The organism is Streptomyces corchorusii (assembly GCF_001514055.1).
GTDB lineage: Bacteria > Actinomycetota > Actinomycetes > Streptomycetales > Streptomycetaceae > Streptomyces > Streptomyces olivaceoviridis.
The window spans coordinates 116,753-347,438 of the sequence record NZ_KQ948355.1; the positions used below are offsets into that span (position 1 = coordinate 116,753).

Annotated in this window: 195 protein-coding genes and 10 pseudogenes; 101 read left to right on the forward strand and 104 right to left on the reverse strand. The window is 71.7% G+C overall.

What is annotated here, in order from left to right:
• The 7 genes from AQJ11_RS52125 to AQJ11_RS13445 all read right to left on the reverse strand — a co-directional run.
• Positions 1-5,094: non-ribosomal peptide synthetase (locus AQJ11_RS52125; protein ID WP_159061659.1), on the reverse strand; the 5,094-nt coding region annotated here is incomplete at its 3' end.
• Between the two features lie 47 nt (positions 5,095-5,141).
• On the reverse strand, positions 5,142-11,885 hold the full coding sequence (locus tag AQJ11_RS13425; RefSeq protein WP_244218215.1) for a non-ribosomal peptide synthetase: 6,744 nt from the start codon (positions 11,883-11,885) through the stop codon (positions 5,142-5,144).
• 256 nt (positions 11,886-12,141) lie between these two features.
• Complete coding sequence (locus AQJ11_RS13430; RefSeq protein WP_059263176.1) at positions 12,142-13,539, reverse strand: MFS transporter; 1,398 nt, start codon at positions 13,537-13,539, stop codon at positions 12,142-12,144.
• A 5-nt stretch (positions 13,540-13,544) separates the two neighbouring features.
• Positions 13,545-14,162: a winged helix-turn-helix domain-containing protein gene (locus tag AQJ11_RS13435; RefSeq protein ID WP_014670288.1), complete on the reverse strand. Its 618-nt coding sequence runs from the start codon at positions 14,160-14,162 to the stop codon at positions 13,545-13,547.
• A 337-nt stretch (positions 14,163-14,499) separates the two neighbouring features.
• Complete coding sequence (locus tag AQJ11_RS13440) at positions 14,500-16,059, reverse strand: FAD-dependent oxidoreductase (RefSeq protein ID WP_208616496.1); 1,560 nt, start codon at positions 16,057-16,059, stop codon at positions 14,500-14,502.
• Positions 16,056-16,220 carry a hypothetical protein gene (locus AQJ11_RS49205; protein ID WP_159061660.1) on the reverse strand — a complete coding sequence of 55 codons (165 nt, stop codon included), beginning with the start codon at positions 16,218-16,220 and terminating at the stop codon, positions 16,056-16,058. The genes AQJ11_RS13440 and AQJ11_RS49205 overlap by 4 nt, the downstream gene beginning before the upstream one ends.
• The gene (locus tag AQJ11_RS13445) at positions 16,217-17,452 is read right to left on the reverse strand and encodes a lycopene cyclase family protein (RefSeq protein WP_059263177.1); all 1,236 of its coding nucleotides are present in this window, start codon (positions 17,450-17,452) and stop codon (positions 16,217-16,219) included. The genes AQJ11_RS49205 and AQJ11_RS13445 overlap by 4 nt, the downstream gene beginning before the upstream one ends.
• 420 nt (positions 17,453-17,872) lie before the next feature.
• Between AQJ11_RS13445 and AQJ11_RS13450 the strand changes: the two genes are divergently transcribed.
• The 5 genes from AQJ11_RS13450 to AQJ11_RS49210 all read left to right on the forward strand — a co-directional run bounded on the left by AQJ11_RS13450 (position 17,873) and on the right by AQJ11_RS49210 (position 23,269).
• On the forward strand, positions 17,873-19,210 hold the full coding sequence (locus AQJ11_RS13450; protein WP_059263178.1) for a polyprenyl synthetase family protein: 1,338 nt from the start codon (positions 17,873-17,875) through the stop codon (positions 19,208-19,210).
• Positions 19,207-20,970 (forward strand): phytoene desaturase family protein, encoded by a 1,764-nt coding sequence (gene crtI, locus AQJ11_RS13455; RefSeq protein WP_059263179.1) that lies wholly within the window; start codon positions 19,207-19,209, stop codon positions 20,968-20,970. Before AQJ11_RS13450 ends, crtI begins: the two co-directional genes overlap by 4 nt.
• Positions 20,967-21,983, forward strand: coding sequence for a phytoene/squalene synthase family protein (locus tag AQJ11_RS13460; protein WP_059263180.1), 1,017 nt, complete (start codon positions 20,967-20,969; stop codon positions 21,981-21,983). Before crtI ends, AQJ11_RS13460 begins: the two co-directional genes overlap by 4 nt.
• The gene (locus AQJ11_RS13465; RefSeq protein WP_059263181.1) at positions 21,980-22,990 is read left to right on the forward strand and encodes a Rieske (2Fe-2S) protein; all 1,011 of its coding nucleotides are present in this window, start codon (positions 21,980-21,982) and stop codon (positions 22,988-22,990) included. The genes AQJ11_RS13460 and AQJ11_RS13465 overlap by 4 nt, the downstream gene beginning before the upstream one ends.
• Before the next feature lie 66 nt (positions 22,991-23,056).
• The gene (locus AQJ11_RS49210; RefSeq protein ID WP_159061661.1) at positions 23,057-23,269 is read left to right on the forward strand and encodes a hypothetical protein; all 213 of its coding nucleotides are present in this window, start codon (positions 23,057-23,059) and stop codon (positions 23,267-23,269) included.
• Positions 23,270-23,306: 37 nt separating this feature from the next.
• Here AQJ11_RS49210 and AQJ11_RS13470 read toward each other — a convergent pair whose 3' ends face one another.
• From AQJ11_RS13470 to AQJ11_RS13500, 7 genes are all read right to left on the reverse strand, one after another.
• Positions 23,307-24,305, reverse strand: coding sequence for a MerR family transcriptional regulator (locus AQJ11_RS13470; RefSeq protein WP_244218216.1), 999 nt, complete (start codon positions 24,303-24,305; stop codon positions 23,307-23,309).
• A gap of 184 nt (positions 24,306-24,489) precedes the next feature.
• A complete protein-coding gene (locus tag AQJ11_RS13475; RefSeq protein ID WP_398780394.1) occupies positions 24,490-25,098 on the reverse strand; it encodes an RNA polymerase sigma factor in 609 nt (202 codons plus the stop codon).
• 150 nt (positions 25,099-25,248) lie between these two features.
• Positions 25,249-27,381, reverse strand: a complete 2,133-nt coding sequence (locus AQJ11_RS13480; RefSeq protein WP_059263183.1) for an MMPL family transporter — start codon at positions 27,379-27,381, stop codon at positions 25,249-25,251.
• 251 nt (positions 27,382-27,632) lie between these two features.
• Positions 27,633-28,073 carry a MarR family winged helix-turn-helix transcriptional regulator gene (locus AQJ11_RS13485; RefSeq protein ID WP_059263454.1) on the reverse strand — a complete coding sequence of 147 codons (441 nt, stop codon included), beginning with the start codon at positions 28,071-28,073 and terminating at the stop codon, positions 27,633-27,635.
• Positions 28,074-28,488: 415 nt separating this feature from the next.
• Positions 28,489-29,052 (reverse strand): cysteine hydrolase family protein, encoded by a 564-nt coding sequence (locus tag AQJ11_RS13490; RefSeq protein ID WP_059263184.1) that lies wholly within the window; start codon positions 29,050-29,052, stop codon positions 28,489-28,491.
• Between the two features lie 83 nt (positions 29,053-29,135).
• Positions 29,136-29,612 (reverse strand): pantetheine-phosphate adenylyltransferase, encoded by a 477-nt coding sequence (gene coaD / locus AQJ11_RS13495; RefSeq protein ID WP_063807683.1) that lies wholly within the window; start codon positions 29,610-29,612, stop codon positions 29,136-29,138.
• Positions 29,613-29,888: 276 nt separating this feature from the next.
• Positions 29,889-30,431: a HEAT repeat domain-containing protein gene (locus tag AQJ11_RS13500; protein WP_059263185.1), complete on the reverse strand. Its 543-nt coding sequence runs from the start codon at positions 30,429-30,431 to the stop codon at positions 29,889-29,891.
• A 39-nt stretch (positions 30,432-30,470) separates the two neighbouring features.
• On the opposite strand from AQJ11_RS13500, the pseudogene AQJ11_RS50960 reads away from it, so the two are divergent.
• Positions 30,471-30,590: pseudogene (locus AQJ11_RS50960) on the forward strand (IS5/IS1182 family transposase); the annotation flags it as partial.
• A gap of 113 nt (positions 30,591-30,703) precedes the next feature.
• Here AQJ11_RS50960 and AQJ11_RS13505 read toward each other — a convergent pair.
• Positions 30,704-31,978: an MFS transporter gene (locus AQJ11_RS13505; RefSeq protein WP_208616497.1), complete on the reverse strand. Its 1,275-nt coding sequence runs from the start codon at positions 31,976-31,978 to the stop codon at positions 30,704-30,706.
• Positions 31,979-32,209: 231 nt separating this feature from the next.
• On the opposite strand from AQJ11_RS13505, the gene AQJ11_RS13510 reads away from it, so the two are divergent.
• The 4 genes from AQJ11_RS13510 to AQJ11_RS13520 all read left to right on the forward strand — a co-directional run bounded on the left by AQJ11_RS13510 (position 32,210) and on the right by AQJ11_RS13520 (position 34,561).
• Positions 32,210-32,479 (forward strand): hypothetical protein, encoded by a 270-nt coding sequence (locus AQJ11_RS13510; protein WP_107120826.1) that lies wholly within the window; start codon positions 32,210-32,212, stop codon positions 32,477-32,479.
• Entirely contained in the window at positions 32,476-32,703 is a 228-nt protein-coding gene (locus AQJ11_RS50965; RefSeq protein WP_244218217.1) for a hypothetical protein, read from the forward strand. Before AQJ11_RS13510 ends, AQJ11_RS50965 begins: the two co-directional genes overlap by 4 nt.
• Entirely contained in the window at positions 32,700-33,062 is a 363-nt protein-coding gene (locus tag AQJ11_RS50970; protein WP_244218218.1) for a hypothetical protein, read from the forward strand. Before AQJ11_RS50965 ends, AQJ11_RS50970 begins: the two co-directional genes overlap by 4 nt.
• Positions 33,063-33,730: 668 nt before the next feature.
• Positions 33,731-34,561, forward strand: coding sequence for an alpha/beta fold hydrolase (locus AQJ11_RS13520; RefSeq protein ID WP_059263186.1), 831 nt, complete (start codon positions 33,731-33,733; stop codon positions 34,559-34,561).
• Between the two features lie 315 nt (positions 34,562-34,876).
• On the opposite strand, the gene AQJ11_RS13525 is transcribed toward AQJ11_RS13520, so the two are convergent.
• Positions 34,877-36,100 (reverse strand): MFS transporter, encoded by a 1,224-nt coding sequence (locus AQJ11_RS13525; protein ID WP_208616498.1) that lies wholly within the window; start codon positions 36,098-36,100, stop codon positions 34,877-34,879.
• Positions 36,101-36,507: 407 nt separating this feature from the next.
• Between AQJ11_RS13525 and AQJ11_RS45775 the strand changes: the two are divergent.
• Positions 36,508-37,178 (forward strand): annotated as a pseudogene (locus AQJ11_RS45775) (IS701 family transposase); the annotation flags it as partial.
• Between the two features lie 236 nt (positions 37,179-37,414).
• Here AQJ11_RS45775 and AQJ11_RS13545 read toward each other — a convergent pair.
• Complete coding sequence (locus AQJ11_RS13545; RefSeq protein ID WP_059263190.1) at positions 37,415-37,774, reverse strand: DoxX family protein; 360 nt, start codon at positions 37,772-37,774, stop codon at positions 37,415-37,417.
• Positions 37,775-37,930: 156 nt separating this feature from the next.
• Positions 37,931-38,425: a cupin domain-containing protein gene (locus AQJ11_RS13550; protein WP_208616499.1), complete on the reverse strand. Its 495-nt coding sequence runs from the start codon at positions 38,423-38,425 to the stop codon at positions 37,931-37,933.
• An 81-nt stretch (positions 38,426-38,506) separates the two neighbouring features.
• Between AQJ11_RS13550 and AQJ11_RS13555 the strand changes: the two genes are divergently transcribed.
• Positions 38,507-39,358: a LysR family transcriptional regulator gene (locus AQJ11_RS13555; RefSeq protein WP_244218219.1), complete on the forward strand. Its 852-nt coding sequence runs from the start codon at positions 38,507-38,509 to the stop codon at positions 39,356-39,358.
• On the opposite strand, the pseudogene AQJ11_RS50975 reads toward AQJ11_RS13555, so the two are convergent.
• A pseudogene (locus tag AQJ11_RS50975) lies at positions 39,352-39,597 on the reverse strand (hypothetical protein); the annotation flags it as partial. The gene AQJ11_RS13555 and the pseudogene AQJ11_RS50975 overlap by 7 nt on opposite strands.
• Before the next feature lie 268 nt (positions 39,598-39,865).
• On the opposite strand from AQJ11_RS50975, the gene AQJ11_RS13560 reads away from it, so the two are divergent.
• Both AQJ11_RS13560 and AQJ11_RS13565 read left to right on the forward strand, forming a co-directional pair.
• Positions 39,866-40,735 (forward strand): class II glutamine amidotransferase, encoded by an 870-nt coding sequence (locus AQJ11_RS13560; protein ID WP_059263193.1) that lies wholly within the window; start codon positions 39,866-39,868, stop codon positions 40,733-40,735.
• A gap of 273 nt (positions 40,736-41,008) precedes the next feature.
• Complete coding sequence (locus AQJ11_RS13565; RefSeq protein ID WP_041664920.1) at positions 41,009-41,704, forward strand: glycerophosphodiester phosphodiesterase; 696 nt, start codon at positions 41,009-41,011, stop codon at positions 41,702-41,704.
• 299 nt (positions 41,705-42,003) lie between these two features.
• Here AQJ11_RS13565 and AQJ11_RS13570 read toward each other — a convergent pair whose 3' ends face one another.
• From AQJ11_RS13570 to AQJ11_RS13585, 4 genes are all read right to left on the reverse strand, one after another.
• Complete coding sequence (locus AQJ11_RS13570; protein WP_059263194.1) at positions 42,004-42,603, reverse strand: dihydrofolate reductase family protein; 600 nt, start codon at positions 42,601-42,603, stop codon at positions 42,004-42,006.
• 1 nt (position 42,604) lies between these two features.
• Positions 42,605-43,459 (reverse strand): metalloregulator ArsR/SmtB family transcription factor, encoded by an 855-nt coding sequence (locus AQJ11_RS13575; RefSeq protein WP_059263195.1) that lies wholly within the window; start codon positions 43,457-43,459, stop codon positions 42,605-42,607.
• 120 nt (positions 43,460-43,579) lie between these two features.
• Positions 43,580-44,860, reverse strand: a complete 1,281-nt coding sequence (locus AQJ11_RS13580; RefSeq protein ID WP_059263196.1) for an MFS transporter — start codon at positions 44,858-44,860, stop codon at positions 43,580-43,582.
• 276 nt (positions 44,861-45,136) lie between these two features.
• A complete protein-coding gene (locus AQJ11_RS13585) occupies positions 45,137-45,574 on the reverse strand; it encodes a glutaredoxin domain-containing protein (RefSeq protein ID WP_059263197.1) in 438 nt (145 codons plus the stop codon).
• A gap of 21 nt (positions 45,575-45,595) precedes the next feature.
• On the opposite strand from AQJ11_RS13585, the gene AQJ11_RS13590 reads away from it, so the two are divergent.
• Entirely contained in the window at positions 45,596-45,991 is a 396-nt protein-coding gene (locus AQJ11_RS13590) for a hypothetical protein (protein ID WP_244218220.1), read from the forward strand.
• Positions 45,992-46,133: 142 nt separating this feature from the next.
• On the opposite strand, the gene AQJ11_RS13595 is transcribed toward AQJ11_RS13590, so the two are convergent.
• Positions 46,134-48,923: an AfsR/SARP family transcriptional regulator gene (locus tag AQJ11_RS13595; protein WP_059263198.1), complete on the reverse strand. Its 2,790-nt coding sequence runs from the start codon at positions 48,921-48,923 to the stop codon at positions 46,134-46,136.
• Between the two features lie 166 nt (positions 48,924-49,089).
• On the opposite strand from AQJ11_RS13595, the gene AQJ11_RS13600 reads away from it, so the two are divergent.
• From AQJ11_RS13600 to AQJ11_RS49215, 3 genes are all read left to right on the forward strand, one after another.
• Positions 49,090-49,461, forward strand: coding sequence for a hypothetical protein (locus AQJ11_RS13600; protein WP_014670320.1), 372 nt, complete (start codon positions 49,090-49,092; stop codon positions 49,459-49,461).
• Positions 49,462-49,480: 19 nt separating this feature from the next.
• Positions 49,481-49,873 carry a hypothetical protein gene (locus AQJ11_RS13605; protein ID WP_059263199.1) on the forward strand — a complete coding sequence of 131 codons (393 nt, stop codon included), beginning with the start codon at positions 49,481-49,483 and terminating at the stop codon, positions 49,871-49,873.
• A gap of 95 nt (positions 49,874-49,968) precedes the next feature.
• The gene (locus AQJ11_RS49215) at positions 49,969-50,181 is read left to right on the forward strand and encodes a hypothetical protein (protein WP_059263200.1); all 213 of its coding nucleotides are present in this window, start codon (positions 49,969-49,971) and stop codon (positions 50,179-50,181) included.
• Positions 50,182-50,242: 61 nt separating this feature from the next.
• Here AQJ11_RS49215 and AQJ11_RS13615 read toward each other — a convergent pair whose 3' ends face one another.
• From AQJ11_RS13615 to AQJ11_RS13650, 8 genes are all read right to left on the reverse strand, one after another.
• The gene (locus tag AQJ11_RS13615; RefSeq protein ID WP_059263201.1) at positions 50,243-51,775 is read right to left on the reverse strand and encodes a long-chain-fatty-acid--CoA ligase; all 1,533 of its coding nucleotides are present in this window, start codon (positions 51,773-51,775) and stop codon (positions 50,243-50,245) included.
• Between the two features lie 301 nt (positions 51,776-52,076).
• Complete coding sequence (locus AQJ11_RS13620; protein ID WP_059263202.1) at positions 52,077-52,973, reverse strand: alpha/beta hydrolase family protein; 897 nt, start codon at positions 52,971-52,973, stop codon at positions 52,077-52,079.
• Positions 52,970-53,911: a beta-ketoacyl-ACP synthase III gene (locus tag AQJ11_RS13625; protein WP_059263203.1), complete on the reverse strand. Its 942-nt coding sequence runs from the start codon at positions 53,909-53,911 to the stop codon at positions 52,970-52,972. Before AQJ11_RS13625 ends, AQJ11_RS13620 begins: the two co-directional genes overlap by 4 nt.
• The gene (gene fabI / locus AQJ11_RS13630) at positions 53,908-54,717 is read right to left on the reverse strand and encodes an enoyl-ACP reductase FabI (protein ID WP_208616500.1); all 810 of its coding nucleotides are present in this window, start codon (positions 54,715-54,717) and stop codon (positions 53,908-53,910) included. The genes AQJ11_RS13625 and fabI overlap by 4 nt, the downstream gene beginning before the upstream one ends.
• A gap of 21 nt (positions 54,718-54,738) precedes the next feature.
• Positions 54,739-55,953, reverse strand: coding sequence for a beta-ketoacyl-[acyl-carrier-protein] synthase family protein (locus AQJ11_RS13635; protein WP_014670326.1), 1,215 nt, complete (start codon positions 55,951-55,953; stop codon positions 54,739-54,741).
• Positions 55,946-56,191, reverse strand: a complete 246-nt coding sequence (locus AQJ11_RS13640) for an acyl carrier protein (protein WP_014670327.1) — start codon at positions 56,189-56,191, stop codon at positions 55,946-55,948. The genes AQJ11_RS13635 and AQJ11_RS13640 overlap by 8 nt, the downstream gene beginning before the upstream one ends.
• 57 nt (positions 56,192-56,248) lie before the next feature.
• On the reverse strand, positions 56,249-57,361 hold the full coding sequence (locus AQJ11_RS13645; protein ID WP_058079020.1) for a radical SAM protein: 1,113 nt from the start codon (positions 57,359-57,361) through the stop codon (positions 56,249-56,251).
• A gap of 85 nt (positions 57,362-57,446) precedes the next feature.
• Complete coding sequence (locus AQJ11_RS13650; RefSeq protein ID WP_244218221.1) at positions 57,447-58,166, reverse strand: Phenylacetic acid catabolic protein; 720 nt, start codon at positions 58,164-58,166, stop codon at positions 57,447-57,449.
• 548 nt (positions 58,167-58,714) lie between these two features.
• On the opposite strand from AQJ11_RS13650, the gene AQJ11_RS13655 reads away from it, so the two are divergent.
• From AQJ11_RS13655 to AQJ11_RS13675, 4 genes are all read left to right on the forward strand, one after another.
• Complete coding sequence (locus AQJ11_RS13655; protein WP_208616501.1) at positions 58,715-59,902, forward strand: aminotransferase-like domain-containing protein; 1,188 nt, start codon at positions 58,715-58,717, stop codon at positions 59,900-59,902.
• A gap of 25 nt (positions 59,903-59,927) precedes the next feature.
• Positions 59,928-60,422 (forward strand): PaaI family thioesterase, encoded by a 495-nt coding sequence (locus AQJ11_RS13660; RefSeq protein WP_059263207.1) that lies wholly within the window; start codon positions 59,928-59,930, stop codon positions 60,420-60,422.
• 208 nt (positions 60,423-60,630) lie between these two features.
• A complete protein-coding gene (locus AQJ11_RS13665; protein WP_058079024.1) occupies positions 60,631-60,912 on the forward strand; it encodes a hypothetical protein in 282 nt (93 codons plus the stop codon).
• A 272-nt stretch (positions 60,913-61,184) separates the two neighbouring features.
• Positions 61,185-61,796, forward strand: coding sequence for a response regulator (locus AQJ11_RS13675; protein ID WP_079082303.1), 612 nt, complete (start codon positions 61,185-61,187; stop codon positions 61,794-61,796).
• Here AQJ11_RS13675 and AQJ11_RS13680 read toward each other — a convergent pair.
• Together AQJ11_RS13680 and AQJ11_RS13685 are read right to left on the reverse strand one after the other, a co-directional pair.
• On the reverse strand, positions 61,793-62,368 hold the full coding sequence (locus AQJ11_RS13680) for an AMIN-like domain-containing (lipo)protein (protein ID WP_059263210.1): 576 nt from the start codon (positions 62,366-62,368) through the stop codon (positions 61,793-61,795). The two genes, AQJ11_RS13675 and AQJ11_RS13680, sit on opposite strands and share 4 nt — an antisense overlap.
• 167 nt (positions 62,369-62,535) lie before the next feature.
• Positions 62,536-63,762, reverse strand: a complete 1,227-nt coding sequence (locus AQJ11_RS13685) for a PP2C family protein-serine/threonine phosphatase (protein ID WP_059263211.1) — start codon at positions 63,760-63,762, stop codon at positions 62,536-62,538.
• Between the two features lie 368 nt (positions 63,763-64,130).
• On the opposite strand from AQJ11_RS13685, the gene AQJ11_RS13690 reads away from it, so the two are divergent.
• The 9 genes and pseudogenes from AQJ11_RS13690 to AQJ11_RS13720 all read left to right on the forward strand — a co-directional run bounded on the left by AQJ11_RS13690 (position 64,131) and on the right by AQJ11_RS13720 (position 71,345).
• Positions 64,131-64,559, forward strand: coding sequence for a hypothetical protein (locus AQJ11_RS13690; protein ID WP_175252051.1), 429 nt, complete (start codon positions 64,131-64,133; stop codon positions 64,557-64,559).
• Positions 64,560-64,875: 316 nt separating this feature from the next.
• Positions 64,876-65,151, forward strand: a complete 276-nt coding sequence (locus AQJ11_RS52660; protein ID WP_079082304.1) for an FmdB family zinc ribbon protein — start codon at positions 64,876-64,878, stop codon at positions 65,149-65,151.
• A gap of 136 nt (positions 65,152-65,287) precedes the next feature.
• Positions 65,288-65,941, forward strand: a complete 654-nt coding sequence (locus tag AQJ11_RS13695) for an AmiS/UreI family transporter (RefSeq protein ID WP_014670337.1) — start codon at positions 65,288-65,290, stop codon at positions 65,939-65,941.
• A 40-nt stretch (positions 65,942-65,981) separates the two neighbouring features.
• Positions 65,982-67,229, forward strand: coding sequence for a formamidase (fmdA, locus tag AQJ11_RS13700; RefSeq protein ID WP_014670338.1), 1,248 nt, complete (start codon positions 65,982-65,984; stop codon positions 67,227-67,229).
• A gap of 85 nt (positions 67,230-67,314) precedes the next feature.
• Positions 67,315-67,455, forward strand: a pseudogene (locus AQJ11_RS52665) (IS5/IS1182 family transposase); the annotation flags it as partial.
• A gap of 89 nt (positions 67,456-67,544) precedes the next feature.
• Positions 67,545-68,096, forward strand: a complete 552-nt coding sequence (locus AQJ11_RS13705) for a hypothetical protein (RefSeq protein WP_059263212.1) — start codon at positions 67,545-67,547, stop codon at positions 68,094-68,096.
• 441 nt (positions 68,097-68,537) lie between these two features.
• A complete protein-coding gene (locus AQJ11_RS13715) occupies positions 68,538-68,858 on the forward strand; it encodes a MoaF-related domain-containing protein (protein ID WP_059263213.1) in 321 nt (106 codons plus the stop codon).
• A 95-nt stretch (positions 68,859-68,953) separates the two neighbouring features.
• Positions 68,954-69,076, forward strand: a pseudogene (locus AQJ11_RS50985) (YbhB/YbcL family Raf kinase inhibitor-like protein); the annotation flags it as partial.
• Between the two features lie 838 nt (positions 69,077-69,914).
• Positions 69,915-71,345, forward strand: coding sequence for a gluzincin family metallopeptidase (locus AQJ11_RS13720; RefSeq protein WP_059263214.1), 1,431 nt, complete (start codon positions 69,915-69,917; stop codon positions 71,343-71,345).
• Between the two features lie 12 nt (positions 71,346-71,357).
• Here the strand turns inward: AQJ11_RS13720 and AQJ11_RS13725 are convergent, their stop codons facing one another.
• Entirely contained in the window at positions 71,358-72,131 is a 774-nt protein-coding gene (locus AQJ11_RS13725; RefSeq protein ID WP_244218222.1) for an HAD family hydrolase, read from the reverse strand.
• Positions 72,132-72,426: 295 nt separating this feature from the next.
• A complete protein-coding gene (locus tag AQJ11_RS13730) occupies positions 72,427-74,769 on the reverse strand; it encodes an ATP-binding protein (protein ID WP_244218223.1) in 2,343 nt (780 codons plus the stop codon).
• A gap of 229 nt (positions 74,770-74,998) precedes the next feature.
• Here AQJ11_RS13730 and AQJ11_RS13735 point away from each other — a divergent pair, with 229 nt between their 5' ends.
• Positions 74,999-75,856, forward strand: a complete 858-nt coding sequence (locus AQJ11_RS13735) for a hypothetical protein (RefSeq protein ID WP_244218224.1) — start codon at positions 74,999-75,001, stop codon at positions 75,854-75,856.
• A gap of 210 nt (positions 75,857-76,066) precedes the next feature.
• Here the strand turns inward: AQJ11_RS13735 and AQJ11_RS13740 are convergent, their stop codons facing one another.
• Complete coding sequence (locus AQJ11_RS13740) at positions 76,067-80,155, reverse strand: S1 family peptidase (protein WP_059263216.1); 4,089 nt, start codon at positions 80,153-80,155, stop codon at positions 76,067-76,069.
• Entirely contained in the window at positions 80,152-80,445 is a 294-nt protein-coding gene (locus tag AQJ11_RS13745; protein ID WP_244218225.1) for a trypco2 family protein, read from the reverse strand. The genes AQJ11_RS13740 and AQJ11_RS13745 overlap by 4 nt, the downstream gene beginning before the upstream one ends.
• 394 nt (positions 80,446-80,839) lie before the next feature.
• Here AQJ11_RS13745 and AQJ11_RS13750 point away from each other — a divergent pair, with 394 nt between their 5' ends.
• Positions 80,840-81,271, forward strand: coding sequence for a serine hydrolase domain-containing protein (locus tag AQJ11_RS13750; protein WP_244218226.1), 432 nt, complete (start codon positions 80,840-80,842; stop codon positions 81,269-81,271).
• Positions 81,272-81,402: 131 nt separating this feature from the next.
• On the opposite strand, the gene AQJ11_RS13755 is transcribed toward AQJ11_RS13750, so the two are convergent.
• The 3 genes and pseudogenes from AQJ11_RS13755 to AQJ11_RS13765 all read right to left on the reverse strand — a co-directional run bounded on the left by AQJ11_RS13755 (position 81,403) and on the right by AQJ11_RS13765 (position 83,657).
• Positions 81,403-81,999 (reverse strand): hypothetical protein, encoded by a 597-nt coding sequence (locus tag AQJ11_RS13755; protein ID WP_059263219.1) that lies wholly within the window; start codon positions 81,997-81,999, stop codon positions 81,403-81,405.
• A gap of 32 nt (positions 82,000-82,031) precedes the next feature.
• Positions 82,032-82,256: pseudogene (locus AQJ11_RS52670) on the reverse strand (hypothetical protein); the annotation flags it as partial.
• 411 nt (positions 82,257-82,667) lie between these two features.
• Positions 82,668-83,657 (reverse strand): XRE family transcriptional regulator, encoded by a 990-nt coding sequence (locus AQJ11_RS13765; protein WP_244218227.1) that lies wholly within the window; start codon positions 83,655-83,657, stop codon positions 82,668-82,670.
• A 319-nt stretch (positions 83,658-83,976) separates the two neighbouring features.
• On the opposite strand from AQJ11_RS13765, the gene AQJ11_RS49220 reads away from it, so the two are divergent.
• The gene (locus AQJ11_RS49220) at positions 83,977-84,363 is read left to right on the forward strand and encodes a hypothetical protein (RefSeq protein ID WP_159061662.1); all 387 of its coding nucleotides are present in this window, start codon (positions 83,977-83,979) and stop codon (positions 84,361-84,363) included.
• A 113-nt stretch (positions 84,364-84,476) separates the two neighbouring features.
• Positions 84,477-84,836 (forward strand): SH3 domain-containing protein, encoded by a 360-nt coding sequence (locus AQJ11_RS13775; protein ID WP_059263222.1) that lies wholly within the window; start codon positions 84,477-84,479, stop codon positions 84,834-84,836.
• A gap of 274 nt (positions 84,837-85,110) precedes the next feature.
• Here the strand turns inward: AQJ11_RS13775 and AQJ11_RS45810 are convergent, their stop codons facing one another.
• A complete protein-coding gene (locus AQJ11_RS45810) occupies positions 85,111-85,620 on the reverse strand; it encodes a hypothetical protein (RefSeq protein ID WP_244218228.1) in 510 nt (169 codons plus the stop codon).
• Between the two features lie 775 nt (positions 85,621-86,395).
• Between AQJ11_RS45810 and alsS the strand changes: the two genes are divergently transcribed.
• Together alsS and budA are read left to right on the forward strand one after the other, a co-directional pair.
• Complete coding sequence (alsS, locus tag AQJ11_RS13785; protein WP_059263224.1) at positions 86,396-88,084, forward strand: acetolactate synthase AlsS; 1,689 nt, start codon at positions 86,396-86,398, stop codon at positions 88,082-88,084.
• Between the two features lie 31 nt (positions 88,085-88,115).
• Entirely contained in the window at positions 88,116-88,922 is an 807-nt protein-coding gene (gene budA, locus AQJ11_RS13790) for an acetolactate decarboxylase (RefSeq protein WP_059263225.1), read from the forward strand.
• A 458-nt stretch (positions 88,923-89,380) separates the two neighbouring features.
• On the opposite strand, the gene AQJ11_RS13800 is transcribed toward budA, so the two are convergent.
• Positions 89,381-90,454 carry a LacI family DNA-binding transcriptional regulator gene (locus tag AQJ11_RS13800; RefSeq protein WP_014670356.1) on the reverse strand — a complete coding sequence of 358 codons (1,074 nt, stop codon included), beginning with the start codon at positions 90,452-90,454 and terminating at the stop codon, positions 89,381-89,383.
• 307 nt (positions 90,455-90,761) lie between these two features.
• Here AQJ11_RS13800 and AQJ11_RS13805 point away from each other — a divergent pair, with 307 nt between their 5' ends.
• The 14 genes from AQJ11_RS13805 (at position 90,762) to AQJ11_RS13870 (ending at position 107,238) form a co-directional block, all read left to right on the forward strand.
• The gene (locus AQJ11_RS13805; RefSeq protein WP_244218229.1) at positions 90,762-91,961 is read left to right on the forward strand and encodes an ABC transporter ATP-binding protein; all 1,200 of its coding nucleotides are present in this window, start codon (positions 90,762-90,764) and stop codon (positions 91,959-91,961) included.
• Between the two features lie 16 nt (positions 91,962-91,977).
• Positions 91,978-93,249: a polyamine ABC transporter substrate-binding protein gene (locus AQJ11_RS13810; protein ID WP_059263227.1), complete on the forward strand. Its 1,272-nt coding sequence runs from the start codon at positions 91,978-91,980 to the stop codon at positions 93,247-93,249.
• 26 nt (positions 93,250-93,275) lie between these two features.
• The gene (locus AQJ11_RS13815; RefSeq protein WP_014670359.1) at positions 93,276-94,121 is read left to right on the forward strand and encodes an ABC transporter permease; all 846 of its coding nucleotides are present in this window, start codon (positions 93,276-93,278) and stop codon (positions 94,119-94,121) included.
• Positions 94,118-94,963 carry an ABC transporter permease gene (locus tag AQJ11_RS13820; protein WP_059263228.1) on the forward strand — a complete coding sequence of 282 codons (846 nt, stop codon included), beginning with the start codon at positions 94,118-94,120 and terminating at the stop codon, positions 94,961-94,963. Before AQJ11_RS13815 ends, AQJ11_RS13820 begins: the two co-directional genes overlap by 4 nt.
• A gap of 75 nt (positions 94,964-95,038) precedes the next feature.
• Positions 95,039-96,040: an SIS domain-containing protein gene (locus tag AQJ11_RS13825; RefSeq protein WP_014670361.1), complete on the forward strand. Its 1,002-nt coding sequence runs from the start codon at positions 95,039-95,041 to the stop codon at positions 96,038-96,040.
• A gap of 114 nt (positions 96,041-96,154) precedes the next feature.
• A complete protein-coding gene (locus AQJ11_RS13830; RefSeq protein ID WP_059263229.1) occupies positions 96,155-97,078 on the forward strand; it encodes a PfkB family carbohydrate kinase in 924 nt (307 codons plus the stop codon).
• Between the two features lie 261 nt (positions 97,079-97,339).
• Complete coding sequence (locus tag AQJ11_RS13835) at positions 97,340-99,145, forward strand: helix-turn-helix domain-containing protein (RefSeq protein WP_425265009.1); 1,806 nt, start codon at positions 97,340-97,342, stop codon at positions 99,143-99,145.
• Positions 99,146-99,480: 335 nt separating this feature from the next.
• Positions 99,481-100,956: an aldehyde dehydrogenase gene (locus tag AQJ11_RS13840; protein ID WP_382564099.1), complete on the forward strand. Its 1,476-nt coding sequence runs from the start codon at positions 99,481-99,483 to the stop codon at positions 100,954-100,956.
• Positions 100,957-101,033: 77 nt separating this feature from the next.
• Positions 101,034-102,437, forward strand: coding sequence for an MFS transporter (locus AQJ11_RS13845; RefSeq protein WP_244218230.1), 1,404 nt, complete (start codon positions 101,034-101,036; stop codon positions 102,435-102,437).
• A complete protein-coding gene (locus AQJ11_RS13850) occupies positions 102,434-103,624 on the forward strand; it encodes an FAD binding domain-containing protein (RefSeq protein ID WP_059263232.1) in 1,191 nt (396 codons plus the stop codon). The genes AQJ11_RS13845 and AQJ11_RS13850 overlap by 4 nt, the downstream gene beginning before the upstream one ends.
• 56 nt (positions 103,625-103,680) lie before the next feature.
• A complete protein-coding gene (locus tag AQJ11_RS13855; RefSeq protein ID WP_059263233.1) occupies positions 103,681-104,148 on the forward strand; it encodes a cupin domain-containing protein in 468 nt (155 codons plus the stop codon).
• Positions 104,145-105,119: an amidohydrolase family protein gene (locus tag AQJ11_RS13860; RefSeq protein WP_058079043.1), complete on the forward strand. Its 975-nt coding sequence runs from the start codon at positions 104,145-104,147 to the stop codon at positions 105,117-105,119. The genes AQJ11_RS13855 and AQJ11_RS13860 overlap by 4 nt, the downstream gene beginning before the upstream one ends.
• A gap of 33 nt (positions 105,120-105,152) precedes the next feature.
• Positions 105,153-106,511, forward strand: coding sequence for an MFS transporter (locus AQJ11_RS13865; RefSeq protein WP_059263234.1), 1,359 nt, complete (start codon positions 105,153-105,155; stop codon positions 106,509-106,511).
• A 58-nt stretch (positions 106,512-106,569) separates the two neighbouring features.
• Positions 106,570-107,238 carry a VOC family protein gene (locus AQJ11_RS13870; RefSeq protein ID WP_059263235.1) on the forward strand — a complete coding sequence of 223 codons (669 nt, stop codon included), beginning with the start codon at positions 106,570-106,572 and terminating at the stop codon, positions 107,236-107,238.
• Positions 107,239-107,326: 88 nt separating this feature from the next.
• Here AQJ11_RS13870 and AQJ11_RS13875 read toward each other — a convergent pair whose 3' ends face one another.
• Both AQJ11_RS13875 and AQJ11_RS13880 read right to left on the reverse strand, forming a co-directional pair.
• Positions 107,327-108,493 carry an FAD binding domain-containing protein gene (locus tag AQJ11_RS13875; RefSeq protein ID WP_059263236.1) on the reverse strand — a complete coding sequence of 389 codons (1,167 nt, stop codon included), beginning with the start codon at positions 108,491-108,493 and terminating at the stop codon, positions 107,327-107,329.
• Between the two features lie 184 nt (positions 108,494-108,677).
• Complete coding sequence (locus AQJ11_RS13880) at positions 108,678-109,559, reverse strand: LysR substrate-binding domain-containing protein (protein ID WP_059263237.1); 882 nt, start codon at positions 109,557-109,559, stop codon at positions 108,678-108,680.
• 71 nt (positions 109,560-109,630) lie between these two features.
• On the opposite strand from AQJ11_RS13880, the gene AQJ11_RS13885 reads away from it, so the two are divergent.
• The 3 genes from AQJ11_RS13885 to AQJ11_RS13895 are packed head-to-tail and all read left to right on the forward strand — an operon-like array spanning position 109,631 to position 112,208.
• On the forward strand, positions 109,631-110,827 hold the full coding sequence (locus AQJ11_RS13885; protein ID WP_059263238.1) for a thiolase family protein: 1,197 nt from the start codon (positions 109,631-109,633) through the stop codon (positions 110,825-110,827).
• A complete protein-coding gene (locus tag AQJ11_RS13890; protein WP_059263239.1) occupies positions 110,824-111,519 on the forward strand; it encodes a 3-oxoacid CoA-transferase subunit A in 696 nt (231 codons plus the stop codon). The genes AQJ11_RS13885 and AQJ11_RS13890 overlap by 4 nt, the downstream gene beginning before the upstream one ends.
• Entirely contained in the window at positions 111,516-112,208 is a 693-nt protein-coding gene (locus AQJ11_RS13895; RefSeq protein WP_059263240.1) for a 3-oxoacid CoA-transferase subunit B, read from the forward strand. Before AQJ11_RS13890 ends, AQJ11_RS13895 begins: the two co-directional genes overlap by 4 nt.
• A 14-nt stretch (positions 112,209-112,222) precedes the next feature.
• Here AQJ11_RS13895 and AQJ11_RS13900 read toward each other — a convergent pair.
• Positions 112,223-112,453: pseudogene (locus AQJ11_RS13900) on the reverse strand (STAS domain-containing protein); the annotation flags it as partial.
• Between the two features lie 5 nt (positions 112,454-112,458).
• Between AQJ11_RS13900 and AQJ11_RS45815 the strand changes: the two are divergent.
• Positions 112,459-112,683 (forward strand): annotated as a pseudogene (locus tag AQJ11_RS45815) (MarR family transcriptional regulator); the annotation flags it as partial.
• 131 nt (positions 112,684-112,814) lie between these two features.
• Here the strand turns inward: AQJ11_RS45815 and AQJ11_RS13905 are convergent.
• A complete protein-coding gene (locus AQJ11_RS13905) occupies positions 112,815-113,828 on the reverse strand; it encodes an NADP-dependent oxidoreductase (protein WP_059263242.1) in 1,014 nt (337 codons plus the stop codon).
• 110 nt (positions 113,829-113,938) lie between these two features.
• Here AQJ11_RS13905 and AQJ11_RS13910 point away from each other — a divergent pair, with 110 nt between their 5' ends.
• On the forward strand, positions 113,939-114,538 hold the full coding sequence (locus tag AQJ11_RS13910) for a TetR/AcrR family transcriptional regulator (RefSeq protein WP_014670378.1): 600 nt from the start codon (positions 113,939-113,941) through the stop codon (positions 114,536-114,538).
• A gap of 221 nt (positions 114,539-114,759) precedes the next feature.
• Here AQJ11_RS13910 and AQJ11_RS13915 read toward each other — a convergent pair whose 3' ends face one another.
• Entirely contained in the window at positions 114,760-115,692 is a 933-nt protein-coding gene (locus tag AQJ11_RS13915; protein ID WP_059263243.1) for a quinone oxidoreductase family protein, read from the reverse strand.
• A 161-nt stretch (positions 115,693-115,853) separates the two neighbouring features.
• Here AQJ11_RS13915 and AQJ11_RS13920 point away from each other — a divergent pair, with 161 nt between their 5' ends.
• Positions 115,854-116,609, forward strand: a complete 756-nt coding sequence (locus AQJ11_RS13920; protein WP_059263244.1) for an SDR family oxidoreductase — start codon at positions 115,854-115,856, stop codon at positions 116,607-116,609.
• 16 nt (positions 116,610-116,625) lie between these two features.
• The gene (locus tag AQJ11_RS13925; RefSeq protein WP_059263245.1) at positions 116,626-117,291 is read left to right on the forward strand and encodes a TetR/AcrR family transcriptional regulator; all 666 of its coding nucleotides are present in this window, start codon (positions 116,626-116,628) and stop codon (positions 117,289-117,291) included.
• Positions 117,292-117,379: 88 nt separating this feature from the next.
• Here the strand turns inward: AQJ11_RS13925 and AQJ11_RS50990 are convergent, their stop codons facing one another.
• Entirely contained in the window at positions 117,380-117,523 is a 144-nt protein-coding gene (locus AQJ11_RS50990) for a hypothetical protein (protein ID WP_244218257.1), read from the reverse strand.
• On the opposite strand from AQJ11_RS50990, the pseudogene AQJ11_RS52385 reads away from it, so the two are divergent.
• From AQJ11_RS52385 to AQJ11_RS13930, 3 genes and pseudogenes are all read left to right on the forward strand, one after another.
• Positions 117,501-117,629, forward strand: a pseudogene (locus AQJ11_RS52385) (hypothetical protein); the annotation flags it as partial. The gene AQJ11_RS50990 and the pseudogene AQJ11_RS52385 overlap by 23 nt on opposite strands.
• Before the next feature lie 160 nt (positions 117,630-117,789).
• Positions 117,790-117,933: a hypothetical protein gene (locus AQJ11_RS51000; protein WP_244218258.1), complete on the forward strand. Its 144-nt coding sequence runs from the start codon at positions 117,790-117,792 to the stop codon at positions 117,931-117,933.
• Between the two features lie 69 nt (positions 117,934-118,002).
• Positions 118,003-118,671, forward strand: a complete 669-nt coding sequence (locus tag AQJ11_RS13930) for a DedA family protein (RefSeq protein ID WP_107120827.1) — start codon at positions 118,003-118,005, stop codon at positions 118,669-118,671.
• 217 nt (positions 118,672-118,888) lie between these two features.
• Here AQJ11_RS13930 and AQJ11_RS13935 read toward each other — a convergent pair whose 3' ends face one another.
• A complete protein-coding gene (locus AQJ11_RS13935) occupies positions 118,889-119,737 on the reverse strand; it encodes a helix-turn-helix domain-containing protein (RefSeq protein ID WP_059263246.1) in 849 nt (282 codons plus the stop codon).
• A 149-nt stretch (positions 119,738-119,886) separates the two neighbouring features.
• Here AQJ11_RS13935 and AQJ11_RS13940 point away from each other — a divergent pair, with 149 nt between their 5' ends.
• Positions 119,887-120,492, forward strand: a complete 606-nt coding sequence (locus AQJ11_RS13940) for an NADPH-dependent FMN reductase (RefSeq protein ID WP_059263247.1) — start codon at positions 119,887-119,889, stop codon at positions 120,490-120,492.
• A 119-nt stretch (positions 120,493-120,611) separates the two neighbouring features.
• Here the strand turns inward: AQJ11_RS13940 and AQJ11_RS13945 are convergent, their stop codons facing one another.
• Complete coding sequence (locus tag AQJ11_RS13945) at positions 120,612-121,538, reverse strand: LysR family transcriptional regulator (protein ID WP_059263248.1); 927 nt, start codon at positions 121,536-121,538, stop codon at positions 120,612-120,614.
• A 155-nt stretch (positions 121,539-121,693) separates the two neighbouring features.
• Here AQJ11_RS13945 and AQJ11_RS13950 point away from each other — a divergent pair, with 155 nt between their 5' ends.
• Positions 121,694-122,437, forward strand: coding sequence for an SDR family oxidoreductase (locus AQJ11_RS13950; protein WP_059263249.1), 744 nt, complete (start codon positions 121,694-121,696; stop codon positions 122,435-122,437).
• A 129-nt stretch (positions 122,438-122,566) separates the two neighbouring features.
• Here AQJ11_RS13950 and AQJ11_RS13955 read toward each other — a convergent pair whose 3' ends face one another.
• The gene (locus AQJ11_RS13955; RefSeq protein ID WP_059263250.1) at positions 122,567-123,502 is read right to left on the reverse strand and encodes a zinc-binding dehydrogenase; all 936 of its coding nucleotides are present in this window, start codon (positions 123,500-123,502) and stop codon (positions 122,567-122,569) included.
• A 67-nt stretch (positions 123,503-123,569) separates the two neighbouring features.
• On the opposite strand from AQJ11_RS13955, the gene AQJ11_RS13960 reads away from it, so the two are divergent.
• Positions 123,570-124,208: a TetR/AcrR family transcriptional regulator gene (locus AQJ11_RS13960; RefSeq protein ID WP_059263251.1), complete on the forward strand. Its 639-nt coding sequence runs from the start codon at positions 123,570-123,572 to the stop codon at positions 124,206-124,208.
• Between the two features lie 307 nt (positions 124,209-124,515).
• Here the strand turns inward: AQJ11_RS13960 and AQJ11_RS13965 are convergent, their stop codons facing one another.
• On the reverse strand, positions 124,516-126,027 hold the full coding sequence (locus tag AQJ11_RS13965) for a serine/threonine-protein kinase (protein WP_244218231.1): 1,512 nt from the start codon (positions 126,025-126,027) through the stop codon (positions 124,516-124,518).
• Positions 126,028-126,160: 133 nt separating this feature from the next.
• Positions 126,161-126,355 carry a hypothetical protein gene (locus AQJ11_RS13970; RefSeq protein ID WP_059263253.1) on the reverse strand — a complete coding sequence of 65 codons (195 nt, stop codon included), beginning with the start codon at positions 126,353-126,355 and terminating at the stop codon, positions 126,161-126,163.
• Positions 126,356-126,758: 403 nt separating this feature from the next.
• Here AQJ11_RS13970 and AQJ11_RS13975 point away from each other — a divergent pair, with 403 nt between their 5' ends.
• The gene (locus tag AQJ11_RS13975) at positions 126,759-129,068 is read left to right on the forward strand and encodes a beta-L-arabinofuranosidase domain-containing protein (RefSeq protein WP_059263254.1); all 2,310 of its coding nucleotides are present in this window, start codon (positions 126,759-126,761) and stop codon (positions 129,066-129,068) included.
• 110 nt (positions 129,069-129,178) lie between these two features.
• A complete protein-coding gene (locus AQJ11_RS13980) occupies positions 129,179-129,751 on the forward strand; it encodes a MarR family winged helix-turn-helix transcriptional regulator (RefSeq protein ID WP_014670393.1) in 573 nt (190 codons plus the stop codon).
• Between the two features lie 51 nt (positions 129,752-129,802).
• On the opposite strand, the gene AQJ11_RS13985 is transcribed toward AQJ11_RS13980, so the two are convergent.
• The 10 genes from AQJ11_RS13985 to AQJ11_RS14030 all read right to left on the reverse strand — a co-directional run bounded on the left by AQJ11_RS13985 (position 129,803) and on the right by AQJ11_RS14030 (position 139,900).
• Complete coding sequence (locus tag AQJ11_RS13985; RefSeq protein ID WP_014670394.1) at positions 129,803-130,525, reverse strand: gamma-glutamyl-gamma-aminobutyrate hydrolase family protein; 723 nt, start codon at positions 130,523-130,525, stop codon at positions 129,803-129,805.
• Positions 130,522-132,012, reverse strand: a complete 1,491-nt coding sequence (locus tag AQJ11_RS13990) for an aldehyde dehydrogenase (RefSeq protein ID WP_058079056.1) — start codon at positions 132,010-132,012, stop codon at positions 130,522-130,524. The genes AQJ11_RS13985 and AQJ11_RS13990 overlap by 4 nt, the downstream gene beginning before the upstream one ends.
• A gap of 86 nt (positions 132,013-132,098) precedes the next feature.
• Positions 132,099-133,559: an APC family permease gene (locus tag AQJ11_RS13995; RefSeq protein ID WP_059263255.1), complete on the reverse strand. Its 1,461-nt coding sequence runs from the start codon at positions 133,557-133,559 to the stop codon at positions 132,099-132,101.
• A gap of 188 nt (positions 133,560-133,747) precedes the next feature.
• On the reverse strand, positions 133,748-134,362 hold the full coding sequence (locus tag AQJ11_RS14000) for a TetR/AcrR family transcriptional regulator (protein WP_014670397.1): 615 nt from the start codon (positions 134,360-134,362) through the stop codon (positions 133,748-133,750).
• Between the two features lie 28 nt (positions 134,363-134,390).
• The gene (locus AQJ11_RS14005) at positions 134,391-135,236 is read right to left on the reverse strand and encodes a fumarylacetoacetate hydrolase family protein (RefSeq protein WP_059263256.1); all 846 of its coding nucleotides are present in this window, start codon (positions 135,234-135,236) and stop codon (positions 134,391-134,393) included.
• 28 nt (positions 135,237-135,264) lie between these two features.
• The gene (locus AQJ11_RS14010; RefSeq protein WP_014670399.1) at positions 135,265-136,191 is read right to left on the reverse strand and encodes a 3,4-dihydroxyphenylacetate 2,3-dioxygenase; all 927 of its coding nucleotides are present in this window, start codon (positions 136,189-136,191) and stop codon (positions 135,265-135,267) included.
• Positions 136,184-137,647: an aldehyde dehydrogenase gene (locus AQJ11_RS14015; protein ID WP_059263257.1), complete on the reverse strand. Its 1,464-nt coding sequence runs from the start codon at positions 137,645-137,647 to the stop codon at positions 136,184-136,186. Before AQJ11_RS14015 ends, AQJ11_RS14010 begins: the two co-directional genes overlap by 8 nt.
• 35 nt (positions 137,648-137,682) lie before the next feature.
• On the reverse strand, positions 137,683-138,489 hold the full coding sequence (locus AQJ11_RS14020) for an acetoacetate decarboxylase family protein (protein WP_058079059.1): 807 nt from the start codon (positions 138,487-138,489) through the stop codon (positions 137,683-137,685).
• 10 nt (positions 138,490-138,499) lie between these two features.
• Complete coding sequence (locus AQJ11_RS14025) at positions 138,500-139,708, reverse strand: NAD(P)/FAD-dependent oxidoreductase (protein ID WP_058079060.1); 1,209 nt, start codon at positions 139,706-139,708, stop codon at positions 138,500-138,502.
• A 3-nt stretch (positions 139,709-139,711) separates the two neighbouring features.
• Complete coding sequence (locus tag AQJ11_RS14030; RefSeq protein ID WP_014670403.1) at positions 139,712-139,900, reverse strand: ferredoxin; 189 nt, start codon at positions 139,898-139,900, stop codon at positions 139,712-139,714.
• 338 nt (positions 139,901-140,238) lie between these two features.
• Between AQJ11_RS14030 and AQJ11_RS14035 the strand changes: the two genes are divergently transcribed.
• Together AQJ11_RS14035 and AQJ11_RS14040 are read left to right on the forward strand one after the other, a co-directional pair.
• Positions 140,239-141,594, forward strand: a complete 1,356-nt coding sequence (locus AQJ11_RS14035; RefSeq protein ID WP_059263258.1) for a glutamine synthetase family protein — start codon at positions 140,239-140,241, stop codon at positions 141,592-141,594.
• 37 nt (positions 141,595-141,631) lie between these two features.
• Entirely contained in the window at positions 141,632-142,924 is a 1,293-nt protein-coding gene (locus AQJ11_RS14040) for a cytochrome P450 (protein ID WP_014670405.1), read from the forward strand.
• A 52-nt stretch (positions 142,925-142,976) separates the two neighbouring features.
• Here the strand turns inward: AQJ11_RS14040 and AQJ11_RS14045 are convergent, their stop codons facing one another.
• Positions 142,977-144,443, reverse strand: a complete 1,467-nt coding sequence (locus tag AQJ11_RS14045) for a carboxylesterase family protein (protein ID WP_059263462.1) — start codon at positions 144,441-144,443, stop codon at positions 142,977-142,979.
• A gap of 116 nt (positions 144,444-144,559) precedes the next feature.
• Between AQJ11_RS14045 and AQJ11_RS14050 the strand changes: the two genes are divergently transcribed.
• Positions 144,560-145,537 (forward strand): Lrp/AsnC family transcriptional regulator, encoded by a 978-nt coding sequence (locus AQJ11_RS14050; RefSeq protein WP_208616503.1) that lies wholly within the window; start codon positions 144,560-144,562, stop codon positions 145,535-145,537.
• Positions 145,538-145,811: 274 nt separating this feature from the next.
• Here AQJ11_RS14050 and AQJ11_RS14055 read toward each other — a convergent pair whose 3' ends face one another.
• Complete coding sequence (locus tag AQJ11_RS14055) at positions 145,812-146,930, reverse strand: hypothetical protein (RefSeq protein ID WP_059263259.1); 1,119 nt, start codon at positions 146,928-146,930, stop codon at positions 145,812-145,814.
• A 79-nt stretch (positions 146,931-147,009) separates the two neighbouring features.
• On the reverse strand, positions 147,010-147,924 hold the full coding sequence (locus AQJ11_RS14060) for an alpha/beta fold hydrolase (protein WP_059263260.1): 915 nt from the start codon (positions 147,922-147,924) through the stop codon (positions 147,010-147,012).
• A 181-nt stretch (positions 147,925-148,105) separates the two neighbouring features.
• Here AQJ11_RS14060 and AQJ11_RS14065 point away from each other — a divergent pair, with 181 nt between their 5' ends.
• The 3 genes from AQJ11_RS14065 (at position 148,106) to AQJ11_RS14075 (ending at position 152,274) form a co-directional block, all read left to right on the forward strand.
• On the forward strand, positions 148,106-148,822 hold the full coding sequence (locus tag AQJ11_RS14065; RefSeq protein ID WP_059263261.1) for a helix-turn-helix transcriptional regulator: 717 nt from the start codon (positions 148,106-148,108) through the stop codon (positions 148,820-148,822).
• 31 nt (positions 148,823-148,853) lie between these two features.
• Positions 148,854-149,393: a DUF3291 domain-containing protein gene (locus AQJ11_RS14070; RefSeq protein ID WP_059263262.1), complete on the forward strand. Its 540-nt coding sequence runs from the start codon at positions 148,854-148,856 to the stop codon at positions 149,391-149,393.
• A gap of 85 nt (positions 149,394-149,478) precedes the next feature.
• Positions 149,479-152,274, forward strand: a complete 2,796-nt coding sequence (locus AQJ11_RS14075; protein WP_059263263.1) for a SpoIIE family protein phosphatase — start codon at positions 149,479-149,481, stop codon at positions 152,272-152,274.
• A gap of 20 nt (positions 152,275-152,294) precedes the next feature.
• Here the strand turns inward: AQJ11_RS14075 and AQJ11_RS14080 are convergent, their stop codons facing one another.
• The 8 genes from AQJ11_RS14080 to AQJ11_RS14115 all read right to left on the reverse strand — a co-directional run bounded on the left by AQJ11_RS14080 (position 152,295) and on the right by AQJ11_RS14115 (position 160,804).
• Positions 152,295-152,666, reverse strand: a complete 372-nt coding sequence (locus AQJ11_RS14080; RefSeq protein WP_059263264.1) for an STAS domain-containing protein — start codon at positions 152,664-152,666, stop codon at positions 152,295-152,297.
• A 28-nt stretch (positions 152,667-152,694) separates the two neighbouring features.
• A complete protein-coding gene (locus AQJ11_RS14085; RefSeq protein ID WP_059263265.1) occupies positions 152,695-153,915 on the reverse strand; it encodes a PP2C family protein-serine/threonine phosphatase in 1,221 nt (406 codons plus the stop codon).
• A gap of 176 nt (positions 153,916-154,091) precedes the next feature.
• Entirely contained in the window at positions 154,092-154,808 is a 717-nt protein-coding gene (locus tag AQJ11_RS14090; protein ID WP_059263266.1) for a GntR family transcriptional regulator, read from the reverse strand.
• Positions 154,809-154,901: 93 nt separating this feature from the next.
• Entirely contained in the window at positions 154,902-156,446 is a 1,545-nt protein-coding gene (locus tag AQJ11_RS14095; RefSeq protein WP_059263267.1) for a sugar ABC transporter ATP-binding protein, read from the reverse strand.
• Positions 156,443-157,519 (reverse strand): ABC transporter permease, encoded by a 1,077-nt coding sequence (locus tag AQJ11_RS14100; protein WP_059263268.1) that lies wholly within the window; start codon positions 157,517-157,519, stop codon positions 156,443-156,445. The genes AQJ11_RS14095 and AQJ11_RS14100 overlap by 4 nt, the downstream gene beginning before the upstream one ends.
• Positions 157,516-158,592 carry an ABC transporter permease gene (locus AQJ11_RS14105; RefSeq protein ID WP_059263269.1) on the reverse strand — a complete coding sequence of 359 codons (1,077 nt, stop codon included), beginning with the start codon at positions 158,590-158,592 and terminating at the stop codon, positions 157,516-157,518. Before AQJ11_RS14105 ends, AQJ11_RS14100 begins: the two co-directional genes overlap by 4 nt.
• On the reverse strand, positions 158,589-159,677 hold the full coding sequence (locus AQJ11_RS14110; RefSeq protein WP_014670418.1) for a mandelate racemase/muconate lactonizing enzyme family protein: 1,089 nt from the start codon (positions 159,675-159,677) through the stop codon (positions 158,589-158,591). Before AQJ11_RS14110 ends, AQJ11_RS14105 begins: the two co-directional genes overlap by 4 nt.
• A 35-nt stretch (positions 159,678-159,712) precedes the next feature.
• A complete protein-coding gene (locus tag AQJ11_RS14115) occupies positions 159,713-160,804 on the reverse strand; it encodes a substrate-binding domain-containing protein (protein WP_208616504.1) in 1,092 nt (363 codons plus the stop codon).
• Positions 160,805-161,190: 386 nt separating this feature from the next.
• On the opposite strand from AQJ11_RS14115, the gene AQJ11_RS14120 reads away from it, so the two are divergent.
• From AQJ11_RS14120 to arr, 5 genes are all read left to right on the forward strand, one after another.
• Positions 161,191-162,402 carry an ROK family transcriptional regulator gene (locus tag AQJ11_RS14120; RefSeq protein ID WP_208616505.1) on the forward strand — a complete coding sequence of 404 codons (1,212 nt, stop codon included), beginning with the start codon at positions 161,191-161,193 and terminating at the stop codon, positions 162,400-162,402.
• Positions 162,403-162,769: 367 nt separating this feature from the next.
• Positions 162,770-164,644, forward strand: a complete 1,875-nt coding sequence (locus AQJ11_RS14125) for an alpha-galactosidase D (protein WP_059263270.1) — start codon at positions 162,770-162,772, stop codon at positions 164,642-164,644.
• A gap of 109 nt (positions 164,645-164,753) precedes the next feature.
• A complete protein-coding gene (locus tag AQJ11_RS14130; RefSeq protein ID WP_059263271.1) occupies positions 164,754-167,171 on the forward strand; it encodes a glycosyl hydrolase family 95 catalytic domain-containing protein in 2,418 nt (805 codons plus the stop codon).
• Positions 167,172-167,412: 241 nt separating this feature from the next.
• Positions 167,413-168,699 (forward strand): SGNH/GDSL hydrolase family protein, encoded by a 1,287-nt coding sequence (locus tag AQJ11_RS14135; protein ID WP_059263272.1) that lies wholly within the window; start codon positions 167,413-167,415, stop codon positions 168,697-168,699.
• 130 nt (positions 168,700-168,829) lie between these two features.
• Complete coding sequence (arr, locus tag AQJ11_RS14140) at positions 168,830-169,258, forward strand: NAD(+)--rifampin ADP-ribosyltransferase (RefSeq protein WP_014670424.1); 429 nt, start codon at positions 168,830-168,832, stop codon at positions 169,256-169,258.
• 64 nt (positions 169,259-169,322) lie between these two features.
• Here the strand turns inward: arr and AQJ11_RS14145 are convergent, their stop codons facing one another.
• Positions 169,323-170,024 (reverse strand): CBS domain-containing protein, encoded by a 702-nt coding sequence (locus tag AQJ11_RS14145; RefSeq protein WP_059263273.1) that lies wholly within the window; start codon positions 170,022-170,024, stop codon positions 169,323-169,325.
• A 377-nt stretch (positions 170,025-170,401) separates the two neighbouring features.
• Here AQJ11_RS14145 and AQJ11_RS14150 point away from each other — a divergent pair, with 377 nt between their 5' ends.
• Positions 170,402-170,869, forward strand: a complete 468-nt coding sequence (locus tag AQJ11_RS14150) for a pyridoxamine 5'-phosphate oxidase family protein (RefSeq protein WP_059263274.1) — start codon at positions 170,402-170,404, stop codon at positions 170,867-170,869.
• A 21-nt stretch (positions 170,870-170,890) separates the two neighbouring features.
• Here the strand turns inward: AQJ11_RS14150 and AQJ11_RS14155 are convergent, their stop codons facing one another.
• The 4 genes from AQJ11_RS14155 to AQJ11_RS14170 form a co-directional block, all read right to left on the reverse strand.
• Complete coding sequence (locus tag AQJ11_RS14155) at positions 170,891-171,964, reverse strand: zinc-dependent alcohol dehydrogenase family protein (protein ID WP_059263275.1); 1,074 nt, start codon at positions 171,962-171,964, stop codon at positions 170,891-170,893.
• Between the two features lie 84 nt (positions 171,965-172,048).
• A complete protein-coding gene (locus tag AQJ11_RS14160; RefSeq protein ID WP_059263276.1) occupies positions 172,049-172,930 on the reverse strand; it encodes a universal stress protein in 882 nt (293 codons plus the stop codon).
• Positions 172,931-172,956: 26 nt separating this feature from the next.
• Positions 172,957-173,862, reverse strand: a complete 906-nt coding sequence (locus AQJ11_RS14165) for a universal stress protein (protein WP_059263277.1) — start codon at positions 173,860-173,862, stop codon at positions 172,957-172,959.
• A gap of 186 nt (positions 173,863-174,048) precedes the next feature.
• The gene (locus AQJ11_RS14170; protein ID WP_059263278.1) at positions 174,049-174,492 is read right to left on the reverse strand and encodes a universal stress protein; all 444 of its coding nucleotides are present in this window, start codon (positions 174,490-174,492) and stop codon (positions 174,049-174,051) included.
• Positions 174,493-174,809: 317 nt separating this feature from the next.
• On the opposite strand from AQJ11_RS14170, the gene AQJ11_RS49785 reads away from it, so the two are divergent.
• Positions 174,810-175,022, forward strand: a complete 213-nt coding sequence (locus tag AQJ11_RS49785; protein ID WP_167360858.1) for a hypothetical protein — start codon at positions 174,810-174,812, stop codon at positions 175,020-175,022.
• 48 nt (positions 175,023-175,070) lie between these two features.
• On the opposite strand, the gene AQJ11_RS14175 is transcribed toward AQJ11_RS49785, so the two are convergent.
• The 5 genes from AQJ11_RS14175 to AQJ11_RS14195 form a co-directional block, all read right to left on the reverse strand.
• Positions 175,071-175,946: a universal stress protein gene (locus AQJ11_RS14175; protein WP_208616506.1), complete on the reverse strand. Its 876-nt coding sequence runs from the start codon at positions 175,944-175,946 to the stop codon at positions 175,071-175,073.
• Between the two features lie 354 nt (positions 175,947-176,300).
• On the reverse strand, positions 176,301-177,326 hold the full coding sequence (locus AQJ11_RS14180) for an alcohol dehydrogenase catalytic domain-containing protein (RefSeq protein WP_059263280.1): 1,026 nt from the start codon (positions 177,324-177,326) through the stop codon (positions 176,301-176,303).
• Positions 177,327-177,525: 199 nt separating this feature from the next.
• Positions 177,526-179,910, reverse strand: coding sequence for a phosphoketolase family protein (locus AQJ11_RS14185; protein ID WP_059263281.1), 2,385 nt, complete (start codon positions 179,908-179,910; stop codon positions 177,526-177,528).
• A 297-nt stretch (positions 179,911-180,207) separates the two neighbouring features.
• A complete protein-coding gene (locus tag AQJ11_RS14190) occupies positions 180,208-181,197 on the reverse strand; it encodes an Acg family FMN-binding oxidoreductase (RefSeq protein ID WP_059263282.1) in 990 nt (329 codons plus the stop codon).
• Between the two features lie 111 nt (positions 181,198-181,308).
• Positions 181,309-181,539 (reverse strand): hypothetical protein, encoded by a 231-nt coding sequence (locus AQJ11_RS14195; RefSeq protein WP_159061663.1) that lies wholly within the window; start codon positions 181,537-181,539, stop codon positions 181,309-181,311.
• A 191-nt stretch (positions 181,540-181,730) separates the two neighbouring features.
• On the opposite strand from AQJ11_RS14195, the gene AQJ11_RS14200 reads away from it, so the two are divergent.
• From AQJ11_RS14200 to AQJ11_RS14225, 6 genes are all read left to right on the forward strand, one after another.
• The gene (locus tag AQJ11_RS14200; protein WP_014670436.1) at positions 181,731-181,940 is read left to right on the forward strand and encodes a ferredoxin; all 210 of its coding nucleotides are present in this window, start codon (positions 181,731-181,733) and stop codon (positions 181,938-181,940) included.
• On the forward strand, positions 181,930-183,285 hold the full coding sequence (locus AQJ11_RS14205) for an NAD(P)/FAD-dependent oxidoreductase (RefSeq protein ID WP_014670437.1): 1,356 nt from the start codon (positions 181,930-181,932) through the stop codon (positions 183,283-183,285). The genes AQJ11_RS14200 and AQJ11_RS14205 overlap by 11 nt, the downstream gene beginning before the upstream one ends.
• A 31-nt stretch (positions 183,286-183,316) precedes the next feature.
• A complete protein-coding gene (locus AQJ11_RS14210) occupies positions 183,317-184,501 on the forward strand; it encodes a cytochrome P450 (protein ID WP_014670438.1) in 1,185 nt (394 codons plus the stop codon).
• Positions 184,502-184,604: 103 nt separating this feature from the next.
• Complete coding sequence (locus AQJ11_RS14215; protein ID WP_059263284.1) at positions 184,605-185,561, forward strand: GlxA family transcriptional regulator; 957 nt, start codon at positions 184,605-184,607, stop codon at positions 185,559-185,561.
• A gap of 112 nt (positions 185,562-185,673) precedes the next feature.
• Positions 185,674-186,672 (forward strand): type I glyceraldehyde-3-phosphate dehydrogenase, encoded by a 999-nt coding sequence (gene gap / locus AQJ11_RS14220; protein WP_058079083.1) that lies wholly within the window; start codon positions 185,674-185,676, stop codon positions 186,670-186,672.
• Positions 186,673-186,901: 229 nt separating this feature from the next.
• Positions 186,902-188,035 carry an FAD-dependent oxidoreductase gene (locus AQJ11_RS14225; protein WP_059263285.1) on the forward strand — a complete coding sequence of 378 codons (1,134 nt, stop codon included), beginning with the start codon at positions 186,902-186,904 and terminating at the stop codon, positions 188,033-188,035.
• Positions 188,036-188,189: 154 nt separating this feature from the next.
• On the opposite strand, the gene AQJ11_RS14230 is transcribed toward AQJ11_RS14225, so the two are convergent.
• The 4 genes from AQJ11_RS14230 to AQJ11_RS14245 all read right to left on the reverse strand — a co-directional run bounded on the left by AQJ11_RS14230 (position 188,190) and on the right by AQJ11_RS14245 (position 191,936).
• Complete coding sequence (locus AQJ11_RS14230) at positions 188,190-189,056, reverse strand: TauD/TfdA dioxygenase family protein (protein ID WP_059263286.1); 867 nt, start codon at positions 189,054-189,056, stop codon at positions 188,190-188,192.
• Between the two features lie 32 nt (positions 189,057-189,088).
• A complete protein-coding gene (locus AQJ11_RS14235; RefSeq protein ID WP_059263287.1) occupies positions 189,089-189,913 on the reverse strand; it encodes an ABC transporter ATP-binding protein in 825 nt (274 codons plus the stop codon).
• Positions 189,900-190,979 carry a taurine ABC transporter substrate-binding protein gene (locus AQJ11_RS14240; protein WP_244218232.1) on the reverse strand — a complete coding sequence of 360 codons (1,080 nt, stop codon included), beginning with the start codon at positions 190,977-190,979 and terminating at the stop codon, positions 189,900-189,902. The genes AQJ11_RS14235 and AQJ11_RS14240 overlap by 14 nt, the downstream gene beginning before the upstream one ends.
• Before the next feature lie 87 nt (positions 190,980-191,066).
• Complete coding sequence (locus AQJ11_RS14245; RefSeq protein WP_059263289.1) at positions 191,067-191,936, reverse strand: ABC transporter permease; 870 nt, start codon at positions 191,934-191,936, stop codon at positions 191,067-191,069.
• A 718-nt stretch (positions 191,937-192,654) separates the two neighbouring features.
• On the opposite strand from AQJ11_RS14245, the gene AQJ11_RS14250 reads away from it, so the two are divergent.
• The 3 genes from AQJ11_RS14250 to AQJ11_RS14260 all read left to right on the forward strand — a co-directional run bounded on the left by AQJ11_RS14250 (position 192,655) and on the right by AQJ11_RS14260 (position 195,651).
• On the forward strand, positions 192,655-193,560 hold the full coding sequence (locus tag AQJ11_RS14250; RefSeq protein WP_208616507.1) for an NAD-dependent protein deacetylase: 906 nt from the start codon (positions 192,655-192,657) through the stop codon (positions 193,558-193,560).
• Positions 193,561-194,441: 881 nt separating this feature from the next.
• Positions 194,442-194,933, forward strand: a complete 492-nt coding sequence (locus tag AQJ11_RS14255; RefSeq protein WP_059263290.1) for a hypothetical protein — start codon at positions 194,442-194,444, stop codon at positions 194,931-194,933.
• A gap of 133 nt (positions 194,934-195,066) precedes the next feature.
• Positions 195,067-195,651, forward strand: coding sequence for a class F sortase (locus AQJ11_RS14260; RefSeq protein ID WP_059263291.1), 585 nt, complete (start codon positions 195,067-195,069; stop codon positions 195,649-195,651).
• A 58-nt stretch (positions 195,652-195,709) separates the two neighbouring features.
• Here AQJ11_RS14260 and AQJ11_RS14265 read toward each other — a convergent pair whose 3' ends face one another.
• Complete coding sequence (locus tag AQJ11_RS14265; RefSeq protein ID WP_059263292.1) at positions 195,710-196,303, reverse strand: VOC family protein; 594 nt, start codon at positions 196,301-196,303, stop codon at positions 195,710-195,712.
• Between the two features lie 196 nt (positions 196,304-196,499).
• Here AQJ11_RS14265 and AQJ11_RS14270 point away from each other — a divergent pair, with 196 nt between their 5' ends.
• Both AQJ11_RS14270 and AQJ11_RS14275 read left to right on the forward strand, forming a co-directional pair.
• Positions 196,500-197,267, forward strand: coding sequence for a class I SAM-dependent methyltransferase (locus AQJ11_RS14270; RefSeq protein WP_059263293.1), 768 nt, complete (start codon positions 196,500-196,502; stop codon positions 197,265-197,267).
• Between the two features lie 185 nt (positions 197,268-197,452).
• Positions 197,453-197,752 (forward strand): hypothetical protein, encoded by a 300-nt coding sequence (locus AQJ11_RS14275; RefSeq protein WP_244218233.1) that lies wholly within the window; start codon positions 197,453-197,455, stop codon positions 197,750-197,752.
• Between the two features lie 124 nt (positions 197,753-197,876).
• Here the strand turns inward: AQJ11_RS14275 and AQJ11_RS14280 are convergent, their stop codons facing one another.
• The 3 genes and pseudogenes from AQJ11_RS14280 to AQJ11_RS14285 all read right to left on the reverse strand — a co-directional run bounded on the left by AQJ11_RS14280 (position 197,877) and on the right by AQJ11_RS14285 (position 199,762).
• The gene (locus AQJ11_RS14280) at positions 197,877-198,617 is read right to left on the reverse strand and encodes a VOC family protein (protein WP_059263295.1); all 741 of its coding nucleotides are present in this window, start codon (positions 198,615-198,617) and stop codon (positions 197,877-197,879) included.
• Positions 198,618-198,671: 54 nt separating this feature from the next.
• Positions 198,672-198,827 (reverse strand): annotated as a pseudogene (locus AQJ11_RS51010) (MerR family transcriptional regulator); the annotation flags it as partial.
• A 296-nt stretch (positions 198,828-199,123) separates the two neighbouring features.
• Positions 199,124-199,762, reverse strand: coding sequence for an HD domain-containing protein (locus tag AQJ11_RS14285; RefSeq protein WP_208616508.1), 639 nt, complete (start codon positions 199,760-199,762; stop codon positions 199,124-199,126).
• Between the two features lie 135 nt (positions 199,763-199,897).
• On the opposite strand from AQJ11_RS14285, the gene AQJ11_RS14290 reads away from it, so the two are divergent.
• The 3 genes from AQJ11_RS14290 (at position 199,898) to AQJ11_RS14300 (ending at position 202,589) form a co-directional block, all read left to right on the forward strand.
• On the forward strand, positions 199,898-200,872 hold the full coding sequence (locus AQJ11_RS14290) for a GlxA family transcriptional regulator (RefSeq protein ID WP_059263296.1): 975 nt from the start codon (positions 199,898-199,900) through the stop codon (positions 200,870-200,872).
• Positions 200,873-201,078: 206 nt separating this feature from the next.
• A complete protein-coding gene (gene wrbA / locus AQJ11_RS14295; RefSeq protein WP_014670455.1) occupies positions 201,079-201,693 on the forward strand; it encodes an NAD(P)H:quinone oxidoreductase in 615 nt (204 codons plus the stop codon).
• Positions 201,694-201,863: 170 nt separating this feature from the next.
• Entirely contained in the window at positions 201,864-202,589 is a 726-nt protein-coding gene (locus AQJ11_RS14300; protein ID WP_059263297.1) for a class I SAM-dependent methyltransferase, read from the forward strand.
• 127 nt (positions 202,590-202,716) lie between these two features.
• Here the strand turns inward: AQJ11_RS14300 and AQJ11_RS14305 are convergent, their stop codons facing one another.
• From AQJ11_RS14305 to AQJ11_RS14340, 8 genes are all read right to left on the reverse strand, one after another.
• Positions 202,717-204,069: a serine hydroxymethyltransferase gene (locus AQJ11_RS14305; protein WP_059263468.1), complete on the reverse strand. Its 1,353-nt coding sequence runs from the start codon at positions 204,067-204,069 to the stop codon at positions 202,717-202,719.
• Between the two features lie 2 nt (positions 204,070-204,071).
• Positions 204,072-205,685, reverse strand: a complete 1,614-nt coding sequence (locus AQJ11_RS14310; RefSeq protein ID WP_059263298.1) for a condensation domain-containing protein — start codon at positions 205,683-205,685, stop codon at positions 204,072-204,074.
• Between the two features lie 106 nt (positions 205,686-205,791).
• Positions 205,792-207,069, reverse strand: coding sequence for an ATP-grasp domain-containing protein (locus tag AQJ11_RS14315; protein ID WP_059263299.1), 1,278 nt, complete (start codon positions 207,067-207,069; stop codon positions 205,792-205,794).
• Positions 207,066-207,836 carry a thioesterase II family protein gene (locus tag AQJ11_RS14320; protein ID WP_059263300.1) on the reverse strand — a complete coding sequence of 257 codons (771 nt, stop codon included), beginning with the start codon at positions 207,834-207,836 and terminating at the stop codon, positions 207,066-207,068. The genes AQJ11_RS14315 and AQJ11_RS14320 overlap by 4 nt, the downstream gene beginning before the upstream one ends.
• On the reverse strand, positions 207,833-208,012 hold the full coding sequence (locus tag AQJ11_RS14325; protein ID WP_014670462.1) for an MbtH family protein: 180 nt from the start codon (positions 208,010-208,012) through the stop codon (positions 207,833-207,835). The genes AQJ11_RS14320 and AQJ11_RS14325 overlap by 4 nt, the downstream gene beginning before the upstream one ends.
• Positions 208,009-211,938: a non-ribosomal peptide synthetase gene (locus tag AQJ11_RS14330; RefSeq protein ID WP_059263301.1), complete on the reverse strand. Its 3,930-nt coding sequence runs from the start codon at positions 211,936-211,938 to the stop codon at positions 208,009-208,011. The genes AQJ11_RS14325 and AQJ11_RS14330 overlap by 4 nt, the downstream gene beginning before the upstream one ends.
• A gap of 32 nt (positions 211,939-211,970) precedes the next feature.
• A complete protein-coding gene (locus AQJ11_RS14335; RefSeq protein WP_059263469.1) occupies positions 211,971-216,032 on the reverse strand; it encodes a condensation domain-containing protein in 4,062 nt (1,353 codons plus the stop codon).
• An 8-nt stretch (positions 216,033-216,040) separates the two neighbouring features.
• A complete protein-coding gene (locus AQJ11_RS14340; RefSeq protein WP_059263302.1) occupies positions 216,041-217,870 on the reverse strand; it encodes a non-ribosomal peptide synthetase in 1,830 nt (609 codons plus the stop codon).
• A 774-nt stretch (positions 217,871-218,644) separates the two neighbouring features.
• Between AQJ11_RS14340 and AQJ11_RS14345 the strand changes: the two genes are divergently transcribed.
• The 5 genes from AQJ11_RS14345 (at position 218,645) to AQJ11_RS14365 (ending at position 224,563) form a co-directional block, all read left to right on the forward strand.
• Positions 218,645-219,130, forward strand: coding sequence for a hotdog family protein (locus AQJ11_RS14345; RefSeq protein WP_058079103.1), 486 nt, complete (start codon positions 218,645-218,647; stop codon positions 219,128-219,130).
• A 135-nt stretch (positions 219,131-219,265) separates the two neighbouring features.
• A complete protein-coding gene (locus tag AQJ11_RS14350; RefSeq protein WP_079082310.1) occupies positions 219,266-221,095 on the forward strand; it encodes an amino acid adenylation domain-containing protein in 1,830 nt (609 codons plus the stop codon).
• Between the two features lie 29 nt (positions 221,096-221,124).
• Positions 221,125-222,432, forward strand: coding sequence for a cytochrome P450 (locus tag AQJ11_RS14355; protein WP_059263303.1), 1,308 nt, complete (start codon positions 221,125-221,127; stop codon positions 222,430-222,432).
• 46 nt (positions 222,433-222,478) lie between these two features.
• Positions 222,479-223,237 carry a thioesterase II family protein gene (locus tag AQJ11_RS14360; protein ID WP_237280737.1) on the forward strand — a complete coding sequence of 253 codons (759 nt, stop codon included), beginning with the start codon at positions 222,479-222,481 and terminating at the stop codon, positions 223,235-223,237.
• A 57-nt stretch (positions 223,238-223,294) separates the two neighbouring features.
• Entirely contained in the window at positions 223,295-224,563 is a 1,269-nt protein-coding gene (locus AQJ11_RS14365) for an MFS transporter (RefSeq protein ID WP_237280738.1), read from the forward strand.
• Positions 224,564-224,703: 140 nt separating this feature from the next.
• Here AQJ11_RS14365 and AQJ11_RS14370 read toward each other — a convergent pair whose 3' ends face one another.
• The 3 genes from AQJ11_RS14370 to AQJ11_RS14380 form a co-directional block, all read right to left on the reverse strand.
• Positions 224,704-226,173, reverse strand: coding sequence for a M28 family peptidase (locus tag AQJ11_RS14370; RefSeq protein WP_244218234.1), 1,470 nt, complete (start codon positions 226,171-226,173; stop codon positions 224,704-224,706).
• A gap of 340 nt (positions 226,174-226,513) precedes the next feature.
• Positions 226,514-227,686 carry an ABC transporter substrate-binding protein gene (locus AQJ11_RS14375; RefSeq protein ID WP_107120829.1) on the reverse strand — a complete coding sequence of 391 codons (1,173 nt, stop codon included), beginning with the start codon at positions 227,684-227,686 and terminating at the stop codon, positions 226,514-226,516.
• 106 nt (positions 227,687-227,792) lie between these two features.
• Entirely contained in the window at positions 227,793-228,779 is a 987-nt protein-coding gene (locus AQJ11_RS14380; protein ID WP_059263304.1) for an AraC-like ligand-binding domain-containing protein, read from the reverse strand.
• Between the two features lie 227 nt (positions 228,780-229,006).
• Between AQJ11_RS14380 and AQJ11_RS14385 the strand changes: the two genes are divergently transcribed.
• The 3 genes from AQJ11_RS14385 to AQJ11_RS14395 are packed head-to-tail and all read left to right on the forward strand — an operon-like array spanning position 229,007 to position 230,638.
• Complete coding sequence (locus AQJ11_RS14385; RefSeq protein WP_059263305.1) at positions 229,007-229,612, forward strand: sulfite oxidase-like oxidoreductase; 606 nt, start codon at positions 229,007-229,009, stop codon at positions 229,610-229,612.
• A gap of 2 nt (positions 229,613-229,614) precedes the next feature.
• Entirely contained in the window at positions 229,615-230,337 is a 723-nt protein-coding gene (locus AQJ11_RS14390; RefSeq protein ID WP_059263306.1) for a ferredoxin reductase, read from the forward strand.
• Positions 230,338-230,365: 28 nt separating this feature from the next.
• Positions 230,366-230,638, forward strand: a complete 273-nt coding sequence (locus AQJ11_RS14395; protein WP_014670476.1) for a DUF6510 family protein — start codon at positions 230,366-230,368, stop codon at positions 230,636-230,638.
• Positions 230,639-230,686: the final 48 nt, after the last annotated feature.

Sequence of the window (230,686 nt, forward strand, 5' to 3'; positions counted from 1 at the left end):
GTCGGGCGAGGCCAGCGGCTCGGGATCGCTCTCGGGACCGGCCGGCCACTGCGTGTCGACCAGCAGGCAGTCGATCGTGTCGGGCAGCCGATGAACCAAATCGGTACTGGTGATGACCAGGCGTGCACCCGCGTCCTCCACCATGTACGTGATGCGGTCGGCCGGATAGTCCGGGTCCAAGGGGACGAACGCCGCACCCGCCTTCAGAATCCCCAGGAGGCTGGCGATCAGATCCGGCGAGCGATCCAGGCAGACGGCCACCAGAGTATCCGCAGTGATACCCGAGCCACGCAGATGATGAGCCAGCCGATTCGCACGCGCGTTGATGTCAGCGTACGTCCACTCCTGGTCGCCGTAGGTGACGGCGACCGCATCCGGATCGCTGGCGACCCGGTCCTCGATGAGCCGGTGGATCGTCGCCGTGTCCGGATAGGGGCCGGTGACACCGTTCCAGTCGACCAGGATCTCCCGCCGCTCCCCCTCCGTGAGCATGTTCAGCTCCGACAGGCGGGCACGCGGCGCGGACGCCACCGACGCGGCCAGGGTCGCGAAGTGGCCGGCCATGCGCTCGATCGTCGCCCGCTCGAACAGATCCGTCCGGTACTCCAGGGCCGCCAGCAGCTCGCCACCCGACTCGGCCGCGGTCAACTGGAGATCGAACTTGGCGTCCTGACCGCCCACGCCGACCTGCTCAACCATCAGGCCGGGCAGGCTCCACGCGTCGTCGTCCGGGGTGTTCTGGAAGACGAACATCGTCTGGAACAGCGGGTTGCGGGACAGGTCACGGTCGGGAGCCAACTCGTCGACGAGACGTTCGAAGGGCAGGTCCTGGTGGTCGTAGGCGCCGAGCGCGGTGTCCTTGACCCTGGCCAGCAGCTCGGTGAACGTCGGGTCGCCGGACAGGTCGGTGCGCAGGACGAGCGTGTTGACGAAGAAGCCGATCAGGTCCTCGGTCTCGGCACGGTTGCGGCCCGCGATCGGAGTGCCCACCGCGATGTCGTCCTGACGGCAGTAACGGGCCAGAATGATCTGGAACAGGGACAGCAGGGCCATGAACAGACTCGCGCCCTGCCCGCTCGCCGTGGACCGCAGCGCCTCCGCCACCTCCTGCGGCACCGAGAAGTACACGGTGTTGCCTTCGGCACCGTCCCGCTCGGCCGGCCGCCCGTGGTCGGTCGGCAGTTCCAGGGCCGGCACTCCCGCGAGACGCTCACGCCAGTACGCCAACTGCCCTTCCAGGAACTCGCCGGTGAGCTGCTCGCGCTGCCAGACGGCGAAGTCCGCGTACTGGATGGGAAGTTCGGGCAGTGACGCCTCGCGTCCGGCGACAGCCGCCGCGTACAGCTCGCGCAGTTCACGGGCCATGATCCCGGAGGACCACCCGTCCGACACTATGTGATGCAGCGTGATCAGCACGTAGTGGTCGTCGTCCGCGACGCGGACCACGTCCACCCGCAGCAGCCGTCCGCCGTCCAGCTCGAACGGCCTGCGTGCCTCGGCTGCCATGATCTCCAGTGCGGCCTGCTCCCGGTCGGCCGACGAGACGGTCCGGATGTCGTGCACCACCGGAGTGACCGACCATGGCGCGTCCACGATCTGTGCGGGACGGCCCGAGTCGTCCGTGACGAACCGGGTGCGCAGCACCTCGTGCCGGGTCACCAGACCGGTGAACGCCGTACCCAGCGCGCCGGCGTCGAGGACGCCCCGCACCCGCAGACCGAACGGCACGAGGTACTCGGCGCTGCCTGGTGTCAACTGGTCCAGGAACCACAGCCGCTGCTGCGCGAACGACAGCGGTTGTGGACCGCTGCCACGGTCGATGGGTACCAGCGGCGTCTTGTCGGCCGTCTCCAGCTCACGCACGACCCCGGCCAGCGTGGCCGGTGTGGGCGAGGTGAACAGGGCACGCACCGGGACGTCCACCCCGAGCCGTTGCCGCAGCCGCGACGTCACCTGCGTCGCGAGCAGAGAGTGCCCGCCCAGTGCGAAGAAGTTGTCGTGGATGCCGACGGTGTCGACGCCGAGGATGTCGGACCAGATCGCCGTGACGGCTTCTTCGGTGGCGTTCCGGGGTGCGGTGTAGGTGGTGTCGAGGTCGGGTCGGTGGTGGTCGGGTGCGGGGAGGGCCTTGGTGTCGACCTTCCCGTTGGGGGTGAGCGGGAGCTGGTCGAGGGTGACGTAGGCGGTCGGGACCATGTAGTCGGGCAGCTGCTTCTGGAGATGGCCGCGCAGTTCAAAGGCGCTCGGCTCGTGTCCCGGGGTGGGGACGATGTAGGCGACGAGTTGTTTGTTGCCGGGTGTGTCCTCGCGGGTGGTGACGGCGGTGGTGTGGATGTCGGGGTGGGTTGCCAGGGCGTTCTCGATCTCGCCGAGTTCGATGCGGTAGCCGCGCAGCTTGACCTGGTTGTCGATCCGGCCGATGAACTCCAGCGTCCCGTCCGGGCGCCACTTGACCAGGTCACCGGTGTGATACGTGCGCGGGTCGGGGCGGGGCGGGCTGAGGGGATTGGGCGTGAAGCGCTGCTCGGTCAGCTCCGGCCGGTTGTGGTAGTGCCTCGCCAGGCAGATGCCGCCCAGCAGGGCGTGACCGGGGACACCGACAGGAGCGGGCTGGTTGTGATGGTCGACGACATAGACGGTGGTGTTGGTGATGGCCCGGCCCAGGGTCGTGGTCCCCCCGTGCGGGTCCGGCTCCGTGGTCAGGCTCATCACGTTCGCCACCGAGCCCTCGGTGGCGCCGTACTCGTTGCTGATCGTCGTCCGCGTGCTGCTGGCGTTGAGCAGGCGGGAAACGAGCTGAGGTGTGAGGTTCTCACCGCCGGCGACGATGGTGGCGATGCGATGCCGGGCCCCGCGGGCCTCCAGGTGAGCGGCGAGGACCTCCAGATGCGAAGGCGTCGCCTTGAGGAAACTGACCGGGGTGCCGGCGCAGATCACGTCGATCGCGGCGTCGAAGGCCGTCTGGTCCGGCCCGGTCACCGGAACGACCAGCCGCTGACCCTGGATCAAGGGCAGAAACAGTGCGGTGATCGTCAGATCGAACGTCACCGACGAGTACAGGATGCTGCCGATCCCGCCGCGCCCGCCAGCCGGATAGTTCTGGTCGCACCAGTGCAGGTAATTGACCACGCCACGGTGCTCCAGAGCGACGCCCTTGGGCTTGCCTGTGGACCCCGAGGTGTAGATGACGTAGGCCAGATCGTCGGGCGAGGCCAGCGGCTCGGGATCGCTCTCGGGACCGGCCGGCCACTGCGTGTCGACCAGCAGGCAGTCGATCGTGTCGGGCAGGCGATGAGCCAGATCGGTACTGGTGATGACGAGCGCAGCACTCGCGTCCTCGACCATGTACGTGATGCGGTCGGCCGGATAGTCCGGGTCCAGGGGGACGAACGCCGCACCCGCCTTCAGAATTCCCAGGAGGCTGGCGATCAGATCCGGCGAGCGATCCAGGCAGACGGCCACCAGGGTGTCCGCAGTGATACCCGAGCCACGCAGATGATGAGCCAGCCGGTTCGCACGCGCGTTGATGTCAGCGTACGTCCACTCCTGGTCGCCGTAGGCCACAGCCACCGCGTCCGGATCGCCGGCGACCCGGTCCTCGATCAGCCGGTGGATGGTGGCCGTGTCCGGATAGGGGCCGGTGACACCGTTCCAGTCGACCAGGATCTCCCGCCGCTCCCCCTCCGTCAGCATGTTCAGCTCCGACAGGCGGGCCCGCGGTGCGGACGCCACCGACGCGGCCAGGGTGGCGAAGTGGCCGGCCATGCGCTCGATCGTCGCCCGCTCGAACAGATCCGTCCGGTACTCCAGCACCGCGCGCAGTCCGTCTGCCGACTCGACCGCCGTGAGCGTCAGGTCGAACTTGGCGACACCCCGCTCGATCTCGACGGGCTCGGTCCGCGTGCCCTCCAGCTCCCACGCCCGGCCTTCCGCACTGCCGGGCGCCTGAAGCACGAACATCGTCTGGAACAGCGGGTTGCGGGACAGGTCGCGGTCGGGGGCGAGTTCCTCCACGAGGCGTTCGAAGGGCAGGTCCTGGTGGTCGTAGGCGCCGAGCGCGGTGTCCTTGACCCTGGCCAGCAGCTCGGTGAACGTCGGGTCGCCGGACAGGTCGGTGCGCAGCACGAGAGTGTTGACGAAGAAGCCGATCAGGTCCTCGGTCTCGGCACGGTTGCGGCCCGCGATCGGGGTGCCCACCGCGATGTCGTCCTGACGGCAGTAACGGGCCAGGACGATCTGGAACAGGGACAGCAGGGCCATGAACAGACTCGCGCCCTGCCCACTCGCCGTGGACCGCAGCGCCTCCGCCACCGCCTGCGGCACCGAGAAGGTGACCACGTCGCCGCCGCCGCTCGGCCGTGCCGGTCGCTGGTGGTCGGTGGGAAGTTCGAGCGGCGTCACCCGGGCCAGGCGCTCGCGCCAGTAGGCGAGGTGACGCTCCGTCTCGGGACCGGTGAGCTGCTCGCGCTGCCAGACGGCGAAGTCCGCGTACTGGATGGGAAGTTCGGGCAGTGACGCCTCGCGTCCGGCGACGGCTGCCGCGTACAGCTCGCGCAGTTCGCGGGCCATGATCCCGGAGGACCAACCGTCCGACACTATGTGATGCACCGTCAACAACAGGAAGTGGTCGTCGTCCGCCAGCCGTACCACGTCGGCCCGCAGGAGCCGTCCCGCGTCCAGGTCGAACGGACGCGTCGCCTCGGTGCGCAGCACTTCGCCGGCGCGTGTCTCCGCGTCCGCCTCGGTCCGCAGGTCGTGGACCGTGACCTCCACCTGCCAGGGTGCGGTGATCACCTGTCGCGGTGTGCCGCTGTCGTCCGCCGGGAACGACGTCCTCAGCACCTCGTGCCGGGCGACCAGGCCCGACAGGGCCGTGCCCAGCGCGGTGACGTCCAGCGCGCCCCGCACCCGCAGCGCCGTGGGCACCAGGTACTCCGGGCTGTCCGGAGTCAGCCGGTCCAGGAACCAGAGCCGGTGCTGCGCGAACGACAGCGGCAGCGGTCCGGCCTCCCGGTCACCGCGTGCGATGCGGGCCGCTTCCGCACGCTGCCGCATGCGGGACAGCAACCGTGCCTCGACCGAGTTCTCGCCCATGATGTTCCGTCCTCTTCGTCTTCTCGTGTGGGCAGCGGGCTGCTGGTTCAGGAATCCTGTTCCGGGGCGTCGAACAGTTCGACGAGCTGTTGCTTGATGCCGATGACGGTCGGCGACTGGAAGAGGCGGCGGAGGCTGATGCGCACTCCGGTCACCGACTCCACCTGGTTGACGAGTTGGATGGCGAGCAGGGAATGCCCGCCGGCCTCGAAGAACCCGTCGTGGATTCCGACGCGTTCGACGCCGAGCACGGTGGCCATGATGGCGGCGATCTCCGCCTCGATCTCGTCCCTCGGCGCGGTGTATCCGGCCGTGCTGTCGCCGTCGCTCCCGGGAGCGGGCAGCGCCGCGTGGTCGACCTTGCCGTTCCGGTTGAGCGGCAGTTCCGGCAGGATGGCGAACGCGGACGGCATCATGGCCCGCGGCAGGCGTTCGGCGGCCCACTCGCGCAGCGCGCCGGCGTCCACCGTGCCGCCGGGCGCGGGCACGCAGTAGGCGACCAGCCGCTTGTCGCCGGGCGTGTCCTCCCGGACCACCACCGCGCAGGTCCCGACCGCGTCATGGGTGAGCAGTGTCGCCTCGATCTCGCCGAGTTCGACCCGGACGCCGCGCAGCTTCACCTGGCGGTCGATGCGTCCCAGCAGGTCCAGTTCGCCGTCCGCGGTGAACCGGCCGAGATCGCCGGTGCGGTACATCCGGCCGCCGCGGAACGGGTCCGCGACGAAGCGCTCGGCGGTGAGGTCGGGCCGCTGGTGGTAGCCGCGTCCGACGCTGTCGCCGCCGAGGTACACCTCGCCGAGCACACCCGCGGGCACCGGGCGGCGGTCGGGGTCCAGGACGTACACCGTCTGGTTGACCATGGGACGGCCCCCGAGGACCGGTCCGGCCGGCCCCGTGCGTGGGGCCCGCCAGTACGTCGTGTCGACCGAGACCTCGGTGGCGCCGTACAGGTTGACGAGGTCGCCGGGGAAGCGCTCGGTGAACCGGCTCACCAGTGTCGGTTGGAGCGGTTCGCCGCTGGCGAAGGCGTACCGCAGGTGTGTGCAGTCCCCGGGCCGTACCCGGGAGACGAACAGGTCCAGCAGGCTGGGTACGAAGTGCAGGCCGACGACGCGGTGGGCGCGCATCAGGCGGGACACCTCGGCCATGTCGAGCCGGTCGGAGCCGGGCACCAGGACGACCGTGGCACCCTGCCACAGGGGCCAGAAGATCTCGTAGGCCGAGACGTCGAACGACAGCGGTGTGGCCTGGAGGAATCCCTCGCCCTCGGCGAGCGGGAACGCGTGCTGCATTCCGGCCAGGTAGTTGACCACACCGCGGTGTTCGATGCGGACGCCCTTGGGGCGGCCCGTGGAGCCGCTGGTGTAGATCAGGTAGCACAGGTCGCCGGGGTCCGCGACGGGTTCCGGCGCGTGCGTGGGCAGGGTGTCCGGGAGGTCGGCGGGCCGGTCGACGCGGAGCAGGTCCAGGCCCTCCGGCAGCAGGGCGGCGTGCGCGGTGTCGGTGACGACCAGCGGCGCGCCCGAGTCCGTCACCAGGTAGGCCAGCCGCTCCGCCGGGTGCTCCGGGTCGAGCGGGACGTAGGCGGCCCCGGCCTTCAGGATGCCGAGCAGCGTCCACACCATGGCGGGCGAGCGCTCCAGGCAGACGCCCACGGGCACGTCCGGCCCGATGCCCGGCACGGCGCGCAGCCGGTGGGCGAGGCGGTTGGCCCGCTCGTCGAGCTGACGGTAGGTCAGGGCATCGGTGCCGCAGACGACGGCCACCGCGTCCGGGTGCTGTGCCGCCCGCTGCTCGAACAGCCCGTGCAGGGTCGCCGCCGGGACGGGCGAGGCGGTGTCGTTCCATTCGGTGAGGATGCGGTGCCGCTCGCCCGCGTCCAGCATCTCCACCTCGGACAGCGTGCTGTGCGGGCGGGCCGTGGCCGCGGCCAGCAGGTTGGTGAAGTGTCCGGCCATGCGGCGTGCGGTGTCCTCGGTGAACAGGTCGTCGGCGTAGACGACGGCGCCGTCCAGCGTGCCGTCCGCCGCCTCCGCGAGGTACACCGACAGGTCGAACTTGGCGTTCCGGACGGGGGTCTCGACGGGTTCCGCCGACAGGCCCGGCAGGTTCCAGGCGTCCGCGCCCGGGGCGTTCTGCAAGGCGAACATCGTCTGGAACAGCGGGTTGCGGGACAGGTCGCGGTCGGGGGCGAGTTCCTCCACGAGGCGTTCGAAGGGCAGGTCCTGGTGGTCGTAGGCGCCGAGCGCGGTGTCCTTGACCCTGGCCAGCAGCTCGGTGAACGTCGGGTCGCCGGACAGGTCGGTGCGCAGCACGAGAGTGTTGACGAAGAAGCCGATCAGGTCCTCGGTCTCGGCACGGTTGCGGCCCGCGATCGGGGTGCCGACCGCGATGTCCCGCTGTCCGCTGTAGCGGGCCAGCAGCAGCTGGAAGACCGCCAGCAGGGTCATGAACAGGCTCGCGCCGCTCTCGGCGGACACCGCGCGGGCACGGGCGGCGATCTCGGCGGGCACCGAGAACCGGACCACCTCGCCCCGTCCGTCGCGCTCCGCCGGCCGGGCGTGGTCCGTCGGCAGCTCCAACGGCTCCAGTCCGTCGAGGCGTTCCGTCCAGTAGGCGAGTTGCCGCTCCAGAGGCGTCCCGGACAACCAGGCGCGCTGCCACACCGCGTAGTCGGCGTACTGCACCCGCAGCGGGCCGGGCCCGGACGTGCCGGACCGGTCCGACACGGCTTCCGCGTACCGCGCGGACAGCTCGCGCACCAGCACGCCCACCGACCAGCCGTCGAAGGCGATGTGGTGCACGGTGACCGCCAGGACGCACTCCTCGTCGGCCAGCCGTACCAGCAGCGCGCGCAGCATCGGTCCGGTGCCGAGGTCGACCGGCCGCAGGCCGTCCTCGCGCAGTACTTCCGCCAGGGCGTCCTCGCGGGTGGTGGCGTCGTGCACCCCGCGCAGGTCCCGTACCAGCATCCGCACCGGCCGCGCCGGGTCGATCAGCTGGACCGGCGAGCCCGCGGCGTCCGTGCCGAACCGGGTGCGCAGGATCTCGTGGCGTGCCACGACCGCGGTGAACGCGGCGTTGAGCGCGTCGATGTCCAGGGCGCCGCGGATGCGGAAGGCGAAGGGCAGCAGGTACTCGGCCCGGCCCGGCTCCAACTGGTCCAGGAACCACAGGCGTTGCTGCGCGAAGCTGAGCGGCGGCGGACCGCTGTCGCGCGGTACCGACGGGATGCGGTCGGCCCCGGTGCCGGCCAGCTCCGTCACGGCCTCGGCCAGCAACGCCGGGGTCGGCGCGCCGAACAGCGCGCGCACCGGGACGTCGGCACCGAGCCGCCGGCGCAGCCGCGACACGACCTGGGTGGCCAGCAGCGAATGCCCGCCCAGGGCGAAGAAGTCGTCGTGCACGCCGATCCGGTCGACGCCCAGCACCTCGGACCACACCTCGACCACCGTGCGTTCGGCGTCCGTGCGCGGCGCGGTGTACACGGCGTCCAGTCCGGACCGGTCGGAGGCGGGGGCGGGGAGCGCCCGGCGGTCCGTCTTGCCGTTCGGGGTGAGTGGTATGCGCTCCAGCGGCACGAAGGCCGCGGGCACCATGTAGTCCGGCAGGTCGCGCCGGAGGTGGGCGCGCAGCGCGCTCGCGTCGAGGGGTCCCACGGGCACCACGTACGCCACCAGCCTCCGCGCTCCCGGAACGTCCTCGCGCAGCATGACGGTGGCGCCGGCGACCGCGGGGTGAGCGAGCAGCGCCGTCTCGACCTCGCCGAGTTCGACGCGGTAGCCGCGCAGCTTGACCTGGTTGTCCGCGCGGCCCACGAACTCCAGCCGCCCGTCCGGCAGCCATCGGGCCTGGTCACCGGTGCGGTAGACGCGCCGCGGTGCTCCGTCCACGTCGACGACGGTGAACTTCTCGTCGGTCAGCTCGGGCCGGTTGAGGTAGCCGCGGGCCAGTCCGGGGCAGTCGATCCACATCTCCCCCGGCACTCCCACCGGTACCGGCCGGCCGTGGCGGTCGACCACGAAGACCTTGGCGTTGGCGACCGGCCGGCCGATCGGCACCCGGTCGACGGGCCCGGTGATCCTGGCGGTCGTGGCCTCCTGCGCGGCCTCGGTGGGTCCGTAACCGTTGACCAGGGGCACCGCGCAGTGCCGGAACCACTCCCGGACCTGCTCCCGCTGGAGCGCCTCGCCGCCGAGCCGGACCAGCCGCAGCTCCGGGCCCAGCGTGTCCGGCCCCTCCAGGTCGGCGGCCAGAGCCCCGAACGCCGAGGGGGTGAGCCACGCCACCGTGACCCGGTGCTCGCGCAGCGCCTCCGCCAGCCGGCCCGGGTCCCAGGCGTCGTCGCGCAGCACCAGGCAGGCTCCCGAGATCAGCGGGGCGAACATCTGGCCCACCGACGAGTCGAACGCGATCGACGCGAACTGAAGGACCCGGTCCTCGGAGGTGAGGCCCAGTTCACGGCGCGTCTCCCGCATCCGTGCGCGCAGCGCGCCGTGGGTGATCTGCACGCCCTTGGGACGACCGGTGGAGCCACTGGTGTAGATCACGTAGGCCACGTCGTCCGGACCGGCCTGCGCCACCGGACCGGCGGAGGCGGTGTACGACCCCTGCGGCCAGGGCCCGTCCAGCAGCAGCGCCTGCGTGTGGGCGGGCAGGCGGCCGGTGTGCGCGGCCTGGGTGACGATCAGCGGGGCGCCGCTGTCCTCGATCATGTAGGCGAGCCGGTCCGTGGGGTACGCGGGGTCCAGCGGCACGTACGCCGCTCCCGCCTTGTGGATGCCGAGCAGGGCGCACACCATGTCGGTACCGCGGTTCAGGCAGACCGCGACCAGGGTGCCCGGCCCGGCACCGCGCTCCCGCAGCCGGTCGGCGATCCACTCGGCCCGCTCGTCGAGCTGCCGGTAGGTCAACTGGTCGGTGCCGCACGTCACGGCCGGCGCGTCCGGGTGGAGGGCGGTCCGCTCCTCGATCAGCCGGGTCACGGTCAGTGTGTCCGGGGCGTCGGTGTCGGCGCCGTTCCACTCGCCGAGGATGGTGCGGCGCTCGGCGGCGGTGAGCATCTCCAGTTCGGACAGCCGGGCGTCCGGGGTGGCGCAGGCGGCGGCCAGCAGCGTCTCGAAGTGCCCGGCGAGCCGCACCATCGTGGCCTCGTCGAACAGGTCGGTGGAGTACACGACGGTGCCGTCCAGAGCGCCGTCGGCGGCCTCGGTGGCGTAGAAGGTGAAGTCGAACTTGGAGTCCTGGGCGGACACGTCGAGCTGCCGCACGGTCAGGCCCGGCAGCTCCCACGACCGGCTGTCGGGGGTGTTCTGGAGGACGAACATCGTCTGGAACAGCGGGTTGCGCGACAGGTCCCGCTGCGGCGCCAGTTCCTCCACCAGGCGTTCGAAGGGCAGGTCCTGGTGGTCGTAGGCGCCGAGCGCGGTGTCCTTGACCCTGGCCAGCAGCTCGGTGAACGTCGGGTCGCCGGACAGGTCGGTGCGCAGGACCAGCGTGTTCACGAAGAAGCCGATCATGTTCTCGATCTCGGCGCGGTTGCGGCCCGCGATCGGGGTGCCGACCGCGATGTCCTCCTGTCCGCTGTAGCGCGACAGGACCAGTTGGAAGACCGCCAGCAGGGTCATGAACAGGCTCGCGCCGGTCTCCTGGGAGATCCTTCGGGCGGCGTCGGCGGTCTCCGCGGCCACGCGGAAGGTGAGCATGGCGCCCTTGCCGCTGTGCCGCGCCGGACGCCGGCGGTCGGTGGGCAGCTCCAGCGGTTCGGTGCCGGCCAGCCGGCCGCGCCAGTAGTCCAGTTGTTCCGCCAGCACGTCGCCGGTGAACCACTGGCGCTGCCAGACCGCGAAGTCGGCGTACTGGAGGGGAGGTTCGGACAGGTCGGCGGTCCTGCCCGCGACCCGTGCGCCGTACAACTCGGTCAGCTCCCGGGACAGCACCCCTGCCGACCAGCCGTCAAAGGCGATGTGATGCACCGTCAGGGCGAGGAGGTGCTCGTCGTCGGCCAGCCGGATCAGCAGCGCCCGCACCACCGGTCCGGTGCCGAGGTCCATCGGGCGGAAACCCTCGGTGTCCACGAGCGCGGTGGCCGCCTCCTCGCGTGCCTGGTCCCCGGCGACGGATCGCAGGTCGTGCACGGCGAGGGGCAGCGGCCTGGGCGGATCGACGACCTGACCGGGGTTGCCGTCCGCGTCGCTGACGAAGCGGGTGCGCAGCACCTCGTGCCGGGCCACCAGCTCCGACAGCGACGCCCGCAGCGCCGGGACGTCCAGCCGGCCATGGATGCGCAGACCCATGGGGATCAGGTATTCGGCCCGGCCGGGCTCCAGCTGGTCCAGGAACCACAGCCGGCGCTGCGCGAACGACAGCGGCAGCGGACGCCCGTCCCGGGGCGCGCGGGGTATGACCGGAGCGTCGTCCGGAGCCCCGGCCGCCACCAGGGCGCCCATGGCGTCCGCCGCCTCCTCGACGTCGAAGTCCGCGGACTCGAACAGTCGGCGGGCCCTCAGCAGGGCCTCCTCCGCGAGGAAGGACGCCACCGCCCGCACCGTCAGCGGCTCGGGCAGCGGTTCCTCGCCGAATTCCGAACCGAATTCCTCCGCGATCCGGCGGGCCATTTCCGTCGCCTGCGAGCGGGTTCCGCCCAGCCGGAAGAATTCGTCTTCCGCCGTGGCCACCTCAGTGCCGATCACCGCATTCCAGACCGCGGCGACGCGGGCTTCAGCCGGGGAGAATCCGCCCTGCTCGGCCACCTGTCCACAGGCCGCGGCCATCATCGGATTCGTCGTCATGTGTCCACCAGTTCCTCGTCGTCGACCGTTCGCGAAAACCCTCGGAAACTCAGCCGAATCCGATGCTCGCAGAGCGATCTCAGTGGGATAACTGGTTACTTCTGCCCGCCGGACGTGGACACTTCTGCCCCTCGGGCATGGGCACGGGAGGCGCGCGCCGGCCGGGCGGAGTCCCGCGCGTCGGCGCGGCGGGCGCGGGGAACGGGCAGCCGGCCGGGGCGGTCCACCGCCCGGCCGGCACCGGTTGTACCGCGGCTCAGGCGACCGCCCCGGCCGCCTCCGCTTCGGAGACGGAAGCCGTACCGGCCGCACTCCCGTTCTCGTGCGTGGCGCCGGCAGGGCTCGCGTCGGACACCGTCCGCTTGCGCATGCCCGCCCACTCCCGGTTCAGGGCCGGCACGCCGATGGCGACGAGGTAGAGCCCGCCCACGATCCACAGCGCACCCGAGGTGCCCGCCACCGTCACCAGTCCCGCGCCCAGCAGCCCACCGAACGGGATGCCCGCCCACGTGACGGCCTGGGCCAGCGTCTTGACCCGTCCCAGCAACTGGGTGGGGATCAGCTCGTACGTCACGGCCCCGACGATCGGGTTGACGAAGCCCGACCCCAGGCCGCCCAGCGCCAGCACCGCGAGCACCAGCCACAGCGGCGCGCCGGTGGCCATGGCCACGAAGCGCGGGACGCCGCCCAGCGTGAAGCCGATCAGGTAGACGGCACGCCGGGGCAGCCGCTCGCCCACTCCCGCGGCCACCAGCGCGGCGACGATCGATGTCGCGGCGAAGACGCTGACCACCAGGCCCACGGCCTCCGCGCCGTTGCCCGTCTCCTTCGCCCAGACCGGCAGCAGCACGGACATGAACGCCTGGTCGAGCAGGTTGGTGACGGCGAGCATGCCCACGATCGACCGCAGCAGTTTCGCGTCGCGCAGGAACACGGCGCCCTGGCGCAGCCGTGACAGGTAGCTCTCGGCCTCCTCGACCGGCCTCTCGTGCGGCTCGGGCGCCGGGTCGCTGAGGGTGGTGGAGACGACCAGCGCCGACACGCCGAACAGGCAGGCGGTGATCCACAGGGCGTAGAGACTGCCGAAGGAGGCGACGACCACACCGGCGATGGCCGGCCCGATGGTCGTCGCGGTCCGCTCGACCGCCGCCGACAGGCCGGTCCCCCGTTCCAGCGGCACCCGGGCCGCGCGGGTCGCCGCCGGCACGAAGAGCCCCTTGGCCCCGTTGGCCGGGCCGTCCGCCGCACCGACCACGGCCAGCAATCCCAGCAGCAGGCCGAAGGACAGGTGTCCCGTGAGGTAGAGCAGCGGAGCGGTGGCCGTCGCGACGGTGGAGGCCAGGTCGCCGGCGACACTGATGCGCTTGGGGCCGACCCGGTCGATGATCGGCCCGGCCAGCGCCTGGGCTATCACGTACGGCACTATCTGGCAGAAGGCGACCAGACCGGTCTTGCCGACGCTGCCGGTCGTCGTCAGGACGAACCAGGGCAGGGCGATGGAGAGCACCCGGTTGGCCGACAGGGCCGCCGCGTTGGCCGAGAGCATGCCGACCAGTCCGCGAAGGACCCGGGGCCCGTCGGCCGGGGCGTCCGGGGAGGGCGTGCGTGTACCGCTGTCGGCCGCCTGCTGGGCGGCCGTGTGCCGAGAGGTCATCTTTCTCACTCCGAGTCCGGGGGGTGGGAGACGTGCCGGTCCGCACTGGTGGGGAACAACTGGAACTGGAAGGCGACCCGCGCCGCGCCCTCGGGCAGCGGCGAACCCGCCGACTGCGGCGCGGAGTTGCGTCGGCGGAGCAGCCGGTGGATGTCCGCCGACAGCTCTTTGGCCTCGGCGGGGGTGAGGGTGAGCACGTAGTCGCCGAAGTCCTGGGCATCGCGCCACTCCGGCGGCAGCGAGGCGGTCGCTTCGACGGCGGTCGTCATCGCGTCGGACCAGACCCGGCTGAGGGCTTGCAAGTAGGCGATGCCGAGGCCCTCCCCGCCCGCCAGCACCGAGTCGTCCGGGACGACCGTGTTGACGTGCGCCGCCTGCCACCAGCGCTCACGGCGTCCGCCGCCCTGTGACGGCGCCTCGACGATGAAGCCGTACTCGGCGAGCTGGCGCAGGTGATAGCTGGTCGCGCCGGTGTTCTGGTCGAGCCGCCGGGCGAGCGTGGTGGCCGTGGCCGGCCCCTCCGTCCGCAGAACCGTCAGTATCCGCACGCGCAGCGGATGCGCGACGCCCCGCAGGTTGCGGGCGTTCAGTTCGACCTGGGAGGGCTGTTCGGGATGTTCCATGAACCCAAGCTAGCTGACACAGACTTCTTTGCAAAGAGTCCTGTGCACAGATTCCTTTGCATTGCGCGAATGGCTGAGACCCGTCGGTGCATGGCCTGTTGGCGGCGTCGGCCGGGGCCCTGCGGCTGGTGCCGGGCTGGTTGTGGGAACTGTTCCAGCGGAGGAGATGCTTGCCGCGCTGCCCGAGATGGACGGCGCGGCAGCAAGCGGTCCGCGCTACGAACCCTCGAAGTGCACCGGAGGTGCGGCGCGGTCGTCACCGGCTCCGCGTCGTCCGCGTGCGGCTCCCGCCGCCTCCCTCGCCCCGGCACCGGGTGGTCCGGTCCGGGGAAGCCGTTCAGTCGCGCGTCCGCCCCCATGCGGCCAGGGTCCTCAGGACCGCGCTCCGTCCGCGGTCCGGGACGGTCCACAGCGTCTGCCCCCGCACCCCCCACCCCTCCAACAGGGCGTTGGCCGCGAGGAAACCGCTCGTCGCCGCCCGTTCCATGAGGGCCACGGGCAGGCCGGTGCGGACCTGGTCGCCGGCCAGGACCAGTCGGGGGTGGGGGGTGCGGACGGTGGGGCGGTCGCGGTAGCCGCCCACCGGGAACAGGGGGCAGTCCTCGTGCCACTCGTGACGGGCGTCGACGACCGTGGCCGTGCGGGTCTCCGGGTAGACGCGGTGCAGTTGGCCGAGGAGGCGCTTCTGTTCGACGTCCCGGGCGGCTCCGGGGGGTACGGCGTAGGCGTGCAGTTCGACGACCGATCCTCCGGTGCGCGCGCTCCAGCGGGCGGCCTGGTCCTCGTAGCGTTCCAGCACACTGATGTTGTCGAGGCTGCCGAAGCCGCCGGTGCCGAGGAAGCCGGGCCGGTCGGGGGCGACGGGCCGGTCCAGCCACAGCCGGCTCACCAGGAAGGGCGGGGCGGTGCGCAGCCGTCCGATCCGCTCGCGCCAGGACGCGTCGCCCAGGTTTCCGCAGCGTTCGACCAGCGTGCGCAGGCCCGCGCTGTCCAGGGCGAGGACGACGCCGTCGTAGGGACGTTCGTCCCGGTCGGAGGCGACCACCAGGGCGCCGTCCGGGGTGGGCGCGACGTGTTCGACGGACGTGCCGGTACGCACCTCCGCGTGGTGCCGGGCCAGATAACCGGCGAGCGGGTCCCACAGGGCGGCGGGGAAGGGGGCGCGGGGCACGTCGAACAGCAGCCCTTCGGCGGAACCGAGGAAGTAGATGTGGAACATCAGCGCCATCTCGGCCGCCGACAGCTCCCGCGGGTCGGCGAAGAAGCTGCGGGAGAACACCTCGAAGGCCAGGTGGCGGGCGCTTTCGGGGAAGCGTACGGCGTCCAGGAAGGCGTGCGCGCTGGTGCCGTCCAGCCGGTCGTACACCTCGGGCACACGCACGTCCAGCAGGGGCAGGGCCGCCACGGGGTCCATGGTGCGCAGGTCCGCGAGCCGGAAGGAGGGGCTGAGCGCCACGAAACCGAGCGCGCTGAGCGGCGGGGTACGCGGGACACGGCGGAAGCTGTCGTGAAGGCCGTCGGCGTGGCGCAGGGGGTAGTCCGGGAGGCCGGTGAGCCGCTCCATGCCGGGGTCGGTCCGGCGCAGCAGTCCGCGCAGGTTGTAGTACTGACGGAAGAAGGCGTGGAAGCCGCGGCTCATGGTCACCGTGGTGCCGTCGCTCAGTTCGGTCGGCCAGCCGCCGACCCGCCCGCCGAGGTAGGGCCGTTTCTCGTAGACCGTGACGGCCACTCCGCGCTCGGCGAGCGCGGTGGCGGCGGCGAGGCCGGCGATGCCCGCGCCGATCACCGCCACCGACGGCGGGTTTCCCGCCACCCGTGCCGCGCCGGGCCGGGCGGGCAGGATGCGGGCCCGGCGGTCGCGCCCCCGGCGCGCGGCGCCCCGGTGTGTCGCCCTCATGTGTCCTCCCTGCGGTCGTGCGGCCGGTGGGTGACCGTGGTGGGGGCGAGGCCTGTCCGCCGGCCCGGCCGGGGCAGGGCGCGGGTCTGGTGCGTGCCGTCGTGGCTGCGGGAGGCGTGGTCGGGAGCGGCGGCGAGGTACTCGTCGCGCAGCGGCGTCATGCGGTCTCCGTCGGGGGGAGGCTGGGGGCGGCGGGAGCCGTGGGCAGGTCGAAGGGGCGGCGGGGCAGGCGGGGCAGTTCCAGGGCGGATCGCAGCATCGGTCCGACGGGCGTGCGCAGGCCGATGGACAGGTCCTCGTGCGGGCGGGTGTCTCCGTCGAGGAAGCGCAGCAGTCGTGCCATGGGCACGCGGGCGAAGAGGCGGCAGAACAGTTCCGGGCCGTCGGCCCGGCCGCTGTCCAGGGCGCGGAGCAGGACCGCGTCCATGAGGCGCGAGCGCATCGGATGGGCGGCGGGGGGCGCCGGGCGGCGTCCGCGGCGCAGGGCGGCGGCGACGGCCTCGGTCTGGCGCTGTAGCCCGGCGAAGGTGTAGCCGGTGGCGGGGCGGGTCGCTCCGCCGGCGGCGCCGATGCGGAAGACGGAGGCGCCGGTCTGCCGCGGGACCGACGCGTCGGTCATCGGGATGACGCCGGTCTCGCCGGCCAGCACCTGGTGTTCGCCGAGCCGCAGGATGTCGTCGGCGTAGTGGCGGACGGCGGCCTCGTAGCGGTCCGGGGTGAGGGGGTGCGCGGAGAACTCGGTGTATTCGACGAGCGCCTCGCAGGGGCCGGTGGGCAGGACGTAGCCGAAGGACAGGCCGTGGGCGGGCTGTGGGGTGCGGAAGTCCATCAGCTCGACGACGGCCGGGTCGAACGCGGGCCGGGCGGTGCGTACGAACCAGCCGTGGAAGTGCTGGAGCAGGGTCGTGCGGGCGGCCGGGAGGCTGCCGGGAGGGCGCGAGTCGAACACCCAGCGGGCGCTCAGCACCCGCGTCCGGTTGTCCGGGTCCCTCAGGTGGACGTGCGCCCCGCCGGGTACGTCCTCGACCGCTTCGACGGTCGCTTCGAGGCGCCGTACCGTGGGGCTGCGGGCCAGGTCGCGGGAGACGACGCGTTCGAAGTCGTCGGAGCGGATCATGCGGTACCGCAGCGGGGCGATGTTCCCTTCGACCGGGGCGCCGGTGCGCGGGCGCACCCTCAGCCGCTGCCATTCGGCCCGCACCGCCGCGTCGAACCGTCCGGGTTCCGCCGTCCAGTAGCACCAGGTCCGCGGTGGCGGACGCAGCGGGCCCGGCGGCGCGTCCACCAGGACCACGGACGGCGTCCGCAGGCCGGGGACGCTTTCGGCGAGCCGGTGGGCCAGCGACAGCCCGGCCGCGCCCGCGCCCACGACGGCCACGTCCGCTTCCGGCACAGCGTCTCCCCTCTTCGGTGGTCTTCCGGTCATCGGCGGCCTTCCGGTCTTCGGTGGTCTTCCGGTCCTCTCTTCGGTGGTCCTCCGGTCCTCTCTTCGGTGGTCCTCCGGTCCTCGGTGGTCTTCCGGTCCGATCCGGGCACCACGCGCGGCGGCGGGTCCCGTGACGGTGTCGGACCGCCGGGAACAAGGTGCCCGTCTCCCGGGGTGTCCCGGCCTGCTCTTCCGGATTGTGTACCCGGGCGGATGCAGGGCGCCCCCGGCGGCGAGCGGACGAGCGCCGGACACAGCACCGTGGAGTGGGGCGGATCAGTCGACGGCGGCACGATCACCCGGGGAGTTCGCGCATCCGTTCCCGCCGCCCGCGCCGAAGCAGTCCGTACGGGAACGACGGACACAGACACGACGGAGGGAACCGGGATGCGTCCCACCCACGCGAAGGACCACCCTGCGGCCTCGCCGCCGCGGCCGATCGCGGCAGCGGCCGTGGCCTCGCTCCCGCGCGGGCCCGTGGCCCGCGACGGCGTGGGGCAGGACCGGACCGAGGCGTGCTCCACGGCGGGCGGGCCGCTTCCGACCGGCTCCGCCGATGTGCGCCGGACCGACGTCGACGTGCCCGGCGCCGTCGGCCGGGTGCTCGACCATGTGCTGGCGGAGCGCCTGCGCCGCGCACGGCTGGCGGATCCGCTGTTCGCGCGGGACGTCGCCGAACGGGTGGCGCGCTTCACTCTGGAGGGTGGTAAGCGCACGCGCGCGCAGCTGGTGTGGTGGGCCTCGCGGGCCTGCGCCGGCCGGGACCCGGCCCCGGCGACCGCGGCCCTGCGGATCGGCGGCGCCCTGGAACTGCTCCAGACGTGCGCGCTCGTCCACGACGACGTGATGGACCGGGCCACGCTGCGCCGGGGCCGGCCCACGCTGCACACCGACCTGGCCGCCGGGCACGAGGACCGGGTGGGGCCCGAGCGGGCCCGGCGGTTCGGGCAGTCGGCGGCGGTGCTCGCCGGGGACCTGGCGCTGGCCTGGGCCGACGACCTGGTGGCGGAGACGCCGCTGGCGGCGTGGACGGGGGTGGTGGTGCGGCGGCTGTGGAGCGACATGCGCACGGAGATGGTGGCGGGCCAGTACCTGGACCTGTACGGCCAGGTCACCGCGGCGCGGTCCCCGGCCCGCGTGCTGCGCGCCGCCCGCCTGAAGAGCGCCCTGTACTCGGTCGAGCGGCCCCTCGCCCTGGGAGCCGCCGTGGCGGGCGCGGACGAGGTGACGCTGCGTCGGCTGCGCGAGGCCGGACGCTGTGTCGGGATGGCGTTCCAGCTGCGCGACGACCTGGACGACGTCTTCGGGGACCCGCTGGAGACGGGCAAGGCGTGTGGCGGCGACATCCGGGAGGGCAAGCCCACCTATCTGGTCGCGGTCGCCCGCGCGCGGGCCGAGGCCGCCGGCGACGACGCCGCGCTCGCCATGCTGGACCGGCGATTCGGTGACGCCGCCCTCAGCGAGCGCGGCCTGGACGAGGTGCGGGACGTGCTCGTGGCGACGGGCGCGCGCGCCACCGTGGAGGCCAAGCTGGACCGGCTCGCCGCGCAGGGGCTGCGGCACTTCGACGGCGCCCTGCTCGACCCGGAAGGAGCGGGGCCGTTGCGTGCTCTGCTGCTCGCGACGGCCGGGGCGCGGCCCGGCGGGGAGGCCGCCGTACGGCCGCGGCCCGCGCAGGGCCCGTACGCGCCCCATCCCCGGGGCGGCGCGGGGAGCGGCCGGTGACCCGCACCCTGCCCGGGCCCACGGACCACGTGGTGGTCGTCGGCGCCGGACTCGCCGGACTGTCGGCGGCGTTGCACCTGCTGGGCGCCGGACGCCGGGTCACCGTCGTCGAGCGCGAGGACCTGCCCGGCGGCCGGGCCGGACGCCTGGACCTGGCCGGGTACCGGATGGACACCGGGCCCACCGTGCTGACGATGCCCGACCTGGCCGACGAGGCGTTCGCCGCCGTCGGGGACAGCCTGTACGAGCGGGTCGAGCTGATCCCCCTGCACCCGGCCTACCGGGCCTGCTTCGCGGACGGCAGCAGTCTCGACGTGCACACCGGCGCGGACGCGATGGCCGCGGAGGTGGAGCGGTTCGCCGGGGCGGCCGAGGCGGCGGGCTACCGGCGGCTGCGCGACTGGCTGGAGCGGCTGTACCGGGCGCAGATGCGCCGGTTCATCGACGCCAACTTCGACTCACCGCTCGGCCTGCTCACCACCGATCTCGCCCGGCTGGCCGCCCTGGGCGGTTTCGGCCGCCTGGACGGGCGGATCGGCCGGTTCCTGAACGACGAGCGGCTGCGCCGGGTGTTCTCCTTCCAGGCCCTGTACGCGGGTGTGCCCCCGGAGCGGGCGCTGGCCGCGTACGCGGTCATCGCCTACATGGACACCGTCGCGGGCGTGTACTTCCCCCGGGGCGGCATGCACGCCCTGCCCCGGGCCATGGCGGACGCCGCCGCCGCGGCCGGCGCCGACCTGCGGTACGGGCAGCGGGTGACCCGCCTGGAGCGGTCCGGCGAGCGCGTCACGGCCGTCGTCACCGACGCGGGCCGCGTCCCGTGCGACGCGGTCGTCCTCACCCCGGACCTGCCCGCCGCCTACCGGCTGCTCGGCCGCAGGCCACGCCGGCCGCTGGGACTGCGCCATTCGCCCTCCGCGGTCGTGCTGCACCTCGGCACGGACCGCACCTGGTCCCGCCTCGCCCACCACACGATCTCGTTCGGGGCGGCGTGGCACGCCACATTCGACGAACTGACCCGCGCCGGGCGGCTGATGAGCGACCCTTCCCTGCTCGTCACCCGCCCCACCGCCACCGATCCCGGCCTCGCGCCGCCGGGCCGCCACCTGCACTACATCCTCGCCCCCTGCCCCAACACCGACATCGGCCCGGACGCGGCGGCCTGGTCCGACCTCGGCCCGCGCTACCGGGACACGCTGCTGCGCGAACTCGATCGGCGCGGACTGGAGGGCATCGCGGACGCCGTCGAGGAGGAGTGTCTGGTCACCCCGGCCGACTGGCACGCCCAGGGGCACGCCGCCGGAACACCCTTCTCCGCCGCCCACACCTTCGCGCAGACCGGGCCGTTCCGGCCGCGCAACCTGGTGCGCGGCACCGAGAACGCCGTACTGGCCGGCTGCGGCACCACACCCGGCGTCGGCGTGCCGACCGTGCTGCTGTCGGGAAAGCTGGCCGCGGCCCGCGTCACGGGAACGCCCAGGCGCGGGAACCCCCGCTCACGCCCCTCGCGCCCCGCCGCGAGCGCCGCCCTCCCCGACCGGACCGGCGGCCGGGCGTCCACCGGCTTCCCGGATCCGTCCGCGTCCCAGTCCGGCGGACCGGAGCCGGCGACCGCGCCGCGAGCGTGCGACACACCTCCCGGCCGGACCGCCGCCGCGCAGCAGCCGCCGCTCTCCCCGCCGTGTCCCCCGGCTGCCGCGGCACGGCCCCGGCCGCCGCAGAACCTCCCGGCCCCCACGACCGAAGGCAGGACAGCATGACCGACCGGGAACTGGACGCGGCGGGGATCACCGATCCGGCGCTGCGCGCGGCCTACCGCCACTGCCGCGCCCTCAACGCGCGGCACGGCAGGACCTACTTCCTCGCCACCCGGCTGCTGCCCGTCGAGCGCCGGCCCGCCGTGCACGCCCTGTACGGCTTCGCCCGCTGGGCCGACGACATCGTCGACTCGCTCGCGCCCGGCACCGGAGCCGACGCGCGGGTGCGGGCGCTGACCCGGCTCCAGGAGGAACTGGAGGAGGGGCTGCGGCGGGGCGGCAGCGAGGAGCCCGTGGCGCACGCCCTCGCCGACACCGCCCGCCGCTACGCCATCGACCACGTCCACTTCCGGGACTTCATGACGGCGATGCGTTCCGACCTGACCGTGACGGCCTACCCCACCTACGCGGACCTGCGCGCGTACATGCACGGTTCGGCCGCGGTGATCGGGCTCCAGATGCTGCCGGTGCTGGGCACGGTGGCGCCGCGGGAGGAGGCCGAGCCGTACGCCGCGGCGCTCGGCGTCGCCTTCCAGCTGAGCAACTTCCTCCGGGACGTGGGCGAGGACCTGGACCGGGGGCGCGTCTACCTGCCCGCCGACCTGCTCGCCGGTCACGGCGTCGACCGGGAGCTGCTGGTCCGCAGCCGCGCGACAGGCCGCCCGGACCGCCGGATCACCGCCGCGCTCAGGGAGTTCGCGGAGCTGACCCGCGGGGTGTACCGGGCGGCGATGCCCGGTGTCGACCTGCTCGAAGCGGTGTCCAGGCCCTGCATCCGCACCGCGGCCGTCCTGTACGGCGGCATCCTGGACGCCGTGGCCCGCGACGGCTGGGCCGTGCTGCACCGGCGGTCGGTGGTGTCGCGACGGCGCAGAGCGGTCGTCGCCGCCGACGGGCTGGTCCGGGTGGCGGCGGTCCGCCTGCGCACGCGCGCGCAGCCGCCCGCGCGCACCCGCGCCCTGCCCGCTGCCGTGCTCCCGGCGGCGGCCGTCCGCTCCGCCGAGGAGGTCGCGTGAACCGCCGCCGTCGTCTTCCGCTGTCGCTGCGCCGCCGTGCCGTGCCGTGGGAGGGGCAGCGGCCCACCTGGCGCGAGGCGCGGCCCGGAGTGATCGCCGGGGCACTGAAGCGGGCGCGGGCCCGTCCGTCCGGCAACTGGTTCGTGGTCGGCGCCTCCCGCGCCCTGCGGGGGGACGGCAAGCTGGCACGGACCGTGGCGGGGCAGGAGGTCGTGGTGTGGCGGGGGCCGGGCGGGCGCCTCGTCGGCGGCCCGGGTGTCTGCCCTCACCTGGGGGCGCCGCTGGCGGACAGTCCGGTGCGCTGCGGCACGCTGGTGTGCCACTGGCACGGGCTGGCGCTGGACGGCGGCCCGTACGCGGGCTGGGCGCCGCTGCCGGTGCACGACGACGGGGTGCTGGTCTGGGTGCGCCTGGACGAGGCGGGCGGCGAGGAACCGCTGGACACACCGGTCGTACCGCGGCGGCCCGCACGACCGGGCGCTCTGGACGCCGTCTACACCGCAGTGGGTGTCTGCGAGCCCGAGGACGTGGTGGCCAACCGGCTCGACCCGTGGCACGGGGCCTGGTTCCACCCGTACTCGTTCGTCGACCTGACGGTGGTCGACGCACCCGGCGATCGAGCCGGTGCGGCGGACGACGGGCTGGACGCGCTGACGGTCGACGTGTCCTTCAAGGTGGCGGGCCGGCTGGTCGTGCCGGTCCGCGCCGTCTTCTTCGCCCCCGAGCCCCGCACGGTCGTCATGCACATCACCGAGGGCGAGGGCGCGGGGTCCGTCGTGGAGACCCATGCCACGCCGCTCGGCGCGGACGGGGCCGGCCGGCCCCGCACCGCCGTGATCGAGGCGGTGGTCGCCGCCTCGCACCGTCCGGGCTTCGCCGCCGCCCGCCGGATCGCTCCCCTGCTGCGTCCGCTGTTGCGCGCCACGGCCGGGCGGTTGTGGCGCGATGACCTGGCCTATGCCGAGCGGCGCTGGCAGCTGCGGTCCACCGGCCGGTTCCCGGGCTGAGCGGCGCACGGGGGCTTCCGCGGCCGTCCTCGCGCCTGCGGTCACCGGTCGGAGGCGGCACGGCGGATGGCTCTGCACCGACTCGGGACGGCAGCACCCCGGACGCCGTCCGCCTGGGCCTGGCGGGCCCCGGTCGCGGGAGACAGCAGCCCCAATCTGCGGCTGCGCTGCGCGCGGGCGGGCGTCGTCGCGACGTCCGGCTCCACCTCGCGTCGCGTCGGGGTACGGCGGCTGGTGGCCACGTCGCCCCGCGCGGCACGCATGGCCCGCCGAGGTTAGCTGGCGGGCGGAGGGAGGACCGAGACGTGTGCGCCGCTCACCCCGCGGCGCAGAGCGCCCGCAGTGCCTCCACCGCCTGGGCCAGCCCGGCCGGTCTGAGGCCGACGAGGGGCTGGGTCCGGCTCCAGCCGGGACCGCCCAGCAGCACCGCGGGGCCGCGCCGCGTGCCCTTCATGCCCCAGCGCAGCCCGGCCACGTGCCGGGCCAGGGCCGGGGCCGCCCGCGTGGTCTCCTGGGCCCACAGCACGACGGCGACCGGGCCGAGCCGGCGCACCGCCGCGTCCAGTGCCTCGACGGGAACGGCGGCACCCAGCATGCGCACCGGCAGCCCCTCCCGGCCGAGCGTCGCGTGCAGCGCCTCCAGGGGCAGGGTGTGCTGTTCGCCGGGGACGCAGGCCAGCAGGATGCAGCCGGCTCCGGGGGGAGCCACGGGGGCGGCGGGCGGCGTGCTGCGGCGCAGCACCGTGGAGACGTGCCAGGCGAGCAGGTGCTCCACCTCGACGTACTGGTCGTCGGAGGAGGCCCAGCGGCGTCCCACGGCGTGCAGGGTGGGAACCATCACCTCCTGCCAGGCGACCACGAGGCCGTGGCGTTCGACGGCGGCGGCGAGCTGTTTTTCGAGCGCGGGGGCGTCCAGCCGTACGGCGGCGCGCGCGAGGCCGCGGCACTCCTGGCGCACATCGCCGAGGGGCAGCGCGCCGGCGGCCCGTGACCGCCCCGCGGGCGGCGGAGCGGTGACGGCTTCGCTCCCGGAAGACGGGCCGGCAGCGGCCGTACGGGCGGCGCGGGCCGCGTCGGCCGGCGGGATGCCGGTGGCCGTCAGTCGGCACATCTCCTCGACCGTGGCCACGTCCGCCGCCGTCCAGCGACGGTGTCCGCCCTCGGTGCGGGCGGTCGGGCCGATGCCGTAGCGGCGGTCCCACGAGCGCAGGGTCATGGGTGACACGCCGAGGCGCCGGGCCAGTACACCGGTGGTCAGACCGGCTCCGCCCGGTATGGCGAGCGGTTCGGAGGGGGGCTCCGCTGGGGGGTTCACGGTGGTCAAGTATTCCTGTCCCCCGGTCCACGCGCGCCGGAGTCCGCGCGGACGGGCTCGGCGACGAGTACGCGCACGTGCGGAGGTGGAGAGGCCCGCAGCGTCTGCGCCGGCCGGCCTGCCAGGGGCCGCTTCCCGTCGCCCCTGTCGGTCGTCCTTCGTCCTGCGCAGATGGTCAGCGGGCTCATTCCGTGGCCTCCTCGACCAGGCTCTGGCCCAGGCGCAGCAGGCCGCGCCGGGCGTGACTCTTGACCGTGCCCAGCGGCCAGCCGGTGACGTGGGCGATCTGCGTCTGCGTCAGGTCACCGTAGAAGGCCAGGCACAGCACCCTCCGCTGGGCCTCGGGGAGGCGGCGCAGTTCGCGGGTGACGTCCACGCGGTTCAGGACCTCCTCCTGCGCGTACGACGGCTCCGGTGGGCCGTGCGACTCGCGCGCCGCCGCGGCGGCGGCGTCCGTGCGCCGGGTACGGGCGGACAGGGCGTCGGCGATCTTGCGGCGGGCGATGCCCACGAGCCAGGCGGGCAGGGGGCCACGGCCCGGTCGGTAGCCGTGGCGTCCGCGCCAGGCGGCGAGGAACACCGTCTGGGTGACGTCCTCGGCCTCCGCGCCGTCGCCCAGCGACTGCCGGGCCAGTGACAGGACGAGAGGAGACCAGCGGCGGTAGACCGCCTCCATGCCGCCCTCGTCCCCGGCCGCGAAACGGGAGGCCAGTTCGTCGTCCGGGGACGGTATGGGCACGTCCGGGGACGGCATGGGCACGGACTCGGCTTCGGTCACAGCAAGTGCCGTCATGTGACCTGCTCCTTCCGGGGTGGCTCGACGCCTTGCGGCCACGGTCCGTCCGGGAGCCCCGGGGCGGCAACTCGCATCGGGTCTGCATCGGATCGCAGCCGCCCCGTCCCGCCCCTCCCCCGGCGCCGGAGGGCGCCACAGCGGCGGCCGTCAGGCGCCGTCTTCCCGCCGGAGGACGGCCGGGGGCCGCCCGCCCGGAGCCGGTGGACGGCTGTCCCGCTCCCCGGCGCCGGGCCGGGTGGGCCACCACGCACGGTCCCCGGCGTCCCGTACGAGCGCCGGCACCAGCAGGGAGCGCACCACCAGGGTGTCGAGCAGTACGCCGAAGGCGACGATGAAGGCGATCTGCACCAGGAACGCCAGCGGGATCACGCCCAGCGCGGCGAAGGTCGCGGCGAGCACGACTCCGGCGGAGGTGATGACACCGCCGGTGGTGACGAGCCCACGTCCGACGCCCTCACGGGTGCCGTGCAGCAGCGTCTCCTCACGGACCCGGGACATCAGGAAGATGTTGTAGTCGACGCCGAGGGCGACCAGGAAGACGAATCCGTACAACGGCACCGACGGATCAGTGCCGCTGAAATGGAACAGACCGCCGAAGACCAGCGCCGCCACCCCGAGCGTCGCGGTGAAGTTCAGGGCGACGGTCAGCACCAGCAGGACAGGCACGGCGACGGAGCGCAGCAGCAGCACGAGGATGGCGAGGATGACGGCGAGTACTACCGGGACGATGACGGCGCGGTCGCGTTCGGCGGCGCGCAGGGTGTCGTACTGTTGCGCGGTGTAGCCGCCCACCAGGGCGTTCGCGCCGGGCAGCGCGTGCAGTCCGGCGCGCAGCCGGGCCACGGTGTCGCGGGCGGCCTGGGTGTCGGCAGCCGCCTTCGCGGTCGCCTCCCACCTCACTCGGCCGTCCACGGCACGCGGCTCGTCGGTCGGGCGGCCCGCGGCACCGGTGGCGGTCACCGCCGCGATGCCGGGAGTGTCGCGTACGGCGCGTGCCACCCGGGAGGCTGAGGCGGCGTCGGCGAGGATCACCACGGGGGTGCCGGCGCCGGCCGGGAAATGCCGGGCCAGGGTCTGCTGGGCGGCCACGGACGGCACGTGCCGTACGAACGTCTCGTCCAGCGGCACGCCCCGCGAGTCCAGCGTGAGGGCGCCCGCCGAGCAGACCAGCAGTCCGGTCAGGGCGAGCGCCCACACCCGGCGCGGCGCCCGGTCGACCAAGCGGGCGGCACGCTGCCACACTCCGGCCGCGCCGGTCCCGCCGACGGGCTTGGCGGGCCAGTAGGCGCGGCGGCCGAGGAGGGCGAGGACGGCTGGCAGGAAGGTGAGTGCGCTCAGGGCGGCGCAGACGATCCCTACGGCGCCGACCGGTCCGAGGGCCCGGTTGTTGGTGAGGTCGCTCAGCAGCAGCGCGATCAGACCCAGGGCGACGGTGCCCGCGCTGGCCAGGACGGCCGGGGCGGAGCGGCGCCAGGCGGCGCGAGCGGCGTCGTGCCGGTCCCGGCCACCGGCCAGTTCCTCCCGGCAGCGTGCGGTCACCAACAACGCGTAGTCCGTCGCGGCGCCGATGACGAGGATCGACAGGATGCCCTGCACCTGTCCGTCGACGCGCACCAGGCCGTGGTCGGCCAGCGTGTACACCACCGCGCAGGCCACCCCGAGGGCGAACACCGCGCCGGCGATGACGACGAGCGGCAGCAGCAGGGAGCGGTAGACCAGCAGCAGGATGACCAGGACGGCAGCCAGGGCGACCGCGAGCAGCACCCCGTCGATACCGGAGAAGGCGTCCGCCAGGTCGGCCTGGGTCGCGGCCGGCCCGGCAAGCTGCACCCGGGTGCCGGGCACCTTCTCGGCCGCCGCCCGTACCCGTTCGAGCGTGGGGGCGAGCCGGTCGCCCAGATCGGGGCGCAGCGGCACGACGGCCTGGAGCGCGGCGCGGTCCCGCGAGGCCAGGGCGGGGGAAGGCGATCCGGCCGTGCCGGACATGCGGGCGAGCGCGGCCACCGCCTCGGCGGCCGGCCGTTGCCGGGAGGTGACGGGCCCCCCGCCCTCGGCGGTCCACACCACGATGACCGGCAGGGTCTCGCGCTGCCGGAAGGCGGTCTGCTCCCGCAGGACCCGGGTGGACTCGGCGCTACGGGGCAGGAAGGCGGCCTGGTCGTTGGTGGCCACCTCACCGAGCCGTCCGGCGAAGGGCCCCAACAGCGCCCCGACCACCAGCCATACGGCGATCAGGGCGAGCGGGACGAGCCCGCGGGTTCGGGGGTGCGGGGGCGTCATGTGACTCCTTGGAGCGGGCGGCGGGAAACCTCGACGGTAAACAATCTCGATTATTGAGCAATATCAACCTCAAGACAGTGTCATCGGTGCTTCGGCATGTGCCGGTGGATCGGATGCGGGGGCCTGCTTTCCGATGCGGGGGCAGGCCTTCCGGCGCGGATGCCGGACTTCAGGCGCGGGGGCAGGCCTTCCGGCGCGGGTGCCGGACTTCAGGTCGGGATGCTGGCCGTGCTCGGGGCCGCCAAGGCGCCTCAGCGGCCGGCGGACTCCCCGGAGACCTGGGCGAGTGCGTCGTTCAGCGCGGTCAGGAACCGGAGGGCCACGCTCAGCTCGTTCGCGTCGAAGTCCGCTCCGGCCTGGCGCAGGGCGTCGGCCAGGGGCCGGAAATGGGTCCGGGCGGCCGCGCGGGCGTCGGCGGCGTAGTGGAGGTGCACCACCCGGCGGTCGGCGTCCTCACGCACCCGGCGGACCTGCCCGGCGCGCTCCAGCCTGTCGATGCAGGCCGTGACGGCGCCCGAGGTGAGACCGAGGATCGCGCGCAGCCTGCTGGGGGTCATCGGCTCGGGCGCGTCGAGGATGGCGGCCAGCGCCTGCACGTCGGTGGCGTGCAGGTTACGGCGGGCCGCGTACTGATGGATGACCCGCCCGACCTCACCGTGCATGCGGCGCAGTTGGACCGCGAAGGCCGGCAGGTCCCCCGGAAAGACGGGGAGGTCGTTGGTGGAGGCGTCGGCGGCGGGCTGACCGGCGGCCGGCGCGTGCGGGTCGCCGGCCGTGGCGTTCGCGCCCGCCGCGGCTCCTGCGCGCCGCCGCGATCGGCGCCCTGCGCTCGACTCCGTGTTCACCGGCGCATCCTACCGAGGCACTGGCGGGTCACTGCAGCGACCAGGCGTGCCGCATCTGGTTGCGGGCGGCAGCGTCGTCCAACTCGGCGAACTGAGCAGGAACAGTGCGCAGCCGCAGCATGTCGTATCCCGGCTTCCTCCCCGAACCGCCGATGGCCCAGTGCGACGATAGGACTCGCCGCAGTTTGGAGTCGCACCTGATGATCGCGCTGGGCACTGATGATGGGATGGCCGATACCGGGACCGTTACACGCCCGCGACGCTATTGAGGTGCGATGGCTTTGAGCCAGTCCTCGACGGTGAAGACATCTGCCCACTGCGGGAACAGCTTTTCGGTAAGCATTTGGTGCACCTCGGGGTCGGTGTCGAGGCAGGCATCCGTCAGGACGGTGAGGCCGTAGTCCAAGTCGATGGCGTGCCACAAGGTGGACAGCACCACAGCGCTGGTGGCGATGCCGGTGAGAACAAGGCTGTCGATATCGCGAGCCCTGAGTACCAAGTCGAGGTCGCTGCCCGAGAACGCGCTCCCCCGCCTCTTGGTGACCATCACGTCGCCCTGCTGGGGCGCAATATCGTCATGGATCTCGGTGCCAGGGGCTCCTTCGGTGAACAGGCCGGCCCGCACGACATGTGTCATCACCTTGTTGCGAGGGCTGACTTCCGGATCGCCCGGCCGTAATCCCATCACCACGTAGATCACGGGGATGCCGGCAGCCCGGGCACCGTCGATCGCCGCGCGCAAGCGCCGCAGGTATCCGGAACCGTCGTCGGCGATGGCCACGACGTCCCGTTGGACGTCCATCACCAGAAGTGCGCTGTTCGCCATGCTTGCCGGCCCTTCTCCGTCGGGAAACAAGAGCAAGTCTGGTGGATCGACCGAGCCGCGGCGGAGGTTTCGGAGATCCTGTCTCAGGAACCCCCGCTGTCGCCCCCACCTGCTGGAAGAAGCTCGCTCACCGCATCGTGAGGGACACGGTCCCGTTGACTCATCGCAGTCACGAGGGTGGAGGAGATGTGGGCCAGGGCGGGGTCGGCAGCGATGAAGAACGTCTCGACTCCGGCCAACTCGTGGTTCATGCGGGCCATCGGCATTTCGTAGTCCAGGTCGCGAACGCCGCGGACCCCGCGAAGGACGACATCGATCCCGACTCGGCGGCAGTAGTCGACCAGCAGGCCGCCGGTGTGGGAGTCGACCGTGACGTTGCCCAAGCCGGTTGCCGCCGCGCGGAGCCGCTCCAGCCGTTCCGTGATGGGCAAGCGGCCGGCCTTGTTCGGATTGAACATCACGCACACGACGACCTCGTCGAACAGCAGGGCAGCACGCCGGAGTACGTCCTGGTGCCCTTGAGTGACCGGGTCGAAGGATCCTGGGAAGAGGGCTCGCATGATCGGAGACAGTAACAAGCGGTCACCCCCGGTCGTGAAGTGCCAGGGCAGCCAAAACACCAAGATCAAGTGCGACAGGGGGAACGTCCAGGACTCGTCCGGCCGATCACGTTCGCAGGCAGATGGTGAGGGCTCTGCTGTGGCGGTGCGGGGGTAGACGTAGCCGCGCTTGTCGTAGCGAGTGGCGAATGCCCGGTGTTGCAGATCCTGTTGCTCACCTGCCGGTGGTCCCGATCCCGTCCGCAATCTGACGAGGGCCGTCTGAGGGCTGCCGCGTTACTTGAGACCGCGTGGGGCGGTTCGTTCGTATATGGTACCGCCTGGCACGTACCAGCCCGCCTTCTTGCGGACCGCCGGGCTTGCGTCTTGGGTGTGGGACGCTCGCAAGGCGGCGATGGCGCGGACATCGGTGTGGGCGAACTTGCCGACGAGTTCGACGGCCATGCTCCGGACATGCGGGTCGGGGTCGGAGGCCAGGTGCCGCAGTGCGGGGTGCAGGACCCGGTCCGCGCCAGGTGCGCAGGTGTCGCCCTTGCACCGGTCGCAGGCCAGGGCGTGGAAGGCCGAGATCCTGACCCGGGCGTCGGGGTCGTCGGCCATGGCGATGAGGTCGTCCATGGATTCTGTGTCGACCAGGTGGTCGAGGAGGCGACAGCAGCCTTCGCGGACTGCCGGATCGTCGTGGTGCAGTCCAGTACGAATGGCGCTCACCGCGCCCCCGGCACGCCGCAGGAGTTCGTGGTATGCCGCCACCGCGCGCTGCGGGTCGCCCAAACAGAAGACGAGGGCCTCGTTGTCCGTCCTGACGAATCCAAGCATGTCCTCAGTCTTGAGCCCCCCGGGGTGTCCGGCAAAGGGATTTCGCACCTGCCGAGGGAAGCGCACGCGTCCTGGCCAGCCCCGTTCACCGGGTTGAGCCCGCGTACCTTCGACCGGTTGCCGGCGGCTCTGCGCCGCGAGGGCACCGATACGCACAGGCACGTGCCCGTGGCGCCCAGGGCAGTTTCAAGTTCCGTGCTTGGAGGGCTGGTTGACAGTCAACGCGCAACGCCCCTGCCATCGGGCAGGGGCGTTGCGCGAGACGGCCTGTTTCAGGATGCCTTCCGGTCGGCGGGCTTCTCGATCCCGGTGGTCACCCGTGCCCCTCGGAAGAGCACCGGGAGCCACAGGAGACATGCCAGCAGGGGGACCGCGGCATAGGTCGCCATGCCCACACTGGAGCCCAGCCCGTCCATGAGCGCGCCGAGGACGAGATAGCCGATGCCGATGAGCGCCGACTCCACGAATGCGATCATCGACAGCAGGCTCGCCCGGTGGCGCGACGGCACGGCCTCGTTGAACACGTTGTCCACGATCACGGCGGTGATCTCGGGAATCCCCACCAGGGCCAGGAACGCGGCGATGGTGACCCAGACGAGGCCCAGGCCGCTCAGGCCAAGTGCCGCGGCGAGCGTCAGGAGAGACACCGGGACTATGACCTGGTACCCGATGCGTCGGTCCGCGCGGTCCGACAGCAGTGGAGTGAGCCCGCCGGCGAAGAATCCCGCCGATATGACCACGCTGACCAATGCGGTGCCCGCTCCCTGGTCGGAGAGGGTCTTCTGCGTGAAAATGATGTACGGCGTCAAAGTCGCGTGCATCAATCCGGACACCACGACAAGCGTCACGAGCGCCGGTGTGGCGACTCGAAGCATCGCCCGCCATGCTGTGGCGTCGCCGTGCCCCTCCTCGGCTCCGTCCTGCTCGTCCACCGCGTCCGCGCCGCGGATCTCGGGCACCCGTGCCAGCAGCACCACCACGGCCAGGGCGAGGCACGCCGCCGAACCGACGTAGACGACTCCCCAGGAAATCCGCTGAAGTTGGCCGCCGAGGACGATGGCGGCTCCCGAGGTGACCGTCCCAAGCATGGTGAACCGGGACTTGATCTTGACGTAGCTTGCCGTTGCACCACGACGCACGAGCAGGTCGTACAACAGGGCGGTGTCCGAACCGGACACACATGCCATGCCCACACCCTGCCCGATGAACAGCGCCAGGAACACCCAGTAGTTGGAGAACGCCACCTGACCGAGCAGACAGCCGGCTATCAGTGTCTGGCCGATCACGATGCTGGCGCGCCTGCCGATTCGGTCGGCGATGACTCCCGTCGGCAACTCCGCAAGTCCGCTGACCAGGTAGAGCAGTGTTTGCAGTAGGGCCACTTGCCCGGCGGAGAAGCCTCGCTGCTGAAGGAAGAGGACGAACACGCCGCGCTGGAACAGCGTGTTGGCGAGCACGGCGTATACGTAGAACGGGCGCGTGACACTTCGTGTCGCATGGTCGACTGAAGCCGGCCCGCCAAGGGCCTCCGTGGTGGTGCCGGTCATGCTGCGGGCTCCCTGGTGACTTCGATGATCATTAGTGTTGGGCCTCCGCCGCCGACCGGAACCTCAAGTCCATACTCCGCGCAGGATATGGGGCCGGCACCTGAGTCCGATGATCATGAGAGTGTCCCGTGCCTGCTGTTGCATCTTCCCCTATCCCTGCCGTGCTGGAGAACCTGGGTCCGCTGGACGAGGGCCGCGTCGCTGACCTGCGCGTTCACCGCGATTTTGCTGATGCACGCCTGTGCGGCGGTCTCCGGCGCCGGAGGCATCGGGGAGGTAGCCGAGTCCGGCCAGCGGGCCTGCCGGAGCGTGCTGGCGGCCCTCGGGGTGCACCGGCATCCGCTGGGCTGGCGTCGCTCGCCGTCGACGGCGACCATCGGACGCGTCCTCGCCGCCCTCGGCGGTGACGCCCTCGACCGGGCGGTCAGCGCCTACCTCGCCGGTCAGCACCGCGCCGCCGAGTCCGCGACGACCGGCCCTTCGCACGGGTCGTCGCCGTGAACGGCAAGACCTGCAAGGGCTCGGCCCACTCGGGCGCCCCGGGCCTGCATCTGCTGTCGGCCGTCACCCACGCCCCCGTCACGACGATCGCTCAGGTCGAGGTCGGGTCGAAGACGAACGAAACCCGGTGCGTCCGCCCGCTGTTGGCGCCCCTGGGATTCGCGGGCACCATCGTCACCTTCGACGCCCTGCACTCGGTCAAGGCCACATCACCTGGCTCGTGACGGCCAAGAAGGCCCACTACATCGCTGTGCTCAAGACAAACCAGCCCACGCCCCACCGGCAGCTCACCGCCCTGCCCTGGAACGCGATCCCGGTGCCGCACATCGCCTCCCCCGACGCCCACGATCGGCGCGAGTCCCGCTCCATCAACACCTGCGCCATCGCCGACACCTTCGGCGGCATCAACTTCCCCCACGCCCACCTCGCTGGCTCGGATCACACGTCGCTGGCTGCTGGGTCGCGAAGAAGAGCGGCCGATGCCGTCCGGCCCCGCGCGAGCAAGCCCTCGGTGCACTGTCCATCAGGTGCCGCCGTGCGTGCACGGCCGACCGGACACGGCTCTCGGCGTCCTGCCCACTGAAGCGAATGAGCCCCGGTCGGCATGCCGGCCGGGGCTGAACCCGCAAGGTGTGTGATCGTGGAGGGCGGTCGCCTACACGGCGTAGGGCGACGCAAGGCTTCAGCCGAACGATCGTCCTCGCATGCGATGAATGAGGCCCGGGGACACAGTTCCCTTCACCATCACGCCTGCCTCCCATGAGCTGCTCGCAGGGCGGTGGGCGACCGCGACCGCGGACACCACGCCAGCTGGAACAGCTCCGCCGCTGACTGTCGCGCCGGCGGAGGGCATGGAGGGACGGGCTCTGGCCGCCCTGCGCACCGGTCGTCGCGGGGCACGCCGGCGGGTCCGGCGTTCGTCCAGAGGCGACCGCCAGGGACTGGAAGACGAAGCCCGCATGGACCGACGTGCAGCGGTTCGGTCACCGCCGTGCCGCCATCGACGTCGTGGAGTCCGACTCCTCACACATGGTCATGCTCTCTCACCCGAGGTCGTGGAGATCATCCTCCAAGCGGTCGAAGCAACCCAGTGAAACCGAGCGCGGCCCGGGTGGCATGACGGCCGGAAGCGGTCTGATCCGAGAAGATGCTCGCGCGTGGGCAGGGGTCGGCCGCCGTACCGCGTTCGCCCGGGCGCGGCTCGACTCACACCCCGCACCACCGACACCCGACACAGCAGGGGCTGCCACAATGAGTACAGTCACCACGCCGGACGGCACCGTCATCTTCTACAAGGACTGGGGTCCGCGGGACGCCCAGCCGATCGTCTTCCACCACGGTTGGCCGCTCAGCTCCGACGACTGGGACGCCCAGTTGCTGTTCTTCCTCTCCAAGGGGTACCGGGTCATCGCCCACGACCGCCGCGGGCACGGGCGCTCCAGCCAGCCCTCGACCGGCCACGACATGGACACCTACGTCGCCGACGTCAACGTGCTGACCGACCACCTGGACCTGCAGGGAGCGGTGCACGTCGGGCACTCCACCGGCGGCGGCGAGGTCGCGCGCTATGTGGCGCAGGCCAAGCCCGGCCGTGTCTCCAAGGCGGTACTCGTCGCGGCCGTCCCGCCGGTCATGGTGAAGAAGGACAGCAACCCCGAGGGCACCCCGATCGAGGTCTTCGACGGATTCCGCGCGGCCCTGGCCGCCAACCGGGCCCAGTTCTTCATCGAGGTCCCCACCGGGCCCTTCTACGGCTTCAACCGGCCCGGCGCCCAGGTGTCCCAGGGACTGATCGACCACTGGTGGTGGCAGGGCATGATGGGCGCGGCGAACGCCCACTACGAGTGCATCAAGGCCTTCTCGGAGACCGACTTCACCGAGGACCTCAAGAAGATCGACGTCCCCGTCCTCGTGATGCACGGAACGGACGACCAGATCGTTCCGTACGCCGACTCGGGCCCGAAGTCCGCCGAACTGCTCCAGAACGGCACGCTCAAGAGCTACGAGGGTTACCCCCACGGGATGCTGTCGACGCACCCCGAGGTCCTCAACGCCGACATCCTCGCCTTCGTGGAGAGCTGAGACCAGACCGCCCCGCGCCACGGCAGCCGCTTCCTCGCAGGTGGCGCCCCGGCACGTGCCTCACGGACGGGCTCGTCCCATCCATGATCACCGAGGCGGTACCGGACTGTGCCGACCCTCGGCGAACCCTTTGAGGCCACCTCCGTCGGCTCACGACGTACACCCCGCGGCCGCGCATGCGCGGCCGCGCACTTCCTCGCCCTCCCCTGCTGACCGCCAAGGCGATCGAGATCGACGCGTTCGGCTACGACAGCTCCAGTGGGGATTGGCCAGGATCGCTTTGGGATCGGAGCCGAAGAGGACGCCGTGGGCGGGTCAGGCGTTGTCCGGCCATGTCAGGCGGCGGGCGTAGTGGGCCCATACAGCGATGACCATGAGGGCGGCTGTCATGCCTCCCAGAGTCATGACCGTCGAGGGTGAGCTGGCGTCGACGACGACTCCACCGGTCAGAGCGCCGAGGGAGATCGTGGCCTGGAACGACGCGGTGAACAGGACGGAAGCGGCTTCGGGGGTGTCGGGGCTCGCCTTGGTGAACCATGTCTGTGAGCAGACAGGGACCGCCCCGTAACCCACGCCCCACACGATGAGGAGGGCGATCGCTCCGACTTTCCCATGACCCAGAACGGGCAGGAGCGACGTGGCGCCGGCGATCAGGCCGGCGGCGGTGCCGAAGGTGGCACGTGGGTGGCGTGCGACCAGGGACCCGCCCAGGAAGTTGCCGAGGACACCCGCTGCTCCGTAGATGAGCAGGAAGACGGTGATGAGCCCGGAGCCGACGTCGGTGACCTGCTCAAGAAACGAGGTGACGTAGGTGTACGTGCCGAAGTGCGCCAGCACGACCAGAACGGTCAGGACCAATGCGAATCGGGTGGCAACACTGTTGAACATGCCGCGGAGGACGTCCAGGCGGGTCGTCTGCTGAGGTGGCAGTGGCGGTGTGACGAGCAACAGCATGATGAGTACACCGACGGTGAAGCCGCCCATGGCGATGAACGCGGTACGCCATCCGGCCAGATCGCCGATGAGCGTGCCGGCCGGCACGCCGAGTACGGAGCCCAAGGGTACTGCGGAGAAGATCACCGCTGTGGCCCGGCCGGCGGATTCGGCGGGTACCAGGCGTTCGGCCAGTGAGGCGCCGATGGACCAGAAACCGCCGATGACGATGCCGACGATGACGCGGGAGACCAGGACCAGCCAGTAGTCGGGGGCTGCCGCTGCCAGGAAGTTCGCTGCGGCGAGCAGGACCATGAAGGCGCACAGCATCAAGCGGCGGTCGATCCGCGCGGTCGCGACGGTGACGACGGGTGCTGCAATCGCGGCGAGGAAGCCGGGCATGGTCATCATCAGTCCGGCCATGCCGTCGGAGATGGTGAAGCTGGCACCGACCTTGGTCAGAAGTCCGATAGGGAGGATTTCTGTGGTGACGATGGAGAAGATGCCCAGCATCACCGCGACGACGGCCAGCCATCCGATCACCGGGGAGCGGTCCGCTGAATCGGCCCCGCCAGGATCGCGCGCGATGGTGGTGGATGCAGTCATGAAATCCGTCCTGTGATGTGCGTGCTGTTACGTGATCAGTGCAGCAGGCGGAGCGGGGCAAGGGCTGGCAGATTTGCGACGTCAGCGCTGCCTGGAAGGGTGTCGTCGCAAATCTGCTGATGGGCGTCCCTGCTGTCGCACAGCACATGACGCAGGGGCCGGTGTCGTCGCCGCGTCGACGGGAGTGTTCGTGCTCGCAGCGGCCCCACTTGCCGCTGCCGGCCAGTCCCGGCTTGTCGAAGTCAGCCGGCTGTGGGTCCAGGAGCGGGCGGCGGATGGCGAAGCGTTCGACCAGGAGATCGCGACCCAGCTCCTGAGCGATCTGGCCCGGCTTGCTCACGGCCTCCGCGGGCGGGACCACCGCTTGTAACTGCTGGACGGCGTAAAGAGGGAGACGGCCGCCGTTGCCGGCCGGCATACAGCACCTGCTCGGCCGGGCCGGGTGGGATGCCGACCGCGTGCATGACGACGTGCGTGAGTGCGTGCTGGAGCATCTGAGCGACGAGGATGCGGTGCTGGTGGTCGGCAAGACCGGGGACGTGAAGAAGGGCACGCACACCGTCGGCGTCCGGCGCCAATACACCGGCACCGCCGGGAGGATCGAAAACGCGCAGGTCGCGGGCTACCTCGTCTGCGCGGACACGCGGCGGTCGACCGGGAGCTTTGCATCCCGGCCGCCCGCATGATCGGCCGATTCCTGGACGCCGGGTACCGCGTGGGCTGGTTCGCGGGCGACGAGGTCTACGCCGGCAACCCGAAACTGCGGGCCGCGCTGCAAGAACGCGGGGTCGGCTTCGTACTTGCCGTCGCCTGCTCGGCCGAAGTCACCACCGGTGCGGGGAAGTTGCGCGCGGACGCCCTGGCCGGGAAGGTGCCGAAGCGGGCCTGGCAGAAGCTGTTGGCCGGGGCCGGTGCCAAGGGGCACCGCTACTACGGCCGGGCCGTCGTCGGCTTGGCCGAAGGGCGGCCCGGCAGTCATCGGCTGCTGATCCGCCGCAACCGCACCACCGGTGAACTCGCCTACTACCGCTGCTGGTCGCCCGCCCCGGTGCCCCTGGCCACGCTGATCCGCGTCGCCGAGGTCAGCCAGGGCATCGGCGCCGGCAAGAAGAGCGAAGCAGCGAGCGGCACCTGGTCACCGACACGCTCGGTCTGGCGCTGGCTGTCCCTGTTATCGCCGTGGATGCGCTCAACGGACCCTCCCAGGCTGGTTCGCCGGGGCGCGACGTCGCCGCCCACCCAGACCTCAAGGGGAGCCCCCGCTCCCTGCTACCGGACGTGGTCGCGCACTCCCCGAGCCCGTTCGTCGACAGGTCACAGCCGGGTCGCAAGCCAGGTGGTCACGGCCGCCGTAGCGGTGAGCCCGGCGTTGAGTGTGATCCGGCGGTCTCCGCCCATCAGGTGGACGGTGATCGCGCCGGCCTGTAGGAGGACGAAGCCGATGGCCGCGGCCGGCGCGAGCGAGGGAGCGATGCCGGTCAGTGGCGGCAGGATCAGGCCGGCCGCGCCGAGTATCTCGACCGCCCCCAGCGCCCTGAGGGCTGGCAAGGGCATGTGGTCGACCCAGGCCATCATCGGCCGGAGTTGATCGCGGCTGCGGATCGCCTTCAGCGTGCCTGCGTAGACGTAGAAGATGGCGAGCAGTCCCGCGATGGTCCAATAGGCGATGTTCATGGTTCCCGTTCATGGTTACCGTTCATGGGCCACCGGTTCACGGGGACCCGTCGAGTGCGTCGATCACCAGAAGAGCCCTGGTGAAGGCCCGGTCCGTCGTTTGGAGGGACCCGGAGGCGAAAGGTGGCCGGGCCAGGCCGTGCCGTGCCGTCGGCTTCAGGCGAGGTCGGTGGCGGGCTCGGTCGCGTAGCGGCTCATCGCGTCGATGTTGGCCTGTGGTGTCAGCGGTCGGCCGTCGGCGAGCACGTCCTGGAGGTCCCGGAAGTACTGCACGTACAGGTCGGGGGTGAACGTGCTGAGCATGAGGGCGGGTTGGTCGGTCAGGTTGGCGAAGGTGTGCGGGGTACCGGGCGGAACCATCACGAGGGTGCCCGTGGTGGCGTCGTAGTCCTGGTCCCCGACGGTGAACCGCACGGTGCCGGACAGGATGTAGAAGCCCTCGTCGTGTCGGGCGTGGCGGTGCTGCGGCGGTCCCTGGGTGTGCGGGGCGAGGACGGACTCGGCGATCGCGAGGCGGTGCCCGGTGTGACTGCCGTCCTCCAGAATCCGCATGCGCGTGGTGCCCAGAACGATCATCTCGCCATCGCCGGGGCCCACCACCGACAGAGCGGGGTGGGTCTGCGGCTCGCTGGTCTTGGCTTCTTCGGTCATGCTCACGAGTTCACCGCCGGGTACCGGCCCGTGTCCAAGACCTGTCCCGCGGCGCCGATACCTCGTGGGTATCGTTGCAGCGTGGAGCTACGGACCTTGCGCTACTTCGTGGCGGTCGCCGAGGAACTCCACTTCGGCCGGGCCGCCACCCGGCTGCACATGAGCCAGCCGCCGCTGAGCCGGGCGATCAGGCAGTTGGAGGCTGATGTCGGGGCCCTGCTCTTCGCCCGCTCGCCTGCCGGCGTCACGCTCACTGCGGCGGGCACGGTGCTGCTCGACGAGGCACGGGCCCTGCTCGAACACGCCGACCGCGTCCGGGTGCGCGTGAGCGCGGCGGCCGGCGCCGCGACCATCACCATCGGCATCCTGGGCGACGGCACCGACCCGGGAGTGGCCAGGCTGGCCGCCGCCTACCGTCGACACCACCCCGCAATCGACATCCGCGTCCGCGACACCGATCTGACCGACCCGACCTGCGGTCTGCGCGCCGGACTGGTCGACGTCGCCCTCACCCGGGCGCCGTTCGACGAGACCGCCCTGACGGTGCGTGCACTGCGGACCGATCCGGTCGGCGTGGTCCTGCGCGCCGACGATCCGCTGGCCCGCCGCGACGAGCTGCGACTGGCGGAACTGAGCGACCGCCGCTGGTTCCAGTTCCCGCAGGGCACCGATCCCATCTGGCAGTCGTACTGGAACGGGGGCAGACCTCGCGAGGGCCCAGAGGTGCGCGCCGTCCAGGAATGCATGCAAGCCGTGCTGTGGAACGGCACGGTCGGTCTGGCCCCGCTCGGACACGACCTGCCCGCGGAGCTGACCGTGGTGCCGCTGATCGACATGCCGCCGAGCCGAGTGGTTGCGGTGTGGAACGAGGGTGACACCAACCCGTTGATCCGATCCTTCATCGGGATCGCGACCACCGCGTACCGTCACTGACCACCGGCAACCGGTGCCGCCGCAACTCGTGAACGACGCGAACGCCACGGCCCCGGGGGCTGCCTCCCAAGTTGGACTCCCAAGGAGAGGAGGTGGGAGCGGAAGACGACCGAGTTGACTGTGCGGCGCATCTCGCATTCGCCGTAGTAGAAGTCGGCGGCGCCCGGTTCGTTCTTGCCGTCCTCGAACGCCTTGCGCAGGTGTCGGTGCAGCGCGGTGACGTCTTCTGGGCCGGGGGTGCCGACCCGGCCAGCACGCAGGGCCTCCCCGCCGTCTGTGACAGATCCATTTGGTTTGTCACCGGCCCTACCTGGGACTCCCGCCAGAAGCAGACAAACCCCTCAGAAGGGACGAGTATGTTTGGCGATGCAGCACGTTAGCCCCCCGAGAAGAACATGATCATGGCTTCGCCCACGGCGCGCACCCCGGCCGCCACCGACGACAGAGCACGAACCGCCGGCCCTGCGCGAGCCAGGAAGGGCCGGCCGATCCCTCTGGAGGAATGCCGTGTGCCGTCTCTTCGGTCTCAGCAGCGCCCCGCTCCGTACCCGCGCCACCTTCTGGCTCCTGGACGCCCCCGACAGCCTCAGTCGGCAGAGCCACCGCGATCCCGACGGCACCGGCCTCGGCCACTTCACCGCCGACGGCACCCCGCGCATCGACAAGGCCCCCACCGCCGCCTACCGCGACCGCACCTTCGCCGAGGAGGCGCGCGAGGTCGAATCGGCAACCTTCATCGCCCATGTGCGCTTCGCCTCCACCGGAAGCCTGGACGTCCGCAACACCCATCCCTTCGAGCAGGACGGGCGACTTTTCGCCCACAACGGGGTCATCGAGGGCCTGGACAAGCTCGACGACCACCTGCGCGAGGACCGGTCGCTCGTGAAGGGCGACACCGACTCCGAGCGGTTCTTCGCCCTGATCACCCGGGAGACCCGGCGGCATGGCGGTGACGTGACCGCGGGCATCCGGCACGCCGCCCACTGGATCGCCGACAACCTGCCCGTCTACGCCATCAACCTGATCCTCATCACCCCCGAGGAACTGTGGGCCCTGCGCTACCCGGACACCCACGACCTCTACGTCCTCGAACGCCGGGCGGGCGGCCAGCACGGCGACCGGCATCTCGACCACAGCGGCACCCACGGTCGCATGCGCGTCTACTCATCGCACCTTGCCGAGCACCCCGCCGTGGTCGTCGCCAGCGAGCGTATGGACGACAATCCGCACTGGCGCGAGATGGAGCCCGGCGAGCTGCTCCACGTCGGCCCCGATCTCCGCCTCACCCGCCAGGTCGTCCTTCCCGATCCTCCGGCGCACCTGCTCACCCTCGACGACCTGCACCCCGACGCGGCCGCCTCCCAGCAGGCCGCCTGAAGGTGCCCGCACCGCAGCCACCAGGGACCCGGCCGGCCGCCCGGCCGCGGCTGCCGCAGTCACGACGCCCTACCGGACGGACGCGGGCAGCTTCACGTTCCCAATGCCGTGCTGATTCGAGGCGCGTTCCGGCGTGGTCCGGGCGGGTGGGAACGTGCGGCTGGACGGGGCCCGTTAGGCTTGGGCCCGTTGGCGGGTGGTCGCCCGCTGCCTGGCGGGGGTACGGCGCTTGTGCGGCTGCCCGGGATCACCACACCGGAGGACGGCAACCGAGTGTCTTTCTTCACCATCGGCCACCGCGGTGTCATGGCCGCCGAGCCGGAGAACACCTTGCGCTCTTTCCTGCGGGCCGAACGGGAAGGGCTGGACGGCATTGAGCTGGACTTGCATCTGAGCAGGGACGGCGAGTTGGTCGTCATGCACGATGAGACCCTGGACCGTACGACGGACGGCTCCGGTCCGATCGCCGAGCAGGAGTTGGCGAAGCTCAAGGAGCTCGATGCCGGTCTGGGTGAGCGGATCCCCACGTTCGGGGAGGTGCTGGACGCCGTCGGGCCGACGTTGCCGATCCAGGCGGAGATCAAGGACGTGGCCGCTGCCCGGTCGTTGGCCAAAGTGCTTGCCGACCGTGACCTGCTGGATCGGGTCTCCGTGCTGTCGTTCCACGACGCGGCGCTGATCGAGGTCCGCAGTCTGCTGCCGCAGGCCCGGACCGTGCTGGTGGCAGGGGCCAGTGCCCACCGTGACACCTTCGTCGGCCGTGCTCAGCAGGCTGGTTCCACTCTGGTCAGTGTGGAGTTGCGCCAGCTGAACCGGGCCATCGTGGACAGGTGCGGCGCCGCCGGTATCGACGTGATGGCCTGGACCGTCAACGACGAACGCGACTTGGCGCTGGCCCGCGCTCTGGGTCTGGTGGGGTGCGTGACCGACCAGCCTGGCATGAAGCGCTTGGTCGAGGCCACGGCCTGACCTCTGGCGGTGTTGGGCCGTGGGGCGGCGGGCCGGGCATGAACGCGGCGGGATCGCTTCCGTGGCGGGACACGGGGCGGCCGATCTCCCGGGTCGGGCGCCGCCTGCTGTGTGCGTGGGCCCGCACCCGGCCATGAGGCCGCGGCCGGTTGGACTCGGGAGACGTCCTCGCCTGGTGGTGGCCGTGTACCTGTCGGCCCTCGTGTGGGTGGCCTTGGTTCGCTTCCTTGGACCGCGTGACGCTGCCCGTCCTTGTTCATGGCTGCCCGTGGCAGCGAACGGTCAGCCGGCGGGTGGGTTCAGCGGAGCCGGTCGTAGACGAGGGCCAGCGTGCCGTGCTCGCCGACGGCCTGGCTGACGAGCCCCCACCGCCCCGCGGGCAGTCCGTCCTGGAAGAGGCGCGGGCCGTCGCCGAGGACGACGGGGAAGACCGTGAGGGCCAGTCTGTCGACCTTGTCGGCCGCCAGCAGGGCCTGGATGACGCTTGCGCTGGACAGCACGAGGATGTCACCGCCGTCGGTCGCCTTGAGGTCCGCGACCGCCTGGGCGGTCGGCTTGTCGACGACCGTCGTGCGCTCCCACGGCGCTTGGCGAAGGGTGGAGGAGAGCACCACCTTGTCGGTCTCGACGAGCCACTTCGCGAAGCCCTCGTCCCGGGGGTCGGCGCCTTGCATGCCGATGACGGTGGGCCAGAAGCCGAGAAAGCCTTCCGCGTTGACCCGTCCGAGCAGGGCCGTCGTCGCCGGCTGCCAGAGGCTGGTCAGGTGGTCGCGGGCGACGTCGGTGACGGCGTACGGCATGACCCAGCTCATGTCCTGGGGGTCGGAGCCGGCGTAACGGCCGTCGAGGGAGAGGGCCATGTTGGTGACGACTCGGCGGCCGGCGGTCTGCTCGGTCATGTCATGCTCCTCGTGTCGGGGGTGTGCGGTCGGTGGCGACGGTGTCGTGCGAGCTCGCGGCGAGGAGCGTTGTGAGTTTGTCCAGGCTCTGGCCGAAGCCGATCTCGATGCCTGCGATGAAGTCGGCGGAGTCGACGGTGCTGTCGGCGAGCCGCCAGTGAACGTCGAGGTCCGTGCCGGTTCGCGTCGCCCGCAGGTGGAGGTCGATGTGGGCGGTGAAGGCATGGCCGCCGTCGGGAAGCAGCGGGGAAAGCCGGTAGGCGAGGCGTTCGTGGGGGTGTACGTCGTCGACGACTCCCTCTGCCCGTCCTACGACCGCGTCGGTGTCCTCGGCATCGCGGTACTCCTGCGCGATCCGTCCGCCCGGCCACGCCTCGAAGACGAGGTCGGAGACCTGGAGGTCCTCAGGAGCCCACCATCGGGCGAGCAGCGCCGTCTCGGTCAGGTGGCGCCAGACCAGCTCGGGATCCGCTGCCAGGGGCCGCAGGAACGTAAGCGAGCGGTCGTCGGCCCATCCCGGCTGCCGCGCGGCGAGCCGTTCCGCGTCACGGCTGAGCTCATAGCGGGCATGAGCGGCTCCCGGGCCACCGGCCTGATCCGCGGTGTCCGCGAGCCGGTCGAGCGTGGCCGCCAGCTTGCGTAGTGCGCTCGGTTGGAGGGCGTAGACACGGCGCTGGCCGGTGCGCCTGGAGATGACGACACCGGCGCGCTCCAGGGCCTGTAGGTGCTTGGTCGTCTGCGGCTGGCGAGCCCCGGCGAGTTGGGCCAGAACACCGACCGAGCGAGGCCGCTCGGCCAGCAGGCCCACGAGCCGCCAGCGGGCCGGGTCGGCCAGCGCGGTGAGGAGTGCGTCCACGCTCCGGAGTATTCTCGACGAGGAATATTCGTGTCAAGGAATATCTCACGCGTCCCGCCGGCCCCGCCTCCCAGTCGAGCAGGAGCCGCTCCCCCGCATCGCTGCAATCCGGCTGAACCGCTACGCGGAGGGGCCTTCCGTGGCCGGGGACGGAACCGCTTCCGGCGTGGGGGCCGGAACGTTCCCGGTGGGGACGCGTGCCTTACGCCATGGCAGGAGCAGCGTGCTCGCCATGCACAGCAGGCCGGCGGTGAGCAGGGCGCCGCGTACCCCCGCTGCGGCGGCGATGAGGCCACCGGTGATCATGAAGGCGGCCTGGCACGTCTTCGAGCCGACGGACCAGGAGGTGGCGACGCGGGACATGAACGCGTCCGGTGTGGCCGCCATGCGGTACGTGGTGAACGACGGGTTGAAGACCCCGGCGGAGAAGAGCAGGCCGAAGTCGGCGGCCACGATGACGAACACACCGAGGGCGCCGGAGGGCGTCAGGGGCAGCAAGATCGTCCAGAGCGTGCGCGCGACACCGGACAGCAGCAGGACGCGACGCTGTCCGAATCGCCGGGTGAGCAGCGGGGTCAGGCGTGAGCCCAGCACGCCGCCCAGGCAGGGCAGTCCCAGGGCGAGTCCGTACTGCCACGGTGCCAGGCCGAGGTCGTCCAGCATGAGGGCGGCCATCAGCGGTGAGGCCATCATGACGGATCCGCCGAAGAGCAGCGCGTTGAAGAACAGCGGGCGCAGTCCTGGGTGCCGTAGGAGGTACTGCCAGCCGGCGGTGATATCACGGCCCAGGTGAGAGGCGGCGGCGCGTTGCGGTGGCGCGGGTTCGGGCCGGCGGATGCGACGGATGCCCAGGGCCGATCCGAGGAAGGACAGTGCGTCGACCACCGTGGCGGCGGGCGCGCCCAGTGCCCCGATCAGGAGCCCGCCGACGGGTGGGCCGGCGCTGACGCTGATCCAATTGGTGGTTTCGAACAGGCTGTTGGCACGGAGACGGTACTCGGGCGGGACGAGTGCCTTGAGGTGTGCGCCGCTCGCCGCGTCGAACGCGACGGATGCCGCCGTCTGGAGAACGCCGACGACGCACAGCTGGGTGAAGGTGAGCGTGTCGAACGCCATGGCGACCGGAATGCTCGTCAGTACCACGCAGCGGGCCAGATCGGCGGTGATCATGACGGGCCGCTTGTACTGGTGCTCGATACGCACTCCGAGCGGCAGGGCGATCACCCCACTGGCCACCGCGGACAACGCAGCCAGCACAGAGACCTGGAGCGCCGAGGAATCCAGCACCAGGAGGGCGATCAGCGGCAACGCCCCCATGCCGACGGCACTGCCGGCCGCGCTCACCGCGTAGGCGCCCCACAACCGCCGGAAGTCCTGCCCGAGTGTGTTCCGCCGTACCAAGCCAGCCTCCCGAGGTGTGAAGGCGCTCAGCGTAGTGACTGCGACCGTCCACCACCCCGTGATCAGGCCATCGCCGGACCCGCCTCAGAGCTGGGATCAGAAACCGGCACGTGTCGAGCACCCGTGTCCAGGAGAGACCCGACAGGCAGTCCGCGATCGTCGTCGGCGTGCTTGAGTCCGTCGTCCCAGTACACGTCGAAGGTGACCTCGCTCGGCCACTCGTCGCCTCCGCGCTCGCGGAGGGAGAGTTTGCGGTGCTCCAATGCTGTCCTGAGGTCACGCGGACGGGGAGAGCTGTTCGCGTACCCATGCGGGATCGGGGTTGGTGTGCGGCCGGCCCGCCACGACGACGGTCGGCACGGTCTCGTTGCCGTTGTTGGCTGCCCTCACCACGGCGGCTCCTGCCGGGTCACGCCAGATGTCGACCCAGTGCAACCGGCGGGCGCTGCGGCCCAGGCGGATGCGCAGTCGTATGCAGTACTTGCAGCCGGGACGCCAGAAGACGACTGGCCGGCCGTCGACCGCGCTGCGCCGTTGTGCCTCCCGTGCACCGATCGACCTCGGGAAGATCAGGGGCGAGTTCACGCCGGCGAATGCCAGGAACGCCAGCAGGAGTGCTGCGGCTGTGCCGGGGTTCCCCTTGATGATCTGCCCGGTCGCGAGGGCTGAGCCGCTGAGCAGAAGCAGTACCGGCAGAATCCATGCGCGCATCATGGTGGTGCAGGCTATCGGTGCGTGGGACTGTCAGCCGCGGATGCCGGAATCGGCGGCATGGCGCTGTGCGACTGCTTCTCCGCCGCTGACGACCGAGCTGCCGTCGCGGTCCTCCGGACTTCGGGAGGGCCGGGGCAGGCGGATCTCGACGTGGTCATCCTCAAGAACATCGACCCGGTCGTCGCGATCGCCCAGCTCGAAGCCCTCATGGCCGACTGCACCAGGGAGGAGGCCGGCGAACGCCCGCGGTCCGGACGCCTGCTGTCGGAGTCGGAGGACGGCCCGCCGTTCGTGGTCAGCCTGTCGGACACCCTGGTCGGTGCCCTCGCCACGGCGACGCGGAACGCCCTCGCCGGCTTCGCCGAGCCGTGGTCGATGACCGGTGAACTGCGGCTGTACTGCTGGCGGGCCCTGTGACCCACCGGTGTCCGGTGCCCTTGTCCTTGTTCGGCAGTCCGCGCCGCCGGCGGGTGCGGTAGGGCTGTCCGGTGAGGGTGGGGACCTCGGCTTGGCGGACCAGGCAATCGATCATCGAGGTCCGGCGACCGAGCCGTCCCCGTCAGGGCTCGGTGCGTGCCGCCAACCGCTCGGTCACCTCGCGTGCTTCCGCCGCCCGGCCCTGGTCCCGGTACAGGGCCAGCGCCGTCGCCCAGGCCCGACGTGCCGCGTCGTGCTCTCCCGCATCGGCGTGCATGTCCCCGAGGGAGGCCCACGTGTCGGCCTCCCGGTTGGCGTTGCCGATGGCCTGGAAGTGGGTGAGGGCCTGCTGGTACGCGTCCAGGGCACGACTCGTCCGGCCGGTGCGCCGCGCGATGTACGCCAGCGTGTCCCACGTCGCGGCCTGCCCCTCGCCGTCCTCGTGGATCTGGAGCAACGGCAGCGCCTGGAGGCAGTGTGCCTCGCCGCTCGCGTACCGGCCGAGCCGGGCCAACGCCCAACCGGTGCCGTTCAGGATGTTGGACTCGCCCACCTGATCCCCGAGTGCGCGGTATCCCTCCAGCGCCTGCGCGAAGTGCGGAAGGGCGCGCTCGTAGGCGTTGATGCGGACGTGGACCTCGGCGAGCGAGTGGTGCGTGCGGGTGAGGCCCGCGGTGCCGCCGTCGGCACGGAACCGCTCCAGAGCCTCGTCGAGATGGGGCAGGGCTTCGTCGTAGCGCCCCGCCTGCGCCAGGGCGACGCCGAGCCGCTGGCGGGTGTGGGCCGTCAGAGACGGATCGTCCAGGCCGGTGGCCGCGTCCAGGGCCGTGTACCAGGCCCGGATGCTTTCCTCGAACAGCCCGCGGCGCCAGCGGAACGTGTGCAGTGCCCAGGTCAGGCGGCACAACTCCAGTCTCATGCCGCGCTGTTCGGCGATGGCGATGACCTCCTGGAGGCAGGCGTACTCGGCGTCGAACCAGGCCAGCGCGGCCTGCGCGTCGCCGAAGGCGAGGGGAGCGGGCCCCGGGTCGCCGAGTGCGGGTGGGTCCTGTGCCGTGCGGTGCGGCTCCAGCACCCGGTGCGCCGCCTGGGCCGTGCACACGTAGAAACCGACGAGACGGCGCGTGTGCCGGTCGCGTTGCGTGGCGGTCAGGCCGGTCGCCTGCTCCTCGGCGTACAGCCGGATCAGGTCGTGCATCTGGTAGCGGCCCGGTCGGTGCTGGCGGACCAGGCAGGCTTCTTCCAGGACGCGCATGGTGCGCAGGGTCCGCGTCGGGTCACGTTCGATGAAGTGGGCCAGCGCGGCCAGGGACACGTCCTGGTGCGGCAGGAGCCCCAACAGCCCGAACACGCGGGCCGGTTCTGCGTCCAGCGCGGCGTGCGAGGCGGCGAACAGGACGCGGAGACTGACGGAGACGTCCCCGGTGTCCAGTACGTCGAGGCGGGCGCTCGGATCGCGCAGGTCCTGGGCGAGCTGGTCGAGGGAGGCGCCCGGTAGGCCGTCCGCATGCGCGGCGGCGATGTCGAGGGCCAGCGGCAGCCCGGCGCACCAGCGGACGATGTCGCGCAGGGCCGGCTCGGACGCGGCGCGGTCGTCTCCCGCCCGGCTGGCTAAGAGGCGCGACGATTCGGCGGGCGACAGCACGCCGAGGCCGACGATGTCCGCGCCGGCCCGCACCTTGAGGCTGCTCAGCCGATTCCTGCTGGTCACGAGCGTCCTGCACCCAGGTGTCCCCGGCAGGAGCGGCACGACCTGTGCACTGTCGCGAGCGTTGTCGAGAACGACCAGCATCTTTCGCCGGGCCATCAGCGTGCGATAGAGCGCCGCGCGGCCCTCGGTGTCGGCGGGCAGTTCGCTCTCGGCCGCCCCGAGAGCCATCAGGAACAGGTGCAGGACGTCGCCGGGGTCGGTGGGGCGGACACTGGGGCTGAAGCCGTTCAGCTGGGCGTAGAGCTGGCCGTCGGGGAACTCGTCGGCGTGCTGGTGTGCCCAGCGCAGAGCGAGCCACGACTTGCCGACTCCGGCCATCCCCGCGATCACACGGACGTCCGGCGCCGTGTCGTCGGCGCGGCCTTCCCGTGCGTCGAGGAGCCGCAGCGCGTCGTCCCGGCCGACGAACCCAGAGGGGGAGGCGGGGAGTTGGCGCGGTGTGCGGCGTTCGGGCGCTTCGGCCGCAGGTGCGGCGAGGGCGTCGTCGAAGACGAGGATCCGCTGATGGAGCTGCTGCAACTGGGGGCCGGGGTCGGTGCCGAGCCGCTCCACGAGCCGTTGCCGCAACTGCTCGTAGGCGGTGAGGGCAGCGGCGGGCTGTCCCGTCCGGTACAGGGCCAGCATGTGCAGGTGGGCCACCTGTTCGTCGAGTGGCTGCTCGGCGGCGAGCGCGGCGAGGGGCTGGACGAGGTCGACGTGCCGGCCTCGGTTCAGCAGCAGCTCGTAGTAGTCCAGCCGGGCCCGCTGGTGTTCCTCCGCCAGCGTGAGACGGTACGCGTCGAGCCAGGGAGAGCGCAGCCCGGCCAACGGCTCGCCCTGCCAGAGCGCCAACGCCCGGCCGTACGAGATCTCGGCCTCCCGAGGGTCGTTCGCACCCCGTGCCTGCTCGACCAAGGAGCGGAAACGGAACAGGTCGACGGCCGAGCTGTCGGTCCGCAGCACATACCCGGCGGGCGTCCGCACGATGTCCCACCGCTCCGCGTCGGCCGGATCCGAGCGCAGGGCGCGCAGCCGCGACACGTAGCTGTAGAGCGAGGCCATCGCACGCGGCGGGACGTCGTCCCCCCACACCCGCGTGAGGAGCGTCTGAGCGGACACGGGTCGGTTGACGTCGATGAGGAGCAGTGCCAGGACGCAGCGCTGGCGCGGTGATCCGGGGGCGAGTTCGGCCCCGCGGGAGCGGATGGTCACATCGCCCAGAAGGGTGAATCCGATGCTCATGCCGGTCTCCGTCCCGCGCGGTCTCGCCGGGCCCAGGCCGGCCGTCGCGGCTGTCCCGCCCGACACCGGTCTGAGCGCCCCTGCAAGAAACTATCAAGCTCCTTGCAGGGCGCGTACCGAACAGTGGTGGGTGACCAGCACGTACCGCAGGGGGAAGGACCACATCGTGCCTCATCACGACGTACTGCTTCGCGGACTGCTCGGCGTCACCGCCGTCGCAGCCCTCCTGACGGCCGGAGCGGGGACCGCCACGGCCCACACCGCACCAGCCGCCCACTCGACGGCCGCACCGGCGAAGGCGTTCGGCGCCCAGTCCTCGCCGGGCCGCTACCTGGTGGACGGTGCTCGCATCCACACCCAGCCCAGCACCAGTTCCACGACGGTCGGTTACGGCTACGGGAGCCACGACGTCACCGTCCACTGCGGCCGCGTCGTGGCGGGCCAGGAGTGGTACTACCACACGGACAACACCACGCACGTGACCGGCTGGGGCCGGTACGACGTCGTCGTCCCGTACCTCGCCGTCGGCACCTGCTGACCCGGCCGCAGGAGCAGTCATGAGCACACGCATCCGTCGCCGTCACCGTCTGTACGCCGCCACCCTCGCCGTCTTCGGCGCCACGGCCGCCCTGCTGCTGCCCGCGTCGGCTGCCGGCGCCGCCGAGGGGGTCCCTGCCGCGTCCGGCACCGCCCCGCGGGCCGTCGCCGCCGCTCCGGGCGACTACCTGGGGACCGGGGTGCGGATCCGGGCCCAGGCCAACGGCTCGTCCACCATCAAGGGCCTCGGGTACGCGGGTCAGGGAGCGACCGTCTACTGCTGGCAGGACGGGCCCGCCGCCAACCCCAGCCTGACCATCAGCTGGTACTACCACCGCAACAACGCCACCGGGGTCACCGGCTGGTCCAGCTGGGACGTCTTCAGGCCGTCCGCCGAAGTACCGCACTGCTGACCCGGCGCCACGCGTGATCGCGTCCGGTTCTTCGCCCACGGGGGTGGCGGAGGACCGGACGCGATCGCGTTGCACGCGGTTCGTCCCTGGCGCTCGTGCCCAGCACGGAGTTCGGCGCGCAGCGCAACGTGGGCGAGGACGGGCGGTGGCAGGAGGCCGGTGGCGGCCTGGCGGACGACCGGATCGCGGTAGTGGTTGAGGTACGCGGCCAGGGCGTGGCGAGCAAGGCGTGGACGCCGGCGCTGGGACGAGGAGTGGACGACGGCGACCTTGACGGTAGGGCTCGCGAGCGGACCCCCTGTCCGTGACGACGGCGCGTCGGCTTCCCGTCCTGGACCGTGGGAGCCGGGCGCGGCACGGTGGAGCGCCTCAGTCGGCGTCCGGCTCGGGTCGGACGATCTCGCGCTTGAGTATCTTGCCGGTCGGGCCCTTCGGCAGGGAGTCGGTGATCCACACGATGCGCGGGTACTTGAAGGGCGCGACCCGTTCACGGACGTAGCCGAGCAGCTCGTCCGGCGTGGCGGACGTCCCGGCGCGCAGCACCACGGCGGCGGCGACCTCCTGTCCGTGGACGTCGTGGGGTACTCCGATGACGGCTGCCTCCGCGACCGCCGGATGGGTGTAGAGGACTTCCTCCACCTCACGCGGATAGACGTTGTACCCGCCGCGGATGACGAGGTCCTTGATGCGGTCCACGATCCGGAAGTCCCCCCGGGCGTCCCGGGTCCCGAGGTCACCGGTGTGCAGCCAGCCGTCCCGTACGGTCTCGGCGGTCGCCTGCGGCCGGTGCCAGTAGCCCCGCATGACGTTGTGCCCACGGATGACGATCTCGCCCACCTCGCCGTCGGGCAGTTCCCTGCCCTGGCGGTCGACGACGCGCATCTCGACGCCGTCGATCGGAATGCCGATCGTGCCCGCGACGCGCTCGCGGTCGATGCGGTTCACACAGGCGAGCGGCGACGACTCCGAGAGCCCGTACCCCTCCAGTACGGCGCAGGCGAACGTCTTCTCGAACGCGTGCAGCACCTCCACGGGCAGCGGGGAGCCGCCGCACAGGCCGACGCGCAAGGTGGAGAGGTCGTACGGCTCGGACTCGGGGCTCTGTGCCAGCCGCAGCATCAGCGTGTACATCGTCGGGACGCCCAGGAAGACGGTCACCCGGTCCCGTTGGATCACGGAGAAGGCGTCCGCCGGTGTGAAGCGCGCCAGCAGGGTGAGGCAGGCGCCCACCGACACCGCGCAGTTCAGCCCCATGACCTGCCCGAACGAGTGGAAGAGCGGCAGTCCGCCGAAGATGACGTCGGCGGGGCCCAGGCGGAGCACGCGCACGCCTTCGTCGACGTTGCGGCGCAGGTTGTGGTGGGTGAGTTCGGCGCCCTTGGGGCTGCCGGTGGTTCCGGAGGTGTAGAGGACGACCGCGGAGTCGGCGGGCGAGCGCGGCTCGTCGCGCGCCGACGGACGGTGCGCCCGCAACCCGTCGAGGAAGGTTTCCGGTTCGACCACGAGGTGCGGGGTGCCGGTCCGGCGGGCGCCTTCCACCGCCTCCTCCGCGCCCTGGTGCCAGGAGAAGAGGAGGGCGGCTTCGGCATCCTTGAGGCAGTGCTCGATCTCCCCGGCCTTCAGCAGCGGATTGAGGGGGACGACGATCGCCCCGGCGCGCAGGATGCCGTAGTACAGCACCGCGAAGACGGGGCTGTTCGGCAGGAGGACGGCGACGCGGTCGCCGGGTGCCGTGCCCAGGGCGCGGAGCCGCGCGGCGGCACGGGAGCTGAGGTCGTCCAGCTCGGCGAACGTCAGCTCGTCGGCGTCCAGCCGCAGGGCCGGACGATCGGGGTACGCGGCAGCGCTGCGGGCCAGCAGGGCCGGTACGGTGCCGGGGTCGTGCGAGGGCTCGGGGTGCATCGGGGGATCCTCCGGTACGACGGGTCGACGGGGAACGGGCGTCAGCGACTCAGGTCGATCACGGTTGCCAACGGGCCGTCATCGGCCGGAGGTTGTGCAGCACGCGGGCGGGAGAGCCGGGGGCCGGGGGCGCGCACCCGGCAGCGGACCTCGAATACTCCGCCGGGCCGGAGGCGGTGGCGATCCGCGTCGCCCGGCGTTCTCGTCCGCCCGCGTCGCACCCTGACGGCAGCGACTCCTCCCGCGCCGCCCGCATCCCCGCCCGCCCGCATCCCACCCGACGGCAGCGACTCCCCCGGCATCAGGCCGCCCGCCCCGAGGCGGTGGTGACCTGCGCCGCCCAGGCCCCTATGCGCTCGACGAGTCCGCCGTGGTGCCGTATCCAGCGGAAGTGGTCCAGCGGGCGGTGGTCGGCGTCGGCGCTCGTGTAGTGGAGGCGGTCGATGCGGGCGGCGGGCATCTTGGCACACAGGTGGTCCACGGCCGTCGGCGGCGCCAGGGTGTCGTTCTCGACGTCGACCGCGAGGACGGGCAACGTCACCGCCCGCAGTGCGCGCTCGTAGTCCGCCCGCGCCCCGGGCACGGTGTAGCGGCCGGTGCGCATCTGGCGTGCCCAGTCCCGCATGAGCCGTGCCGGCTGCCGCCCGCCGAACCCGAACCGGTCCCCGGGCCAGTACCCGAGCATCCCGGCCCCGGCGGCGCTGAGCTGACCGCGCACCAGCCAGCGCGCCCCGTTCCGTCCCAGTGCCCGGTACCAGGCGGAGCCGCTGGCGACGAGCACGACGCCGTCGAGGTGCGGCGGCTGGAACAGCCCGCAGTGCACCAGCCCCAACTGCCCGCCCAGGCTGTGCCCGAGCAGCAGCCGCGGGGCCGTGGGGTAGGCGGCGTCGACGACGTCGAGGACGGCCCCGATGTCGTGTTCGACGATCTCGCGGTAGCCGAACCGGACGCCACGCGCGGGCACCGGAACGCTCTCGCCCTGCCCGCGCAGGTCCGTCGTCACCACCGTCATGCCCTGCCGGTGCAGCGCCCGCACCAACGGCAGGTAGTTGCGCGCGGGCATCCCCATGGCGGGCAGCAGGACGACGACGGGGGCGCCTGAGTCGTCGTCCCGCGCCTGCACCCGTACGGTGAGCCGCGCGCCGTCGGGGGTCGTGATGTCGCCCAGCAGCGGCAGGCGGGGTCGCCTGGCGCTCACCCCAGCCGCCAGCCGAGCACGCCGGCGCCCCAGGTGATGCCCGCGCCGAAGGCGGCCACGCCCAGCACCCCGGACGGCCCGAGCCGGCCGTCCTCCTGGGCGTGGGCCAGGGCGATGGGGATGGACGCCGAGGAGGTGTTGGCCACCCGGTCGACGTTGAGGAACAGACGCTCGGGTGGCACCCCGATCTCCTTGCCGACGGCCTTCACGATGCGGGCGTTGGCCTGGTGGGCGACGAACAGGTCGACGTCGTCGCAGGTCAGCTCGCACCGCTCCAGCACCCGCCGGGTGGCGTCGCTCATCTTGTCCACGGCGTGGACGAAGATCTCCGGGCCGTCCATGCGGAGCTTGCGGTCGTGGCGGTCGGCGTAGAGCAGCCCGATGTGTTCGCCGTCGGAGGCCAGGTGGAAGGCGGGGGCGACGGGGGCGTCCGGGAGGTCGGTGAGGACGACGGCGCCGGCGCCGTCTCCGAGCAGGACGGCCGTCGACCGGTCCGCGGGGTCGGTGATGCGGGTCAGCGCCTCCGCCCCGCAGACGAGGACGGCCCGCGCCCGCCCGGACTCGATGAGCGCCGTCCCGTGATCCAGGGCGTAGACGAAGCCGGCGCAGGCCGCGTGCAGGTCGAAGGCGGCGGCCTGGGGCGTGCCGAGTCGTGCGGCCACCTCCACCGCCAGCCCGGGTGTCGTCCGGTCGGGGGTGGTCGTGGCGACGACGACGTGCCGCAGATCGGCGGCGTCCCGTCCGGCCTGCCGCAGCGCCGTTCGGGCGGCGGTGACGGCGAGGTCGGCGAGTCGGCCGTCCTCGGGCAGGAAGCGGCGCTCCCTGATCCCCGTCCGTTTGACGATCCACTCGTCGGACGAGCCGATCGCCTCGAAGTAGCTGTTCGGCACGGTGCGTTCGGGCAGCGCGGCCCCGATGCCGGTGATCGCCGCTGTCATCGTGCGGCCTCCTTCCGGAAGGTCTGGCCGCCCACGCCCATGCGGACGGCGTGCATACCGCCGTCGGCGTGCACGATCTCACCGGTGACGGTGGCGGCGAGGTCGGAGAGCAGGAAGAGGACGGGCCCGGTGAGGCGCCGCACGTCCGCGCGGTCCCAGCCGAGCGGCGCGTCCCGCTCCCAGCGGTCGGCGATGGTGTCGAAGGTGCTGATGGCCGACCCCGCGACCGTCTCGACGGGTCCGGCGGCGACGAGGTTCACGCGGATGCGGCTGTCCCCGAGGTAGAGGGCGAGATAGCGGCAGACGGCGCCGAGCGCGGCCTTGCTGACGCCCATCCAGTCGTAGCCGGGCCAGGCGCCGGAGGAGTCGAAGTCCAGCCCGACGACGCTGCCTCCGTTCCTGGCCAGCAGCGGGGCCAGGGCGACGGTCAGCCCGTGCAGTGAGACGGCCGCCGTGTGCAGGGCGTGGGTGGCGCTCTCCACGGGGGTGGTGAGGAAGTTGCCGCTCAGGGCCGACTGGGGGGCGGCGGCGATGGCGTGCAGGACGCCGTCGACCGCGCCCCACCGGCTCTCCAGGTCCTTGGCCAGCCGGGTGAGGTCGTCCGGCCGGGTGACGTCGAGTTCCAGGACGTCGGTGGGGCGCGGCAATCCGGCTGCCGCGGCCTCGGTGATCCGTCGCGTCCGGCCGAACCCGGTCAGCAGTACCTCGGCGCCCGTCTCCTGGAGTGCCTTGGCGGTGTGCCAGGCGATGGAGTCGTCGTTGAGGACCCCCGTCACGAGATAGCGGCGTCCTTCGAAACCGAGCATCACGCTGTGGCCTTTCCTCTGTCAGGGGGTGGAGAGCACGAGCGCCGCGTTGTGGCCGCCGAAACCGAACGAGGTCGACAGGGCCGCCCGCGGTCGGTCGCCGCCGGGCAGTTCGCGTGCCGTCCGGATCAGGTCCAGCTCGCCGAGCCGTTCGTCCGGCCGGCGCAGACCGGCGGTCGGAGGGGCCACGCCGTGGCGCAGCGCCTGCAAGGTGGCGATGGCCTCGACCGCTCCGGCCGCCCCGAAGAGGTGTCCGAGGGCGCCCTTGCTGGACGACATCGGGATGCGGGCCAGGGCGTCGCCGCCGAGGGCGAGGCGCAGGGCGTCGCACTCCAGCCGGTCGTTGAGGAGGGTGCCGGTGCCGTGGGCGTTGAGGTAGTCCAGCTCTCCGGGCGCCGTCCCGGCCTGGCGCAGGGCCTGGGTGACGGCCTCGGCGGCCGGGCCGCCGCCGGGGTCGGGGGCGGTGAGGTGGTGGGCGTCGGAGGTGGCGCCATAGCCGCGTACCGCGCCGAGGGCCTCGGCGCCGCGCCGGGCGGCGCCGCCGGCCGTCTCCAGGACGAGGACGCCCGCGCCCTCCCCGATGACGAAGCCGTCCCGGTCCGTGTCGAACGGCAGGCAGCGGCCGGTGGGGGACAGCGCCCCGGCGTTGCGGAAGGCGGCGCTGACGAGTTCCGACGTCGACGCCTCCGCACCGCCCACCACGACGGCGTCCGCCGCACCGGCGGCCAGCAGCCGCAGCCCGGTGCCGATGGCCTGCGCACCGCTGCTACAGGCAGAGGCCACGCACAGCGACTCGCCCTTGAAGCCGTACCGCATCGACAGGTGCGACGCGGCGGCGTTGGCCATCATCTGCGGCACCATCAGCGCCGACACGTACTCGGCGCCCTGCTCCGCGATGACCGTGCCCTGCGCCTCGAAGCTGGCCGTGCCGCCGAGTCCGCAGCCGATGACACAGGCGACGCGCGCGGCGTCGTAGGGGAGGTCACCTGGGGTCCAGCCGGCCCGCGTCAGCGCTTCGTCCGCCGCCACCAGCGTGAACTGGGTGAAACGGTCGGTGCGGCGTACGAGGTGACGGGAGAGGTGGTCCACGGCGCGGAAGCCGTGGCAGGAGCCGAGCCCGTCGTGCAGTGCGCTCTCCCCGGCGACGGCCCGCTCGTGCAGCGCGTCGGCGCCGGTACCGAGCGGGGTGACCGCGCCGAAGCCCGTCACCACCGCCCCCGTCGCGGTGTCACTCAAGTCCGGCCTTCTGGTAGCAGAGCTTGAGGACCTGACCGACCGTGTCGATGCCGTCGAAGTCCTTCGGCTTCACCGGGACCTCCAGATCCTTCTTGATCGTCTGCGCCAGTTCGACCATGTCGAGCGAGTCGATCTCTAGGTCGTCGAGTGCGGCTTCCGGGACGACGTCCGCCTCGTCGACGCCGAGTTCCACCAGGGCGTCTTTGACGAACTTCTCGATCGCGGCGTGGTCAAGCATGGGTGATGGGCCCTTCTCGTGCGGGACGTCGTGGGGTGTGAGCCGTTCGGTTCGCGGCTACGCCGCCGCCTTGGCGGCGTGGAACGGCGACCAGTGCCACTGCCGCCAGTAGCTCTCCGTGATGTCCAGCCACTCCTCCAGCCGCTCCGCGCTGTCCAGGAACCGGTGGGCGCTGACCACCAGCCAGCTGTAGACGGCCTGGCTGTCCCGGCAGCCGCCGCAGTCGCCGGAGGTGCAGCAGAACTGCAGCGACTCGTAGTCGGCGCCCCAGGCCGCGAAGCCGGGGATCACCGGATTGCCGTTGGCGACGCGCTCCTCGTGGGCCGGGTGGTCCACGCTCAGGCTCGGACAGACGTCGTACCCGAAACGGGCGCCCCAGTGGGAGGTGCCGGTGATGAGGGTGCGGATGAAGTACGGGTGGCTCACCACCGTCTGCGGGTACAGCTCCTTGACCCGCAGCGCCTCCTCCAGGACCCGGCGCTCGTTCTCGATCTGGATCGGGTGGTCGGAGCCGTGCTCGCTGTAGAAGTTGAACGTGACGATGTTGCCGTTGTCCGCGATCTTCCGGACCGTCGGTTCCAGGTAGGGCAGTCCGGCCTCGGAGAGCGCGAAGATGAACAGCACCCTGGGGTCGTCGCGGTAGTGGGACAGCGCGGTGTCGAACAGGCCGGTGAACTTCGACCCGTTGACACGGATGGCGCGCAGGTCGTCGTCCAGCGGGCCGCCGCCGAAGATGCTGACGGCGACCGCGATGTGCTCGAAGCCCTGCATGGGCATCGGCCGCAGTCCGTTGGTGGAGATGGTGATGTAGGGAAGCTCCTCGACGAACGCCTCCACCCGGCGCAGGACCAGGGTGGGTTCGCCGCCGATCAGCGTCGCCTGGTTGACGCCGTCGTCGCGCAGCTTCCGGGCGAACGCCTTGATCTTGTCGACGTCGGACAGTTCCTTGACCGCCGTGTCGAAGCCGCCCTCGAAGTACCAGCAGCCCTTGCAGCGGATGTTGCACGTGTTGGTCAGGTGGACCTCGCACGAGCGGACGGTACGTCCGAGCCGGCGCAGCCGGTGCAGCCGGTCGGCCAGGTCCGGCCGCTCCGCCAGCAGGGCGGCCGTGCGCTCCTTGGCCTCCCTACGGGTGAGGGGGCGCTTGCCGATCGTGACAGGTGTTGCCATGGGGAGGTGCTCCTCGTCCTCGGGGATCGTCGGAACGCGCTGATGTGTTCGCTTCCGGCACGCGGCTCTCCGGGCGCGTCCCGCCCTACTCGGGAACCCTCAGCCCCAGGTTCTTGATGCGCGGCGCCACCTTTTCCCGCCAGATGTCCCGCGCCTGCCCGTTCGTCGTCTGCCGCAGTCCGTAACGGACGGCCATGCGGGAGCGCTCGGAGCGCGAGCTGCCGAAGATGCGCTCGAAACCGGGCCACAGCCGGTCCAGCGCCCGCTGTAGCTCCTCGCGGCCCTCGTCCGTCGCCGCCAGGTTGCGGCAGACCCGCGCCCCGTGCGCGATGTGGACCTTCTCGTCGAGGATGATGGTGCGGACGGCCTCGGCCCACGGCTTGTAGCTGCTCTGCGCGAACTCGGAGATCATCACCATCGCCGTCTCCTCACCGATGTAGGAGAAGATGCCGCGCTCGGCCCAGGTGGTGCACTCGTGGAACTCGTGGCCCGCGAAGAGTTTCCGCTCGGCCAGCGTCTGCTTCTCCATGTAGGCCGTGTCGATGCCGATGTCGCCGAGGACGCGCTTGCCGATCTTGTAGTGGTCGTACTCCTCGACCGCTCGTTCCGCGCAGACCTGCCGCTCCTCGGCGTTCGGTGCCAGCGGCAGGAATACCTGTACGTAGTCGTCGCCGCCCGAGAGTTCACCCTCGGTGTTGACGATCATTCCCCGGATCGCGATCTCCCGGTAGTCCTCGGGCATCGCGAGGAATTCCTCGGGAGTTCGAACGACGACGACCTCATCGCTCGGAATGGTGAATGACATGCGCGTTTCTGCCCCTCACTCGTCTCACCGAGTCCGGGCATGCGAGATCGCCCAACTCGGTGGAGGAAAATACGGACGGGGATTGTGCACGGCCCGAACGGAACCCCCGTTTCCGTTTTCGACTGTCCGTGCCGCCGGTCAATACCGTTCTTCCGGCAGGATGGGCCGACGATAGACACATCCGAGTCGGCCAATCAATGGAAAACTCTCGGCCAGCGTGGCCGACGTGCCGTCGAAAGATGTCGGGATCGCACCCCTTCCCCTCCCCTCACCGCGAAGGGCGATCCCCCGCTCCCCCGCCGAACGCGATCCGTCCACAGCCGCCCACCTGCGGCGACGATCCACCCTCCGCAACCGGTGCGTGCGTCCGGACTCCATCGCCGAAAACAAGTCAAACGCTCCCCGTACACAACCCCCCGATACGGCATGGAAGTCTCGAATAGTGAGCCGGAGAAGAACCGGAGCGGGCGAATCCGGCTGTTCTCACGCAATGACTCCCGCCCCATCCATGGCCTGGACAGGCACCTGGATCTCTATATGCTTGCCGCATGAAGCCTCCCGTTCCCCCGCCCGCAGTCGCTTCCCGCCTGGCCAACGTCGTTTCCTCGCCGGTACGGGACATCTTGTCGCTCACTGCACGCCCCGAGGTGATCTCCTTCGCGGGGGGACTTCCGGCTCCTGAACTGTTCGACATCGACGGCTTCAAGGCCGCCTTCGACCGCGTACTGGCCGACAGCCCGCGCCGAGCCCTCCAGTACTCCACCACCGAGGGTGACGCCGATCTGCGCGAGGCCATCGCGCAGCGCCTCACGGCACGCGCACTGCCGACCGACTCCGACGACCTGGTGATCACGACCGGCTCGCAGCAGGCCCTCACCCTCATCACCGCGACCGCCCTGGAACCCGGCGACGTCGTGCTCGTCGAGGACCCCTGCTACCTGGCCGCCCTCCAGACCTTCGGCTTCGCCGGCGCCCGTGTCGTCCCCGTCCCCACCGACGACGACGGCATCATCCCCGAGGCCCTGGACGAGATCGCCGCGCGCGAACCGGCCAAACTGCTCTATCTGGTCCCCACCTTCCAGAACCCCACCGGTCGCACGCTCCCGGCCGCGCGGCGCACCGCCGTCGCCGAGGCCGCCGCCCGGCACGGCTTCTGGATCGTCGAGGACGACCCCTACGGCGAACTCCGCTACGACGGTGAGCAGGTGCCCTGGATCGCCGCGTCCCCCGCCGCGTCCGACCGCACCATACTGCTCGGTTCCTTCTCCAAGATCATGGCCCCCGGCCTGCGCCTCGGCTACCTCCGCGCCCCCGCGGCCATCCGCCGGTCCTGCGTCATCGCCAAGCAGGCCGCCGACCTGCACACCTCCACCGTCGACCAGGCCGTGGCCGCCCGCTACCTGCGCGACAGCGACCTGGACGCCCACATCCGGACCATCAGCGACGCCTACCGGGAACGCCGCGACGCCCTCCTGGGCGGGCTGCCCACCGCGCTGCCCTTCGGCAGCCGCTGGAACCACCCGGCCGGCGGCATGTTCGTCTGGGTCACACTGCCCGAGGGCCACGACGCCACCGAACTCCTCCAGGTCGCCGTCAGCCACGAGGTGGCCTACGTCCCCGGGGCCCCGTTCTTCGCCGGCACCCCCGACCCGGCCGCCCTGCGCCTCTCCTTCACCACCCACTCCCCCGAGGAGATCGGCGAGGGCCTGCGCCGTCTGGCCAAGACCTTCGCGTAACCCGCGCGTCCCAGAAGGGATCCCCATGCCCACCGAGTCGGCCACCCTGGTTGACGACGCCCCGATGACTCCGGCCGCGCTCAACGAGATGGTCGCGCGGGACTTCGAGGACTACTCCGCCTGCCACGTCACCGAGGCCACTACGACCCACCTCACCATGGAGGCCGACGGCACCCGTCTCCGCACCCGCCCCGGCGGCACCATCTCCGGCCCCGATCAGGCCGCCCTCGTCGACCTGGCGGCCTTCCTCCTCATCAACGCCCGCCTGGGCCGGCCCACCCCCATGGCCCTGACCAGCTCGCTCCAGATCAGCTACCTCAGCCGTCCCCGCCCCGGCCGGCTCCGCACGCACGCGAAGATGGCCAAGTTCGGCAAGAGCCTCTGTGTCGTCCTGGCCGAACTCCGCGACAGCGCCGGCACCCTGGCCGCCACCGCAACGGTCACCTACTCCGTGCCTCCGGCAGCGCACCGGTCTGACCCGCGGAGTGAGGACGACACGACCGGCGGGACCGCCGAGTAGCTGCCGGGAGTGACACGGGGCGTGGGGTTGTCGCCGTTCGCCTGAGGGCACCGGTGATCCGCTGACAGAGGGCAAGGCGACGGGTTGCCAGTGCCACCGGGTCGCACCTGACGGGCCGCCATGGCGTGGGCGCCGTCGTTCGGCATGCCCGTGGCATCGGTACCATCAGCACGCCATTCGACAGATGTTGCGTTTCAGGAGTGGTCACATGACTACCACGCCGAGCACGTTCACCCGCGAGCAGGTCGAGGCAGCCGCCTCCCGGCGCATTCCCCTCCACCACACCACTGGGCTACCGGGAAGCTGGTACGTCCTCGTCGGCGTCACACTCCACTACGTCCGCGACCTCGTCCAGGACGTCACCGGCGAGAAGCCGGACATCGTGGAAGCCCGCAAGGCGCTGCACGCCCTCGGGTTCCCACTGTTCTGCTGGGCCTCCGACGGCATGGTCGCCAAAGGCCACCCCTGGCACACCGGCCAGGCCGACTGACCACCCCGGTCCGAGCGGTGCACCGCCGCCGTCGGTACAGGACAACGCAGGGCTCGGACAACCGCGTTCACCATCACGGGTGCCGCCCGGCTGCGTCGGCCGCCGTGCCGCTTGCCCGGATGTGCGCCCGCCGTGGGAAGCGCCGGGTCGGTCATGGTCGGTACACCCTGCCGCGCCATCCGTCGAACGGTTTCGGGCTAGGCCGTTTCCAGGAGCAGGAGCAGGGGCAACACGTCACGTGCGGCGAGGAACTGTCCCAGGAGCAGGGAGAGATGTGCGAGCACGCGCTCCGTCAGGCGGATGACGCCGACCACCGTCAGGCAGAGGCCGATCAGGACGCAGACCGCCGGGATTCCACGACCGGCGTTCAACGCCTTGTCGACGCGCACGACACCGATCTCGTCCTGATGGACATACGTATGCCCAGGATGGACGGGCTCGCCGCCACCGCGGCGCTGCGCCGACGCGCCGATCCACCCGAGGTGCTGATCCTCACCACCTTCACCAGCGACGGCTACATCCTGGACGCGTTGCGCGCCGGGGCCGCCGGATACATGCTCAAACACACCCCGCCGGAGCAGATCGTCGCCGCCGTGCGCAAAGTCATGGACGGTGAGCCCGTTCTGTCGTCAGTGGCAGTCAAACAGCTGATCAACGCGGTCACCGCCCCGGCGGCGGATTCCGGTCCGGACCGCCGCACACGGCGCGCGGAGGCCGAGGCGATGCTGGACCTGCTGGCGCCCCCGGAGCGGGAGGTGGCGATCGCCGTCGCCGAGGGCTCCTGGTGTACCGCGCCGGCCTGGTCTGATCCGTGGCACAGGATCGGGCCGGGCGGCGAGGGACGCGAGGACTGTGGCGCCCCTGGCCGGCCGGGTGTGGGCTAACTCGTCCAGCTGTGGGCCACGTCGACGACGACCCGGTCGTCCAGCTGGATCACGCGGAAGGGCAGTCGGGCGCGTACCCCCAGGCCGACCTGTGTCTGTCCCTCGAAGGTGCCGCCGAACCGGGTGTCCCGGAAGGTGCTGTACCCGCTGACGTTCACGCCGGGCAGGGCCTCGCCCACCTTCCCCGGGTAGGTCGGCGCGCCGGCCTCCAGGTCGTAGCTCCACGCGCCGACGCGGATGTCGAGGATCGCCCCGCCGACGACGGGTATGTACGCGCCCGAGGGGTCCGCGTGGAACCGGTCCACGTACTGCACCTGGTAGCCGATCCGGTCGCCGCCGCCGGGCACCTCGAACACGATGCGGTCGTAGCACTCGTGCTGTCCGGTCCTGATGTCCTCCAGGTGATCGGCCCCCACGGCGGCACTGCCTTTGGCGCCGCTGCCCCAGCCCGTCGGGCAGGCCACCGCCGCGCGCGGCCCCTCCGCCGGGGCCGCGCCCGCGGTGCTCGCCGCCGTCCACAGCGTGGCGCCCGCGAGCGCGAGCACCGCCGCCACCGCTTTGATCCGTCGCATCCTGTCCCCCTTGGTCGAGCTTGGTCGCGGAACCCTGATGCCGGGTGAGACGGACCGCCTCAAGGGAAGGTTGTACGCCAGACAGGGGCAAATGGGGAATCTTGCCGTCCGCGAGATTCCCCGCGGTGCCGTCCGTACCGGAAACGGTGGGGTCCGGGGCGTACGGGTCACTGGGGCCGCGGCCGCCATTCGAAGAGCACGATGGTCGCGTCGTCCCGCAGCTGGTTGCGCTGGTAGTCGAAGATGGCGTGGATGAGCAGCCGCAGCACCTCGGCCGGGCGCTGACCGGCGACGTTGGAGTGGATGATGAATTCGGTGAACCGGTCGAGACCGAACTCCGCACCGTTCGCGTCCCGGGCCTCCACGACACCGTCGGTGTAGAGCAGAACGCAGTCGTCCGGTTCCAGTTTCGTCTCGTGGATCTGCCGGGCTGCCGGGGCGAGTGGGCCGGCGAGGCCGAGCGGCGGCTGCGGGGAACTGTCGAGCGCTCCGGCCAGCACCCGATCGTCACGGATCAGCAGCGGTGGGGGGTGACCGCAGTTGACCCAGCGCAGCACCCCCGTCTCCGTGTCCAGTCGGCACAGCACACCGGTGCAGAAGTGGTCGGGTAGCCACTGGGCGAGCGCCTGGTCGACGGAGCCGACGATGTCGGTCAAGTCGCCACCGCCGCGGCGGGTGTTGCGCGCCGCCGCCATGGCCACCGACGTGGTCAGGCCGGCGATCAGATCGTGCCCCATGCCGTCGAGGATCATCGTGTGCAGTTCGTGCTTGACCACGGTGTGGTCGAAGGCGTCGCCGGCGATGCCGTACGCCGGTTCCAGGACCGCGGTCGAGACGCACCTGCTGCTGCCGATGGTGCGGGGTGGCAGGAAGGCTCGCACCATCTCGGCGGGCAACCCCATGGGTGCGGTGCGGGTACGGGCAGCGAGCCAGTCACTGTAGGCACGCTTGGAGGAGATGATCATGGCGAACAGGTGGGCCAGCATCCGGACGCGGCGCATCAGCACCCCGTCGAGCGAGGTGACGCGCACCGCGAGCACGCCGAGCCGCTCCGCACCGTCGAGCAGAGGCATCCAGACGATCAAGCCGTCATCGGCATCGGCCACCCGCGGGGAGATCGTGCGGTAAGCCCAGCCGGCCGACGAGCGGTCCACCGGGAGCGATTCCAGGGCCTCGTCGAGGGGGATGAGCAGACGTTGTTGCAGGTCCGCGAGGTAGATCAGCACGGTGCCCAGGCCGAGGGCCGAGGCGCACCGGTCGACCAGGGCAGGCAGTTCGACCGGCAGGGCCGTTTGCGCCTCGGTGATCAGCTGTTCCCATCGGCGCCCGTCTGCGGCGGGGTCGGGACCGGAGGGCGTGTCTGGTGGGTCGGGCACGGGGATCACCCCTTCCATGCCCAGTCTCACACTGGTCCCGTTCTCTCACGCCTCCAGTTGGTGCCGCCACTGGACGCGCGCCTCCGGTCCGCAGCCGGTCGGCCGTCCCGCCGTAAGCCGGGCTCACGGTTCGCATACCGCTGATCAAGAACTCATGGCGGCGTTCGCAAAAATGATCAGCACTTGTGATTCAGTTCACCAGGGTATGGCTGGATTATTGCGTATCGTGCACTTTAGCCTCTTCAGACAGTGTGCAAGCCTCATAAATGATCTCCTCAGGCAGTAGCCGACCCCTGTTTCCAGACGCTTCGGAGCGTGTGAGGAAGAGGCGGCGCATTCGTCGCCGGCAACGGCAGAGGGAATTTCGAGCTCGGAAGGCGGAAGAAGTGAGCGAAGACGCCGTGTGGGTCCGAGGCGTGACCGGCATCCAACTGCACCACGTCACCAATATCCAGGATGCTCGGCGGTTTCTGGGCAATGCCGTCATGGCACTGAAAGCTGCCCACGTGAGAACCGGCGACGCCAGGTTCTCCGGTCTCGCCGACCAGCTCAAGGGCATGGTCGCCGCGGCGCGTGACCTGGAGGGCGAGGCGCAGGAGAGGATGCACGAGCTGCACTCCGCGGACCCCGAGCGGTTCGTGCGCTGCCGGGAGGGCGAGGAGCCCTGGCCGGACGAGCTCCAGGCGGGCTTTGTCCCGCGTCACACATGCCGCGACGAATGCCTCTATCACGACCGTGGGGTGCTGGACGGAATTTTGCAGTGCACCTGCGGCCGGCCGCCGTGCCGCGCTTGCGCGATCGTGGGCGCACCCTGAGAAGGATTCCCTGGGGCTCGGCTCGGATTCGTTGCCTTTCTCCGGGTACAGCGAGGGCGTATCTCGTTCGAAGCGGTATTGAACACGTTGTCCCCCGTGGACGAGGCCCGGACGTGCATGCACGTCCGGGCCTCCCTTTTTATTCGCTCCCGCCATTTTTCAGCAAGTGCGGCCAGCCCCGCACGGCAGCCTCCACTCGCCTTGACACGCCGCCCTCCCGGGGGTTGCCTTGAATAAGGACGCTGCTTCTGCGGCGTCCCATCGGCTCCGGCTCGGTGTACGTCCGGGGCCGCAGGCGCGGCGGGGCGGAGACTTTATGGCGACGTATGAATATTCCTGCGACCGCTGCGGACCGTTCGAGGTGAAGGTGCCGATCGGCACCGCGCCGACGCAGTGGAAGTGCTCGCGGTGCAGCGGCGCCGCGCGGCGTGTGTACTCCTCTCCGGCGCTCACCTCGACACCGCCCGCGGTGGCGGCTCTGCGCGAGCGTTCGGAGAGATCGCGGGAGAACCCCGAGGTGGTCACGCGAGTTGCCAGGAACGCCGCGCCAAGTCCCGCTCATCCGGCGCTCGCCCGGCTTCCCCGGCCCTGACGGGCAACCCGGTCCGGCGCGTGCGCGTGCGCCGTCCCGGCGGCCATGGCGCGGAACAGCGCACACCTGATTGCGGCCGCAGGAACGCTTGCGGGCGTGTCACCGACGAGAGCGAAACATCGGGAGGTGTGTCCTCTTGGCCAACGTCGGACTTCTCTTCGTGGGCGCTGTGCTGTTCATGAACGGGTTGATGCTGCTGGGAAAGGTGGACAGCCGGGCAGCAGCCATATTCAATCTCTTCGTGGGCGGACTCCAGGTCCTCACACCCACATATCTCATCATCGCTGCGAACGGCGACCCCAAGCGCATCATGCTGGCGTCGGGCATTTTCCTCTTCGGCTTCACGTACCTCTACGTAGGAATCGGACTGCTCATGGGGTTGGACACGACCGGCGTCGGTTATTACTCGCTGTTCGTGGCCATCGTGGCCCTCGGCTATTCCTTCGTCAGTTTCCGACTCGTGAACGATCCGCCGTTCGGCGTGATATGGCTCTACTGGGCGTTCCTCTGGTTCCTCTTCTTCCTGCTGCTGGGGCTGAAAATCGAGTCGCTGACGTCCTATGTGGGCTGGGTGACCGCGATCGAGGGCTGGGTCACCGGTGTCATCCCGGCATTCCTGCTGTTGACCGGTTACTGGGTCCCGGAGAACTTCCACGAGACGGCAATCGCGTTGGGCGCCTTCGGCGTACTGACCTTCGCCGCCCTGTGGTTCGTACTCCGCCGCAGGGCTCCCCGCGGGCCTGTGCAGGACTACGGCACCTCGGGATATCCGGCCGGAAGCCACGGCTGACCCGCCACTCGGAGCATCGGGAGCAACACTAGGAGTTGACATGCCTGAAGTGATCTTCAGCGTCGATCAGTCCCGGTCGATGCGTGACCAGGACGTTCCCGGACACAACAGGTGGCACCCGGACGTACCGACTGTTGCCATGGTCCGCCCGGGGGACGAGTTCCGCGTCGAATGCCGCGAGTGGACCGACGCGCAGATCGGCAACAACGATTCCGCCAACGATGTGCGCGACGTCGACCTCAAACGGGCCCACATGCTCAGCGGGCCGATCGGTGTCGAAGGCGCGGAACCGGGTGACCTGCTGATCGTGGACATCCTTGACCTCGGGCCGGTACCACAACAGGTCGGGGACGCCCCCGGTCAGGGCTGGGGATACACCGGTGTTTTCGCCAAGGCCAACGGTGGAGGATTCCTGACCGACTACTTCCCGGACGCCTACAAGGCGATATGGGAATTCCACGGGCAGGTGGCGACGTCCAGGCACCTTCCCGGTGTCCGCTTCACCGGTATCACACACCCCGGCCTCTTCGGCACAGCGCCGTCCGCGGAGTTGCTGGAACGGTGGAACAGACGAGAACAGGCCCTGGTCGACACGGACCCGGACCGTATCCCGCCGCTGGGGCTCACGCCGGACCCGGAGCAGGCCCTCGCCGGTCAGGCGACAGGATCCGATGCCGAACACATAGCCCAGGAAGGGGCGCGCACCGTGCCCGCCCGGGAGAACGGAGGCAACCACGACATCAAGAACTTCACCCGTGGGTCGCGCGTCTTCTACCCCGTCCACGTCAAGGACGCCAAGCTGTCGGGTGGAGATCTGCACTTCAGTCAGGGAGACGGTGAGATCACCTTCTGCGGCGCCATCGAGATGGGCGGTTACATAGACTTCCATGTCGATCTCATCAAGGGCGGCATGGAGAAGTACGGCATCAGCACCAACCCTGTCTTCATGCCGGGCAACGTCGAACCGCGGTACACGGAGTTCATGTCGTTCATCGGGATCTCCGTGGACCACGACACCGACACCAACTACTACCTGGACGCGACGGTCGCCTACCGCCGTGCCTGTCTCAACGCCGTCGAGTACCTGAAGCGGTTCGGCTACACGGGAGAACAGGCCTACCTGCTGCTCGGCGCGGCTCCCATCGAGGGACGCATCAGCGGAATCGTCGACATCCCGAACGCCTGCTGCTCCCTCTACCTGCCGACCGGAATCTTCGACTTCGACGTCCGCCCCACCGCGGAGGGACCGAAGGCCGCGGACCGCGGGCAGTGCGCGGTGACCAGCTGAGCGAGAAGAGGCGGAGGCGCGGTCCCCGTCCGACGGCTCGCCGGACGGCGGGGGCTCTCCGGGCGGGGGCTCGCAGTACGGGACGGGTGGCCGCCCGTCCGGAGTCGACGCCGCGGCATACAAGCGGCGCAACACAGTCGAGCGATGTATCGAACGACTCAAGCAGTGGCGGGGCCTGGCCGTGCGGACCGGCAAGCTCGCCATCGTCTACCAAGGCAGGCAGCACTCCACTCCGCCGCCATTCTCGTACGGGCTCCGGAACCGGTTGCGTAATGCGAGGGGTACGCCTCCTGGCCGGCGTGACAGCATGCGGCCATGACCTTCCGGCACCCCGACGGCGACTACACGATCACCGCGATGTACTCCGTGCCCGATGACGCCTGGTACTTGGAACTGGACCTCGTGGCCGGGCAACGGAATCTCGTGACCGCAATCGTCCCCGACGAGGATCCCGCCCGGGAACCGACGGTGTGCTTCAACCCGAATGAGCCGCACGTGGAAGTTCCGTACGAGGTCATGCGCTGGTTCATGCACCAGGTCGACGAAGAGATCCGCACCTCCCGTGCCTGGATGCAGCTCAGGCCCGAACTCGTCGAGATCATTCATCGGCTCCGTCAGGAACACATGGGTGTCATAGACGACGACACATTCCCTCATGTCCTCGCGGAGGTGCGCGCCGCGGTCCCCGAGACAGACCTCCCCGCTGTTCTAGAGGCCGCCTTCGGGCGGAATCCTGACGGCACCACCATGGACCCTCCCCAAGCGCCACAGGCGACGCAGACGGATGAAGACGCCCGCGATCGTCACCAGGACGAACACGGTGCCGGCTTCGAGGCCGCCGACGGCGGCCCAGCGCCGGCCAGGTGACGGTGCTCGCGGGTGCTGTGCAGCGACACGGACCGGTTGGATATCCAGGACCTCTAGGACCGCGACTGACCCAGATGGGAGTTAGCGTCACCCCCCGCGTTGAGGCGCACCGTCACGCCGTTGCGGCCGGCGGCACCTTGATCACCGAGGTCACCCACCTGTTCTTCGGAGACCGGGTCGGGCGGGTACGCGATCCGCTGGGCAACCTGTACTGGATCCAGAACCGTGTGGAGGACCTGAGCCCACAGGAAATGGAGGTAGTCCACGGGCCCTCGGCTTCCCGGGCCGAGGACGCCTGGGTCAGGGCAACCTCGGTACGTCCGACCGCCGCCCGAGTCCGGACCGGCGATGCGGAGTCGTAGGTCGGATGACGGATGGCCGCGTGCCGGACCTGAGAAAACCTGATGGGGAACCACATGAGTCCCCTCAGGAAGGTATGTCATGTCACAGGAGCGGATGACCAAGCGCCGGTACTTCGTCGACCTGGGCCAGCTGACCCTGGAAGAGCACTTCGAATCCGAAGAACGTATGACCTTCACCGTCGTCGCCGGCGGCAGCTTGGTGCCGGACGGCTACGTGGAGACAGTGGCCATCACCGCCGTGGAGATCCGGCCTGACGTGTTCCTCATATCCTGGAAGGAGGAGTCCGGGGCCACCATCACTCATCTGGAGGACTTCGAGCGCGGTGTGGTCCACTCGCGCATCACCCTGCCGGACGGCACCCCGTTGGCACTCACCGGCACCATCAAGCCACTGGACTGACGACTGCGGCGCGTTCGTCCGGCACAGTCGGTCCGACCTTGCGGTTGTGACGGCGGGCCCCGGTGATCGGCGGCGGGGTGCTCACGCTTCCTCAGGCGAGCGGTGTCTTCGGCGCCGGCACCGACACCTCGCCCCAGCTGAGCTGGTCGGCCTTACCCGAGGAGACCCGGAGTTTCGCCGTCACCGTCTACGGCCCCACCGCCCCGACCGGCAGCGGCGAACACACCTACCCTAGGCCTCGGCCACGGCGTTCCGCCGTCGTTTCTCAGCTTCAACCGGCCCGGACGGTTGTCACCGCCGCCTTCTGCGTCGGCTGGCGCCCGCCGTCTCACCGGTCGCGAGGCTGCCCGTCCGGCCGGTGAGGCCTTCGCCAAGCCGCCCGCCTCCAGATGAATCGACGCGTTGACGGCGGATCTCGACGGTGAGTGCGAGCCCCGCGCTGTTGTGCCGCGCGGTGCTCGGCGTGGGTCCGCCACTCCGCGCGGCGTCGCGCAAGTGTCGGACCACGCGTTGTAGGCGCAGCCGCACCGCACGGGCGCATAACCCGGGAACGATGGAAAGCCACGCACTCGTCGTCAGTGAAGCGGGCACCGGCGCTGAGGAAGGGCATCGAAACGACCGCGCCGACGACGTTCGGTGCGGGTCCGGGAACGGGTTCATCGTGGGCGTCTCCGCATGGTGAGCCGCTCGGGTGATGTCCGCACGCCATCGGATGGCATGCGCCTTCGACGATCGGCGTCGGCCCCCGGCAAGGCCGCTCCTGCCGTGGAGCGGGTCAGGGCGAACGATCACCTCGTGGCCGTAGCGTCTCCGCCGGCTCCGTCACTCGTCCGGCGGTCATCTCATTCGGCCGGTCCTGAGGCAGTGCGCACCGGCCATTGGGCCGTGGGGAACCGGCTGTCCGGCCGTCACGGCCCACCGACCGGGGGGACCCACCCGCCTTGTTCGAATTGACGCGGGGCCGCCGCGGCCTCGTACTGAACACGACGGGCTCCTGGCAAAGGTTTCCCCGTCAACTTCCATCATCTGCAACCTCTCCCCTCTCAGGGAGCCACCATGACGGTGCAGCAACAGACAGCGACCCCTACGGTTCTGGTGTACGAGGACGACCCGGGATTCCCTCCGCGGGTCAACATGCCCGTACCGCATCCCGTTCCCCAGCTCGACACGCAGCCGTTCCCGACGGCCATCGCGGACGCCGCGCCGCAGCCGGACGGTGCCGGGCCGGGCACCGAGGCGTTCCGCTACTGGGTGGCGGCCGATGCCCTCAGCAGGGCCGCCCAGACCTGGGGTCCGCTGGTTCCCACCGGAACCCAGTGGCACCCGACGGCCGGCCGCGCCCTCACCGCGCACCTCGACGCGGGAGTCGACCTCAACGCCTTCTACGACCGCAAGGGCCTGTGGTTCTTCCGCAGCACGGTGGCGGGGGTCACCGTCGCCGCCTGTGAGAGCCCCGAGATCGTCGCGCACGAGACGGGGCACGCGGTCCTCGACGCCCTGCGCCCCCAGCTGTTCAACGCCGCGAGCGCGGAGACGGCCGCCCTGCACGAAGCCTTCGGCGACATCAGCGCACTGCTGACCTCGCTGCGGCTGGAACCGCTGAGGATCGCGGTACTGGCCGAGACGCAGAGCGACCTGGAGCTGTCCTCGCGGGTGTCGAGGATGGCCGAGCAACTGGGCGCCGCGATCCGGCAGGGCCACCCGAACGCGGTCGACCCGGACTGCCTGCGCAACATGGCGAACAGCTTCTTCTACCGCGACCCGGTGCACCTGCCGCCCAGCGGGCCCGCGAACACGCTGTCCAGCGAGCCGCACTCGTTCTCCCGTGTGTTCAGCGGCGCGTTCCTGAAGATCCTCGCGGGGATCTTCCGCCAGCAGGACCTACAGGACCAGGCCGGCCTGGCAACGGCGGCCGAGATCGCGGGACAGCTGCTCGTGGACGCCGTCGTGGCCGCGCCCGTGGTGTCCGCCTACTACGCGCAGGTCGCGGGTCACATGATCGCCGCCGACCAGCGCCGCAACGGCGGCAGGTACGGCCCGTCCATGCGCTCGGCGTTCATCCGTCACGGCATCCTCTCCCTGGAGGCCGCCACAGCCATCACCGAGCCCGAGGTGGCTCGCCGGGGCGCCGGGATGGCGGAGGCGACGCCGGGCGGCAGCGAGGAGGAGGGGCTGACGGCCGTCACGGTGCACGGGACGTCGTACGGCATCACCCAGCCCCTCACCCTGTCCGCCCCGGCGCAGGAACGGCGTTTCGGCATCGCGAGCTCCGACCCCGCAGGCGGCTCGGTGCGGCCCGCCGACCCGGAGCAGGTCGCCACGTCGTACCTTGAGGACCTCTTCCGGCGGGGCCGCGTCCACGTGCCCGAGGAGCACCGGACCGCCGCGGCGTTCGTCGACGACAGCCCGTTCCGGCTGAAGACCCACGAGGTCACCCGGAGCGCGGCCGGTGAGGGGCTCGCCCTGGTCCGGCGGTGCTTCGACTGAGTGTCGGCCGGGTCAGCGGAAGCGCAGACGACGGACGGTCAGCCGTCCGTCGTCCTCGCGTCGGACGACGTGTGTCGTTCGCGGCGTGGGCTCCTCGCCCTCGTAGACCGCCTCGCCGCGCGCCAGCAGATCATTGATGAATTTCTCGGACGCCCGGCGCTCGGCGTCGTCCATCGGTGCGCCGTCCACCAGTTCCTGGAGGTCCACCGGGAACCCGGCGCGTTCGAGCGCTTCGGCGCCCCGCGTGGTCACCATCGCGAGCACGAGGCGTTCGGAGACGCTCCGCACGACAACGGCCTCCGTGTCGTTCACGGCTGCGGTCAGCTCGGGCAGGCCGCGGCCGTCCGGCACCTCGACCCACGCCCGGTGCACTGGACGGTGCTCCGTCGCGGCGCGCGCGAACACCGGGTCGGCCGCCGTGCGCATCCCCGCCTCGCGGGCGAACGCGCGCTCCCGGGCGTCGTCGCCCACGAAGACGCAGTCGCCGGCCGTGGCCTCCCCCGCGCCGGCGACCGCCCGGTCGAAGATGCCTCGGCCGTCCTTCGCCCCCCAGTGCACGAGCGCCTCGTCCGTGAACCGGCCGGGGAACGCCTCGTGCAGCGCCGCCGCGGCGCGTGACGCGGCACCGGCGTCCGGTCCGGGGTCGGAGATGATGCCGGTGCGTACGTCGTGGAGTGCGTCGAGCACGGCCATGACGCGCGGTCGCGGGCGCAGTGTCAGAGAACCGTCGGGTTCCACACGGGCATCCGCCAGGGTCGCCCCGACGTCGAAGAAGATCACAGACATGTGGAGTGCCTCCCCGCGACGGCCGCCCCCGAGTCGGGCCCACCCGGGTGAGCCGTGCTGATGTGTGGCCGGAGGCCGGGAACGTTCGCCGGGTCGTTCGTTCGGTGGCCTGGGGGCTTCATGCCGGCCAGGCTGCTCGCGGGACGAGCAGCTCCTTGCCGCGGTCACCCACCGGGGTGGACATGGCCGCCGACGCGATCCGCCGCACCCGTCCATAGGGGTGCATCACCCGTCCAGGCTGCTGGGCGCCGTCTCGCACCAGCCGCTGCCCGCGTGGTGGGACGTGAGGGCGCCGTCAGCTCCCTGCGGGTTCGGCGCGCCGCTCGTACGCCCATACCGCGAGCTGCGTGCGCGAGGTGAACCCCAGCTTGCCGAGGATGCGTTCGACGTGGTTCTCCGCGGTGCGCTGGGCGATGGTCAGACGCGCCGCGATGTCCTTGTTGGTGAGGCCCTCGGCGACCAGCTCCGCGACCTGGCTCTCGCGCCGCGTCAGCCCCGGCACCCCGGCCGCGTCGTCCAGTACGTAGGCCATCGCCTCGTCCACGGTGGCGCGCGCGCCGCGGCGGAACTCCCGGTCGAAGGCGGCGGTGGGCAGCGCCTCCCGTACCGCGGCCTCGAAGCGCACGTGCTGCGCGCGCATGAACGGTGCCGAGCCGAGTCGCCCGCCCACCGACTCCCACAACATGTGCAGCACGCCCAGGAGCCGGGCCGCGCGCCGCGGGGCGTCCTGGGTGCTCCACGCGATGACCTCCACGCACATGGCCACGTCCCACCAGTCATGGAACGGGCGCAGCCGGGCGATGGCCGCCCTGGCGTTCTTGATCGCGTCGACGGGCGCGTCCGCGCGCCGGGCCAGCAGGGCGCGGGCGAGCAGGGCCATGCCGTGCAGCCATGACTCGTCGTGCGCGCGGGCAGCCGCCTCGACCTCGCCGCACGCCTCGTCGGCCGCGGCGACGTCACCTCCGTACGCGTGCGCGATGGCGAACTTGACCCGGCATTCGAGGGCCGCGTCGAGGCAGCCCTGCGCGCGGAACTCGGCGCGCGCCCGCACGAACAGCTCGGCGGCGTCGGCGAAGTCCTCGTTCCAGATGGCGAGGATCCCGTGGTGGTGCCCTACCCACGCCGACTCCCGCCGGTGGCCGCCGCGTCGCGCCGCCGCCTCACACGTGGCGAGCGCGCGCCGCACATCGGATTCCGGATCGCCTTGCAGCATGCCCAGATACGTGTCGGTGACCTGGGCCTGTACGCGGAGGGCGGCACCCGGGCCGGCCGCGTCGTCGCCGTGGTGCTGCGCGTGGTCGGCGGCGAGCAGCCGCGACAGCCAGCGGCGGCCCTCGGACAGCAGACCCGCGGTGATCCAGTAGTGCCGGGGGGACACGGCCAGGGCCAGACCGGACCGTGCCTGTCCGGGCCGCTCCAGGCAGAACTCCAGGGCGGCACGGAGGTTCGGGTGGTCCAGGCGCAGCCGCGTGAACCAGTCGACCTGCCGGGGACCGAACCACTCCTGCCCGGCCCGTGCGGTCAGTTCGGCGTACCGGTCCCGGTGGCGGCGGCGGATGGCGTCGAGCGAGCCGGACGCGGCCAGCCGCTCGTGCCCGTACTCCCGTACCGTCTCCAGCATGTGGTAGCGCGCACGCCCGGACTCATGGCGGCAGTTGACGATCGACTTGACCACGAGCGCGTCGAGGGTGTCGAGCAGGGCGGCGGGCGGCAGTTCGGCGTCCGCGCAGACCCGTTCGAGGCTCTCCAGGTCGAAGCCGCCGCGGAACACCGAGGCCCGCGCCCACAGCAGCCGTTCGCGCTCCGTGCACAGTTCGTGGCTCCAGTCGATCAGCGCGCGCAGGGTGCGCTGCCGGTCGGCGGCGACGCGGCTGCCCCCGGTCAGCAGCGCGAACCGGTCCGTGAGCCGCTCCAGGATCTCGTGCGGCGTCAGGCTCCGGATGCGGGCCGCGGCCAGCTCGATCGCGAAGGGCAGCCCGTCCAGACGGCGTACGAGCTCGGCGACGGCGGCGGCATCGGACTCGGTCACGGTGAAGCCGGGCAGCACGGCGGCGGCCCGGTCGGTGAACAGCGCGACGGCCGGATTGTCGCTCAGGGCGCGTACGCCGTGCCCCTGGTCCGCGGCCGGCACCGGCAACGGCTCCACGGGGAAGACGTGTTCGCCCGCGATGCCGAGCGGCTGCCGGCTGGTCGCCAGGACGCGCAGCCCGGGGGCGGCCCGCAGCAGCGCGTCGACCAGGCGGGCGCACGCGTCGATGAGGTGCTCGCAGTTGTCCAGGACCAGCAGGGCGCGGCGCTCGCAGAGCCGGGCGACGAGGGCGGCCGTCGCGTCGGCGCCGGGGCGCCCCGGGTTCGCCACGTCGAGCGTGCCGAGGACGCTCGGGGCGAGCTGCTCGGGGTCGCGCAGGGCGGCCAGTTCGACGACGTACACGCCGTCGGGGAAGGCGGAGCGCGCCGCGTCCGCCGCGACGCGCAGCGCCAGCCGGGTCTTGCCCACGCCGCCGACCCCGCTGAGTGTGACCAGACGTGCGCCGGAGAGCAGCCGTGCGATCCGGGCCGTCTCCGTCCGCCGCCCGATCAGCGATGTCAGTTCGCCGCCGAGGCCGACGAACGCCCCCATGGCTGGCCCCCTTTCCATGAGCGGCCATCTTACGGACGCACGGCGGCACGTCACCGGCACGGCTCGGCACGGCACGGCACGGCACGGCACGACACCGTAGCCGCGCAGGAATTGAGTAGTTCTCCCGTTTCCCCGCGCGCCCGCCCGCCGCAGACTCGGCGACGCGGTATCGGACGATCATGCGAGGTGTGCGTTGTCGGCAGGCGCGGTGGCAGGGCGGGAGCGAGCCGGATGGCTGGGAGAGCGGGTGTGGACCTATCAGGGGACCTTCCCTCGCAGGCCCCTGACGCTGCTGGTCCCGCTCGTGATCTCGTTCATCGTGTTGTGCACTCTCGCCGGTGACCACTACGACGAGGAGTCCTCGTTCCGCCTCGCGTTCTGGGCGGTACTCGGGGCGGGCGCGGTGTGCGTCGCCCTCTGCGTCCGGCACACCCGGATCCGGATCCGCGAGTACGAACACGGCTTCGAGCTGCGCCGGCCCGGGCGTCGCACACTGCGGTACACGTGGCAGGAGATCGCGTCCGTCGGGTCGACCCGGGTGTCCGTCCACTTCAACCTGGCGCACTCGCACGACGTGCTCAAGACCGTGATCCGTCCGTACGCGGGCGGCCGGATCCGTGTCAGGGGCCTGGACTACGTCAAGGTCCGCGAGGAGTCGGGTTTCTGGCGGATGTTTTCGAAGGCGACCCCCGACACCGGTGAACGCTTCGTCAAGACCGCGACGCAAGCCGTCGCCGCGGCCCTCGCGCAACGTCATCTGGACGAGCTCGGCGCGGGCGGCGCCTTCCACTGGGGCGCCTTGACCTTCACCGATGAGGGCCTGACGCTCGCCCCCTTCCCCGGGGCGGTGCCCTGGTCCCGGATCACCCTCGTCTCCGCAGGTCCAGGCATCGGTGTCCGGCTCGATGTGCGGGGGCTGGCGGAGCACATCGGCCACGGAGCCCTGTCGGCCCGGGCGACGAAGGCCGGTTACCGCACCCAAGGGGACCGGCTGGAGGTGTTCATGCCCGCCCACCGCCCCGGATCGGACTACGCGGCGCTGGGCATCCTGCTCGCCGGCGGCTCCGCCCTGCACGGTGAGCGACATGGCGGACGCGAGCGATGACGGCACGTGGGATGCCGGACGGGCAAGGTGGGCGTCGAGGTCGCTCTCTGTTTCGCTGAGCAGGAGTACGGCCGTACGGCGTGCGCGTCGCGACGCGTTGGCCGTCGACGGTGGGCCCGCGGTTTCGCCGGGCGTGTCGCAGCGTGGGGCGCCCCCTGCCGTACGGCGGCGGGCGCCCTGACGCGGGCACCATGCCCCGCCGGTGCCGCCCTACCCGCGCACCATGCCCCGCAGGTGCCGCAGGTGTTCCTCCGCGGTCGCGCGCTCCGGCTGGGTGGCGTCGGGGTGTGCGGCCAGCCAGGTCTCCCAGTGGTGGATCGCGCGTTCCGTCGCCTGCGCGGCGGCCGGCTCGTCCCGGCCCTGGGCGGTGCCGGGGCGGGGCCTGGCCGGCGTGCCGGCTCTGTGCCGCAGCCTGTACGTCACCTGGTGCAGCAGGGCATTGGCCCGGTCGTCCTCCGGCCAGGCGTCCAGCCAGTCGAGCGAGACGCGCACCACCTTCTCGATCGGTGACCCGCCGTCGGCATCGGCCGCCGGGACGGCGGCGAGGTCGCCCTGCCGCAGGAGTTCGAGGAGGAGTCCGCCGCCCTCCTGCTTGCGCGCCGTGTCCGGGGAGATCATCCGGCAACCGGCCGCGGAGAGGGTGCGCCGGGCGTACGGGGAGAGCGGGCGGCTCGTGAGTACGGTGCGCAGGAGGGTGAGTGCGGTCGAGGACAGGGGGCGGACCTCGCACCAGGCGGCGCAGGTCGCGCACAGGGCGTCCCTCGTCGGCTGGTCCAGCCGGTCGGCGCCCTTGAGCATCGGGCTCAGCACGGTCAGGCCGGACGGGGGGAAGCCGGCGGCTGCCAGGAGCTGACAGGCGCGGGCCACGAAGCGGTTCCATTCGGGGACTATCTCGTCCCGGTGCTTGAGGAGGCGCTTGGTGAGGTGGTGCTGCGCTTCGGTGGCGAGGAGTTCGGCGGAGAGCATCTCGATGACGCGCCCGGCCAGCCTGCTGCGTTCGGCCGCCCCTGCCGAGGGGCTGCTGAGCGCGCCGGCCAGGAGCCGGAAGGCGCTGGTCTGTCTGGGGTGGGCGTCGATCCAGTCGAGGGTGGCGGTCATGACGTCCCGGAACCGCTGCTCGGTGAGGCCGTGACGGGAGACGAGCACGGTCAGCGGATAGCTGGTGTGCTCGCTTCTGGGATAGTGCCGGAGGTAGTCGAAGGCGGCCTCGAACACGGCGTCCTTGTCCTGTACCGGAAGTGAATCCTTGGCCAGGAGCGGTGGCAGCAGGCTGCGGGCCGTGGTGGGGACGGGGGATTCCCGGAACAGCGCCAGGGCCTGCCTGGCGAGGTGGGGCAGTACCTCGTCGTCGTCGAGGAGCCGGGTACGGAGCAGCGCGCCCAGCAGGCTGACCTTGTTGCGGGGTTCCGCACCGGGCTCGCGCAGCCAGGCCACCGCGTGGTCGGCGAGTTCCTTGCACTCGTCTGGGGTGAGCATCGCCTCGGCGCGTGCGGGGGGCTTGCGGACCTTGGTGAGCAGCGGAGTGAGGACCCGCCAGGCGTCCGGATGGGTCGCCCGCGTCTCCAGCCAGCGCAGGGCGCACTGCGCGGCACGGGGAGCGTCGTCGCGGCCGGGCAGCTCGCGGCGCAGGAGTTCCCCCAGTACGTAGGCGGCCTCGGCGAGCAGCCCGAGGTTTTCGTCCTCCAGCCAGGCCAGCGCGTCCTTGACCGTCCGTTTGAAGACCGGGTGGGGCAGGTCCCGGCGCAACCGGTGTCGTTTGAGCAGCGGCTCCAGGGAGTAGCTGGCGTGGCCGGGGTCTCGGGGGACCACGGTGTCGAGCAGGTACTGCGCCGTGGCGGCGAGTCGTCGTCCGGTGAGTTCGGGCCGGAGCACGAGCTGGGGGGCGAAGTACCCCGCTTCGGGCCTGCCGGGATGGTGGCGCAGCCAGACGAGGGCCCAGCCGACCACCTGCGGGGCGCGCGGGTCGCCCTCGGGCAGGGCCAGCCCTTTGGCGGTGTCGAGCAGGCGGTCGTAGACGCGCGAGGCCTCGATGCGGTCCCAGTTGCGGGTGAGGTACTCGTACATGCTGTCGACGGTCCACTCGCTGAAGGCCGGGTGCGCGTCGGCGGCGGGAACCGCGTGGTGGAAGACGTAGGCCGCTTCCGGAAGCACGGCGTTCTTGTCGATCCAGCCCATGAGGTACGTCAGGCTGCGGGAGGCGTCGAGGTGGGACCGCACGGCCACCAGGGCGTGACGGGCCTCGGAGTGGAGGTAGTTGGCGCGGAGCCAGGGTTCGACGATCTGCTGCGGGAACCGCTGGGCGAGGTGTTGCCCGGGCCTGCCGCGCAGCAGGGTGAGCAGGGCCCGGCCCTGCGGGTCGGCGGCGATCAGCTCGCCGGCCCGCAGGGTCCGTGCTCCGTCCGCCTCCCCGAACCACTGCCCGACGGCTTCGGGGAGCAACTCGTCCCGGGTCTCGCCCAGCGCGTCGTGGAGCTGGTTGATGGCCCGCAGGACGTTGCCGAACAGCCGCGGATGGGCGAGGCCCGTGTCCAGTACCGCTCCCAGGGACTCGTGGCGCACGGTCGCCTCGTCCGCCCTCAGCAGGGCACGCGCCAGCATCTGGTCGGCGAAGAGGCCGTGCGTCATGCGCACTTCGCGACCGCGTTCTTCCAGCACTCCCCTCAGGCGCAGTTCGGTGGCGCACTGCTGCGCCGTGTCCCGGCCGAGGACACCCGCCAGCTCGTCGAACGTGCAGGGGGTGGCGGCCACGGCCCTGGCGGAGTCCATCAGGAGGCGGGAGGGCGGCGGCTCCTCGTCCCAGAGGCCGGCCGCCGACCGGACACCGGGCCCGGCCAGGCCCTCCTCGTCCAGCACATCACCCATCCACACGGTGACGCTGCGTGCGTGGAGCGGAACGGCGCGACGCAGGTCCTGGCCGCGGGCGGCTTGCAGACCGCGCAGGTGCGCCAGGTGCAAGGCCATCGCCGGCGGCCCGCCGCAGAGCCGCATCGTGCGGCGCTCCCCGATCTGCCGGACCGCCGGGCCGGCCAGGGCGCGTACCGCGGCGCGTCGGACGCCGGCGTGGTAGGCCGGGTCGGCGGGCACTTCGACGCGGTGGAAGAACGGCTCAAGCCGGAGCCGGCGCCAGGCCGTCGTCCGGGCGGCGACGAGTACGGCCAGCTCGACGCCCTTGTTGTCGGCGGCCCAGCACAGCCGGTCCGCGACGCGTCTGCTGAGTTCGGTGAGCGAGACGATGTCGTCCACGACGAGCAGGATCCGTCGTGCGAGGGGGTGCACGCACGACCAGGCGGCGTCCAGCGGGACGTCGTCGTCGAGGTGGACGACCAGCCAGTCCTGTTGATCGGCCAGCCGGGCCGTCTCCAGGCAGATCCGGCTCTTGCCGGTGCCCGCCGGGCCGGTGAGCACCACGCCGAGCGGCGCCAGGGCGTCCCCTGCCAGTTCGCCGAGCTTCGCGAGGATGTGCGCGGGGGTCGCCGGATGCTCGGGGGCCGGGTCCACGAAGGGCAGCGCGTGCCGGGTGAACACCGTCTCGTTGCCGGCCAGGTCCGCCAGGTGCTGGTGGTGGAGGGCCAGGTGGCCGCCGGTGGTGTCCCAGCCGTCCGGTGGCGCCGGGCGCGGTTCGGGGCGTATGCCTTCCTCACGCAGCAGCTCGCACCACCGGGGGTCGTCGATGGCCGCGAGGTCGGTGGCATCGTGCGCGCTGACGCCCATCGCGGGCACGTGCTCGCGGAAGACCCCGACCAGCAGCCCGCTGTCCCGGGTGACGACGGCGGCGCCCGACATGCCCCGCCACGGGCTGTCGCCGGAGGCGTGGGGGTCCGGTGTGCTGTCGAGTTCCAGGCGCAGGGTCTTGGGGCGCCCCCTCGCGGCGGTGACGATCCGGCAGCGCACGTGCTGCCTGCCCCGGTACTGGTGTCCGGTGAGGTCGTCGACGACGAGGGCGTGGACGGGGTAGCCGAGCGCGTCGGCGCTCACCCGGTCGGCCACGGTGCCGTCCACCCGGCCCAGGTGCACGGGTGTCACCGTGGCGGCCGGTGCCGACTCGAACCGCAGCAACGCGACGTCGACCTCGCGGTCCTGCCACACGCGCTCGGCGCGCGGCCACTCGCCGTCGCCGTCGAGGTCCACCAGAACGTGTCCGTCGCCCTCGACGACGTGGGCGGCGGTCAGCACCAGCCGGTGGGAGATGCGGTACCCGGTGCCCAGGGCGTAGTTCTCCCGACGGGGGTCGTACACGGCCACGCGCGCGACGCGGGAGGGCTCGACGGCGGCCCGGGAGGCCGGCGGCCCGCCCGTCATCGCGGCAGCTGGGTCAGCCGGTCGTTGGTCCTCACCGGGGTGCCTGCCGTGGTGCGGGCGTCCAGTTGGATCCGCAGGGTCTGCACCGCGCTGTCGGTGTGCGAGCGCTTGCCCCCGGCCGAGATGACGTGGACCTTGATCCCGCCGTTGAGGTCGCTGCTGCGGGTGAGGGTGGTCTGCAGCTCCAGTTCCAGCGAGCTGACGCCCAGGCGCACCGGGCCGCCCTCACGCTCTGCCTCCGCCATGGCCTCGGCCAACTCGCGGCGAATCGCACCCAGAGCAGCAGACAAGCCGATCTCCTGGAACTCTTCCGAAGAACTCGAAGAACTCACTGACCCTCCTCCGCGGTTCGCCGGGCCAACCCGCTCCCGGGCGGTCACAGGCGGCCCATCGACGGTGATGGTAACCCCAAGACCGTTCCACCAGGCAGGGGTTCGCGGATCTCCGAGAGTCGCGGTCGCGGGTAGGGGTGCCTTGTGCTCCTGCTCTGCCGGTCCTCGTCCGGAACATGAACAGCACGCATCCGCACTACCTGCCGACCAAGATCGCCGGCATCGGGATCGCGGGGGCAGCTCAAGTTTGAGATGAACAGTTGGATCGCTGGAGCCCGGTGGATTCCCCTACGGTACCCGGATGACTTCTCAGCGCACCCTGCTGCCGCGCTCGACACCGGCCGCCTCGGGGATGTCCTCCCGTTCGATCACCGCGCTGCTGGATCGGCTCGAAGCACTGTCCGTCGAATGTCACTCCATCATGGTCGTTCGCCACGGTCACGTCGTCGCCGAAGGCTGGTGGGCACCGTACTCGGCCGAACGCCCGCACTTTCTCTACTCGCTGACCAAGTCGTTCACCTCGGTCGCCGTGGGGCTCGCGATCGCCGACGGGCTGCTCTCACTGGACGATCGGGTGGTGGACGTGCTGCCCGACCACGTTCCGGACGACATCTCGGAGCAGGGACGCCGCCTCACCGTTCACCACCTGCTGTCCATGACGGCCGGACACCGCACCGACAGCCTTGCCGAGGCCTGGCGGCTGGAGCCAGGCGACCTGGTGAAGGGCTGTCGGTCGACGCCGACGCGGGGACGGCGACGGCGACGTGGAACCTCGTGCCGCTGACCAGTCCGAGTCTGGCGTTGCATGTGCGGTCGCCGCTGATGACACGGCCCGATGTCGCGTAGGTGGGTGATGCGCCTTCCTGCGCTCTCCTCCGCGATGATCCTGCTGCTCCCCCGGTAAGTCGCCGTTTCTTATGGCTCCGGTGAGGGCTGGGCGGCCTGGGGAAAGCCCAACTCGTCCAGTAGCGCGCTGAAGAGGTCTTCCGCAAAGGTCTCCCGCGAGCGCAGTAGCTCTTCGATCCGGGGCTGCTGCGCTGTGGCTGGGATGCCAGCCGCTGCAGCCCAAACGAGAGCGCCTTCAGCGTCGGCTGGAACATTCACGTCGAGCTCCGCGCGCTTGTGCCTCACCGCCTCGTTGAACGCGGGTGTGCCCACCCACAGGCTCACGTCGTCCAGGTCCTCTGGTTCCTCGGTGAGGAGTGCCGCGGCGTTATCCAGGTTGAGCCACGCCTGCCAATGCTGCCCGTTGGTTCCCAAGCCGGTCACGAGGGCGATGTCGCTATCAGAGACGTCTGCGACGCAGGCCGGTGCGCCGGTCCATCCGACCAGGGCGGACAGGTACTCGTCCTCCCATAGTCCGTGCTCGAACTGAAGGGTCTGCCAACCGCCCGGTCGGGGCGACCATGCATGCACGGTGTCCTTCAGCTCCTGATTGATGCTGTCGAACACGGGTGCTTCCAGCAGCTGACGCTTGCTACGGGCAAAGACCAGGTGACCTGAAAACCCCACGGGACCTCCTCCTTGGAGACGTTGCCCGCACCTTATGGGTTGCCACCGACACAGCAGGCTTGAGCCGCCTCAGCTGCTGAGTCGGCGTAGCCGATGAGGGCGGAAGCTATGCCGGTGGAAGCGAGGAAATGCTCGGCCTTGCGCTCGTAGCGGCGGTGCAGGCGTCGGCATCCGGCGGGCCAGGACACGGTTCTCTCGACGACCCAGCGATGACGGCCCAGCCGTATCGAGGACTCGGTGCCTTTACGAGCGATCCGGTGGCGGAGCCCCTCTGGCACCGAGCTCGTCCAGGACGACCCGGTGCAGCCTGGCCCAGACCCGCTCCCGGCTCCACTGGGCGAAGCGCCGGTAAACGGTGGGCCAGGCAGGGCCGAACACCTAGGACAGCTGCCGCCACGTGCGGCCCGACGCGGCCACGAAAAAGAGCGCCGCCAAAGCCTCGTGGTCCCCGGCCCGTCGCCGGCCACCACCTTGCGGGCGTTTCACCTCCGTCGGCGGCACCACCTGTCGGAACAGCACCCATAACTCGTCCGGCACTAATCGCTCAACCAGCTCCGTCATGCACGGTTCCAAGAACGATCACGCCATAAAAACGGCATCCAAGTCGGCGGGGTACGGCGCGCGTTCACTCACTCCGTCACGCCCAGACACCGGCTGCCGGCCGGCGCTCATGGGGGCGGCACAAGGGCGATGAGGAATTCTTGGTCGCGCGCTCCGGAGCAGCGGCCCTGGACGATTTCCGTGCCCTCTTCGGTGTCCTGGTCGCGGAGCGAAAGGCATTGCCGGGTGGCGACGGAGCGCAGAAGGAAATGGGCCGCGCCCGGTGGGCCGATCTGTTCGACGCGGAACTGTTGTGCGGGGTCGTCGTCGGCACAGTCGTCCCGGGGCTCGACCAGATCGCGGCCCGGGCCGTCGCGGAGAAGGGTGAGGCACCCGATGCCGTACTTCGGGTGATGCCACTGGATCTGCACGACGTTGTCACCGAGGGGCTCTATGTAGGTGCGCGGTCGGTCTGCTTTCGCGCACGGGAATTGGGCTGCGACGGCCGTGGAGTAGCGGTGCGTCCGGTCCCTTCCCTCGGTGAGGCAGAGGTGTGGTGTGCGGGCGGGGTGGATCTGCGCCCAACTGCCCACGGCCAGAATGGACAATCCCTGCACCGGATATGTCGCGCGCGCCGTTTCGTGCTTTCCACCGAGGCCCGACAGCAGCGCGTGCCCGCCCAGCGCCGCTCCTGCGCCGATCAATGCCGCCGCGAGCAGGTGCAACAAGTGACGCCGGCGAGCCGGATACGGATGGTCGGGGCCATCCGCGGGGCCCGGCGCCGCGTCCACGCCCGTGTCGGACGGGGTGCCGCCGCCGTGGGGGACGAGTCGCCCCTGGCCCAAGGCGAGGCGTCGGCGAGCGTCCAGCCACCGCTCGACGTCGGCTTCATCGAGCCCGCAGGCGCGGGTGAACACCGCGACGAACGGCTCCCGGGGCAGGGTATTGCGGCCGAGGGTGGTGGCGATCGTGCTGGCGGGCATGGCGTCCCCGGAAGCCGTGGATTTCCCCTCCAGTTGGCGGTAGGTCAACCCGCTCCAGATCCGCAACGCGCGCAACGCTGCTGTGAACTCCTCCGGAGTGCCGGCCTGCTCCGGTTGCGGTGCGTCCGGCGGCACCTCGGCCCTGTTCCTCTCTCGTCCTTGTGGCATCGCTCCACGGTAGCGGCCGGCACCGGCACGCGGTTCGGGCGAACTCGTCAATCAGGTGCAGTGTTCGGCCATGTTCGGAACGCTGGTGAGCAACGTTCCGAAGATTCGCGAACGCCTTACCAGGTTGCTCCTGCCTACCGCCATTGAGACGCTTCGGACTGTTGTCGCCGGCCGGCCCCGCGCAGAGGACGGCGGGAGGCCCGGCCCAGGGGGGAGTCATGGGCGCTTGCCCGGCCAGGGCCGGCACGGCGATCCACCAACGCGTCAGGCCCGAGAAAGGCGGAGCATGAAATCGAGCTGGACGTACTCGGTCGTAGGTGCCGCAGGTGCTGTCCTGGCCCTGGGCATTTCCGTCACGCCCGCCCAGGCCGCACAGTCGGCTCCGGCGGCGTCGCCACCGCGTGCCGTACAGGCGAACTGCGGCTGGGAAGGACCCGACGTGGTCCACGCGGAAGGCACCATCATCAAGGACCGCGCAGCCGTTCACACCGGCCCCGCTGCCGAGTGCCGGGTCACCGACCACCGGTCCCTCAACAACGGGGTGGAGATCTACTGCAAGTACACGAACACTGCGGGAAGTCTCTGGTACTACACCAAATTCGGGTGGATTTACAGCCCGTACATCAGGGTCGACAAAGTGTCGGTTCCCCCGGGCTACATAACCAGTTGCTAGTCGCGGAGTGCGTCGACATAACCCCGCGTAAGCAGCCGCATAAGCAGCGAGAAACGCATCTGCCGTCTCGGCACGAAACGTCACACCCGCATCAGACTCTGAAAGGACATCACATGCGCAAGAATGCCATCGGCGTGCTCGGAGCGTCGCTTGTCCTGGGCCTCGCCCTCACCGGCACTGCGGCGGCGGACGTCGGAGCGGACCCGTCGAGCGGTGCGCCTGCCGCCTCCGCCAAGTTGAGCGCGGTGTCCGGCCGTTTCTACGTGGACGGCGTGAGGATCCGCAACGCGCCGAGCCTCGACGCGAACGTGAACGGGCTCGGGTACATCGGTCACAAGGTCACCGTGTACTGCTCCACCAAGGGGCCGCTGGAGACCGTTTGGTGGCGTATCACCGACACCACGACCGGGGTGCCCGGCTACATCGAGCAGAGCTACGGCGGCCCCAACAGCCCGCTGAACGTGAGCTGTTAGCCTCGCGCTCTAGCGAACCAGCGCCCCGGCGCCGCCCCGGCCGGGACGACGCCGGGGCAGCGGCGAGCAGTGCGGAGGCTGGTGCCGAGCGTGCGAACCATCGACACAGATGGGGGCAGTCGTAGTCCTAGTCATTTGTCCGCGCGCAGCTTGGCCGGGCGTCGGCGTCGCAGCCTGCGGCGTGAGCGGATCGGCGGGATGCCTTCCGCGAGGGTCTGAAAGGCTCGGCTGTCACGGGTGTTGGTGGCGGACCGCCGAACGAAATGAGGTGCCTTCACCATCTGTCGAGGTGGGTTGTCCGTGGCCTGCTGCCCGCCTCTATGCGGTCGGTGGGCGGGGGCGGAGATGCTGGTGCCGTTGACGACGAACCAGCCGGTGGAGCCGTTGAAGGGGAACGTGTGTACACCGCGAAGTTGTCGGCGACGGCGGAGGCGTCGGCGGTGGTGCGGTTGGCGCTGGTGGTGTCGTGCTGGAAGGCCGGCTTGGGTGCGAAGAGGGAACAGCCGCATCCGGTGCCGTTCCCCGCGCTTTCTGCCCAGCCGCGAGGGTTCTGCGCACGGGTCAGCGTGGTGCCGCCCACGGCGGTGACGTAGGGGGACGCGGCCGGGTACTGCGTTACGCCTGCGTTGTCGCCCGAGGCGAAGGTGAAGGCCACGCCGGGATGGTTGAAGTGGAAGTCGACCGCGCCCTCGAACGAGGCCTCCGGCAGGACCGGGCTGGGGGAGCACTCGAATGCCCACTCGGCAGACAGGCCGCCCGATTCCCATGGGGTCTCGGCTGGCACACTCGCACAGGCGGCAGCGGTTCGGGCCGGCCGGCAGCCGAACCGTGGGTGCCGGCCGCCGAACCGTGGGCCTGGACGACCGCTGTGCGGAGGCCGGCGGGCGAGCCCTGAGCCTGGGCGGTCGCCGAAGCTGCCGCCAAGCCCACCAGGACGAAGGCCGCGGCCGGCAGCGACCGGATCGGACGCGCGCGGAACATGACACTCCTCCGGGGCCGGACGAACGGCACCGCCCTCCGGCGTCCGGCGGGCTGTCGTCGCCTGACCTCGGGTGCACGCCCGCCCTTGGCCCGTCCCGCCCGGCTTTCCTCGCCGGTCAGCGCAGCCCTGCGGCGTCTGCCGCGACGCCCGCTGTCGGCGCCCCCGCTACGAGAGCCGCCCGAGGAGCGCCTGATCCACCACCGGATGGCGCACGGAAACCACTGGCACGGCAGAAGAAGACCGTCACACCCGCGAAAGCCCCCTTCCGCCCCTCCCCTCCCCCGCGACAACTCCCACCGCGGCGTCCGGATGAACTCCCGCTCAACGGGTCCTGCCTCGTGGGACCGGTTCACGCCTGTGGTCGGTCACCTTGATCGACGGCACGTCTGTCGGCGGGTCCGTACCCACTGCCGGGCGTCGGCCAGGCGACCCGCTCCTACAGACTGACGAAGTTTTCGCCGACCGATCGCTACGGAGCGCGGTGGTGTGCGCACACCCCGGCCTCACACAATCTCGGTATGCGAAAGTCGGCCCTCGCGCCGGCTTCATCCTTCTGAGGTCATCGAGGAGAGCACACATGGTTCACACCGGCGACCCCACGACGACTCCGGCACGGGCCGCGCAACGCGTGGTCGAGTGCCTGCAAGCCAATGGCGTGCGATACGTGTTCGGCGTACCGGGTGCCAAGATCGACGCCGTCTACGACGCCCTGGTCGACGGCGGACCCGAACTGATCGTGTGCCGCCACGAGCAGAACGCCGCCTTCATGGCCAGTGCCGTCGGACGTCTCACCGGGGTCCCCGGCGTCACCCTCACCACCTCGGGTCCCGGCACCAGCAACGTGGCCACGGGTCTGTTGACCGCCAACACGGAACAGGATCCCGTGGTGGCCATCTGCGGTGCGGTGGGCCGGCCGGACCGCCTCAAGCGGACGCACCAGTCGATGGACGCCGCGGCCCTGCTCACGACGGTCACCAAGTTCACCGGCGAGGTCGCGCACCCGGACAACGTACCGGAGGCGATCAACAACGCCTTCCGGTCCGCACTGACCGAGCCGCGCGGGGCCGCCGCCGTCGTCCTGCCCGCTGACGTGGCCGCCGAAGGGACGGCAGCGAGCATCCGGAAGCTGCTGCCCGTCCCGGACACCGGAGCAGCGCCCGCGGAGAAGGTCGCGGAGGCCGCGCGCCTGCTGCGCGACGCGGCACGTCCCGTCGTGCTGGTGGGAAGCCGGGGCAGCGGGCCCGCGGCATGCGCCGCCCTGCGCGCGTTCATCACCGGCAGCGACCTCCCGGTGGTCGAGACGTTCCAGGCAGCGGGCGTCATCTCCCGCGACCTTGAGGATCACTACCTCGGACGCGTCGGGTTGTTCCGCAACCAGCCCGGAGACGTCGTCGTCGCCGAGGCGGACGTGGTGCTCGCCGTCGGGTTCGACCCCGTGGAGTACGACCCGCAGCTGTGGAACACGGACGTGGCACGCACCGTCATCCACGTCGACTCCATGCCGGCGCAGATCGACAACCACTACCAGCCCGCCCTGGAACTGCGCGGTGATGTGGCCCGTACGCTGACCGCCCTGGCCGACGAGACGGGCCCGCTCAAGCTCGACACCGACGCCAGGGCCGCCGTGTCCGCCGAGCGCGACCGGCTGGCCGCCATCGACGAGGAGGCCCGGCGCGCCCCCGCGAGCGAGAACGGCCTCGATCCGGCCGCGCTGGTGCTGACCATGCGCGACCACCTCGACGACGACGCGACCGTCGCCTGTGACATCGGATCCGTGTACATCCACATGGCACGTCACTTCCGCGCCTACGAGCCCCGCAGGCTCCTGTTCTCCAACGGCCAGCAGACTCTGGGCGTGGCCCTGCCCTGGGCGATGGCCGCGGCACTCGTCCGCCCCGACAGCCAGATCGTCTCCGTCTCCGGTGACGGCGGCTTCCTCTTCTCGGCCCAGGAACTGGAGACCGCCACGCGCCTGGGGCTGTCCTTCGTTCATGTGATCTTCCGGGACAACACCTACGACATGGTGGGCTTCCAGGAGAAACTGAAATACGGTCGCACGTCCGGTGTCGAGCTGGGCGACTACGACGTGGTGAGTTTTGCCAAGGCGTTCAACGCGCGGGGCGTACGCGTCCACAGCTACGACGAGTTCGCCACCGAGCTCCGCCAGGCCCTGCTGGAACGCGGACCCACGATCATCGACGTCCCCGTCGACTACTCCCGCAACACCGAGCTGGGCACCCACCTCATCTCGGACGCCTTCGAGTAGAAGCCGACAGCGAGCTGGAGGAGGACCCCTCATGGCCGACACCGAGACCGCCCGGGACCGGCTGCTGCGTCTGCTGACGTCCCTGACACGTCACACACCTGCCGGACCGCCGGAACCACCGTCGACCGTCTACCAGACGTCCACCATGGCAGCGCTTCTCGACGGCGTGTACGACGGCGACGTCACCGTCGCGGCGCTGCTGGAGCACGGAGACTTCGGGGTGGGCACGTTCAACGGACTCGACGGGGAGATGGTCGTGCTGGACGGCGTCTGCCACCGGCTGCGTGCCGACGGGACCGTGACCCCGGCCGCCGACACCGATCGCACCCCGTTCGCCGCGGTGACCTTCTTCCGTCCCGACGCGACGCGGCACCTGAGCGCACCCATGACGAGACACGACGTGGAGACGGTCGTCGACGAACTCGCACCCAGCGGCAACCTGATCCGCGCCGTGCGCGTCGACGGCCACTTCAGCAGCGTCCGCACCAGAACGGTGGCCGAACAGCATCGCCCGTACCCGCCGCTGGTCGAAGCGACCGAGGGCCAGGCGGTCGCCGCCTTCCAGGACATCGACGGCACCCTCGTGGGATTCGTGACACCGGAATACGAAGGCGGAGTGTCGGTGCCGGGCTACCACCTCCACTTCATCGACCAGGCGAAGCAGAAGGGAGGGCACTGCTTCGACTTCGAGATCACCGCCGGCACTGTAGCCGTGGCCACCGCGCACGAGTTCCATCTCAGCCTTCCCACCTCACCGGAGTTCCTGGCCGCGCGTCCTCCCGCCTCTTTCGCAGACCAGGTGCGGCGGGCGGAAGGCGGATCCGACCAGGAGGGATGAGGCGACAGGGAACAGCTGCCCGCCGCGTCTCGGACGGGCGGGGCGGGCGCGGGGTCGTTACGGCGGCGTCGAAGGAGGCTTCCGGCCCGGAGGCCAGTCCACGGCGAGGCTCGGAGGACCGGTCTCCCTCCGGTGAGGGTGCCTGCCCTCGGCGTCGCGCGCGAGGGGGCGCCGGGTTGTCGCCGCGTCGCGGGCGGCGAGCAGTGGGGTCCGCCAGCCGGGGCGGTCGTAGGGGCCGACGCCGAGGAGCAGGGGTGCCCGCGCCCCGGCACCATCTGCGCGCCGGAGCGCCGTCCCTCCGCGGCTGTGAAGGCCTGGGCGAGCGAGGTGGCGGCGCCGGCCTCCAGGTGGCTCGGCTCCGTACGCGTGGCCCAGTCCTTGATCAGGGGCAGCCCGCCGGCGCCCGCAACCGCCGGTCCGAGCGGGCACCGGGCCGCCCGCAAGCACCGCATCCTTGATCAGGGGCAGCCCGCCGGCGCCCGCAACCGCCGGGTCCGGGCGGGTACCGGGCCGGTCGACTCACGGGCGATGTAGGTCGTGTTCAGGGTGTGCCGGCGGGGGCGGGCGGCGGCTCCGTTGATGCGGCGGATCAGGATGTCAGCGGCCAGGCCGCCCAGTTCCTGCACGGGCTGGCTGACGACGCTCAGCCGCGGCCGGATGAGCGTGGTCCACTCCGCGTCGTCGAAGCCGATCACCGAGACGTCGTCGGGGATGCGGGCGTCGAGGTCGAGCAGGGCGTCGAGGGTGCCGAGCGTCGCCACGTTGTCGGTGGTGAACAGGGCGGTGGGGCGGTCGCGCGAGGTCATCAGCTCCAGTACGGCCGACCGCGCCCAGGCCCGCTCGTACCCGGTGTGCCGGATCAGTTCCGCGGAGCGCGGGATACCGGCCGCGCGCAGGGCCTGGCGGTAGCCGGCGACACGTTCCGTGGTCGTCCAGATGTCCGCGCCCGGTCCCAGACGGGTGCCGTCGTCGCCCGGCATGGCCGAGGTGATCACCGCGATCCGGGTGTGTCCCGCCTCGGTGAACCGGGTCACCGCCGCCTTCACCGCCCCCCGGTTGTCGACGACCACGGTGTCCAGGGCGGCCCCGGTCAGCACGCGGTCCAGCAGCACCACCGGGATGCCGGCGGAGACGGCCCGGGCGAGGTGCTCGTCGTCGGTGGCGGCCGGCGCCACCACGAGCCCGTCCACGCGCCGCTCGATGAACAGCTGGACCGCGGCCTTCTCCTTGTCGCTGTCCTCGTCGCTGTTGGCGAGGATGGCCTGCAACCCCGCCTTGGCCGCGACGTCGGCGATGCCGCGCACCGCCCGCGCGAAGTAGGCGTTCTCCACGTCGGCGACGACCACTCCGAGGGTGTCGGTCCGGCCGCTGATCATGCTGCGGGCCACGGCGTTGGTGCTGTAGCCCAGCTCGGCGGCGGCGGCGAGCACCCGCTCCCGGGTGGCCGCGCTCGCCGATCCGTACCCGCCGAGGACGCGTGCGGCCGTCGCCTGTCCCACACCGGCGTGCCGGGCGACGTCCGGGATGGTCACGCGACGCCTCGGCCGCGATTCAGGGGACATGAGCGCATCTCTTCGTGTCGGGCCGGCGAACGCCGGGGAACGGGACGGTGGGATTCACCGCCATTCAACCATTGACGCGGGGCCTCGGGGCGTGGGTAAGGTACGAGCGCGTTGGTAACGTTATCAATCCGCCCCCTCAGAAGGCACCCTCCTGCCCGTCAGAAGGCGCCCTCCTGCCCGTCAGAACGCATCCTCCTGCCCTCCCCCGGACGGCCGTCCACGTGCCCTGCCCGACGGCCGCCCGCTCTCCCCTATCCGAACCCCGGAGGTCTCCGCGATGGCAACCGACACCCTTTCGCCGCCACCAGTCGGCGCAGATCCGGCCATCACCCTCGTCGACGTGGTCAAGGACTTCGGCGGCGTCCGCGGCGGAGCGGCCGTGCGAGGGGTGAACCTCACCATCGCCGAAGGGGAGTTCTTCTCCCTGCTGGGGCCGTCCGGCTGCGGCAAGACCACCACCTTGCGGATGATCGCCGGATTCGAGGAGCCCAGCGGCGGGCAGATCCTGCTGCACGGCCGGAACATGGTCGGCGTCCCGGCCAACAAGCGGGACATCAACATGGTGTTCCAGTCCTACGCGCTCTTCCCGCACCTGAGCGTCGCCGACAACGTGGCGTTCGGGCTGCGCCGCCGGCGTGTCCCCAAGGACGAGATCCACGACCGGGTCGACCGCATCCTGCACACCGTCGAACTCGCCGAGAAGGCCGACCACCGCCCCCGCCAGCTCTCCGGTGGCCAGCAGCAGCGCGTGGCCCTGGCGCGCGCCCTGGTCAACCGCCCGCGCGCCCTGCTCCTCGACGAACCACTGGGCGCACTCGACCTGAAGCTGCGGCAGTCCATGCAACTGGAGCTCAAGCGCATCCAGCGTGAGGTGGGCATCACCTTCATCTACGTCACGCACGACCAGGCCGAGGCGCTGACCATGTCGGACCGGATCGCGGTGATGAACGGCGGCCTGATCGAGCAGGTCGCCTGCCCGCGGGAGGTGTACGAGCGCCCCGCCACCGCGTTCGTCGCCGGCTTCATCGGCACCTCGAACCTGATCAGCGGCCGTCTGACCACCGCCGGACCGGAGGGCGGGGTGATCGACCTCGGCGACGGACAGCGCATCACCGTCCCGCCGTCCGGCGCCGCGCGCACCGCCGGATCGGACGTCCAGCTCACCGTGCGGCCCGAGAAGATCACGCTGACCTCCGGCCCGGCCGGGGACGCGAGCCGTCTCCGGGGCACCGTCAGCGAGGTGGTCTACCTGGGCACCTCCACCAGTTACACCGTGGCCACGAGCACCGGCGCGGAGATGACCGTCTTCCAGCCCAACGACGGCACCGCCTCCGTCGTACCGGGCCGCGGCGACACCGTCTGGCTGTCCTGGGCCACCGCCCACTCCTACCCGCTCGGCGCCACGCCCGCCGCACCGGCCACGTCCGCCGCCGCCGACCGCGCGGTCCCCGACTCCGGTTCCCTCACCCCGAGCTGACGACAGGTCGACCAAGATGCCCCTTCAGCCCACACCTCCCGCGCCCTGGCTGCGCGGACTGACCGAGCGCCGCTGTTCCCGGCGCGGTCTGCTGCGTGCCGCTCTCGGCGCCGCCGCCCTGGCCCCGCTCGCCGCGTGCAGCGTGCCCGGCGCCCGCAAGCCCGTACCCGGCACGGCCGCCGAGATCGCCGCCGCCGTCGGCGACTTCTGGACCGGACGGAAGAAGAAGGGCCGGCTCAGCTTCGCCAACTACACCCAGTACATCGACACCGACCCCGGCGACCAGAGCCGGCACCCCACCCTGGAGGCGTTCACCCGCGAGACCGGCATCAAGGTCTCCTACGACGAGGTGATCGACGACAGCGCCTCCTGGTTCGGCAAGATCCAGCCGGAGTTCGCCTCGGGACAGGGCATCGGCTACGACCTGATGGTGCTGGGCGGCGACAGCTACCTGCCCAAGTACATCGAGCTCGGCTACCTCGCCCCGCTCGACCACAGCCGGCTGCCCCACTTCGCCCGGTACGGCGGGACCGCGTTCAAGAACTCCTCCTTCGACCGCGGCAACGTCTACACCGTGCCCTGGCAGTCCGGCATGACCGGCATCGGCTACGACCCGGCCAAGGTCGGCCGGAAGATCACCAGTTGGCAGGACCTGCTGGACCCGAAGCTGCGCGGCAAGGTCGGCATGTGGAACGACGCGGTGCAACTGGGCAACGTCGCCCTGCTGGCCGTCGGCGTCGACCCGGAGACCTCCACGCACGCCGACTGGCGCAAGGCCGCCGCCTGGCTGCGCGAGCAGCGCGACGCCGGCCTGGTCCGCTCCTACAGCACCAGCACCTACCAGTCCTCGCTCCAACGCGGCGACATCTACGCCTCGTTGGTGTACTCCGGCGATGTCTTCCAGGCCAACCGGAGCGGTTCCCGGCTGGAGTTCGTCATTCCCGAAGAAGGCGGACTGCTGTGGACGGACAACCTGTGCATCCCCTCGACGGCCGCCCATCCCGTCGACGCCCTGACGTACATGGACTACGCCTACCGGCCCGAGGTCGCCGCGAAGATCAGCGAGACGGTGCAGTTCGTCTGCCCCGTCCCGGACGCCCAGCCGGTGATCGCGCGCGACGCGGACGCCGCCGACGGCAAGCGCCGGTCCCTGCTCCGCTCCCTGAGCACCAGCCCCCTGGTCTTCCCGACCAAGGCCGACGAAGCCAAGCTGCGCCACCTGCGGGTGCTCGACGAAACGGAGGAGAAGCAGTGGAACGCGCTGTTCGAACCGATCTACCAGTCCTGACGCACCGCCGGCGGCGCCCCGGCGCGGTGCTGGCCCCGTATCTGATGGTGCTGCCGGGCTGGCTGTGGCTGGCCGCCTTCTTCGTGACGCCGGTGATCGTCATGGTGTCGCTGTCCCTGCAGACCGGCGACTTCATCGACGGCTTCCGCCAGACCTTCCACTTCGCCACCTACGCCCATGTGGTGGAGACCTACCACGTGCAACTGGTCCGCTCCCTCCTCTACGGCGCCGCGGCCACCGTCGGCTGCGCGCTGGTGGGCTACCCGGTGGCCTACTGGATCGCCTTCCGGGCCGGCCGGCACAAGTCGGTCTTCCTCTTCCTGCTCCTGCTGCCGTTCTTCGTCTCCTTCGTCATCCGCACCCAGTCCTGGAACGTGGTGCTCGCCGACAACGGCGTCCTGCTCGGCCCGCTCAAGCACCTGGGGCTGCTGCCCGCCGGCTTCCACGTCCTGGCCACCCCGTACGCGGTGATCGGCGGACTGACCTACAACTTCCTGCCGTTCATGGTGCTGCCCGTGTACGTGGCCCTGGAGCGGGTGGACGCCAAGGTGATCGAGGCCTCCACCGACCTGTACGCGTCCCGGGCGCAGACCTTCTGGCGCGTGGTGCTGCCGCTCTCCCTGCCCGGGGTCTTCGCGGGCGTCCTGCTGACCTTCGTGCCCGCCTCCGCCGACTACGTCAACGCCGGCATCCTCGGCGGCCCCTCGACCACCATGATCGGGAACATCATCCAGACCGAGTACTTCACCAACCTCGACTACCCGGCCGCCGCCGCCCTGTCCTTCGTCCTCATGGGCGCCCTGCTGCTGGCCGTGTTCGCCTACGCCCGCGCCCTGGGCACCGACGACGTGCTGGAGGTGGCCGCGCGATGACCACCGGCACCGTCACCCGCGCCGAGGACGCCGCCACGGCGGCCCGGCCGCGCACCGGCCGACGCCCGCACCGCCGTCCCACGCTCACCCTGTACACCTGGCTGGTGCTGGCCTGGCTGCTGCTGCCGATCGCCGTCATGGTCCTGTTCGGCTTCAACGACACCCACAGCAAGGTGAACTTCACCTGGCAGGGTTTCACCCTCACCTGGTACCGGCACCTGTTCGCCCTCCCCAACCTGACGTCGGCGCTGGTCAACAGCCTCACCGTCGCGCTGGTCGTCACGGTGGTCGCCACCCTGCTGGGCACGCCGATCGGCCTGGCCCTGGGCCGCCACCGCTTCCGCGGGCGCGGCTCCGTGGACCTGCTGCTGTTCGCCGCCATCGCGGCCCCCGAGATCGCCCTGGGCGCCGCCCTGCTGTCGCTGTTCATCGTCCTAGGCGTGCCGCGCGGCTACTGGACCATCGTCATCGCGCACGTGGCGTTCTGCATCCCGTACGTCGCCATCACCGTACGGGCCCGCATGGCGGGTCACGACCCGACGTTGGAGGAGGCCGCCCGGGACCTGGGAGCCGGGCCGTGGACGGCGTTCCGGCTGGTCACCCTGCCCGCGCTGCTGCCCGGTGTGGCCTCCGGCGCCCTGCTGTGCTTCGCCCTGTCCATCGACGACTACATCATCACCAGCTTCAACGCCGGCCGGACGGTCACCTTCCCGCTGTGGGTGTACAGCGCCAGCCGTACCGGCGTGCCCCCGCAGGTCAACGTCATGGGAACGCTGATCTTCGTCGGCGGCCTCGTCATCGCCGGCGCGAACGTGCTGTTCGCCCGGCGCCGCGCGGCCTGACACCTCTGCCGCGCCGCCAGAACACCGGCCCGGTCGCGGCCGGTCGGAAACAACCCCTCGAAGGAAACCATCACCGTGCTCTCTTTCAACGAAGCCGAGTTCGTCGCGCAGACGGAAAGCCTCGTGGCACTGCGCCCCCGGATCGAGGAGGTCGTCGACCGTCTCGTGGACGAGGGGTACGACAACGTCCTCCTGGTGGGCGCCGGCGGCACCTACGCGCAGATGTGGCCTTACGAGCACCTGGCCCGGCGCACCTCGGTGCTGCCGGTGCGGGCGGCCATCGCGGCGGAGCTCGTCGTCTCCGGTGACGCCCGGCTGGGCGAGCGGACCGCGGCCGTGTTCACCTCCGTCTCCGGCACCACCGAGGACAGCCTCAAGGCCATCGACCACTGCAAGGAGCGGGGCGCGTACACGATCGGCTTCACCGGCCACCCCGACTCCCCCGTCGCCCAGCGGGTGGACACCGCGCTGGTCTCGGCGCCCAAGGCCTGGCCGTTCGACGTCCAGATGCTGCTGTTCATGGGCCGGCTGCTCTCCCGGAGGGGCGAGTTCACCGGCTACGACCGTCTCGCCGACGAACTCGCCGGCCTGCCCCGCATCCTGGTGGAGGTCGCCCGGCAGGCCGAGCCGGTGGCGTCCGACTTCGCCGAGGCCCACAAGGACACCGACTACCACTTCCTCATCGGCGGCGGGAACCTGTGGGGGTTCACCTACCTGTACTCCATGTGCATCCTCGAAGAGATGCAGTGGCTGCGCACCACCCGGGTGCACAGCGCCGAGTTCTTCCACGGCTCGCTGGAGCTGCTGGAGGAGGACACCAGCGTGATCGTCTTCCAGGGGGAGGACGAGACCCGCGCGCTGACCGACCGGGCCGAGGCGTTCGCCCGGCGCGTCTCCAAGGACGTCACCGTCTTCGACACCCGCGACTACCCCCTCACCGGCATCAGCCCCGAGTTCCGGGGGCTGCTGGCGCCGCTGGTGCTGGACACCGTGATGGACCGGGTCAGCAAGCACCTGGAGCGGGTCCGCGACCACTCCCTGGACCTGCGCCGCTACTACCGCGTCATGGACTACTGACCGCGGTCCGTCCCTCCCGACCTCCGTCCGCCCCGGCGTGCCCGTGCCCGTGCACCGGCACGCCCCGAGCGGGCGCCGCGCACCCGCGCGGCGCCCGCCCTCCTGGAGACCCTGATGAACATCCTCGGTTTCGGCGACAACGTCGTGGACCGTTTCGTGGACCGCGGCATCGACTACCCGGGCGGCAACTGCGTCAACGTGGCCGTGTACGCCCGCCGTCTCGGTCTCGACACCGCCTATCTGGGGGTATTCGGCGACGACGACCTCGGCGCCTTCCTCCGTACGGCCGTGGCGGCCCAGGGCGTCGTGGTGGAGCGCAGCGTGGTGCGCCACGGTGAGTCCGGCGTCTCCACCCTCCATGTGCAGGGCGGCGACCGGGTGTTCCTCGGCTACAACGGCGGCGGTGTCACCGTGCGCGATCCGCTCGTCCTGGACGACGCCCTGCTGGCGTACGCGGCGTCGTTCTCACTCGTGCACTCCAGCGTCTACTCGCGCACCGAGAGCGAACTGCCCAAGCTGGCCGCGGCCGGTCCTCTGGTCAGCTTCGACCTCTCCGACGACGACGAGTTCCGCTCCCCCGCCTACCTCGACCGGGTCTGCCCCCACCTCGACCTGGCCCTGCTGTCCTGCTCGGACCTGGACGAGGCGGCCACGCGGCGGTTGCTGGAATCCGTGGTGGCGCGGGGAGCGCGCATGGTCCTGGCGACCCGGGGCCTCGCGGGGGCCATCGTGTACGACGGCCGGACCCTGGCGACGGCACCGGCGCGCGCCGCGGACGCACGGACCATGACCGACACCATGGGCTGCGGTGACGCGTTCCTCGCCGGTTTCGCGGTGTCCCTGCTCCACGACGGCTGGTCCCGCCGCAATCCGCCGTCCCGCACCTCCTTGGAACGCGCGCTGCGGCACGGCGCGCGGTCGGCCCATGACCAGTGCTTCGTGGAGGCCGCCTTCGGCCACGGCCGGCCTGCCCCCCAGGCACCGGTCCCGGTGCCGCTCGACCAGGCCGGCGCGGACACCGCGGAGTCCCGGCCGTGACCCGCCGCGCCGCGCGGCAGAGCAGGTCGCCCGCGCGCTGCCGCCGGGCTCCTGGACCGCGGTGACGGACGGATCCGGGCCGTGAGGGTGCGCGGGGGTGTGGGACCGGAGCCCCTGTGACAACCCCCAGGTCTTGAGCGGGACAGGGTGGAATGGCACAGTCACCTCATGACGAGCGCCGCCGCCGACCGCCACGACGATCTCAGGACGTGGCTCGGTGCCATCGCGGACCTCGCCGAGGCGGTGAACGGCACCGGAAGCGTGCGCTCACTGCTGGACCTCGTGGCCAGGACGGCCTGCCGGCTGCTGGGCTACGACTTCTGCTCCGTGCTGCTGCCGGACCCGGCGCACCGGGTCCTCACCATCGAGGGGGCCTACGGGCTGTCGGCCGCCTACATCAGGGGCGTGAACATCAAGCACCCGGTGCGGATCGGGGCCGGGGAGTGCGGGGAGGCGCCTTCGAGCCGGGCGTTCCGCACGGGCAGGGCCGTCGCCATCGGTGATGTCACGGCCGAGACCCACTACGCCTGGGGCGGGGTCGCCGAGCAGCAGGGCTACCGTTCCATCGTCGCCGTACCGCTCATGACCTCCGGCTCCTGCCTGGGCACGCTGACGTGTTACCGCGCCGGCGCGCACGAGTTCTCCGACGACGAGCAGGAACTCCTCACGACCCTGGCGAACCAGGCCGCCATCGCCATCGAGACGGCCCGCCTGCGGGACCGGGAACAGCAGACGATCGGCGAACTGCGGGGACTGAACGACTCGCTGCGCGAGCAGCACGCCCTGCTGCGGCGCAGCGAGGACATCCACCGCCAGCTGACCGAGGTCGCCCTGCGCGGCGAGGGCATCCGGGGAGTCGCCGAGGCGCTTGCCGCCCTGCTCGATCGTCCCGTTCTGTTCGAGGACGCCGACGGGAGCAGGCTGGCGGCGGCGCAGCCCTCCACGGCGGGACCGGGCGACCCGTTCGACGGTCCGGACGGCTTCTCGGCGCCGCGCCAGTCGCTCGCGGACACACCGGCCACCGGGGTCGTCGAGGTGGAGACGGACGGCGGCGGGACGCCGTGGGCGACGTCGGCGGTCGTCCTGGCCAAGGAAGTCGTCGCCCGGGTGTGGATCCCGGGGGACCTGGCCGGACTCGGCCCGCTCGGACGACGGGCCATCGAGCACGCGTCGGTCGTGGCCGCCCTGGAGATACTGCGCGAACGCACCGCCGTGGACGTCGAATGGCGGCTGCGCGGAGAGCTGTTGACCGATCTGCTCACCCAGCAGCCGGCCGCCATGGCGACGGTCGTGGCACGGGCCGCCCGCCTCGGCCACGATCTGCACCGGGCGCACTCCGTGCTCGTCGTCCGAGTGGACGACGAGTCGGTGACATCCGGCTCCGCCCGGGGAGCGGACACCCCGCGCCGGGTGCTGGCGGCCGTCCACGCCATGGCGACCCGGCAGACCCCCCGCCCCTTGGTGGCCCGTCACGGTGACGACGTCGTCGTGCTGTGGCCGTCGGACCCCGACGGAGGGGACGTTCCCGCGGGAGGACCGACGCCCGTGACGGCACACGTCGCACCGGGGGCTGTGTCGGCGGCCGACACGATCCGCCGGGCCGTCGCACGCGCTCTGCCGATCACCGTGACGGTCGCGGTGTCGCGGCCGTGCGCCGACCTCGCGGACTACCCGGCCGCGTTCCGTACGACACGGGGCGTCCTGACCATCACGCAGTTGCGTGGCCGCCGCGACCGTACGGTGGAACTCGGCGACCTGGGGGTGCAGGGGCTGCTCCTGCAACTTGAGGACCCCTCGGAGCTGCTCCGGTTCGCCGACCGCGTCCTGGCGCCCGTGCTCGACTACGACCGGCGCCGCCATACCCGGCTGCTGGACACGCTGCGCACCTATCTCGCCCACGGCCTGAGCACGGCCCGAACGGCCGAGGTCCTGTTCGTGCACCCCAACACCGTCGGTCTGCGGCTGAAGCGGGTCGAAGAGCTGCTCGGGGTGAGCCTCACGGAACCCGACGCGCTCTTGCAGATCACCGCCGCACTGGCGGCGATCGAGGTCAACGGCCTGGGATGACGGCCGTACCCGGCAGCCGTTCGCCCATCCTCTGACCAGCCCCCAGCCCCCTCACGGTCCGGCGACGGTCCGACCGAGCATGCCCCTTGAACGGCCCGCCGTGGACTGTGCCGGTCCACAGCGAACCGCTCCGACGGTGTGTGCCCACACATCGAAACGGGCGTTGCCCGGGCCAATACTCGATCGCAGTCCGGCCGCCGGAACCGCGATTCCGGTTCGACACCCTCGTGCCCCGGCCGACCCGCGGACGCCGGCCGTGCCCGCGCCGCGGAACATCCTCTCCGCTTCGTCCGAAGTGTGACGCCTGAAGGAGGCGAACCGCCCTGGTTACGCAGATCCCCGTCCCCGCAGCGAGCGAGGCCACCACGCACCGCGACCGGGCCATCGTGAACCCCGCCACGGGAGAAGTGATCCGCTCGGTACGGGACAACACACCGTCCGAAGTGGACGAGGCGGTCAAGGCGGCGAAGGCGGCCTTCGAGTCCGGTCCGTGGCCGCGCCTGCCGCGCAGTGAGCGCGCCCGGCACCTGCTCCGCTGCGCCGACGCGATCGAGGCGAACAGCGAGGTGCTGTTCCGGCTGGAGACGCGGAACAACGGCCGGCCCATCACCGAGACCAGGGCACAGCTCTCCCGTGTCCCGGAGTGGTTCCGGTACAACGCGGGACTGCTGGCCGCCCAGCGGGACGCGGTCCTGCCCGGAGACGGCCCCTACCTGACGTACCAGCGGCGTGCACCGCTCGGCGTGTGCGGGATCATCACGCCGTTCAACCATCCGTTGCTGATCCTCGCACGCAGTCTGTCCGCGGCCCTGGCCACGGGCAACACCGTGGTGGTCAAGCCTTCGGAGCTGACTCCGCTGACCACGCTCGCGCTGGTCGACGTGCTGCGCGCTGCCGGACTGCCCGACGGAGTGGTCCATGTGGTGACCGGCGGGCGGGACGTGGGGGAACGGCTGACCGGGCATCCGGACATCGCCAAGATCACGTTGACCGGGGGGACCGAGGCGGGGCGCGCCGCCGCGGTCGCCACCGCGTCCCGGTTCGCCCGTGTCACCGCCGAGCTCGGCGGCAAGACCCCGATCGTCGTCTTCGACGACATCGATCCGCGCGTGGCCGCCGAAGGAGCGGCGTTCGCCGCGTTCGTCGCGGCCGGCCAGTCCTGTGTCGCCGGTTCGCGCTTCCTCGTCCAGCGGGGTGCCTACGACGCCTTCGTCGAGGCGCTCGCCTCCCGTGCGTCGGCCATCCGCATCGGCGACCCCGCGCGGGCGGACACGCAACTGGGTCCGTTGATCAGCGAGGTCCAGCGCGAGAAGGTCCTACGGCTGATCGGGACCGGCGTCGAAGAGGGTGCCCGTGTCGCCGCGGGAGGAGGCGTTCCCGAGCTGCCGGCGGAACTCGGCGGCGGCTACTACGTGCAGCCCACCGTCCTGGCCGACGCGACCATGTCGATGACGGTCGCGCGGGAGGAGATCTTCGGTCCCGTCGCGGTCGTCGTGCCCTTCGACGACGAGGACGACGCGGTCGCCATGGCCAACGACAACCGGTTCGGTCTCGGGGCGGGTGTGTGGACCCGGGACATCGCCCGGGGGCACCGGGTCGCGGACCGCGTCGTCGCCGGAATGGTGTGGGTGAACGACCACCACCGCCTGGAGCCGTCCCTCCCGTGGGGCGGCGTCAAGGAATCCGGTGCCGGCCGGGACGCCGGCCAGGAGTCCTTCGACGACTTCACCTGGGTCAAGACGGTCGTGGTGCGCACCGCCGCCGACGACGTCGACTGGTACGGGAACTCCGCGCCCGGCCGCCTCAACTGACCCTGCCGAAACGTGAGTTCGTCGCCCTGAGGCGACACCCACCGCGTGTCCTGACACATCCGACGAAGGAGTCGCGCATGTCGAGCACAGCGAACGGCCGCCACTTCGGTGCGCGATGGCCGAGGGAGATCACCCGCACGCAATGGCTCGTTCTGGCGGGAACCACGATGGGCTGGGCCCTGGATGGGTTCTCCGGAAGCCTCTACGCCCTGGTCCTCGGCCCCGCCATGACCGAATTGCTCCCCCACAGCGGCATCCGGGCGGACGCGAGCGGAATCGGCTTGTACGGGGGGCTGACCGTGGCCCTCTTCCTCGCCGGCTGGGCCGTCGGCGGCATCCTGTTCGGCCTTCTGGCCGACTACTTCGGGCGGGTCAGGGTGCTGTCCGCCGGCGTGGTCGCCTACGCCGTGTTCACCGCGCTGGCGGCGTTCACCGACACCTGGTGGCAGTTGGGCGTCCTGCGGTTCGTCGCCGGACTCGGCTCCGGTGTCGAGGCACCGGTGGGGGCCGCGCTGGTGGCCGAGGTGTGGCGCAACCGGTACCGGGCGCGTGCCTGCGGTGTGATGATGTCCGGCTACGCCGCCGGCTTCTTCGTCGCCGCCCTCGCGTACGACTTCCTCGGGGGCCAGGGCTGGCGCGTGATGCTGGGCATCGCCGTGGCCCCCGCCCTGCTGGTCTGGTTCATCCGCCGGTACGTTCCCGAGCCCCCGGAGATCAGGGCGGCCATCGCGGACCGCCGGAACCGGAAGGCGCGGGGCCACACCGCCCCGGAGGACCGGTTCGTGCTGCGCAGGCTGCTCGCGCCGCCCTTCCTGAGCCGGACCCTCGTCGCGACGACACTCGCCACCGGTTCGCTGGTCGCCTTCTGGAGCGTGTCGACCTGGTACCCCCAGATCATCCGCCACGCCGCCGACGCCGGCGGGCTGCCGCAGCACACGGCCGACAGCCATGTCGCGGTCGCCTCCATGCTGTTCAACGCGGGCGGCGTCCTCGGATACGCCTCGTGGGGGTTCCTCGCCGACGCGGTCGGCCGGCGCAGGGCGTTCGCCGTCAGCTTCGCCGCCTCCACCGCGGGCGTCGCCTACCTCTTCCCCTTCCAGCACGGCTACGCCGAGTTCCTGCTCGCCCTGCCGGTCGTCGGGTTCGGCCTGTTCGGGGCGCTGTCCGGCACGTTCGTCTACGGCCCCGAACTCTTCCCTCCCAGTGTGCGGGCGACCGGCATGGCGCTGTCGAACAGCGTCGGCCGTCTGATCACCGCGGCGGGCCCGCTGGTGGCCGGCGTCATCGCCGTCTCCTGGTTCGGCGGTGACCTCGGGCTGGCGACCACGTGCGTCGCCGCGGTCGGCCTGACGGCGGCGGCCGGGCTGGCCTTCGCGCCCGAGACGCGGGGGCTGGACCTCCCGAGCGATCCCCTTCCCACCGGTCCGGAGCGGGCACCGGCGCCGGCCGAAACCATCACTGCCAAGGAGATGCATTCATGAACGCGTACGACGGCGCCACCGCAGCGGTCGTCGGCGGATCGATCGGGGGGCTCACCACCGCCCTCCTCCTGCGCGACCTCGGCTTCTCGGTCGACGTCTTCGAGCGCACCCCCACCGCCCTCGACGGCCGCGGCAGCGGCATCGTGCTCCAGCCGGACACCCTGCGCTGGTTCACCGAACGCAGCGAGCAGCACCCGCAGGACCTGAGCACGTCCACCGAATGGGTGCAGTACCTCGGCGCCGGAAACGAGGTCGTCTACCGCGAGCGGACGACATGGAGTTACACGTCGTGGGGCACGTTCTACCGCGCCCTGCTCGCCGACTTCGGCACGGACCACTACCACCTGGGCGAGTACGCCTGCGGATTCGACCAGGACGAACAGCACGCCACCGTCCGTTTCGTGAGCGGACGCGAGGTGACCGCGGACCTGGTGGTCTTCGCCGACGGGATCACCTCCACGGCCCGGCAGCGCTTCGACCCCACCGCGGCCCTGACGTACTCCGGCTACATCGGATGGCGTGGCACGGTCCCGGAGATGGACCTGTCCGACGACACCCGCGAACTGCTGCGCAACGCCATCACCTACACGGTGGTCCCCCACTCGCACATCACGCTCTACCCGATCCCCGGCGAGGGGGGAACCGGCCCGCGGGACCGGCTCATCAACTACGTCTGGTACCGCAACGTGCCCGAGGGGCCCGAGCTGTCCGAGATGCTCATCGACAAGCGGGGCATCCCGGGCACCGTCTCGGTCCACCCGTCGCAGGTCCAGGACCGGTACGTCGACGAGATGCGGCAGTCCGCGGCGCGGATGCTCTCCCCCGCGGCGGCGGAGGTCGTGACGTCGACGGCGACCCCGTACGTCCAGGTCGTCTCGGACGTACGGGCGTCCCGGATGGCCGAGGGCCGGGTGGCCCTGATCGGGGACGCGGCCTGCGCGGCCCGGCCGCACGCTGCGGCCGGCACGGCCAAGGCCGCGGCCGACGCCTGGGCGCTGAGCGCCGCGCTGGAGGCCGCCGCGGGAGACATCGGCGCCGCCCTGCGCAAGTGGGAGCCCGCCCAGCTCGACATCAGTGCCCGGCTGCTCGAACGGGTCGTCGCCATGGGGAGCCGCTCCCAGTTCTCCAACACCTGGACCCCCGGCGACCCGAGCCTGCGCTTCGGGCTTTACGGCCCCGGGCGATGACACCGCCGGACGCCAGGGGCGTATCCGCGGAACTCGACGACGAAGACGGAGGAACGATGACGGACAACGGATTTCTCACCGACCTGCCCCTCGCGGGCGTGCTGGTGGCCAGCGGATTCGAGGGCTGGTCACCGGCTCTGCGGGAGGAGTTCGAGGAGCACTCCCACGACGGCCGGGTCGGTTCCCGGCTGCTCAGCGAGACACCACGGGCCCGGGTGTGGGAGATCCGGCTCGCCCCGGGTGAGCGCTGGCACGCCCACCGGCACGTCCTCGACTACTTCTGGACCGCGGTGAACGCGGGACGCAGCCGCCAGCACACCCACGACGGCACCGTCCGCGAGGTCTCCTACTCCGCCGGGGAGACCCGGCACTTCACCTTCGGCCCGGGCGAATACCTCCTGCACGACATCGAGAACATCGGCGACACCGACCTGGTGTTCACCACCGTGGAACACCTGGACAGCGCCAATCAGCCGCTGGACATCCACGGCGGCACCGACGGCCGGCGGGAGCGGCAGCCGTGATCAGCGCACCCCTGGCCGACGGCGTGATCGACGTCCACGCCCACTGGCTGCCCGCCGAACTGTTCAGCCTTCCCCCGGGCGCACCGTACGGGCCCATGCGGGACCGTGACGGCGCCCTCTACCTCGGTGACATTCCGCTGTCGATCCCGACCCGGGCCATGAGCGACGTCGCCGCGATCCTCGGCGACATGCGCACGGCCGGTGTGGGGGTGAGGGTCGTCTCGGCGCCGCCCTTCGCGTTCCCGGTCGGAGGCGTGCCCGGTGCGGGCTCGTACGTCACCGCGTTCAACGAGGCGCTCTCCGCGGTGGTCGCCGGCGCGGACGGCAGGCTCGTCGGCCTCGGGATGGTCAGCCTCGACGAGCCCGCCGAGGCCCGGGCCCAGATGGAGCGGCTGGCCGGGACCGAGGGCATGGCGGGGATCGCGATACCGCCCCTGCACTACGGCCGGTCCCTGGACCAGGGCTTCCTGAGGGACGTCCTGACCGATGCCGAGGCGCTCGGTCTGGCCGTACTCGTCCACCCGATGCAGCTGTCCCGGCCGGAGTGGTCGGAGCACTACCTGTCCAACCTCATCGGCAACCCCGTGGAGACCGCCACCGCCGTCGCCGCCCTGCTCCTCGGGGGCGTCAAGGAGCAACTGCCCCGGCTGCGGATCTGTTTCGTGCACGGCGGAGGGTGCGCACCGGGGCTGCTCGGCAGGTGGACCCATGGCTGGCACGCCCGGGGCGATGTGCGCCGGCACTCGTCCCGGCCGCCGGACGAGGGCTTCGGGGAGCTCTTCTTCGACACCGTCACCCACGATCCCGGTCTGCTGCGCCTGCTGACCACGCACGCGTCCAAGGACGGCATCGTCTGCGGCAGCGACTACCCGTTCGACATGGCCCAGAGCGACCCCGTCCGCTTCGCCACCGACCACGGGCCGTCCGCGGCGGTACTCACCTCCAACGCGCGTGCCTTCCTCGGCCTTTGACAACGCCTCGACCACTCTTCGAAGGACTCCCCCGTGACCGACACCTCACCGGTCGAGCGCCGTGCCCTGAGAAAGGCCGCCAGACGTCTCGCCCCGCTGGTTCTCCTCCTGTACACCGCGGGCTATCTGGACCGGGTCAACCTCGGGACGGCCGCGCTGACCATGAACGCGGACCTCGGCATCAGCACCGCGGCCTTCGGCTTCGCCACCGGGATCTTCTCGGCGGGCTACATCGCCTTGCAGATCCCCGGCAACCTGGCGCTCAACAAGCTCGGCCCGCAGCGCTGGCTCGGAATGCTGACCATCGCCTGGGGCGTGGTCGCCATGCTGACGAGCCTGGTGCAGGGCGAGCGGAGCCTGGTCATCGTCCGGATCGCCCTGGGCGCCGTCGAGGCGGGACTCCTGCCCGGCATGTTCATGTACCTGACGATCTGGTTCCCGCCGAGGATGCGCGGCCGGATCACCGCCATCGTCTGCCTGCCGTTCTACGCGATCCTCGGCACGCCGCTGTCCGCGTACATCATCCAGTACGCCGACGGCATGGGCGGCCTGGCCGGATGGCGGTGGATGTTCCTGCTCGAAGGGGCGCCGACGATCGTCATCGGACTGTTCCTGCTGCGGTTCCTGACCGATTCCCCCGCGACGGCCGGCTGGCTGTCGGCCGAGGAGAAGGCGGCCCTGCTGCGGGTCACCGCGGCACAGCAGAGCGGGGAGCGGGCGGGCGAGAAGCCGACGACGGGGGCGCGGGACATCCTTGAGCGGCTGCGCGATCTCCGCCTGGTCACCCTCTCGATGGCCGTCGGCCTGCTGTGGGTCGGATTCGCCGCCATCACCGCCTTCCTCCCGCTGATCGTCGCCGGCTTCGCGGAGCACACCCATACGAGGCTCAGCCTGGTGCAGACGGGTCTCCTGTCCGGCCTCGTCTACGTCCCGGCGGCCTTGGTCGCCCTCGCCTGGGTCTCCAGTTCCGACCGGCGTGACGAGCGGGTGAAGCACGTGGTCTGGGGAGCGCTGCTGGCCGCGGCCGGCACCGTCCTGGCCGTCAACGCCCCCAACCTCTGGCTGACCCTGCTCGGTACGGTCCTGCTCACCTCCGGCATCTACGCCGCCCTCTTCCTGGTCTGGCAGATCCCGGTGGCGCACCTGAGCGGACCGGTGGCCCTGTCGGTCGGTATCGCCATGACCACGACGCTCGGCAACGTCGGCAGCTTCCTGGCGCCGTACATCGTGGGATGGCTGCGGGACAGCACCGGGAACTTCGACAGCGGGCTGTACTTCATCGCCGTGTCGCTCGTCGCGTGCGCGGTGGTCACCGTGGCCGGCAACCGGATCCGGGTGAACCCGGCGCACTCCCGCCCGCTGGCGAAGAACCCACTGACAAAAACCCACTGACCAGAACCGACTGACAAGAACCGACTGTCCAGAACTCACTGACAAGAGACGGAACACTGTGCTCAGCATCGACCACATCTCCCTCGGGTGCCGCAACATCTACGAGGGCACCGAACGGCTCTGCGAGGAGACCGGGTTCGGGCAGTACGAAGGCGGCTGGTTCCCCCACCTCGGCATCGCCAACCGCATCGTGCCGCTGGGACCGGACCAGTACATCGAGGTCGAGAGCGTCATCGACGCCTACTCCCCGCGGACCAACCCGAGCGCCCGCTGGTTCTACGACCAGATCGAAGGGGGCGACGTCTTCATCGGCTGGTGCCTGCGCGTCGACTCGCGCGACGAACTGACGCGGCTGGCAGAGCACTTCGGCACCGACATCATCGACAAGCCCCTGCGCAGGCGGACCGACGGTGTGCAGCGCAACGCCGTACGCGTTCCCGAGACGATCCCCTGCTGGCAACGAGGACTCCCCAACGTCTTCCTGGTCGAGGACCTCACTCAGCACCCGGCCGCCCAGCCGCGCTCCGGGGAGGAGACCTCCCCGCAGGGGATCACCTGGATGGAAGTGGGCGGTACCGAGCAGGACATGCGTGCGTGGCTCGGCGACGGGGCGCTGGACCTGCCCCTGAAGTACAACGGCGAACGCCCTGGTGTGTACGCCGTGGCCGTCGCCACGGACGAGGGTGAAGTGGTCGTCCGGCGCACGGCGGTCACCCAGCCGGAGTGAGTCCGACGGGGGTGCGGCCGAACGAGTTCGGGGCCGCACCCCCCCTGCGCGCCGACACACTTCGCCCGGAACGACCCGTGCGAAGGAGTCACTCGGAGGCGAAGAAGCGACGGCTGCCGGCCGTCCCGAGCGACGACCTGTCGGCCAGGTCGATCCCGGCCCGCGAAAGCGCGACCAGATGCAGGAGCCGTTGCTGTTCCCAGTCCGCGAGCCGGCCGGCCGGCAGCTCCTGGCCGGGCGTCCAACCGCGCAGGGCCGCCGCGAGCCCGGCCGCGTCGGCGAAGGCCTTCGAGGTTCCGGAGGCCGTGTGCGGGCGCACCGTACCGACGGCGTCACCGATCAGGGCCGCGTGGTCGGCGACCATGCGGTGCGGCGCCAGGTCGAAGACGGGCTGCATGAAGACGTCCGAGAGCCGAACGAGCTGGGCGAACCGCTCCGGGAGCGACGCCTTTGCCGTGGCGGCGAGTTCCGCCGCGATGTCCGGGAGGATCTCCCCGGGCGGCAGGAACGTGGTGTACGGCTTCCCGGACCGGCTCGCGAGCAACCGTGGCAGATCATGCTCGGGCACGTTCATGTACCACACCCAGTTGACCCGTCTGGAGCCCTCCTCCAACTCGCCGTCGGGGCCCGGCACCAGGTAGCACAGCATTTGCAGGCCGTCCGAGCCGAAGAACGTGAACCGGCCCGTCAGCACCTCCAGCAGGTCGCCGGGCAGAGCCGATTCCGGCTCCAGGCCCCGCCAGGCCACGTAGCCCGCGTACGAGGGACGCGTGGCGGGATCGAGCAGCCGGCGCGTGGCCGAGCCGATCCCGTCGGCGCCCACCAGGAAGTGGCCCTGCGTGGTGGACCCGTCCGCGAACTCGGCCGTCACTTCGGAGCCCTCCACCCGGACCCGGGTCAGGGCGCTGTCCAGGCGGTAGCAGAGCCCGGCAACGGGCTCGCGCAGTACGCGGTAAAGGGTGTCCCACGCGGTCATCAGCTGGGGAGCCGCGTACCGGGTGGCCCTGCCGTGCAGGTGCAGTTGCTGGCGCTCGCGCAGTTCGACGCTGACCTCCCGTGCCGACAGGCCCAGGCGGACGAGCAGCGCCTCCACCTCGGGCTGCATGACGACCCCGGCTCCGCGGGCCTGCATCCGGCCCGCGGAACGTTCGTACACGGCTGCCTCGGCGCCGATGGCGCGCAGCTCGTGGGCTGCCGCGAGGCCGCCGACGGACCCTCCGACGATGACGACCCTGGCCGCCTTGGCGTGCTGCATGGGACACCTTCCTGCCGTATCACCCATCCGGTGACATGGTCCCCCGTCGCCGGCTCCGCCGCGCGGAATGCGCTTTCCGTCAGGGGGGCCGCCCACGGCGGCAACGGATCGGGCGTCAGTTCCCGTCTGCCGGTGGGGCGTGGGGAGGGCGGGACGGACCCTGTCGCGCCGTGGTGCCTTCGGTTCAGATGAGCCGGCGAATGACTTCCACCGCGCGCGCCAGGTGGGGTTCGTCGCGGTCGGCCCGGTGGGCGACGGCCAGTTCGATCGAGGCCGCCGGGCGCACCAGGGGCCGGTAGACGACGCCGTCGAGCGCGAGCGCGGTCACCGGCTCGGGCGCGACCGCGACCCCGAGGCCGCCGGCGACGAGGGTGATGAGCGTCGATGTCTCCCCCACCTCGTGCCGGATCCGCGGCTCGATGCCGGCTTCCCGCAGGACACCGAGCACGACGTCGTGCATCACCGAGCGGCGGTCCGCCGAGTGCATGATCATGTCGAGGCCGGCGAGGTCGGCGGCGCGCACCCGGGTCTTCGCCGCGAGGGGATGCTCGGCCGGGAGCGCCACCACGAGGCGGTCCCGGCGCAGGGTGTGGACGGCGAGGGACGGGTCGGCCGCGGGCGGGCGCAGCAGGGCCACGTCGATGGCGCCGCTGCGCAGCGCCTCCACCTGATCGGGGGCGAGCATCTCCCCGCGGAAGGAGAAGTCGATGCCCGGCAGTTCGGCGGCGAGGTGCCGCGAGAGTGTCGGCAGCAGGCTGTACGTCGCCGAGCCGACGCAGCCCAGGGTGAGGTGGCCGACCGAACCGGCGGCGACCCGGCGCGCGTGGTCGGCGGCCTGGTCGACCTCGGCGAGGATCGCCCGCACCCGGTCGAGGTAGGCGCGGCCGGCCTCGGTGAGGTCGACCCGGCGTGTGGTGCGGTGGAACAGGGCGACGCCGAGCTCGCCCTCCAGCTGCCGGATCGCCTGCGAGAGCGGTGGCTGTGCCATGCGGAGCCGTTCGGCCGCACGTCCGAAGTGGCGCTCTTCCGCGACGGCGAGGAAGTAGCGGAGCTGGCGCAGATCCATATGCTCAGGATATCAATCGAGGGCGATATCGATACTTCACGATATCGACGCCGCCGTCTAGCCTTCGAGCCATGAAGAGCGCATTCCTCTACGCCGCCACGCGGACACCGTTCGGCAAGTTCAACGGCGCGCTGGCCGGCATCCGGCCCGACGATCTGGCCGCCACGGCGATCGGCGGCGTGCTCAGGCAGGCACCGGCACTGGATCCCGCCGCGATCGACGAGGTCGTGTGGGGCAACGCCAACGGCGCCGGCGAGGAGAACCGCAACGTCGGCCGGATGGCCGCGCTGCTGGCCGGTCTGCCGACCAGCGTGCCCGGCACCACGGTCAACCGGCTGTGCGGGTCGAGCCTGGACGCGGCGATGGCCGGCTCCCGCACGATCGAGACGGGCGACGCCGAGGTCGTCCTCGTGGGCGGGGTCGAGTCGATGACGCGGGCGCCGTGGGTGCTGCCCAAGCCGTCGCGGGCCTTCCCGGCGGGCGACGTCACCGCGGTGTCCACGACCCTGGGCTGGCGGCTGGTCAACCCGCGGATGCCGAAGGAGTGGACCGTCTCGCTTGGAGAGTGCAACGAGCAGCTCCAGGAGCGCTTCGGCATCTCCCGCGAGCGCCAGGACGAGTTCGCCGTCCGCTCCCACCGCCTCGCGCACCAGGCGTGGGAGGACGGCTTCTACGACGCGCTGGTCACCCCGGTCGGGGACCTGGTCCGCGACGAGGGCATCCGCCCGGACTCGGACCCCGGGAAGCTCGCCGCGCTGAAGCCGTCGTTCCGGCCGGACGGCACCATCACCGCGGGCAACGCCTCCCCGCTCTCCGACGGCGGCTCCGCGGTGCTCCTCGGCAGCGAGGCGGCGGCGACGACGATCGGCCACGACCCGTTCGGCCGGATCCTCGGCAGGGGTGCGATGGCGCTGGACCCGCGGGAATTCGGCTACGCCCCGGTCGAGGCCGCCAACCGGGCGCTCGCCCGTGCCGGGATCACCTGGGACCAGGTCGGTGCGGTCGAGCTCAACGAGGCGTTCGCGGTGCAGTCACTGGCCTGTGTCGACGCCTGGCTCAAGGACGGACTGCGCGATCCCGGGATCGTCAACCAGCGCGGCGGGGCCATCGCGATCGGGCACCCCCTGGGCGCCTCCGGCGGCCGGATCCTCGGGACCCTGGCCGCGGTCCTGAAGGAGCGCCGCGAGCGGTACGGCGTGGCCGCGATCTGCATCGGTGTCGGCCAGGGGCTGGCCGTCGTCCTGGAGAACCTGGAGGTGTCGAAGTGAGCCGCGCCGCCGTGCTGGAGTCGACCGACGAGGCCGTAGCCGGGATCGAGGACGGTTCCACCGTCCTGGTCGGCGGTTTCGGCCTGGCCGGGATGCCGTTCGACCTCATCGACGCCCTCATCCGGCAGGGCGCGAAGGACCTCACGATCGTCTCCAACAACGCCGGGAACGGCGATGTCGGACTGGCGGCGCTGCTCGCGGCCGGCCGGGTCCGCAAGGTGGTGTGCTCCTTCCCGCGGCAGGTGGACTCCTACGTCTTCGACGCGCTGTACCGCGAGGGGAGGATCGAGCTGGAGGTGATTCCCCAGGGCAACCTCGCCGAGCGGATGCGGGCCGCCGGCGCCGGGATCGGCGCGTTCTACTGTCCGACCGCGGTCGGCACCCCGCTCGCCGAGGGCAAGGAGGTGCGCACCATCGACGGACGCGACTACCTGCTGGAGTATCCGATCAAGGGCGACTACGCCCTCATCTCCGCGTACCGGTCCGACCCGATGGGCAACCTCGTCTACCGCAAGACCGCCCGCAACTTCGGCCCGGTGATGGCGACCGCCGCCACCACCACGGTCGTCCAGGTCGACGAGGTCGTCCCGCTGGGCGCGCTCGACCCGGAGGCGGTCGTCACGCCGTCCATATACGTCGACCGCGTCGTCCCGGTCGAGACCCGCCACTACACCGTCCAGGGGGCACGATGACCATCGACACCACCGCCTCGGCACGCTCGGCGTCCACGGGCGAGGCGCCGATCGCCGTCGACCACCCGCTCAGCATGGACGAGGTGGCCGCCGTGATCGCCCGGGACATCCCGGCCGGCGCGTTCGTCAACCTCGGCATCGGCCGGCCCACCAGGATCGCCGACCACCTGCCCGAGGAACTCGGTGTCGTCCTGCACACCGAGAACGGCATGCTCGGCATGGGCCCGAAGGCCGAGGGCGCTCAGATCGACCCCGACCTCACCAACGCCGGCAAGGTCCCGGTCACCGAGCTGCCAGGGGCGGCGTACTTCCACCACGCCGACTCCTTCGCCATGATGCGCGGCGGCCACCTCGACGTCTGCGTACTCGGCGCCTACCAGGTCTCCGAGCGCGGTGACCTGGCCAACTGGCACACCGGTGAGCCCGGCGACATCCCCGCCGTCGGCGGCGCGATGGACCTCGCCATCGGCGCCAAGGACGTCTACGTGATGATGACGCTCTTCACGAAGTCCGGCGCGCCCAAACTGGTCCGGCAGTGCACCTACCCGCTCACCGGCATCGGGTGCGTCAGCCGGGTCTACACGGAGGTCGCCACCTTCGACCTGCTACCGCAGGGCGTCCACGTGCGGGAGACCTACGGCATCACCCTCGACGAACTGCGCTCACGCCTCGACGTCGAACTGCACTGACCTCCGTGCGGGTGTCAGCCGCTCGTCCGGCGGATGGCGCTGTCGCTGTCCGGATGGACCGGGAAGATCCGGTCGACGCCGACGATCCGCAAGATCCGCAGGGTGTTGGCCGGTACGGCCGCCGGCGCGATGCCGGCCCGGGCGGCGTCGGCGTGGCTGCGTGCGGCGATCAGGGCGGTGATGCCGCTGGAGTCGCAGAACCGCATGCCGCCCAGGTCCAGGACGAGGCGCTGGCCCGGGTGGAGGATGCCGGATGCGCCAGACCGATCTGGCCATGCACGTCGGTGCCGACGCCGCCACCATGACCCGCACCATCCGGCGTCCGGAGAAGGCCGGCTTCGTGCGCCGCGTGCGCTCCACCAGCGACAGGCGCTCCGTCCTGGTCGAACCCACCGCCGCCAGCCAGGCCCTGCGCCGACAGGTCGAAGCCCTCTGGGCCCGCCTTGAGGACTACGGCGCCGGCGACCTCACCAATCCTTCCGTCCACGCTCAGCGCGCGGCATCCGGTTGCAGGGGCCCTGGAACGCTACTGCACCGCGAAGAATCTGCTGGAGTAGCCGCACGCACAGCACACCTCGGTGAGCGGGCCGCTCTGGAGGCGGACGGTCACTGGGCCACCGTGAGCACGATCTTGCCCTGGATGTGCCCGCGGGCGGCGCGTTCGTGCGCTGCCCGGGCATCCGCCAGGGCGAACGTGCTGTCGATCGCGACGCGGACCGTGCCCGCGTCGAGCAGGCGCCCCAGTTCGGCGAGCTGTGCACCGTTCGAGCGGACCTGGGCGCTGGAGACCGTGACGCCCAGCTTCGCGGTCTCCTCTTCGTCGAAGTCCCCGGGGAGCACGGGGAACTGGGCGCCGCCGCGCTTGAGTGTGCGCAAGAAGCGCTTGCTGCCGGGGCCGCCGACGGTGTCGACGACGAGGTCGACGTCGTGCACGAGTTCCTCGGCACGGCTCTTGGTGTAGTCGATGAACCGGTCGGCGCCGAGGTCGCGCAGGAACGGTTCATGTGCGCCCGACGCCACGGCGACGACCCGTGCGCCCTTCCACTTCGCCAGCTGGAGCGCGAAGTGCCCCACACCTCCGGCGGCGCCGTTGACGAGCACCGTCGTGTCGGCGTCGAGTGCCGTGGGGCGGTGCCGTGCGTCCTGGAAGGGCGAGGGGTGGTCGTGTCCCGGGTCGATCAGGAACTGCCACGCCGTCAGCCCGGCCATGGGCGCCCCGGCGGCGTGCACGTGGTCGATGCCGGCCGGCTTGCGCGCGAGGTCCGACGCGGGAGCGGCCACGTACTCGGCGTACGCGCTGCCGTGGAAGCTGGGAAAGCGCAGGAGACCGAAGACTTCGTCACCCACGTCGAAGCCGTCCACGTCCGCGGCGACGGCCTCGACGACGCCCGACACGTCCGTCCCCGGAATCACCGGCAGGCTGACCGTCGATTCCGGCTCCCCGGGCATCCTGGTCAGCCCGCCGCGCAGGTACCAGTCGGGAGGATTGACGCCGGCCGCGTGGACGCGAACGAGGACCTCGCCCGGCCCCGGTTCGGGGATCGGGACCTCCTCGTAACGCAGCACTTCAGGGCCGCCGTGCTCGTGGAGCCGGACGGCCCCCATCGTGTGTGTCGGCATCGGTCTCTCCTGTCCCAGCCGCGGGATACGCTATCCGGATCAGCGGTCCACATAAACGGACCACTGATCCGAATATATGGATCACTGATCCGGATGGTCAAGAGGAACAGATGCGGGCCGACGCCAGGAAGAACCGTGACCACCTGCTCGCCACAGCGGGCACCGCCATCGCCGAGCACGGCGTCGACGTGTCACTGCGCGACATCGCACGCAGGGCCGATGTCGGGCTCGCGACGCTGCTGCGGCACTTCCCGACGCGCGAGGCGCTGCTCGATGCCCTGCTGCGCACGAGCTTCGACGAACTGACGGCGAAGGCAGGCGAACTGGAGGCCGCCAACTCGCCCGAGGACGCGCTGGTTTCGTGGTTGCGCGACTGCGTCGCGTGGACGACCGAGTACCGCGGCGTGACCGTGCTGATGGCAGCCGCCATCGAGGACCCCGCATCCGCACTCCATGCGTCATGCGTCACCCTGCGCGCGGCCGGAGCACGGCTCCTCGCCCGCGCCCAGGCCGCGGGCGCGGCGCGCACCGACATCGATGGCGCCGACCTGTTCGCGCTGGTGGCGGCGCTCGCGTGGCTCGGCGATCAGCCCTCGCTCGCACCACAGGCGGACCACCTCTTCGAGGTCGTCGCGAACGCGATCGTGCCGAATGCAGGATCGGCAGCGCCACCACGGTCGGGCAGGGACTGTGCGGGTCTGGGCGGCTGAGTCACGCCGTATCCGCCGTGGTCAGGCAGCCCCCGGCAAGGAGCACCCGCGGCCTGCCGGCTCTCGCCAGCGGCTTTGCTCACCTGGACGGCGGAGCGCCGTGCTCGAAGGCGTGGACACGCCCCGCTCGTCTCGGGCGCCCACCCACGCGCTGATCCGCTTCCCGCCGGAAGCGGTCATCGCGTGGGCGGGCGCCCGAGACGGTCCCTCACGGACATGGGTTACGGCACCAGGACGATCTTTCCGGTGGTGTGACCGGCCATGCTCTCGCGATGGGCGGCGGCTGCCTCCCGCAGCGGGTGGCTGGACGCGATCAGGATGCGCAGTCGTCCCGCTGCCGCGGCTTCCGTGAGCTGGAGGCGGGCGGCCTGCCTGATCCCGGTGCCAGGGTCGCCGCCGGGTCCGCTGCCGAGGAGTTTGATCCCGGCCTGGGCCCCGCGCTCGAACGCCGCGATGGTGGCGATACGGGAACGGTCGGTCACGAGTTCCAGGGAGACGTCCACCGCCTCGTCGGTGCCCACCAGGTCGGCCGCCGCGTGGATCCCCTCCGGGGCCGCCGCACGTACGCGGTCCGCCAGGCCGGGCCCGTAGGCGACCGGGACCGCACCCAGTTCCCTCAGCAGCTCGTGCTTGGCGGGGCTTGCCGTCGCGACAACGGTGGCGCCGCGCGCCACGGCCAGCTGGACGGCCACGAGGCCGACCCCTCCCGCGGCCCCGTGGAGCAGCACCGTCTCGCCCTTGCCGAGTCCGACCGCTTCGAGGACGTGTACGGCGGTCGCGCCGGCGGCCATCAGCCCGCTGGCCTGCTCCCAGGACAGGCCGGCCGGCTTCGGCACCACGGACGTGGCCGGAACGACGAGTTCCGCGGCGTACGTGCCGGACGCACGGTAGACGATCACCTCGTCCCCCACCTGGACGGGACCCGCGGGGCCGGTCGCGTCGGCGCCCACGGCGGTGACCACACCGGCCGCCTCGGTGCCCAGCCGCAGCGGCAGCTTCGCCGGATCGGCTCCGAAGACACCGCCGTACACCTTGTAGTCGAAGGGGTTGACACCGACGGCACGGACCGCGATGCGCACCTGTCCGGGCCCGGGCTCCGGGACGGTCACGTCGATCACCGACAGCACCTCGGGACCGCCGTAGGCGCTCGCCACTACTGCTTCGCTCATGTCCGTGGGCAACACGTTGCCGGCGGCGGCCATTCCGCCAACCTCTCGGTTTCTTCGCTGAGTTGGGAATCGTCGCATGTTTGAACGGAGCGCTCCGCTCCGATAAGGTCGATGCAGAGCACATCGATCCGCCGACCGGAGGACACATGACGACGAGCAAGCCGACCGCGCTGGTCACGGGCGGCAGCCGGGGCATCGGCGCGGCCACCTCCCGTGAGCTGGCGGCCCGTGGGTACCGCGTGGCCGTCAACTACTTCTCGAACCGCGAGGCCGCCGACCAGGTGGTCAAGCGGATCGAGACCGACGGCGGCGAAGCCTTCGCCGTGCGGGCCGATGTGTACGACCCCCGCCAGGCGGCCGAACTGCTGGAGCGCTCCGCGGTCGACGGACGCTTGGACGTCCTCGTCTGCAACGCGGGTGCCCGCTTCACCCCGACCCCGCTCCCCAGCCTGTCCTGGGACGACTTCCACGCGAAGGTGACGAACGAACTCGCGTCCGTGTACACCCTCACCCAGCGGGCGCTGGCCGTGATGGGCGCCCGGGGCGGGGGCCGGATCGTGTACGTCTCCAGCGCCGTGGCCGAGGGCCCGCCCGCCGTCGGCATGGCCGCGCACGGCACCGCCAAGGCGGCCCTGAACACCTTCGCCCGCTTCGTCGCCTACGAGGCCGGCCCGCTCGGCATCAACGTCAACGTCGTGGCGCCCGGGTTCGTGCGCACCGAGGCCAGCGCCGGACTGCCGGTGGAGTTCCAGCAGCGTCTGGTCGAGCACACCCCGCTCGGGCGGGTCGCGGAACCGGAGGACGTGGCCCGGGCGATCGCGATGCTCGTCGGTGCGGAGGCCGGATTCATCACCGGCTCGGTCGTCACCGTCGACGGCGGGCACGGCGTGGGGTGCCCCTGAGGGAGAATGCCGCGTCATGGGTGACACGTACACAGGCAAACCGCGAGGCCGGCGGCGGGAGGCGGACCGCAATGACGCCCGCCTCTTCCAGGCCGCGCGCGAGGTCTTCGCCGAGCGCGGCTGGGACGCTCCCGTCTCCGAGATCGCCCGCCGGGCCGGCATCGGCATGGGCAGTCTCTACCGCCGCTACCCCAGCAAAGAGCTGCTGGCCCAGCGCATGCGGATCGCGGGGATGGAACAACTCGTCGCGCAGGCGCGGACCGCACTCGCCGAGGAGCCCGACCCCTGGACCGCCCTCGTTCGCTTCTTCCGTGACGCGTTGGCCGACCAGGGGGCGGGCGGACCGCTCCTCCCCCTGGTCGGCGGCCGGCTACCGGCCACCGACGAGGTGCGGGCCGCCGCGGATCGGCTGCGCGCGGCACTGGACGACCTGGTGGACGGCGCGCACAGGGAGGGCGTGCTGCGCCCCGACTTCACCTCAGCCGACATCCCGTTGCTGCTCGAACACCTCACCCCTCGGATCCCCGTCACCAGCGAGCGCGCCACCGCGCTGCACCTGCGCTACCTCGACCTCGTCCTCACCGGGCTGCGCACCCCGGACACCGGCCGGCCCACGGCCCTGCACGGCCCGGCAACGCAGTGGGCGGAACTCCGGGAGCTGTGGAACGCGCCTGGACGCTGATCCCGGGCACGGTCCCCAGCCCTCGCGGTGCCGGCCGGCCGATCAGACGGAGCTGTCGCTGGCGGAACTGCTCGTCACATAGGGAGAGTTAGCCCACCAGGGCGGCCGGCTCGGCGTCCCCGGGGTTGTTCGCGTTGTGCATCCGCATCTGGGCGACGCCGAGCCGGGTGACGCCCTCCCCGTGTCGCGTCACGGCGCCCAGGTGCCCGGTGACCACGGCATCGTCGCCCACTCGACGTTCGTGCCGCGCTCCGCACGCGAGCACCGCCGAGCTGGACCGTCTCCGCCGGCTCGCCGAGGAAGGCCGGCTCACCCCACGGGTCGCACGCGTCCTGCCCGCCGAACGGGCCGCGGACGCACACCGGCTGCTGGAGGCGGGCTGCCTGCGGGGCCGCCTGATGCTCACCCTTCTGACGCGACGGCCCCGGACCGACGCCTCCCCTGATCGGTTCGGCACCGGCCCACCGGCAGGCCCTGCGGGTCGGCTCACGGGAGGGCATGGTGTCCCCGGCCCACCGCACCACGGCCGGACTGCTGCCGCTCGCCGACCTGACCGACGAGGAGCTGGCGGAGGTCTACGCCCCCGAGCGCGACCCCGTACCGGGAACGCGCCCCGGGCGCCATTCGTCTACAGTTCGGTAGACGGTCTACTCCACTGTAGTCGCTCGTTCCCGGACGCTCGACTTCACCCGATCCGCAAGGAAGGCCCCTATGACCAGTCCGCCACACCTGGCCGCGCAACTGGCCGTCAATGTGCTCGACGCCCATTCACTCCTGGCCGCCTTCGGCGTGCTGGGCGTCGGCGTGGTGCTGTTCGCCGAGACGGGCCTGCTGATCGGATTCTTCCTGCCGGGTGACTCCCTGCTGTTCACGGCGGGTCTGCTGTGCACGGGTTCGGCGGACCAGGGCGTGAAACTGTCCCTGGCGCCGCTGCTGGTCTCGGCGGCCGTCGGCGCGCTGGCCGGGGCGCAGTGCGGGTACCTGATCGGCCGCAAGGCGGGCGGCGCGCTGATCGCCCGCAGCCGTTCCCGCCGCCTCCGCGAGGGCGTGCGGCGCGCCGAGGAACTGCTGGAGCGGTACGGGCACGCCAAGGCGATCCTCCTGGCCCGGTTCGTCCCGGTGGTGCGGACGGTGTTGAACCCGATGGCCGGCGCCCTGGACGTGCCGGTGCGGACCTTCACGCTGTGGCAGGTGACCGGTGGCCTGGTGTGGAGTGTCGGCCTCACCCTCGCGGGGTACGCGCTGGGGTCCTCGATACCGAACGTCGACCGCTACCTGCTGCCGCTCGTCGGGTTGATCGTCATCGTCTCCCTGGTCCCGCTCCTCGCCGAGGTGCTGCGCGCCCGCCGGCGTGCCGACGCCAAGGGAGGAACCAGGTGATCCCGGCCTTCGACGGCGACGGCCGACTACGGCGGCGACTCACGGCCATCGGACGCGGACCAGGAAGTGACGCCGAACTCGGTCCCGGCCTCGCCGTGCCTTACTGATCATTTCAGTATGAGTCGGCGTGTGGGGCTTGGCAGTTGAGCGCCGGAGCTTGGGTGAGGCCGCCCCACTGTCCCGGTAAGACTCTCACCGTACGGAAACCCGCCGTCGCTCAGACCGCCCGCAGGGCGCCGGGGCGGCGGCCGGTGAGGCGGTCGAGTGCGGCGGCGCTCGCGTCGTCGGCCGGCAGGTGGACGACGAGGTGCTGGTCGTCGTCGGCGGGCAGCCCGAGCGTTTCGTAGGCCAGCCGCACCTCCCCCACCTGCGGGTGGACCATGCGTACCACCCCGTTCGCCCGCGGCAGCCCCGGCAGCGTCCGCAGCCGGTCGGCGAACGGTTCCCCTGAGGACACCGTCAACTCGTCCATCAGCGCGCCGACATGGACGTCGGACTGCCCCGGCCCCTGTTTCAGGGCCGCGACCTGCTGGTCGGCGACCGTGTCCCAGTCCGGGTAGACCGAGCGCGCCCGCGGATCGGTGAAGACGAAGCGGGCGAGGCTGGGCAGGGCACCGTCGAGCAGACCGAGCGGTTCGGCCAGCCGCCGGTACCCCTGCGTGCAGGCCAGGATCTCGCTCAGCCGGTTCACCAGCACGGCGGGCGCCGGTTCCAGCCGTTCCAGCAGCGCCCGCACCGTGGGCCTGACCGCCCTGTTCGGTCCCGCCCCGCCCCGGCAGCTGAAGCCGGGGTCGGCGCCCTTGGCGAGCCGGTGCAGATGGACCCGTTCCCCCGGGGTGAGCAGCAGCGCGTCCGCCAGGGCCGCCAGCACCTGCACCGAGGGCCTGCGGTCCCGCCCCTGCTCCAGCCTGGTGACGTACTCGACGCTCACCCCGGCGAGCGTCGCCAGCTCCGCGCGGCGCAGTCCCGGCGTGCGGCGGCGCGGCCCGGCGGGCAGTCCCACCTCGGCCGGTGTGACGGCTTCCCGGCGCAGCCGCAGGAAGAGGCCGAGCTCGTTGTCGCTCATCCCGCGAACGTAACACCCGCCGCACCGGCGGATCGTGGCCCTGCCACTACCACCCTTTGCCCGGCCTCCCTCGTCCGCCGCCCGTCCGGCAGCGTGGAGCGAGCGCCCCGGCCTGGGGCAGCGCCGACCCCCGTAGGAGAAGCACAGCCATGTCCAGTGCACGACTGAATCTCGTAGTGATCGTCGGCAGTGTCCGGGAGGGCCGATTCGGCCCGGTGGTGGCCGACTGGTTCGTCGAACAGGCCAAGCGCCACGGCGAGTTCGCGATCGACCTGATCGATCTGGCGGACGTCGACCTCCCGCTCGCACTGCCGTCCACCCCACCGGCCCTCCAGCCCGACCTACCGCGCCCCGAGGGCATGGCCGAACTGACCCGGAAGCTCGACGCCGCCGACGCGGTCGTCATCGTGACGCCCGACTACAACCGCAGCTTCCCGGCGTCCCTCAAAGCCGCCATCGACTGGCACTACACCCAGTGGGGGGCCAAGCCGATCGGCTTCGTCGGGTACAGCGGCCTCAGCGGCGGTCTCCTGGCGATCGAGCAACTCCGGCAGGTCTTCAACGAGTTGCACGCCCACACCGTGCGCGACTACGTCGCCTTCCCCAGCTACTACCTCCTCTTCTCCCCCGACGGCACGCTCCGTGACCCGCAGGGCCCCGAGGGCGCCGCCAAAGCCATGCTCGATCAGCTCCTCTGGTGGGGCTCGGTCCTCCACGACGCCCGCCGCGACCGCCCGCAGATCGCCCACCGGTAACCCTCCCAGGCCTCGCCCGAGGCCCTTGTCCCCGGCCCGGGGCGACCGGTTCCGGTGTGTTGCCGGGGCAGGCGGGATCGCGGTGCGGGCTTCCGCCGTGCCCCTGCGGACCGGGCACGTCAGGTGGTGCGGACGAGGTGCTGCCTGGCGGACTCGCGGAAGTGGGTGACCAAGGGGTTGGGGTCGGTGAGGCGCGTGGCGACCACGACCTGGCAGGGTTCGACCCCCTCGACGGGGATGGCGGCGAGGTCGGTACGCAGTGCCCAGCGCCGGTCGCCGGCCGGGACGAGGGCGATGGCCCGGCCGTCGGCGACGGCTTCGAGTTTGTCCTCGAAGGTGTCGACCAGCAGCGGACCGAGGGGGGCCGGGCTGCCGTCCGGGCGGGGGTCGAGCCGCCAGAAGCCGGTCCACGTGGCGGCCATTCCGGCGCAGGCCACCAGGGGTTCGTCGGTGAAGTCGCCGGGGGTGACCGACTCCTGGCCGGACAGGCGGTGGGAGGCGGGTACGAGGAGCACCCGGGGTTCGTCGTAGAGGACGGTCACGTCCAGGCCGTCGTCCGGGACGGGGAGCGGGGTGCGGATGACGAGCGCGTCGACCCGGCCCTCGGGCAGGGCGCGCGCCTCGTCCCAGTCCAGGTGACGGGTGCGGACGTGGGCGTCGGGGTGACGGCGGCGCAGGTCGCGCACCGCGGGGGTGATGACGAGGTCCTCGACGTATCCGATGGTGACCGTGCGCGGCGGCGCGGCGGCGCGGGCGGTGAGCACCGCCTGGTGAGCCGTGTGCAGCAGCGTCTGCGCCCGCGGGAGGAAGGCCGCGCCGGCCGCGGTGAGACGGCTGCCCTGGGGGGTGCGCTCCAGCAGCCGTACGCCGAGGGCGTCCTCCAGCCGCTGGATCTGGCGGCTCAGGGAGGGCTGGGCGACGTGCAGTTCCGCGGCGGCCCGGGCGAAGTTCAGGTGCTCGGCGACGACCGTGAAGTACCGCACCAGTCTCAGGTCCAGGTCGGGGCCGGGACGGGGCGTCTCGGGGGACGGGGCTTCCTCGGGCACAACAGCAGCCTACCGTCATGCGGTTCGCGCATGACGGGTTGCAGAACGGGCCTTGGACGCCCGGTTCGCCTCGGTTGTTGACTCGATGGTGTCCGGCCGGGACCGAACCGCCGGACGGAATCCCGTGGGCGTTTCAGGAAGTGAGTGTGTCCGGCATGGGCAAGTACGAGGGCAAGCACGTGGTGATCACCGGTGGCAGCAGCGGTCTGGGCCTGGCCACCGCGCAGTTGCTCGTGGACGAAGGGGCGCGGGTGCTGATCACCGGGCGCGACCGGAACGCCCTGGACTCCGCCCGCGACCGGCTCGGCGGCAACGCTGTCGCGGTCCGCAGCGACGCCGGCTCGCTGCCCGACATCGAGGCGCTGGCCGACCGGGTGAAGACCGGGTTCGGCTCGGTCGACGCCCTGTTCGCCAACGCGGGCGTCAGCGGTTTCGCGCCGTTCGAGGCGACCGGCGAGGAGCTCTTCGACCAACTGCTGGCCGTCAACGTCAAGGGTCCCTACTTCACGGTGCAGAAGCTCGCTCCGCTGCTGGTGGAGGGCGGCGGTGTGGTGTTCACCACGTCCGTGGCGAACGTGCTGGGGCTTCCGACGCTCAGCGCCTACGCGGCCGGCAAAGCGGCTGTGCGCTCGATGACGCGCAGCCTGGCCCGCGAGCTGCTCCCGCGCAAGATCCGCGTCAACGCGGTCAGTCCCGGCCCGATCGACTCCGGGATCCTGGAGAAGTCGATGCCCAAGGAGGCGGCCGAAGCGACCAAGGCGCAGATGGCCGCCGACATCCCCATGCTGCGCCTCGGCAACCCCGCCGAAGTCGCCAGGGCCGTGGCGTTCCTCGCCTTCGACGCCACCTACACCACCGGCGCCGAACTCGCCGTGGACGGCGGCGGCTCCCAGCTCTGACTCCCCGCCGGGTCCGGGGACAAGCGGCGCTTGTCCCCGGACCCGGCGGCCACAGGCGGTGTCGCCGCTACGGCGCTGCTGAGCGGGACGTCGCGCACCAGGACCGGCGGCGGACGTCGTCTCGTCCGCTCAGTGGACGTCAAGGACGGCTTTGCCCGGCACGCGGCGGCCCGCGAGTTCGGCTGCCGCCGACGCCACCTGCGTCCAGTCGGTGCGGAGGGCGACTTGCGGGTCCAGTTCGCCGCGGGCGGTGAGTGCGGCGAGCCAGGTGAGGTCGGCGCCCAGTCCTACGGCGTCGTCCAGCAGGTAGTAGGTGACGATCTGGCGGTTGTGGCGACGACCGTTGCCGAAGAGGGCTCCGTAGGGGAACTGCTCGCCGTCGCCGGATATGTGACCTGCGGCCACCAGCACGCCGTTGTCGGCCAGGGCGCCGTGTGCGGCGACCATGTGGGCGCCGCCGACCAGTTCGACCACGCCGTGCACCGGTTCGAGGTGCTGGAGCGCGGCCAGGTCGGTGACGATCTCCTGAGCGCCGAGTGCGCGGAGCGCGTCCGCCTTCGCCGGATCGCTGGTCAGCGCGGTGACATGTGCGCCGCCGCGGGCCGCGAGCTGGAGGGTGAAGCGGCCCACGCCCCCGCCCGCGCCGGTCACGAGGACGCGCCGTCCCAGGATCGGGCCGATGCGGTGCAGGGCGCGCAGGGCCGTGCCCGCAGCGACCGGCAGGGTGCTGATCGGGCCGAGGTCGGTTCCCTCGGGCACGGTGCCGATCAGATCGGTGTCCACGGCGCGCAGTTCGGCCCAGGCGCCGTCCGCCCCCACGGTGACGACGAGGGTGCCGGCCGCGGGACCGGAGCCGTCGGCGGCTGCGCGGACCACGACGCCCGCGGCGTCCCAGCCGGGCACCGTGCCGGCTTCGCCCTCGGGGACCACGTGGTGGACCTCGCCGGCGTTGAGGGAGAAGGAGTGGACCTGGATCAGGGCCTGGTGGGCGGTGGGTTCGGGGTCGGCGACCTCCGTGAGCGCGAGGTGTCCCGGGGCTGAGTGATCAATCGTCAGTGCCTTCACGACGAGAGATAGTGCCACTGAGTGGCATAAGCCTACAAGGGGCAAACGCGATTGCTAGGCTTGCCTCGTGCAGAACGACCCGAAAGAACTGCCGCTGCGCGAGCGCAAGAAGCTGCGGACCCGTCAGGCGCTGGTGGACACCGCCCTTGAGCTGTTCACCGCGCAGGACTTCACCACGGTCACGCTGGACGAGATCGTCGACGCGGTAGAGGTCTCCAAGCGCACCTTCTTCCGTACGTTCACCTCGAAGGAAGACGTGGCCCTGGCCCCGGAGAAGGAACTGTGGGCCGCCTACCTCACGGACATCGAGAGTCGGCCCCTGACCGGCGGGCACCTGCTCGGCGCCTACGAAGACGCGCTGTTCGCGGCACTGGAGCAGATGGCGGACGGATGGGAACGGCGCTTCCTGGCCAGCCGCAGCCTGACCGACCGCACCCCCGCGCTGACCGCGCACAGCCTGCGCCACTGCTCAGAGGTCTCCGCGAGCATCGTCCGGATCGTGGCAGACCGGTTGCCCGGGCAGTCCCCCGGCCACACCGAACTGCGCCTTCTGCTCGACCTCATGCTGGCCGCCTGGCACCGCGCACTGGAGACATGGACCTCGTCGGACGCCGTACGGCGGGACCGTGCGGCACTCATCCGGCACACGCGCGAAGCCTTCGCGTTGATCCCCGCGGTTGCGGCACTGGCGGCACAGGCCGGCTGAGCGAGAGAGATCCGGCGCGTCCCTTGTCAGTGCGGTGCGTTTCGCCGTCCGCCAAGGAACTCACGCAAGCGACCGTCAAGGACCTGCCGGCCCGGCCCGGCTCGGCCCGGGGGACGCCTACGTGTACCTGCCCGGCGACCTGGACCCGCAGGCTCTGACGGACCTGCTCACCGACAGGTACGGCGCCCCGCGCACCAGTGGGTCGGCACGGGTACGGCGCGGGACGCCGAAGCGGAGTTCGTCTGCCGCGTCCTCGTCGACCCGGACCACCGGTTCACGATGGCCCGCTGTTTCGACACCCACTGGTTCATGAACTACCAGCAGAGGGAGTGACCGGACTCGCGGCGTCGGAGGGCTCTTTCCGGTCCTTCTTCCCGTGGCCCTTCCCAGCGTTCCGGGGCTTGTCGGACCGCTCGCCGGACGGGTCCGCTCCTGCCTTGCCGTGCGATGCCGTATCGGACGGTGACGCCGCCCCACTGCCTGGCGTGCCCGGTGTGGTGGTGTGTGAAGGTGGGGCCGTGGTGCCGTGGGCGCCCATGCCGGTGGCCGCCTCCCGGCTCGGGACAGCCGAGGCGGAGCTGGAGGCCTGGCCGGGGGTGGGCTCTTGAAGCCGCGCCGCGGGTACCTCCCGGGTGGAGGGCCTGGCAGGGACGGATCCCGCCTCGTGACCGGGGGCCGCCTCGTGGCTGGAGGCCGCCTCGTGGCTGGAGGCGGACGCGCCTGGTGCGTCGGCTTTCGCGGAGGGACTGCTCACCGCCCGGGGCGCTTCGTGGTGCGCGGACCCGTCGGACACGCCGACGGTGGCGGCCACGGCAGCCGCCAGCGCCGCGGCCGTACCGACGACCAGATGGCGTCCGCGCGCGGGCGCGGTCTTCGGTGCGGCCGTCCCGGCGGCGTGCGACGCATGCGGGTGCGTGCGGTCGGCCCATGCCGGCACCTGCTCGGGGACCAGGCTCGTGACGTCGGCCGTGGATGGGACGGCCCCGGGACCGTTCGACTCGGCCAGGGCGGCCAGAGTCCGGACGCAGTCGTCGGCCGATGGGCGGGCCGGTGGTTCCAGGGCGGTCATGTCCCCCAGCAGGGCCGCGAACTCCTCCGGGAGGGAGTCGGGCAGTTCGGGCCGCCGGTGGAGCCGCGCGATCGCGGCCTCCAAGGGAGCACCGTCGTATTCGAGTCGGCTCGTGACGCATTCGAGGAGCACCAGGCCGAGGGCGTAGACATCGGCGGGCGGGCCGACGGTCTGGCCGAGCACCTGCTCCGGAGACAGGTAGGCGGCCGTGCCGACGAGCGTGCCGGTGCTGGTGCGGGTGGTGGCGTCGAGCAGCCGGGAGATCCCGAAGTCGGTCAGGTGGGGGCGGCCGGACGCGTCCAGGATGATGTTCGACGGTTTCACGTCACGGTGGACGATGCCCGCGTCGTGCGCGTGAGCCAGAGCACGCGCGAGGTCGGCCCCGAGAGCGGCGGTCTCCCCGGGCGCCAGGCTGCCCGCGGCGATGCGCGCCTTCAACGTCGGGCCTTCGATGAGCTCCATCACCAGGTAGGCACGTCCGTCATGCCGGCCGGCGTCGTAGACGGTGACCAGGCCGGGGTGCCGCAACCGGGCAAGGATCACCGCCTCGTTGTGGAAGCCGTCCTCCCTGTCGGCACCGTTGCCGTCGCGGAAGACCTTGACGGCCACCGGTCGCTTCAAACGCAGGTCGAAGCCACGGTGGACGTCGCCGGCGCCACCCGAGCCGATGGCGTCGTCCAGGCGATAGCGCCCGCCCAGCACTGGTGCGGAACACTGGAACGGCGCCAGAGCCGACTGGCGGAGCCTCATGCCATCTCCCACTGTTTCTCCAGGTGCTGCCCACAGGTGCGCCTGCGAGGGGGCGCCGCACACGCGTACCCATGAGAGGCCGGAGTACCCCTCCTCCCCGTACGGCAGGGCTTGGGGAGCAGCCCCCCACGCCCTACTGGTAACAGGGAGGCGCGCACCGCACGGCGACCGTGCCGCTCTCGTGGGCCGGGGAGATGCCGTGGCGGACGGCCGTGGGGGTCTTGCCGGTCTCCCAGGGCATGGGGGCGGCCATGGCCTGCGGGCCGAGGGCAGTGATGGCCATGGTGGCCACGAAGGTGAAGGCCAGGGTGCGCTTACACAGATGCATGTGAACTCCCGTACGCAAGGGTGAGGTTTGGCCGTCGGCGCCTGTACAGGAGGCGCTGCCCGGGCCGGCTGCCAGTCTCAGCATGCGCGTCATTCGATGCCAAGGAGTCCTGCGTGAGCTTCGGTGGATCTCCCTACGATCACCGCGACCGGCGGGCCGTGTTCCGCGCGGGCGCCGCCGGCGGCGAGCGAACCGGGACGGAAGATGTCGTGGCCGTTGACGGCCCGTCAATCGCCCCACTATGGTCTCGACGATCCAGCGAACAGTGTTCGAAATCACGAACCCATGCGGTCGCTCACCGATCCCGTGGCCCTTCGCAGCAGCCCCCCGGCCTGAACCTCGGCCGGGCGGCGTCAGCACGGCCCCATGCGCTCGACTCCCCCACGCAAGGAGACGTTCGAGAATGCCCGAGTTCAGCAGAAGGCGGCTCATCCAGCTCGCCGGAACCGCGGTCGCCGGCTCGGCAGCCGGCCCCCTGCTCGGCAGCACCGCGTCGAGGGCGGCGACGCTCCCCCCGGCCCGCACCGACATCGGGACCAAGGCGCTGCCCTTCGACTTCGGCCAGGTCAGGCTGACCGCGAGCCGGTGGCTGGACAACCAGGACCGGGCCGCCGCCTACCTCCGATTCGTCGACGTCGACCGGCTGCTGTACAACTTCCGTGCCAACCACCGCCTGTCCACGGGCGGCGCGAGCGCGACGGGCGGCTGGGACGCTCCCACCTTCCCGTTCCGCAGCCACGTCCAGGGCCACTTCCTCACCGCCTGGGCGCAGTTGTACGCGGTGACGGGTGACACGGTGGCCCGGGACAAGGCCCTGTACATGGTGGCGGAACTGGCCAAGTGCCAGGCCAACAACGGTGCCGCGGGCTTCGGTGCGGGCTACCTGTCCGGCTACCCCGAGTCCGACTTCACGGCGCTGGAGGCCGGCACCCTGCGGAACGGCAACGTGCCGTACTACACCGTCCACAAGACCATGTCCGGTCTGCTGGACGTGTGGCGGCACCTCGGCAGCACCCAGGCCCGCGATGTGCTGCTGGCCCTCGCGGGCTGGGTCGACGCGCGCACCGGCCGGCTGACCACCGCGCAGATGCAGGCCGTGCTGGGCACCGAGTTCGGCGGCATGAACGCGGTCCTGGCCGACCTCTACCAGCAGACCGGTGACACCCGGTGGCTCACCGCGGCCCAGCGCTTCGACCACGCCGCGGTGTTCGACCCGCTGGCGGCGAACCAGGACGCGCTGGCCGGGCTGCACGCCAACACCCAGGTGCCGAAGTGGATCGGGGCGGTCCGCGCGTACAAGGCGACCGGCATCACCCGGTACCGCGACATCGCCACCAACGCCTGGAACCACTGCGTCGGCTCCCACACCTACGCCATCGGCGGCAACAGCCAGGCCGAGCACTTCCGCGCCCCGAACGCCATCGCCGCCTATCTGGCCGACGACACCTGCGAGAGCTGCAACAGCGTCAACATGCTCACCCTCACCAGGGAGCTGTTCACGCTGACGCCGGACCGGGTCGCACTGTTCGACTACTACGAGCAGGCCTGGCTCAACCACATCATCGGCAACCAGAACCCGGCCGACCCCCACGGGCACATCACCTACTTCACCCCGCTCAGGCCCGGAGGCCGGCGCGGTGTCGGCCCGGCGTGGGGCGGTGGCACCTGGAGCACCGACTACACCACCTTCTGGTGCTGCCAGGGCACGGGCGTGGAGATCCACACCCGGCTCATGGACTCCGTCTACTTCCACTCCGGCACCACGCTCACCGTCAACATGTTCGTGCCGTCGGTGCTCACATGGACCCAGCGCGGCATCATCGTCACCCAGACCACCTCGTACCCGGCGAGCGACACCACGACCCTGCGCGTCACCGGTGACGTGGGGGGCACCTGGGCGATGCGCGTCCGCATCCCCGGCTGGACGACCGGGGCGAGCGTCAGCGTCAACGGCGTCGTGCAGAACATCCCCGCGGCCACCGGGAGTTACGCGACCCTGGACCGGGCCTGGGCCTCCGGCGACACCGTCACCGTACGCCTGCCCATGCGCACCGCGCTGCGGCCGGCCAACGACAACCCGAACGTCTCCGCGGTCACCTACGGCCCGGTCGTCCTCGCCGGCAACTACGGCACCACCGCCCTCGGTTCCCTGCCCGCCCTCGACACCTCCTCGATCAGGCGGACCAGTTCCACCGCGCTCGCCTTCACCGCCACGGCGAACGGCAGCGCCGTCGGCCTCGGACCCTTCCACGACGCGCACGGCCACAACTACACCGTCTACTGGAACACCGGCGGCCCGCGCTCCGTCCGCCTCGCCAACGCGGCCAGCGGTCTGGTGCTGGGCATCCAGGACATGTCCACCGCCGACGGTGGCCGCGCCCTGCTGTGGAGCGACAGCGGAACGGCCGACCACGACTGGGAGATGGTCCCCGACGGCGACGCCTTCCGCTTCCGCAACGTCCACAGCGGCAAGGTGCTCGGCGTGCTGAACATGTCCACGGCCGACGGCGCCATGGTCCTGCAATGGTCGGACAACGGCACCGCCGACCACCGGTGGACCCTGCTCGACCAGGGTGACGGCACCTTCGTGATCCGCAACGCGCACAGCGGGAAACTGCTCGCCGTCGAGAACGGGTCCAGCGCCGTCGGCGCCTTCGCGATCCAGGCACCCGACGACGGCACGGCCGACAACCGGTGGCGCATCGTGCGGTGACCGCCAGGCGTCCGGGGTGACCCACGTGTGGATCTCCCCCGTACAATTTGGTACCGAACGATCGCCGGCCCGCGGGGCGCGCGATCCAGGGACGACGTGAGGGAGCCACGGTGCCCAGCCAGCGGTCCATCAGCGAGGCGGAGAAACTCGCCGCGGAGAAGCTCGGCGACATCCCCCTGCGCCGTGACCAGATGGCCGCGGTGGCCAACATCCACCGGGCCGCGTCCGCCGTGCGCCAGCACCTGGAGAACTCCGTGCTGCGCGGCTCGGACCTGACCTGGACCGCCTTCGTGGTGCTGTGGGTGGTGTGGGTGTGGGGCGAGTCCGAGACCCGGCACGTGGCCGAGGAGGCGGGCATCTCCAAGGGCACGCTGACCGGTGTCTCCCGCACGCTGGAGTCGCGTGGGCTGCTGCGGCGCTCCGGTCACCCCACCGACGGGCGGCTCGTCCTGCTGGCCCTCACGGAGGAGGGCGAGGACTTCATGCGCCGGGTGTTCCCCGCGTTCAACGAGGAGGAGGCCTTCGTCACCGCCCGGCTGAGCGACGCGGAGTGCCGCGGTCTCGCCGACGGGCTGCGGCGTGTCGTCCTCCAGATCGAGGAGGAGGGCGAGGACCGCCGCAGGTCGCTCCTGAACGGTGCGGGCCCGTCGCCGCGCCGCAGCGGACGGCGCCCCAAGGGCTGACCCGGGGCCGGCGGTGTGCCGGCCCCGGCACCCGGCCCCTGCCGGCCGTCGTCAGACCGTCGCGCGGGCGGCGCGCACCAGCGCGTCGAAGAGACGCTGCTGCACCGGGTCCTCGTGCGCGGTGTCCTCGGGATGCCACTGCACGGCCAACAGCGGGGCTCCGCCTGCGAGTTCGACGGCCTCGACGGTCCCGTCGGCGGCGCGGGCGGCGACCGTCAGCCCCTCCCCCAGCCGGTCCACGTGCTGGTGGTGGTAGCAGGACGCCTCCGCCTTGTCGACGCCGGTGGCCCGGGCCAGGGCCGAGCCGGGGGCGAGGGAGACGGGGTGGCGCACGTGCCGGTGGTCTCGCCCGGGGCCGCCCATGTCCTGGTGGAGTGTTCCGCCCAGAACCGTGTTGACCACTTGCAGGCCGCGGCAGACGGCCAGGATCGGCGTGCCGTGCGCGAGCGCCTGACGGGCGAGTTCCAGGTCGAAGGCGTCCTGCTCGTCGTCGACGTCGTAGACGGCCTCGTGCGCGTCGGCCGCTCCGTAGCGGTGGGGGGCGATGTCGCCCCCGCCCGGGAGCAGCAGGCCGTCGAAGCGGGCGAGGCGGGCGGCGACCTCGGCGGGGTCGGCCGTGCCGCCGGGGGCGTGCGGGTGCAGGGTGACGGGCTCGCCGCCGGCCCGCCACACGGCCTCGACCAGGGCGCGCGCGTTGACCTCGGCGGCGTAGCGCAGCGCCGAGGTGGTGGCGGAGAAGCGGGCGGGTACGGCGATCAGCGGGCGGTGGGTCACAGCTGGATCCAGGTGGTCTTCAGTTCGGTGTACTTCTCCAGGGCGTGGGCGGACTTGTCCCGTCCGTTGCCGGACTGCTTCATGCCGCCGAAGGGCACGGTGAGGTCGCCCTCCTCGTAGCAGTTGACCCAGACGGTGCCGGCCTTGAGGGCGCGGGAGACCCGGTGGGCGGTGGACAGGTCGGAGGTCCACAGGCCGGCGGCGAGGCCGTACTCGGTGGCGTTGGCGAGGCTGACGGCCTGGTCGACGTCGTCGAAGGCGAGGACGGAGAGCACGGGCCCGAAGACCTCCTCGCGCGCCAGCCGGCTGCCCGGTGCGACCTGGTCGAAGACGGTCGGTTCGAGGTGGACACCGCCGGTCTCGGTGAGGATCCGGGTGCCGCCGGTGCGCAGGCGGGCGCCGTCACGCCGCGCGGCGTCGATGTGGCCGAGCACGCGGGCGAGGTGCTGCTCGCCGACCAGGGCACCCATCTCGGTGTCCGGGTCGAGGGGGTCGCCGACACGCAGCTCACGGGCGCGTCGTACGACGGCTTCGGTGACGTCCTCGGCGATGGAGGAGTGGACCAGCAGCCGGGAGGGCGCGGTGCACATCTCCCCCTGGTTGAAGAAGATGCCCCAGGCGGCGGTGGCCGCGGCCTTGTCGAGGTCGGGGGCGTCGGGCAGGACGATGTTGGGGGACTTGCCGCCCAGCTCCAGCCAGACGCGCTTGAGGTTGGAGTCGGCGGAGTAGCGCAGGAAGTGGCGGCCGACGGCGGTGGAGCCGGTGAAGGCCAGGACGTCGACGTCGGGGTGGAGGCCGAGGGCGCGGCCGGCGACCGGGCCGTCGCCGGCCACGACGTTGAGCACGCCCGGGGGCAGGCCGGCCTCCCGGGCGAGCCGGCCGAGCAGCAGGGCCGACAGGGGCGAGTTCTCCGAGGGCTTGAGGACGACCGTGCAGCCGGCGGCCAGGGCGGGGGCGACCTTCCAGCCCGCGAGCGTGAGGGGGAAGTTCCAGGGCACGACCGCGCCGACGACGCCGGCCGGCTCCCGGGTGACCAGGGCGAGGGCGTCGGGAGCGGTGTGCGGTGACTCGTCGGTGAGCTTGTCGGCGAGCTGGCCGTACCAGCGGAAGGTGTTGATCACGGCCCGCAGTTCGATGTCGTGCGCGTCGGTGATGGGCTTGCCCATCTCCAGGCTGACGGTGAGCGCCAGCTCGGACCGGTGTGCTTCGAGGAGATCGGCGACGCGCAGCAGGATCCGGCCGCGGTCGGCGGGGGCGAGCCGCGGCCAGGGGCCGTGGTCGAAGGCGCGGCGGGCGGCGGCCACGGCGGCGTCGACCTCGGCGGCGCCGCCGTCGGCGACTTCCGCCAGTGGTTGTCCGTCACGCGGCGAGATCACGGTGAACGTGCTGCCGCCCCCGGCTTCCTCGGTGCCGTCGATGAGATGGGTGCGGGGCAGGTCGAGCGTCTTCGCCCGGCGGAGCCACTCGTCGTGGGTGGCAACGGTCATGCGGTCCTCCAGACCGGGTGGTCAGCGGTGGGAAGGGCGGATGGCCGCCCGCCGCGGGCGTGTGCCGGACGGGCGGCCACACGGTGTCAGCGGGCGTCGGGGGCGGTGCGCCGGCGCCTGAGGCGTTCGTTGGCCACGCCGAGCGCCAGCACGGCGGGCACGGACAGCACGAGCCAGAACGCCGTGCTCGCCTCGCCGCCGATGAGGGTGGTGAAGTTGGCCAGGATGAGCCAGATCGCGCCCGCGAGGCCGAGCGCGCCGAGGACGGGTGCGATCAGCGTGTTCCACATCCGGCCGTCGACCCGTCGGCGGCGGAAGAACACCACCACGGACACCGAGGTCAGCAGGTAGAGCAGCATCATGGCGAGGACGGCGAGTCCGCTGAACCAGGAGAAGAGGGTGAGCACCGGATCCTTGCCGGCCAGTGCGAACGGCACGACGAGGAGGACGGCGATCACGGTCTGCACGCAGCCCGCGGTCCACGGGGCGAGGCGGCTGTTGAGCCGGCACAGGGAGACGGGCAGCTGGCGGTCGCGGCCGAGGGAGAACAGGTAGCGGTTGGCGGAGTTGTGGAAGGTCAGGATGCCGGCGAACAGGGAGGTGGCCAGGAGGATCGGCAGGACGTCGTTGATCCAGCCGCCGAACTGTCCCGCTATGGGTGCGAAGACGAATCCCGCGGAGTCGCCGCTCGCCAGTGCCGTGCTCGCGGCTGCGGGCGCCTTGGACGCGCCGTAGGCCGAGATCAGCATCCAGGAGGTGAGGGCGAAGAACGCGGTCACCACGATCACCGACAGATAGGTGGCCCGCGGCACCGTCTTCTTCGGCTCCTTGGCCTCCTCGCCGTAGATCGCGGTGGCCTCGAAGCCGAACATCGACGCCACGGCGAACATCACGGCGACGCCGGGCGCGCCCTGGAGGGCCGCCGCCGGGGAGAAGCTGTCGGCCACGCCCAGGCCCTCGGGGCCGCCTCCCTTGACCAGGGTGACCAGGCCGAAGACCAGCAGGATGCTGAACTCGGCGAGTACGAAGACGGCCAGGACCCGGGCCCCCATCTCGATCCCCGCGGAGCCCAGGGCCTGGACCACGGCCATGGTGAGCAGCGTGCACACCCACCAGGGCACGTGGAGCGGGGTGTGGTCGGCCACGAGCCCGCTGACGATCGAGCCGTACAGGCCGTACATCGCCGCCTGGATGACGCAATACGCGAAGAGGGCGACGCTCGCGCTGCCCGCCCCGGCGGTCCGGCCCAGGCCGGTGCCGATGTACGTGTAGAAGGCGCCGGCGTCCACGACGTGCCGCCCCATGGCGACGAAGCCGACGGAGAAGAGCAGGATGACGGCTCCGGCCAGCAGGTAGGCCGCCGGGGTCCCCGATCCGTTGCCGAGGGCGACGGAGATCGGGGCCGCGCCGGCGATTCCGGTGAGCGGGGCCTGACCGGACAGGACGAAGAAGAGGATGCCCAGGACACCCAGGGCGTTGGGTTTGAGCGTGGCTTTAGTGGGGGCGTCCCGTACGGTCCGCTCGGCGGAGGCCGTCTGACTGTCCACTCGGATCACCTGCCAGAGAAGGGGAGGATCGTTTCAGGCCAAACGAGTTGCCTCATCGTGGGGCGGAACTATCCGTTTGACAAGGGGTTGGGCGCAGGGAATCCCCGGGAGAGCGCATTCTCACCTCGGCGTGACACGGGGCGGCCCCACCGCCCGCCGGCTGCGCGAACGATCCGACGAGGAACCGGTCAGCTCCCGGCCGGCCCCTCGGCCAGTCCGCGCAGCAGGGTCCTGAGCTCGGCGAGCGCCTCTTCGGTGACCTCGCGCTCGCCGAAGACGAGCTGGTGCAGGACCAGGCCCTCCAGGGCCGCGAAGACGAGCCGGGAGGTGCCGCGGCTCACCGGGGCGGGGAGCATGCGGGACAGCTCCCGCCGGGTGGCCTCGAAGTACTCCTCGTACAGGCTGCGCAGGTGCGGCAGCAGCTCCGGCCTGCGCCGGGCTTCGAGGAGCAGCTCGTACTGGAACGCCTGGAGCTCCGGACCGCTGTCCACCATGTCCGTGAGCCCGCCGGCGAAGTCGTCCGGGTCACCGGTGCCGATGTCGAGCGTGCTGCTGGTCAGCGAGGTACGGACGGCGTGGGTGACGGCCTCCTCGATGAGCGCGTCACGCGAGCCGAAGTGGTGCACGACCAGGCCGTGGGTGACCCCGGCCTCCTCCGCGACCGCCCGGTACGTGAGCTTGCGCAGCCCGCCGCGGGCCACCACGCGGACGGCGGCGTCCAGCAGGGCGGCCCGGCCCGTCCCGTAGTGGTTGACGCGCTTGCGGGGACGGCGCTCGCCGGCGGGCTCGACGGAGTCGGTCATGGCGCCGACCCTACCGGCGGCGGTCCGGTCAACGCCTGGGCGGCCTGATGCCACGGAACTCCCAGTCGCCGCCGAGCGCGGTGGACAGCACCTCCTCGGACTCGGTGGGCTGGGCCCCCACGTCGGTGCGGATCGCGGTGGGGCCGGTGACGATGTGGTTGGTGAGCCGGCCGAGGCCCTCGACCTCCACCTCCACGACGTCGCCGGGCTGCACCGGCCGGGAGTTGGCGGGGGTGCCGGACAGCAGGACGTCGCCGGGGTACAGGGTGATGGTGCGGGCGATGTCGGCGACGAGGTAGTGCATGTCCCAGGTCATCTCGTCGGTGGAGCCGTCCTGGACGACCTCGCCGTTGACGTAGGTGCGCAGCCGCTTGCCGCGGAAGTCCCAGTCGGTGACCAGGCCGGGGCCGAGCGGGCAGAGGGTGTCGGAGCCCTTGACCCGGAGCATGGAGCCGGCGTCGGTGTCGCGGAAGTCGTGCAGGCCGTAGTCGTTGGCGACGGTGTATCCGGCGATGTACCGCCCCGCCTCGGCCGGGGCGATGTTGCGCGCCGGCCTGCCGATGACGATGGCGACCTCGCCCTCGTAGTTGAGCCACTTGCAGCCCTCGGGCCGGACGATGGCGCCCTGGTGGGAGTTGAGGGCCGAGGTCGGCTTGTGGAAGTAGGTCGGGGTGCCGGGCAGGCCGATTCCGAACTCCTCCACGCGGCTGCGGTGGTTGAGGTGGACGGCGATCACCTTGGAGGGAACAACCGGAGGGAGGTGCCGCGCCTCGTCGGCCTTGACGCGGCGGCCGTCCCCGGCGACCAGTTCGTCACCGTCCCGGACGGTTTCCACGGCGGCGCCGTCGAGGAGGATGCGGCGGTATTCGGGCATGTCGGTGCTCCTGGATGACGTACGTCGGCTAGATACGGCTGTGAGGGGTGCGCGGGGCGGGCAGGCCGGTGCCGGTCCAGCCGTCGGCCGGGCGGTCAAACCAGAGGTGGACCTGGCCGGTGCCGATCGAGTTCTCGTACTCGCCGTACTGGCGGGCCCGGGCGACGCACGCCTGCTCGCCGAGGGCGCCGGCCATCATCAGGTAGTGGAAGAACCTGGCCTCGGGCCGGTACTTCCAGAACTCGTCCATGGTGTCGAGGACCTTGTCGTGGCGGCCCTCCTTGAACCAGGCGATGCGCTCGCAGTCGGCCTCGCGTGCCTCGGGGGTGAAGATGTGCGCCGGGTCGCTGGACTCGTGGTCGCGCAGCTCGCGCAGCGGCCAGAAGGTGTGGGAGAGCGCGCCGGAGGCGATCAGCAGCACCCGGCGGCCCGGCGTCGCGGCGATGCCGTCGGCCAGGGCGCGGCCCAGGCGCAGGTGGTCCTCCATGTCGCCGGTCTGGCAGACGCCGATGGTCACCCACCGCTTGTCCGGCAGGCCCTCGCCGAGGAACTTCCACAGGTTGATCGTGGCGTAGTAGACCGGCAGGTACTCGTCGTCGATCGCGGTGATCCACGTGCCGTGCCGGTCGGCGAACGAGGCGATGTTGCGGGCCAGTTCGGGGTCGCCGGGGAAGTCGTACGGCATCCGGCACATGCCCCGCGGCAGCTCCTCGGAGGTGAACAGCCCGGCGCGGCGGCCCTGCGCGGTGACGACGAACTCGACGGTGGTGGCCCAGTGCGAGTCGAGGACGACGACGGTGTCGTAGTCGTCGCGCTCGAAGACGTCCTCGCGGAGCTGCTCCAGGCCGGTGACGAGGGTGATCTCCTTGCCCTCGTTCAGCTCCAGCCGGGTCTCCCTCGGGAGCACGATGGTGGGGACGTGGGCGAGCAGTCCCGCCCCGACGATCTCACCCATGGTCCTTGAATCCCTTCGGCGCGGTGACGGTGTTCTTCACGTCGCAGTAGAAGTCGAAGCTCCAGGTGCCGCCCTCACGGCCGACGCCGGACTGGCGGGAGCCGCCGAAGGGGGCCTGGAGGTCGCGGACGAAGAAGCAGTTGACCCAGACGGTGCCCGCGACCAGGTGCGCGGTGACGCGCTCGGCGCGCTCGCGGTCGCCGGTGGCCACGGTGGCGGCGAGGCCGAACCGGGTGTCGTTGGCGAGGCGGACCGCCTCCTCCTCGGTGGTGAACGTCTGCAACGTCAGGACGGGGCCGAAGACCTCCTCCTGGACGATCTCCGCGTCCTGCGCCACGTCCGTGAGCAGGGTCGGCGCGTAGTACAGCCCGTCCCCGCGGTGGCCGCCGACGACCGCGCGGGCGCCCGCCGCGAGGGCGCGCCGCACGAAGCCGTCGATCTTCTCGACCTGGCGGGGGTGGATGTTGGGGCCGATGTCGGTGGCCTCGTCGCGCGGGTCGCCCTGCTTGAGCCGGGCCGCCTTCTCGGCGAAGCGGGCGGTGAACTCCTCGGCGACGGCGTCCTCGACCAGGATACGGGTGGCGGCGAGGCAGACCTGGCCGGCGTTGTCGTACTGCTCCACCGCGAGGTCGACGGCGAGGTCGAGATCGGCGTCGGCGAAGACCAGCAGCGGGGACTTGCCGCCGAGTTCGAGGCTGAGGGGCGTCAGGTTGGCGGCGGCCGAGGCGGCGATGCGCTGGGCGGTCGGGACCGAGCCGGTGAAGCTGATGCGCCGTACGTCCGGGTGCGAGGTGAGCGCGTCGCCGATCTCGGAGCCGTAGCCCTGGACGACGTTGAGGACGCCGGCCGGGAGTCCGGCCTCGGCCGCGATGTCCGCGAGGAGGGAGGCCGTCAGCGGGGACCACTCGGCGGGCTTGAGGACGACGGTGTCGCCGGCCGCGAGCGCCGGGGCGACCTTCCACGTCGCCAGCATCAGCGGCGCGTTCCACGGGGTGATCAGGACGCACGGGCCGGCCGGGTCCCAGCTGACGTGGTTGGTGTGCCCGCGCGTCTGGAAGTCCTCGTGGTCCAGTCGCAGCAGCCAGTCGGCGAAGAAGCGGAAGTTGTGGGCGACCCGGGGCATCACACCGCGCCGGTGGGAGCGCAGGAGGGCGCCGTTGTCGCACGTCTCGACGATGGCCAGGTCTTCGAGGCGCTTGTCGACCCCGTCGGCGATGGCGTGCAGGATGCGGGCGCGCTCGGCCCGCGGGGTGGCGGCCCAGCCGGGGAAGGCCGCCTTGGCGGCGGAGACGGCCGCCGCGGCCTCCCGCGCGGTGCCGCGGGCGATCTCGCCCAGGGTGCTGCCGTCGATGGGCGAGACGTCGGTGAACGTGCCGGTGGAGGCGACGCGTTCACCGCCGATCCAGTGCCGGGTGTTGACGGCGACCCCGGCGACGGTGGTGAGGTGTGCGCTCATGGTGCTGGGCTCCTGGGGGTGGGTGCGGTGCGGGATCACTCGGCGCCGGAGGTGTTCGACTCCAGCAGTCGGCCGCCGTCCCAGACCACGCCCACCTGCCGGTAGTACGCGGCGATCGGCTCGCGGACCTCCAGCCGGGCCAGTTCCTCGGTGGGCGAGTCGAACAGCTCCAGGTCGGCGTCGCCGATCCAGGACTGCCCGCCCTCGAAGGAAGCGGCGCCGGACTCGACCAGCTCGTCCAGGGCGAGGCCCTTGCCCTTCTCGATGGAGGGCAGCCAGCGGTGGTGGGCCATCGGGTGGCCGTTGACGAAGCCGTTGGTCTGCGACGGCTCGCGCAGCGTGACGACGGCCTGGGCGAGGCGCCGGTCGGCGGCGGCCAGGGTGGCGCCGAAGCGGGCCCCGGCCTCGATGCGGGGGGCGGGCCCGTAGGGGTGCGGGCGGGTCTGGTGGATGGAGCCGAGCTTCTTCGGGTACCCCTGGTGCAGTCCGCGGGCGATGGCGAAGTCCTTGTCCACCCAGATGTAGACGCAGCGGCTGTAGGTCTGCCCCCGGTACATGCAGCGGACGACCGCGAAGGCCTCCTTGTACTGGGAGCGCACCGGGTCCAGCAGTTCCTCTCCGGAGGCGGCGCAGGACTGCCAGTCGGCCCAGACCAGCGCGACCGCGCCGGGGTCGTCGGCGGCGAGTTCGAGCGGCTCGGGGAGCAGTTCACGCACCCGGGCGGGATCCGTGCGGTACTCGACGGTGAGCAGGTCGCCGGAGTAGCGCCAGGGCGGGGAGGGGATCAGCGACGAGGCACCCGTCGCCGTCTTGGGGAAGAAGTATCCACGAACGCTGGTCACTTGGGGTTCCTTACGCGGTGAGGGCGGGCTGCGCGAGCAGTTCGGCGCGGTAGCGGGCGGCGGCTGCCGCGGCGGCCGGGCCGCCGAGGGCGACGACACCGACGAGGCGGCCCGCGGTGTGGTAGCCGGCCACGACGTCCCCGTCCGGGTCGCCGTCCAGGACGCGTACGTCGTCCTTGCCGAGGGCGGGGGCGCCGAAGGACTGGAGCCGGAAGTCGTGCTGGTCGCTCCAGAAGGTCGGCAGCGGCGCGAACGGCGGGAGTCCGGCGTCGCCGCCGCCGAGGTGGGCGGCGAGGACACGGGCGGCGTGCTTGGCTGTGTCCGTGGGGATCGACCAGTGCTCGACGCGGCGCGGTACGCCGTCGTAGCGGGCGTTGGGGAAGCGGGCGACGTCGCCGACGGCGACCACGTCGGGGCGTCCGCCGGCCCGCAGGTGCCCGTCGGTGAGCACGCCGTCCGTCAGGTCGAGGCCGTTGCCGTCGAGCCACTCGGTGTTGGCGAGGGAGCCGACGCACTCGACCACGACGTCCGCGGCGAGGACCGTGCCGTCGGCCAGGACGACTCCGGTGACCCGGTCGTCGCCCGCGAACCCGGTGACCCCGGTGCCGAGGGCGAAGCGGACACCCCGCTGTTCGTGCCGACCGAGCAGCGCCTTGGCGAGCTGGTCGCCCAGGGGGCCGACCATGGGCAGCGGCAGCGGGTCCACCACGGTGACCTCGGCGGCGCCCAGGGCCACGGCGGTCGCGGCGACCTCGCAGCCGATGAATCCCGCGCCGACGATCACCACGCGCGCTCCCGGCCGGGTCAGCGCCTCGCGCAGTCCCTGGGCGTCGGCCAGCGTGCGGACCGTGTGCCGTCCGGTGACGGGGCCCGGGCAGCGCAGCCGCCTCGGGCGCATGCCCGTGGCCACGACGAGTCCCCGGTAGGCGAGGGCCTCGCCGTCGTCGAGTGTGACGACACGCCGGTCCAGGTCGGCCGCGACGACCTTGGTGCCCAGCCGCCAGCGCACGTCCGCGACGCTGGCCCGGGGCCGGAAGGCGAGCGACTCGAACGGGGCCTTGCCGGCCAGGACCTCCTTGGACAGCGGCGGCCGGTTGTAGGGCATGTGGGGTTCGTCCCCGATGAGGGTGATCGGCCCGTCCCAGCCGGCGGCGCGCAGCTGCTCGGCCGCGCGCAGGCCGGCCATGGACGCGCCGGCCACGACGACGGTCGCGCTCATGGCTCAGTCCTCGATCCGGATGGCCTGGAGCGGGCAGACGTCGGCGGCCTCCTCGACCTCGTCCCGGAGCGCGTCGTCGGGGTCGGGGACGTAGGCCAGGTGTCCGGCGTCGTCGAAGCGGAAGACGTCGGGTGCCGCGAAGACGCACTGGCCGTGGTCCTGGCACTTGTTCATGTCGACGACGACCTTCATGGCCGGTCCTCCTGGTGCTGAGGGGGGGCGTCGGGGAGAGGGAAGAGGGGCCCGGACCGTGCGGGCCGGGCCCCGGCCACAGGGGTGCGGATGGCCCACACCCCCAACTCGTTTGGCTTCAAACAACATAGGAACGGGCCGGGCCCTGGTCAATAGCTATCCGCATGGATAAATTTCTGCGACAGGACCCTTGCGGGAAGGTGACACCCCTCCCTACCGTTTGGCCTCAAACAAACCGGCGGCCACTGCCCCTCCCCGCAGTCCGGGGCCGCCGCCCCTCCCCTCCCCCAGCGCTCCGAGCTCTGGGAGGCGCCCCCTTCCCCTTTGAGGAGACACCGGTGAGCGCATCCGACACCTCACCCGTCCGCCACCACATGGAGCGGCTGGCCGCCGAGGGCATCGACGTGGTCCGGGTGACCTATCCCGACCTCATCGGCACCGAACGCGCCCGGGACGTCCTGCTCGACCATCTGCCCGCCGCCTGCGACCACGGGCTCGCCTTCTGCCGTGCCGTCTACCACACCAGCCCGCAGGGTGACGTGGTCCCGGTCTCCGGGGGCCTGGACGCCGGTCTGCCCGACATCTGCGTGCGCCCCGACCTCGGCACCCTCACCGCCCTGCCGTGGGAGCCCGGAGTGGCCACCTGCCTGGGCGACGTCACCGACCCGGCCACCGGGGTGGCCGCCCCGGAGTCCCCCCGCGACCTGCTGCGCGCCGTCGTCGACCGATGTCACGAGCACGGGCTGCGCCCGGTGGCCGGCCCGGAACTGGAGTACTTCCTCTGCGACGCCGCCCCCGGCACCCCCGCCGGCTGGCGCCGCTACGACGAGGAGGCGGGCGTCGTCTACACGGCGGGGCTGCGCGCCGACGGGGACAACCACCTGCTGCGCACCCTGCGCCTGCTGCGCCAGATGGACCTCGGCGTCACCAGCGGCAACCACGAGTTCGACGGCTCGCAGTTCGAGATCAACCTGACCCACGGCGACGCCATGGCCGCCGCCGACCGCGCCTTCCGCTTCAAGGCGGCGATCAAGGAACTGGCCCGCAGGGAGGGCCGCCTCGCCACCTTCATGGCCAAGCCCTTCAACGGCGTCGGCGGATCAGGTTTCCACCTCCACCTGTCCTGCGTGGACGACCGGGACGCCAACGTCTTCGACGACCCGTCCGCCCCCTACGGCCTCTCCGCCACCGCCCGCCACGCCGTGGCCGGCATCCTCGGCCACGCCCCCGCACTGGCCGCGCTGGCGAACCCGACGATCAACTCCTACAAGCGCTTCGGCCCCGACACCCTCGCGCCCTGGCTGATCGACTGGGGCCTGGACAACCGCAGCGCCATGATCCGCATCCCACCGGAGCGCGGCTCGGGCTCCCGTCTCGAACTGCGCCTCGGCGACGCCAGCGCCAACCCCTACCTGCTGATCGCGGGAACGCTCGCGGCGGCGCTGCTGGGTGTGCTGGCCGGCGAGGAGCCCCCCGCGCCGCTGGAGGGCTACGGCTACGACACCGCGAAGTCCGCCGTGCTGCCCATGGGCCTGCCCGCGGCCCTCGACGCCCTGGAGGCGGACACGGCGCTGGCCGAGGTACTCGGCAAGGACTTCACCACCTCCTACCTCGCGTACAAGCGCGACGAGGTCGCGCGCTTCCAACGGCACGTCACCGACTGGGAGTTCACCGAGTACGCCTACCACCTGTGACGCCGGCCCGCCCGGGACACCGAGGAGCACACACCCCATGACCACCACCGCCCAGTCCGTGACCGACGCCGTGCGCGAGCCGCTGCCGCTGGCCGACGTCGACCTCGCGAACCTCGACCACTTCACCGACGGCGTCACCCCGTGGCGCATGTTCCACACCCTGCGCCACGAGGCCCCCGTCCACTGGCAGCCCGAGGAGGCACCCAACTCCGGTTTCTGGTCCCTCACGCGGCACGCCGACATCGCCCGCGTCGACCGCGACGCGGAGACCTTCACCTCGACGAGGTTCGTCAACCTCGAAGAGGTCGACGACGACCAGATCAAGAAGCGCGCCTCCATCCTGGAGCTGGACGGGGTCCGCCACCGTGCCCTGCGCAGCCTGCTCCAGCGGCAGTTCGGCGCGAGCGTCATCAACAGCTACGCCGACTTCCTGCGCGGTCTGACCGCGACCACCCTGGACGCGGCCCTGGCCAAGGGCACCTTCGACTTCGTCAAGGAGGTCTCCGCCGACTTCCCCATCAACGTCCTCGCCCGGCTCCTGGACGTGCCCCCGGAGGACAACCAGCAGCTCATCGACTGGGGCAACCGCATCATCGGCAACACCGACCCCGACTACGCGGACGTCCTGCTGCACAGCGAGGAGAGCGAGAAGTACCGCGACCTGCCCTTCCGCTCCCCCGCCTCCCTGGAGGTCTTCGCCTACGGCCGCGAACTGGCCCGGCAGCGACGCGGCGGCACCGGCACCGACCTGATCTCCAAGCTGGTCAACGAGACCCCCCGCGACGGCGTCCCCCTGTCCCCGCAGGACTTCGACAACTACTTCCTGCTCCTGGTCGTCGCCGGCAACGAGACCACCCGCCACACCATCACCCACTCCATGCTGGCCCTCATCCAGCACCCCGAGCAGCTCGCCCGCCTCCAGGAGGACCCCTCCCTCATCCCGACGGCGGTGGAGGAGTTCCTGCGCTGGGCCTCCCCCGTCTACCACTTCCGCCGCACCGCCACCCGCGATGTCGAACTGGGCGGCAAGCACATCAAGGAGGGCGACAAGGTCGTCATGTGGTTCGCCTCCGGCAACCGCGACGAGGAGGTCTTCGGCAACCCCTACGACTTCGACGTGACCCGGCGGAACAACGACCACATCACGTTCGGCAAGGGCAGCCCCCACCTGTGCCTGGGCAACCTGCTGGCGCGCACGGAGATCCGCATCATGTTCGAGGAGCTGATTCCCCGCCTGGCGGACATCAAGCTGGCCGGGGACGTCCCGCGGGTCCGCTCCAACTTCGTCAACGGCATCAAGAAGCTGCCGGTCGAGGTCACCCCGGCCTGACGGCCACAGCGGCCCGGCCCGCGACGTCATCGGGGTCGCCCGCGACCGTCGTTCACCGCTCTGCGCCGAAGTGGCGGACGCGGGCGGCGGTCGCGGGGACGTAGGGCAGCCAGTCACTCACCGTTCCGGCGGCGACGAACCGGGCGAGAGCGCTCGCGAACGCGCGGCCCAGCGCGCGCTGCGCATCGCCGGCCCCGGCGAGTACGGGGCTGTCGGGGTAGGCATCGAAGGTGTCGAAGAGGAAGGGCAGTTCGGCGCAGTGGGTGGCGCCCAGGCCATACGGGTCGTCGGTGGGGGCGTAGTCGAACTGGTAGACGTAGGCGGTGTTGCCGCCGGCCGCATGGTGGTCGGCGATCTCCAGTGAGCCGTCGCGGAAGAGTCCGTCGGTCTGCGCCGCGGTGAAGATCCGGGCCGGTGTCGCCTGCGGGTGCCGGGCGGCGTGCCGCTGGTAGGCGTCCTGGGCGGCCTCCCGGCCGACCTGGGCGGTGAGTGCGTCCAGCGCGGTGGCGGCGGTGAGGTTCTGGACGCGGGGATCGAAGGCGAAGAACGCCGTCGCCTCGTCGCGGGTGGTGCCGATCAGCAGCGGCTTGCCCTCCAAGGCGCCGTCGGCGAGGGCCTGCTGCCGGGTACGGGGCATACCGGGGGCGCCGAGGACCGGATACATCGGCGGGGCGGCGTTGCCCGGGGCCGCGAGCTGCGCGGAGAGCCGGCCGTAGGCGTCCAGCAACCGCTCGGCCGGCAGCGCGCGCAGGGTCTTCGCGGGGTCGGCGCCGGCCGGGACACCCAGCAGGCGCAGGTAGGCGTCGGCGTGCTCGGCGGCCTGGTGGGGATCCTGCGGGCTCAGGCCGAAGGGACCGCTCTCCAGCAGCACCCGGGTGACGGACCCGCTCGTTTCGGAATCGAGCGCGAGCGACAGGGCCGAGTACGCCCCGGCGGACTGCCCGCCGACGGTGATCGTCCGCGGGTCGCCGCCGAACGAGGCGATGTTGTGCCGCACCCAGCGCAGGACGGCGGCCTGGTCCTGGGAGCCGAGGTTGGCCGCGCCGATCTCCGGCAGGTAGAGGTAACCCAGCGGTCCCACCCGGTAGTTGGCGGTGACGACCACGATGTCGCCCAGAGCGGCGAGGCGACCGCCGTCGTACCAGTCCCAGCCGCCGGAACCGCTGGTGAAGCCGCCGCCGTGCCACCAGAGCAGGACCGGCCGGGCCGCGCCGTCCGCCGCGGCCCGGCGCGGTGCGAAGACGTTGACGGTCAGGCTCCCGTCCTCGTTCCAGTCCGGCACGCGCCGCCCCTGCACCCGCTCCAGCCGGGAGGCCGCCTGCGGGACGGACGGGCCGGCCTGTGCCGCCTCCCGCACGTCCGTCCAGCCCGGGTGCGCCCGCGGCGGCGCGAACCGCAGTTCGCCGACCGGCGAGGCGGCGTAGGGGATCCCCCGGAAGGAGACCGCCTCGCCCTCCGCGATTCCCCTGACCTTGCCCCGGTCGGTGTCCACGACCGTGCGCTCGATGCCAGCGGTCACCGTGCCCACCTGCTTTCTCTCGTCTCGGTTGCCCTGGGACGTTTCTAGGCCGGAACGAGAATCCGAGCCAGAATTGACCACTGTCATCGAGGAAGAAGGACATTGGATCTTCGTTCATGGAGAAAGTGCGCCACCAGATGAACGCGACGGACAGCCGGATCGCCGCCGCGCTGCTGGCCGCCCCGCGTGCCTCCTGGCGCACGGTCGGCCGCGTCCTCGGGATCTCGGAGCGCACCGTCGTACGCCGCGCGGCACCGCTGTTCGGCGACGGCACACTGCGCGCCACGGCCGTACGCAACGCCGCGCACTTCCCCGATCTGATGCCGCTGGCCCTGCGCATCCGCTGCCGGCCCAACCGGATCAGCGCCATCGCCGCCACCCTCGCCCGCCGCCCCGACACCCTCTGGGTCGACGTCCTCGGCGGCGGCGACGAGATCTGCACCATCCTGCACCTGGACGGACCGGACGCCCGCAACAACCTGCTGCTGCGCGACCTGCCCGCCACCCCTGCGGTCCGGTCGTGGACCTCGCACGTCCTGCTCCGGGTCTTCCCGGCCGCCTTCGACTGGAGCGGCGGCCTGCTGACCGAGGCCGAGCTGGCCGGGCTGCGCCCGAACCCGCCCGCGGCGCCCGCCCGGCCCGTCCTCCAGCCCCTCGACCACCGGTTGATCAGGGCCCTGACCGAGGACGGGCGAGCCTCCTACACCGACCTCGCGCGACGTGTCGGCACCACCGCGCTCACCGCCCGCCGCCGTGTGGAGGCGCTGGTGGGCGGCCAGGTGCTCAGGCTCGCCACCGAAGTCGATCTCGCCCGGCTGGGTGTCCGCGCCGAGGCGCTCCTGTGGGTCACCGTCGCGCCCGGCGCACTGGAGGAGACCGGGCAGCAGCTCAGCCGCCACCCACAGGTCCGCTTCGCGGCGGCCACCACCGGCTCCGCCAACCTCCTCGTGGCCGTCGCGGCAGCCGACCTCGACGCGCTCTACCGCTTCCTGACCGACACCATCGGCGCCCTCGAACACATCACCGCCCTTGAGGTCACCCCCATCCTGACGGGGGTCAAAAGGACCGGTCTGGTCCGGCCGGGAAGCCTCTGAGCGGGCAGGACGCGGCCTCCCCGCTCGCTTCGTCTTCCGGCCCGGTGAGCCGGGTGGCGAGGAGGTAGGCGACGGTGACGTCGCGGTATTCCTCGCCGGGCACGACCCTGTCGGGCAGGCGGGTCCGGTCGCTGCGGCTCGTCGACTCCCGCTCCCCGGTGCCGGGGAAGCGGACGGCTGTCCTGGGTTCCTCCGCGAAACGCAGACGCTCGGCGTGGACCGTCGACCGGAACGAGATGTCCCACGCCCGGCTCTCCGTTGCCGCGCCTGCCGTTCAGGGCGGCTCCTCCCGCTCTTCGGTGGTGCGGTGGCGACGGGGCCGGAGTGCCGGCTTGCCGTCCTCGGTGCCCGCTCGGCGCGCGCGGGTACCTTCCTGGTCCCGGACGGCCCGGCGCCGGCCCTCCGCGGCCTTGCGCACCGCACCCCGTCCGGCGGACCCGGTGCGATGCGCGGTGCCGCCCGCCGCGTGCGGGACGTCCGCGGTGGCCCGTCCCCCGTCCCGCGCTGTTTCGCCCGCCGCGTGCGGGACGTCCGCGGTGGCGCGCCCGCTGTCCCGTGCCGCTTCGCCCGCCGCTTGAGTCACGCCTGAAGCCGTCTCGGCCACCTTCCCCGTGGCGGCGCCGACCTCCGCACCGGTCTCGCCGACGACGCGGCTCGCCTCACCGCCGGCCTCCTCCACCACGCGCCCGGCAGCGGTGCCCACGTCCCGGACGGCGCTCCCGGCCCCCTGGCCGATGTCCTCGGCCACCGAGCCGACGCCGTGACCGACGTCCTGTACGGCGGCCCGGGCGCCCAGGCCGACGTCCTGGACTGCCCTGCCGGCCCCCGTACCCAGCTCTCCGACGGCCTGACGGGCTCCGCCACCGACGTCCCGCACAGCGGACCCGACTCCCCGCGCCACCTCACGCAGGATCTCCGGATTGCGGTCGAGCGTGGTCAGTACGCGGTTGATGATCGAGGCGACATTGTCGAGACGGACCCTGAGCTGAGCCTGCGCCTCCACCCCCGAGATGCCCAGGTGCACCCGGCCCAGCGCGACGTCGGCGCCCACGTTCAGCTTCACCAGGTCGAGCACCTCGGCTTGCAGCGAGACGTGCGCGCGCAGGTCCTCGACGTCCAGGTCGATCTCGTCGACCTTCAGCACCGGGACGTCGAGGAAGACGTCGGGGTCGGTACCGGCGGCCAGCCGCGCGCCGGTTGTCCCAGCGCCGGGGACGGCCGCGGTCCCGTGAGCCGTGGCGGTGCTGCCGTAGGGCTCCGGCTCGACGTCGTACGGCTCGGGCTCGGTGTACTCGTCGATGTCCTCGGTGATGTCCTGGGCGTCGGGTTCCCCGTCGTACGGGCCACGCTCCTCGGCGGCCCCCTCGTCGTTGCCTGCGTTGCCCTGCGCCACCGCGCCTCCCCGAGTCAGCCGCCACTTTCCTCCCATTTTGTTCCAGCATGGCGATCGGTGCGCGGCGATCGGTGCGCTGTCAACAGCGCTTCCGTGCGGGCTGCCGTGCCGCCGTCCGCTCCGGCGTTTCCGCTCCCCAAAAGGCGAGCAGTGCGCTGACGAGTGCCTCCGGAGCCTCTTCGGCCATGTGGTGTCCGGAGTCGATCGGGGAGCCGTCCAGTCGGCCGGCCGTCCAGGGGCGCCAGACGCCCGGCACGTCGCCGTAGAGGTCCGCCATGTCGTCGCGGGTGGCCCACAGCACCTGCACGGGGCAGTCGATGCGCCGGCCGGTCCGCCGGTCGGCGTCGTCGTGCTCCCGGTCGATGCCGAGGCCGGCACGGTAGTCCTCGCACATGGCGTGCACGGTGGCCGGGTCGTGGATGGCGCGGCGGTAGTCGTCGTACGCTTCGGCGCCCATCTGCTCGGCGGTGGCCTTGTACCAGGCGTCCGGGTCGGCGTTGATGACGCGTTCGGCGGGCTTGTCGGTCTGCCCGAGGAAGAACCAGTGCCACCAACTGGCGGCGAAATCCGCGTCACAGCGCCGCAGCGCCTCCCCGATGGGCACGGCGTCCAGCACGCTGACGGCGGACACGGCTTCCGGGTGGTCCAGGGCCAGGCGCGTGGCCACGTACGCGCCCCGGTCGTGCCCGACGACGGTGAACCGGTCGTGGCCGAGGCCGCGCATGACCGCCAGGCAGTCGCCGGCCATGGCGCGCTTGGAGTACGGGCTGTGCCGCGGGTCGGTCGGGGGCTTGTCGGACTGCCCGTAACCGCGCAGGTCGGGACAGACCACCGTGTGTCCCGCGGCGGCCAGCAGGGGGGCCACGCGGTGCCAGGTGGCGTGCGTTCGCGGGTGCCCGTGCAGGAGCAGGACCGCGGGACCGCTGCCGCCGTGACGCACCCGCAACCGGACGCCCTCGCCCTCGCGGCGCGTCAACGTGAACCCGTCGAACATGAGACCTCCTGTGGCGTGGCCGGGATCTCACGGCTCCCCTGACCGGGACGCTTCATGCACGGCGGTCGTCGCGGTGGCCGGCCGGTCGCCGGGCCCGGCTACCGGGGTACGCCGCGGACGGCATCGGCCGGAGCGAGCCCGCATTTCTATCTCCAACGTGGATTGTTCCTAGAATGGGCGGGTGAAGGACATCGACTCGATCGCGGTGTTGCAGGATCCGGTGCGGCGCCGCCTCTACGACTACGTGGTGGCACAGGGCCGCGAGGTCGGCCGCAACGAGGCCGCCGAGGCGGCCGGGGTGGCACGCACGCTCGCCGCGCACCATCTGGACAAGCTGACCGAGGCCGGGTTGCTGGAGTGCGGCAGCCGCCGCCTGACGGGCCGCTCGGGGCCGGGGGCCGGCCGTCCCGCCAAGGTGTACACGCGGGCCCGGGTCGAACGGTCGGTGTCGCTGCCCGCCCGCGACTACCGCACCGCCGCCGACCTGCTCGCCGAGGCCGCCGAGCAGGCCGGGCTGGACGCCGGGCTCTGCGCGGCCGCGCGCCGCCGGGGTGAGGCCCTGCGCGGCTCGGCGGCACCCTGCGGCGGCCTCGAAGAAGCCATGGAGATACTGGCCGCCCGCGGCTACGAGCCGTATGTGGAAGGCGCCGAGAGCACCGAGGGCGTTCAGTCCGCCGAAGCCACCGGGGCGACGACCGGGACAACGGCACGAGTGGTCCGGATGCGCAACTGCCCCTTCCACGCCGTCGCCGAACGCTTCCCGCCGCTCGTCTGCGGCATGAATCTCGCACTGCTGGAGGGGCTGATCGGCACGGACGGTCCCGTCCGCGCCCGCATGGACGCCCGGCCGGGCGAGTGCTGCGTCGTGGTCGAACCTTCTAAAGACAACAGTCATTGACATAGAAAATCGGGCGTGCTGGGATGAGGCCATGACCGCACCCGCGCACGCCGTGCACCTCGCCGAGCTCAATGTCGCCACGCTCCGCCACCCCCTCGACGACCCGCGCATGACGCCGTTCGTCGAGATGCTCGACCCGGTCAACGCCGCCGCCGACGGCGCGCCCGGCTTCGTGTGGCGACTCGTGGAGGAGGGAACGGCCGACGCGACCGGCCTGCGCCCGGCGGGCGAGGACGTCATCGTCAACCTGTCCGTGTGGGAGACCCAGGAGGCCCTGTGGGACTTCACCTACCGCAGCGGGCACCTGGAAGCGCTGCGGCGGCGGCGCGAGTGGTTCCACCGGCACGTCGAGGCACACCTGGTGCTCTGGTGGATCCCCGCCGGTCACCTCCCGACCGTCGGCGAGGCCCTGGAGCGGCTGGCGGACCTGCGGGCCCACGGGCCGTCCCCGCGCGCGTTCACCTTCGCCTCCCCCTACACCGCAGCCGAGGCCGCCGGGCACGCCCGGCCGGTGCCGGTCTCGGACCCGGCGGCCGTCCAGACCGGCCAGGACGCCACGCCGGCCCTCTGACCCAGGGTCGGCAACGACCCGAGGCACTCATGGCTGAGCAGCCACACCAGAGCAAGTGCCCCATTTGCCCGATTATTCTGGAGCGGTGGAGCCATACCCGCCTCCCTCGGGCAGCGATCACGGCGACCGGACGCCGCTGGACGCCGGAGTGCGCCCGGAGATCCTCGCTTCCTGGCAGCGCTCGCACTCCCTCGGCATCGACCGCGAGCGGGCGGTCCTGCCGATCGAGAGCGACCTGGATCCCGACTCCCGGCTGATCAGGGCTGCCGCGCCGGTGCTGGCCCGCCTGTACGAACGGTTCTCGGGCGTACCGGTGACCCTGGCACTGGCCGACTCACGGGCGCACATCGTGGACCGGTGGGGCGACCCGGCGGGGCTGGAACTGATGGACGCCGCCTCCCTGGTGCCGGGCGCCAACGTCGACGAGCGGTTCATGGGCACCAGCAGCGTCAGCATGGTCCTGAGCACCCGGGCACCGTTCGTGGTCGTGGGCCACGAACACTTCCTGCACGACCTCAAGGAGCTCACCTGTATGGCCGCGCCGGTGCGCGACCCGGTGGGCGGCACCGTGCGGGGCGCGGTCAACCTCTCGGTCCCCCGGGAACTGGCCGACCCCGGCATGGCGCTGGTCCTGCAAGACGCCACCGAACGCATCGGGGAACGCCTGCTGGAGCTGAGCACGGCCCGCGAGCTCGAACTCACGCACTCCTTCCGCCGGGCCATGGAGCGCGGCGGGCACGCCGAGCTGGACCTCGCGTCGGGAGAGCTGTCCCGGCGCGGCGGACCGCCGCCCCGGCTCGGCTCGCAGGAACGGCTGATCCTGCTGGAGCGTGCCGTCGAGCTGATCTCCTCGAACGGTGACGCGTTCGCCGAGGTGCCGCTCGCGGGCGGTCGCGTGGCCGTCCTGCGCCGACGCGAGCTCCACCACGGTGACGCGGAGGGGGCGGCGGTCGAGGTCAGTTTCGAGGACAGCGGCGGTACGGGTCCGGCCCGTCCGGCCACCGCGACCGCCGCCGATGGCCGTGTGCCGCTCCTGAACCGCCCCGCCGAGGCGGCGCCGCCGCACACCGGCGGGACGACCGACGCGTGGCTGCTGCTCGTGGGCGAGCCGGGCGTCGGCCGGCTCGCCGCCGAGGCGCGCGGACGGCTGGCCCTGCTGAACGAGGCGGGTGTCCGGCTCGGCACCACCCTGGACCTGTGGCGCACCGCCGAGCAACTGGCGGAGATCACCGTGCCGCGCTTCGCCGACCTGGTCGTCGTCGACCTGGTCGAAGGCGTTCTGGCGGGCGAAGAGCCACCGCCCGGACCGCCGCGCCCCGACGTACCGCTGCGCCGGGTGGCCGCCTGGGCCGGCGACGACGCCCGCGACCTCCCGGTCGGCGGGGTGAACGAGCCGGTCGGCTACCCCGCCGGGACGCCCCAGGCCCGGTGCCTGGAGACCGGGCAGCCGGTCACGGACTCGGTGGTGACCGCCGCCCTGGCCGGGCACCCGGCCGGCCGGGCGCACCCCGTCGGATTCCTCGGCGAGGGCGCGCACTCCTACCTGGCGGCTCCGCTGTCCGCCCGGGGCTGCGTTCTCGGCCTGGCGGGGTTCTACCGCCGCGGCAGGACGAGGCCGTACGAGCAGGACGACCTCACACTGGCCGGCGAGCTGGCGGCCCGCGCCGCGATCAGCATGGACAACGCCCGCCGCTACCGCCGGGAGCACCACGCCTCCCTCACCCTGCAACGCAGCCTGCTGCCGCATGCCCTGCCCCGGCTGAGCACCGTCGGCCTCGCCTCCCGGTATCTGCCCGCGGACACCAGGTCGGGCGTGGGCGGCGACTGGTTCGACGCGATCCCGCTGTCCGGCATGCGCGTGGCGCTGGTCGTCGGCGACGTGCCCGGAAACGGGTTGCAGGCGGCAGCGACCATGGGCCGGCTGCGTACGGCGGTACGGACGCTGGCCGGTCTGGACCTGCTGCCCGAGGAGGTGCTGGCCCACTTGGACGACCTGGTGAGCCGCACCCCTGAGGAAGACGCCGACGACCAGGACCCGGCGACGGGGACGACCTGCCTGTACGCGGTCTACGACCCGGTGTCCTGCCGGTGCACGGCCGCGACGGCCGGTCATGCGCCGCCGGCTCTGCTGACCCCGGACGGGGAGGCGCGGCTGATCGACCTCCCGACCGGTCCGCCCCTCGGGCTCGGCGGGCTCCAGCCGTACGAGTCCGCCACCGTCGACCTGCCCCCGGGCAGCCTGTTGACGATGTACACCGACGGACTGCTGAAGGAGGGCCGCGGCTACGAGGACACCGAGGCGCGCACCGCGCAGCTGCTGGCCTCCCTGCGCCTCGCCGGTGCGGAGCTGGAGGACACCTGCGACCGGCTCACGGACGCCCTCCTGCCCGACGGCCCGTCCGACGACGTGGCCCTACTGCTGGCCCGTGTGCACGCGCTGCCCGAGGACCGGATGGCGTGCTGGGAATTCCCGTCCGACCCCGCGGCCGTGGCCCGGGCCAGGGCGCTGACCCGTGCCCAGCTCGCCGCCTGGGGCATGTCGGAGCTGGACTTCAACACCGGGCTCGTGGTCAGCGAGCTGGTCACCAACGCCGTGCGGTACGGCGGCCCGGGGCCGGTGGGCCTGCGGTTGCTGCGCGACGACTCACTGATCTGCGAGGTCTCCGACGGCAGCAACACCTCGCCGCGGATCAGGCGCGCGGCCACGACCGAGGAGGGCGGACGCGGCCTGTTCCTCGTGGCGCAGTTCACCAAGAGCTGGGGTGCCCGCTACATGCCGCAGGGCAAGACGGTGTGGGCCGAGCAGATTCCGCAGCCGGAGAAGCCTGCGCCCGAGCCGGACGAGCAAGCACTGCTGGCCATGTTCGACGACCCCGGCTGACCCGCCGCCGGTCGCGGCGGTCAGTCGGGTACGGAGTCCACGGTGGCGTAGCTGTGCAGTACCTGGTCCGTTCCGGTCAGCGCCAGCATGCGCCGTACGCGTTCGCTGGGTGCGATCAGCGCCAGGCGGGCGCCGGTGCTCCGGGCCGTGCGGTAGACCGCGATCAGGCAGGTGAGCCCGGTGGAGTCCAGGAAGGCGACGCCGGACAGGTCCACGAGCACGCTGTGCCCACCGGTGAGCACCAGGGGTTGCAGGGCGTCGGCGAGGTGTGAGGCGGTGTGCAGGTCGAGGTCGCCCACGACCGTGACGAGGTGACGGTCGGTGCCCAGACGGCGCACGTGCACCTGGAGGGTGTGGTGACGGTCATGGGAGGCGGGCCGGTCGGTGGTCATGGCCGCTTCCTTCCGCGGGGGCCCGGGGTCACGGGGTCAGCTCCTGCTGGTGGCCGCCGCGCCACTCGGTGAGCAGCACGGTGGCGTCGTCGTCGAGCTTGCCGTCGTGGTGATCCATGACGGCGGCCATCAGCCGGCGCAGGGTCTCGTGCAGGGTGTGCCGGCCGGAGTGGTGACGGCGGATGAAGTCGACGAAGCGTTCCTGGCCGAATTCCTTCCCGTACCTGTCGCGGGCTTCCACGACGCCGTCGGTGTACAGCAGCAGGCGGTCTCCGGGTTCGAGCTGCTCGGTGGCCGTCGTGACCGGCAGGCCGAGGTCGGCGCCCATGGGGCCGGCCGGGGGGCAGGCCAGTTCGGTGGTCCAGCGGTTGCCGCGGATCAGGATGGGCAGGTGCTGGCCGCGGTTGATCCAGGTCAGCCGGCCGGTCTCCATGTCCAGGTCGGCCAGGATGCCGGTGACGTAGCGGCTGGTGCCGAACTGCTCGATCAGCGTCGCCTCCACCGACCGGCTGGTCTCGGTCAGCGAGGCACCCTGGCGGCGGGCGTTGCGGCAGGCGGCCACGGCGACGTTGGCGGTGATCCCGGCGGTGGTGTCGTGGCCCATGGCGTCGAAGACGCCCAGGTGGAGGGTGCTGCCGGCCACCGCGTAGTCGAAGGCGTCGCCGCCCACCTGGTAGGCGGGCTCCATCACCGCGCCGACGGTGACGTGGTGACCGGCGTAGGCGGGTGGCGGGGTGAGGTTCCACTGCATCTCCGCGGCCACGTTCATCGGCTCCGTGCGCACCAGACGCGCGTAGGAGTCGCTGAAGGACCGCTTGCTCAGCAACAGCAGCGCCGCCATCGACGCCAGGTCGCGCAGGCCCTCGCGGACGGGTTCGTCGTCGCTGTCGGTGTCGGCCCGCAGCACCCCCAGGCGTTCCACACCGTCGGTGATGGCCACCCACCACCGCCGCCCGCCCGGACGGTCGTGTGTCCCTTCCCATCCGGGTTCGGCGAGCATGTCCACGCGCCGGTAGGCCTGGCCGGGCAGACTGCCCGAAACGGTGAACTCCTGCCCGCGGTCCCCGGCGCCCAGCCCCCGACCGGTAAGCCGGCGCAGCACCGTCTCCCGGATGTCCACCACGAAGAGGGCCACGTCGCGCATGCCTGCCACGGCGGCGTGGTCGGCGATCATCCCCGGAAGCTCTTCGAGCGTAGCCGTGTGACTGGCCTGCATCAGCCGCAACAGCGACGCCGCGCTGTCGGTCACTTCGCCCCCTTTTTCCCTGGCCGCTCGGGTCATGTCCATCCTCGGCCACCACACGGGTACCCGCTCCCCGACCGCGTGCGCGGCCCGGCGGCAGGCATGCTCGCGCCCGCCTGGATCCGGTGGCTCGGGCCGGTCACGGGACGGTGATGTCCGCTCCGGTGCGCGTGCGGCGCCGGTCAGGGCTTTCGGGCCTGGCCGAGCTGGCGCTGGAGGCTCCCGGTGAGGTGCTCCGCCATGGCTTCCGCGGCGCGCTCGGGCTTGCGGCGCAGTATCGCGCGTACGACGCGTTCGTGTTCCGCGAGCGTCGGGTCGTCGGCGTTCCCGGCGCTTCTGATGCGGAAGACATGCAGATGGGAGTGGAGTCGCTGCACCGCGTCGGCGAGCAGCGGACGTTGCGAGGCCACCGCGATGGTGTCGTGGAAGCGCTGGTCGAGAGCGGCGAAGCCGCGGTAGTCCGCGTAGCGCCCCGTCGGCCCCGGGTGGGTCTGCATCTCCTCCACAAGCCGCTCGATGGCGTCGAGTTGCTCCTCGGTGGCGTTGGCGGCGGCGAGCGCCGCCGCTCGCGGTTCCAGCAGGAGCCGCATCTCGAAGAGCTGCTCAAGGCCCTCGCGCGTCAGCAGTTCCGTCGCCCGGTACCCGGACAGCGACCTCTTGACCACGAGTCCGTCGGACTCCAGCCTGGCCAGTGCCTCGCGGACGGGCGTGGGCGAGACTCCGAGAGCACGCGACAGCGCTTCGATCCCCACGCGTGCGCCCGGGGCGATCTCATGGTCCATGACCATGGCCTTGATCTGCTCGTAGACGCTGTCCGAGAGAACCTGGCGACCGGCACGGGCGGACGGGCTGCTCCCGGACTCCGGGACCTTGGCGGAGGAACCGTCATGCTGTGGCATCCGTTCTCCTGCTCCTGCCGCTCCAGGTTGTCGGGACGACGCAGTTTACCGAGGTGAGGGGTGCCGCCTCCGCCACGCACCGTGCCACGCGCCTCATCCCGCCTCCCCTTGCGTGGTCACCGCCGGGAGCGCGCGGTCGTGGATGATGCGGATGATCCGGCCGCTCATCCGCTCGTAGTCCCCGTCGTTGTCGACCTCGCCACGGATGCGGTGGTCGGCCATGACGAGGACACGGTCCGCCAGCGTGATCATCTCGGTGAGGTCGCTGCTGATCAGCAGGATCGGCAGACCTTCGCGGGCCAGTTCCCACAGGAGCCGGTGGAAGGCGTGCTTGGTGCGCACGTCGACGCCCACGGTCGGTTCGTCGACGACCAGCAGGCGGGTGTCGGCCGCGAGCCACTTCGCCAGACTGACCTTCTGCTGGTTGCCGCCGGACAGTTCACCGGCGTTCTGCTCAAGGCCCGAGACGCGGATGCCGAGCCGGTCGACCAGGTCCTGTGCCGCCTTCCGCTCCTCGGCGGCGGGAACGTACCCGAGGGCCTTGGCCAGCTTCTTCCACACGGTGACCGTGATGTTCCGGTGGATGGGCTGGTCGAGGAAGACGCCCTCTTCCTTGCGGTTCTCCGTCAGGTAGCCGATGCCGAACTCGTGCAGCGCCTGGCGGGGCGAGGCGATCCGGACCGGGGTGCCGTGCATCCTGATCTCACCGGCGGTGATCCGGTCGAGGCCCAGGACGGCTTTGACCAGTTCGCTGCGCCCGGCGCCGACGAGGCCGTAGAGACCGACGATCTCGCCGGGCCGCACCTCCAGGGAGACGTCCTGGTGGCCGTCGGCGGTGGAGACGCCGTCGAGCGCGAGGACGGGGGCGGCCGTGCGGTCCGGGGTGCGGGGCGGCATCTCGGCCGCCGTGTGCGCGCGTCCCACCATCAGGTTCACGATGTCGTCGTGGGTGTGGCCGGCGAGCGGAGAGGACTCCAGCACGGACCGGCCGTCGCGCAGCACGGTGACGGTGTCGCAGAGCGCGAAGACCTCTTCGAGTTTGTGGCTGACGAAGACGACGCACGTGCCGCGGGCCGTCAGCCGCCGGACGACACCGAAGAGGCGGTCGGCCTCCCGCGGGGACAACGACGCGGTCGGCTCGTCGAGCAGCAGCACCCGGCTCTCGGTGTAGAGCGCCTTCGCGATCTCCACCAACTGCTGCTGCGCGACCGACAGTTCGCGTACCGGCCGGAGCGGGTCCAGGTCCAGGTCCAGCTCGGCCAGGCAGCGCAGGGCGGGCTCGCTCATGGCCCCGCGGTCGACGAACCCACGGCGTGCGGGAGGGCTTTGCAGGGTGATGTTCTCCGCCACCGAGAAGTCGGGTATGAGGTTGCGTTCCTGGTGGACGACGCCGATGCCGGTCCGGGTGGCCTCCAGCGGCGAGCGCAGGCGGACCTCTTCGCCGCGCCAGGTGAGCCGGCCGCCGTCGGGCGCGTGGACGCCGGTCAGGACCTTGATGAGCGTGGACTTCCCCGCGCCGTTCTCGCCCAGCAGCGCGTGTACGGATCCGGCCGTCAGGCGCAGTCCGACGCCGTCCAGGGCCCGTACTCCGGGGAAGACCTTGACGATCTCCCGGCCTTCGAGAAGGACGTCGTTCACCGCCCGCCTCCCGCGTTCGGCAGGGCGGCGCCGGCCGTCGGTCCCGGCCCGGCCGGTGCCGGCGGGGTACGCCCGTGCGCCTTCCCCTTCTTCTCCAGATGCGTCTGGTGGACGCGACCGCCGACCACCGTGCCGAGCACGACCAGGCCGATGAGGAAGTTCACCCAGCTGGGGTCGAGCGAGAACTGGGCGCGCGCGGCGTCGATGAGCCGCATCACGAACGCCGCCAGCACCGTGCCGGACACCGCGACGGAGCCCCCGCTGAGCCCGACGCCGCCGATGATCGGGGCGGCGAAGCTCGGCAGCAGCCAGTCGCCGCCCACGCTGCGGTTGACGCCGGGCAGTGACGCCGTCGCGGTGACGGCGGCGACGCCGACCAGGAGGCCGGACAGGGTGTGCGCGAGCACGATCTGCCGGTCGGTGGAGATGCCGGACAGCCTCGCCGCGAGCGGGTTGCCGCCTGCCGCGAGGAGCCGTCGTCCGGCGGTCGCGCGGTACAGGAACACGGCCAGCAGGGCCGCCACGGCGAGTGCGGTGAGGAACACCAGCGGGAGGTTCAGCGGGGCCGCCCGGCCGAGCTCCTTGAGGGCCGGTGAGTAGCCGTCGACGGTACGTGTGCCGGCCAGCCGGTACTGCGCCCCCAGCAGGATGGTCATCACGCCGAGCGTGACGATGAAGCCGTTGATCCGCGTGGCCACGATGAAGACACCGGTCACCAGACCGACCAGCATCGCCGTGAGGACGCCGGCCGCCACGGCGATGGGTGCCGGGACGCCGCCGTCGGCCATCAGGACGCCCATCAGACAGGCCGTGCAGCCTCCCAGGGCACCGACGGCGAGGTTGAGCTGTCCGACGCACAGGGCGACCATCTGGGCCAGCCCGATGAGGACCGGCGTGGCCAGGTACTGGAGGAAGGTCCGTACCGACGGACCTTGGAAGAACTCGCCCGACGAGGCGATCCCCAGGGCCAGGCAGCCGCCCAGCGTGACGCACAGCAGTGTCGTGGTCGTGGAGCGGGACAAGCGGCGCAGGGCCGCGGCGGTCCGGGCTCCGTACTCATTGATCGTGATCACGTGGAGCGCACCACCTTGCGGTAGGACACGACGGCGCGCACCCGGTCGGCCGACAGGGCCAGCAGGAGGACGCAGCCGAGGTAGATGTTCAGGCTCTCCAGACCGACGCCGAGCAGGTCCAGGCCCTTGCGGATGACCGCGACGAGGGAGGTGCCCAGCAGCGCTCCGACCACGGAGACGACCCCGCCGGTGAGAAGGGTGCCGCCGAGGACCGCGCCGAGGAACGAGGGCAGCATGAAGTCGTCGCCGATGGAGGCGCGGAACGTGCCGGTGCCGACAGCCGCCATGAATCCGGCGAGCGCGGCGAGCAGTCCGGACAGGCTGTGCGCGAGGATCACGCGGCGGCCCGTGGGGATGCCCGACAACTCGGCCGCCTTCGGGTTGGCCCCCGTCAGCAGCAGTTCCCGGCCCATCCGGGTGCGGGTGTACAGGAAACCGAGGCCGACCAGTGCCAGCACCGTGAACTGCGCCATCTGCGGCACGGCCGGGGATCCGCAGACGCGACCGGCGCAGATGTCGGCGAGTGAGGCGGAGCGCAGGTCCAGGAGCCCGCTGGGCCGCGTGGTGAAGGCCGCGTTCTCGGTCAGCGCCGAGTAGAGCAGGGAGACCAGTCCCATCAGCGCGAAGTCCATGGCCAGGGTGACCACGAAGGAGCTCACACCGGTCCGGGCGATGATCCAGCCCGTCAGGCCGCCGATGACGGCTCCGGCGAACAGGCACACCACAAGGCCGAGTTGGAGCGGGAGGTGGAGCCGGTCGTAGCCGAGGCCGGCGAAGAGGGCGCCGAAGGCCGCCATCCGGCCGACGGCGAGGTTCATGTGTCCCACGGAGAGGACGGCGAGCTGGGCGAGCGCCACCACGGTCAGCGTCGAGATCTCCCGCAGCAGGGGGAACAGCACGAGCCGCTGATCGAGGAACGCCGGCCGCAGGACGCCGAACAGCGCGGCGAGGGCGACGGTGAGCACCAGGAGCCCGAGCCGCTGGTCCACCCAGAACGGCAGCCGCCGCAGGGGACGCTGTGCGCCGGCCGCCTCGCCGGCCTCGTGCTCCGGTGCCGCGACGGGGGTGCTCATGCCACCCTCCTGTCGTCGATGGCGTCCATGTCCCAGTCGATCCCGATCCCCGGCACGTCCGGTGCCACCGCCCGTCCGTCACGGACCGTCAGCTCGGTGCGGGTCACCGCTCTCAACTGCGGGATGTACTCGACGAACATGCCGTTGGGCACCGCGGCGGCCAGGCTGACGTGCAGCTCCATCAGGAAGTGCGGGCAGACCATGGCGTTGTGGCTCTCCGCTGTGTGCGCGACCTTCAGCCACGGCGTGATGCCGCCGACGCGCGCGGCGTCGACCTGCACGACGGAGGCGGCGCCCGACTCCAGATACGTGCGGAACTGCATGGCGGAGTACAGGGATTCACCGACGGCGATCGGGATCCTCGTCGCGGCGGCCAGGCGGGCGTGTCCGCTGACGTCGTCGGCCGGGAGGGGCTCCTCGAACCAGTACGGCCCGTGGGGCTCAAGGGCAGCCGCGAGGTGGAGGGCCGACGAGATGGTCTGTGACTGGTTGGCGTCGGTCATGATGTGCATGGCCGGGCCGACCGCCTCGCGGACGGCGCGCAGCCGCTCGGCGTCCTCGGCCACGTGCGGCTTCCCCACCTTGATCTTGACGCCCGCCCAACCGGCCCGCTGGGCCGCGCGGGCCGAACGGACCAGGTCGTCGGTGCTCAGGTGGAGCCAGCCGCCCTCGGTGTCGTAGAGCGGGACCTCCTGGCGGTGGCCGCCGGCCAGCCGCCACAGCGGTTCACCGGCGCGCCTGCACCGCAGGTCCCACAGGGCGGTGTCCACGGCGGCGAGGGCCAGGGAGGTGATGGCCCCGGTGGTGGTGGCCCGCGTCGCGGCGAACAGCCGCTGCCACAACGCCTCCACGTTGCGGGCGTCCGCTCCGACGAGGAGGGGCAGCAGGTGCTCCCGCAGCAGGGCCAGGACGGATGATCCGCCGGTGCCGATCGTGTAGGCGTAGCCGGTTCCCCGGAGGCCGTCCCCGGTGGTGATCTGGACGAGGATCGTCTCCTGCTTGACGAAGGCCTGCACGGCGTCCGTGCGGTCCTTCTCCACCGCGATGTCGGCGAGCAGCGCGGTCGCGGTCGTGATGGTGGTCATCGGGCGGGGTCCGCTTTCCGTAGGGCCGTCGGTGGTCACTCGCAGACGAGGAGCGTGTCCGCGAACTCCTTCTTGAGCTGCTCGGTCTTCGCTTTCCTGGCCGCGTCGTAGGTGCCCGCGTTCGCCTTCGTGACCACGAACGAACCGGAGTCCACGGTCTGACCCGGGCGGCGCATGGCGCACTGCTTCGTCTGCAACAGCGCCAGCGCCCACGTGCCCACCTCGGCCTGTCCCACGGGGTTCTGCACGACGGTCGCGGCGACCGAGCCGTCCTTGATCGCGCCGAGGATCTTGGCGTCGTCGTCGATGGCGACGACCTTGGCGGCGGACCCGGAACTCTTCACCGCGTCGGCGGCGGCGACGGCGGGGTTGTAGGCGGTGGTGACGATGCCCTGGATCCGGTCGCCCTTGGCCGCGAGCAGGTCGGAGACCGCCTTCTGCGCGGTTTGCAGGTCCTTGTCGACGTCGGTGATGGTCTGCAACAGCCTGACCTTGCCGCCGGACTCCTTCACCGCCTTGGCCACGCCCTTGATGCGCAGCTGTGTGTTGGCGTCCACGTTGTTGCCGGTGAGGTGGACGAGCGTGCCCCTGCCGCCCATCGCGTCGATCGCGGCCCTGGCCGCCTTGTAGGCGGCGACCTCCACGTCCGTGGACAGGCAGAAGTCGGCCTTGTCGGTGGGGCCGGCCGGGCAGGAGGCGAGCGAGGCCACGGCGAAACCCTGGGACCTGAGGTCCTCGAAGGTGGTGTTGATGTCGGTGGGCGACACCCCGAAGACCCCGAACGCGTTGTACCCGCGGGCCGCGAGCGTGGAGAGCAGGTTGTCCTGCTTCTGCTGGTCCCACTCGGAGGTCTCGTCGAAGGTCACGTCCCCGAGGCCGTACTCCTTCTCCGCGGCGGCGCCCGCGGCTTTCCAGGGCTGGAAGTACGGGTGGGCACCGCCGGGCACGAGGGCCACCTTGACGCCCGATCCGTCGGCCAACTCGGCGCTGCCGGTGCCGGACTTGCCGGTTGCGGGGGCCCGGGTGCCGGTGTCGGCGCCGGAGTTCTTGATGGTGCAGGCCGCCGGGGCCGCCAGCAGCACGGCGGCGGCAACCCCTGAGAGGACGGAACGGGTCGGGGGACGCATCTCCACCACTCCCCAGAATCAAATAGGAAATCGGTACGGCGATGCTTGGCCACCCGGCGCCGCGCGTCAACCCCTCGGACCGCACAATCGGTTCCTACCTGCTCAGAGAGGCGAGGGGTCCGGCTGCGATGGTCCATCGATCGGCCATCGTCCTGTCGGACCGGATCGAAACCCTATAGGAATCATGAAGTCGGCGGCGGGCCCCAGGCCCTGCCGGGAACGGCCGAGATGCTGCCGTCACCACCGGACCCGAGTCCTTGGATCCACCGTCAGATTCCCTGCGCAACCTGCCGTTTCAGAGGTGCAGCACCCCTCCGGTAAGCACTTCTGAAGAAGTATGGTTTTTTCATTGACAGCGGAAAAGAGTCACGCCTAGGTTTCCGGCCATGCGCCCGACCTCCTCCCGTGAGTCGGTCCCCACGATGACTCCGGCCGCTTCCCTGGTCTTCACCACGCTGCTCTCCCACGGTCCGCTCACCCGGGCCGAGGTGGCGCGGCGGACCAGCCTCTCCGCCGCCGCCGTCACCAAGGCGGTCCGTCCGCTGATGGAACTCGGCTATCTGGTCGAGGGGGTGGACGAAGACGCGCCGCCCGCCGTGGGGCGCCCGGCCAACCTGGTGTGGGTGGACGGCGGGAGAGCGCTGTTCATCGGGCTCAAGGTGACGGGCGACGAGATCATCGCCGTACTGGCCGACCTGTGCTGTCGTATCCGGATGTCCCGGCACGTCCACCTCACGGGCCGCGAGCCGGAGGTGGTACTCCCCGCGATCACCGCGCTGGTACAGGAGTTGCTCACCGAAGCCGTGGGATTCGGCGTGCGGGTGCGGGGGCTGGGCATCGCGATCTCGGGGGACGTGGACCGGGCCGAGGGGGTGGTCCGTTACTCGCCCTTCCTGGAGTGGCGAGACGTACCGCTCGCCGAACTCACCGCCGCCGCGACCGGGTTGCCGGTCACGGTCGACAACGACGTACGGGCGCTCACGGTCGCCGAGCACTGGTTCGGCGCCGGAGTCGGACTCTCGCACTTCGCCCTGGTGACCGTGGGCGCCGGCATCGGCTGCGGCCTGGTGGTGCACGGACGGGTGGTGTCGGGCGCGCACGGCGTGGCCGGCGAGATCGGGCATCTGTCCCTCGACCCGCTCGGCCCGCCGTGCCACTGCGGCAACCGGGGGTGCGTGGAGGCGATCGCGGCGGACCCCGCGATCGTCCGCGCGGTGCGCGCGGCCACCGGCAAGCAGGTGACCGACACCGCCGAGGCGCTGGACCTGGCCCACCGGGAGGACCCCGGTGCCCGGGCGGTCTACGCACGGGCCGGCGAGGCCATCGGCAGGGCGATCGGCTCCCTGGTGAACCTCCTCGGTCCCGAGCGGGTGATCATCTCCGGGGAGGGCCTGGCCGCCTACGACCTCTTCGCCGAGGGCATCCGGGACGCGTTCGCCGCGTCCGCCTTCGGTACCGCCGCACGCTGCGACGTGGTGATACGTCCTCTCCCCTTCGAGGAGTGGGCGCGCGGGGCCGCGGCCACCGCGATCCAGTCCTTCATGGGATCGGACACGTACGAGGAGCAGAGCATGACGCTGCACAGCCGCGGCCCGTAGACCGCCGACGCGTCCCGTCGCCGGACGGCCCCAGGCGCTGTCCAGTGCCGGGGCCGCCGCGAGCCCGGCGCCGCCCGCTCCCTCCGTCGGCGGCGCGCGGCCCGACGCGCAGACGGTCCCCCTCCCCACGTTCGTCGCGTCGGGTGCGCCCATGACCGCGACCCCCTGCTCTCCTGGTGCCCCGCACGCCACGGCGACGGCGCACCAGCGGGCTCCCCACCGGCTCGGGCACGGACCGAGCCGCCGATCCGACGCCCTGGCGGCCGGCCGCTCGACCGCCTCCCCCGGCGTCCCGCCCGGTGCCGCACCCGTCCCCCACCGGGTACCACCGCACGATTCCGCTCATCCCACCCCCAGGAGGCGACCCATGCGGTCATCCCCGTCCACAGCCCTGCGCGGAAACCGCCCCGGCTTCCCGCGCCGTACCCTCAGAGCGACGCTGGTGCTGGCCGTCACGGCCGGACTCGCCACAGCGGTCCCGGCCGTCGACCAGGCCATGGCCGCCACCGCCAAGTCCACGACCGCGGCCGTCGGTTCCGCTTCGACGACGGCCGACGCCACCTCGGGCCTGGCAGCCAAGCCCTACATGGGCTGGTCGAGTTGGAGCATGCAGTCCTCCCAGTACCCGGGGCTGAATCCGAACGGCAGCTACAGCTACCTCACCGAGGCCAACGTGCTGAAGCAGGCGGACGCCTTGGCCGCCACGCTGAAGAAGTACGGCTACGAGTACGTCAACATCGACGCCGGCTGGTGGATGGACCAGAACTGGACGTCCGAGTTCGACCAGTACGGCCGGCAGACGCCCGACCCGGTACGGTTCCCGAACGGGATGAAGGCCGTCGCCGACCACATCCACGCCAAGGGCCTCAAGGCCGGCATCTACCTGCCCGTCGGCCTGGAGAAGGGGGCGTACGGCGAGGGCAAGGTGCCGATCCGGAACGCCCCCGGCTGCACCACCGCGGACGTGGTCTACCCCGACCTGCGCACCACCAACGGCTGGGACAGCGCCTACAAGCTGGACTTCGACAACCCCTGCGCGCAGAAGTACATCGACTCGCAGGCACAGATGCTCGCGGACTGGGGCTACGACTTCCTCAAGCTCGACGGCGTGGGTCCCGGCTCGTTCAAGTCCGGGGACAACTACGACAACGTCCCGGACATCGCCGCCTGGCACAAGGCCATCGGTGACACCGGACGCCCGATGCACCTGGAACTGTCCTGGTCGCTCGACATCGGCCACGCCGCCGACTGGAAGAAGTACTCCAACGGCTGGCGCATCGACACCGATGTGGAGTGCTACTGCAAGACCCTGGTCACCTGGGAGAACTCGGTCAACGACCGGTGGAACGACGCCCCCGCGTGGAGCGGCAAGGCAGGCCCCGGCGGCTGGAACGACCTCGACGCGATCGACGTCGGCAACGGGGAGATGGACGGCCTCACCCCTGCCGAGCGGCAGAGCTACATGACCCTGTGGGCCATCAACAAGTCGCCCCTGTTCACCGGTGACGACCTCACCAGACTGGACGACTACGGCCTCTCCCTGCTGACCAACCAGGAGGTCATCGCCGTCGACCAGAACGACTCGCCGGTGGCACGCCCCGTCACGCCGATGGGCGACCAGCAGGTCTGGGGGACCAGGAACGCGGACGGCAGTTACACCGTCGCCCTGTTCAACCTCGGCGACTCCGCCGCCTCCGTCACCGCTGACTGGGCGTCGTTCGGCTTCACCGGCGCGGCCTCCGTACGCGACCTGTGGAGGCACCAGAACCTCGGGACGTACAAGAACAGGATCACCGCGACGCTGCCCGCGCACGGCTCCCGGCTGTTCACCGTCAAGCCGGGCGGCCCTGCGCTGGCGACCACCCGCTACGAGGCCGAGTCCGGGAACAACACCCTGACCGGCAACGCCTCCCTCGCCTCGTGCGACGCCTGCTCCGGCGGCAAGAAGGTCGGCAACCTCTACCTCGACAGCCGGTTGCAGTTCAACGACGTCACGGTGAAGAAGGACGGCATCTACACCATCAACGTCGCCTACGTCAGCGGCGACCCCCGGTCGGTGACCGTCTACTCCAACAGCGGCAACGGCACCCGTCTGAAGTTCCCCTCCACGGGTGACTGGAGCACGGCCCGGACCGTCAGCGTCCAACTGGCCCTGAAGGCGGGCTCCAACAGCATCACGTTCGACAGCGGCTGGGACTACTCCCCCGACATCGACAGGATCGACGTCCCCAAGACCGCCTGACCCACAGGTGGGCCCGGTGAAGCTCCGGGCCCACCGCCTCGCACCACACCCGACGGCCCCGCATCCGTCGTTCCCGCACGCGCCGTTCCCCGGACATGGAGTGCACCACGTGGACACCCAGCACACCGATTCGCGCGACAACCGTCCCAGCCGCAGAGGCTTCCTCTCCGTCGCCGCCACCGCCGGCATGGCCGCCGCGCTCGGCGGTCTGCCGAGCTTCACCGCGTCGGCGGCCCCTTCCCGCCCCGCCTCCTCGCCCATGCTGTCCGCTGCCGCCGCCACCAAGAACCAACTGTGGTGGCGGGCCCCCGGCTCCTCCACCTCGATGATCCAGCAGGGCCTGCCGGTCGGGAACGGGCGCCTCGGAGCGCTCGTGAGCAACGACCCCGCCAGCGAACTGCTGACGATCACCGACGCCACCCTGTGGACCGGTGGCGCCAACGACACCCTCCAGGACGACGGCCAGTTCCCCTACGGGCGGGACGACTTCGGCTCCCTGACCCTGCTGGCCGAGCTCACGGTCGACCTCCCCGGTCACGACCTGGGCTCCGTCGACAACTACCGCCGCACCCTGGACCTGGCCCAGGGCCTCGTCAGCGCGTCCTACGAGCTGTCCGGCGTCACCTACCAGCGGCAGATCTTCGCCAGCCGCCCCGACGACGTCATCGTCGTGTACTTCTCCCAGCTCGGCGGCGGCACCTACACCGGCACCGTCACACTGGCCGGCACCCACGGCGAGCGCACCACCGCGGCCGGCACGGAGCACTGCGCCTCGTTCGGGGCCTCCCTCGCCAACGGCCTGAAATACGGCGCCGCCGTCACGGCGACCAGCAGCACCGGCACGGTGACCGTCAGCGGTACGTCCCTCTCGTTCCGCGGCTGCCAGGACCTCACCGTCGTGATCAGCGGCGGCACGAACTACGCGCCCGACGCGGCGAGCGGCTTCCGCGACCCGGCCCTGGACCCGGAGCGTCTGGCGCGCACCAAGGTCAAGGACGCGGCCGGCCACTCCGCGAGCACCCTGCTGCACACCCACGTCGCGGACTTCCGCCCGGTGTTCGAGCAACTGTCCGTCGACCTCGGCACCTCGTCCACCGCACAGCGCAAGCTGGACACCTGGCAACGGATACAGGCCCGCTACCGGGACGACGTCCCGGACCCGGAACTGGAGGCGGCCTACCTCCAGTTCGGGCGGTACCTGATGATCTCGGGGTCACGGGGCGTGCTGCCGATGGGTCTCCAGGGCCCGTGGCTGGACGGCAACGACCCGGACTGGATGGGCGACTACCACACCGACATCAACGTCCAGATGAACTACTGGCTGGCCGATCGCGCCGGTCTGTCGGACTGCTTCGACACCTTCACGGACTACTGCCTCGCGCAACTGCCCTCGTGGACGGACGTCACGCGGCGGCTCTTCAACAGTCCGGCCAACAGGTACCGCAACTCCAGCGGCAAGATAGCCGGCTGGACCGTGGCCATCTCCACCAACCCCTACGGCGGAGGCGGCTGGTGGTGGCACCCGGCCGGCAACGCCTGGATCTGCCAGAACCTGTTCGAACACTACGAGTACACCCAGGACCGCGCCCACCTGGAGAAGATCTACCCCCTGCTCAAGGGCGCGGTGGAGTTCTGGGAGGCCCGCCTCGTCACCACGACCGTCACCGACGCCTCCGGCTCCTCACGCGAGGTCCTCATCGCCGACAGCGACTGGTCCCCCGAACAGGGCCCGCTCGACGCCAAGGGCATCACCTACGCCCAGGAACTGGTGTGGAACCTCTTCGGCAACTACCGCACCGCGACCCGGGTGCTCGGCAGGGACAGCTCCTACGCCGACACCGTCGACGGACTGCGCCAACGCCTGTACCTGCCCGTGGTCAGCCCCAAGACCGGCTGGCTGGAGGAGTGGATGTCGCCCGACAACCTGGGCGAGACCACACACCGGCACCTGTCCCCGCTCGTCGGTCTCTTCCCCGGCGACCGGATCCGCCCGGACGAGTCCACGCCGAAGGACATCCTCGCCGGCGCGACCGCCCTGCTGACCGCGCGCGGCATGAACAGCTACGGCTGGGCCAACGCCTGGCGCAGCCTGTGCTGGGCCCGGCTGAAGAACGCGGAGAAGGCCTACCAACTCGTCGTCAACAACCTGAAGCCGTCGGCGGGCGGCAGCAACGGCACCGCGCCGAACCTCTTCGACATCATGGACATGGGGCAGGGCCGCGGCATCTTCCAGATCGACGCGAACTTCGGCACGCCGTCCGCGATGATCGAGATGCTGGTCTACTCGCGGCCGGGCCACGTCGAGTTGCTGCCCGCACTGCCCGCCGCGTGGGCGGCGTCCGGCTCGGTGTCCGGAGTCGGCGTGCGGGGCGGCTTCGTCGCCGACCTCAAGTGGAGGAACGGCAAGGTCACCCAGGTGACGCTGAAGAGCGTCGGCGGTCGAGACACGACCGTGTTCGCCGGCGGCACTTCGCGGAGGGTCAGCCTGAAGCCGGGTGGGTCCGTCACATTGAGCAACCTCGGCTGAGGTCACGCTGAGCAGCCTCGGCTGAGGTCACGCTGACCAAGCGCGGCTGAGGTCACGCCGGGCAAGCCCGGCTGAGGCCGGTGCCGCACACCACGAACACCCCGAGCCAACCCCCGATGACCCGTCGTCAGCGCACCGCCCCGCCGTGCGGAGTCCGTCCGTCTTCGGCGGGGCGGGACCGGGCCGGACTCCCCGCGGAGCCGGCCCGCCGCGGATGACGCGGAGAGTGGAGAGAACAACGATGTCCTCGGAAAAGGAAGGCACGGCGGCGGATCGCCGACCGCGCCGCAGATCCCTGCTGTCCGTGTTCGGCGCGGTGACCGGGGTGCTCCTCACGGTCGTTCCGTTGAGCACCGCGCACGGGGCGAGCGCCGCCGCCCCATCGCCCGCGCAGAGCAAGGGCACCCGGGTCAGTGCCTGGTCACCCAGCATGACGACCGGCGGCCCGTCCTTCGACAACCAGACCATACGGATGGTGGTGCACAGCAGCGTCGCGGGTTCGGGCGTACGCATCACCCTGTCGAACCGGTACAGCACCACGCCGCTCGATGTCGGCACCGTGGACCTGGCCGTGCAGGCGAGCGGCGGGGAGGCGACGCGCGGCACCACCCGGAACGTCACCTTCGGCGGCTCGCGCCACGTCACGATCCCCGTCGGCGAAGAGGCGGTCAGCGACGTCGTCCCGATCTCGGTCAGCGCCGGCGAGAACCTGCTCGTCAGCCTCTACGTCCCCGGCGCGACGGGAATGTCGACCTGGCACTCCGACGCGTTCGACACCACGTACATAGCCTCCGGCAACCACGCCGGTGACGACAGCGCCGCCGCGTTCGGCACCACCACGACCTCCTGGTACTACCTGGCGGGGATGGACGTCCTGTCACCGACCGCGAGGGGCACCGTCGTCGCCTTCGGCGACTCCATCACGGACGGCTACCACTCCTCGACCGGCACCTACACCCGGTGGCCCGACTTCCTCGGACGCCGGCTGGGCTCCGGACCGGGGCCGCAGAAACTGAGTGTCGTCGACGCCGGTATCGGCGGCAATCGCGTCCTCACCGACGTCCCGAACCTGTGGCAGGGGGTCAGCGCCCTCAAGCGCTTCGGCCACGACGCCCTCGGGCAGCCGGGCGTCAAGGACGTCATCCTCTTCGAAGGCATCAACGACATCGGCAACAACGCGGGTCCCGACGGCCGGCCACTGACCGCACAGGACCTGATCGACGGCTACCGCACCCTGATCGACGAGGCACACGCCGCCCACGTGAACATCATCGGCGCGACGCTGATGCCCGACCAGGGCAACGGGTACTACACGCCCGAGGCGGAGAAGATCCGCCAGAGCGTCAACCAGTGGATCCGCACCGGCGGAGCCTTCGACGGCGTCATCGACTTCGACCGGACCATGCGTGACCCCGCGAACCCGGCGGCGCTCGACCCGGCCTACGACTCGGGCGACCACATCCACCCCAACGACGAGGGGATGAAGGCGATGGCCGACGCGATCGACCTGCGGCTCCTGCGCACCTGACCCGTGCGGGTACCGCTCGGCGGCCGGCCGGTCACGTCGAGCACCGACGTGAACTCCCCCACGCGGCACGACATCGACGCGCGGGAAGTGGTTTCCTGTTCCCCCGAGCCCAGGCCCCGAGGAGCAGCCCATGACCAGCGCGCCTGTCCCCTTCCAGGTGTACGAGGCAGGAACCTATCTGCACGGTACGAAGGCGGCCCTCGTACCCGGGGATCTGCTGGTCCCCGGGTACGCGTCCAACTTCGAGGAAGGGCGCACGTCCCGCCACGTCTACGTGTCCGAGACCTTGGATGCCGCCGCCTGGGGCGCCGAACTCGCGGCCGGCGACGGGCCGGGGCGGATCTACGTGGTGGAGCCGACCGGCGATCTGGAGGACGACCCCAACGTCACCGACCGGAAGTTCCCCGGCAACCCCACCCGGTCCTATCGCACCCGCGAGCCCGTGCGCGTCGTGTCGGAGCTCAAGGACTGGGTCGGGCACTCCCCCGAGCAGATCGAGGCCATGCTCGACGGGCTGGCCGACCTTCGCCGCCGCGGCGCCGCCACGATCCTGGACTGACGAGGGCCGCCGGAACCCCGCAAGCCGTGCCACCGGTCCGGACCTCTCCCCGCGCGGCGCCCCGTCAGGCGGAAGCCGACCGCTGCGGATCCGGCAGGTCCGGATCGAGGTCCGGGTGGCGGGGTGGGCCGGTCAGCGCGCACTGTACGTCCACCACACCGGCCACGGTCCGTGCCAGGGCGGTGGCCAGGGGAACGAGAGCCGTCTCGGGGGTCCTGCCGGCGAGAGTGACCACACCGTCGCGCACCTCGACCCGGACCGCCTCCGCGTACGGGCCGAAGAGCCGTGCGACGACCTCGCGCCGGACGTCCTCGGCGATGTCCTGGTCGTCCCGCAGGAAGACCTTCAGCAGGTCGGACCGGCTGACGATGCCCTTCAGCATGCCCGCGTGGTCGACGACCGGCAGCCGCTTGACCTCGCCGCGCGCCATGATGCGCGCCGCCTGGGCGAGGCCGGTGTCGGGCGGCACCGTGACGGCCGGGGCGGTCATCAGCTCCCCCGCGGTCGCCGCGTCCGCCTTGCGGAACCCGGTGAGGTCCCGTGCCCGCCCGTACCAGTCGAGGCCGCCCCCGCCGTACTCCTGCTTGCGCAGCAGATCGGCCTCGGAGACCACCCCGACGACACGTCCGGCGTCGTCCAGCACCGGAAGGGCGCTGACCCGCCACTCCCGCATGGCCCGCACGATGTCCTTGAACGCCGCCCCCGTGCGCAGGGCCACGACCCTGCGCGTCATCACGTCGCTCACGACGGTGGGAATACCGGTCATGGCGTCCTCCAGGGGCCGAGTACCGGTCTGCGACATCTCCAGGCTGCGGTGACAGGGCCTTCCGGGGCAGGGGTCGAACGGCCCGTCCAGGGGGACCTTCGCCGGCTCGCCCGGGGATCGCCGGTCCGACCCGTTCGGCTTTCCGGTGCCGCCGGGGTCCGCCGCCTGGCGTCGAAGCGCGTGGCGGCGGGTGGGAGGGACGTCCGACCCCCGTCCGAGAGCCGACCGGCACTGGAGGGGAGGCATCCGACGGACGACCGTGAGAACAGGAACGGCACCGGTCCCCCGCGCCGCCGGTCCGCCCGTACCGCACCCCGGCGTCCACCGGCCGGCCGAAGCCGGCGGGAAGCCGGTCGCCCGTCCAGGAGAAGCAGGCCATGACCCGTGATCACGTCCCCGTGCACCGCCGCGTCGACCTCGGCCCCGCCGAGGCGCTGCGCCTGCTGGGCAGCGTGTCGCTGGGCAGGGTCGTCTTCACCCGGCACGCCCTGCCCACGGTCCGTCCGGTCAACCACGTCCTGGACAACGGGGACATCGTCATCCGCACGCACGAGGGCACGGCCCTGACATCCCACGCCGAGGAGGCGTCCGGGCCGGGCGTGGTCGTCGCCTACGAGGCCGACGTCATCGACCCGGACACCCACCTCGGCTGGAGCGTGGTCGTCACGGGTTACGCCCGCCTGGTGACCGATCCGGCGGAACTGGCCCGTATCCGGGCGATGTTGCGGCCCTGGGCGCCCGCGGACGGCCTGGACCAGGCGGTCCGCATCCACCCCGAGCTGGTCGCGGGTGTCCGCCTGACGGACCTGACGGGGCGGGGCGGGACGGTGACGGCACTCGGCTGACGACCGTCGCGCACGGCGCGGTCACGGGGGTGCGGGTACGGCCACCTGCGCGTGGTGCTCCACGCCGAGCACCACCTTCAGCGCACCGCTCTCGCCGGCCCGGGAGAAGACGTCGTACGCCTCTTCCATGTGGTGCAACGGGAAGGTGTGGGTGACCAGTTGCCCGGTCGGCAGCCGGCCGGCGGCGGCCATCCGCAGCAGGGTGGGGGTGGAGTAGGTGTCCACCAGGCCGGTCGTGATCGTCACGTTCTTGATCCAGAGGTCTTCGAGGTGCAGCGTGGCCGGCCTGCCGTGCACACCGACATTGGCCACGTGCCCGCCGGGGCGGACCATGCGGGTGCACATCTCGAAGCTCTCCGGCACGCCCACCGCTTCGATCACCACGTCCGCGCCGAGGCCGTCGGTCAGGTCGGCGACCAGCTGGCCGGGAGCCTCGTGGACGTCGGCGATCGCGTCGGCGCCCAGCCGATGGGCTGCCTCCAGCCTGGCCGGGGTCAGGTCGACGGCGATGATCCGCTCCGGCGCGAAGAGGCGTGCCGTGGCGATGGCCGCGAGTCCGATGGGACCGGCGCCGACGATGGCCACGGTGTCGCCGGGACGCACGTGTCCGTTGAGAACGCCGACCTCGTAGGCGGTCGGGAAGATGTCGGCGAGCAGGACGGCGTCCTCGTCGCGCACGGTGGCGGACAGCGCGTGGACGGACAGGTCGGCGTGGGGCACGCGGACGTACTCGGCCTGGGTGCCGTCCACGAGGTGGCCGAGGATCCAGCCCCCGCCGCCCCGGCACTGGCCGTAGGCGCTCTCCCGGCAGAACCGGCACCGGCCGCACGAGGTGATGCAGGAGACCAGCACCCGGTCCCCGGGGCGCACGGTGCGGACGTCACTGCCGGTCTCGACGATCTCGCCGACCGCCTCGTGGCCGAGCACGGTCCCCGGACGGACCTCGGGGACGTCGCCCTTGAGGATGTGCAGGTCCGTGCCGCAGATGGTCACCGCGCCGACCTTCACGATCGCGTCGGTGGGTTCCTTGACGGCCGGGTCCGGGACGTCCTGCCAGGACGCCTGTCCGGGACCGTGGAAGACGAAGGCTTTCATGACGCTCCTCACCCCGGTTCGGTCTTCAGGCTGTGCCGTGTCCGTGGGTCCGCGCTTGGGCCGATCGGCCCTTCTGCCCGGGGGTCAGGCCGGCTCGGGTACGACCGCCACCGGGCAGGCGGCGTGGCGGAGCACGCCGTGGACGACACGGCCCGGCCGGAGCCCGGGGTGGCCTCGGCGGCGCCGGGCTCCGACGACGAGCAGGTCGGCTTCCCGGGAGAGGGCCGACAGGGCGTCGCGTGCGTGTCCCTCGACCGTGCGTCGGCGTACCGGCAGGCCGGACGGCAGGTCCCGCAGCGCGTCCTCGACGGTCTCGGCGGCCTGCCGCTCCCGCGGGTGCGCACGGGGCTCGTGCAGGGGACGGTGCCAGGCCCGGACGGCTTCCAGCGGGACCCCGCGCAGCACGGCCTCCTCGATCGCGAACCTCACCGCTGCCGAGCCCGCCGGCTCCGCACCCACCCCGAGGACGACGCGACCGCGTGCCGCCGAGCGCGCCTGGTCGCCGTCGCTTCCGCGCAGCACGACCACCGGGCACAGCGCGTGCCCGGCCACCGCGACGCTGACCGATCCGAGGAGTGACTCGGCCACGCCGCCGCGACCGCGGCAGCCCAGCACCACGGCCAGGGCGCTGCCGCTCTCGCGTATCAGGCCGTACTCCGGTTCCTCGGGCAGTACATCGGTGGTGACCTTGACGCCCGGCCGCCGGCGACGGGCCCTTCGTTCGGCGGCCCCGACGATCTCCTCGGCCATCATCTCCTCCGACGGATCACCGGACTCCTGGACCGGGACCGCGCCTTCGTAGCGCTCCCAGAGCGAGGCGTACACCAGCCGGAGCGGCGCCCCGCGCAGGACCGCCTCGTCGGCGGCCCAGTCCACGGCCCGCATACTCGGCTCCGAACCGTCGACGCCGACGACCAGGGGCAGATCCAGAGCCTCCCCATGCGCCTGTACGGCTGCTGCGCTCATGGCTTCTCCTCCTGCGGAGCGGTTGGTCACGTGTGCGCGACGACCGCGACGGGGGCGGCGATGTGGTGCAGCGCGGCGTGGGTGACATGGCCGATGTGCGCACCGAACGAGTGCGGGCGGACGCGCCGTCCGACGACCACCAGGGAGGCGTCGCGGGAATCGTTGACGAGGACCTGCGGAGCGCTGCCGCACCGGCTCGTCTCGATCACCTCGACGTCCGGGAACTTCTGCCGCCAGGGGCGCAGCACCTTGCCAAGGAGGGTGGCCTGCCCGCGTTCGAGCGAGTTGTGGAGCCTGGCGTCACCGGAGAAGCCGTGGAACGAGGCCGAGGGTTCGGACCAGGCGTGGACGGCCCGCAGGGCCGCCTTCCGGCGGGCGGCGGCGTCGAAGGCGAAGTCCAGCAGCGTGTCGTCCGGGTGGTCGAGGTCGAGGCCGAGCACCACGGGCCGGAAGGGCGCCGCGGCGGACGGTACGCCCGACGGGTCCATCCTGTGCTCGTCGGCGGCCTGCTCCCCGGCCCGGACCAGCACGACCGGGCGTTCGGCGCGGGCCACGACGCCCAGGCTCACCGAGCCGAGCACGAACCCGCCGAACCCGCCCACGCCCCGTGAACCCAGCACCAGCAGCTCGGCGTGGTCCGCCGCCTCGCCGAGGACCTCGACCACGGTGCCGGTGAGCTGCTCGGTGATCACCTCGACGCCCGGGTGGCGCAGCCGGATGCCGTCCGCGGACTCGTCCGTCAGCTGCTGGGCCCGGCGCCGGGAACCCACCGGGTCCCGCAACGGCATGCGGGCCACCTGCCGGGGCCTCGGCCCCTGGACGTGCACGATCTTCAGCGGCAGGCGACGCAGCAGGGCTTCGCGTGCCGCCCACTCGGCGGCGGCCCGGCTCTCGGGCGAGTCGTCGAGACCCACCGTGACGGTTCGCGACATGGTCTCCGCCTCCCGGGTGAGGGGTCCGACACCAGGGTGGCGCCGTGGGGCGCGCGCGATCAGGGGCCATGCGGCCCCGTCGGGGACCGGCCGACCCTCTTCGGGGCGGACGCCGAAGGGGCGGTCCGAGGCCGGGCGGTCCGGCTCCTTCCAGTGTGCCGGGCGGCCGGGCCCATGGGTCCCTTCTCACTGCCGCGCGGAGCGCACGATCACCACCGGGCAGCTCGCGTGCTGCGAGACGTGCTGGCTGACGGAGCCCAGCAGGGCGCGCGCGAACCCGCCCCTGCCCCGGCTGCCGACGACCAGGGCCTCGGCTCCTTCGGCGGCTCGCAGCAGGACGTCGGCGGGGTTGCCGTGCACCACGTGGGTCCGCACGGAGCCGGCCGTGTCCGCGCCGAGCGCGTCGGTCAGCTCCCGGCTCATCTTCTGGCGCGCCTCGTCCTCGTCGACGTCCATGTCGACGGCGGGCCCCGACCAGCCGTACAGGCCCGGCAGCTCCCACACCGCGACGGCTTCCACGGTGCCGCCGACCAGGCCGGCGTAGCGCACGGCCCAGCGCAGGGCGTCGTAGGAGGACTGCGACCCGTCGACACCGACCACCACCCGGCGCTCGGAGGCATCCTTGTCCATGCGTCCCACCTCTCCTTCGGTGTGTGTGCCCACCGGGCCGGTCCGCCCCTGTCCCCACGCTGCGGGACCCGTCGCCGCACCGCCAGAGATGCGCATCCGGCGGCATGACGGACGGCTGTGCGCGGTCAGCGCGCGTGGAGCGCGCCCCAGCCGGTTCGACTCGCTCCCGTGGTTGTGCGATTCGGCCCCGCCCGCGGGTACACAAGGAGGGATGCTGGGTGTGTGGCCGACGGCTGTCCGGGCATCGGGGCGAGCCCGACCGCCGGGAAGGGGCCGGCGTCGCCACGAGCATCCCGTACTCGCGTTTTGGAGGGCCGATGAGCCGACGCACTCAAGCCGATGCGCGGGCCGAGCGGACCTACCGCGGTCCGGCGCTGCCCTCGGCGAGGAAGACGCGGCGGCGCGCGGCGCCCCGGCCGGCCGGTTCCGGTCGGTTGAGCGCTCGCAGCGCCGACGGCGAGCGGATGCTGCTGCCCGGCGGTACGTGGCGGCGCGTCGAGACCATCAGGGTGCGAAGCCTGTTCGGGTAGGCCGCAGGACCGTTCCCCACGGTGCGTCCGGAGCACGGCGCGCCGCACTCACTGCCGTTCGGGCACGACCGCGACCGGGCACTGGGCGTGGTGGAGGAGGGCATGGCCCACACGGCTGAGCTGGAGTCCGAAGTGCCCCTTTCCGCGTCGTGCCCCGATGATCACGAGGTCCGCGGCGGCCGACCGGTCCACGAGGATCTTGCCGGCCGGTCCCTCAGGGGCCGCCGGGCGCGTCCGGACGTGCGGGTACTCGTCGATCGCGGCCGTGAGCCGGGCGTCGACGACGCAGGAGGCGCTCTCCCCGGACGTGTCGACCGGTCCTTCGGCCTGTAGCCGGTTGCCGCTCCTGTCGTGGGCGGGCCCGCGCCGGGCACGCACGACGTCGAGGACGCAGCCGCGCACCTCGGCCTCCCGGAAGGCGAAGCGCACGGCTTCCGTGCCGGTACCGGCTTCACCGAGGCCGAGCAGGATGCGCCCGTGCCCACCCGCCAGGCCCACCCGGTCGCCCCGGACCACGACCGCCGGGCAGGGGGCTCGGGCCGCCACGGCCAGACCGACCGACCCGAGCAGCAGTCCCCTGAGCTCGCCGCGGCCACGCGAACCGGTCACCAGCGCGAAGGCCGCGCCGCCCTCGCGCAGGAGAGCGGCCGTCGCCTCCTCGGGAACGATGTCGGTGGTGATCTTCGCATCCCGGTTGCGGCGTTCCGCCCGGTCGGCCGCCGCGGCCACGATGTGCTCGGCCAGCACCTGCTCCGAGGACTGTCCCGGACCCGCCGGGGGCAGGCCGGCCTCGTAGCGCACCCAGAGGGAGGCGTGGACCAGCCTGAGCGGAAGACCGTGGCGGACGGCTTCGTCCACGGCCCAGTCGACCGCGACGAGGCTCGGCTCCGATCCGTCGACTCCCACGACCAGGGGGAGTGTCATCGTCCCCACCGCCTTTCCCGGGGCCGCCTGTCGCGCCGTACGCCGCATGGGCGTTGCGGCCCGGTCGGAAGTCCGTCGGCCCCTTGCCGCTCGCTGTCCCCTTCGCCGGTCCAGGTACCGCTCGCTGTCCCCTTCGCCGGTCCAGGTCCGGGGCGGTCCGGCGTGCGGTGTGTTCAGCCGGCGCCGGTAGTCGTCCTCGTCGATCTCCCCGCGGCCGGCCGCTCACGGAGGACGTCCTGCGCCGACGCCGTGTCCGTACCAGAACACCATGGTCTCTCACCTGCTTCGGCCCTGCTCCGTGGCCGATCGCCGGTGCGCCCGGCGACTGCTGCCCTCACTCGCCGACGGTGGCCCTCACCGGTGCAGCACGACTTTGAGCGCGCCCGTGCCGGTGCCGTGTGCGAAGACCTCGTAGGCGTCCTCCATGGCGTCGAGACCGAAGGTGTGGGTGACCAACGGGGCGACGGCCAGTTGGCCGAACCTGAGCAATTCCAGCAGCCACGGTGTGGAGGACGTGTCCACCTGCCCCATGCTGATCGTCACGTTCCTGCGCCACAGGCACTCAAGATGCAGCGTCGTCGGTCTGCCGTGCGTGCCGATGCTGGCGATGCGTCCTCCCGCCCGGACGGCGCGCGTGCACAGCAGGAAGCCGTCCGGATCACCGGACGCCTCGATGACCACGTCGGCTCCCGGCCCCTCGGACAGCTCGGTGATCATCTTTCCCGGTGATTCGGCGGCGTCCGCCCCCACCCGGGCAGCGGTTTCGAGCCGTGAGCCGGCCAGGTCGACGACGATGATCCGGTGGGGCGAGTAGAGCCGCGCGACGACGACCGAGGCGAGGCCGACGGGGCCGCCGCCCACCACGACCACGGTGTCTCCCGGACCCACGTGTCCGTTGCGGACCCCGACCTCGTAGGCGGTCGGCAGGAGTTCGGCGAGCAGCACCGCGTCGTCCAGCGGGAGGTCGCAGGGGCGCCGGGTGGTGGAGTGATCGGCGAACGGCACGCGCACGAGCTCGGCGTGGGTGCCGTCGATCAGATTCCCCAGGAGCCATCCGCCGCCGCCCCGGCACTGTCCGTACCGGCCGTCGTGGCACTCCCGGCAATCCCCGCAGGCCGACACGGACGACACGATCACCTGGTCGCCGGGGCGCAGGTGGTTGACCTGCCTGCCGGTCTCCACGACCTCGCCGACGGCCTCGTGGCCGAGCACGGTCCCCGGCTTCACCTCGGGGAAGTCGCCCTGCCGGATGTGCAGGTCGGTGCCGCACACGGTGGTCGCGTCGACGCGCACGACGGCGTCGGTCGCCTCCTCGATCACGGGGTCGGGCACGGTGTCCCAGGAGGTCTGCGCCGGGCCGTGGTAGACGAGCGCTCGCACCGGACTCACTTCCTCGCTCCCCCCTCTACACGGTCGCCCCCGTGACGCTGCCGGGCAACACGGCCCACACGGCGCGGTCCGGCTCCGTGCGGGGGGGGGGTGGACCTCGTGCGCACCCGGATCAGCCGGCGGCACCCCGCTGAGGTGCGGGGAGAGCGCCGCGGCGAGGCTTCGCCGGGCGCTCTCCCCGGGAGGCGGTTCAGCCGTCCCACGTCCAGTCGGCGACCTCGGGCAGGTCCGTGCCGTGTTCCCGGATGTGGACGTGGTGGCGCTGGCGGGCGTCCTCCATGTGCTGGCGCACCCCGGCCGCGCGGACGGCGAGGCCGGGGACACGGTCGACGACGTCCATGACCAGGCGGTAGCGGTCGAGGTCGTTGCGGACCACCATGTCGAAGGGGGTGGTCGTCGTGCCGATCTCCTTGTAGCCGCGCACGTGCAGGTGGCGGTGCCCGGTACGGCGGTAGGCCAGCCGGTGGATGAGCCAGGGGTAGCCGTGGTAGGCGAAGATCACCGGATTGTCGGCCGTGAACAGTCCGTCGTACTCGAAGTCGCTCATGCCGTGCGGGTGTTCCTCGCTGGGCAGCAGTCGGGCGATGTCGACCACGTTGACCACGCGCACGGCCAGGTCGGGCAGGTGGCGGCGCAGTAGCTGGGCCGCGGCGAGGACCTCCTGCGTCGGCACGTCACCCGCGCACGCGAGCACCACGTCCGGTTCCCGCGTGCCGTCCTCGCTGCCGGCCCACTCCCAGATGCCGGCGCCCCGGGCGCAGTGGACCTTCGCCTCGTCCATCGACAGCCAGTCGAAGCAGGGCTGCTTGCCCGCCACGATCACGTTGACGTAGTCGCGGCTGCGCAGGGCGTGGTCCGCCACGGACAGCAGGGTGTTCGCGTCCGGCGGGAAGTAGACCCGTACGGCCTCGGGGCTCTTGTTCAGGATGTGGTCCACGAAGCCGGGGTCCTGGTGGGAGAAGCCGTTGTGGTCCTGCCGCCACACATGGGAGGTGAGGAGGTAGTTCAGGGAGGCGACCGGAGCGCGCCAGGGCAGGCGGCGGGTGGTGCGCAGCCACTTGATGTGCTGGTTGACCATCGAGTCCACGATGTGCACGAAGGCCTCGTAGCAGGAGAACAACCCGTGCCGGCCCGTGAGGAGGTAGCCCTCCAGCCAGCCCTGGCAGGTGTGCTCGGAGAGGATCTCCATCACCCGGCCGTGCCGGTCGAGGTGTTCGTCCACGTCGAGGACGGCGGCCTGCCAGGCCTTGCCGCTGGCCGCGTAGACGGCCTGGAGCCGGTTGGAGGCGGTCTCGTCGGGGCCGACGAGGCGGAAGTCCCGGCGGTCGGTCGTCGCCCGCATGACGTCTTCGAGCATGTCGCCGAGGACGCGCGTGGGCTCGTGCAGGGTGGCGCCGTGCTTGTCCACCTCGACGGCGTACTTCTCCAGGGGCGGAAGGGGCAGTTCCCGCATGAGGAGGCCGCCGTTGGCGTGCGGTGTGGCACCGAGCCGTCGGGCACCCTCCGGGACGCAGGCCAGAACGTGCGCGCGAGGGGCGCCGTGCTCGTCGAACAGTTCCTCGGGACGGTAGGAGCGCAGCCACTGCTCCAGCTGCCGCAGGTGTTCCGGGTTGTCCCGCACGGCGGCCAGCGGCACCTGGTGCGCGCGCCAGGTGCCCTCGACCGGCAGTCCGTCCACCTCGGCGGGACCGGTCCAGCCCTTGGGTGTGCGCAGTACGATCACGGGCCAGCGGGGCCGGTCCGTGGCCCGGTCCTCGCGGGCGGCACGCTGGAAGCCGGCGATGCGGTCGAGCGCCTCGTCCATCGCCGCGGCCATCGCGCGATGGACGGCCGCCGGGTCGTCACCGGTGACATGGACGGGGTCGTGGCCGTAGCCGCGCAGGAGTTCGTCCAGTTCGGTTTCCGGGAGCCGGGCCAGCACCGTCGGGTTGGCGATCTTGTAGCCGTTCAGGTGCAGGATCGGCAGCACGGCGCCGTCGCGGACCGGGTCGAGGAACTTGTTGGAGTGCCAGGAGGCGGCCAGCGGACCGGTCTCCGCCTCACCGTCGCCGATCACGCAGGCGACCAGCAGGTCCGGATTGTCGAAGGCGGCGCCGTAGGCGTGCGACAGGGAGTAGCCGAGCTCACCGCCCTCGTGAATGGAGCCGGGGGTCTCCGGGGCGACATGGCTGGGGACCCCGCCCGGGAAGGAGAACTGCTTGAACAGCCGGGCCATGCCGGCCGCGTCCCGGGTGATGTCCGGGTAGGTCTCGGTGTACGACCCCTCCAGCCAGGAGTTCGCCAGGACGGCCGGGCCGCCGTGTCCGGGCCCCCAGACGCACAGCGCGTCCAGGCCGCGGGTCTTGATGACGCGGTTGAGGTGGGTGTGCACCAGGTTCAGGCCGGGTGAGGTGCCCCAGTGGCCGAGCAGCCGCGGTTTGATGTGCTCGGGTTGGAGCGGCTCGCTCAGCAGGGGGTTGGCCATGAGGTAGATCTGGCCGACGGAGAGGTAGTTCGCGGCGCGCCAGTGGGCGTCCAGGGAGGTGAGCTCCTCGTCCGAGAGTTCGGCGGGCGCCGTGTGCGTGTCGACGGACATCCGGATCCCTTTCGTGTCGGGACGGCGTTCGGGGGCTTCGTGCGTCTCGGCCTGTGTACGACCACCTTCCATCGACGCGCCGGGTTCCCGACAGGGCCGTTCGGACCACCGACCGCGCGGCGGACGGTCCCGCAGGGCCTGGCTGCCTGGGCCGGCACCCGATCGGACCACTCGTCCGGCCGGTCGGCGGTGCGTCGCCTTCCCGGCGCTCCGGCAAGAAGGCGTCAAGCCGGCGGGGCCCGCGACGGGGGCGGTGCGGGCGTCGTCGCGCACTCCGGTCGTCGTGGCCCCTCCCGATCAGACGATGTCGAGGACGTCGCGGACGGACCGGCGGGGCGTGGCGGGGCCCTGTGGCCCGTAGCCCAGGCGGAGCACCATCTGGACGTGGCCGCGGCCGGTCACGGGGTCACGGGTCAGCAGGCGTAGGTCCCGGCTCTCCAGGGCGTGGGAGGTCAGGGAGGTGGCGAGCCCCGCCAGGGTCGCCTCCAGCAGCACCCGTTGCAGTGCCTGGCCGGCCCGGAGCCAGTCGGCGGGGCTGTCGCCCGCTGTGCTCAGCAAGGCCAGGTGCGGGTTCTTCTCGAACGAGGTCGTGCCGCGGTCGGCCACCGGGCGGCGGCCGGCGAAGTCACGCATGGGTGCCTTGCCGTCCCGCATGCGCGGTCCGAAGGCGTACTCCGGGACTCCGTCGGTGGCAGCATCGGCCTCCGGTCCGAGCCGCGTCCAGCGCCGCAGGTCCCCCGCGTCCTCCGGGTGCAGGACGTCGCGGCTCTCCGCGTCGTGCACCAGGTCCAGGATGGTCCGCACGTGCCACGGTCCGGGGAACTGCAACTCCGCCCCTTCCCGCTCCGCCGCCGCGCGCAGGGCGGCCCGCACGTCCTCCGGGATGTCCTTCTCGTCGAAGGGGTACCGGCTGGTGTGCCGCCGGCGGACGGCGGGGTGCAGCCGTGCCAGATCCTCCGGGGCGTCCGGGTCTGCCTCGTCCAGCCGGACGGCGGCGAGCCGCAGCGGTTCGGCGGGGTCCGGCAGCAGGCTGACCGTGGGGGTGATGCCGGCGTGCGCCGCGGCGACCCGCAAGGTGAACAGTGCCGCACCGCAGCCGATGTGCAGGGCTCGGTCGCCGGGGTCGGAGCGGGGCATGGCGCGGTCGAGGTCGGCGAACAGCAGCAGGACCCGCTCACCGGCCAGGAAGCGGAAGCGCCAGGGCTGCGCGTTGTGCATGGAGGGAGCGGTCACGGCCTCGGCGACCAGAGCGGCGACCGTCTTCGCGTCCGGCTGCGGTGTGTCCATCGTGCCCTCCTGCCGACTCCGTCCCAGTACCCACACCGCGCACGGGCGCACGTCCCGGGCGCGGGGCAGCGGTGCCGTGGTCCGACCGTTCGGGTTCCGAGCCGGCTCCTCTCAGGAACGGGGCACGACGGCCACCGGCCGGTTCGATGATCGATCGTGGCGCGGGTGACCGGACGGGGGCTCCGTCCGCCTGGCGCCGCGGGCGGCGACCCTGCCGAACGCGGCGCCGCCGAAGACGCCGCTGACCAGGTTCATCGCTCCTCGTCCTCCGTGGGGCCGTCCGGCCCCGATGTCCTCGGCGACGCCGGCCATGTCGGCCTGTACGCCGAGGAGATCAGCCACGCGGGCGAGCAACCGGGCACGTCCCCACCGGTGTTCACGCACCCCACCCGCATCGGCGCCGTCTTCGGTCTCGACCGCGCCCTCGGCCGGCGACGCACCGGCGGCGTCCCCCGAGGCGGCCACCGTGCGAGCGCACGGGTCTCCACCCATTCTGGAGGTGAGGGGGTGGGACAGCGGAGGAGGTAGTGAAGATGCGGACCGTTGTCGATCTCACGCGCTGCCAGGGATACGCACAGTGTGTGTTCCTCGCGCCGGACGTGTTCGAGCTGCACGGCGAGGAAGGTCTTCTTTACGCCACGGCCGTACCCGACGACCAGGAAGAACGCGTGCGGCAAGCCGCGGCGGCCTGTCCGGTCCAGGCCATACTCCTGGGGGAAGAGGTGAGCAGCGGTGCCCGATGACCTCAAGGACGGCCGCATCGTCATCGTCGGTGCGTCGCTGGCCGGACTGCGGGCCGCGGAAGCGCTGCGCGAGGAAGGGTTCACCGGCTCACTGACCGTGGTCGGGGACGAACCCCACGCACCCTACGACCGTCCGCCGCTGTCCAAGCAGGTGCTGCTCGGGCAGGCGACGGCGCAGACCACCGAGCTGCCGATGCGCCGGGATCCGGACGCCGAGTGGCGGCTGGGCGTCCGCGCCACGGGCCTGGACCTGCTGGAGAAGCGGGTGCTGCTGGACGACGGGGAGTCACTGCCGTACGACCGGGTGCTGATCGCCACCGGAACCCGTGCCCGGCCTTGGCCTAACAAGGAGGAGGCCGCGCTGGAGGGGGTGTTCACCCTGCGTACCCGCGAGGACGGCGCGGGGCTGGCCGAGCGGCTCGCCGCGGGGCCGGAGCGTGTGCTGGTCATCGGCGGCGGCTTCACGGGCTCGGAGATCGCCTCGGCCTGCCGGGAGTTGGGGGTGCAGGTCACGGTCACCGAGCGCGGCCCCGCTCCCTTGGTCGGCGCGCTCGGCGGCACCCTGTCGAAGCTCGCGGCCGTGATGCAGCGCAACCACGGTGTGGACCTGCGCACCGGTGTGACGGTCACCGCCCTGAACGGCAACGGCGCCTTCACGGGTGCGGAGCTGTCCGACGGCAGCCGGGTCGACGCGGACGTGTGCGTCGCGGCGTTGGGAGCGATCCGCAACGTCGAATGGCTGGCGGAGTCGGGGCTGGCGGCGGGCCCGCGCGGGATCGCGTGCGACGCCGGGTGCCGCGCCTTCAACATGTACGGGATCGTCACCGACGACGTCTTCGTGGCCGGCGACGTCTCCCGCTTCCCCCACCCGCTGTTCGGCTACCAGTTGCTGTCCCTGGAGCACTGGGGCAACGCGGTCGAGCAGGCCGAGGTGGCGGCCCACAACATGGTCAACCCGGGTCCGCTGCAACGCCCGCACCTGGCGGTCCCGGTGTTCTGGTCGACCCAGTTCGGACTCAACATCAAGTCCGTGGGCGTGCCCACGTACTCCGACCACATCGTCATCGCCCAGGGCTCGTTGGAGGCGCGCCGTCTCGCCATGGTCTACGGGTACAAGGGCCGGGTCACCGCGGCCGTCACCGTCGACATGGCCAAGTCGCTCGACTACTACCGGCACCTGATCGAGTCGGCCGCTCCCTTCCCGCCCCCGCCCGGCGCGGCGGACCGGGCGATCGCGGCCGACGTCACGATCCCCTCCGACGTGCCCGATCCGTCGGTGCTGTCCCACGGACCGACCGTCGCGCTCACCGGTCACCTCCCCGACCGCCGACTGACCGTGGTCTAGCCCACGTCCCGCCCCACCACGAGGAGCCGCCATGGCCTCCGAGACCCTGCTGGCACGCATCACCGACTACGCCAGCCGCCCTGACCCGTACCCGCTGTACGCGGAACTCCGCGCGGCCGGTCCCGTGGTTCAGCAGGCTGACGGCAGCTACCTGATCGGCACCTACCACGAGGTCGCCGCCCTGCTCCACGACCCGCGGATGAGCGTCGATCCCCGTACCCGCGGCGGGGAGGCCCAGCAACTGCCGTTCCTGCGGCTCGACGACCCCGAACACCACCGGCTGCGCACCCTGGCCATGCGGCCCTTCGGTCCGCCGCACAGCCCCCGCCGCGTCGACGGCATGCGCGGAGAGATCGACCGGATCACCCAGGAACTGCTGGCGTCCTTCCGCGCGGGCGAGCAGATCGATCTCGTCGACGACTTCGCCTACCCGCTGCCCGTCACGGTCATCTGCCGCCTGCTCGGCGTGCCCCGCGAGGACGAGCCCCTCTTCAGGGCCTGGTCCGACGCCCTCGTCGCCGCCGCCGACGTCAGGCCCGGCGCGGACACCACCGAGACGGACAAGGCCGGTGAACAGGCAAGGATGGAGATGGGCGGCTACCTGGTGAACCTCGCCGAACAGCGCCGCGGCAAGCCGAGCGACGACATGCTGTCCGCCTTCGTCAACGAGCCCGACCCGGCTCTGCGCCTGACACGGGAGGAACTCGCGGAAACGGCGGTCCTGCTGCTCATCGCCGGGCACGAGACCACGGTCAACCTCATCACCAACGGTGTGCTCACCCTGCTGCGCCGGCCCGACCAGCTGGACCTGCTGCGCCGCGAACCGGACCTGCTGCCGCGAGCGGTGGAGGAGCTGCTGCGTTTCGAGCCTCCGGTCCACATGCGCGAGCGCATCCCGCGCGCCGACGTCGACGTCGCCGGCACCACCCTCCCGGAAGGCGCGTCCGTCATCCTGGTGCTGGCCTCGGCCAGCCGCGACCCCAAGCGGTTCGACGAGCCCGACCGGTTCGACCCCACCCGTCCGGACAACCAGCACTTCGGCTTCGGCAGCGGCATCCACCTCTGCTACGGCGGCCCCCTGGCCCGCATCGAGGCGTATTCCGCGCTCGGCGCCCTGCTTCCCCACCTCGGCACGGCCCGGCTGGTCCAGGACCCACCGCCCTACCGTCAGAACGCCATGCTCCGCGGCCCCCGGCACCTGCCCCTCCAGCTCTGAGGCCAGGTACGCCGGCACCGCGCACGGCAGGGGAAGGAGGGACGGGACGGGGCGACGACCGCGCGGTGGCATGCCGACGTCACGCCCCACGTAACCTTTCCCTGTGCCGCCCTCCCCCCTCCGTCGCGTCGCCGTCCTCGTGCTCGACGGTGCGAAGCCGCTCGACGTCGGAATTCCCGCGCAGGTCTTCACCACCCGCGCGAGCATGCCGTACGAGGTGCGGGTGTGCGGGGCGGCGCCCGGTCTCGTGACCGGCGGCGACGGCCTCGCGTACTACGTCGCCCACGGCCTCGACGCGCTCGCGTGGGCCGACATCGTCTTCGTGCCCGGCTACCGGTTCCCGGACCGCGACGACCCGCCGCAGGCCGTGATCGACGCACTGATCTCCGCCCACGAGCGGGGCGCCCGGCTCGCCGCCATCTCGACGGGCGCCTTCGCGCTCGCCGCCACGGGCCTGCTCGACGGCAAGCGCGCCACCACGCACTGGCACTACACGCGGGCACTCGCGGCCAGGCATCCGTTCGTCCAGGTCGACGAGAACGTGCTGTTCGTCGACGAGGGCAGCGTGCTCACCTCGGCCGGCGCCGCCTCCGGCATCGACCTGTGCCTGCACATCCTGCGCGGCGACCTCGGAGTGGCCGCGTCCAACCACGCGGCCCGGCGTCTGGTCGCCGCCCCCTACCGCAGCGGCGGCCAGGCCCAGTACGTGCCGCGCAGCGTCCCCGAGCCGCTCGGCGAGCGGTTCGCCGCGACCCGCGAGTGGGCGCTGCACCGGCTCGGCGAGCCCCTCACCCTCGACGTACTGGCGCGGCAGGCGGGCGTCTCGCCCCGCACGTTCTCCCGGCGCTTCGTCGAGGAGACCGGCTACACGCCGATGCAGTGGGTGATGCGGGCCCGCATCGACCTGGCCCGCGAACTGCTTGAGCGCTCCCAGCGCAGCGTCGAACAGATCGCCGCCGACGTCGGGCTCGGCACCGGCGCGAACCTGCGGCTCCACTTCCAGCGCATCCTCGGCACCACTCCGAGCGAGTACCGGCGCACCTTCACCCGGGGCGAGTAGGCCGCCCGGCACCACGCCGGCTGGCGGGATCCTTGTGGACCGTGGCGATCCCGCCACTGTCGGTGGCGCGGGCCGCGGGCGAGTCTGGTGGTGAACGGAAGGGACGTCACACATGACTCGCATCGCCATCAACGGATTCGGCCGCATCGGACGCAATGTGCTGCGCGCACTGCTGGAGCGCGACAGTGCCCTGGAGATCGTCGCCGTCAACGATCTGACAGAGCCCGCCACGCTCGCCCGGCTGCTCGCCTTCGACAGCACGGCCGGCCGGCTCGGTCGCCCGGTGACCGTCGACGGCAACACCCTTGTCGTCGACGGCCGGCGGATCACGGTGCTGGCCGAGCGCGAACCGGCGCAGTTGCCGTGGGCCGAACTCGGTGTCGACATCGTCCTGGAGGCCACCGGCCGCTTCACCTCGGCCAAGGCCGCCCGGGCCCACCTCGACGCCGGTGCGAAGAAGGTGCTCGTCAGCGCGCCGTCGGACGGCGCCGACGTCACGCTCGCGTTCGGGGTCAACACCGACGCCTACGATCCGGCCGTGCACACGATCGTCTCGAACGCCTCGTGCACCACCAACGCGCTCGCGCCGCTGGCCGCGGTCCTCGACGAACTCGCCGGTATCGAGCACGGGTTCATGACGACGGTGCACGCCTACACGCAGGAACAGAACCTCCAGGACGGCCCGCACCGCGACGCCCGTCGCGCCCGGGCCGCCGGCATCAACATCGTGCCGACCACGACCGGCGCGGCCAAGGCGATCGGCCTGGTGCTGCCCAACCTCGAAGGCAAGCTGTCGGGCGACTCGATCCGCGTGCCGGTGCCGGTGGGCTCGATCGTCGAGCTCAACACGACCGTCGCCCGCGATGTGACGCGCGACGAGGTGCTGGCGGCGTACCGCGCCGCAGCGGAGGGGCCGCTCGCCGGCATCCTTGAGTACTCGGACGACCCGCTCGTGTCGTCCGACATCACGGGCAATCCCGCCTCGTCGATCTTCGACTCGGCCCTCACCCGCGTCGACGGCCGCCACATCAAGGTGGTCGCGTGGTACGACAACGAGTGGGGCTTCTCGAACCGCGTGATCGACACGCTGGAGTTCCTCGCCACGCGCTGATACTCCGGCACGGTGTCAGGGGGGTGTGCCGGTCTTCGACCACTGCCGGACCGGTGTGTCCGGCGTCTGGACGGGGCCGGCACCTCCCCCGCCTGCGCGTGCGGCTCGACGTGGGGCTGTCGGTCCTCTGTCGGCGGCGTGTCGGCGAGGTGTCGGCAGCGTCTGGAACCTTGCCGGTATTCCTGCCGGGTGCCCATCCGGCGGGCACGCAGAAAGGCAAGGAACCGCCATGACCCCTGATGTCACGATCATCGGCGCCGGGCTCGCCGGACTGACCCTCGCCCGTGTCCTCCACGTCCACGGCATCCCGGCCACGGTGTACGAGGCGGAGGCCTCACCGATGGCCCGCGCACAGGGCGGGATGCTCGACATCCACGACTACAACGGCCGACTCGCCTTGCGGGCGGCCGGTTTGACCGACGAGTTCCGCAGCCTCGTCCTGGAGGGCCGCCAGGCGACACGGATCCTCGACCGGGACGGGACCGTCCTGTTCGAAGAGGCCGACGACGGCACGGGGGGCCGCCCCGAGGTGCAGCGCGGTGAGCTGCGACGCATCCTGCTCGACTCGCTCCCGGCCGGCACCGTCCGGTGGGGGCACAAGGTCAGCGGCGTCCGTCCTGTCGGTGGGGGGCGCCACGAGGTCGCCTTCGCCGACGGCACCGTGGTCGTCACCAGCCTGCTGGTCGGCGCGGACGGCGCGTGGTCACGCATCCGGCCGCTGCTCTCCGACGCGGTGCCCGAGTACACCGGCAGGTCGTTCGTCGAGACCTACCTGTTCGACAGCGACACCCGGCACCCTGCCGCCTCGAAGGCGGTCGGCGGCGGGTCGCTGTTCGCGCTGGCCCCGGGAAAGGGCATCCAGGCCCACCGGGAGAGGGGCGACACCCTGCACACCTATGTGGCGCTCACCGAGCCGCGGGACTGGTTCGCCGCCATCGACTTCACCGATGCCACCGCTGCCGCCGCACGGATCTCGCGGGAGTTCGACGGGTGGGCGCCGGAGCTCACCGCACTGATCACCGACAGTGACACCCCGCTGGTGCCCCGTCCCCTGTACGCCCTGCCGATCGGGCACCGGTGGGACCGGGTGCCGGGGGTGACCCTGCTCGGCGACGCCGCCCACCTCGCCGCTCCCAACGGCGAGGGCGCCAACCTGGCCATGTACGACGGCGCCGAACTCGGCAGGGCCCTCGCCGCACACCCCGGCGACACGGAAGCCGCCCTCGCCGAGTACGAGCAGGCCATGTTCCCCCGCGGCGCCGAAGCCGCCGCGGAAGGGGCCCAGCTCCACGAACTGCTCTTCGGCGCCGACACACCCCACGGCCTGTTGGACGTGTTCACCGAAGACGAGCAGACCCCGTGAACCGCCGACCGAGGTCACCCCGGCGGCCGTCGGTCCAGGGCGTGAGCATGCGGTCCTGTAGTCGCTGAACCGGGGCGGGGGGTGGCGGTGTCGACCATGCCGGGACACACGGCCGCGATCAGTGTGCCGTCGGCGAGATCGTTGGCGCGGGAGATCAGCGTGAGTCCGTTGGGCCCACGGGGGTGTCCCCGCGCAGCGTGATGCGGTGCATGACCCGGTGGCGGTTGGCGTAGTGGGCGGTACTGCGGTTGTCCCACAGGGCGACGTCACCGGGTTGCCAGCGGTGGCGTACGACGTGTTCCGGCTTGGTGAGGTGGGCGTACAGGATGTCGAGGATGCCCCGGCTCTCGTACTCCGAGACGCCCACGATGTGCGAGGTGAATCCCGGGTTCACGAAGAGACCCTTGCGACCGCTCTCGGGGTGTACGCGCACCACCGGATGCTCGACCGGTGTCAGGTCGGTGAACACCTGGCCCTCCCAGAGGTTTCCGCGGCCTTTGCGACGCTGGGCGAGGTAGTACCCGAACTCGCGGGTGCCGTCGTGTACCGCGGTGAGCGGGTCGATCAGCGTCCGCAGGCCCGGCGACAGCGACTCGTAGGCGAGCTGGCTGTCGGCCCAGTTCGTGTCACCGCCGTTGGGCGGCAGCACCACGGCCCGCAGGACGGAGATCGCGGGCGGTCGCGGTACGAACGTCACGTCCGTGTGCCAGACGTCGGCGAACCCGTTGTCCTGGCTGTCCAGCGAGTACACCTCGGGGGCCACGTCACCGGAGTCGTGGATCGGGTGGCCTGCGGTGACCTCGCCCAGGCGTCTGCCGAACTCGATCTGCCGGGCGTCGTCGAGGCCGTCCTGGCCGCGTACGAAGAGCACCTTGTACTTCACGAGTGCTTGCCGGAGCGCGAGGACCTGGTCGTCGTCGAGGCGACCGAGATCGATGCCGTGGATCTCGGCGCCGAAGTGCGGGCCGAGCTCGGTGACCGGCAGCTGTGCCGCTGCGGGCCGTTCACTGAGGATGCTCATCCGTCTGTGTTTCCTTTCTTTGAATGCTGAGGTCAGACCGCGGCGGCCTTGACGGCGTGGGAGACCTCCGCGCGCAGTTCGGTGAACTCCCGCGCATTCCGGAGCTCTTCGGCGTCGACATCGCCACGCGGCAGGGGGATCGGCAGGTCCAGGGCCACGGTCCCCGGCCCCTTCGTCAGCACCACGATGCGGGAGCCGAGGAACACCGCCTCGTCCGCCGAGTGCGTCACGAACACCGTGGTCCGCCCGGTCTGGGCGGTCACCTGGCGGACGTCCTCCTGGAGCCGTTCCCGGGTCAGCGCGTCCAGCGCCGCGAACGGCTCGTCGAGCAGGAAGAGCGGGTTCTCGGCGGCCAGCGCGCGGGCGATGGCGACCCGCTGCCGCTGGCCGCCGGAGATCTCCCAGGTACGCCTGTCGCCGGTGCCTTCGAGACCCACCCGTGCCAGCAACTCCGCCCGCCGCTCGGGCCGTTGCCTGCGGTTCACCCCGGCGTACCGCAGTGCCAGGTCGATGTTGCCCCGTACGGTGCGCCACGGGAACAGCCGGGGCGTCTGGAAGACCACGCCGGCCGACTCGCCGGGCCGCGGCTCGGCACCGGACACCCGCACCGAGCCGTGCGTGGGCCGCTCGAATCCGGCGATCAGCCGCAGCAGCGTGCTCTTGCCGCAGCCGGAAGCGCCGACCAGGACCAGGAACTCGCCTGCGGGGACGGTCAGGTCGACCGGTCCGACGGCGGTGACGGTCTCTCCGCCCCGGCGGTACTGGTGGGTGACGTGGTCGAGGCGCACGGACCCGGCACGCGAGCTGTCCGTCCCGCTGTCCCCAACTGCCGTACCCAGAACCTCACTTGAGGACATCGGGCAGCCCCTTGAGGTAGAACGCCTTGCGGACGGCGTCCTCGGACGGCGCGGCGTCGATCTGCTTCTGTCCGGCCAGGAACCGGCCGGTGTCGGTGACGTACGACAGCAGCCTGCCGGGGCTGCCGTCGGTGCCCAGCCAGTCGGCGGAGGCCACCTGCTCCGGGGTGAGGAAGACACCTTGCGCGAGCTGCGCCCGGGCGTCCGCGGCGGTGATGCCGAGCTCGGCCGCGACGGCCTTGACCGAGCCGTCGGGATCGGACTTGAGCAGGCGGAGCGCCTGCGCCTGCGCCTTGCGCCAGACGTCGATCGCCCTCGGGTCCCTGGCGATCAGTTCGTCCGACACCACGGCGAGGTCCAGGGTCGGCTTGCCGTCCGCTCCGATCTCCTTGCTGCTGGTGAGCTGGGTGCCGGTCTTGCGCAGCTCGTCCAGGGTCGGCAGCCAGACGTAGGCGGCGTCGATGTCCCCGCGCTGCCAGGCGGCGAGGATCGCCTGCGGCTGTAGGTCGACGAGCTTGACGTCGGACGTCTTGAGGCCTGCCTTCGTCAGCGCGGCCAGCAGGCTGTAGTGCGAGGTGGAGGCGAACGGGGTCGCGATGGTCCGGCCCTTGAGACCGGCGACGTCGAAGACGCCGGTGGCCCTGCGTGCCACGAGGGCCTCGTTCTCGCCCGCGACGTCGAGGACCCACGCGACCTTGTACGGGATCGGCGAGGCCCCGGACACCCCGCGGGCGAACGGACTGGAGCCCAGTGCGGCGATGTCGAGGGACTTGCCGATGAAGGCCTGGTTGACGGTGGCACCCGAGTCGAACTTGATCCACGTGATCCGGTGGTCCGGCAGGGCCTTTTCGAGCAGCTTCTTGTTCTTCACGATCAAGTCGCCGCTGGGGAAGGCGAAGTAGCCGATGCGGAGCTGCTTGGATCCGCCTGACGTCGACGCCGCACTGTCCGAGGAGCAGCCGGCCACGGCCGCGGATACGGCGGCCAGGGCACCGGCGAGCAGGAGCCGGCGGGACGGTCCCCCCGCGGGGGAGCCGACGGGAACTCTGGGCAGTGAGCGAGACATGGTGGGGCCGTTTCTGGTCGAGAGGAGGGGAGACGGGGCGGGCTCGGCTAGGGTCTTTCGAGCCCGGCATGATCCAAACGAGAGGCTCTAGGAGCGACCGCGCCAGGGCACGGCGGCGCGTTCCAGTCGCAGCAGCAGACCGTCGATGATCAGGCCGGAGACTCCGATGGCGATGATGCCGACGAGCACCACAGGGGTGTTGTTGTAGTTGGCGGCGTCCTTCACCATGCCGCCGATGCCGGGCAGTCCGTTGACCAACTCGGCGGCGACCAGGGAGGAATAGGCGACTCCCACCGCGAGCCGGACGCCGGTGAGCGTCTCCGGCAGGGCGGACGGGAGGACGACGTCCTTGACGACGTCCCACCGCGAGGCACCGAGGGCTCGGGCGGCTTCGAGGAGGCTGCGCGGCACGGCCGCGACGGCCGTCGTCGTGGACACCGCCACGGGCGGGAAGGCGGCCACGGCCAGCAGGGTGACCTTCGGCTCCTCGTTGATGCCCAGCCAGATGACGAGCAGGGAGAAGTACGCCAGCGGGGGCAGCGTCCGCAGGAAGGTGATCCAGGGTTCGAACAGCGCGCGCAACCAGCCGACGGTGCCCATGGCGAGCCCGAAGAGCACCCCGAGGGCGATGCCGACACCGGAGCCGATCGCGATGCGCCGCAGGCTGATGCCCAGGTGCTCGACGAGGTAGGTCCCGTTGTAGCCCCGTACGCCGTCGTGTGTCGTGGAAACGTCGATGAACGCCTCCCACACCTTCGCCGGCGGCGGAACCAGCGTCTCGCTCCACGTCCCGCTCGCCGCCAGCGACTGCCACAGCGCGAGGAAGAGGACGAGGGAGCCGAACGGCAGGGCGGCACGGCGCACGCGCGCCCAGGCGCCCCGTGGGGGACGTCGGACCGGCGGTTCGACGGCTACGGGGGTCGGATCGGTTTGGGGCAGACGGGATGTCGTGGGCATGGGGCAGCCTCCAAGGGCGCCGCACATGAGCGGCTGGGGTCAGCGGAGCTGACGGACGCGGAGCAGGCACCGCCGGGTACACGGGGAAGGGCTCCCGCCGGGTGACACGACCGGACAGCGGGAGGGAGGAGCGTCAGAAGCGCTGAGTCAGCGACAACACGAAGCCGGGCGTCGGCACAGGTCAATGACCAGGCGTCGCACCAGGAACCCGTGATTCATGCGCCTATTTCTACAGCAGTACCCGCCCCCCGCAAAGAGCGTCCCACTCTCTGGACCAGGCCTCTTGCTGATCGTCACGACCATGGGGCGCCGTCGCGGCAACCCACGGCCCGCCGTCCGACCAGGCGGTCCGTGACGCGTACGGCGGATCGGTTCCCGGCCGGACGTCGCATCGGCGACCACCCTGAACGGTTCAGCGGCACGCGCACCCGGCAGCCGCACGGCCCGGCCCGTCCCCGCGGAAGCTCCGAGTCACTCGCGGAGCCCGATCGCCTGGATGGAAGCCCTGCTGCTCGTCCGCCTACCGTGCATCCGATCGTGGCCCTATGCCGGAATGACGGGTGAGGGTCCGGGACGATGCGCCCGGACGAGCGCCCGGGACCTGAGGGATGCGGGAAGCCGGTGCGCTCCTGAGCCCCCGCGCCCCGGTGTACGGGGCTCAGCCCTCCCCACGCCGTACCGGACTCCCCGGCAGCAGCGTGTTTCGTACTCTTGCGGCATGCGTATGCGCCCCACTCTGAGTTGGACCCCCACCGAGGACCTGCCGCCCGGAACCACGGACCTGGAGCCGGTCGCCGACGCGCTGAGCGCCGGCGGGGTGCTGGTGCTCAGTGGGGCGGGCATCTCCACGGAGTCGGGCATCCCCGACTACCGGGGCGAGGGCGGGAGCCTGAGCCGGCACACCCCGATGACCTACCAGGAGTTCACCGCCAGTGCCCAGGCCCGGCGCCGGTACTGGGCGCGCAGCCACCTCGGATGGCGCACCTTCGGCCGTGCCCGCCCCAACGCCGGGCACCGGGCCGTGGCCGCGTTCGGACGGCACGGCCTGCTCTCCGGCGTGATCACCCAGAACGTGGACAGCCTGCACCAGGCCGCCGGCAGCGAGGGCGTCGTGGAACTCCACGGGAGCCTGGACCGGGTCGTCTGCCTCGTGTGCGGCGCCTTCAGTGCGCGCCGCGAACTCGCCCAGCGGCTGGAAGCGGCCAATCCGGACTTCGATCCGGTGGCGGCGGGGATCAACCCGGACGGTGACGCCGACCTCACCGACGAACAGGTCGAGGACTTCCGCGTACTGCCCTGCGTGATATGCGGCGGCATCCTCAAACCGGATGTCGTGTTCTTCGGCGAGGCGGTTCCCCCGGAGCGGGTGGAGCAGTGCCGGGAGATGGTCCGCGAGGCAGCTTCACTGCTGGTCCTCGGTTCCTCGCTGACAGTGATGTCCGGGCTCCGGTTCGTCCGCCAGGCGGCCCAGGCCGGGACGCCGGTGCTCATCATCAACCGCGACCAGACCCGAGGCGACCGGCACGCCCTCACCCGGGTCGCACTGCCGCTGGGCAGAGCCCTCACCGCCGTGGCGGACCGACTGGGCATCCCCGTCGACGCACCGGACTCGCCCCGGACCTGAACCTCGACCGGGAAAGGAGCCCCGCACGGGCGGCCCGCGCGGGGCGGGAGGCGGCGCTACCGCCAGCGGGGGGACCGTCACGCTGCGGTGACCCGCTCGGCGGGCACCGGTGCCGGTGGTGTCGTCGTCCGCGGTGACGCCCAGCGGGTCCAAGGCGCCCTGGATCGCACCGTCGAAGGGCTCGAAGGACTGTTCGGCGCACGCAGCGCGTCTTCGGCGACGATCTCCGGATCGCCCACGAGCCGCCGACACGGCACCCGCGCAGCACGTCCCGTTCCAGAAGCAGGTAGGCGACGATCCGTCGCAGCCCCGAGCCGCCGCCGGAGAAGACCTGGCGGATCCGCGCCTGCGTCAGCTCCGCGCCGCGCCGCTCGGCGGCCAGGACGAGATCGGGCCTCACCGCGCCGCCCGTCACAGCGAACTGACAGGATCAGGCCGTCGGGTCACTGACCCCTCAGGCCGCAGGCCGACGGTCACTCCCCACCGCCCGCACCGTCGGCGCCCCCTGTCAGGGGCGGGCCGTATGCGGTTGAGCAGGGCAAGAGCGTGGCTCACCGCCGAGAGGGGGAAGTTGCCCGGGTCCCGGCCCGCAGAAAGGGCGCGTGGCCCCCGGCGGGGGTGGCATCAGGCAGACCACGCCCGCAAGACAGCCCGCTCGGCTTTCACCGTTATGGGGACGCGGCGGTGGGTGATGAGTATTGATGACCTCCACGTCGGTGACCTGCGTAAGCGATCAAGGCGGAACGCCGGTGCGGCTGACCGGGTGACATGTCCGGCGACCCGTCAGGTTGCGGAACTGACGGACTGTCGGTTGCCTCGTGAACGGAACACACGAGATGTGCCGCGCAGCAGGCCGGACACTGTTCCGTTGGAGGATTCGCATGCGCTACAGACACATGGGTGCGGGTATCGGCCTGGTCCTCGGTGCCCTCGGGCTGCACATCCCGGCCGCTGCCGCCGCTGATGACTCGGATGTCAGTATCGAGCCCTGGAATGCCCCACCGGGTTCCACGGTCACGGTCAGCACGAGGGCCTGCGACCCTGACGCGGACTACGGCAAGGGCTGGTCGGAGGTAGGAGGAGAGTTCCACCTCTTCGCGGGCGACGAGGAGGGGGTGCTCACCGGCGAGTTCGAGATCCCCGAAGGAACCCGGCCGGGCGACGACACCGTCACCGTGAAGTGTCCGCCGCTGACCAAGGTCACGGAGACGTACCGGGTCATCGGACGCCCACCGAGCGGCTCTGTGAACGCCGGCTTCGGACCGGCCGAGGACACAGGTGCGGGGCTCGCCCTGGCCGGCGGGCTGCTCGCCACGGCCGCCGCCGGGGGTGCGGTCTGGTTCTACCGCCGCCCGAACGCCAACCGAACCTGATCGTCCCACCCCGTCGGCCGGCCCCGTCCACATCGGCCTGCGACCGGACCAGAAGACCACCACGATGGCATCCAGACACCACTCCCCCGCTTCCCGATCTCCGTTCGTCGCGACGGTGCTCCTTCCGGCCTGCATGATGACGGCCGGTGTGATGCTGCTGATCAGCGGGATGCAGGACGGGGAGCTGCCCCCACAGCCATCGGCGGCCCGTTCCTCCTCGACTCCCGCGGCCCCCGCCCGCCCCACCGTCCACCCGCTGCCCCCCGCGGATCCGGTGCGGATCCGGATCGCCGCCATCGGGGTGAACGCCCCGATGACACGAGTGGGCCTCGATGCCGCAGGAGCACTGCGGACTCCACCGTCCGACGAACCCGGCCACGCCGGCTGGTACGGCGACGGCACACCTCCCGGCTCGGCAGGCACCGCCGTCGCCGCCGGGCATGTGGACACACCCGACGGCGACCCCGGTGTCTTCTACGACCTCGGCGCCCTGACCGAGGGAGCCACCATCGAGATCAGCCGGACCGACCGGCGGACAGCGGTGTTCACCGTCCGCGCCGTCGAGCTCTACGACAGGAAGGAGTTCCCGAGCAAGAAGGTCTACGGCAGTTCCGGCCGGCCCGAGCTCCGGTTGATCACCTGCGGCGGCGGCTACACAAAGCGCACGGGCTACCTGGGCAACGTCGTGGTCTACGCGACGCTGACCGCGGTGACGTAACCGGCCGAACGGACCCTGGTCGTCAGCGAGCAGCGGAACAGACCGGGGAGGCGGAGGATCACCCCGTCACATGGAATTCGTTCCCGCCGGCGTCGAGGAACTCGCCGGGTTCCGAGCCGCGTTGGGTGACCTCCAGCCGCAGCCGGTTCCGCACCTCCTTCGGCGCCGCGGGCGGCCCCATCACCAGCGAGACCGTACTGGCGGGCCCCCGGCGCAGCCGGACACCCCAGTCATGGGACTCGACCGCGTGCCAGTCGGCCCGGGACTGCCAGAAGGCCGACTGCGCGTACCGATCCTCCTCCGCGACGTCGAGGCAGATCGCGACGAGGCCGGAGTCGGCACGCACGCCGGGGTGACCGGGACGCAGCACGCAGAACTCGTTGCCCTCCGGATCGGCCAGCACGTCCCACGGGACGTCTCCCTGGCCGATGTCGACCCGCGTCGCACCGAGCGTGAGCAGGCGCGCCACCTCGGCCTCCCAGTCCGGCCCCCCGGCCAAGTCGAGGTGGAGTCGGTTCTTGTGCGCCGTCTTCGGTTTCGCGGTCGGTACGAACCGCAGGTGCAGGCCGTCCGTCCGGCCCCGTGTCGCGTCCGACCAGAAGCGGTCCATGCGCGCGACGTCCAGCGCGTCGATCACGATCCCCGTCAGCATCCCGTTCCCCCAGGCGTTCACATGTGTCGCCTGTTCATTGTCGCGGCCACTGTGCCGGCGCCGACCCCGGCGCCCACAGCTCACGCGAGCGCCTGCCCGGCTCACCGGGGCGGGAGCGATCCAGCAGGTAGGGGTATTCGCGCCGATGACGGAGGAACCAGCGCCTCCGGGAGGCCGGCCACAGTAATCTCCGGCCATGCCCGAGACATCCGTGGCGCGCTTCTACGACGAACTGGCCGACGACTACCACCTGATCTACTCGGACTGGGATGCGAGCATCCGTCGGCAGGGGGAGGTTCTGGACGCCCTGATCGGCCAGGATCGCGCGGCGGTGCTCGACTGTTCCTGCGGCATCGGCACGCAGGCCATCGGCCTTGCGCTGCGCGGGCACAGCGTCACCGGGACCGACCTCAGCCCCCGCGCCGCCGCCCGCGCTGTGCGTGAGGCCGCCCGCAGGGGCCTGAGCTTGCGCACGGCTGCCGCCGACATGCGACGCCTCCCGTTCCCCGATGCCCGGTTCGACACCGTCGTCTGCGCCGACAACGCGCTGCCCCACCTGCTGACAGAGCACGATGTACGCGCCGCCTTGGCCGAGATGCGCCGCGTGTTGCGTCCCGCCGGCCTGCTGCTGATCAGCACACGCCCCTACGAAGACCTTCTGCGCGACCGTCCCTCTTCGACGCCTCCGCAAGTGCACCGGGCCACCGAGGGCGGAGAACGGACCGTCACCTTCCAGCTCTGGCGCTGGCACGACGACGGCGAGCACTACGACATGGAGCACTTCCAACTCCTCCCGGAAGACGGAGAATGGCGGGTCGAGGTCCGCCGGACCACCTACTGGGCGCTCGGTCAGAGGCGGCTGGCCGGCCTCGCGGCCGATGCCGGGTTTGTCGACCCGGAGTGGCGGATGCCGCAGGAGACGGGCTTCTTCCAGCCGCTGCTCGTGGCCCGCACCGGCGAGTAGGCGAGTAGGTGACTCGGCGCCCGAGGTGCCGGCGAGGCGGGGCACGGTCCTTCCACTCGCTCGACAAGAACGGCGGTGTCGCCCGGCCGGCCCCCTCGACGGCCGACGGGTAGACAAGCGGGCGAAGGTCAACTGACAGGTAGCTGGGGCTGATTGGTGCGCCTCACTGATTACATGGGGGAACCGTGCCGGCCGAGACTGGTTCGACTTCCGTCAGGGAAGCCGCCCGCCGCCTCGTGGATCTCGTGCTCACCGAGGACGACGTCTACCTCGACAGCCTCCCGGACGAGGTCGAGGGGGCCGTGGGCACTCCGTTGATCGAGGTGGCGAGGATGCTGGACGAGCCCGACAACGACCAGGAGTTCCGGCGCGGCGTCCGGCTCCTGCTGGAGGCGGGCGCGGATGCGGCGCCCAGCATGCCGGACGAACTGCGTGATCTGTTCGAGGAGTTGCGCTACGCCATGCGTGGTGTGACCGTGCGCTGAACAGGGTTCGCGGTGGAGAGGGCCGGCCGGCGCGACGTCCGACCGAGTTGATTTCGGACCGAGGCGGTATTCATCGGCGCGAGCCCACGCGGCCCGCCTGTCCGGGTGGCGTCGAGGCCCCGCGTCAGGAGGGGGCGAGGACGCAGAACGCGTGGCCCTCCGGGTCGGCCAGACACGTCCACGGGACGTCGCCCTGGCCGACGTCGAGGTCGGTGGCGCCGAGGGCGCGCAGCCGGGCCACCTCCGCCGCCTTGTCGTCCCCGGGGTACGGCAGCAGGTCGAGATGGACGCGGTCTGGCAGGGTCCTCGCACCGGGAGTGCGCAGGAACTCAAGGTACGAGCCGACCCCCTTGGCGGAACGCAGCACCGCGCGTTCGTCGGTGACTTCGTGCAGCGTCCAGTCCATGGCCCCGCCCCAGAACCGGGCCATGGCCCGCGGATCCGCGCAGTCGACCACCACCCGGGCGATCGGCCCGGTGTCGCGGTAGGTCTCCCGAGGCTCCAGCACGCAGAACTCGTTGCCCTCCGGGTCGGCGAGGACCGTCCACGGCACGTCACCTTGGCCCACGTCGACGGGCGTCGCACCGAGGGCCCTCAGGCGCGCGGTCAACTCCGCCTGATGGGACGTGGAGGTGGTGGCGAGATCGAGGTGCACGCGGTTCTTCGTCGTCGTCTTGGCGTCCGGGACGGGAACGACGTCGACGCAGACGGCGACCGGGTCCGGCCAGACGGGGCCGCCGGCGGGGCCGACGTAGGTGGTCACGCCGGGGCTGTAGGCACTCCAGCCGAGCGCCTCAGCCCAGAACCGGCCGACCGCCGGGGCGTCGAGGGCCTTGATGTTCACCTGAACGGGTCGCAGTGCCATGCCGGCGATCCTATGCAGCCGCTCCGCGAGGACATCCGCGAGTGTGGACGCGGGTCAGGCCTTGGTGGGTTCGCGCTCTCGGAGGTAGGTCTCCAACTCGGCGGCCCCGGTCAGCATCGCGCGCCCGCGGACGGACAGCCGGCCGTGCCAGTCGGACAGTGCGGTCTCCAGTGGCTCCGGTCCGCCGGCCGCCCGTACCTGGGCGATCAGCCCGCGTGGGGATGCGGTGCAGCCTGCGACCGGGCCGCGTGGGCCAGTGCGGGCAGCGACAGCGACAGCGAGCCGACGAACGCGACGTAGAGAAGGCTGGTGGTCCTCAGGCGCCATGCCGGTGCCAGGAGGCCGGCCGCGGGGGCGGGTACGGCGGAGGCGGGGGTGCGCTCGGGGTCGCCATCAGTACGCCGGCGGTGACCGTCAGCACGCTGAAGGCGGCACGCCGGCTCAGACGGCGAGGAGTGCGGCGAGGACGCGGCGGTCGCATCGCTTCGTGTCCGGCCGCTGCCGGGTCACCGGGGCCAGGGAGCGTCGTTGATGCGCTCGACCATGGACGTACGGCGGAATCCGGGGACGAAGTGTTCCAGGATGTCCGCGTTGATGGTGCCGTATGTGGTGTCGGGGCGGTCTTTGAGACCGTCGAGGAATGTCTGCAAGAATTCCTTCTTGAAATCCCCGCGCGGATGAGCGGCGACGATCTCGTCCAGCTGGTCGCCTTCCAGTCTGTCCATGCCCCAGCCGATCGCGTCGGTCAGTACGCCGTAGTTGGTGGCGGCGATCTCGGGACCCATGCGGCCGGGGATTTCCGGCGTCGTGTGCAGGGCTATCGCCATCCAGACCACTTCGGCGGCGCGCTCGGAGAACCCGCGGTCGAGCAGGAACTTGCGCGCGTGGTCGGCGCCGTCCACCTCGAAGCGCTGTCGCGTGTCGGAGAACGGGATCAGAAGGCCCGTGTCGTGGAACATCGCGGAGATGTAGAGCAACTCGGGGTCGGGCCGGAGGTCCAGCTTCCGCGCGTGCAGGGAACCGAGGAGGAATACCCGCCGGGAGTGGTGGAAGATCAAGGGATTCGTCCGCTCCCGGAGGAATTCCGTGGCCTCCGCGACAGCAGAGGTCCCGGGTATTTCCACGCCTGCGATGATGTCGGTCATGGTGTCCGTGCTTTCCGGTGCGATGTGCTACGAGTGGACCGTGCGTCCGTTCTCCACGGTGCCGACCCTGCGGCCTCCGGCGCTGCCTCGGTCCGGCCATGAACCACTCGAATCCAGTCACCTCAGGATGGCTCTGTGAGCTCCGACACGCATCGTGTAGCGATCCTCGTCTACGACGGGGTCAAACTGCTGGACGTCGTCGGCCCCGCCGAGGTCTTCGGGGAAGCGAATCTCCTCGGCGCCGATTACAGCATCGCCCTGGTGTCGACGACGGGTGCCGATGTCGCCTCCTCGATCGGCATGCGGATCGCCGTCGACGGCAGCGCCGCCACGGAGCCGGACCCGGACACCTTCCTGGTGCCGGGCGGAGACGTCTACCCCAGGACGCCGGTCACGCGCGACCTGGTCGAAGCCGTCAGGGATCTGGCGGTCCGTTCCGGCCGGGTCGCCTCCGTGTGCTCCGGTGCCTTCGTCCTGGGCGCGACGGGCCTTCTGGACGGCAAGCGGGCGACCACCCACTGGAAGATCGCGGGCGAACTCGCCGCCCGGCATCCGAAGACCCGCGTCGAACCCGACGCCATCTACGTGCGCGACGGCACCACGTACACCTCGGCGGGAGTCACCGCCGGCATCGACCTGGCGCTCGCCCTCGTGGAGGAGGACCACGGTCCCGACGTCAGCCGGGAGGTGGCCCGCTCCCTGGTGGTCTATCTGCAACGGGCGGGCGGCCAGTCCCAGTTCTCCGCTCCCCTGCAAGGGCCGCCGCCCCGGTCGCCCGCCCTGCGCAGGGTCGTCGACCTGGTCACGGCGGATCCCGCCGGCAACCACTCCCTCACCGAACTCGCCGGGCACCTCAACCTCAGCACGCGTCACCTCACCAGGCTGTTCCGGGAGGAACTGGGCACCACGCCGGCCCGGTACGTCGAGTCGATCCGGTTCGACATCGCGAAGTCGCTGCTCGACCAGGGGTACACCGCGACACAGGCGGCGTCCCTGTCCGGCTTCCCGAGTTACGAGAGTCTCCGCCGTGTCTTCGCACGGGAGTTGTCCATCTCCCCCGCCGCCTACCAGCGCCGGTTCGCCACCGCCCGCCGCGCGCAGGCCGAGTAGCGACCGACCCGTGCGCATCGAGGCCCGGGCTCGGGGCCTGCGTGCGTACGTCCGTGGCGAGGACACCCATGTGGTTGACGATTGAACGAACTCGTTTAGGATTCACCTACCGCGTCGATCAGCGCGTCCGCACGGCACCCGTACCCCTGGGTGACCTGCGTCCGCCACGGCGCACCGCACGCATTCCCAGGATCGGAGACGACTCCATGACCACCCCTGTCCGCCTCGCCGTCATCTACTACTCCTCCACCGGCTTCTCGGCCGAGATCGCCAAGGAGATCTCGCAGGCGGCCGAGAAGGCGGGCGCCGAGGTGCGCCTGCTGAAGGCCGCCGAGCTGGCTCCGGAGGCCGCCATCGCCTCCAACCAGGCGTGGGCCGCCCACGCCGCGGAGAGCGCGGGCGTGCCCGAGGCCACGGCCGCCGACGTCGAGTGGGCGGACGCGATCGTCTTCGGCACCCCGACCCGCTTCGGCAACATCTCGTCGCAGCTCAAGCAGTTCATCGACACCCTCGGCGGCCTGTGGGCGCAGGGCAAGCTGGCCAACAAGGTCTACAGCGGCTTCGTGACCACCGCCACCGCGCACGGCGGCCAGGAGTCCACGCTGCTCGCCCTGTACAACTCCATCCACCACTTCGGCGGGATCATCGTGTCCCCCGGCTACACCGACCCCGTCAAGTTCGTCGACGGCAACCCGTACGGCACGTCGCACGTCGACGCCCAGGGCAACAACCCGGTCGGCGAGCAGACCCGCAACGCGGCCCGTCACCAGGCCGAGCGCGTGGTCCAGGTCGCCGCCGCCCTGAAGGCCGGCCTCGCCTGACACACCTCACGCGCGGCTTGCCACGTGTGAGTGCCGCGCGCGACCGGGCGTTCCTTCCACGAGATGTCGCGGAAGGAACGCCCTGCGCGAAGTTCACCCGGAAACCTCGCCGGCTGAATCCGGCGAAACCCGGTAGCTCTTCGGGGCCGGCTCCGCGTACGTTCGGCCGCATGGCCGACGCATGCTTCGCGCATCCACGACTCGCCGCGATCTACGATCCGCTCGACCCCGACCGCAGTGATCTCGATGCCTACCTCGGGATCGCGGAGGAGTTCGGGGCGCGCCGGGTCCTGGACATCGGCTGCGGCACAGGGGTGTTCGCCCTGCTCCTGGCCGACCGCGGGATCGAGGTCGTCGGCGTCGATCCCGCCCGGGCATCCATCGACGTCGCACGGGCCAAACCGGGCGGTGACCGCGTGCGGTGGATCTGCGGTGACGTGTCGGCCCTCCCGCCGCTCCGGGCCGACCTCGCGACGATGACGGCGAATGTCGCCCAGGCGATCGCCGATCCGGACGCATGGCGGATGACGCTGCGGGGTGCCCACGCAGCGCTGCGGCCCGGCGGGCACCTGGTCTTCGAGACCCGTGATCCGGCCGCACGCGCCTGGGAGGAGTGGACCCGCGAGAACTCCCACCGCGTGACGGAGGTCCCGGGTGTCGGCTCCGTCGAGACCTGGGTCGAGCTGATCGAGGTGAGCGGGCCTCTCGTGACCTTCCGTGGAACCTACGCCTTCGCGGCGGACGGGCAGGTGCTGACGTCGGAGTCGACCCTGCGCTTCCGGGATCGGGACGAGGTCGAGTCGGACCTGGTCGCGCACGGCTACGTGGTGCGAGAGGTCCGCGACGCACCCGACCGGCCGGGCAAGGAGTTCGTCTTCCTCGCGCGACGCCCCTGATCCCCGGGCAGACCTGATCATCCTGGTCATGAGCAGGGATGACGACGTCCTGCCTGCACCTGGGGCCGCGCATCCTTGAGCTGCTCCAGGCACAGGCCGCCGAAACCGGCCGTCGCCGGCTGATGCCTCACACGATGGCCTCCAGCGGCAGGTCCGGCAGGGGGTAGCGGGCGCACAGGCTGGTCACGTCCGCGCGTGCCTGGGAGCGGATGGGCTCGTCGAGGTGCCAGGTGCGGGTGTCCGTGGCCCGTACGGAGGACAGGACGCGGTCGACCAGCGCGGCGCACTCGCGGACGGCGTCGGTGTCCATGCCGCGTGCGGCCAGGTGGTTCGTGCCGAGCCGCAGACCGCTGGTCACCCGGGGGCCGTGCGGGTCATCGGGGATCTTGTTCTTGTTCACGATGATTCCGCAGGACTCCAGTGCCTGTTCCGCCACCAGTCCGGTCAGTCCCTTGCGGCTGACGTCGATGAGCACCATGTGGTTGTCGGTGCCGCCGGTGAGGACGTGGTAGCCGGCGGCGGACAGTGCCGCGGCCAGCGCCGTGGCTCCGGAGACGATACGCCGGGCCAGTTCCTGGAACGCGGGCTGTGCCACCAGTGCCAGCGCTCTGCTCTTGGCGGCGACGGCCTGGAGTTGCGGGGTGCCCTGCACATAGGGGAAGACCGCGCTCTGAAGGGTCTCGGCGAGGGTCCTGCGTGAGCCGGGTACGGGAGTGTCGGCGCCCCTGCCCATCAGGATGAGGCCGCCGCGGGGGCCGTAGAGCTGCTTGTAGGTGCTGGTCGTGGTCACGTGTGCCACGTCGACGGGGCTGGGGTGCAGGCCCGCCGCGACCAGGCCGGAGATGTGGGAGATGTCCGCGAGCAGGAAGGCTCCCACCTCGTCGGCGATCGCCCGGAACCGGACGAAGTCGATCTCGCGGGGGTAGGCGCTCGCCCCGCAGACGATCAGCCGGGGCCGGTGTTCCTTGGAGAGGCGTTCGACCTCGTCCATGTCGATCCAGCCGGAGGCGTCGGTGCCGTAGCCGATCGACGTGAAGTAGTTGCCGGACACCGAGGCGCGCGAGCCGTGGGTGAGATGGCCGCCCGCGCTCAGCTCCATGCCGAGCAGCACGTCACCGGGTCGGAGCAGGCTGAACATGACGGCCTGGTTGGCCGTGCTGCCGGAGTGGGGCTGGACGTTGGCGTACCGGGCGCCGAACGCGGCCTTGGCGCGGCGGACCGCCAGCCGCTCCACCTCGTCCACCACCTCGCAGCCCGCGTGGAAGCGGGCCCCGGGGTACCCCTCGGTCGTGACGTTGCCGAGGACCGTTCCCTCGCAGGCGGTCACGGAGGCGGGCGCGACGCTGGACGCGGCGATCATGGCGAGCGTCTCGGACTGGCGCCGGTGCTCGCGCTCCAGCAGGTCGTACAGCTCGGGGTCCTGGTCGTGCAGCTGACGTAAGCCGAGCTGCGCATAGGTGGCCAGAGGGCTGGAGGACACGGTCATCGGCTCCCTACTCGTTCCAGGAGGCCGGCGAGGGCCGGCTCTTCGGGGCCTTCGGCCATCTGGTGCAGCGCGGACAGGACGTGCTGGAGCAGCTCCTCCGCGGTTCCCCGGCCGTACCGGGTCTCGTCGACGACGACCTCCAGCAGCCGGCCGCGACCGCGCGGGTCGTCGATGACCTCGACGCGGACGGGGAAGCTCGATGTGTCCCTCAGGTCCTCGTCCGCGGTGACCAGGCCGGTGTCCAGGAGCCGGTCGCGGACGTGGAAGTGGACGTAGTTGAAGACGGTGGGGAAGGGGACCCCGTCGAGCAGCGCGCGCACCTCGGCGTCCGGGAAGCGGCGGTGGCCCAGCAGACCGTTCTCCGCCTCGAAGGCGCGCCTGGCCGCGGTGTGCCAGGACGCCCCGGCCACGTCCAGGCGCAGGGGCAGGGTGTTCAGGAACAGCCCGAGGGTCAGTTCGCTGCCCACGGTCTCCGGCCGGCCGCTGACGGTCAGTCCGACCGTGACCTCGGTGGTGCCGGCCAGGGCTGCCTGGACCGCGCAGTCCGCGGCCAGGTACAGGCTCTTCACCGGAATGCCCCACTCGGCGCCGAGTCGCTGGATGCGCCGGATGTCGTCGTCGGGGATCCGGGCCGTGGCCTTGCGGTAGGGGTCGCCCGTGCCGTCGCCCCGCTCCGGCAGCGTCGCCGCCGGCCCGGTGCCCAGGTCCTCGAAGAACCGCCGGGACGCGTCGTCCCGCAACGCGGCGCGCTCCAGGCGTACGTACTCCTCCGCGGGCGCGGGTTCGGGGAGTTCGAGGTTCTCGCCGCGCAGTACGGCCGCGTACAGCCGGATCAGTTCGCTGGCCAGGACGGTCTCGCTCCAGCCGTCGAGTGCCGCGTGGTGGAACGCGTAGGCGAGCTGGAACTCCGAGGGGCCCGTGCGGGCCGCGTGCACGCGCCACAGCGGTGCCTGCTCGGGGTCGAAGGGGGCGTGCAGGCTCCGCATGACCTCGTCGTACCGCTCGGCCTTCGCGGCCGGGCCGAGATCCGACCAGTCCGCCAGCTCCACCGGGACGTCGACGTCCCGCTCCACCACCTGCATGGGCTCGCTGAAGGTGGTCAGGTCGAAGCGGGTCCGCAGCATCGGGTGGCGCCGGGTGACGCGGTCGACGGCCTGTCGCAGCACGGACGGGTCCAGCGGGAGCGTGACCGCGCGGGACACCACGTCGATGTAGAGGCGGCCCCCGCTCAGCAGGTTCTCGTAGATCAGGCCGAGTTGCAGCCGGGTGGCGGGGTACGCCGCTTCCGCGCTGTCCGGGACCAGCGCCCGGTCCTCGGGGGTGAGAAGCTCCTCGCTCGCCGCCTCGTCCTGCGCACCGGTCGTGGAGCCGGTGCAGGCGCCGCGTGGTGTGGGGTTCTTGAACAGGTCCAGGAGTGTCAGTCGCAGCCCGCGTTCCTTGGCCGCGCCGACGACCTGGACGGCGAGGAGCGAGTCCCCGCCCAGGGAGAAGAAGTCGTCGTCCGGGCCGACGCCGTCGACTCCGAGGATCTCCTCCCAGACGCGCGCCAGGACGGCGGCGTCGGAGATCCCTCCCTGCTGGGGCGACTCGTCGGTGGCAGTCTCACTCACTATCCGTTCCTTCTTCTCGTGGGGGCGTACGAACTGTGGTGGGGGTACGGAACGCCGTGGACGTACGGCTGTGCCGGGGGGCCGTACGGGGGTGTGCGGATCGGTGTCACAGCCGGCCGAGTTCGGCTCCGGTGACCGTCCGGACACCGGGCTCCCCGGGGAAGGCGAAGGTGAAGCGGAGCCTGGACTCCACGTCCTTGAAGACCGTGGCGAGGTCGTCCAGTCCGGTCGTCTCGCCGATGACGACGTCGAGTTCCCTCGTGTGCACGCCGCCTTCCAGCCGGGTGCCCGGCCGGGCGTAGGGACGGTAGAGGGTCACTTCGGGCAGGGCCCGGATCTCGTCGGTGCCTTCCACCGCGACCAGTTCGCAGGGGTCGCGGGGAGCGGGGTGGATGATCTGGTAGACCGTCCGGCCGGGGGGAAGCGGAGGGACGTCGACGCGCTCGCCGAGGGCGATCCGGCCGGCCAGCTCGATCAGGTCCGTGCCGATGGCCCGTCGGGAGAGTTCGTTGATGCCGCCGCCGAGCCGCCCGTTGACCTCGATGAACCGGGGTCCCTGGGGGGTGAGTTTGGCCTCGGTGTGGGTCAGGCCCGTGGTGATGCCCAGTGCCTTGACGGCCCTCCGGGCCAGGTCGAAGACCTGCTCCGTCTCTTCGGGGTCCAAGGGCGAGGGCCAGAACCTGCCGGTCTCCCGGAAGGGGGGCACCATGGGGAACTTGCCGGTCACGGCGATGTCGGTGACCTCGCCGCGCTGCACGAGCTGCTCGATCGAGACGTAGTCGCCGAAGGGCGCGCAGTCCCGCCCCACCAGGTACTCCTCCAGTACCAGGGCGCCCTCGGGGTCGTACCCGGGGGTCCCCGCGGCCAGGAGCCGTTCGACGGTGCGGCGGCCGTCGGCCTCGTCCTCGATGAGGAAGGTGTTGCGGCTGGCACCGCCGAAGGCGGGCTTGAGGACCGCGGGAAGACCGACGTGCGCGACCGCGTCCGCCCACTGCCCGACGGTGTCGATCCGGTGGAAGCGGACCGAGTCGACGCCCGCCGCGCGCAGAGCGCTCCGCTGGTTCCACTTGTCGGTCAGCAGCGCGGTGGTGGCCGGTGAGTGCTGCGGCAGCCCCAGCCGGTGGGCCAGTTCGCCGGTGAGGCGCAGCGCCTTCTCGCTGAACGTGACGATGCCGCCGGGGCTGTGCGCGCCGAGCTGGGCCACTGCCTGGTCGAGGTCGTCGATCCACACGATGGGCGCGAACTGGGCGAGCAGCGGCTCCATCCCCAGGGTGTGCTCGTTGCGTTCCGCGGCGAAGACCCATGTGGCCCAGTCGCCCAGCCCCACGGCGATGTCGCCCGGTTGCGCCGCACCGAAGTCGTACACCACGATCAGTGGTTTCACCGATGCTCCTTTCGTGCCCGGTCGCCGTCCAGGACGGTGTGGATCAGCTCGATCACGCGGGTCAGGTCGTCCCGGAAGTAGAAGTGGCCGCCGGGCAGTGTGCGGGTGGTCAGGTCCGCGGCCGTGTACGCGGCCCAGGACTCCAGGTGCTCGGCACGCACCCAGGCGTCGTCCGCGCCGCCGATCGCGAGCAACGGGCAGGAGACGGCGCGGGGTTCGGGGGCGTGACGGGCCAGCATCAGGTAGTCGGCGCGCAGGACGGGCACGATCAGGTCCAGGACGGCGGAGTCGTCGAGCAGCTCGGGATCGAACGTGCTGTAGCGGGTGATCTCCTGGATCCACTGGGCGTCGGTCATGGCGAGGACCTGTCCGGCGTCCAGGCGGGGCGAGGACGGGGTGCGGGCCGCTGAGGCGACGAGCAGTTCCACCTCGCGGCCCGCGTCCTCCAGGTGTACGGCCAGCGCGTGGCCGAGCACACCGCCGAGGCTGTGGCCGACGATGACCACCGGCCCCGTGGAATGCCGCTGGACCGCCCGGCCGGCCTCGGCGGCCAGCTCGCCGAGGCTCGTCGGCAGCCCTTCGGCGGCACGGGGGCCCCGGCCGGGATATTGGAGGACAAGGGCGCTCTCGCCGGCGCGCAGGAGGTGTGCGGGCCAGTCGCCCATGGAGTAGGCGCTGCCTCCGGCGAACGGGGCCAGGACGTAGGTGCGGGTGCCCGCTGCCGCGCCGTAGTGCCACAGCAGCGGGGTGGGTTCGGTGCGTTTCACGATGCGGCGGGCGCCACGGACTTGGGGCGGATGTCGGTCCACACCGTCGCGACGTGGTCCAGGCACTCCTCCCGGCTGCCGCTGAAGCCGGTCGTCCGCCAGCCGGCCGGCAGGGTCTTGGCCTCGGGCCACAGGGAGTACTGCTCTTCGTCGTTCACCACAACGGTGTAGGTCATCGGGTGGTCTCCTCACTGGTCGGACGAGGGGATGCGTCGGCGACGGCGGCGCGCAGGGCTTCGGCGCAGGAGGCGACGAGCGCGCTCCTGCGGGGTGCCGCACAGACCTCGCGGCTGAAGCGCCACAGGATGCGCAGACGGCCGTCGACGATGCTGGGGTAGATCTCGATGGGGTGGGAGCGGGGCATGTCCGCCGGCCGGTCGTCCCCGGAGATGTCGATGCGTACGTCCCCGAGCGGTCCCGGCGTACGGCCGTCGCCGTCGCCGTCTCCGTCGTCGCCGCCCGCGTGCAGATAGCCCGGTTCTCCCCAGTAGTTGAAGAGCACGTCGGGCGCGGGGAAGGCGGCGATCCGGTCGCGCAGCGCCGGATCGGGGTGGAGGTGGCGCAGCAGGTCGTGGTCGATGCCCCGGCCCGGGATGTTCCTGACGAGCTCGGCCACGGCGCGGGCCTGTCGCACGTCGGCGGGGTCGGTGGGCATGGGCAGGGCGAAGGGGTAGGCGGTGTTGAAGAAGCCGACCGTGCGGCTCAGGTCGACGTCGTCGAACAGGTCTTCCCGGCCGTGGCCGCCGAGCTGGACCAGGAGGTCGCCGGCGGGGACGCCCAGCCATTCCCGGAAGCCCGCGCCGACCGCGGCCAGCAGGCCCTCGTACACGGTCAGTCCGCGGCGTGCCGTTCCCTCGACGAACCGGCGGGTGAAGTCCTCGTCGAAGGCGGAGGTGTGTTCCCGTGTGTTGCCCTCGGTCCCCGGGGAGCGGGCGTCCGTGACCGGGACGCAGCGGCTCCAGTCGCGGGTCAGCCAGTATTCGGTGTTCAGGCGCTCCGGTTCGTCGCGTACGAACTCCACCAGGCGCCGGGCCCATTCGGTGTAGGGAGTGCCGACGGGGTCCAGGGCCTCGGTGCCGCCGTCCCGCAGGATCGTGGAGAGGTCCTCGGTGATCACGTTCCAGGAGTAGAGGTCCACGACCGCGTGGTGGACGACCATGACCAGCCGGTCGTGCAGGCCTTCGGGGAGCCGGAACAGCCCGGCCCGGCACACCGGGCCCGCACGCAGGTCGAGGGCCGCGTGCAGTCGGGTCGCCGAGGCGTGCATCCGGGATTCCAGCTCGTCCGCCGCCACGTCCCTCAGGTCGAACTCCGTGAGGGGCGGCGGTACGTCGGAGACGGTCTGCGCCAGTGCGCCGTCCACGGAGTCGATGCGGGCGCGCAGCATCGGGTGGCGTCCGGCCAGCAGGTGAACGGCGCGTTCGGCCTCGTCGGTGGTGACGGGGCGCCGTACGGCGTAGAGGACGCCGTGGTTCCAGTAGTCCGGGCGGGGCACGCGACGGGCGAAGAAGTTCAGCTGGGCGGGGGTGAGCGGGGCGGGCGAGGAGTCCGTGCCGGTTCCGGGGCGTGGGGCGGTTCGGGGGCCGGTGGTGCCGGCGGGCCGTCGTCGCGCGACCGCGGCCAGTTCCTGGACGGTGCGGTGCTCCAGCAGGTGCCGGGGGCGCAGTTCGATGCCACGGCGCCCGGCCGCCTGGACGATGCGGATGCCGGTGATGGAGTCGCCGCCCAGCGCGAAGAAGTCGTCGGTGACGCCGACGCGTTCGAGTTTGAGGACGGTGGCCCACAGCTCGCACAGGTCGGCTTCGAGGGACGTGCGCGGCGCCGTGTACGCGGTGGTCGGTACGGTCCGCTCGGCGGCGCGGGCGCGCAGCGCCGTGCGGTCCACCTTGCCGTTGCGGTTGCGGGGCAGCTCGTCGAGGGTCAGCACCTCGTTCGGCACCATGTACGCGGGCAGCCGGCCGGCGACGAACTCCTGGATCTGCCGGTCGGTCGGGGCGTTGCCGGGCGTGAGCGTGACGAAGGCGACGAGCCGTTCCAGGCCGTCGTCCTTGAGGAGTTCGACAATGGCCCGGGCCACCTGCGGATGGCTCTCCACGGCATGCTCGATCTCGCCGAGCTCCACGCGGCGTCCGCGCAGCTTGACCTGGTTGTCGGCCCGGCCGAGCAGTTCGACGGATCCGTCGGTACGCCACCGGCCGAGGTCTCCGGTGCGGTACATGCGCCGTCCGGGTTCGGCGGCGAACGGGTCCGGCAGGAACGCGCCCGCCGTCATCGCGGGCTGACCCACATAGCCGCGGCCCACGCTCTCGCCGCCGATGTACACCTGGCCGGTGACGCCCGGGGGCACGGGTTGCAGATCCGCGTCGAGCACATGGACGCGGACGTTGGGCAGCACCTTGCCGACGGAGGTGTACATGCCCTCGTCTGCGGTGACGGGCCCGCCCGTGCTGTCGTCGGCGACCTCGGCGGGTCCGTAGGCGTTGAGCAGTTCCACGCCGGGCATGACGGTGTGCCACCGGCGGGCCAGTTCGCCGCTGAGCGGCTCCCCTGTGGCGATCAGACGGCCCAGGGTCGAGCGGACGGCCGCGGCCGATTCGGGTGCGGCCTCGAAGTGCTCCAGGAGCACGGCGACGAAGGTCGGTACCAGTGCGAGGCAGCCGAACCGGTGCTCCACCGCCATGGCGGCGAGTGCCGCGGGATCGCGCACCACGTCGTCGGGGACGACACAGACCGTGGAGCCGGCCGTCAGGCCCGCGAACATCTGCCAGATGGACAGGTCGAAGGTGAGCGGCGCGGTCTGCGGCACCTCCACACCGGGGCGCAGGCCGTAGTCCGGCACCCGGGTCGCGAGGAGGTTGAGGAACGAGTGGTGTTCGACGCCGGCTCCCTTCGGGGTGCCCGTGGAACCGGAGGTGAAGATGATGTAGGCGAGGTCGTCGGGCGCCGCCGGGGGGCCGAGGAGCTCCGCCACCGTCTCGGGGTCGTACGGCCCCGGGGTGGACTCGGCCTCCTTGCGCAGGTGGTCCGGGAGCAGCCTGGGCGCGTCGAGGTCCTGCGGGAGTTCCACCTCCGGGCCCGCGACGACGACTTGGGCGCCGCGCGTCAGCCGGTCCCGGCGCCCGGCGGGCATCGCCGGGTCCAGGGGGACGTACACGCCGCCCGCGAAGAGGACACCGACGGCCATGACGAGGAACCACGCGCTGCGCTGGGCGACGAGGGCGACCTGGCTCTCCCTGCCGACGCCCGCCGCGCGCAGGCTGCGTGCGACGGCGGTGGCGTGGGAGCACAGTTGCCGATAGGTGAAGGTATCCGTCCCGTCGTGGATCGCGACGGCGTCGGGGCGCTGTGCGGCCTGGGCCAGCAGGAGTTCCCGGTAGGGCCGGCTGTTGTCCAGGCGGGCGGTTTCGTTGAAGGCGGTGAGCACTTGGTGGCGGGTGGGCTCGTCGAGGACACCGAGGTCCGCGAGGCGCCGGCCGGGGTCGGCCAGACCCTGCTCCAGCACGGTGGCCACGCCCGTCGCCAGCGCGCTCAGCCGTGCGGCGGGCAGCAGCCGCGAGGTCACGGTGACCTCCGCGGTGCCCAGGCGCAGGGACGCGGCGGCCTCGGCGGTGGTCCCGTCGGTGTCCGGTCCGTCGACGCCGACCGTGAACACGATGTCCTCCTCCAGGAGGCTGCGCCGCGTGCCCGCGTCGACGTCGCTGTGTTCGAGGATCCGCGCGGCCACGGACCGTACGCTGCCCAGCCACTGCCGGAAGGTCGCCGCGGGGTCGGGGCGCAGCAGTGCGGGCAGCCCGTGCTCAAGCGGGGCACCGGCCAGCAGGGTGACGGGGCCTTCCGCACCGAAGCGGCGCAGCACGAGGCCCGTGGCGGCGGCGACGGCGGTCCAGCGCAGCAGAGGCTCACCGCCGGTGACGCGGTCGAGGTGCGCACGCGTGGCGGGGGTCAGAGGAGCGCGCGCGGTGGTCGGTGCGCCGGGCGGGGTCTCGTGCGAACCGCCGCCCAGGGCCTGCGCCGTGGCGAGGGAGCCCGCGCGCAGGTCGTCCCGGTGGCGCAGCCAGAACTCGCGGGAGGCGAGGCCGGCGGAGTCGGTGGTGGTGTTCACGTGGGGGTTCTCCTCTTGGCAGACCTTCGGCCTCAGAACGTGAAGTCCGGCACGTCCGGCGTTCCGCCTGTCCGGGACGGCGCGTCGAACAGGTCGAACAGGGTGGCGCCGGGGCCCCGCTCGGCCAGGTTGCGCAGCAGCGTGCGGTACTCGTCGAGCCAGGCGGCGACCGTCTCCGGCCGGAACAGGTCCGTGGCGTACTTCAGGCCGGCCCAGAGGGCGTCCCCGTACTCCATGACCGACACGCTGAGCGGGAACGTGGGCGCCGCGGGGTCGACGTCGAGCAGTTCCACGGCGGGGCCGTCGGGGCCGAGGCCGCGCAGGGGCTCGACCGCGTTGTGGAAGCTGAAGTTGGTGGTCGCGGCGGGTTCCGCCGAATGCGGCCGGGCGATCCGTACGATCCGGTCGGCGGGCAGGTCCCCGTGCGACAGCGCGGACAGCTGGGCGTCACGGACGGCCGCCAGCAAGGCGGAGAACGGCTCCTCGGGGACCAGGGCGGCCCGGACCACGACGGTGTTGGCGTAGCAGCCGATCACGTCGTCGTGGCCGGACACCCGGCCCGTGACCGCACTCGCGACGGACACGTCGCGGCTGCCGCCGATCTTCCAGAGCAGCGCCATCCATCCGGCGAGCAGCACCATGTTGAGCGTGCCCCGCGCCTCACGGGCGAGGGCGCGCAGCCGGGCGGCGAGTTCGGGCTCGATAGGGAACGGCAGATCGGCACCCCGTTCCGGGAGCCGGGAGGGATCGGCGTCCGCGACGTCGGCCGGCAGTGTCACGGCGGGCACTCCGGCGAGCCGTTTCCTCCAGAACTCGACCAGCTGCCGGCCGCGTTCGCCGTCCAGCAGCTCCCGCTGCTCCCGGACGTAGTCGAGATAGGTGCGGGCGGGCGCGGGCCGGTCGGTGTCGCTGCTCAGGTCGTCCATCAGGATCCGCCACGACCAGCCGTCGAAGAACAGGTGGTGGAAGGTGAGCACGAGGACGTGCTGGTCCCGGTCGCCGAACCGGGCCTGGACGAGCTGGTAGCGGGCCGGTGTGCCGCCGTAGAGGTCGAGCGGCTCGGCCACCAGGTCCTTCAGCCGGGCCAGCAGCCGGTCGCGGCCGTCGGCGGCCGTGGTCCCGGGGAACTCCAGGGTGAGGCGCTCCAGGGTGAGCCGGGCCTCCTCGGGCGGGCTGATCACCTGCACGGGTCCGTCCGCGCCGTCGTGCAGGGTGACGCGGAGCATGGGGTGGCGGCGTACCAGTGCTTCCAGCCGCCGGGTCAGCCGCCGCGGATCCACCGGACCGTCGAGGAGGAAGGCGCTCGCCACGTTGTACGCGGCCGATCCGGGGGCGAGTTGGACGGCTGCCCAGATCGCGGCCTGCTGCCCGGAGAGCGGGCCTTCGACCGCGGCGGGGACGGCGGCTTCGACGCTGCCGCCACTCGCGGTCACGACGCTGCCGCCACTCGCGGTGACGGCGCTTCCACCACTCGCGGTGACGGCGCTTCCACCACGCGCGGTCACGGCCGTTCCGCCGCTCGCGGTGACGGCGCTCGCGCCGGTCTCGGCCGGGGCCGCCGCTCCGACCGGGGGTTCCGTGCCGAGCGAGGCCGCCAGTTCGCCCAGGGAGGCGAAGTCGAAGAGGTCCATGACGTCGAGGTCGGTGCCGAGCCGGTCGTTCAGCCTGGTGATCAGCTGGACGCCGTTGAGGGAGTTGCCGCCCGCCTCGAAGAAGTCGTCCTCCAGGCCCAGTCCGGGTTCCTTGAGAACGTCCCTGGCCAGTTCGAGCACCAAGGCGGCGGGTGTCGTGCCGGTGCCGGTCCGCTCCGGTCCGGCACCGGCCGGGGCGTCCGACGGGCCCTCTGCCACGGGGGTGGCGAGCGCGGTGTCCGGCCAGCAGTGCTCCTCGGCGAACGGGGCGGTGGGCAGCTCGATCCGGCGCCGCGGCCTCCGCCCCAGGCCGGTGTGCCAGTCCAGGGGGAACCCCCGGCGGTGGCAGGCGGCGAGCAGTTCGGCGGGAGAGCGCGGGGTCACGGTCTCGAACCGGGAGCCGGCCTCTTCGCGCAGCAGGAGCGAGAGGGCGCTGTCCGGTGCCAGGTCGACGACGACCGCGGTGCCGGCGAATCCGGCGAGCGCCGCCCTGAGCCGGCCCGCGTCGGGTGCCGCGGTGTGCGCTTCCTGGTCCGCCTGGGCCAGGGCGGTGGGCAGGTCCACCGTGCCGCGTGCGTACCGGTCCGCCAACGCACCTATGCCGTGGGCCAGTACGAGCTCGGGGGTGACCGCGAGATCGGCGAGGAGCGCCCGCACTCCCGCGAGGCGGAGCAGGTGCCGCTGCCCCGCGGTCCAGCGCTGGGCCGGCACGTGGCGCCGTGCCTCGTCCAGTACACGGGCGAAGCCGGGGAACGCCTCCGCCAGGTCCGACAGGTGGGCCGCGTCGAGGTCCGCTGCCGTGTCCCGCGGGGAGCCGAGGGCCAGGACGAGAGGGGCGCGGACCGTCGTTCCGGTGCCGGCCGCGTCGGTGACCGCGGGGTCCGTGGCGGCCAGGAAGCCGTCCAGCTCGCTCAGCAGGTGGGCGGCGTCGGTCACGGCCCAGGCCCGGCGGTGGGCGAAGCGCTCCCCGTGGTCGCGCCCGAGCGCCAGGACGTCGGCCGCGTCCGCGAGGGGAAAGCGCCGCGGGTCGGCTGCGACGGCCTGCCGGAGCTGCGCGGCGTAGCGCCGCAGTCCGGACGCGTCGCGTGCGGACAGTACGACGACGTGGTCGGTGCGGGCCGGGGCCGCGGGCCGCACCGCCTGCCGGGCGGCGGTGCCCTCCTCGACGATGACGTGCGCGTTGGTGCTGCTGAGGCCGAAGCTGCTCAGGCCGCCGCGCCGTGGGAGGGCGCCCGTCGGCCACGGTTCGCAGCGGTCGGCGACGCGCAGCGCGGTGCCGTCCAGGCCGAGCAGCGGGTTCGGGGCGGTGAAGTGCGCCGTGGGGAAGATCTCTCCGGCACGGAACTGCGCGATGACGCGCACCAGGCCCGCGAAGCCCGCCATGCAGTCCAGATGGCCGAAGTTGCCCTTGGCCGAGGACACCGGGAGCGCGGTGGCCCGGGCGGTGGCCGGGAAGTCCGCCGCCACCTCGGACAGCGCGGCGGCCAGCCCCTGGATCTCGATGGGGTCGCCGATCCGGGTGCCGGTGCCGTGGGCCTCGACGTAGCCGATGGTCGCCGGGTCCACGGCGGCGTCCCTCAGCGCCGCGGCGATCACCTGGGACTGGCCCGCCGGGCTGGGTGCCGTCAGGCCGTTGCTGCGCCCGGCGTCCTGGTTGACGGCACTGCCACGGATCACCGCGTGCACGGTGTCACCGTCGCGCAACGCGTCCGCGAGCCGCTTGAGCAGGACGAAGCCGCCGCCCTCGCCGAAGGTCGTGCCGTCCGACTTCTCGTCGAACGGGCGGCAGCGGCCGGTGGCGGAGAGCACCCCGAGGCCGTCCGCGCCCTCCGGCCGGGACGGGGGCCGGCCCAGGACGAGTTCGTAGCCGCCGACCAGGGCCGACGCGCACTCGCCGTACGCCAGTTTCCGGCGCGCCTCGTGCAGCGCGACCAGGAAGGAGGAACAGGCGGTGTCCACGACCATCGCGCTTCCGCGCAGATCGAGGTGGTAGGCGATGCGGCCGGCGGCGAAGGCCCGGATGCTGCCGGTGAGGGCGGCGCCATGGCGGCGGCCGGTCTCGTCCAGCAGCTCGTACAGGGTCGGTTCCGGTCCGCCGTACCCGGCGGTGTAGACGCAGACGTCGTGGCCGCGCAGCTCCGCGGGGGCGTAACCGGCGTGGCCGATCGCGCGCACGGCGAGCTGGAGCATCTTGCGCTGCCGGGGGTCGATCAGCTCGGCCTCGGCGCGGGACAGGCCGAAGGCACGGTGGTCGAAGCCGGTGATGTCGTCGATCCAGCCGCCTTCCTGGTCGCTGTCGGAGCGCGTGACCCCCGTGGCCCGGGCACGGGCGGCGGGCATCGGTCCCAGGCAGTCGCGTCCCGCGCGCAGGATCCCGGTGAGCGTGTCCCAGTCGTCGCACTGGGGGAACTCGAAGGCCAGGCCGACCACGGCCACCGCGGTGGTGTCGTCTTCGGTGTCCATGGGGCCCTTCACAGCTCGACGGTCTGGGCGGACGGCTCGGTTCCGCGGGCGTCCCCGCCGTCCAGGGCGGCGGCCAGCGCGGCGACGGTCGGATGCTGGAAGAGCTGGTCGATGGTCATGGCGGGGTAGGTGCGGCGCAGGCCCGCGAAGACCCGCAGCGCCTTGAAGGAGTCTCCGCCGATCTCCATGAACCGCTCGTCCCGGCCGACTTGGGGCCGTCCCAGCACGGAACTCCACAGCGCGGCCACGAACCGCTCGGTGTCGGTGCGCGGAAGGTCGCCGGCGGGCCGGTCGGGGGTGGCGGAGTGCGCGGCCGTGGCGCGCAGGGCGGCGAGGTCGGCCTTGCCGTTCACGGTGACGGGGATGGCGGGGACGATGCTGATGCGGCTCGGGACGAGCGCTTGCCTCAGGCGCTCGCGCAGGTGGCGGGATATCTCCTCCGGTGTGATCGCGGAGGCCGTCACGACGTAGGCGACGAGTTCGGTGGGCGCGTCGGGGGCGGGTTCCTCACCGACGACCAGGGCCTGCTGGACGCCGGCCACGGCGAGCAGCGCCGATTCGATCTCGCCGGGCTCGACGCGGTTGCCGCGGACCTTCAACTGGCGGTCGGCCCGCCCCAGGTACTCGTAGACACCCTCGCTGTCGCGGACCATCAGGTCGTCGGTGCGGTAGAAGCGTTCGCCGTCGGCGTCACGGACGAACTTCCGCTCGGTCAGCTCCGCATCGCCGCGGTAGCCGTGGGCGAGGCAGCGGCCTCCGACGTAGAGGATGCCCGGGGCGCCGTCGGGCACGGGCTCGCCGTCGTCACCGAGCAGGCGCAGCGTGACACCGTCGATGGCCTTGCCCACGGGGATGCGGGCTCGCCGGGTGTCCGCCTCCCGCACGTGGTGCAGCATCATCTCGATGGTCGCCTCGGAAGGACCGTAGGCGTTGAAGACGTGCAGGTCCGGCCGGGCCTTGAGCATCGCGGCGGCCAGCCGCGGGGGGAACGCCTCGCCCGCGACGACGGCCATGCGGCGGGGCAGCAGCGACGCGATGTCCCGCTCCGCGGCCAGCGCCTCCAGCAGGGAGGGGGTGTAGGTGACGGCGTCCACAGGGTGCTTGTCGAGTTCGGCGGCCAGGGCGTCGGCGTCCAGCGTGGTGTGGCGGTCGTAGATGTCCAGACGGGCACCGCTGAGGACGGCGCCGAAGGCGGAGATGAGCCCGAGGTCGGCGGCGAAGGTCGTGGCGATGGCGAAGCTCTGCGGGGTCGTGATCGGCGAGAGGTAGCGCCAGAAGGCCACGTGGTGGTTGAGCACGGCCCCGTGCGGAACCTCGACCGCCTTGGGCACGCCCGTCGATCCGGAGGTGAACACGAGATACGCGAGGTCCTGCGGCTGGGTCTCGGCGGCCGGCTCGTACGGAGCGGTGGGCAGCGAGCCGTCCAGCACCCGCAGCACGGGGGTCCGTCGGGGTAAACGCGACCGGTTGCGCTCGTCCACGAGTACGGCCCGTGCGCCGGTCGCCTTCAGGAGTGCCGCGATCCGGGTGTCGGGGTCCGTGGGCTCCAGGTGCACGTGCACCGCGCCGGCCGCCCACGCGCCGAGGATGGACACCACGGACCACACCGAGCGGTCCACCAGGGTGGCCACCACGTCTCCGCGTCCGATCCCCTGCTCCCGCAGCCAGGACGCCAGTCCGCCGGCGGCCGACGCCAGTTGCCGGTAGCTCAGTTCGGTGTCGCCGTGCCGTACGGCCGGGCGCACCCCGTGCCGCTCGGCCACCTCGTGGAAGAGGGCGGCGACCGATCGGTGGTCGGACGAGAACTCGGACGGAGGCGTCAGTGGTGCGGCGTACACGAGCGCTCCTTAGCTGGCCGTGGTGGCCGGGTGGGAGGTGTGAGGACGACAGCCGGGGTCCCTCCGGGGGAGAGAAGATCTTCGGCCGAATTCGCAGGACGGCGTGCGAGCTCGATGGAGAACTTTCAGCCATCGATGTCCCGGACGTGCGCAGCCGGGACCAGCAGCTTCCAATGCCGCCGCATCGGGCAGTAAAGCACGGCCATCCGAATCACGCCAGCACTGATCATCTTCTGGCTGTTCGCTTTCCCCGATGAAACTGCTTCCAATCATCCAATCCATAAAAGAGGAAATGCCCTTCTTGCCCACTTTACCCGGAACGTGAAACGCTTTGAATAAGTTGCCCGCCGTACGGACTTGAGTTAGGCTCTGCTCGTTTGATCAAGGAAACGGACAGCGTGAGCCTGCAGATCCGAACTCTTCCTCCCCGGTAAGGCCGGGTCGAGGGAGTCGGCGGTACGAAGGCCGGAAGAGACCCTTCCGCCCTTGTCGCGGTATGCACGGAGGGGGATCCTGTTCAACGTGTCGGATCACATCAGCCCGGTCATCGATTACCGTCACAACGGACCACCCAATTCAGCTCAGGGCGGTTATGCGTGCGGCTTGTTCGCCGGTCTCGTCACGCCGTCCCAGGGCTCCGCGGCGGCCGTGACACTGTTGTCTCCCCCACCTCTCGGCGTACCCCTCGAATTCCATCGGGGCCCCCGCAGATCTCAGATCAAAAGGGACGGACAACTCATCGCCACCGTCGCCGGGGCCGCCGGTGAACCGGCCGTGATCGACCCGCTCTCCCCGGCCGAGGCCGAGCAGGCCTCCCGCGCCTTCCAGGGCTTCACCGGTCACCCCTTCCCCACCTGCTTCGTATGCGGCCACGAGCGTCCCGCCGGCGACGGACTCGCCCTCGCCCCGGGGCCCGTGGAGGGGCGTCCGGGCACCGTCGCCTGTCTGTGGACCCCCACGGACGAGCAGGCGTCCGCCGACGGCGGCATACCCGACGAGCTGGTCTGGAGCGTGCTGGACTGCCCCGGCGGGTGGACCTGCGACCCGCGGACCGAGCCCATGGTGCTCAACCGGATGACCGCGGTGATCAGCCGTCGGCCGGTCCCGGGGGACCCCTGCGTCGTGGTGGGCGTCCTGCGGCGCAGACAGGGCAGGACAGCCGTCGTGGACACGGCCCTCTTCGACGCGTCCGGCCGGGAGGCCGGCCGGGCGTCGGCGGTCTGGGTGGCAGTGCCCGAAGGGCTGCCCGCCTCCGCCTGACGGGCGCTCCGGTTCCTGCTCCGCCCCGACAATCCAGCAGCCCGCCCTCGCACCGGTCCCGCCGTGCTGCCCTCCTTTTCCGCGGCGGTGCGCAAGAACTCGGTGGTGCGCAAGAACTCACAGAACGGACGGAGAATGTCGACGGAAACCCTAACCAAAGGATCATCCGGTGCTACGGCCACGGAATCCGTTCACGGCTTATTCACGCAGCGAGCCGCCGCCGATCCGGATGCGGTGGCGATCAGTGCGCACGACGAGGAACTCACGTATGCCGAGCTGGATTCCCGATCCGGCATCCTGGCCGACCGGCTCCGTGCCGCGGGGGTCGGCACGGAAGACACCGTAGGAATCTGTCTGGAACGCTCAGCGGGGTTGATAGTGGCCCTGCTCGCCGTTCTCAAATCCGGCGGAAACTATCTCGGGCTGGACACCAAACAGCCCCGGGAACGCCACATCGCTCTTCTGGAGGATTCGGGAGCGAAGGTCGTCATCACGACATCCGACTTCGTCGAACGGCTCGGCCACTCGGCCACCACGCTCCTCCTCGACGCGGCCTCCGCGCCCACTCCCGCGCAGCCCGCGACATCACCGCATCCCGCGACATCCGCGCAGAACACCGCTTATATCGCGTACACCTCGGGATCATCGGGAAAACCCAAGGGTGTGTGCGTGCCCCACCAGGGCATTCTCCGCCTGGTGACGGACCCCGGATTCCTGGCGGTCCGGCCCGACGACGTCTTCCTCCACTTCGCGCCCGTCGCCTTCGACGCGTCCACCTTCGAGATCTGGAGCGCGTTGCTCAACGGCTGCCGTCTCGTGGTGGCGCCCCCGGGCGACATCACGCCGACGGACCTCGCCGCGTTCATCCGGAAGAACCAGATCACCGTGGCCTGGCTGACCGCGGGGCTGTTCCACGCCATGGTCGAGTCCGGCACCCAGAACCTGCGCGGGCTGCGCCACCTGGTGGCCGGCGGCGACGTGCTCTCCGCCGCGCATGTCGACCGCGCGCTGGGCGAACTGCCCCAGACCACCCTGACCAACGGCTACGGGCCGACCGAGAACACCACCTTCACCGCCTGCCACACCTTCACCGGACCCGTGGCGGACGGCCCCGTACCGATCGGGCGGCCCATCGGCGGCACCACCGTCCACCTCCTCGACGACGCCTACGAGCCCGTCCCAGACGGAGAGGTGGGCCGGCTCTACGCGGCCGGACTCGGCCTGGCCCACGGCTATCTGAACGCCCCCGGGCTCACCGCCGAACGGTTCGTGCCGAACCCCTTCTCCGACGTGCCGGGCGCGCGCATGTACGACACGGGCGACCTGGCCCGCCGCCGGCCCGACGGCACGCTCGAATTCCACGGCCGGGCCGACCAGCAGGTGAAGATCCGGGGCTTCCGCATCGAGCCCGGCGAGATCGAGGCCGCGCTGCGCGCACACCCCGAGATCACCGACGCCGCGGTCGTCGCGCAGCCGGCGTCGGACACGGAACGCCGGCTGACGGCGTACTACGTCAGCGAGGAGGTCGTCACCACGGCCGAGTTGCGCCGTGACCTCGGGCGCGGCCTGCCCGCCTACATGATCCCGGCTCTCTTCGTCCGGCTCGACGCGCTCCCGCTGAACTCCAACGGCAAGGTGGACCGGGCGCGGCTCGCCGCGATGCCCCGGCCCGAACGCCCCGAGATGATCAGCGAGTACCGCCCTCCTGCCACCGAGATGGAGACCTGGCTCACCGAACTGTGGGCCGACTTCATGGGGTTCTCCCCGGTGGGAGTCGACGACGACTTCTTCGAACTCGGCGGCCACTCCCTGATGGCGGCGCGCATCACCGGCGAGATCAGCGCCGAGTACGACGTGAACGTGCCCCCGGTGGCCTTCTACGAGCACCCGACGATCGACGAACTGGCGGCCTACCTCACCACGCTGACGACCGACCCCGAGAGCGACGGCACGCGGGCCGGGTGACCTCTTCCCCCCTGGAGAGAGCGAGACCGATGAGAATCAGCACCCCCCACCCGGGCGGCCCCGGCACCGGCATCGATCTGGACACGGTGGACCTGTTCGACCCCGAGCTGTACGCCGTCGGCGACCCGCACGCGATCTGGACGGTCATGCGGGAACGCGCCCCGGTGCACCGCCAGACCCTCCCCGACGGCCGGTCGTTCTGGTCGGTGACGAAGTACCACGACGTCAACGACGTCCTGCGCGACCACACCCGGTTCACCTCCAACCGCGGCACACTGCTGTCCATCCTGGGCGGTACCGACCCGGCGGGCGGCAAGATGATGGCGGCGAGCGACCCGCCCGTGCACACCGCGATGCGTGAACCGCTGAACAAGGTGCTCTCGCACCGGGCCCTGAAGTCCCGCCAGCCGCAGATCCGCCGGGTGGTGCACCGGCTGCTCGCCCCGCTGCTGGACGGGGGCACCTGGGACGTGGCCGCGGCCGGCGCCGGCTTCCCGATGGCGTTCACCGGCACGCTGATGGGGCTGCCCGAGGCCGACTGGCCACGGCTCACCCGGCTGACCACGATGGCCGTCGCCCCGGAGGACCACGATTTCCGGGAGAGCGCCGGAGACAGCACGCTGACCGCCGCTCACCACGAGCTGTTCGCGTACTTCTCCGGCCAGGTCAAGCGACGCGTCCGGCACGGTTTCGCCGAGGACGACCTGATCGGCTTCCTGACGGAACTGGAGGCCGGCGGCAGAAGGCTGCGCCACGACGAGATCGTCTACAACTGCTACAGCCTGCTGCTGGGTGCCAACGTCACGACGCCGCACGCGATCGCCGCCACCGTCCTCGCGCTGATGGAGCACCCCCAGGAGTACCGGCGGCTGCTGGCCGATCCGTCGCTGACGACCGGCGCGGTCGAGGAAGGGCTGCGCTGGGCCTCGCCGGCGAACCACTTCATGCGCTACGTCACCCAGGACATCACCCTGCGCGGCCAGGAGTTGAAGGCCGGGGACGCGGTGGTGGCCTGGCTGGGTTCGGCCAACCGCGACGAGGAGGTCTTCCCCGAGCCGTTCCGCTTCGATGTGACCCGCTCCCCGAACCGCCACGTGGCCTTCGGATTCGGGCCCCACTACTGCATCGGGGCGCCGCTGGCGCGCATCGCGCTGCGGCTGCTGTTCGAGGAGATCGTCGCCCTCGTCGAGGCGTTCGCTCCCGCCGGCCCCGTCGAGCACCTCACCTCCAACTTCGTGGCCGGGATCAAGCGGATGCCGCTCACCGCGACCCTGCGCGAGGGCGCCGCGCGGACCCTGGCCGAAGCCGTCGCGGCGGACGGCCCGGTGCCGGCCTGACGCCCACGCGGCCCTTCCTCCCACCTCCGAGAAAGCGATGTGGTCCATGCCTCCCGGCAGCCGCCCGAACAAGATGCTCCTGCGTCCGCCGAAGCAGGACAGCAGAGCGAGGCTCTTCTGCTTCCCGTACTCCGGCCTGGGCGCGTCGATGTACAACAAGTGGCCCGACCAGGTGGACGGGGTGGAGATCTGCCGCGTGCAGCCCCCGGGCCGCGAGAACCGCTACCGCGAGCCCCACTACGGCACCTACGAGGAACTGGCCGAGCAGGTCACCGAGGCGCTGCTGCCGCACCTCGACCGGCCCTTCGCCTTCTTCGGCCACTGCGGCGGCGCCTTGCCGGGGTTCGCCACCGCACTGCACCTGGCGCGCGCCGGGCTGCCCACCCCGCACACGCTGTTCATCTCCTCCCAGGTCGCTCCGCACGACGGCCCCTTCGGGCGGTTCCTCCAGCTCACCAACTCGGAACTCGCCGTCGAACTGGCCGAGTTGACGAGGGCCATGGGGGGTACTCCCAGCCCGGACATGATCCAGATGAGCCTGCGTGTCCTGCGGGCCGACATCACCGCCAACCAGCGCTACCACCTGACCGAACCGGTACTTCTGCCCTGCGCCGTCCACGTGATCGGATGGAGCGAGGACAAGGAGATCCGCCCGGAGCAGATGGGCGGCTGGCACGCGTACGCGGAAGACGGGCGGTACGCCGAGACGACTCTGGAGGGCGGCCACCACGCGTTCCTCGACGCTCCCTGCGAACTCCTCACCACACTGACGGAGCGCCTGTGCTCCGCAGAGCCGTTCGGGTGAGCACGTCACCTCTCCCAACGGCTTCAACTCACCCTGTGAACGGCGGACTCTGACCACATGCCCCTTCCCCCTACGACCGCGTTGACCCATGTCCCGGGATTCCGGCGCCTGTTGACCGGACGGACGCTGTCCGTGCTGGCCACCTGTCTCATTCCCACCGCATTGACCCTGGCGGTCATCCACTCGACCGGTTCGGCGGGCGACCTCGGACTGGTGCTGGCCTGCGAACTGATCCCGCAGCTGGTGCTGCTGCCGATCGGCGGAGTCCTGGCCGACCGGCAGCCGCCCCAGCGGGTGGCGTTCGCCGCCGACCTGGTGCGCGGCCTGGTCCAACTGGCCATCGGTATCGAGCTGTTGGCCGGGACCGTGAACATCCTCCACCTCTCGGTCCTGTCCGTCATCACCGGCGCCGCCGTCGCCATCGGCACACCCACGGTCTCGCCGCTGGTGACCGCCGTGGTTCCGCCGGAGGCCCGGCTGCGCGCCAACAGCCACCTCGGCACCGCACGGGGCATCGCGCTGGTCGCCGGCCCCGGCATCGTCGGAGTCATGGTCGTCACCATCGGGGTGGGCTGGTCGTTCGTACTGACCGCGGCGCTGTTCCTCGTCGCCGCCACCACCCTGGGCGGCCTGAAGGTGACCCGGCACGAGCGCCCGGCCGGCCACAGCACCTTCCTCAAGGACCTGGCCGAGGGCTGGCAGGTGGTCCGTTCGCACCGCTGGTTCTGGACCAACCTCGTCGGCCACGGCATCTCCAACCTGACCGCGGGTGTGCTGATGACGCTCGGTCCGCTCATCGCGGTCCGTGAACTGGGGGGCGACACCTCCTGGGTCATCACCTACCAGTGCGGCATGGTCGGCATGCTGCTCGGCGCCTATCTGGCTCCCAGGCTGTCCATCCCACGGCCGCTGGTCGCGACCTCGCTCGGCGGCGCCGTCTTCGCCCTGCCGCTGCTCACGTTCGCGGTGCCCGCTCCGACCGCGGTGAACGCGGCGGCGTACTTCGTGGCGATGCTCGGTCTCGGCATCCTGAACACCGTGTGGCAGACCGTGATGCAGCAGCAGTTCGAGCCGCACACCCTGGCCCGCGCGGACTCCTACGACGCGCTGCTCTCCTTCGCCGCACGCCCGCTCGGCCTGGCCCTGGCCGCCCCGGTCGCGGCCACGACCGGCAACGCCGCCGTCCTGGTGGTGGCGGCCGTCCTGGTCGGCGCCGGCAGCCTCGGTCTGCTGGCGCTGCGCGAGGTGCGCACGATGGGGTTCGTCACCCATGAGGAGACCGTGCCCGAGGCGGTGACCGCCGCGGAGACGGCGGACGACCACTGACCGCCCCCGACGGGGCCCCCGGCACGGCACCGGTGGTCGCACCCTGACGGTCCGCCCGCGTACAGCCGCGGGCGGACCGTCAGGTCATTCACCTGGGGGCGTGCCGGGTCGCCGTGGCCGTCCCCGGGCCGCGCCCGTCCTCACTTGCCGTTGACGTCCGAGGTGTCGACGGCGAAGCGGCCGACCGCCCAGGCCATGGCCCGGCCGTTCTGCTCGAAGATGGTCCTGTTGACGTTGGCCAGCGTGTCGCACGCCTGGTGGTAGCAGGGGTCGAGCATCTCGCCCACCGTGCCGCCGAACACCTTGGCCTGCTCGGGAGTCTTCACCGCGTCGGAGCCCGCGTTGACCCCGCCCGCCGGGATGCCGGCGGCGATGAAGGGCGAGTGGTCGGACCGGCCGTCCAGCACCAGTCCCGCGGTCGGCAGACCCCGGTCGGCGAAGTACCCGCCGATGAGCCCGGAGATCCGGTCCGACCCCGCCGGGCCCGGACCGTCCGCGGTCTGGCCGTTGTAGACCTGCCGCAGGAAGTTCGGGGAGCCGATCATCTCCAGGTTGAGGTAGAGGGCGGTCCCGCTCCTGTCCGCTTCGTTCAACTGGTCGACGTAGTACTGGGATCCGGAGATCCCCTTCTCCTCGGCGGCCCACCACGCGAACCGGACCCGGTTCTTGACGTGCTTCCAGTACGGCGCCATCTGCACCGCCGTCTCCAGCAGCATCGCGGAGGCGGCCGCGTTGTCGTTCATGCCCGGGGTGGTGTCCACGCTGTCGATGTGCGCGCCCATGACCACGGTGTTGTCCGCACGGCCCGTCGGGGTGTCGGCCAGCAGGTTGTAGGTCTTGGTCATCTTGTTCCGGCCCCGCAGATCGACGTTCACGGTGACGGGCCCCGCCGCGATGTCGGATTTCAGCTGCTCGGCCTCGCCCCGGTTCAGCGTCGCGATCGGGATACGGGCGTCCTCCGGCGGCACCATCCGGTAGCGCAGGTTCAGCTGGGGGTTCGGGGCGTTGACGTTCATGAGCACGGCCACCGCGCCCATCTCCGACGCCGTGATCTGCTTCTGGGTGATGAAGCAGTCGTTGACGTCGACCAGGACGATCTTGCCCTTGACGTCCTGGCCGGCGTAGTCGTTCGCCGTACAGCCGGTGGACTTGCCCGACGGGACCACGACGGGGGCCGTCAGTCCGCCTTCGGGTGTGGAGATCGAGAAGCGCGCGATGATCGGCGTCAGCGTCCGGGGATTCGGCGCCGTGACCGACGCCTTCTCCGAGAAGATCTCGTAGTCGAGGAAGGAGAACTCCTGCCGCTTGACCTTGTAGCCGGCGGCGGTCAGCGTGCGGGTCAGGTACTGCGTCGACGCGTCGTACCCGGGTGAGCCGTCGGCCCGGTGCCCGCCGTTCGCCGCGGTGGCCTCGGATATGGCCTCCAGGTGACGCCAGGCCTTCTCACCGGTCACGGCCTGCGACATCTTCTTGGCCAGGATGTCCGCGGGCATGTCCGAGACCCCGCTCCGGTCGGGGAGGGACCAGCCGGTGAGAAGCAGAACGGCCCCTGCGGCCAGGAAGGCGCGGGCCCGGATGTGTAAACGATTCCGTCGCGGAAAACTCGTCATGAAACGGTCGGCTCCTTTTCGTGTCGCATGCCCCGCCCGCGGAATGGGCCGAGGCCCGGCAGAGGCGACCGGAGGAGAGTTCGGCGGGATTCGGGGCGGGGAGAAGCCGCACGGGGACGTTTCCCCGTGCACACCCGTGCCTGGACCCCCGTGCCTGTACCCCCGTACCTGCGCCCCCGTGGCTTGCGCCCGATTTCCCGGGACATCTGCACGTTCGCCGCGAGTGCGACGTTCATCCGTACGACTGTTCGAGATCGGGCGCTAGGACCATACCCTGTGGTACTTGAGTAACTCCTGAGGAAGAAGGGGTTGGCTCGATCCCTACGGTCCTGTCTGTTTTTCAACCAGTGCGGAGGACGCGGAAGCGACCGGGCTGCGCCGGATCCCGGTCGACGACTTGGATGGGTGCCCCGCCCCACTGCCACACGCTGATGCCCGGCACACGGGAGAACCGGATCGGCCCGCGGGTGCCTTCGACCGCGACGCACGGCCAGGAGGCGGCGGTCCGCGTCCGGTCCGCACCGGAAGAGCGCAGCACACCGGCGAGGACGGCGACCGTGTCGTAGCCCTCGAAGGCGACGAAGGAGGGTGCTTCGGCCAGCCGCTCGCGCAGGGACGTCCCGACTCGTGCGCCCAGCGGGGTCAGGCGTTCGGGCAGGTAACGCAGGAACGGGATGCCGGCGCCGTCCTCACCCAGCGACGTCGCCCATCCGGCGAACTCCGGCTGCCCGGCCGGAGCGCCGATCGTCATCCCGGCGAGGCGCCGGTCGCGGCGGACGGACTCGACGATCGGCACCGCCGGCTCCGGGTGGCCGACCAGGAGGAGCAGGGCCGTAGCGCGGTGGTCGGCGAGTTCGTCGCACACTGCCGCGGGGGTGAGCGCGCGCATGTCGAGTTCGACGACGGTGCCGCCGTACGGAGCGAGGCGGTCCCGCAGCACGCGTGCCCCGGATGCCCAGTACACACTCGGCTCGGTTGCCACGGCGATGCGGCTGTGCCCCTCGCTGAGGAGGAAGTCCGCGTACAGCCGCCAGCCGCGGGACTGCGGCGGGGCCAGCCGCGCGACCCATGGCGTCGGCTGTTCGGTGAGCGCGTCGAGAACCGCTGACGAGCAGAGGAAGGGCAGGCCGAGGGCGTCGGCCCGGACGGCAGCCGCGCGGGCGACGACGCTGTGGTACTCCCCCGCCACGGCGGCCACGCCCAGACCGGCCAGTTCGTCCACGGCCGTCGCGGCCCTGCGGGGATCAGCCGCGGTGTCCCGGACCACCAGCTCCAGTGGTCTTCCGACGATCCCGCCGGCGTCGTTGACATCGCGCACGGCCAGTTCCAGTCCGGCGAGCAGGTGCCGGCCGGCCTCGGCCCAGCCCGGCCGGGTCAGCGGGGCGAGCGCGCCGATCCGGACGGGTGATCCGCCCGGTTGCCGTTCTCCCGGGTCGCAGAGCGGCAAGCCCTGGTGGTGCGCGTCCGTCTCGTCTCGCCGTGGCCGGCGCCCCCGGGTGTCCATGCCGGGCATTGCATCCACCGCTGCCGCCGACCGGCAACCGGTTTTCCTTCGCCGGCCCGCACGGCCTGTGTGTCCGCCGGGCCGCGCGAACCGGCCCCGGGCCACCGGGCGGGCCTCAGGCGGCCACGTCTTCCCCTGGCCGCCGTGCGTCCGGCAGCCCGTGCACCAGCCACTCGCGGGGTGTCATCCCGTAGGCGTCGCGGAAGGCACGGCTGAAGTGGGCGGCGCTCACGAAGCCCCACCGCCGCGCGATGACCGCCACTCCGGTCTCCAGTGCGCGGGGGCGGAGGAGGTCACGGCGGCACCGCTCCAGGCGCTGCGCCCGGATCCACCCGGCCACCGTGGTCCCGTCCTGCTCGAAGATCTTGTGCAGGTAGCGCACCGACATGAAGTGAACGGCGGCGATGGTGCGCGGGGAGAGGTCGGGGTCGGCGAGGTTCCTCATGATGTGGTCCTTGACGCGCACCAGGGTGGCGGCGGCCGTCGCCGAGTGCGGCCGGGACAGACGGCCGCGGCGCTCGTCGACGAGCAGGGCCAGCAGGTCCAGCGCGGTGACGGCGAGCCGGCGGCCGACGGCGTCGTCGACGTCGGCCGTCACGCGCGCCAGGCCGGCGACGTACTGGGCCAGGACGGCCGCGCTCCCCTCACTGCCGGTGAAGGTGGTCGCGGTCAGCAACCGCAGGTCCTCGTGCCGCACGGAAAGCGCTTCGCGAGGAAACTGGAAGGAGGTGAAAGCGAATCGTTCGTGGAGCGTCTTCCTGAACGCGCGGGAGGAATCCGAGAGGGAGAACTGGCCGGGCCGGACCACGCATTGCCGCCCGTCCTGTTCTTTCACCGCGGTACCCCGCTCCTGGAGCGTGAGGATGACGAATTCCTGATCCTCGCCGGTTATCAGGCGGCTGCTCCGCGTCACCGTTTGCGGCCCCGCCTGGACACGGGAGATCCGCAGGACACCGAGCCGGTCGCTGACGATGTCGCCGGGTGACGGCTCCTCCTCAAGGAGATCGACACCGAGCGGTACGAAGGTGTTCGTCACCGCTTCGTGCCAGCGCTCCACCCGGTCGGCGGCGGACAGCTCCGCGGTGGACACAATGACGGGCATCGATCTTCCTCCACAGGTCGTGCGGTGAACAGGAGGCTGCGGCCGGCATGGGGCCCACCCTGACCTGTGATGGCCGGAATGTCCACCCCTGGGCGGGTCATGTCCCTGCCCGCGCTCTTCCAGCGGTTCGGCCCGGTCCCGGCCCGAGTGGTCGAGCCACCGCCGTGGTCCGAGACTGGAGGAAGACCCCCCTTGCTCCTCCGGCGGCGGGTCATATCGCTCAGGAGATGACGTTGACTTCCTTCTCACCCGGCTTCCGAGGGCGACCCCGCGCTGTGACGGAGCGGCTGCCGCCCGGCCAGTATCCGACCGAGTCGTTCCCCGTCCTGTCGGCCGGTCCCACTCCGCGGGTGCCGACCGAGAACTGGTCGTTCACCGTCACCACGGAGCTCGGCGAGACGCGTAGCTGGACCTGGGACCAGATGATGGCCCTGCCCCAGCAGGACACGGTGGCGGACATCCACTGCGTCACCCGCTGGTCCAAGTTCCACACGCGCTGGCGCGGGGTGTCACTCGACGCCTTCCTCGAAGGACTTCAGACGACCGCCGAACACGTGGTGGCCGACAGCTACGGCGGCTACACCACCAACCTTCCGCTCGCCGACCTTCTCGGCGGCAGGGCATGGATCGCCCACACCTACGACGGCTACGCGCTCTCACCCGAACACGGCGGGCCGGCGCGGCTGCTGGTCCCGCACCTGTACTTCTGGAAGTCGGCGAAGTGGGTGCGCGGACTGCGGCTCACGCACGAGGACGACCCGGGCTTCTGGGAGTCCGCCGGTTACCACAACTACGGCGACCCCTGGCGCGAGCAGCGTCACTGGGGCGACTGACCATGGCTCTCGCCTGGCTGCCGGCGCGGCTGGTCGGGCGCCGCGCGCAGAGCGCGACCGCCCGCACCCTGGTGTTCACCGTGCCCGGCCGGCCCGGCCACCTGCCCGGCCAGCACGTCGACGTGCGTCTCACGGCCGACGACGGTTACCAGGCCGTCCGCAGCTACTCCCTGGCCGCGCCCGCCGACGACGACCGGCTGGAACTGGGCGTGCAGGCCGTGGCCGACGGTGAGGTCTCGCCCTACCTGGCCGACCACCTGCCGCCGGGCGAGGAGGTCGAGGTGCGCGGACCGCTCGGCAACTGGTTCGTGTGGCGCCCGGAGCAGACCGAACCGGTGCTCTCGGTGGCGGGCGGTTCCGGTGTCGCACCGCTCATGTCCATGATCCGCGCCCACCGCTCGGCGGGCTCGCGCGGCCTCTTCCAACTGGTGTACTCCGTGCGCGATCCCGAGGACGTCTGGTACCGGGAAGAGCTCGCCGACGGCGGCCCGTTCCTCGACATCCGGTTCATCCACACCCGCCGGACCCCGCCCGGCGCCTCCCGCGCGCCCGGCCGCATCACGGCGGCGGACCTGCGGGAGCCGACGGCCCGCCTGGATCCGGTGAGTCCCGTCTACGTCTGCGGTTCCACCGGGTTCGTGGAGACCGTCGGCGACCTGCTCGTCGAGCTGTTCGCCGGCCAGGGGAAGGAACCCGCGACCATCCGCACCGAACGCTTCGGCTGACCTTCTGCTCAGGACAGGGGAGATTCTCATGTCAGACCCCGCCGCCTTCCTCGACGGCAACAGTCTTGCCGGTCCGTTGTCGGAGATCCTCTCCGTGGAGCCCACCACGGCCTGGTGGCGGTGCCCGAACTGCCGGCGGTCCGGGACCCTGGCGCAACTGCACCTCTACGGCCCCGAACCGGGGATGACCGCTCGCTGCCCGGGGTGCGCCTATGTCGCGCTGCGCCTGGTCAAGGAGGAAGACCACATCTGGCTGACCCTGGGCAGCGGCAGCGGCGCCTTCCGGTTCCGCACCGCCTGAGGGGCGGCGCGGCGGCAGGACCCGCGCGCGGCCAAGGAGCTCCCGCGT

Bases quoted from the DNA above. Each gene is read 5' to 3' on its own strand.
- AQJ11_RS14245 (WP_059263289.1), bottom strand. From the start codon at position 191,936: ATGCCCACGACATCCCGTCTGCCCCAAACCGATCCGACCCCCGTAGCC.
- coaD (WP_063807683.1), bottom strand. From the start codon at position 29,612: ATGCGAGCCCTCTTCCCAGGATCCTTCGACCCGGTCACTCAAGGGCAC.
- AQJ11_RS14385 (WP_059263305.1), top strand. From the start codon at position 229,007: ATGACGTTGACTTCCTTCTCACCCGGCTTCCGAGGGCGACCCCGCGCT.
- AQJ11_RS13740 (WP_059263216.1), bottom strand. From the start codon at position 80,155: ATGACGGGCGGGCCGCCGGCCTCCCGGGCCGCCGTCGAGCCCTCCCGC.
- AQJ11_RS13665 (WP_058079024.1), top strand. From the start codon at position 60,631: ATGACTACCACGCCGAGCACGTTCACCCGCGAGCAGGTCGAGGCAGCC.
- AQJ11_RS14375 (WP_107120829.1), bottom strand. From the start codon at position 227,686: ATGCCCGGCATGGACACCCGGGGGCGCCGGCCACGGCGAGACGAGACG.
- AQJ11_RS13940 (WP_059263247.1), top strand. From the start codon at position 119,887: ATGTCCAGTGCACGACTGAATCTCGTAGTGATCGTCGGCAGTGTCCGG.
- AQJ11_RS14010 (WP_014670399.1), bottom strand. From the start codon at position 136,191: ATGGGTGAGATCGTCGGGGCGGGACTGCTCGCCCACGTCCCCACCATC.
- AQJ11_RS14165 (WP_059263277.1), bottom strand. From the start codon at position 173,862: ATGTCGCGAACCGTCACGGTGGGTCTCGACGACTCGCCCGAGAGCCGG.
- AQJ11_RS13805 (WP_244218229.1), top strand. From the start codon at position 90,762: ATGGCAACCGACACCCTTTCGCCGCCACCAGTCGGCGCAGATCCGGCC.
- AQJ11_RS13845 (WP_244218230.1), top strand. From the start codon at position 101,034: ATGTCGAGCACAGCGAACGGCCGCCACTTCGGTGCGCGATGGCCGAGG.
- gap (WP_058079083.1), top strand. From the start codon at position 185,674: ATGACTCGCATCGCCATCAACGGATTCGGCCGCATCGGACGCAATGTG.
- AQJ11_RS13545 (WP_059263190.1), bottom strand. From the start codon at position 37,774: ATGAACATCGCCTATTGGACCATCGCGGGACTGCTCGCCATCTTCTAC.
- AQJ11_RS14235 (WP_059263287.1), bottom strand. From the start codon at position 189,913: ATGTCCTCAAGTGAGGTTCTGGGTACGGCAGTTGGGGACAGCGGGACG.
- AQJ11_RS14395 (WP_014670476.1), top strand. From the start codon at position 230,366: ATGTCAGACCCCGCCGCCTTCCTCGACGGCAACAGTCTTGCCGGTCCG.
- AQJ11_RS14285 (WP_208616508.1), bottom strand. From the start codon at position 199,762: ATGACCGACATCATCGCAGGCGTGGAAATACCCGGGACCTCTGCTGTC.
- AQJ11_RS14155 (WP_059263275.1), bottom strand. From the start codon at position 171,964: ATGAAAGCCTTCGTCTTCCACGGTCCCGGACAGGCGTCCTGGCAGGAC.
- AQJ11_RS14380 (WP_059263304.1), bottom strand. From the start codon at position 228,779: ATGCCCGTCATTGTGTCCACCGCGGAGCTGTCCGCCGCCGACCGGGTG.
- AQJ11_RS13625 (WP_059263203.1), bottom strand. From the start codon at position 53,911: ATGACAGCGGCGATCACCGGCATCGGGGCCGCGCTGCCCGAACGCACC.
- AQJ11_RS14365 (WP_237280738.1), top strand. From the start codon at position 223,295: ATGCCCCTTCCCCCTACGACCGCGTTGACCCATGTCCCGGGATTCCGG.
- AQJ11_RS13425 (WP_244218215.1), bottom strand. From the start codon at position 11,885: ATGACGACGAATCCGATGATGGCCGCGGCCTGTGGACAGGTGGCCGAG.
- AQJ11_RS13990 (WP_058079056.1), bottom strand. From the start codon at position 132,012: ATGACCGTTGCCACCCACGACGAGTGGCTCCGCCGGGCGAAGACGCTC.
- AQJ11_RS14185 (WP_059263281.1), bottom strand. From the start codon at position 179,910: ATGTCCGTCGACACGCACACGGCGCCCGCCGAACTCTCGGACGAGGAG.
- AQJ11_RS13685 (WP_059263211.1), bottom strand. From the start codon at position 63,762: ATGGAAGGGGTGATCCCCGTGCCCGACCCACCAGACACGCCCTCCGGT.
- AQJ11_RS14250 (WP_208616507.1), top strand. From the start codon at position 192,655: ATGCGTATGCGCCCCACTCTGAGTTGGACCCCCACCGAGGACCTGCCG.
- AQJ11_RS13520 (WP_059263186.1), top strand. From the start codon at position 33,731: ATGAGTACAGTCACCACGCCGGACGGCACCGTCATCTTCTACAAGGAC.
- AQJ11_RS13775 (WP_059263222.1), top strand. From the start codon at position 84,477: ATGCGCAAGAATGCCATCGGCGTGCTCGGAGCGTCGCTTGTCCTGGGC.
- AQJ11_RS13595 (WP_059263198.1), bottom strand. From the start codon at position 48,923: ATGAGCATCGGATTCACCCTTCTGGGCGATGTGACCATCCGCTCCCGC.
- AQJ11_RS13480 (WP_059263183.1), bottom strand. From the start codon at position 27,381: ATGACGCCCCCGCACCCCCGAACCCGCGGGCTCGTCCCGCTCGCCCTG.
- AQJ11_RS13820 (WP_059263228.1), top strand. From the start codon at position 94,118: ATGACCACCGGCACCGTCACCCGCGCCGAGGACGCCGCCACGGCGGCC.
- AQJ11_RS14360 (WP_237280737.1), top strand. From the start codon at position 222,479: ATGCCTCCCGGCAGCCGCCCGAACAAGATGCTCCTGCGTCCGCCGAAG.
- AQJ11_RS13650 (WP_244218221.1), bottom strand. From the start codon at position 58,166: ATGTCATTCACCATTCCGAGCGATGAGGTCGTCGTCGTTCGAACTCCC.
- AQJ11_RS14135 (WP_059263272.1), top strand. From the start codon at position 167,413: ATGTCCTCGGAAAAGGAAGGCACGGCGGCGGATCGCCGACCGCGCCGC.
- AQJ11_RS13750 (WP_244218226.1), top strand. From the start codon at position 80,840: ATGTCCTCCCGTTCGATCACCGCGCTGCTGGATCGGCTCGAAGCACTG.
- AQJ11_RS14200 (WP_014670436.1), top strand. From the start codon at position 181,731: ATGCGGACCGTTGTCGATCTCACGCGCTGCCAGGGATACGCACAGTGT.
- AQJ11_RS13855 (WP_059263233.1), top strand. From the start codon at position 103,681: ATGACGGACAACGGATTTCTCACCGACCTGCCCCTCGCGGGCGTGCTG.
- AQJ11_RS49785 (WP_167360858.1), top strand. From the start codon at position 174,810: ATGAGCCGACGCACTCAAGCCGATGCGCGGGCCGAGCGGACCTACCGC.
- AQJ11_RS14040 (WP_014670405.1), top strand. From the start codon at position 141,632: ATGACCACCACCGCCCAGTCCGTGACCGACGCCGTGCGCGAGCCGCTG.
- AQJ11_RS13435 (WP_014670288.1), bottom strand. From the start codon at position 14,162: ATGGAACATCCCGAACAGCCCTCCCAGGTCGAACTGAACGCCCGCAAC.
- AQJ11_RS14300 (WP_059263297.1), top strand. From the start codon at position 201,864: ATGGCCGACGCATGCTTCGCGCATCCACGACTCGCCGCGATCTACGAT.
- AQJ11_RS14230 (WP_059263286.1), bottom strand. From the start codon at position 189,056: ATGAGCATCCTCAGTGAACGGCCCGCAGCGGCACAGCTGCCGGTCACC.
- AQJ11_RS14050 (WP_208616503.1), top strand. From the start codon at position 144,560: ATGGAGAAAGTGCGCCACCAGATGAACGCGACGGACAGCCGGATCGCC.
- AQJ11_RS13450 (WP_059263178.1), top strand. From the start codon at position 17,873: ATGCGTCCCACCCACGCGAAGGACCACCCTGCGGCCTCGCCGCCGCGG.
- AQJ11_RS14030 (WP_014670403.1), bottom strand. From the start codon at position 139,900: ATGAAGGTCGTCGTCGACATGAACAAGTGCCAGGACCACGGCCAGTGC.
- alsS (WP_059263224.1), top strand. From the start codon at position 86,396: ATGGTTCACACCGGCGACCCCACGACGACTCCGGCACGGGCCGCGCAA.
- AQJ11_RS13500 (WP_059263185.1), bottom strand. From the start codon at position 30,431: ATGCTTGGATTCGTCAGGACGGACAACGAGGCCCTCGTCTTCTGTTTG.
- AQJ11_RS13550 (WP_208616499.1), bottom strand. From the start codon at position 38,425: ATGACCGAAGAAGCCAAGACCAGCGAGCCGCAGACCCACCCCGCTCTG.
- AQJ11_RS14090 (WP_059263266.1), bottom strand. From the start codon at position 154,808: ATGCCACAGCATGACGGTTCCTCCGCCAAGGTCCCGGAGTCCGGGAGC.
- AQJ11_RS14355 (WP_059263303.1), top strand. From the start codon at position 221,125: ATGAGAATCAGCACCCCCCACCCGGGCGGCCCCGGCACCGGCATCGAT.
- AQJ11_RS14370 (WP_244218234.1), bottom strand. From the start codon at position 226,173: ATGACGAGTTTTCCGCGACGGAATCGTTTACACATCCGGGCCCGCGCC.
- AQJ11_RS14190 (WP_059263282.1), bottom strand. From the start codon at position 181,197: ATGGACACACCGCAGCCGGACGCGAAGACGGTCGCCGCTCTGGTCGCC.
- AQJ11_RS13895 (WP_059263240.1), top strand. From the start codon at position 111,516: ATGACCATCGACACCACCGCCTCGGCACGCTCGGCGTCCACGGGCGAG.
- AQJ11_RS13605 (WP_059263199.1), top strand. From the start codon at position 49,481: ATGAGCACACGCATCCGTCGCCGTCACCGTCTGTACGCCGCCACCCTC.
- AQJ11_RS14005 (WP_059263256.1), bottom strand. From the start codon at position 135,236: ATGCCCGAATACCGCCGCATCCTCCTCGACGGCGCCGCCGTGGAAACC.
- AQJ11_RS14210 (WP_014670438.1), top strand. From the start codon at position 183,317: ATGGCCTCCGAGACCCTGCTGGCACGCATCACCGACTACGCCAGCCGC.
- AQJ11_RS14335 (WP_059263469.1), bottom strand. From the start codon at position 216,032: ATGGACACCGAAGACGACACCACCGCGGTGGCCGTGGTCGGCCTGGCC.
- AQJ11_RS14015 (WP_059263257.1), bottom strand. From the start codon at position 137,647: ATGAGCGCACACCTCACCACCGTCGCCGGGGTCGCCGTCAACACCCGG.
- AQJ11_RS14120 (WP_208616505.1), top strand. From the start codon at position 161,191: ATGCGCCCGACCTCCTCCCGTGAGTCGGTCCCCACGATGACTCCGGCC.
- AQJ11_RS13875 (WP_059263236.1), bottom strand. From the start codon at position 108,493: ATGCAGCACGCCAAGGCGGCCAGGGTCGTCATCGTCGGAGGGTCCGTC.
- AQJ11_RS13570 (WP_059263194.1), bottom strand. From the start codon at position 42,603: ATGACCGAGCAGACCGCCGGCCGCCGAGTCGTCACCAACATGGCCCTC.
- AQJ11_RS13830 (WP_059263229.1), top strand. From the start codon at position 96,155: ATGAACATCCTCGGTTTCGGCGACAACGTCGTGGACCGTTTCGTGGAC.
- AQJ11_RS14080 (WP_059263264.1), bottom strand. From the start codon at position 152,666: ATGACCACCGACCGGCCCGCCTCCCATGACCGTCACCACACCCTCCAG.
- AQJ11_RS13975 (WP_059263254.1), top strand. From the start codon at position 126,759: ATGCCCGAGTTCAGCAGAAGGCGGCTCATCCAGCTCGCCGGAACCGCG.
- AQJ11_RS14110 (WP_014670418.1), bottom strand. From the start codon at position 159,677: ATGACCACCATCACGACCGCGACCGCGCTGCTCGCCGACATCGCGGTG.
- AQJ11_RS14115 (WP_208616504.1), bottom strand. From the start codon at position 160,804: ATGCGTCCCCCGACCCGTTCCGTCCTCTCAGGGGTTGCCGCCGCCGTG.
- AQJ11_RS13970 (WP_059263253.1), bottom strand. From the start codon at position 126,355: ATGCATCTGTGTAAGCGCACCCTGGCCTTCACCTTCGTGGCCACCATG.
- AQJ11_RS13850 (WP_059263232.1), top strand. From the start codon at position 102,434: ATGAACGCGTACGACGGCGCCACCGCAGCGGTCGTCGGCGGATCGATC.
- AQJ11_RS14060 (WP_059263260.1), bottom strand. From the start codon at position 147,924: ATGTTCGACGGGTTCACGTTGACGCGCCGCGAGGGCGAGGGCGTCCGG.
- AQJ11_RS13705 (WP_059263212.1), top strand. From the start codon at position 67,545: ATGACCTTCCGGCACCCCGACGGCGACTACACGATCACCGCGATGTAC.
- AQJ11_RS13680 (WP_059263210.1), bottom strand. From the start codon at position 62,368: ATGCGACGGATCAAAGCGGTGGCGGCGGTGCTCGCGCTCGCGGGCGCC.
- AQJ11_RS13490 (WP_059263184.1), bottom strand. From the start codon at position 29,052: ATGGCGAACAGCGCACTTCTGGTGATGGACGTCCAACGGGACGTCGTG.
- AQJ11_RS13715 (WP_059263213.1), top strand. From the start codon at position 68,538: ATGTCACAGGAGCGGATGACCAAGCGCCGGTACTTCGTCGACCTGGGC.
- AQJ11_RS49205 (WP_159061660.1), bottom strand. From the start codon at position 16,220: ATGACGCCGCTGCGCGACGAGTACCTCGCCGCCGCTCCCGACCACGCC.
- AQJ11_RS13935 (WP_059263246.1), bottom strand. From the start codon at position 119,737: ATGAGCGACAACGAGCTCGGCCTCTTCCTGCGGCTGCGCCGGGAAGCC.
- AQJ11_RS14350 (WP_079082310.1), top strand. From the start codon at position 219,266: ATGTCGACGGAAACCCTAACCAAAGGATCATCCGGTGCTACGGCCACG.
- budA (WP_059263225.1), top strand. From the start codon at position 88,116: ATGGCCGACACCGAGACCGCCCGGGACCGGCTGCTGCGTCTGCTGACG.
- AQJ11_RS13655 (WP_208616501.1), top strand. From the start codon at position 58,715: ATGAAGCCTCCCGTTCCCCCGCCCGCAGTCGCTTCCCGCCTGGCCAAC.
- AQJ11_RS13905 (WP_059263242.1), bottom strand. From the start codon at position 113,828: ATGCCGACACACACGATGGGGGCCGTCCGGCTCCACGAGCACGGCGGC.
- AQJ11_RS13615 (WP_059263201.1), bottom strand. From the start codon at position 51,775: ATGCACCCCGAGCCCTCGCACGACCCCGGCACCGTACCGGCCCTGCTG.
- AQJ11_RS13460 (WP_059263180.1), top strand. From the start codon at position 20,967: ATGACCGACCGGGAACTGGACGCGGCGGGGATCACCGATCCGGCGCTG.
- AQJ11_RS14280 (WP_059263295.1), bottom strand. From the start codon at position 198,617: ATGGCACTGCGACCCGTTCAGGTGAACATCAAGGCCCTCGACGCCCCG.
- AQJ11_RS14225 (WP_059263285.1), top strand. From the start codon at position 186,902: ATGACCCCTGATGTCACGATCATCGGCGCCGGGCTCGCCGGACTGACC.
- AQJ11_RS13640 (WP_014670327.1), bottom strand. From the start codon at position 56,191: ATGCTTGACCACGCCGCGATCGAGAAGTTCGTCAAAGACGCCCTGGTG.
- AQJ11_RS13440 (WP_208616496.1), bottom strand. From the start codon at position 16,059: ATGAGGGCGACACACCGGGGCGCCGCGCGCCGGGGGCGCGACCGCCGG.
- AQJ11_RS14255 (WP_059263290.1), top strand. From the start codon at position 194,442: ATGCGCTACAGACACATGGGTGCGGGTATCGGCCTGGTCCTCGGTGCC.
- AQJ11_RS14160 (WP_059263276.1), bottom strand. From the start codon at position 172,930: ATGAGCGCAGCAGCCGTACAGGCGCATGGGGAGGCTCTGGATCTGCCC.
- AQJ11_RS14000 (WP_014670397.1), bottom strand. From the start codon at position 134,362: ATGACCGACTCCGTCGAGCCCGCCGGCGAGCGCCGTCCCCGCAAGCGC.
- fmdA (WP_014670338.1), top strand. From the start codon at position 65,982: ATGCCTGAAGTGATCTTCAGCGTCGATCAGTCCCGGTCGATGCGTGAC.
- wrbA (WP_014670455.1), top strand. From the start codon at position 201,079: ATGACCACCCCTGTCCGCCTCGCCGTCATCTACTACTCCTCCACCGGC.
- AQJ11_RS14260 (WP_059263291.1), top strand. From the start codon at position 195,067: ATGATGACGGCCGGTGTGATGCTGCTGATCAGCGGGATGCAGGACGGG.
- AQJ11_RS13950 (WP_059263249.1), top strand. From the start codon at position 121,694: ATGGGCAAGTACGAGGGCAAGCACGTGGTGATCACCGGTGGCAGCAGC.
- AQJ11_RS13430 (WP_059263176.1), bottom strand. From the start codon at position 13,539: ATGACCTCTCGGCACACGGCCGCCCAGCAGGCGGCCGACAGCGGTACA.
- AQJ11_RS14145 (WP_059263273.1), bottom strand. From the start codon at position 170,024: ATGACCGGTATTCCCACCGTCGTGAGCGACGTGATGACGCGCAGGGTC.
- AQJ11_RS13910 (WP_014670378.1), top strand. From the start codon at position 113,939: ATGCGGGCCGACGCCAGGAAGAACCGTGACCACCTGCTCGCCACAGCG.
- AQJ11_RS13585 (WP_059263197.1), bottom strand. From the start codon at position 45,574: ATGATGCGCGCATGGATTCTGCCGGTACTGCTTCTGCTCAGCGGCTCA.
- AQJ11_RS14170 (WP_059263278.1), bottom strand. From the start codon at position 174,492: ATGGACAAGGATGCCTCCGAGCGCCGGGTGGTGGTCGGTGTCGACGGG.
- AQJ11_RS13645 (WP_058079020.1), bottom strand. From the start codon at position 57,361: ATGGCAACACCTGTCACGATCGGCAAGCGCCCCCTCACCCGTAGGGAG.
- AQJ11_RS13730 (WP_244218223.1), bottom strand. From the start codon at position 74,769: ATGGAAAGGGGGCCAGCCATGGGGGCGTTCGTCGGCCTCGGCGGCGAA.
- AQJ11_RS13925 (WP_059263245.1), top strand. From the start codon at position 116,626: ATGGGTGACACGTACACAGGCAAACCGCGAGGCCGGCGGCGGGAGGCG.
- AQJ11_RS13880 (WP_059263237.1), bottom strand. From the start codon at position 109,559: ATGGATCTGCGCCAGCTCCGCTACTTCCTCGCCGTCGCGGAAGAGCGC.
- AQJ11_RS13475 (WP_398780394.1), bottom strand. From the start codon at position 25,098: ATGACGGCACTTGCTGTGACCGAAGCCGAGTCCGTGCCCATGCCGTCC.
- AQJ11_RS51000 (WP_244218258.1), top strand. From the start codon at position 117,790: ATGGTGTCCCCGGCCCACCGCACCACGGCCGGACTGCTGCCGCTCGCC.
- AQJ11_RS14390 (WP_059263306.1), top strand. From the start codon at position 229,615: ATGGCTCTCGCCTGGCTGCCGGCGCGGCTGGTCGGGCGCCGCGCGCAG.
- AQJ11_RS14240 (WP_244218232.1), bottom strand. From the start codon at position 190,979: ATGTCTCGCTCACTGCCCAGAGTTCCCGTCGGCTCCCCCGCGGGGGGA.
- AQJ11_RS14325 (WP_014670462.1), bottom strand. From the start codon at position 208,012: ATGACCTACACCGTTGTGGTGAACGACGAAGAGCAGTACTCCCTGTGG.
- AQJ11_RS13920 (WP_059263244.1), top strand. From the start codon at position 115,854: ATGACGACGAGCAAGCCGACCGCGCTGGTCACGGGCGGCAGCCGGGGC.
- AQJ11_RS13965 (WP_244218231.1), bottom strand. From the start codon at position 126,027: ATGAGGCTCCGCCAGTCGGCTCTGGCGCCGTTCCAGTGTTCCGCACCA.
- AQJ11_RS14105 (WP_059263269.1), bottom strand. From the start codon at position 158,592: ATGAGCACCCCCGTCGCGGCACCGGAGCACGAGGCCGGCGAGGCGGCC.
- AQJ11_RS13525 (WP_208616498.1), bottom strand. From the start codon at position 36,100: ATGACTGCATCCACCACCATCGCGCGCGATCCTGGCGGGGCCGATTCA.
- AQJ11_RS14265 (WP_059263292.1), bottom strand. From the start codon at position 196,303: ATGCTGACGGGGATCGTGATCGACGCGCTGGACGTCGCGCGCATGGAC.
- AQJ11_RS14150 (WP_059263274.1), top strand. From the start codon at position 170,402: ATGACCCGTGATCACGTCCCCGTGCACCGCCGCGTCGACCTCGGCCCC.
- AQJ11_RS14070 (WP_059263262.1), top strand. From the start codon at position 148,854: ATGACCGCACCCGCGCACGCCGTGCACCTCGCCGAGCTCAATGTCGCC.
- AQJ11_RS49210 (WP_159061661.1), top strand. From the start codon at position 23,057: ATGGCTCTGCACCGACTCGGGACGGCAGCACCCCGGACGCCGTCCGCC.
- AQJ11_RS14025 (WP_058079060.1), bottom strand. From the start codon at position 139,708: ATGAGCGCGACCGTCGTCGTGGCCGGCGCGTCCATGGCCGGCCTGCGC.
- AQJ11_RS13505 (WP_208616497.1), bottom strand. From the start codon at position 31,978: ATGACCGGCACCACCACGGAGGCCCTTGGCGGGCCGGCTTCAGTCGAC.
- AQJ11_RS49220 (WP_159061662.1), top strand. From the start codon at position 83,977: ATGAAATCGAGCTGGACGTACTCGGTCGTAGGTGCCGCAGGTGCTGTC.
- AQJ11_RS14270 (WP_059263293.1), top strand. From the start codon at position 196,500: ATGCCCGAGACATCCGTGGCGCGCTTCTACGACGAACTGGCCGACGAC.
- AQJ11_RS13885 (WP_059263238.1), top strand. From the start codon at position 109,631: ATGAAGAGCGCATTCCTCTACGCCGCCACGCGGACACCGTTCGGCAAG.
- AQJ11_RS52660 (WP_079082304.1), top strand. From the start codon at position 64,876: ATGGCGACGTATGAATATTCCTGCGACCGCTGCGGACCGTTCGAGGTG.
- AQJ11_RS14125 (WP_059263270.1), top strand. From the start codon at position 162,770: ATGCGGTCATCCCCGTCCACAGCCCTGCGCGGAAACCGCCCCGGCTTC.
- AQJ11_RS13720 (WP_059263214.1), top strand. From the start codon at position 69,915: ATGACGGTGCAGCAACAGACAGCGACCCCTACGGTTCTGGTGTACGAG.
- AQJ11_RS13930 (WP_107120827.1), top strand. From the start codon at position 118,003: ATGACCAGTCCGCCACACCTGGCCGCGCAACTGGCCGTCAATGTGCTC.
- AQJ11_RS13810 (WP_059263227.1), top strand. From the start codon at position 91,978: ATGCCCCTTCAGCCCACACCTCCCGCGCCCTGGCTGCGCGGACTGACC.
- AQJ11_RS13660 (WP_059263207.1), top strand. From the start codon at position 59,928: ATGCCCACCGAGTCGGCCACCCTGGTTGACGACGCCCCGATGACTCCG.
- AQJ11_RS13675 (WP_079082303.1), top strand. From the start codon at position 61,185: ATGTGCGAGCACGCGCTCCGTCAGGCGGATGACGCCGACCACCGTCAG.
- AQJ11_RS14175 (WP_208616506.1), bottom strand. From the start codon at position 175,946: ATGACACTCCCCCTGGTCGTGGGAGTCGACGGATCGGAGCCGAGCCTC.
- AQJ11_RS13725 (WP_244218222.1), bottom strand. From the start codon at position 72,131: ATGTCTGTGATCTTCTTCGACGTCGGGGCGACCCTGGCGGATGCCCGT.
- AQJ11_RS13510 (WP_107120826.1), top strand. From the start codon at position 32,210: ATGCACGCCTGTGCGGCGGTCTCCGGCGCCGGAGGCATCGGGGAGGTA.
- fabI (WP_208616500.1), bottom strand. From the start codon at position 54,717: ATGCTCGGTTTCGAAGGACGCCGCTATCTCGTGACGGGGGTCCTCAAC.
- arr (WP_014670424.1), top strand. From the start codon at position 168,830: ATGACCAGCGCGCCTGTCCCCTTCCAGGTGTACGAGGCAGGAACCTAT.